Source organism: Clostridium folliculivorans (genome assembly GCF_024341905.1).
Classification (GTDB): domain Bacteria; phylum Bacillota; class Clostridia; order Clostridiales; family Clostridiaceae; genus Clostridium_AR; species Clostridium_AR folliculivorans.
Window position 1 is genome coordinate 157,013 of the sequence record NZ_BQXY01000001.1, and the last position, 230,686, is coordinate 387,698.

Genomic DNA, 230,686 nt, shown 5'->3' on the forward strand with positions numbered 1-230,686 from the left:
TTGCAAGTTGCTTCAGTGGTTCGAATCCACTCTCCTCCACCACAAAGACACTTATAGTGGTGTCTTTTTTGTATGAATAAAGATAATTAAATAATGTAACTCTTATCAAGAGAGGTGGAGGGAAAGGGCCCTATGAAACCCGGCAACCGGTGATATACACAATGGTGCCAATTCCTGCAGATAAACTGCGAGATAAGAGAGATGAAATTATAAATCTCTTCTTTGAAGAGATTTTTTTACTGTATAGGAAGTTATAAGGTTTTCAAGATAGCTAAACCTAGAAATTTTAATGGTTTTAGAAGTTTTTATGGATATACAGTAAGAAAAATTCTTGTTCGCCTGCCAGATTTTCTTCACAAACGTTTGAAAAGGCAGATGCGTAAAAAAAATCATAGGCAATAGCTTAAATGGTTTTTCAATAATTATAATTTTTTATGAAGGGAGGAATTAACTGTTTTATTTTAGAAGACAGTTAAGTTTTGAATGAAAAGATTATTTACATCAGAATCAGTTACAGAAGGACATCCAGATAAAATCTGTGACCAAGTTTCAGACGGAATATTAGATGCTATATTAGAAAAAGATCCGAATGCTAGAGTTGCATGTGAGACAGCAGTAACAACAGGTATGGTTGTAGTTATGGGGGAAATATCTACTAATTGCTATGTAGATATACCTAAAATAGTAAGACAGACAGTAAGAGAAATAGGCTATGATAGAGCTAAGTATGGATTTGACTGTGATACATGTGCAGTACTAACTTCAATAGACGAACAATCAGCTGATATTGCAATGGGAGTTGATGAAGCATTAGAATCCAAAAAGGGTGAAATGGATAAGATTGAAGCAGTAGGTGCTGGAGATCAAGGTATGATGTTTGGATTTGCTACAAACGAAACAGAAGAATATATGCCTATGCCAATAGCTTCAGCTCACAGACTGTCAAGAAGATTAAGTGAAGTTAGAAAAAATGGTACTTTAGACTATCTAAGACCAGACGGTAAGACTCAGGTTACTGTTGAATATGAAGACAATAAGCCAGTTAGAATAGATGCGATTGTTGTTTCTACACAACATGGTCCAGAAGTATCTCAAGAACAAATAGAAAAAGATATAAAAGAACATGTTATAAATGCTGTAATACCAGCAAACCTATTAGATGAAAATACAAAGTATTATATAAATCCTACTGGTAGATTTGTAATAGGCGGACCACAAGGTGATAGTGGTTTAACTGGAAGAAAGATAATAGTTGACACTTATGGTGGATATGGAAGACACGGTGGTGGTGCTTTTTCAGGAAAAGATCCAACTAAGGTAGACAGATCTGCAGCTTATGCAGCAAGATGGGTTGCTAAAAACCTTGTTGCAGCAGGTGTTGCTGATAAACTAGAGATAGAGTTAGCTTATGCAATTGGAGTAGCTAAACCAGTTTCTATAGAAGTAGATACTTTTGGAACTGGAAAAGTTGGAGATGACAAAATTGTTGAAATAGTTGGTAAAGTGTTTGATTTAAGACCAGGTGCTATAATAAGAGATCTTGATCTTAGAAGACCTATATTTAAGCAAACAGCAGCTTATGGACATTTTGGAAGAACTGATGTTGATTTACCTTGGGAACAATTAAATAAAGTTGAAGAAATAAAGAAATATATATAGAAAAAATGCTGCTTTTTAGCAGCATTTTTTATTTTTTTTATCGACTTTTTGTGACCTAAAGGTTGAGGTTAAGTATTGATAGATATAACTTTTTAAAAGATTCGTAAAAAGCTAGTGGTATCATTCTAATTTACATATAGAAATTTCATATAAAATCAACATGTATAGAGGTATAGATATGTTGATTCGTGAATGGGTTTGATATGTTATATGGTCTTATTAAATACAACCTTACCTTTTACAAGAACTGATTTTATATTGATTTCCTCATCAAATAATAATAAGTCAGCATCATAACCTTCTTTAATCAAACCTTTTATATCTTCAACTTTACAATGTTTTGCTGCATTATAAGAAGCCATTCTTATTATTTCGTATAAGGGATAAGAAGTATTGTTTTTTACGTTTTTTACTGCCTTATCTAGTGTTAAAATAGAACCAGCTAAAGCGCCATTTCTTAATCTAGCAGCGCCATTCTTAACTATTACATCTTGACCTCCTAAAGAATAATCTCCATCAGGCATGCAGCAGGCCATCATTGCATCTGATACTAATAGGACTTTATTAATGCCTTTAACTTTATATGCTGATCTAAGAGAAGGATATGCAATGTGTATACCGTCTGAAATAGTCTCAGTGGTAATGTCTGTATCAAAAATTGCACCAACCACACCAGGCTCTCTGTGATGAAGAGGAGTCATGGCGTTAAAAAGGTGAGTTGAATGAGATACTCCAGCCTTAATTCCTTCAATTGCGTCAGAATAACTTGCTTTAGTGTGTCCCATTGAGACAGCAATATTATTATTTTTGAGAAAACCAATGAGTTCATTAGCACCATCTACTTCTGGAGCAATAGTTATAGCGGTTACAGTATCTATATTTTCGCCAACCATTTTCTTAAAGTTGTTTATTGTTGGTTCTAAAATAAAATTAGGGTTTTGAGCTCCAATCATCTCTGGACTTATAAATGGTCCCTCTAAATGTACACCTAATACGTTCGCGCCATCAGTTCCATTATTTTTTGCATAGGTTATAGCTTCGATTGATTTACTTATATCTTCCGTTGATACAGTCATGGTAGTTGGTAAAAAAGATGTTGTTCCATGTTTTACAATGGTTTTTGATATTTCGTTTATAGCTTTATAAGTTCCATCCATAGTATCGTGACCACCAGCTCCATGTATGTGAACATCTATAAATCCAGGGGATAAGTATAGACCCGTTGCATCAAGTGTCTCGCAATCAATATTATTTTCTGGATTTATTGCTTTAATCTTTCCGTCTTCAATAAGTACAGAGCCTTCTTCAATTTTATCGAAGAAAATTATTTTACAGTTTTTTATTAATAACATTAAATCACCTCATATTTATAATAATACTAAATTTAATTTATAGAAACACTATTTAAAAGGGAAAAGATTATTTTTTTATCCTTTAGAAAATTATAATTCAATTAGATCTGTGAATAAGAATGCGTGACAGACCTAAAACATAATATAACTAAAGAAAAAAAGAATAATGGGTTGCCTTCCAAATTTTCCTCATATACATCTGAAAAGGCAAGCAATCAAAAAAATTTAACCTTTTATAACTTGAAAGCATACATTTATATGGATGTACCACTTCGTATTAAAATTTATATTTTTAAATTCTCTCACCAGAAGCCGTGAGAGTTTTAAAAGTATATTTCGGTTAGAAGTTTTTTATCTTTAGAAAGGCAACAATATTTACAAGTGAAATTATTCTGTAAATATTTAAATACTGTATGTTGTGATATAATCTATAATAGAATATTGTGAAATAAAACTAGGAGAGATAAAATGGAAGTTATAAGAGGCATTGTGGATACAATAGTTTATAAGAATGATGAGAATGGATATGTTGTAGCTAAAATAAAAACAGATAAGACCCTTATAACTATTGTAGGAGTGATCCCTTATATTGGAGAAGGCCAAAATTTAGAGTTAAAAGGTGATTGGGTTTTACATCAACAATTTGGACGACAGTTTAAGGTTGAAGAATGTGAAGAGATAATACCTAACACTGTAGAAGCTATAGAAAAGTATTTGGCATCAGGTTTAATTTATGGAATCGGTCCAATTACTGCTAAGAAAATTATCAGTAGGTTTGGTGAAAAAACTTTAGAAATAATGGATAGTGATATTGAACGTCTTGGTGAGATAGAAGGAATTGGAACCAAAAAGTTAGAGCTTATAATTGAATCTTATGTTTCTCAAAGGGAACTTAAGAATATTATGATTTTCTTTCAAGCGCATGGAGTTACAACAAATCAATGTATAAAGATTTATAAGAGGTTTGGAGGAAACTCAATAAATATTGTTAAGGAAAACCCTTATGTTTTATGTGAGGAGATAACTGGAATAGGATTTAAAACATCAGATAAGATTGCAAGATCTTTAGGTATTGAGGTTGATTCACCCTTTAGAATACAGAGTGGTCTAAAATACGTTATTAATGATTTTTGTGCTAATGGTAATACATTTATGCCTAAAGAGTTGTTAATCAAAGAATCCTCAGAAGTGCTTACAGTAGATAAAAGCGTAATAGAAAAAAATATATATGACAGCTCGATGGATGGTAAGATAAAAATAGATAGAATAAATGATATAGAAGCAGTATTTAACTTATATTATTACTATTGTGAACTAGGTATAACCAATAGAATACTGACATTAGCAATAAGCAATTTCCAAAATATTAATTTAGATTTAGGATTTGAAATTGATACCTTTGAGAGTAAAAATGATATAAGTTTTGCTAAATCTCAGAAAGACGCAATAATTGGTGCTTTTACTAATGGAATTGAAATTATCACGGGTGGTCCAGGAACTGGTAAAACAACAATAATAAAATGTATAATAGAAATGTATGAAAAGGCTGGAATGAGGGTTATGCTAGGGGCTCCAACAGGAAGAGCTGCTAAGAGAATGACTGAATCTACCGGTAGAGAAGCTAAAACAATACACAGACTATTAGAGATGGGTGTAAGTGATGATGAGGATGTTTCTATGTTCTCAAAAGATGAAGGTTCTCCTCTAGAGGCAGATGTTGTTATAGTAGATGAAGCTTCAATGATAGATATAGTTCTCATGAATAATCTTTTAAAAGCTATAAAGGTTGGAACAAGAGTTATTATAGTTGGAGATATTGACCAACTCCCTTCAGTTGGTCCAGGAAATGTTCTTGCAGATCTTATAGAGAGTGAGTTTACTAAGGTTGTAAGATTAAAAGAAATATTTAGGCAGGGCAAAGAAAGCTTGATTGTTACTAATGCACATAGAATAAATGAAGGTGAAATGCCATTATTAAATGAAAAGGATAAAGATTTTTTCTTTATAAAAGAATCAGAAATAGATTCAATCCTTATGACTGTGATTGACCTAATAAATACAAGACTACCTAAGTTTAATAGAAAGTGGGATAAGTTAAAGCAAATTCAAATTTTATCTCCAATGAAGAAAGGTGTACTTGGTATAACAAACCTAAATAATAAGCTTCAGGAGATCTTGAATCCAAAGAGTAAGGATAAGAAAGAAAAACAAATGAAAGATATTATTTTTAGAGTTGGGGATAAGGTAATGCAAACTAAAAATAATTATTCATTAAAGTGGACTAGAATAAGCGGATTTGGAGAGAATGAAGGTGTAGGGGTTTTTAACGGTGATATGGGATTTATTGACTCTATTGATGAAGAAAATAGATCATTAAGTGTAGTATTTGAAGATGAGAGAAAAGTGATTTATGATTATATATTTCTTGATGAGTTAGATTTGGCATATGCTATAACAATACATAAAAGTCAAGGAAGTGAATTTCCGGTTGTTATAATACCCTCTTATATGGGGTCACCGCTACTTATGAACAGAAACCTACTATATACTGGTATAACAAGGGCAAAAGAGCTAGTGGTTGTTGTAGGTGGGATAAAGGCGCTTAAATATATGGTTGACAATACTAGGAGTAATGAAAGATTTTCTTCATTAAAGTGGAGAATTAAAGATATTATATCTAATGATGCATTTATGTCTGAATAAGTGAGGAGTTAATATGGTTAATATTGAAATGGATAAAAGATATGTTGAATTAAATCATACGGTTAATAGGATAAATGATTGGTATGAGAAAGATGAATGTAGACTGTTAAATATAATCACTGTTCCTTATAATACCTCTAGAATATTTAGGGAGCTAATAACAAATATCTTATCTAATAATAAAAAAATACTTTATGTAACTCAAGATGGTAATGTAAATGAAGATATAGTGAAATATCTTAAACTTTCTTTTGGGTTTAAAAGCTATTCCATAATAAGAAGTGGAAGTTATCATAGTAATACCTACCTTCATTTTATAAGCTATGAAAACATTAGATTTATAGAAGAGGATTACGAATTAATTATTTATGATGATATAACTAGTTTCTCTAGACAAGGAAAATTAGAGATACAAAATTCTGTTGATTTTTTATATAAAAGATCAAACAAAGCTATAGTATATAGCACAGAAGCTGTGTTTATAAATTGTCCGTATATACAGCTTGGAAATTGCTTTAGAATGACGCCTTTTGTTGAACCAAGAATTATAACAACAAGGATTGATTTAAACAAGGATATACCGTATCTTCTATATGATTATTTAAAGTGGTTTAAAGACAATAATAGGAAAGTGATAATTCATACACCTTCAAAAGAGAAGACAGAAATAGTATATAACTACTACAACGATATACTAAAAGTTTCTTCAAGAATGAAATTGGTTAAAGTAACAGATAATAGTGAATTAAAAAATATAGAAAAATTACATGAAATAAAAGACAAACCTGTTATGGTTATAACTAATCTAATAGTGCAGCAATTTGAGGAATTAGATAATATTGATGTAATAATATATTTTGCTGAGGATAAATTTTTCGATTATAAAAAAATAGTATACCTTTGTGGTAAAGTAGGTAAAGTAAGAGGTGCTCAAGGAGAAGTTATACTTTTAGCAAATGAAGTTTCTGCTCAAATGGAGTACGCAAAAGATTTAGCGAGGGAGTTTAATAAAGCTGCGTGGGAAAAAGGATTACTGAAATAATTAAATATGTATTAGAGTGTGTGCTAGAAGTAATCTATCCTCATTCTAATAAGTGTTTGTGTTGTGAATCAGATACTGATACTGAGTCTATTTGTGATAGATGTTTAAATAATGTAGCTTATATTTATGGAGGATATTATTTAGACAAAGAAGATAAAGTCAAGTGCCATAGTGCTGCTTATTATTCTGGTAGTATTAAAGAACTCATAATTAATTTAAAATACTCTGCTAATTTTGAAAGTGCAGAATTTTTAGCTCATATTCTCTATAAAAAAATGAAAGAAGAGCATATAAGTGGAGATTTAATTACCTATGTTCCTATATCTAAAGCCTCATCAAAAAAGAGAGGATTTAATCAATGTAGAGCTATAGGAAAAGAATTATCTAATCTCAGTAGAATTAAATTGGTTAATACTTTAAGAAGATCAAAAGAGGTAAAGGAACAGAAAAGGTTGTCTATTGATGAAAGAGTTGAAAATATGATTGGAGTATTTGAAGCCAAAACACCTAGAGATATAGAAAATAAAATAATTATATTAATCGATGATGTAATTACTACGGGTTCAACGCTTATGAGTTGTAGAGATGCACTTATAAAGGCTGGAGCTGGAGAAGTAATCCTCTTGACTGTTGCAAAAAGTAATATATAATAGATAATAGGGGCTAGGTTTGTGGTTGAAAGTCGATGCCAGTCGCAGGCGAAACGATCCACGTAAGTTGAACAAAAGGTTTAATGAGCATGGTGCGGCTTAGAGGTAAGTCCTGCCAGTAAAACTGAGAGAGTGAGTAGTGAGAGGTTGAGTCCGGGTAGCAAAAGCTCCAGCAGGCGAGTGTGGGGTCAAAGACCAGGTCAACTAGCTTTAAAGTAGGTATTAGCATTTAGATGTTGATACCTACTTTTATTTTTGTTTTGATTTTGGGGTTTGGTTAGAGCAGAAATATATCAATACATAACTTAATTAAAGCTTTACCAATTTAGTCTGAAAACTATTTATAAAGCAAAAAAGGCCATTAATAGCTAAAATGATTGTTGGTATATTTCTAATAAAAATTTAATATATGATAATTCTTAAAAAGCGAATAAAGTACGAATAGTTGTAATATAAATCTATAATCACATATAGAACAATAAAAAAATGAATAAAATCGAAATAATGTACAAGCCTACGATAATTGGAGAATAACAAAGGAATATAAGATTAAGTTGATTAAATTTTCTGTAAATTCAAATAATTATACTTGTTATTATTTAATTAAATGTGTAAAATTAAATTAACAAATACAACATTAACAAAGGTTAAGAAAAATAAAATTTGTATATAAGTATCTATAATTATAAATATAATCTTATATATAAGTAAATACTTTAAAAAGTAATAAAAAAACATAACCTTTTAATTAGGAGAGGGGCTGACCATATGAAAGTTACAGTATTAGCAAAAAACATAGTATTAACAGATCCTTTAAAGGAAGCGGTAGAGAGGAAAATCTCAAAACTTGAGAAATATTTCACTCCGAATGTGGAAGCCAAAGCTACACTAAGTGTACAAAAAAACAGACAAATAATTGAGGTTACAATTCCTTTTAATGGTGCTATATTAAGAGGAGAAGAAGCTACAGATGACATGTACAAATCAATAGATTTAGTACAAGAAAAAATTGAAAGACAAATAAGAAAGCAAAAAACAAAGCTTTCTAGAAGATATAATAATGCAGAATCAGTAAGATATATTAACTTTGACAATGTGCCTAATGTTGATCCTGAAGATGACGAAGCACAAATAGTTAAGACAAAGAGATTTGGTATTAAACCAATGGTGGCTGAAGAAGCGGTTCTTCAAATGGAACTAATAGGACATAACTTCTTCGTTTTCCAAGATGCAGATACTAATCAAGTTAATGTAGTCTATAAGAGAAAAGATGGAAATTATGGGTTAATAGAACCTGAGTATGAATACTAAAAATAACAATAACGTGGGCTGACTGTAATGGTCAGCCCATTAAATGTTTGACTAGAATATTAGTTATAGTATAAAATGTAGAGAAACTTCCACTATCGTAGTGGTTAAAATAGAAATAATTATAATAAATAACTAAATGTTTTTAAAATGTTTACAATATTAGCTAGAATATGGTTTAATTTTACTATAAATACCCGTATCAATTATTGAAAAGTTATGTAAATAAGTGATATAATTTAGAGAGTTATGAAAATATACAGAAGTGTGAGGATAATAACATGGGGATACTTACTAAAGTTTTTGGGTCTTATAGCGAAAGGGAAGTAAAAAGGATTATTCCTATCGTTGATAAAATAGAAACTTTTGATAGTGCAATGCAAGCATTAACAGATGAACAGTTAAGAGGAAAAACAGAAGAATTTAAAAATAGATACAAAAACGGGGAAAATTTAGATAGTATACTACCTGAAGCTTTCGCTGTAGTTAGAGAAGCATCTTACAGACTACATTCTGAGAAGCATTATAGAGAGCAACTTATAGGTGGTATAGTTCTTCATCAAGGAAGAATTTCAGAAATGAAAACTGGTGAAGGTAAAACATTATGTGCTACTTTACCTGCTTACTTAAATGCTATCGCAGGAAAAGGTGTTCATATAGTTACTGTCAATGATTATCTTGCAAGAAGAGATATGGAGTGGATGGGTGAAATATATCAATTCTTGGGGCTTACTACAGGGGTAATACTACATGATCTTGACAATGATCAAAGAAGAGCAGCTTATAACGCTGACATAACGTATGGAACTAATAATGAATTTGGTTTTGATTATTTAAGAGATAACATGGTTATATACAAAGAAGAAAAGGTTCAAAGAGAATTAAGCTTCGCTATAGTCGACGAAGTTGACTCAATACTTATAGATGAAGCTAGAACTCCTCTTATCATATCTGGAGCTGGTGAAAAATCAACTGATTTCTATAAGATTGCTGATTTCTTTGTAAAAAGATTATTTAAAGAGAAGCATTTTACTGTAGATGAAAAGGCTCATTCAGTAATGCTTACTGAAGATGGAATAAAAGAAGCAGAACTTGCTTTTGGTGTAGAGAACTATGCTGATGCTGATAATATGGAATTACAACATCATATAACTCAAGCTTTGAAAGCAAATTACTTAATGAGATTAGATAAAGATTACATGGTTAAGGATGGAGAAGTAATCATAGTTGATGAATTTACCGGAAGACTTATGGAAGGTAGAAGATACTCTGATGGGTTACATCAAGCTATAGAAGCTAAAGAAGGTGTTAAAGTTGAAAGAGAATCTAAAACTTTGGCAACTATTACATTCCAAAATTACTTTAGAATGTATAAAAAGCTTTCAGGTATGACTGGTACTGCATTAACTGAAGAAAATGAATTTAGAGAAATTTATGGATTAGACGTTATTGTCATTCCTACACATAAACCTATAAAGAGAGCAGATAATCCAGATGTAGTTTATAAGACAGTTGCTGGAAAGTTCAACGCTATTGCCGAGGAAATACAAGAAACAAATAAAACTGGTCAACCGATGCTAGTAGGTACAACTAGTATTGAAAAATCAGAGGCACTTTCTGCACTTCTTAAGAGAAAAGGTGTAAAGCATCAGGTACTTAATGCAAAGTACCATGAGCAAGAAGCAGAAATAATTACTCATGCTGGTGAAAAGGGTATGGTAACTATAGCTACTAATATGGCTGGTAGAGGTACGGATATCAAGCTTGGAGAAGGTGTAGTTGAGCTTGGGGGTCTGAAAATTATTGGTACAGAAAGACATGAATCAAGAAGAATAGATAACCAGCTTAGAGGACGTTCAGGTCGTCAAGGAGATCCAGGAGCATCAAGATTCTACATATCATTAGAAGATGACCTTATGAGAATATTTGGTTCAGATAGGCTACAAGGGGTAGTAGAGAAGCTTGGTTTATCAGATGATGATGCGATTGAAAGTAAGATGGTTTCAAAATCTATAGAAAATGCTCAAAAGAAAGTAGAAGGTAACAACTTTGATGTAAGAAAGACTTTGCTTGGATATGATGATGTAATGAATAAGCAAAGAGAAGTAATATATAAGCAAAGAGCTCAAGTTCTTGAAGGAGAGACTCTAAGAGAACAAGTTCAGGATATGATTAGAGAAGTGGTATATGCGGCTGTTGATTCACATATATCTGGTGAAGAAGAAACTTTTGATGATGAAGTAAAACAGTTAATAAGTTATATGGAAGATCTATATATACCACAAGGAATGTTTGAACCTAAGGATTTAGAAGTTTTATCAAATGATGAAATGAAAGAAAAACTTCTTAGCTTAGCAAAAGATATATATAGAGAAAAAGAAGAACACTTTGGTGAAGAGCAGATGAGAGAAGTTGAAAGAGTTATACTTCTTAGAGTTGTTGATACAAAGTGGATGGATCATATTGATAATATGGATCATTTAAAACAAGGTATAGGACTTAGAGCATATAAGCAACAAGACCCTGTTCAGGCTTATCAATTTGAAGGAAGCAATATGTTTGATGAAATGATTGAAAACATAAAAGTTGATACTGTGAAGCTTCTATTCCATGTTCAAATGGAACATACACCTGAAAGAGAAAGAGTCGTTGAAGAAACAACAACAAATCTTGTTGATGATTCAATAAAGAAACAACCAACAAAAAAAGAAGCTAAGGTTGGAAGAAATGATCTATGTCCTTGCGGAAGTGGTAAGAAGTACAAAAACTGCTGCGGAAGAGAAGTAGTTTAATATTATAAAAATTTAGTAACAGAAAATGCAGCCGATATATATCGGCTGCTTCTATTTCCTCAAGATACATTTGATGTTTATTGGCAAAAAACGTGATGTTCCTACAGTAGATGCTATATGAGCGAGCTATTAGAATTAAATGATTTTTGAAGCTAGAGCCTCGTTAAAAAACTGTATTGTCCGAACGTAGTGAGTTATACAGTTTTAGAGGCTTTAGCGGAAGAAATCATATTAATTCTTTGTGAAGCTCATCAAAGTATCGTATGTAGGAGCATCACGTTTTCTAGGAAACATTAAATAGTTCTATCCACTTGTTAGTTGTTTGATGTTGTAAAATTATTATATAATGATATACTATAACTTAGTTTAATAAAGTAGGGGTGATTTGTATATGATGCTTGAATTAGAAAATCAGCTTTTAAAGTTGAATGAATTTAAAAATATACTTAAGGAAATGGGGGCTTCACTTTGACATCCCAGAATTAATAAAGAAGTCAAGTGAGCTTGAATTTACAATGCAAGAAAAGGATTTTTGGGAAGATGTTAATAAAGCACAAAGAATAACTCAGGAATCTAAAACTTTAAAAGATAAGATTAGTAGATATGGCTCTTTATGTGAGAGAGTAGAAGATATAGAAGTTCTGGCAGAATTAATTGATGAAGATGATAATAGTACTGCAGATGAGATAATAAATGAAATAAAGAAATTAGATGATGATATAGATATATTTAGGATAGAAATTATGCTTTCAGGGGAGTATGACAGGAATGATGCTTTATTGACTTTACACACTGGTGTAGGAGGTACTGATGCCAATGATTGGACTGAGATGCTTCTAAGAATGTATACAAGATGGTGTGAAAAAAAGGGGTATAAGCTAGATACATTAGATTATTTGGCTGGAGATGAAGCTGGTGTGAAGAGTGTTACGTTAAGAGTCAAAGGTGAATTTGCTTATGGATATTTGAAAACTGAAAAAGGTATACATAGGCTTGTTAGAATATCGCCTTTCAACGCAAATGGGAAAAGACAAACTTCCTTTGCTTCGGTAGAAGTATTGCCAGAGCTTACAAAAGATCAAGATATAGATATAAATCCAGTTGATTTAAGAGTAGATACCTATAGGTCAAGTGGAGCTGGTGGACAGCATGTTAATAAAACTGAATCTGCTGTAAGAATAACTCATATTCCTACCGGTATAGTAGTTCAATGCCAAAATGAAAGAAGTCAACATTCTAATAGAGAAGTTGCTATGAATATGCTTAAATCTAAACTTATTGAACTTAAGGAAAGAGCTCATAAAGAAAAGATAGAAGATTTAACTGGTGAATTAAAAGATATGGGATGGGGAAGTCAAATACGAAGCTATGTTTTTCACCCATACTCAATGGTAAAGGATCATAGAACTGGTACTGAAACTTCAAATGTAAATGGTGTTATGGATGGAGATATAGATATGTTTATAACGTCTGTATTAAGAGGAGAAAGCAAGAATATAAACTAAATCAATGAGGAAAGTTAGTTTCTTATCAATATTTTTGTCTATGTTTAAGAATATTGTTGAAATTAAGTGGTTATACATTCAATGCTTTTAAAGGCAAGTAGTCATTAATGATTACTTGCCTTTAATCTATTCAACTTTAATTCTATTTTTGTTAGGTATTAATAGCAATAAGAATAGTACCAAAGAAATGCAATAACCAATTGTATAGAAATCTTTATTATAAATTTTTAAAATGTATTGATTACTATAGCAATATTTTATAATTTGATTCCAAGAAGCTTTATAGTCCCTTTCAATTGATGCCTTATCTATAAAATCAGAAGTATCATTAGTAGTGTGGATTTTTGATAAATCAGAATCGCAGATTGTAATGCTATCAATTCCAGCACTATTAAAACTTGCATGATCAGAGGCATTTTTGGCCTCAGTATTAAAATCAATCTTATTAAGTTTACAGTAATCTTGTAAACTGCTAGATGTAATACTCCTATTAGAATTTTCCCCAGTCATTATAGTCATAGGAATACTTTTTGATCCACCAATCATATCAAAGTTTATGGAATTACCATTCTTAAGTAGAGAGTAATTTTTATCAACAAATGCTTTTGAACCCAATAAACCCAATTCTTCTGCATTGAAAGAAACAAAGATGATATCTCTTTCAGGTGGAAGCATTGATGATAGAACACGAGATAATTCTAACATAAATGATGTTCCAGAAGCATTATCCAAAGCTCCTCTATAGATATTTCCAGAGAGATCTTCACCTAAATGATCATAATGTGAAGATAGTATCAGTGGCGGTAATTTTGAATTCGTACCTTTAATTACGCCTACAACATTATAAAGTGTTGTTTCTTCAACTTTGTAAGGAATAGAGCAATCTATTGTGTAGCCTTTTTTATTATAGGTTAGAAGATCATCATATACCTTTGAACTAATATAGATATACATTTCAGAGGATGATTTGGAAATAAATGAGCTTCTAAAGTTAAAATTATCTGTGGATACTATAAAAATAAAACTTTTATTATCTTGAACAACTTCTATAGCTGAAGGGTATATTCTAAAATCATCATTTGGATTTACTGTAATATGGTTTGTCCTATAATTTAGAAAACTATCCTTGAAGTCAGCTCCGTACTCATAATCTTTTATGAGATTTTTTTCTTTGTTATATACTCTAAGGAAAGGCACACCATCAATCTTTATTGGGGTAGTAGCATTAAAAGCCTCATAGTAATCTTTGGTTAGTGGAGAAAGCTTGTACTTTATAAAAGAATTCTTTATGTATTCTCCTGCCAGTTTATTGCCTAATGTTCCTGACAATCTTCCTTTCATTGTGTCTGAGGATAAATAACTTATGCTTTCAATAACTCTATTTGAATCAAAATATTGTAATTTATTAGAGTACATAAATGAGATGTTGGATAATAGGATGCATATGGTTAGCATTAGTGATATTAAGTTTCTTGTCATATCAAGCTCCTTAAAATTAGTATCAGTTAATTCTATGAGAATAAAAAGAAGGATATTCAATTTAAATATTGAAATAATATAGAAAGACATTAAAAATTAACCATACATTTTTTAAAAATTAAAGAATGTTGGTTAGCTGTACTAGTTCTAACCGAAATCTATTTTTAAAACTCTCACGGCTTTTATTGATAGAATTTAAAAATATAAGTTTAATACGAATTGGTACATTCATAAAATAAGACCGCATACTAGGGAGGTAAATATGAACAACATCAATGTAACTTTGGCTAAGGAGCTTAATATAAGCATAGAGCAAGTAGAGAATGTAATAAAACTGCTTGATGAAGGAAACACTGTGCCTTTTATATCAAGATATAGAAAAGAAATAACAGGTGGCTTATCAGATGATATATTAAGAAAGTTTTTTGAAAGACTCAACTATTTAAGAAATCTTTTAGATAGAAAAAACGATGTAATTAGGCTGATTGAGGAGCAAGGAAAACTAACTGAAGAACTTAGAAGTCAAATAATGAATTCAAATACCTTAACTGAGGTTGAAGATATATATAGACCGTATAAACCTAAAAAGAGAACAAGGGCTACTATAGCTGTGGAAAAGGGGCTGAAACCACTTGCAGAGATTATAGTAGAAGGCAATTTTAATGGGAATATATTAGATGAAGCTGGAAAGTATGTTAGTGAAGATAAAGGGGTTGTTTCTGCAGATGAAGCTCTTCAAGGAGCAATGGATGTAATTAGCGAAATAATATCTGATGATGCTGACTATAGAAAATGGATAAGAGATTTAGTAAAGAATGATGGGATAATTGAAACTAAAGGAAATACATCAGAGTCATCACCATATGAGATGTATTATGAGTACAAAGAATCTGTAAAGACTATTCCATCACATAGAATATTAGCAATAAATAGAGGTGAGAAGGAAAAGTTCTTATCAGTTAAGATTTTAATAAATGAAGAAAAGATATTAAATTATTTGATGAGAAAAACTTTAAAGAATAATTCCATTACAGATAAGTATATTGAACTTTCAGTGAAAGATAGTTTTAAAAGATTAATATTTCCTTCAATAGAAAGAGAAATAAGAAGTGAACTTACAGATATAGGTGAGCAAGGTGCCATCGATATATTTAAAGCTAATTTAAAAGCTTTACTTATGCAAGCACCGATAAAGAATAAGATTATTATGGGATATGATCCTGGTTTTAGAACTGGCTGCAAGATAGCTATTCTTGATGATACGGGAAAGTTTCTAGATAAAGCTACTGTTTTCCCAACGGTGCCTAGAAATGATGTAGCTGGAACGATAAAAGTTTTGAAAGAGCTTATTTATAAATATAACGTAGAGGTAATATCCTTAGGAAACGGTACTGCATCTAGAGAATCAGAAGAAGTAATAGCAAAACTTATAGCAGAAGTTAAGAAAGAAACTGGGAAAGAGATGTTTTATGTTATAGTTTCTGAAGCTGGTGCATCAGTATATTCTGCCTCTGAACTTGCAGCTAAAGAATATCCTGATTTAGACGTTACAGTTAGAGGGGCTATATCTATAGGTAGAAGATTACAAGATCCATTAGCAGAGCTTGTAAAGATTGATCCTAAAGCTATAGGGGTAGGTCAGTATCAACATGATGTTACTCAAAAGAAATTGGATGAATCTCTTACTGGGATAGTTGAGGATTGTGTTAATAATGTAGGGGTAGATTTGAATATAGCAACTCCAGCATTGTTAAGTTATATATCAGGTATAAATCCATCCATAGCAAATAATATTGTAGCTTTTAGAGAGGAAAATGGGAAGTTCACAAGTAGAAAGCAGCTTTTAAAAGTTAAGAGATTAGGGCAAAAGGCATATGAACAATGTGCTGGTTTCTTAAGGGTTATGGAAAGTAAAGAGCCATTAGATAATACTTCAGTTCATCCAGAATCCTATGAAGTCGCAAGAAAGCTTATTAATAGACTTGGATATAGCAATGATGATTTGAGAAGTGGTAATTTAAAAGATATAGATGAAAAGCTTAAAGAATTCAACCTAGTCGAACTAGTGGAAGAATTATCAGTTGGATTACCTACTCTTAAGGATATAGTAAAAGAAATAAAGAAACCAGGCAGAGATCCTAGAGAGGAGTTGCCTAAGCCAATATTCAAGTCTGGAGTAATAGATATAAAAGACTTAAAGCCAGGCATGACGCTTATGGGAACTGTTAGAAATGTATCAGATTTTGGTGCATTTGTAGATATAGGTGTGCATCAAGATGGATTAGTGCATAAAAGCCAAATGGCAGATAGATTTGTAAAGCATCCGCTAGATGTTGTTAAAGTAGGAGATGTAGTAGAGGTGAGGATATTAGAAGTTGACGAGAAGAGAAAGAGAATTTCTTTATCAATGAAGAAAGAATAAACAGAGTATGGTTATTAAATAATAAGAAGTAATTTATATAATTAAAGCGTTGTTTTTAAATAGACGACGCTTTAATTATAGATAATAATGAAATGTTGCACCGATTTTTAGTATTACATAGTCGTGTTATAGAACTAATAAAAGTATATGAATCAGTGAAAATGTATACATGAAATATATTTAAAAAATATATTGTCAAAATATAAACAAGGTTATATAATGAGTATATAAAAATTAATATTATCTTCAGGGCGGGGCGTGATTCCCCACCGGCGGTAAAGCCCGCGAGCCGAGAGGCATGATTCGGTTAGATTCCGAAGCCGACAGTAGAGTCTGGATGAAAGAAGGTAAAAGAGTAAAATTAGTCTATTCAGCCCTGGTGACTTTTATTTCATCAGGGTTTTTTTATGTTTATTTAGGTTAATTTTAGTCTTGAGCCCCAGAGGATATAACTTTTGGGAGGGTTTACTATGAAACAAACAAATCAAGCAACATCAAAATTAAATGTGCAAATTAAAATTGCACTACTAGGAACTATTGCGTTTTTATTAATGTTTTTGGAATTTCCAATATTACCAGCAGCACCATTTCTAAAAATTGATTTTAGTGATCTGCCAGCATTATTAGGAACTTTTGCTTTAGGACCAATAGCAGGGATTGCTGTTGAACTTATCAAAAATATTCTTGTTGTACTGATAAAAGGCACTAGTACTGCAGGTATAGGTGAATTTGCTAATTTTGTAATAGGAGCAGTATGGGTAATTGTAGCTGGTTTTATTTATAAGAGAAATAGAACTATAAAAGGTGCTATACTTGGATTATCTTTAGGAACCATTGCATTGACTATAGCTGGACTTTTGGGTAACTATTATATATTCTTACCATTGTACAACAAAATTGTACCTGTATTGAGTCCAGAAATTATAAATTATCTTGTAACAATAATCCTTCCTTTTAATCTAATAAAGGGAGTAGGGGTATCTGTAGTTACTTTAGTCCTATATAAAAAAGTATCACCAATTTTATATAATGAAACAACTATAAATGCTAAGAAAATAACTAATTAGTAAAATAATATTTTAAATAAAATAAAATAAAATAAAACAGAATGATAAAAAAATATCATCCTGTTTTATTTTTTTGCTATGTTAAGATTAGTCTATTTGATTGGCAATTTAACTTCAAAGATAGTCCTTTCATCATCGCTATAAGCTGAAATACTTCCTTGATGAAGTTCTATAATATTTTTTGTTATCGCTAGTCCAAGTCCAGAACCAGCTATTTTGCTATTTCGCGATTTTTCTACTCTATAAAATCTATCAAATATATAGGGTAAATCTATTGTTGATATTGCTTGACCATAATTTATTACTTGAACTATTGCCATATTTTCTTCAACTTTTGTTGTTATATCAACATACTGGCCATCATACCCGTACTTAAGAGCATTGGATAATAAGTTTTCAAAGGCCCTAACTAATTTCCCTGCATCGGCATTTACAGTTAACTTATCTTCTGAAAAGTTAATCCTAGACTTCATATTTGCATTCTTGAATTGGTATTCAAAGTAGGCAACTACTTGGCCTAATAGATCAACTAAATTAATATCAGACTTATCTAGGGTGATAGTATTATTTTGCATTTTAGTGAGTTCAAACAAATCATTAATAAGTACGTTTAAATCTTTGGCTTTTTCATAGGCTATATTAGTGTAATATCTAAGTTCTACCTCATCTTTATATTTATCCCTATCAATTATTTCTAAATAACCGATTATTGAAGTTAAAGGAGTTCTTAAATCATGAGAAACATTAGTTATTAAATCAGTTTTTGTTTGCTGTGCTCTTCTTTCTTCTATGGTTATATCTTTTAGTCGTCTTGAAATATTATTTATATTTTCTACTAAATTTTTTATATCACCATCCGACTCAACTTCTATTGATCTATCTAAATCACCATTTGCCATTGTTTCAGTTTCATTAATTATAGAAACTAAGCTTTTCGTTTTTCTATATGTTATAAGTAAATATATTGTTATAAAAATAAGCGCACCAAAAATCACAGAGGTATTACTTCCCAAAGCTCTATATCTAATAAAAGCCCATATATTCCAAAGATATCCGGAATTATTATTATAATAGATTTTGTTGTATGAATACACTACTATTTTTCTGATTATAAGATAAATAATATAAGTAAATAGTACAGATATTAATATATCAACTAAGGGTAATAACCAATGTTTATAGAATCTTCTATTTTTCAATTTTATAACCAACTCCCCATATAGTATGAATTATTTTATTACCTTCCATATGTTGCTCAAGCTTATCTCTAATTCTGCTCATATGCACCATTACCGTATTATTAGACTGGAAATATGTTTCTTTCCATACTCTTTGGAAAATTTCCTCGGCGCTAAAAACTCTCCCTCTATTTGTAGCTAATAAATAGAGAATTTCAAATTCTCTTGCTGTAAGATCTATATCTTTATCATCAATGGTAACCTTATGCTTATTTTTATTTATTAACATTGACTCTATCCTTATAATCTCATCTGAAGAATGATTTCTTGTATTTAAAAAATATGCTCTTCTAAATAATGCTCTTATCCTAACTGTAAGTTCTAGATGATTAAATGGCTTACAAACATAGTCGTCTGCACCAGTCATAATTCCTTGTATTTTATCCATATCTTCAGCTTTGGCACTTAGCATAAGAATTGGGATATTATATTTTTCCCTTGTTCTTCTACATACTTCTAAGCCATCCATTTTTGGCATCATTATATCTAAAACCATTAGGTGAATATCTTCTTTATCCAATATTTCTAATGCTTCTTCTCCACAACTTGCTTTAAATACTGTATATCCCTCATTTAAAAGGTTTATTTCTAATAAATCTCTTATTTCTCTTTCATCATCAACAACAAGAATATTATTATTCATCTTCTTCTCCAACTTTATAATTATTTGTCTAAATATTCTTCTAACGTAATATTATTATCATAGATATATTTAGCAGTATTTTTTCCAACATATCTAATATGCCATGGTTCATATTCTATACCGGTTATGTTTTTCTTACCATATGGATATCTTATAATAAAACCAAATCTATAGCAATTCTTTGCGAGCCAATCTGCTTCTTTCGTTCCTTTTGCAAAATATTTTCCTTGATTTGTTATGTCAATACATAGTCCTGTTTGATGTTCACTATAACCTGGTCTAGCTACGTATGCATCTGCAAGCTTTTCTCCTTCTGATAACACTCGATTGTTATAAGTATTCTGTTGTGTTTTATATGACCTATATCCAGAGTTGCCAAGCAATGTTATTCCGTCTTTTTTAGCTTCGGAAACTAATTGCTCTAGTGGTTGCGCTATAATTCCTGCTACATGCTTTTCTTCATTACTTACACCAGAGGCGAATTTTATATTTGGTATAGTTAAATTTTTTGGTATATAAGTTTCTTCGAGAACATGTTCTTCATTTACTAATAAGAGTTGAGAATTTATATCTGTATCATTATTATCGTTTTTATAATTATTATTACTGCTAACTGATTGAGACTTTGTACTTGAACCTAAAATAAATTCCTTAAGGTTTAACATATATTTTACTAAAGATAAAAGTCCGCAAATTATAATGATAAATACCAAGACATTTTTAAATCCATTTTTCATATTGTCTACACTCCTTTAAGTATCATAAATTCATTGTAGGAGGTAGAATTTACAGCAATTATAAAAATTTCTTAAGAAATCTTAAGTTTTTGCTATATATCAATAATAGTATTAAAGGTATTTTTGTTCTTATGTAAAAAAGAAAGTATAAATACTGTCATATTAAGTAAGTAGATTAGAATAGATTTTAGAGTGTGCTATAAAGATGGAGGAGTATATTGGCTAGTATAGTAGATGGATGAATAAGCGAATAAGCATTAATAAGTAATAATTTAATAACGTAAGCAAATTAAAGAAAAATGCAAGTATTTCCTTTTGAAGAGGGTTGATAATTAATTTTAATTGATAATTATTATTTACAAATAATAAAATTAGGACTATTATTAAATCAGACGGAAACAATCGGAATTAAAGGATTGTTTTATAAGAGAGGTGTTTTAATTGAAACTTAATATACTAATTGGAGGAAGCGCTGGACAAGGAATGGATACAGTTAGCGTGTTCCTTGAAAAAGCTCTGAAAAAAGGTGGATTTTATGTTTTCTCAAATAAAGACTATATGTCTAGAGTAAGAGGTGGACATAACTTTACACAAATAAGATTCGGAGATGAACCGATATATTCTCATGATGCAAAATTGGACTTGATACTTGCATTAGATAGAGATACAGTAGAAATTCATAAGGATAAATTAAATGAAAATGGAATAATAATAGCTGACGAAGCTATTCAGTATGATGATAAGAGATTAGTTAGACTTCCATTACTAAAGACAGCTAAGGATGTAGGATTATCAAAAGCTTTTACTTTTGTTGCGGCAGGAGCAATCTTGAAGCATTTTGGGATAAAAGGTAATTTTGAAGATTTTATAGCTAAGAAGCTTGCTGAACCTATAAGAAATAAAAATATAGAGGCCTTCAAAAAGGGTAGAGATTTAGTAGATGAGAGATTTACTATTACAGGTAAAGTCTTATCTAATCACCTAATCATAAACGGAAATGATGCAATTGGACTAGGGGCATTAATTGGTGGATTATCTTTCTATTCGGCATATCCTATGACTCCGGCTACAAGTGTAATGACATATCTTTCAAAAAAATCATTGGAGGCTGGTATAGTTGTTGAACAGGCTGAAGATGAAATAAGTGCAATAAATATGGCTATTGGAGCATCATATGCAGGGGCTAGAGCTATGACTGGTTCCTCTGGTGGTGGAGTAGCATTAATGGTTGAGGCGTTTGGCTTAGCTGGAATAACTGAAACTCCATTAGTAGTAATTGACTCACAAAGACCAGGTCCTGCAACAGGACTCCCAACTAGAACAGAACAAAGTGACTTAAGTTTTCTACTAACTGCATCACAAGGAGAATTTCCGAGAGTGGTTCTAAGTGTAAGAAATGCTGAAGATGCATTCTATCAAACTTTTAGAGCACTAAATATAGCAGATAAGTATCAAACTTTAGTTATACTATTAACAGATCAATATCTTGCAGATTCTAATATAACAATACCTAGATTTGCGCTTGAAGATTTGAAAATTGAAAGACATATCTCAGATGGAACTGGATTAGATGAAGAATATAGGCGATATAAGATAACTGAATCAGGAATTTCGCCAAGATTAATACCTGGTAAGGTTAAAGGTCAAGTGGTACTAGTGGATAGTGATGAACATACTGAGTACTCACATATAACAGAAGAAGCTGATATAAGAAATGCTCAGATGGAAAAGAGAATGAGGAAACTAGACTTGTTAATAAAAGAAGATCTACAAGAGCCGGATTATTTTGGTGGAGAAGATATAGATGTACTTTTAGTAAGTTGGGGATCAACCTTCGGAGCTGTAAAGGAAGCAGCTGAGGCACTTAACGATACAGGAATTAAGGTAGGAGCATTATCCTTTGGAGATATATATCCTTTACCTGAAAAACTTTTGAAAAAATACAGTAATAAAGCTAAAAAAGTAATAAATGTAGAGCAAAACTTTACAGGTCAATTAGGTAAACTTATAACACAAGAGACAGGAATATTGATGGATGATAGTATTTTGAAATATGATGGACGTCAGATAACTTCAGATGAAATAGTTTCAAGACTATCTGGGGAGGTTTAGAAAATGTTAGAGTTAAAATTATATCAAAGTAATGATGAAAATACATGGTGTCCAGGGTGTGGAAACTTTTCTATACTTGATGGCATAAAGGAAGCTGTAGCGGAACTTAATATCTCACCAGAAGAACTCATGATGGTTTCTGGTATTGGTCAAGCTGCGAAAACTCCGCATTATATAAGAGCAAATGGATTTAATGGACTTCATGGTAGAGCACTTCCTCCAGCACAAGCTATAAAAATGGTTAATCCAAAATTAAAAGTAATAGTTACTTCAGGTGATGGAGATGCTTATGGAGAAGGTGGAAATCACTTTGTTCACAATATAAGAAGAAACCTAGATTTCGTTCAATTAGTTCATGATAACCAAATATATGGACTTACAAAAGGACAAGGTTCTCCAACAACTGCAAGAGGACAAAAAACTTCTATGCAATTTGAAGGAGTAATATCTGAACCTTTAAATCCACTAGCTTTAGCAATCGCAGCAGGTGCTACTTTTGTTGCAAGAAGCTTTTCGGGAGATAAGGAACACTTAAAGAGTATGATTAAGGCAGCTGTAAATCACAAGGGGTATGCACTAATTGATATAATGCAGCCTTGTGTAAGTTTTAATAAAATAAATACTTTTAAGTGGTATAAGGACAGAGTTTATTATTTAGATGAAAACTATGACCAAAGTGATAAAGGCGCCGCAATAATTAAAGCTATGGAATTTGGAGATGGAGGAATACCTTTAGGAATACTTTATAAGGAAGAAGGTAAACCTACGTTCCATGATCTACACCCAGTACTAACTGCTGGAAATGTAATGGTCGATAGAAAGTGGGCTCCAATAGATGGAGAAAAGTTTGTAGAAGAATTTATGTAGAATAAGATTAAAAAAGAAGAATATATGCCTGCCAAATCTTTCTCATATACATTGTGAAAGACAGATGTGCAAAAAAATAGCTGAAGAAAGTCGCTTCAGCTATTTTTTATTACCATCTTTTCCACATAAGTAGAGCGTCTTCGCCATTATCTTCATAGTATTTTTTTCTAATACCTTCTTCGACAAAACCATATTTTGAATAAAGTTTTTGAGCGGCTATGTTTGACACTCTTACTTCTAAAGTCATAGCGATTACTTTTTTTTCGGAACATGTGGTTATCATCTTGTGTAATATCTTGTCTCCAACACCTCGATTTCTATAATCAGGGTGAATTGCTATATTAGTTATATGGCCTTCATCAATTATTATCCACATTCCACCATAACCTATTACTTGGTCATCAAGTTTAGCCACAAGATATGTTGCAAAGCTGTTTTCTAATTCCTGCTCAAAGGATCTACGACTCCAAGGGTGTGGAAAAGAAAGTTTACTAATTTTAAGCACAGAATCAATATCGTCTATTCCCATAGATTCTATTTTTATATTCATTAATCTAACCCCATTTTTTTATCATATTCTCTTTCGGCCTGTGACTTTCTAAGGTAAAATGGAGCTGTATCTTTTTCATCACAAATACCTTGCTCAAGTAGATTTATTCCTAATAATCCTAAAGTAGAAGCTCTAGCATAATTAAGATGAGGAGGTGAAAATACCGCATTGGTAAGAGCCATTTTTAAAGTTTCAAGATGCTTCTCAGTTCCGTCTCCTACAAAGAGTACAGAATCAGGTTCTTCCCTAAATCTATTTATGAGTTCATCAATGGAAAGAATCATGTAATCGGTCAATCTTTCTAAGTTTCCTGAAACATTTCTATATAAGGCAGTATATACGTTTCCTCTTAAAGCATCCATGATCGGACATATTATCCCGTTATGAGTAATTACATTATATGCAAGTCCATCTAAATTAGAAATGGATATTGTGGGTTTTTTACCTCCAAAGCTCAGCCCTTTAATGGTGGCCATGCCTATTCTAAGTCCAGTAAAAGAACCAGGCCCTTTAGAAACTACATACCCATCAATGTCGTTGACATTTAAATTACTAAGCTTTAGTACTGAATCAATCATAGTCATTAGTATTTCAGAATGCTGTTTCTTATCCGTGATATTTATTTCGCTTACTACCGAATTATTTGAAACCAAAGCAACAGTAGCACTGCTTGAAGATGAATCTATTGAAAGAACTATCATATACTTAACTCCTTAAGATAATCATATCTATTTCCAAAATATTTTATTGTTACTTTTCTCAAATTCTCTTCCTTCTCAGGAAGCTTTGAGAGCTTTATGTGAACAAATTGATCTGGTATAAGCTCTTCTATGTAATTGGCCCATTCTATAACACTTACTCCATTTCCAAATATATACTCATCAAAGCCTATTTCATATATTTCATCAGGATCTGACACTCTATATACATCAAAATGGAACAAAGATAGTCTGCCACTATGATACTCATTAACAATATTAAAAGTAGGGCTGGTTATGTGTTCTTTAACATTTAACCCTTCGGCTATACCTTTAGTTATATGAGTCTTACCAGTACCTAAATCACCAGTAAGACAAAAGATATCACCAGGATTACACATAGAACCTATTTTTCTTCCTAGCTCAATAGTATTATCAACAGAATTAATTATAAATTCCATAATAATCTCCTTTCGAGAATAAAACCTTTTACTTTTATTATTCTAACCAATAATTTATAAAAAGAAAAGGTAATCTAACGATTACCCAAGAGCATTTTTTAAATTTTCTACTGCTATCTTACATATTGACCCATCTTCAACCATGGTATCAAGGATGCAAAATGCCATGTCCTTATTCATTCCTTTACGGTAAGGCCTGTCTTCAGTAAGCGCCTGGTATATATCACAAACTGCCATAACTCTACATTCTTCGGATAGCATATCTCCATCTATCCCTCTAGGATATCCGTTTCCGTTTAGTTTTTCATGGTGATTTGAGGCCCAATTACTTATCTCCTCAATACCATCCATTGAATCAAGTATTAACCTGGTGAAATAAGCATGAGACTTTATTCTTGAAAATTCATCCCCATCTAGTGGACCGTTTTTGTCTAAGATTTTTGATGGTATAGCAAGCTTCCCAATATCGTGAAAAAGCCCAGCAAGTTTCATTTTTAAGCATTTTTCATCATCATAACCAATATGCTTAGAAACCATATATGCTAGTTCAGCAATACCACGTGAATGTCTAGCAGTAAATTCACTTTTTGCATCGATCATATCAGCAAATATTTCACCTATGTTTATCAATTCTTGCATGTTTAATTTTATGTCTATAGGTGGAATTAGGTGATTTATGACCAAATCTAGATATCTATTGTTTTCAAGGTTTAACCAAAATTCATCAGCAGAACTAATTTTAAGAAAGGCTTCGTAGATATTCTGTGAAAAAATCATGTTAACATTATCTAAAATTAAGCCTTTAATTTTATCTTTTTGTTCAAAATATGGAGCGTGGGTATTGTACTCTGAGTCTATTATGTCACTCATTCTAAGTATCTGACTAATTATAGGTATCTCAGTTTCTTTTTTTTGAAATACTCCATTTCCATCCCAGTGCTCGTGATGATAAAGTATTGCGTCGGAAAGATAACATATCTTTGGGATATGTTTTACTATATTTGAGCCTTCTAGACAATGAATGCCAATTACTTCATCCACTGAATAATTTTTATACAATACATTTCCATAGCCTATGTCATGTAACAATGAACACATATATAGATCTTTATAAGTATCTTCATCTAGCTGCAAGGCATTTCCAAGTTCTAAAGCAATATACGCAGCTCGCTTTGAATGATACGTATAATCATCAAATACGATGTCTTGGATTGTTACCCCATTTAAGTTTTCTCTTACAACCTTTTCAACAGACTTCTCCGCTAGAGATACTGTTATTGATAAAGCAGGTATTATAGTATCGATTGAAACTTGCATAATGCTTACCTCGTTAAGAAAAATGTCGAATATTATTTTATCATAATTTGACAATAATGTCATTAAGAAAGTAACATTAATGTTTGAATTAATATTAGATTAGATATAAAATAAAGAATAGATAAAAGTGAGGTGGCGAAATGAAAAAATTTGATATGAAAAAGTTCACTTTTGTATTGATAGGTATCAATATAATTTTTTTCATATTTATAAGCACATATTATAAGCCAAAGGTAGTCAATACAATAAATGATGATGTAGAACAAAGGGATACATATTTAAACATAATAACTACAAATAAATTTATTTATTCTGCAACTAAACAACTGGTGAAAGATAAACATAATGTAACATACATGTTTAATAATAATTTTGATAGTCTAAACTTTAAGTTTACAAATGATTCTTTAGATAATGTTTCAAAATATGACCTGCTTTTATACATGGGCTCTAGTTCTGAGCCTTGGATAAATGGCTTTATAGATGGACTGAAAAAAGGAAAGGTAGGAATTGTTAATCTTTCTAGAGGCACTAAAACGTTGAATTATATAAAATCTCAGACCGTAGCTGGGTATGATATAAAAATAAATCCTTACTACTGGCTAAGTCCTGACGAATATAAGATTATGCTCTATAATATAAAAAGTTCGATTCAGGATAAAGACCCGAAAAATAGGGATTTCTATGAAGAAAATTATGAAGAGATGATATCTGAGCTAGATAAAGATAGTAAAGACGTAAAAGATTCCGTAAGTGTTCTAAGTGGATATACTGTATATACAACAGATGAAGATTTAGATTATCTTACGAAGTATTTAGGTATAGATGTTATAAAACTCACAGATTTAACCAAAATTGATGATTATAAAAAAATGCTTAGTGGATCAGTAAATAAGACCTTAATAGTATATAGTAACCAGGCCAAATTTAATGAGTTTAGCAGTAAGATAACTGGAACAACCTATTATCAAATGGAGATTAAGATACCAGAGTATGATGAGCAATATAGATCTTATTTAGAAAACATAAGTTTAAAATTTAAGGGATTAAATAAAAAGTTATAAGTATTTTTATATACTTATAACTTTTTTTATTGCCTATTATTGAATAAGTATTATTTATGAATTTATAATGCATTCTTTATAATTTGAAAAGAATAATAGTAAATCTTATAAAATTATTAATGAATTTGACTAGCATTCATTCAATAAATAATGCTAAATTTTATGTATTGCATATAAAAATTAGCGTAAGATAATCAAATGAAAGAATTTTTTTAATTATTGGATAATTTTAAAAAATAATATATAATTACCGCAATAAATGGCTTATAATATATATATAAGGAAATCGAGGGGGAGAGACTATGCTAGTAAAAACTATAATATTGCCAAAAAAAGATTTAATAACGGTCACATCTGATACAACAATAGGAAGAGCCTTAGAGATAATGGACCAAAACAAGTTTTTATCAATTCCTGTTGTTGATGGAGAATACTTTAAGGGTTCAATAGCACAGGATATTATTTATAAGTTTTATTTTGAGAAAGGTGCTGATAAAAAGAGCTTATTGGAGGATTTTTCAGTATCACATCTACTAAGAAAAAGCATACCTAAGATAAATCTTTATGAAGAAGTTGAGAAAGCAGTTGGATTACTAGAAGAAACTCATGTTTCCTTTGTTGCCGTTGTTGACGAATTTGACAAGTTTGTAGGAATTTTAACTCATCATGCGGTATTTGAACAATATACTAATGTATTTGGGCTTAACAAAGGTGAAAGAATGGCAGTTACTGCTTATGATGTACCAGGACAAATATCAAGGTTATCTAAGATACTTACAGAAAATCAAGCTGATATAGTCAGTTTTGTTGTAATAGATCCGAAAAGTGTTACTGATGTAAGAGAAATAGTTGTAAGAATGAAGACTAAGAATTTAGAAATAATTAAAGAAAAAGTTAAGGCTGCTGGGTTTAAAGTAGTTTAGTAGACGATTTGCTTCTTCTGATTTTAAATCTATTTTAGGTTCTTGTAGGGTATAGCATAGAATTTTAAACATATATTGTAGTATAAATCGGAAATTTAAATATAGCTGTTTATTAGAAAGGTATCGTATAATTACATAAATTATTATAAGATACCTTTTTAAATATGTATTAGTTTTATTAAGAATATAAATTATGTTAAGAAGTGTTTAGCAATAATAAAAATAAGTACAAAAAAATGTTGCGTTATTTTCAAGAATGTTATATAATCTTATTTGTTCGAAGGGGTATAGCTCAACTGGTAGAGTGGCGGTCTCCAAAACCGTAGGTTGTGGGTTCGATCCCTATTGCCCCTGCCAAAAGACTAGTAGAAAAGTTTTCTACTAGTCTTTTTTTATCGAAATTCTTTGATGAAAGTTGTTATCTATTAAAGTAGTAAGACGTACACCAACGAATATATTTTTACTGCATTAGGAAAGTAGTAGTAAATACAGCTGCTGAGCTGGATTTATTAATGGAGTATATGAGAGAAGACTTACTCTTAATATTAGAATATATAAATGATGCATTGAAAAATGACTATCTATAATCTGCTCTTATGCTTATTCTGAGCAATTATATATTAATTGCTTTAGTGTAAACACATATCGATATACAGATGAATTACCAGATTGAAATTATTTTTATCAATTTGTTAATTTATCTTTTTTTTATTTTTATTAAAAAGCAATCATGAAAAACTTATAAAGTATAAAGTAAATATAGTGAAAAAGTGGATGTGTATAATTGGAATATTTTAAGTAATTATTTTAATTTAAATAAATTTATGTTATGAATATTTTAGCGATAAACAATTTTTTTGATGTTTGTACTAATTTTAATCCATTATATGGATAAAGTTCTCGTAAGAGAATTAGTAAATCTATCATAAAAATAAAAATTGTTAAATTTGAATTTATATACTGATTAATTAACAGTTTAATAAATTTGTTATAAATCTAGCAAATTTAATTACTTCATAGATGATATTAATTATAGATTTGGGAAAAAAATGCCTTTGAAAATGTTTACTTACTGCCAAATTTGATAGCTTATAGTAAAACAATAAAAAAATACACATCAAAATTAACATTTAATAATAAATTCAAAAAACTATTTACAAAATGATAATTTGTAACTATAATTTTTTATATAAACTTAAGAAAAATAACAATGAATGAGGAGATGTTAGTCGGGGGATAAGTGATACAAAATAATATTTGATTATTTGTATTGAAAAAGTAGAAATTTAGTACATAATAGAGATTTAGTTAGAATTTAGTATCAATAAACATATTTAAAGGGGGACTTAAAAAGATGTTTAAATACACATTAAAGAGAATTGCTATAAGCTTGCTTACTATTTTTATAGTAATAACTGCAACTTTCTTTTTAATAAGAGCGATTCCTGGGGGACCATTTACAGGAGAAAAGAAATTACCACCTTCTATACTTGAAAACCTAAATAAAAAGTTTGGATTAGACAAACCGATGTCTCAACAATATACTACATATGTTAGTAGTATTGTAACAAAAGGTGATTTAGGACCTTCAATGATGTATGAAGGAACAACTGTTAATGATATTATCAAAAAGTTTTTCCCTGTTTCAGCAAAACTAGGACTGGCTTCAGTTGTGTTTTCATTGATTTTTGGAGTGTTATTAGGAATACTTTCAGCGTTAAAGGAAAATAAATGGCAGGATAGATTATCAATGGTTATATCAACAATTGGTGTAACTGTGCCAAGCTTTGTAATGGCTACATTGTTAACTTATGTTTTTGCTATAAAATTAAAATTATTCCCTGCAATAGGTTTGAAGAGTGTGTCATCATATGTTCTTCCTACTATAGCTTTAGGTGGATATTCAATGGCTTTCGTATCAAGATTATCAAGATCAAGCTTAGTTGAAGTTCTAAGACAAGATTTTATAAGAGTTGCAAAAGCAAAAGGACTACCACAAAGAGTTGTAATAGTTAAACATGCACTTAGAAATTCACTTATTCCAATAATTACTTATGTAGGACCACTTTTAGCATCAGTACTTACAGGAAGCTTTGTAGTTGAATCTATTTTTGGAATTCCTGGACTAGGAAGAGAATTTGTTACAAGTATTAGTAACAGAGATTACACTGAAATAATGGGATTGACCATTTTTTATTGTGCATTCCTAGTAATATGTAATTTAATTGTTGATATTTTATATGGATTTGTAGATCCTAGAATTAAAATACAAGATTAGTGGAGGCGTGAAGTAATGGAAATCACAAAGGATCTATTTGAATTAGTTCCAGATAATGAAAAAGACAAAGAAGGCGTTGCAAGACCTTCTATGACATATTTGCAAGATGCTTGGAGAAGACTTAAGCAAAATAAGTTAGCACTATTAGGATTAGCTGTAATTGTGCTTATGACTTTAGCTGCTATTTTTATTCCAATGTTTTCTCATTATGATTATTCTACACAAGATTTTAAGATTGCTAACCAAGGTGCAAGTGCAGCTCATATATTTGGAACTGATAAGTTCGGAAGAGATATTTTCACTAGAGTAGCTTATGGTGCTAGAATTTCACTTACAGTTGCATTCGTAGCTAGTGCTCTAAATGTACTTATTGGTATCATATACGGTGGTGTTTCAGGATACTTTGGTGGTTGGGTAGATATGGTTATGATGAGAATAGTAGATATACTAAACTCAATACCAATGTTAATTTATGTAATACTTATAAGTGTTGCTCTAGGTTCAAGGGATATCAAAGGTATAATTATTGCCATGACAATATCGATGTGGACAACTATGGCTAGAATAGTAAGAGGACAAATCTTAACTTTAAAGGAACAAGAATTTGTACTTGCAGCTAAAACACTTGGTGTTAAGCCGTTTGCAATAATATTTAGACATCTTATACCAAATAGTATGGGTTCTATAATAGTAACATTAACTTTAGCAATTCCAGAAGCTATTTTTACTGAATCATTCCTTAGCTTTGTAGGAGTAGGTATATCTGCACCTAAAGCATCATGGGGTACTCTAGCTTCAGAAGCTGTTGAAATGATGAGAACTCATCCATCACAATTATTAATTCCTTCTTTAGCAATTTGTATAACAGTTTTTGCGTTTAATATGCTTGGCGATGGTTTAAGAGATGCCTTAGACCCTAAGATGAGAAAGTAGGAGGAAAATATAAATGCATGAAAAAATACTTGAAATAAATGATTTACAGACTTCTTTCTACACACATGTTGGAGAAGTAAAAGCGGTTAGAGGGGTATCTTTTCATTTAAACAAAGGAGAGGTACTTGGAATCGTTGGTGAGTCTGGAAGTGGTAAAAGTATCACTATGATGAGCATTATGAGACTACTTGCTGAAAGCGGAAAAGTAAAAGGCGGTACTGTAGTTTTTAACGGAGAAGAAATAAGCAGCTTTACAGATAAACAAATGGAAAAAATCAGAGGAAATGAAATTAGTATGATCTTCCAAGATCCTATGACTTCATTAAATCCAGTATTAACTGTAGGCGATCAACTTATGGAACCATTGAAGAAACATTTAAAGATAACTGGTGAAGAAGCAAGAAAGAAAGCAGTTGAAATGCTAAGCTTAGTAGGTATTCCAAGTCCAGAGAAAAGACTTAAGCAATACCCACATGAGTTTTCAGGTGGTATGAGACAAAGAGTTATGATAGCTATGTCTCTTATATGTAACCCTAAACTTATAATAGCAGACGAACCAACTACAGCTTTAGATGTTACAATTCAAGCTCAAATACTTGAATTACTTAAAGAATTAAAGGATAAGTTAAATACATCAATCATAATAATAACTCACGATTTGGGAGTTGTTGCTGATATTTGTAATAGAATAAATGTTATGTATGGCGGAGTAGTAGTAGAAAGTGGAACTACAAGTGACATATTTTACAAATCGAGACATCCATATACATGGGGCCTTCTAAATAGTGTTCCTAATCCGAAGCTAAATACAAAGGAAAGATTAAAACCTATAGAAGGTACACCACCAGATTTATTAAATCCTCCTAAGGGTTGCCCTTTTGCTCCTAGATGTGAGCATGCAATGAAAGTTTGTATGGAGGCTATGCCAGAGAAGTTTAATATATCAGAGAATCATTATTCATCATGTTGGTTAAACCATCCTATGGCGCCAAAGGTTGAAAGAAAATTACCTGATGAAGCAGTAGAAGAATCTCCAAAAGGCACAGGGAGGTAATTAGACAAAATGGAAGATAAAATTTTATTAGAAGTTAAAAATTTAAAGAAATATTTCCCGATAAAAAAGGGCATACTAGGTACACAAGTATCTAATGTTAAAGCAGTAGATGATGTATCTTTTAGCATAAAAAAAGGTGAAACACTAGGATTTGTAGGAGAATCAGGTTGTGGTAAAACTACGACAGGCAGAACAATCATAAAATTATATGAGCCAACTGAAGGTCAAATAATTTATGATGGTAAGGACATAGCTAAGCTAAGTCCAGGACAAATGCGTCCTCTAAGAAAGAAGATGCAGATGATATTCCAAGATCCATATGCATCACTAGATCCAAGAATGACTGTTGGGGATATAATAGGTGAAGCTATTGATGCTCAAAGGTTACTTGGTAAAGGTGAAAGAAATGATAAGATAACTTATCTATTAAAAAAGGTTGGACTTAATGGAGATCATGGATCAAGATATCCACATGAATTCTCGGGTGGTCAAAGACAAAGAATTGGTATAGCTAGAGCTTTAGCAGTTGACCCAGAGTTCATAGTTTGTGATGAACCTATATCAGCTCTAGACGTTTCAATACAGGCACAAGTTGTAAATATGCTTGAAGATCTACAGCATGATTTAGGATTAACTTACCTTTTTATTGCTCATGATTTATCTATGGTTAAGCATATTTCTAACAGAATTGGGGTAATGTATTTAGGTCATCTAGTTGAAATTGGAGAAAGTAATGAGTTGTATAGCAAGCCATTACATCCTTACACCCAAGCTCTATTATCAGCGATACCTATACCAGATCCAGATATGGCAAGCAAAAATAGAAGAATCGTATTGCAAGGAGAAACTCCTTCACCAATAGATCCACCAGTTGGATGTAGATTCAAAGATAGATGTAAATATGCTAAGCCTATTTGTTCACAGGTAACACCTATATTAAAAGAAGTAGGTAAAGATCATTCAGTTGCCTGTCATTTATATTAATTTTAATTAGGTATAAATTTGTTTAAATAAATTATACAATTTTCCATTATAAGGGGGTACAATAATGTTAAAAAGAAACAAAATGAAAGTTCTTTCATTAATTCTTGCTACTTTAGTAGTAGGAACAACTTTTGTAGGCTGTGGTAAAAAAGATGATGCATCTTCTACAGCAAAGGTTGATCAGGTTGTAAAGTATAACCTTGGGGCTCAACCAAAAACAATAGATCCAGGCTTAAACAACTCTGTTGAAGGCGGTATTGTTGACGTTAATGCGTTTGAAGGTTTAGAAAACGTAGATGCTAACAATAAAGTTAATCCAGGAGTTGCTGAAAAATATGATGTTTCAAGCGATGGAACTAAGTATACTTTCCATTTAAGAAAAGATGCAAAATGGTCAGATGGAAAGAATGTTACAGCTAATGATTTCTATTACGCTTGGACTAGAGCTTTAGCTCCAGAAACTGCATCAGATTACGCTTACCAATTATATTACATCAAAAATGGTGAAGCATATAATGGCGGAAAAGCTAAAGTTTCAGATGTAGGAATAAAAGTAGTTGATGATTATACACTAGAAGTTACACTTGAGGCTCCAACAGCTTACTTCTTAGCTTTAACTGCATTCCCAACTTACTTCCCAGTAAGAAAAGATATAGTTGATGCAAACAAAGAAGGATGGGCTACAGATGCAAAGACTTTTGTATCAAACGGACCTTACAAAATGTCTGAATATGCTCAAAAAGATCATATGACATTCGTTAAGAACGATAACTATTGGGATAAAGCAAACGTTAAGCTTGACAAAATCCAATATACACTATTAGATAATGAAACATCTGCATTAAATGCTTTCGAATCTGGTGAAATAGATGCTACAGATTTATTACCAGCAGAACAAAAGCAAAGCTTAATCAAAGATGGTAAGGCTAAGGTTTACCCATACCTTGGAACATATTACTATGCAGTAAATGTTTCAAACAAGAACGTTTCTGCAGATGTTGCTAAAGCATTAAGCAACGTTAATGTAAGAAAAGCACTTAGCATGGCTATAGACAGAACTGCAATAGTTGAAAATGTAACAAAAGGTGGAGAACAACCTGCTACATCATACGTTCCTAAGGGAATAGTTGATAGTACTGGAAAAGAATTTAAGAATAAGGATTACCTAAAGACTACAGCTGATGTTGAAGGTGCTAAGAAGTTACTTGCTGATGCTGGATATCCAGAAGGTAAGAACTTCCCTAAACTTGAAATTAAGTACAACACAGGACAAGGACATCAAAACATCGCTCAAGCTATACAAGAAATGTGGAAAAAGAACTTAGGAATCGACGTTACACTAGTTAATGAAGAAAGAAAAGTTCAATTAGACGATTTAACAAAGCATAACTTCATGGTATGTAGAACATCATGGATCGCTGACTACAATGATCCAATGACATTTATAGATATGTACTACACTAACGGTGGAAATAACAACCCTGGTTACACTAACCCAGAATATGACAAGTTAGTTGACGCTGCTAAGAAGGGTACTGACGCTGCTAAGAGAACTGATGATATGCATAAAGCAGAAGACATATTAATGAATGATATGCCAATAATTCCAATATACTACTACACTAACGTTCTTGCACTTAAGAGCAATATAACTGATTTACAAAAATCCCCACTAGGATTTGTATACTTCAGAAGTACAGTAGTAGAAGCTGCTTCTAAATAAGACTTTTATCGATTGCTTATAGCATGAGGTAATATATAAAGTGGTAGTATCTTTAGTTGTTAATATAACTAAAGATACTACCTTTTAATATTATGTTGTTTAAATATTCACAATTTATCAAAATTCACAACAAGCTATTGCACATGTCTCACAAATATGATATTATATCTTTTGTAAGTGTTATTATAGGGGTATAGCTCAACTGGTAGAGTGGCGGTCTCCAAAACCGTAGGTTGTGGGTTCGATCCCTACTGCCCCTGCCAATATGGTAAACGAAGCTTACAAGTATAATCCGCGAATATTTTTTTGGATATTCGTGGATTTTTATTGTATTTATTTAATGAATTTTAAGAGTATTAGTATATGAGTTATAATTAATAGGTTTCATGAATGAAGGAATTATTATGGTATTACTTTAAAACATATAATATAATTTCAGGCTATTTTAATAGATTTTATAAATTGTGCTTCAGTAAAACTTGATTATAACGATAATATAGTTAATAATAAAATTTACAACATATAGAAAATATAGTATAATTATGTTTGCTGTGAATATTTGTAATTAGTATTTATGAATTTATTTTTTTAATATTATTACATTGAATATACATAATAAATAATAGATCAATAAATTTTATAATCTTATGAATTTTGTATTAAGTATAAGTAAAATTTGAAAAGGCTCTTGAGTATTAAATTTGGGGTGGGAAAATGTACTATTATTTTAAGTATTATAAGAAAAAAGGTATTATAAGAAACATAATTAAAGGATATATAGGAAATGAAGAGTTGACATATATGATAAAAGAATACATAGATGTTACAGAAACAGTAGATACTGAAAATAAGATATTAGTAATGGATGTTTCTGGTTTAGAACTTATAAAATCGGAAGTAAGTGATACATATTGCGAATTTTTAAGAAGTACATCTAAAGAAAAATGGACAATTAACATTATAATAATGCCTAAATCCATAATAGGAAGTTACCAACTAAAAAAGTTTATTAAAAATTCAGGTATAAATCCTATTTTAGTTAATAGCAGTAGAGAAGCTATTAACGTAATCAAAAGCTATAAAGGAAGTACATACCAAAATTGTATTTAATTCAATAGTCTATTAATACTGTTTGTGGTTAACATAATAGTGTAAACCAAAAAGGTTTACTGCTGAAGTATCGTTTAAGCTGAAGCAAGTTTTAATAATATTGCTGTTAAGCAAAAAGTTAAAATTTTAATTTAGCATATTGCGATACGGAAAAGCCATCTCAAAACCAAAGGAGGAATGTTATATGTCAAGATCAAGAACATTAGTTCCAGAGGCGAAACAAGGATTATCTAAGTTTAAATTTGAAGTAGCAAGAGAACTAGGAGTTCCATTAGGTGATTATAATGGAGATCTAACATCAAAACAATGTGGTTCCGTAGGTGGAGAAATGGTAAAAAGAATGGTAGAGGAATTCGAAGGACACATGACAACTAATCACTAGTCATAGTGGAATGCATTTGGTAGGTTGAATCTTAGTTATGTAATCTGACCATTAAGGGAGGAGTTACTATGAGTAATGATGTACCGCCAGATAGTATATTCTAATACCGGGGCACAAGAAATTGTGCCCTTTTATTCTTTAATAAATTAATAGTCTTTTATTAGTTGTTCTTAAATTAAATAACAATATGCTACTCTTAATCTTGCATACTTTTCAATAGAGGTTTGATTATATAATCTCTGGGCAATAAAGAGAAGCTTTACAAGGAGGAATAACTCATGGATTGGAAAAAAGGTATAGTTACTTTTGATGATGGTTCAAGTTATGATGGAGAATTTTTGATAAATGAAGAAGGACAGATTTACAACATAAAAGTATTTAAGGATGGCAAAGCAATAAAAGAAGTAAATGCAGAGGAATTTGCTAGTAGCTTAGGTAAAAGTGTAGAGGATGTTTATCCATACAAAGCAACTTTTGGGCAAAATATATATAAATAATCAAGTTATAAGTAAAAAGAGGTTTAGCCTCTTTTTTTTGATTTATTTTTATGCTAAAATGAGAACAAAAGTTCGTTTATAAAATGGCAAATGGAGGATACTATGGATAAGATAAAAATATTGCACTGTAGCGATTTGCATTTTGATACTCCTTTTACAGACTTATCTAGTGATATAGCTGAGCAAAGAAAGGAAGAGCTTCAAGATACATTCGGTTCCATAATTGAATTAGCAAGTAATGAAAATGTAGATGCTATTTTATTAGCAGGTGATATTTTTGATAATTTACGTGTGAGAAAGAGCACCTTGGATTTATTGAGAAAGAAGCTTGAAAGTATTCCTAATATAGAAGTGTTTATTGCACCTGGAAATCATGATCCTAATAATGATAGATCCTTTTATAGCATGATAAACTGGCCCAAAAATGTTCATATATTTGGTGCTGGCTTTTCAAGATATAAGCTAGAAGGAAAAAATGTTGTTGTATACGGAGCGGGGTTTACAGGTAATTATGTCAAAAAATCTATGCTAAGAGATTTTAAGGTTGATAACGAGGATGAGATTTTAATAAAGTTAATGGTACTTCATGGAGAGGTGGAAAACGGAAATAATTTAAATGAATATAATCCAATAACTATTGAAGACATAGAGAACTCATCTATGAATTACATAGCTTTAGGTCATAGACACCAATTTTCTCAAATAAAAAGAGCAGGTAATACTCTATATGCTTATTGTGGCTGCCCAGAAGGTAGAGGCTTTGATGAGTTAGGTGAAAAGGGGATTATATTAGGAGAAGTTGGACAGAATTTCAATAGTCTTAAGTTTATTCCTATGAACAAGAGAACTTATTTGGTAGTGAATGTTAATATAAGTGATGCAATGAATTATGATGATATTAAAGAAAAAATATTAAAAGTAGTGAATGAAGGAAGTAGAACTAAGGATTTATATAAAATCGTACTAACAGGAGAAATTCATGAAGATTTTAATATAGATTTAGAGGTGTTGGTCAATAAGTTAGTAGAATATTTCTATTTTATTAAGTTAGAAGATTCAACAAAAATAAAAATGGATATAGCTGAAGTTATTGAAGAACATTCTGTAAAAGGTATATTTGCAAAAAAGATTATGGAGAGAATAGATGAATGTACAGATGATGAGAGATCTATATATGAATTAGCATTAAAGATTGGTATACAAAGTCTTTCTGAAGGAGAGATTAGACTAAATGATAATTAAGAAGATAGATATTAAGAGTTTTGGTAAAGTAAGAAATAAGGAAATTAGCTTTACTGAGGGGTTTAATATAGTATATGGTCATAATGAATCAGGAAAAAGTACTATCCAAGCATTTATAAAGGCATGCTTTTATGGGATGAATAGTAAGAGAGTAAAAGATGCAAGAGAAAATGAAAGACTCAGATACCTTAATTTAAATGATAATAAAGCAGAAGGTGAAATTTATTTTGAATACAATGCTGATAATTATATAATAAGGAGAACTTTTGGAAGTACAAAGAAAGAAGATACGATACAAACTATTGATTGTATAACAGGTGAAGAAATTCCGTCTCTTAACATAGACAATGTGGGCAAAAATATATTTGACGTTAATTCAGCAGCATTTGAAAATACTCTTTTCATTAAACAACTAAGTGGTGAAGTGAAAAATTCAAAAGAAGATGATATTTTACATAAAATATCTAATTCTTTTCAAACAGGTAACGAAAATATATCTTATCAAAAAGCTAAAGATACACTAGAACAATATAAAAAGTCTCTAGTAACCCAAAGAAAAGGCGGAAAGCTTGATTTGCTCAAAGTAAGATTCGATAGCTTACTAAACGAGAGAAATAATGCTATAAGATTAGCTGAGGCAAACTTGAATAACGAAAAAAACTACTTAGATGTTAAAGCTAAAAGGGATGAACTTGAAATCACTATTAAAAAACTAGAAATTTATAAAAAACATTTAAAAAGGTTAAAGTTAAAAGAAGAATATGGTGAGATAACCGATTATTTAAGGAAAAGTCAAGAATTAAAAAAGAGAAAAGAAGAATATGAATACAACTTGATTTCTAGCAATGGTGTAATTGATTATTATTTTTTAGATGGTTTACATGAAGACGTAACAGGCTTATTTAATCTTCTAGATATAAATAATCAAAGACAAGAAGAAGAAAAACAACTTCTTGAACAACTTGAAGAAAAGAACAACTACTTAAGTATATATGAGAACTTTGATGAGTTTGATTTAAATATTGAGGAAAAGCTTATAAAAGTTTCAATAGAGCAAAAACTTATAGAAGAGAAAATATCTATGATATTGGATACAAATGAAGATATTGATAAAATAGAGGATGAAATAAAACAAAAGATAAATAATCTAAGAGATTACAAAACTATAAGTGAGCACAGAGAAGAAATAGATAGGCTACTTCTTAATTATGAAGAAGATTTGAAAGAAATTAAGTTCTTAATTGATAGAAAATCAAAAACGACAGTGGAAAAAAAACAAATTGAAAGTTTAAAAAGTAAAAATAGAGCCATAAATGCTATTTCATTAGTGTTGATAATATGTGCGGTATTTTCTATTTTTGCAGCGTTAACAAGCTTAATCCCTCTAAACATTGGGGTGATAATATCTTTTATATTATTCATATTTAGTGGAATGATGTTTATGATATCTAGCAAAAATAAATATCATATTGATCAAGACTTAATTAAGTCAGAAGAAGAAAATACCATAAGTACTTTGAATGAATCGTTCAAACAATATGAAGAGCAATTAAACAAATATTTTAACATGACAGGAAGCACCGATCATATAAGTTTTAAAAAGTATCTGAATACCTTTGATATTTATAATAATCAAATAGAAATTCTTAAAGCAAGAATTAGTGAAAAGAGAAATAGCATTAAGAATATGAACCTCTATGAACTAGAAGATAGCGCAATTAGAAATGAGAAGGTTATTAATTCTGTTTTATCAATTTCAAAGAGTAAAGATATAGAAGAGTTTGTGAAGAATATAAAACAATATAGGATTATCACTCAGGAAAAGGAAGAAATAGATAATAGGATATTATCTATAAGTAAAAACCTCGATTATCTTCAAAACGATATAAAGTTAAAGAAAGAGACTATTTATAGTAGATTAAAAACTCTTGGGTTAGAGCATTTGGATCTTGAAGATATCCCGGAAGAGATAAAGAATATGAGATATAAGCTTCAGCAGCGTGAAGAGATAATGGTAAGATTAAATTCTATTGAAGAAACTTATAAGTTACTTTTAAAAGATAGGGATATACAAGCTATAGAAGATGAAGTGAAAGAAATAATTAATGAGACTAATGAATTTTCATATGAAAATGAGGACGAGATAGAAAATGATATCCGCTCAAAACAACAAGAACTTCTCAATATAGAAAAAGATATGAAAGACATAGAGTATAGCATAAAAAATATATTTTTAACAACAAGAAGGCTTGATGTAATTGAAGAAGACATAGAATCAGTTAAAGAACAGATAAAAGAAGGCGATAAGACTGTACGAGCAATAGAAGTAGCTCAAGTGATTATGGATGAATCTTTTAAAGAGATACAAAAGAGTTTTGGACCAGTCTTAAATGAGAAAGTTACTGCTATTTTAAGTAAAATCACAATGGGAAAGTATTCGGATGTTAAAATAAATGAGACTTTTGAAATTACCGTTAAGCAAAGTAACGATGGAAGGTATATAAAAGCTGAATATTTAAGTAATGGGGCTTGGGATCAAGCTTATATTTCTTTGAGGCTTGCTTTAATTGATATGATATTTGAAAATAAAAATGTGCCTATAATTTTAGATGATGCATTTGTACAGTATGATGATGAAAGACTTGGAAATATACTTAATTATTTATACGAGATATCAGATATTAGACAGATAATAATATTTACTTGTCAGAAAAGAGAATTGGATATAGTTTGCACCAAGGATCGAATAAATGTAATCAGTCTTTAATTTTAAAATGTATTTTACAACCTAATATTGACAATACTTTTTATAGATTGTATACTTTAAAACGTAATGCAAATGATTTGCAAAAAGGAGTGGCAATATGAATATTAGAAGGTTGGGTTTAAAGGTAGCAACTTTACTTTCATCTCTATTACTGGTTACTAGTTTTGTAGGATGCACTAAAAGCACAGGGAAAACCGATAGCGATAAACTAAAAGTTACTGTTTCAATAAATCCTTTGAAAGAATTTGCTGAGGCTATAGGTAAAGACAAGATAGATGTAAATGTAATGGTTCCAGAAGGTATGGAGCCCCATGACTTTGAACCTAAGAGTAAAGATCTTGTGGATCTAAACAAATCAAGTATATTTGTTTATAACGGCTTCGGCATGGAAGAGTGGTTAGATAAAGTTGAAGAAACCATAGAAGATAAAAATAAAATTGAGCTAATTGATAGTTCAAAAGGTATAGAACAAATAAAAACTGATGGAAAAGTTGATCCACATATTTGGTTAAGTTTAAAAAACGCTGAAATTCAGTCTTATAACATAAAGGAAGCTTTAGTAAAAGCTGATAGTAAAAATAAAGACTTTTATGAAAAGAACTACAAGGAATTCACTGATAAACTTGAAAAACTTTATCAGGATAATAAAACAAAATTCAGTGAGCTGAAGACTAAAGATTTTGTTACTGGTCACGAGGCATTTGGATATCTATGTAGAGATTTTGGTCTTAAACAAATGAGTGTAGAAGATGTATTTGCAGAAGGAGAAATAACTCCACAAAAACTAAAGGATCTTGTAGAATTCTGTAGAGCTAATAATATAAAGACTATCTTTTCAGAGCAACTAGCAAGTCCTAAAGTATCACAGACATTGGCAAATGAAGTAGGTGCTAAAATTCAAACAATTTACACTATAGAAAGCAAAGAAGATAATAAAGATTACTATGAAAGTATGAAAGATAACTTAGATAAGATATACAATAGCTTAAAATAGTAGGAATATAACATAGATGTATCATTTTAATAGTTAAATTTATAATTTGCCGTATCTATTAAAAAATAGTTAGTAGGTGAAAGTAGTTTAATTATGAAATGATACATCTTTATATTTTTATATAAATTATAGGCTATGTTAAAGAAAATTATTGAAATTAATTGGTTATACAGGAGATGCTCTATGAGCGAGCTATTAGAATTAAATGATTTTTTCAGATGGAATGGCGTTAATAAACTGTACTGTTCGAACGTAGTGAGTTTACAGTTTTAGCCATGGAATATGATAAAATCATATTAATTCTTTGCGTAAGCTCATTAAAGCGTTGGATGATTAACCAATTAATTTCAGCGTGGTGCACATTTATAGATTGTTAACTTCTAATCTTAAAGATTGTTTTTATTACAGAATATGTTAAAATCATATATAATGTAAACATAATTTAGGAGGTGCTGGATGGATAGGAGTTTTTATGATAATAGAAAAAGTGAAGGCGAAAAAATATATAAAGAAATTGCGAGTAGATGCAATTTGGTAAGTTTTTTGAGGCTTGTGACTTTTATGGTTTTTATAGCTACATGTTTTACAATGTATTATGTAGGAAGAAACTATCTAATATATGGTCTACTGATTATATCAATAGTTCTTTTTATATATTTTGTATATTTGCATTCAAAGAAACTAGAGGAAAAGGTTAGAAGAGAAAAGTATATTGAGATAAATGAAGAAGCAATACAAAGAATAAATGGTGAATGGAAGAGTTTTCAGGATACCGGATCAGAATTTTTGGATATAAAACATCCTTTTGTTAACGACCTAGATATATTTGGTGATCACTCATTATTTCAATGGATAAACACAACAAAAACTTCTTATGGAAGAAAGAAGTTGGCTTCATTATTATCATTAAAGGCGCTTCCAGGCAGAGAAGAGATTTATGAGAGACAGCAGGCAGTAAAGGAGTTAGGAAAAAATATAGATTTTAGACAAAAGCTTCAGGTTGAAGGAAGTCTTAAAGATTCAGCACTAGGTGATACTGAAAATTTTATACAATGGTGTAAAGGAAAAAATGAAAATATCTTAGGGAGCTTTATGAAGATTGCAATGATATTACTTCCGGTAGTTTTCTTGTCAGTTACATTTTTGTACTTTTCCACTGACTATATAATATCAATATTTCCTGTATCTATAGGCATTCTTAATTTTTTAGTGTTAAAGCTTGGTACTAAAGAAAGAAATGAAGCTTTAGATATAGTTTATGAGCTTAAGGGCAGCATATATACTTATTTTAATATGATTAAAATAGTTGAGCATGAAAGTTTTCATTCAAATAAGCTAACAAAAATAAAGTCTACGCTTATTAACGATGAATTTAACTTTACTGAGGAAATGAAAGAATTAAATTCCATTGCTAACAAGATTGCAGACAGAAAAAACATGATATATATAATAATAAATGTAGCATTACTTTGGGATTATCATTTACTAACAAGACTAGAATATTGGAGAAGAAAAAATAGTGAAAGATTGGAGCAGTGGCTTGAAGCATTAGGAGAGATTGAAGCTTTATGCTCCATAGCAAATATAAGTGGAGATAACCCAAATTGGGCTTATGGAGAGATAACTGAGGACTTATCACTTGAGGGAGAAAATGTCAGTCATCCATTATTAGGGGAAAGAGCTGTAGCTAATAGTTTTTCGCTTAATAATAACAATAGAATAATGCTTGTTACTGGATCAAATATGTCTGGAAAGAGTACCTTCCTCAGAACTATAGGTATAAATACAATTTTTACATATGTAGGAGCTCCGGTTAATGGAACTGCATATAAGTGTCCAATACTTAATATATATACCTGTATGAGAATAGGAGATAATCTAGAGGAAAATATATCTTCATTTTATGCAGAAATATTGAGAATAAAAAGTCTAATAAATGCCACTGATAATGGAGAAAGAGTGTTGTTTATGCTAGATGAAATTTTTAGAGGAACAAACTCAAAGGATAGACATACTGGGGCTGAAATTTTAATTAATCAGCTTAGTGAAAAAACTGCTATAGGACTTGTATCTACACATGATTTAGAGTTATGTGATCTTGAAGAAAACAATAAAAAAGTTATAAATTACAATTTTAGAGAACACTATGAAAACAATGAAATTAAATTTGATTATAAGTTAAGAAAAGGTAAATCTACTACAAGAAATGCTATTTATCTTATGAAGATGGCTGGAATAAATATCTAGTTATTGACAGTAGCATTGGGGTAGAGTAAAATTATACCGATAAAACTCCAAAATGTTATATTTATTTCCTTTTTGAATAAAACATACACTTTGGAGTTTTATTATTTAGATAGATTACTTTATACTGAAATCTATTTTTAAAACCCTCACGGTTTCTGGTGAGAGAATTTAAAAATAATAAGTTTTATTACCAAGTGGTATATCCATAGTAAGAGAGTTTGAAAATATAAATTTGATTATGAAGTAGTATATTAATAAAATAGTGAGTATGGTGGAGTATGAAGAGAAAAATAAATTGGGTAGTTGTTTTAGTTTTGTTATTATTTGCGTTGGCCTCCACAACTTATGGGTGGAAAAGCTCTAAGAAGGTTACTATTAATGGAGATGAAAGTGTGGCCAAAACCTTAAAGGAGAATGTAAATGTATTCTGTAAAGAGATAGGCAAAAGAGATTATAATAATTATGATAATCTAGAAAAGAGTAAGCAGTACATAATAAGTAAGTTTAAGTCAATGGGATACAACATAGGAATACAAGATTATCAAATTGGGGATAAAACATTTTCTAATATTATTGCTACAAAAAACTGTTTAAATAAGAATAAGGATAGCAAGACTGTTATAATAGGGGCTCACTATGATTCAACATCAGGTTCCGCAGATGGTGGAGCATCTGGAATATCAGCTTTGCTTACATTAGCTGATTTGTATAAGAATACTAATGCCTATCATAATGTAAGATTTGTAGCCTTTGTAAACGGAGAAAAAGTATTTGCAAAAACTGACCAAATGGGCAGTAAGATATATGCAGACTATATAAAACAACAAAATGAAAATATTGAAGGAGTAATAGTGCTGGATTCAATAGGATACTATTCAGATAAATCTTTATCACAAAGATATCCTTTTATAGGGCCTTCAATGCCTAATAAGGCTAATTTTTTAGCAGTAGTAGGCAATTCTGATTCAAAAGATTTAGCTGGAAATATTACAGGCTATTTTGATGAAAGTTCATTGCTGCCAGTTAAAAATATAAACAAGGACTTTTTAATTGGTTACGGAATAAAGGATAGCTATTCATTTTCAAAGGATGGATTTAAAACAATTCTTTTGACTGATACTTCAATATATAGATTTGAAGACATAAATAGAGCTGATGATAAGGTAGAAAATATAGATTTTAACTATATGAGTGAGATAGTAAAAAATCTAAAGGAGTATTTAATAAGTTACTAAAATAGTATATAATTAATATATTACATTAAATTATATTGAATAAAATTTTGAGTTCAATATAATTTTTTTCTTTTATATGTACGGAGGTAAACAAATGAATTTTGAGGGAAATCAGAATAGATACATAAATTCTAAGCATCTCGGTGTACAAGTAGTAAAAGGTTATTTACATACAGGAAAAACTTCAGCAGCATTGCATAGGACTATAAATCTGAAAAACAATTATTGTTTATATAACAGTGATAAGATTGCTTTTATTGCTACCAATAATAACAATAAAATGCTTGTTCAGTCTTTTTACGAAGCAACAGTGAAAAAGAACAAACCTAGCAGTATTACCCTATTTTCACTTATAGAAAAAGATATTGAGTTTTTTTCCTTAGATGAATTAATTGATCTGTACTTTGAATTATATGTTGAAAATAATGGAACTAAATTTAAAGATATAACAGAATCAGATAAACTTTTAATATTAAGAGAAGTTTTAGAAGCTAATGAACAAAGTATAAATAAAATTAGAACAATAAAAAACAGTTCTATATATTTTATTCTTGATGAAATACAATGGATAAAAGCAAGTATGCTATCAAAGGAAGAGTATGCTGAGGTTAACAGAAGGGGTAGAGGAAAAGCTGTAAGAAAAAACTCTTCAGCAAGAGAGGTACTTTACAGTTTAAATGTACAGTATCAAAGTAGGATGAAAGAACTATCTTTCGTTGATAAATATGATAAAACTAAGTATGCAAAGTCGATGGTTGAAAATGATAATACTAAATACATACATATTCTTCTAGATAATTGTGAGAACTTAACTAGAGGAGAGCTAAATTTCGTTAAGGCACTATATTATAAAAAAGATTATTCATCTTTTACATATCTTATAAATACAATTGAAAGTTCAGAAAGATATGCATGGCTTAAGAATGGAATAAAGCTAAGCTACATGAATGACTTTGACACATTCAAAAATTATAGATTTTCTTGTAGTTCAGTGAAAAAATTAGATGATTACTCACTGGAGAGATTTACTTATGTTAACCTTAAACATAAAAGTGAACATGCTTTTATGATAGACGGAGCATCTACTAGTAATGAAATAATAATTGATTATAATGATAAGCAAGAAGTTATTAAGGAAGAAGAGCTTGTTGAAGTGCCTATGTATAGCGATATTGCTGCCGGTGAACCTATACCTATGAATGGTGAACAGGAAAGTAATTTTTATATTCCATACAATTGGATCAGAGGCAAAAAAGATAACTTTATACTTCATGTAAAAGGTGATAGTATGAAGAATGCTAATATTAATGATGGAGATTTTGTTGTTATTAGAAGACAGCAATCTGCAGATCACAATGATATAGTAGCAGCAGAGATAGAAGGTAGCGCTACACTAAAGAGACTAAATTTGAAAGATAAAATTCCATATTTAATGCCGGAAAATCCGAAGTATCAACCTATTTCACTTGAGAATAGAGATGCATCCATTTTAGGCGTTGCAATTGGAGTCATAAAGCAAGTATAAATCAGACCTATGGTCTGATTTTTTTCTTTTAATTGTGGATATAAAGAATTAAGGTGTATATTTTTTTTATTAAAGAAGTAAATAAAAGTGAAATAAATAACTATTTATGGCATAATTATAATAAGAGATATGATGAGGGGATGAGGCAATGGGATATGTTATAATAGATTTAGAATTTAATAATCTAAAAAATATAACTAAATATTATCCTAATTTTTATAGTCTTTATGAAGAATTTAAAGAGCCTAAGTTAGAAAATGAGATAATTGAGGTTGGAGCAGTAAAGCTTGATAAAATGATGAATTGTATAAGTCAATTTAAAACATATGTAAAGCCTAGTGCTTTAAATGTACTAAATCCTAAGATTACTGAAATTACAGGAATAACGGATGATAATTTGAGTGTAGGAATAACCTTTAATGAAGCAATGGACAAACTTAAGGAATTCGTGGATGATGATTCTATAATATGTTCTTGGGCCAAAGATGATATAGCTGAAATATTTAGAAATGCATTTTATCACAATTATAATAATGTAAGTTGGTTAAAAGAATATCTAGATATACAAGAGTATGTAACCAAAATACTTGGGCATAAGAAAGCATTAAGTCTAAAAAACGCTTTAGAAGAATTAAAGATAAAAGTTGATGAGAGTAAACTTCATGATGCATTGAATGATGCAGTGTATACATCAGAAGTGTTTAAAAGGCTTTTTAATAATAGGATAGTAAAAGGTTATATAGTAAAAGATGTCTATAATATGCCTGCAATCATGATAAAAGATCTTCAAAACTATAAGATAGATATTTCTAAATTAGATTATAAATGTCCAAAGTGTAAAACCAATATAAATGTGGAAAGGCCTTTAAAACTTTTTAATTGGAGGTTTATGGGTATTGGTAAATGTCCAAAGTGTAATACAAAAGTCTTACAAGAAGTTATTGTTAAAAAGACTATAAGTGGAGACGAGATTTATAATAATGTGAACAGTGTATTGAATGATATTGAGTATACTGATTATTATTATAAATTTGAAAAGGCAAACTAAATATTATGTTTGCCTTTTCTAGTGTAAAAGATAATTATGTACTTATCTATAAATTAATTTATACTGAAGATTTTAGGCAGAATCACATGTGATAGTAAGAAATTTAGGCGTTTATTAACGATTTTAGTTATATTTAAATGCGAGAGTACATGTTATAGTTTGGTTATCTGTTATCACATAAAAACCTATCTTACTTATATTGGGGTTTAATAGATATCCTTTATAGTCCTCAATTAGAGCTTGAGTTAGCATGGTGGTGTTAATAGAATATTGATTAGTAAATCTTTGCTTGTAAATGCAATAATTTATATCAGAGCTAGATTGAGAAGGACATAAATCATTTTCATAAGTTTTAAAGTTATTAAGATAAATCTGGGCTGAAGTACTAAGTTCCTTATCTATAGAGAACTCGGGTAAAGAATAATATGCCCTAATGGTATTTATACTATCTAAACATTTAGTTTTGTAAAGTTCTATGTAGCTACTTTGATTAGAATGATATGGGACAGTATCAGCTATACATGAATGTGAAAATAAATTTAGAGATATAATAAGTGAAAAATAAAAACATAAAAATTTTTTCATAAAATCACTCCTATACTTTATTGTTCCATTTTAATAATAAAGTATACTGAGGGCAGTTTTATTAATCGATAATGAGTTGGTAAGACTTAGTTTGACACCAAATTGATATAAATTAGTAGTAGTATTTATATTGTTGATAAAGTGTAAATTAATATAAATATAATAACATTTGCACAATAGATATGATAAAATGATTAAGAAAGAGTAATAAAAATTTTGTTTGGGAAGGGAAACATATGAATATTGCATTTTTTCTAACACCTAAAAATGAAGTTATTTACGAGAACACCGATGCAACCATGAGACAGGTAATGGAAAGAATGGAGCATCATGGATATACAGCAATTCCTCTTATCGATAGAAACGGAAAGTATGTTGGAACGCTGACAGAAGGGGATCTTCTGTGGAAGCTAAAGAATACTCCAGATTTAAATTTTAAGAATACCAATTTAGTGAAGGTTAAGGAGATATATAGGAGAGTTAATCATAAGAGTGTATCAATAAATGCAGATATAGAGAGTATAATTTCCTTATCTATTTCGCAGAATTTTGTTCCTGTGGTAGATGACAACGGTACGTTTATAGGAATAATAAAAAGAAGTGACATAATAAACTATTGTTATAATACATTGAAAAGCACAATTGCGTAATGTAATTTAATTTTATAATAAATTATTTAAAAGCTATCTATAAAGATAGCTTTTTTATTCTTTTCAGATATGTATTCGAAAAGGCAGATGCGCGAAAGATCGCTGAAGAAAGTAACTTCAGCAATTTTTTCACTATATAGCAAATTATAAAATTTTTATACCAACTAAAACTAGAAGTTTCAGGTGATTAAGATAAATCTGTTGATAAATAGATTGTAGAATGTTATTACAAAAAAATGATAATTATTATCATCTAATCTGATTTGTGTTATAATTATTAAAATAATAATTTATTAGTTATCTCTAAAGCTAGTGATTATTTTAGAGATATGCAAAGAAAATATGTAAAAAAACTGATTAAGATGTATATGAGGTGAAGAGATGATAATGATAATATCTCCAGCAAAAACACTGGATTTTAGTAATAAAGATCAAGAATTAAGACTAAATAGACCAAAGTTTTTAAAATATTCAAAAGTATTGATAGATGAGTTAAGAAAAAATTCTCCAGATGATATTAGCAGATTGATGAAAATTAATTTGTCATTGGCTGAAATGAATCATACTAGATATTTGCAATGGACTAAAGAAATAAGTAATATAGACAAACAAGCAGTTCTAGCTTTTAAAGGAGAGGTATATAGGGGATTGAGAGCAGGAGATATGTCAGTAGATCAATTAGAATTTGCTGATAAACACTTAAGAATACTATCGGGATTATATGGAATACTTAAGCCTTTGGATGGAATAAAACCTTATAGACTAGAAATGGGTATAAAATTGAAACTTGATGGTCATAAAAATCTTTACAGTTTTTGGGGAGATAAAATAGCAGAGAATATTAATGACGAGCTAGATAAGCATAATGAAAAGTTTTTGATAAACTTAGCCTCAGAAGAGTACTATAAAGCAGTTAAAGAATATATAAATCATCCCGTAATCAATATAACATTTAAAGATAGAAAAAAGGGTGTTTATAAGATAATACCTATATACGCCAAGAGGGCAAGAGGTCTTATGGCTAGATATGTGATAGAAAATAAAATTGATACTGTGGATGAATTAAAAGAGTTTGATATGGAGGATTACATATACTCAGAATACATGTCCTCTGGAAAAAACTTAGTGTTTTTAAGAGGATAGTGTATATATAAGATATAAACAACTAAAATTAATTATACTATGCTTTATATAAAAAGCTTTGAGGATTATTAAAATTTTAATCAATAAAAAATATTAATGGTATATTGACAAAACCAAATTGAAGGAATATTATATAAACATAACACCCCCCATAGGGGGTGGGGAGGTGCGATATGAACGAGGAAAAGAAAAAAGCTCTTCAAGCTTTAAAAACCTGCAAAGGACAAATTGAAGGTATTATAAAAATGATTGAAGAAGACAGATACTGTATAGATATATCTAACCAGATGATAGCAGCTCAAGGGCTTCTTAAAAGAGCTAATAAATTAGTTTTAAAGCAACACATGACACTCTGTGTTAAAGCTGCAATAAAAAGAGAATATGATGCAGAAGAAAAAATAGATGAGGTATTGGGTATCTTAGATAAATTAATGGATAAATAAGGAGGCAATAATGATAAGTAAAACTTTAAAAATAGAAGGCATGACCTGTGCAGCTTGCGTTAGGAGAGTTGAGAAAGCAGTAGCAAAGTTAGATGGCGTTAATGAGGCTGCAGTTAATTTGGCTACAGAAACTCTTAAGGTTTCTTTTGAAGAAGATAAGCTATCACTAAATGATGTTGAAGTAGCTGTTGATAAAGCAGGATATAAAGCTATTTCTACAGTAAAATCTGCTAAGGTTAAAGTTGAAGGCATGACTTGTGCTGCATGCGTGAGTAGAGTAGAAAGATTCGTAAGAAAGGTTTCTGGTGTAGAAAAGGCAGAGGTTAATTTGGCAACAGAAACTTTGACGGTAGCTTTTGACTCAGACGTTATAAGACTTTCCGATATAAAGAAAGCAGTGGAGAAAGCTGGATATAAGGCTGTGGAAGATGACAAAGAAGATGAGCATAGGGATAGGAAGCTACAAGAAATTCGATCTATGAAAAGAAGGCTTATAATATCAGCAGTCTTTACAGTTCCGTTATTATTGATAGCTATGGGACATATGCTTGGAATGCCACTACCTGTATTCATAGATCCGCATCATCACCCACTTAGCTTTGGGATAGTTCAGTTAATACTTGCTACAATAGTTATTGTAACAGGAATAAAATTCTTTAAGGTAGGATTTAAAAATCTCATACAGCTTAGTCCCAACATGGATACACTTATAGCTGTTGGAACTTCTGCAGCATATATTTATGGATTGTTTGCAATATATAAGATAAGCCAGGGTTATATGGAGTATACTATGGATTTATATTTTGAATCTGCAGGTACAATATTAACTTTAATAACATTAGGTAAATATCTTGAGGCCATAACTAAAGGAAAAACTTCAGAAGCAATAAAGAAGCTAATGGGATTAACGCCCAAGACAGCTACTATTTTGAAAGATGGGGTTGAAAAAGTTATATCTATAGATGAGGTAGAGGTTGGCGACATAATTATAGTTAAGCCAGGTGAAAAACTTGCTGTGGATGGAAGCATAATAGAAGGACTTACTTCTATAGATGAATCAATGCTTACAGGAGAAAGTATTCCTGTGGAGAAAACAATAGGGGATAGTGTATACGGGGCAAGTATTAATAAAAACGGAATGATAAAATACAAGGCTACAAAAGTTGGCAAGGATACTGCTCTAGCCCAAATCATAAGACTTGTAGAAGATGCTCAAGGATCTAAGGCTCCAATAGCTAAAATGGCTGATATAATATCAGGATATTTCGTTCCGGTAGTTATAGGGTTAGCACTGATTTCTAGTATTACATGGGCACTTCTTGGTCAAGGAACCATATTCTCACTTACAATATTTATCTCAGTTTTAGTTATTGCATGCCCTTGTGCATTAGGACTTGCTACTCCTACAGCTATAATGGTTGGAACAGGGAAGGGAGCAGAATACGGTGTGCTTATAAAAAGTGGAGAGGCTTTAGAAACAAGCTATAAGATAAATACTGTTGTATTTGATAAAACAGGAACGATAACAGAAGGAAAGCCAAAGGTTACTGATATAGTAACAGTTAATATAGAAGAAAATCAGCTATTAACCTATGCTGCTTCAGCAGAAAAAGGTTCAGAGCATCCTTTAGGTGAAGCAATAGTAACAGAGGCCGAAAATAGAAGTCTTGAATTTAAGGCAATTGAAAGCTTCAAAGCTATACCAGGAAAAGGTATAAGAGTAACCATTGATGGAAAATCAATACTACTTGGAAATAAGAAGCTATTTAATGATGAAAATATAGATATTAATGTATTAGAAGATAATGCAAATGTACTTTCTGAGCAAGGAAAAACACCAATGTTTTTATCTATAGACGGACAAATATCTGGTATTGTTGCGGTTGCTGATACTGTTAAATCCAACAGCAGAGAGGCTGTAAAGGCATTGCATAAGATGGGGATTGAAGTAGTAATGTTAACTGGGGACAATAAAAATACCGCTGAAGCTATTGCGAAGGAAGTTGGAATTGATAGGGTGGTAGCAGAAGTAATGCCTGAAGATAAATCAAATAAGATAAAAGAAATTCAAGGTGAGGGTAGAAAGGTTGCAATGGTTGGTGATGGAATAAATGATGCTCCTGCGCTAGCTGCTGCAGATGTTGGTATTGCAATTGGCTCTGGTACAGATGTAGCTATAGAATCAGCTGATGTGGTTTTAATGAGAAGCGATATTTTAGATGTTATTACAGCTATAGATTTAAGTAAGAAGACCATAAGAAATATAAAACAAAATCTTTTCTGGGCTTTTGGGTACAATACCTTAGGTATACCAGTAGCTATGGGAATTTTATATGCCCTTGGAGGTCCGCTTCTAAACCCTATGTTAGCAGCATTTGCAATGAGTTTCAGCTCTGTTTCAGTGCTTCTAAATGCACTAAGACTTAAGAGTTTTAAGCCAATGGTTTAGTAAAATTAGTTTGCTAGAGAGAAGCTGCGGATTTATCTTCTTTCTAGCAAGATTTTAAAAAATATTATATTTATATAAAAGGAGAGATGTACCATGAGTAAACAAGTGAAAATAGAAGGAATGTCATGTATGCATTGTGTGAAGCATGTTGAGAATGCTTTATCAACATTAGAAGGTGTAGAAAGCTTCAAGGTTGAAGTTGGATCAGCTGTAGTTGAAGGAAATGTATCTGATGAAGCATTAAAGAATGCTATCGAAGAAGAAGGATACGATGTTGTATCTATAGCATAATAGAGAATAAAAAACTGCCTAGTATTTAGGCAGTTTTTTTTATATATCTATTTAAAGGTCAGCGCTTTCGAAAGTTTCTACTATGAAATCAAATTCATTTGGATTAGATATTTCACCATAGGTATCCTCTGATATGCCAGGGTAGTAATATAGTATAAACTTATCATCTTTATCAAAGATATTTTGTATTATAATATATTGTCTATCTAATTCACAATCTTGAAGAGTTGCTAATACATTGTATTTTGTACTTCTACCAGTACCATTGTTAGTAAGATCTAATGTAAAGTTTTTATGGTAGGTAACATTTATCTTTTCATGATCACAGCTCTTTATGAAAGAGTTATGCCTACATCCTCTACAGCTGTTAAAACTACATTCCTTTACACAGTTTAAACAAGCACAATTTGAACAATTTTTAAGTTGTACAAAATCTTCAAAATTATCATTTTTAAAAGAGGTAAGCAAGCCTTCATATTTATTTCCCTTGAAAAGTCCACCTACAAAAGAAGTAGTTTTATTTTCGGTTTCAGCTGCATTCAAAAGTTCTATATATTTTTTTAATACATCTCTTTTAACATTATATTTTCTTATTTTTAAGGTTTTTTCTGAAAGGAAGGGAGCAACATTGTCAAGCCCGTAGCTTATATCAACATACACCTTGCCCCATATATCTTTTTCTGATTTTACAAATTCTAAGTCCTTGCTCATCTCATTCACCTATATAATTTATTATTAAGAATTTTTATATTTTGCAAGTTCTGCATCTAAATCTGTAGTACCTAAAGCTTCAAATTCATTTTCTAAAGAATCTACTTGTCTCAAATCACCAAGACCTTCAGCAAGAGCTTCTTTTCTTTGAATCTTTCTTTCAATGTCATCAACAGATATTGTATTTGTCTTAGATTGAACATTTGCAAGTATCTCATTGACTTGTTTTGAAGCTTCAGCATTACTATATCTAGCAGCAGCTTCATCTCTGTAACTCCTAGTTTTTTGTATTTCATCTTCAAGAGCTCTAAGATTTTTCTTGATTAATTCAGCTTTTGTGGAAGCATCTGTATAGCTTGTTTTTAATGACTCATATTTTTTATCAGCATCAAGTTTTCTTTGAAGAGCTCTCTTAGCTAAATCTTCATTACCTTTAGCAAGGGCTAACTTAACCTTTTCATCATATTCTTCAGATTCTTTTTTAGCTATTACCATTTTCTTTTCTATTTCATGAACATTACCTAATATTTGAGCAGATGAAAGCTTTGCTTTGTTTAAGTTTTCTTCCATATCTCTTACCTTTTGATCTAAAAGTAGTATTGGATCCTCCATATTATCTAATGTGTCATTTACCTTTGCTTTAAACATATTTGACATTCTTGAAAAAACTCCCATGATTTTTCCTCCTATTATCTTCTTCTCATATATTTTTTTATTAAGTGAATAATTATAAGTAGTATTATTATTGTAAATAATATCTTGAATACACTACCTACCACACTAAATGGTGAACTGTATCCAAAGAATGGTCTGTTATAGCCAGAGTAACTGCTTCTCCCAAAGAACGGTATCGGTATTGGTATATAGGATCTTTTAGATCCGTTATTATATTGAGAACCAGAGGAAGTTGAACTACCCGGACTACTACTTGAAGAACTTGAACTGCTACTTGAGTCTGGCTTTGAGTTTGAAAAAGACCCTGATTTGTAACCACTAGTTGATGAACTAGAACCACTGCTTGCTTTCGAAGGCGATGAACTTGAACTACTACTTGAACTTGATTTACTGCCGCTTGAAAAGGATCCAGATTTATAACTACTAGAAGATTTAGATGAACTAAAAGAACTAGAAGATTTAAAGCTCGAAGATTTTCCACCTTTTGAAGCTGCGTAAACAGTTTTATTATTACTAAATCCGCCAAAAGCATTTATACCATCTATGGTATAACTTGAAAAAATAAATACAAATGTGAGGATCAACCCAAACAAAAAGCGCTTTTTATTTTGGTTTATGATAAACACCTCCAACATATCGCCCTGCGATGTTTTTATTATATGGTATTATAAACTATATTTCAACATATAAAATAACTCTTATTGTATTTAAAAGTAACTTTTATAGCTTTTTATCATATGCGTTCTATGTATTTCTCAATATATCTCATGTTTTCTCTTGATATCGTGAATCGTAAGTGTTATTTTATAACTCTTTATGTCTTCGGCTAGTTATACAATAAAATAAATAATTATAATTTATTATCTTTATTGTATTGATTAGAAAATTTTTATTGTTTATAGAAAATAAGCCTGTACTAATATATAATATTTCTTATTATCCTAAAGTTTGTAACTGCAATTCAGGAATGACATGTGTATATAAGGATAATATTAAGATTCTCGAAGAGAAATGAGTTGAGTTTAATAATGAAATATTATTGGTTGTCTTTAGCTAACAAGAAAAAAGATTAATTAATTTAGATATATAACACAGTGTAATAAGATTATACCATAGGCAGCTATAATAATTATAAAGTATTTGAAGTTTTTGGCAAAGTAAATTTTGGTTTAGTTTACATCTTGTTTAAAAAGTTTTACTTATGTAAAATTATAGATGGGGAGCTGTAATATAGTAATTAATTATTTAAACTATAATCGTCTACATTTTATACTAGACAATATAAAATAATAGATGTATTGCGATTATATTTTTGTAGTTAATTTGCAATATGTAAATCTCATAATAAGTTAATGGACAAATATCATTAATACTAAGGAGTGTGTATTATGGAAAAAGATTTAACGAAGGAAATGTCAATGGGAGCGATGATGGATAATTATGATTTTAAAAGAATCCATTCTGGAGAGGTTATAAAAGGGAAGATTATAAATGTTACGAAGGATGAAGTTTTTGTAAATATAAATTATTTTGCTGATGGAATAATTTCACGTAGTGAAGTTACTGATGAAGCTGATGTGGATTTAACTCAATTATTAAATGTAGATGATGAAATAGATGTAATGATACTAAGTACTGATGATGGAGAAGGAAATGTAGTATTATCAAAAAAGAAAGCAGATGAAATTAAGGTTTGGGATGATGTAAAAGAAGCCTTTGAAAGTAAGAAAGTTATTGAAGTTAAGGTTAAAGAACAAGTTAAAGGTGGATTTATAGCATTATATAAAGGAATAAGGGTATTTATTCCAGGTTCTCAAGGAGCTTTTGAATGGAGAGATAACTTCAATCAATTTGTTAATAACGTAGTAGAGGTTGCTATAATAGAGTTTGACGAAGATAAAAAGAAAGTTGTTGCGTCAAGAAGAGTAATTGAAACAGAAGAAAGAGAAAAGAAGAAAGAGAAAGTATGGAAGTCTTTAAGCGTAGGTGAAAAAATAAGCGGTAAAGTTGTTAGGCTTGTAAAGTTCGGTGCTTTTGTAGATTTAGGTGGTATAGAAGGCCTTGTTCACGTTTCTGATCTTTCATGGAAGAGAATAAATGATCCTTCTGAAGTAGTTTCAGTGGGAGATGAAGTTGAAGTATTTATACAAGAAATTGATCAAAAGAAGAACAGAATTTCTCTTGCTCTTAAGGATGTAGCTACTAACCCTTGGACTAATATAAAAGCAAGATATAAAGTTAATGATGTTGTACAAGGAAGAGTGGTTAAATTCATGAATTTTGGTGCTTTTGTAGAATTAGAACCAGGTGTAGAAGGACTTGTTCATATTGCTGAGATATCAGAAGAAAATATAGCAAAGCCTTCAGATGCATTAAATTTAAATGATATGGTAAAAGTAAAAATACTAGATATAGATGAAACTAATCACAGAATAAGCCTTAGTGTGAAAGAAGCCTCAGAGAAATCAAGGGAGTACTTACAATATAATGATAGTGCAGAAGGTGCTAGTTTAGGAGAGCTTTTTGGAGACTTATTTAAGAATCTTTAAGATTAGTTCGGAGGAATAATGGGAAATAAAAGCTCAAAGCCATTTTATCTTCAGTCTGAAAAAAATAATTTGAAAGTTAAAATTACAATAGGGTTAATACTTCTGGTATTAGCTCTAATTACACCACCATTATTTTTAATTGTTATTATTTATATGGTATATATAGCTTTTGAAGTTAAGAAGAATAAAAGTGAAGAAGTAATTAAGTTTGAAGAAATACTTAGATTATATTCTAGTGAAAGCTATGATCAATGCATTGTAGAATGTAATGATTATACTAACAAAGATAATTTAAAAATACATATAATCAAAGCACTATGTTTATATGAAAATAAAAATTATCAAGAATTTATAAATATAATAAAGCAGATAGATACAAATAAGCTTGATGAGGATATAGATATACTTTTGAAACTTGCTCAAAGTTATGAATATACTGGACAGATAGATGAAGCTAAAACAATATATAAAAAACTGCTTAAATATCAACCTAAAAGTCAGTTTCTTAAGGATAAAATTGAACAAAAATAAGACAGTGGAAATCCACTGTCTTTTTACAATTTATAGAGAATTATAATTTCTCTATCTTAAGCATATTTGTACCACCAATATGAGCTGTAGGCATTCCAGCAGCAACTATTATGTTTTCACCAGTAGTTGCAATACCAACCTCTATAGCAGCATTTTTAGCTTCATTTATTATTTCGTCTGTAGTACTAAATTCCTTACAAATTCTAGGTATAACACCAAAGTTTAAAGATAGATGTCTTCTTACAGTATCATTAGGCGTTATAGCAACTATTGGGCAGCTTGGTCTGTATTTTGATAATAATCTTGCAGTAGCCCCACTTTGAGTAGCCGCAACAATAGCCTTAGTAGGGAACTTAAGTGCTGTTTTAGCTGCAGAGTAACTTATTGCATCACCAAAAGCAGAAAGACTTGGTTCTTTAAGTCTTCTCATAAGATGACCGTAGTCTAAATTGGCTTCAGTTTCTTTTGCAATCCTAGACATTGTGCTAGCAGCCTCAATTGGATAATTTCCAGAGGCACTTTCTCCACTAAGCATTATTGCATCTGTGCCATCAAATATTGCATTACAGATATCACATGCTTCGGCTCTCGTAGGTCTAGAATTTCTTATCATTGAATCAAGCATTTGTGTAGCAGTAATAACTATCTTACCAGCTTCATTACATTTTCTTATAATAGACTTTTGTATTATAGGTACTTTTTCTATAGGAATTTCTACTCCCATATCACCTCTAGCTACCATAATTCCGTCAGAAACTTCTATTATAGAATCTATGTTATTAACACCTTCTTGACTCTCGATTTTTGAGATTATCTTAATGTCTGTACCACCATGTTCATCAAGAAGAGAACGTATTTCTGTTACGTCTGAAGATTTTCTTACAAACGAAGCAGCAACAAAATCAACACCCATTTCACAACCGAATTTTAAATCTTCTTTGTCTTTATCAGTTATGCCAGGAAGTTTTATGTTCACATTAGGTACATTTACGCCTTTATGGTTTTTCATAGTTCCACCAACAATTACTGTACAGATAATGTCTTTTCCTTCTACTCTATCTACTCTGAATTCTAATAATCCGTCGTCTACAAGAATAGTTCCGCCTGGTTTTATATCTTCATAAAGAACCTCATATGAAATTGAACATCTTGTTTCATCTCCAAGGATTTCTCCACCGCAGCTAAATATAAATTGGTTACCTTCTTTAAGGGTAGCCTCATCATTAACAAAGTTATGAGTTCTTATCTTAGGACCTTTTATGTCCATTAAAATAGCAGTAGGAGAATTAAGTTCATCTCTTAATTTTTTTATTAGATCTATTTTAACTTTATGATCTTCATGGGTTCCGTGAGAAAAGTTTAATCTTGCCGCACTCATCCCGATTTCAATAAACTTTTTTAATATGTCTTCATTGTCACTTGCAGGGCCAATTGTAAAAATCATTTTTGTTTTTTGCATATAAACACCTCACAAATTTATTTTATATAAAGATGTACTTGTCTAATTACAATATCGTGTGCATGACTCTTCTGGGTTAAAAGAAGAGAATTTGAAAATGTAAGTTTAATTATAACGGAGTACATCTATAATATTCCCAGTATGAATGATTTAAATTAGGTATTCTTTAAGTAACTTATTGAAATTAATAGGTATATATAGTGTATGTTTTAGTGACATTAATAAAGTAAGAGAATAATTTAATAAAATACCTTAATTTCAACTATAATTTTAAAGATATATTATAATAAAGAGCATTATTAATAAAAAATGATAATTATAAAATGAGAAAATTCTAAAAGTTAAAATTGCTTAGAGGTTAAAGAATATGTATTTACAGGATTAATATGCTATATTATAAATATAGATAAAACACTTTTAAAGTGATTATAGTATTATTTTACCATACAATTTAAATATTGAAAGGAAGATGTAATAAATATGGAAGTTTTATCACATTTAGAACCAAAAGAAGTTTTTTATTATTTTGAGGAAATTTCTCAGATTCCTAGAGGATCAGGAAATGAAAAAGAAATAAGTGACTACTTAGTTAACTTTGCTAAGAGCCATGGATTAGATGTTATTCAAGATTCTAGCTTGAATGTAATAATAAAGAAACCAGGAACAAAAGGTTATGAAAATGCACCAACAGTTATAATTCAAGGTCATATGGATATGGTTTGTGAAAAAAATAAGGGAACTGAGCATGATTTTGAAAAAGACCCTCTTAAGCTAAGAATAGAGGGAGATAATGTATTTGCAACAGGAACAACATTAGGAGCAGATAATGGAATAGCTGTAGCGTATGCTTTAGCAATATTAAGCTCAAAAGAAATAGTTCATCCACCACTTGAAGTTCTTATAACTTCAGATGAAGAAGCTGGAATGGGAGGAGCTATGAATTTAAGTCCTGAACATATAAGCGGTAAGATACTTTTAAACTTAGATTCTGAAGAAGAAGGATTCTTACTTGTAAGCTGTGCAGGTGGAATAAGAAATAAAGCAGTTTTGAACATAGAATGGGAAGCTATAAAGAGTGACGTTTCAAAGGCTGAGGTAAAAGTAAGAGGTCTTAAAGGCGGACATTCAGGAATGGAAATAAATAAAGAAAGAGGAAATTCCAATAAGATAATGGGAAGAGTACTTAAGAGCATACTTGAAGAAGTTGATTTCAACTTAGTAGCAACTAATGGTGGTTCAAAAAATAATGCAATACCTAGAGAACATGATTCTTTAATTGTATTCCCAAGCGACAAATTGGAAGTTATTAAAGAGAAGATTAGCACTTGGAATCAAATATTAAGCAATGAATTTAAAGCGGCAGATCCAGATGTTAAGATAGAGTTTGAATTGGTTGATACTGCAGTAGAAAAGGTGTTCTCTAAGAACACTACTAGAAAAGCAGTGGAGCTATTATATCTTTTACCAAACGGGATAGATACTATGAGTATGGATATTCCAGGACTTGTTCAAAGCTCTACAAACTTAGGGGTTGTTACTACTTTTGATACTTCAGTAGAATATGATAGTGCTACAAGAAGTTCTGTTGGATCTTTAAAAGATGAAATAATAGCAAGAACTAAAAATATTGCAGAGATTATAGGAGCAGAATTTGAAACATCTGCTGATTATCCAGAATGGCAATACAATCCAGAGTCTAAGATAAGAACAATATGTCAAGAAGTATATAAGACAATGACAGGAAAAGAGCCAGAAATACTAGCAATTCATGCTGGATTAGAATGCGGTTTGTTTACTGAAAGACTTGGCGCAGATATAGATATGATTTCTTTTGGTCCTAATCTATACGATGTTCATACTCCAAATGAGCATATGAGTATAACTTCTGTAAAAAATCTATGGGATTATTTACTTAATGTATTAAAAGAAATAAAGTAAAAATACAAGAAAATTTAATATAAGAAATATAGATGGCCATGAAAGAAAATAAAAATTCTTAGTGGTCATTTATTTTTGATGCTGTTAAAGTACTGTGTTGAAATTAATTGGTTAATCATCCGACGCTCTTTAGATGAACAACTCTATAATTGAATTTATATTTTTAAATCCTCTGCTTAGAAACCAGCAGAGTTTTAAAAAAGTTGCCGCATTACTCGAAATTTAGTGTCTATTGCTAAATTAATAAAAATACTAGTGGAAATTTATAAATAAGATGGTAAAACGGAATTTAATTAGTAAAAATAAAAATGTTTATGAATATTTCATAAATATTTTATTAAATTCCTTGACCTACCATACAAAAGTTTACTATAATGTAAAGGTAGTTACAAAGTGGTGACAAATAAATTTGCATATATGAATGAAAAGGTTAACATTAAAAAAGAGACTTAGGGGATAATTAGGTATGAGAGGGGAGAACAAAATGAGGAAGGGACTTAAGATTATAGCAGCAGGCTTTATTTGCTCAACTTTAGCATTTGGACTAGCCTCATCTAGGGAAGCGAAAGCAGACACAACGGCAAAGAGTGAGCAAGGGATTGTTTTAAAGACAGCTGAACTAAAGAGCAACAATAAAACAATTGTATCGCCAAAGAGCGAAGAAAGTAGCGATTCAAAATCTAAAAGCAAGTCAACTGGAAGTAGCAAATCAAATGGAAGTACAAATGCTTCAAGAGGAGGTACTTCAACCGCAGGTGGCGGTGCAGTTTCAATTGCATATCAATACTTAGGTAGACCTTATGTATTTGGTGCAGCTGGACCAAGAGCTTTTGATTGTTCTGGTCTTACTCAATATGTTTATGCTAAGCTTGGTGTAAGCTTGCCACATTATACTGGTGGTCAATATTCTATGGGTACTTCAGTATCTAAAGGAAATCTTAGTCCAGGAGACCTAGTGTTCTTCAATACTTATGGTCCAATAAGTCATGTTGGAATATATATAGGCGGTGGAGATTTTATACATGCTCCATCATCAGGAAAGAATGTAACTGTAAGTTCTTTAAGTGAGTCTTACTATGCTAGCAGGTATGCTGGAGCAAGAAGAGTAAAGAACTAAAATTATTAGAGCTAATTAAAGCCTGTGCTTATAAGCACAGGCTTTTTTGTCTTCTTTAATCAATTTATAAATCATTACTAAATATGACAGACTGGTGTCATAATAATACTATTATAATGTAGAGGTAAACAATAAAAGATTATAAGATGGAGGATGAAGCATGAGTAATTTAACCTTTAATGAAATAGTTGAACGTTCAGTTCAGATTAGAACTAGTTATCATCAACTTGAACGACAATTTCATGATGAGGAATGGAGTGTAGAAGAAGATGCACTTGCCTTCTTAACAGATGCTGGATTAGTTGGTCGATTGACAATGTCTCAGCAAGGAAGATGGCCAGAAGGTGGAGATAACACATTAAAACTTGAACATAAACTTAGCGAATGTATATGGTGGATTATTGTTTTAGCGAAGCGTATGGATATTGATATAAATGAAGCTTTAAAGAAATTCTTATTTGAAACTATCAATTTTCAAGACTAAAGCTTTATACATATAGTTATGATGTAGTACGATGTGTAATATTAGGTTGAAATGATCTCAAGTTGTTTCAACTAGCACTAAATTAAAGACCATGCATAATTGAAGCTTTAAATCCAATTATATGCATGGTCTTATAATATTAACTAACTTTTGAAGGTGAAACTCCATAGTACTTCTTAAATAATTTGCTAAAGTAATAGGCGTCTTCATAACCAACGCTTTTAGCTGCTAGCTTTACTGGTAACCTTTCCATCTCTAATAGTGCTTTAGCTTTTTCTAATCTTATTTTTATTAAGTAATTTATAGGTGAGTCACCGGTTTCTTCTTTAAAAATCTTAGATATATACACTGGACTTAGATACATGTTTTTAGCTATTTTATCTAAAGATATCTCATTCATATAGTTTTCATTCATAAAATTTATTATGGACTTTACTAAGTTTTGTTTATCAGTTGATTCAAAAGAATATTTCACTGTATCTTTTATGCTTTCTTTAAAATGAGTTTCCCTAAGAAGTATAACTAAAAGTTTCATAACTAAAGCCTTTAGGACTAAATCATATCCTAGTGCATTATTTTTCTGTTCCTCGATTATATCAGTACAACAACTAAAGAATTCTTCTGCATGTTTTTTTAATCTTATTACAGGAGAATTGTCCTTGGTTAATATAAAATTTTTCTTAAAGCCTTCCAAACGAAAGTTAGTTATGCCGATATGAAGTTCATGGAGTTCTGACATATCAGTTATAAATTCTCTATGATATATACCTGGATTAAAAAGAAGTATATCGCCTTTATTTATCATCATACTTTCTTTTTCTATATTATACTCAACAAATCCATCCATAATAATGCTTAGCTCAATAAAGTCATGACTATGATATTGAGTTTCCATGGCTCCTCTGTTAACAGCATCAAAAACATATAATATTTGAGGATTGAAGGATTGAGCGCTTATACCTGTGTAACACATTTTATCACCCCTAACAATAGTACATTATAAATATACATCAGTATAAGAATATACATCAATAGTTTAAGAAATTACATTTATATTTTTTATTATTTAAGCAATAATTTATCTGTAATATAAGTAAGGGTGTACTAGCTGGATTTATTTGATTTTCGAAGCTCAACTAGGATTTTTGAGAACAAAATAGGAATATTGAGTCTAATATAAATAGTACATCAATTAAGGAAGGGGAGAAAAAATGGGTAGTCTAAAATGGATATGGAGTTATTTGAAAAGGTACAAGTTAAAGTATTTTATCGCATTATTTATGGTCTTAATTGCATCAGCACTTAACATGATAAATCCATTTCTTTCAGGTAAGATTGTAGATAAAGTAATTGGTGGTGGTGACAAAAAGATTCTGATATCAATACTGTTAATGATGATTGGAGTATCTGTAATGAAGGCAATTGACAGATATATATTCCAGATGATTTTTGAGTTCGTTTCTCAAGATGTCATATTTCAAATAAGAGAAGATTTATATAAAAAACTCTTAAAGATGGATTTTGAGTATTACAACAATACTCGAACTGGTGATTTAATGGCACGTATGACTGGTGATACTGATGCTATAAGACATTTTGTAGCTTGGGTTGTATATAATGTATTTGAAAACTTGACTTTGTTTATATTTGCTGTAGTAATGATGTTTACTGTAAATGTAAAACTAACAATAGCATTAATACTTATAACTCCTATTATAGGATTTTTAGCAACAAAGATGACAAAGGAAGTAGGACCTACTTTTTATGCTATAAGAGAAAGTTTTTCAAAGCTTAACTCAGTTGTTCAAGAAAATATAAGCGGAAACAGAGTGGTAAAGGCTTTTGCTAAAGAGAAATATGAGATTGAAAAATTTAGTGAAGCTAATGAGGATTATAAATTTAAAAATCTAAAGTCTGCGAAGGTTTGGGAGAAGTATCTTCCTGTTCTAGATTCACTTGCGGGTGTACTATCTGTGATAATGATGTTGATAGGTGGAATTATGGTTGTAAACGGCACTATGACCATGGGAGATTTGGTTGTGTTTAATGGTTTTATATGGGCGTTGAATAATCCTATGCGTATGGCTGGATGGCTTATAAATGATTTTGAAAGATACGTAGCATCAACATATAAGATAAGAGATTTATTAAATGCAGAGGTAAAGATCAAAAGCCAGAAGGAAAAACAAACTGTTGATGGGATAAGAGGAGACATAAAGTTTGAAAATGTAAGCTTCAGTTATGAAAATGAAGAGATACTTAATGATATATCCTTTGAGATAAATGCAGGGCAAACAATTGGTATACTAGGACCAACAGGAGCAGGTAAATCAACTCTAGTTAATTTAATCTGCAGATTCTATGATGTTACCAAAGGCAAAATAGAAATTGATGGAGTTGATATTAGAAAACTTGATATTATTAAGCTTCGAGATAGGATAGCAGTTGCAATGCAAGATATATTCCTTTTTTCTGACACTATAGAGGGAAATATAGCTTATGGAAGACCAGAAGCTACTTTTGAACAGGTTCAAAGAGTTGCAAATGTGGCTGGTGCCCATGAGTTTATAGTAAATATGCCAGAAGGCTATGACACAATAATTGGAGAAAGAGGTGTTGGACTTTCTGGAGGACAAAAGCAGAGAATAGCTTTAGCAAGAGCACTTCTTAAAAATCCTTCAATATTAATATTGGATGATACTACTTCAAGTGTAGATATGGAGACAGAATTGAAGATACACAAGGAACTCAGATCAATCTACAAGAATAGAACTAATTTTATCATAGCTCATAGAATTTCTTCTGTAAAAAGTGCAGATCTTATTTTGGTTCTAGATGATGGTAAAGTAATTGAAAGAGGAACTCATGAAGAACTGCTAAAGAAGAGAGGATACTATTATAGTGTTTACGCAAATCAATTTGGAGATTTTGATGTAATAAGGGGGGCGGTGTAATGGCTAGAAATAAATTTGATGTAGATGAAGAGCTTGAAACCAGCTTTAGTTTAGAACATCTAAAAAGACTTCTATCATATATAAAACCTTATAAGAAAGACATAACTATAACTGTTTCGCTCATGTTCTTAGCCAATATGGCAAGTTTACTAGGCCCATATCTAATTAAGGTAGCAATGGATGATAAGATACCTAATAAGGATATAAGAGGTCTTGGAGTATTGGCGGCCATATTTCTTTTAACCTTAGTGATAACTGGTGTATGCATGAAGTATAGAATAAGATCAATGTCTATGATTGGTCAAAATGTACTTAGAAAAATGAGGTTAGATTTGTTCACAAATCTTCAAAGACTTCCTTTTAGTTATTACGACAATAGGCCTCATGGAAAGATTTTAGTAAGAGTGGTTAATTATATTAATTCCTTAAGCGACTTACTATCAAACGGATTAATAAATCTCATTACAGATACTCTTAGTTTATTTATGGCAATTGGTTTTATGCTTGCTATAGATGTAAAGCTTACTTTAATTAGTATAGTAGGAATCCCGGTACTTTTAATCGTAGTTATGATTCTTAAAAAAGCGCAAAGAAAAGCCTATCAGATTTTAAGTAGTAAGCAATCAAATATGAATGCATATATACATGAAAGTATTAACGGTATAAAGGTTACACAGTCTTTTGCTAGAGAAGAAGAAAACTTAAGGATATTTAGAGAAGTATGTGATAATTATAGAACCTCATGGTTGAAAGCTGTAAGTATACAATTCTTACTTTGGCCATCAGTGGAAGTAATTTCTACATTAACTGTATCATTAATATATATAGCAGGAATATATTACTTATCAGCTGAGGTATCAGTAGGTGTATTAGTTGCATTTGTTGGATATGTGTGGAGGTTTTGGAACCCAATTTTAAACATAGGTAATTTTTATAACTCTATAATAACAGCAATGGCCTATCTTGAAAGGATATTTGAAGCTATGGATGAAAAGCCTGTAGTTACCGATTTGCCAGGTGCTAAAGAAATGAAAACAATAAAAGGTGATGTAGAGTTCAGAAATATTACATTTGAATATGAAGACAACAAACCTATACTAAAGGATATAAACTTTAATGTGAAAGCAGGCGAGACCGTTGCGCTGGTTGGTCCTACAGGAGCAGGGAAGACCACAATAGTTAATTTGTTAAGTAGATTTTATAATATAGAAAATGGAACTGTACTGATAGATGAAACCGATATAAGCACTGTAACTCTGAACTCCTTAAGAAAACAAATGGGAGTTATGCTTCAAGATTCCTTTATATTTTCTGGAACAATAATGGAGAATATAAGATATGGTAAGCTTGATGCGACAGATGAAGAGGTCATAGAAGCAGCTAAAATTGTGAGAGCCCATGATTTTATATGTCAGCTAAAGGATGGATATAAAACAGAAGTTAATGAAAGAGGTACAAGATTATCTGTTGGACAAAGACAACTTATTTCCTTTGCAAGAGCTCTTTTGGCAGATCCGAAGGTTTTAATACTAGATGAAGCAACCTCGAGCATAGATACTAAAACAGAAATCTTGCTTCAAGAAGGATTAGATAATTTGCTAAAAGATAGAACATCCTTTATTATTGCACATAGATTATCTACAATAAAAAATTCTTCTCAGATAATGTATATAGATAACGGTGTAATATTGGAACAGGGGACTCACGATGAGTTAATTGACCGTAAAGGTGCTTACTTTAAGTTATATAATTCTCAATTTGATATATTAAATGCTGTATAGAAAATATAAATTTTTTAAACTGAGAGCTAGTTTTATCTAGTTTTCAGTTTTTTTTATAATTTTATCTAACTGTACAATCTGTGCATGTACAAAGCGAATTACTTTAAGACTAAAATCAGTAAAATAAAAAATGTAGTCATAACTTGAGATATTTATAAATACAAATATTTATAAGTACAATTATCCTTAGGAATAAAAAATAGCGAGGTGAAGGAAATGAAATACACAAGATACGATCTAAATAAGAGACAGACGAATGGTGGAAAAGTGATGGTTTTTTTAGTAATAGTGGTGGTTGTAGCATTAACCTTAGGAACTGCCCTGGCCAAAATAATATTTACTAAAACCTCTGATACGGCTAATAGCCCTAAGGCTAATAGCACTGAACAGGTGGGAAATGCAAACAAAGGAGATACTACAGTTTTTTCATTGGTTCAATGTGGGTATTATTCAAAAAAAGAGAATGCAGATGATAACAAGACTAAACTAAAGGATAAGTATAATTCTTTTACTTTAAAAGATAATGACAAATTTAGAGTAGGAGTTTTGATTGGTAAGACTGATGAAGCTGATAAGCTTTCTAAGGATCTTACAGCAGCAGGCGTAACTAACCTAAAAGTGAATTTTGAAATAAATAATAAAGATTTGTGCTCTAAAGAATTAGCGGAAATGGTAAGTGGATATCTTCAAGTAATTCACACCTTAGAGGGTAAGGATACTAAGAGTGTTAAAACTGATGAATTTAAAAAATGGACAAACAGTCTTCAAGAGGATAGTAAAAGTGAAAGTTTTAGCATATTTCAAACTTTGAAAAAGAGTATAAATGACTTACCAGCAGAAATGAGTAAAGATAATATTGAAAGTTCATATGGAACAATATTTACAGCACTTAGCAACTTTAAAGTAAAATAGAAAAACTTTTTATTATATGGATGCACCACTTCATTATGAAATACATATTTAAAAGAGTTCGTAAGATATTATGAATCTTAGTATGTGGCTTCAAAATGAGGTGGTATATTTTTGTGCTTCATTTAACAGATATAGTGGATTAAACTTCACTTTAATTAAATATTTAAATATAAATTTTTAAATTAAGAAAAGTTGTTAATAGAATGTTTAAAATAATATTATAAAGAAGTCGATTACATACAGGAATTTTAATATTTTCTTAACCATATTTAAGAGAAAGTATAAGATAATAAACCATGAGCGGACGCTTTTTCACTTAATTTGCCAATATTATAAAAAAACTTTAAAAAAAAACAAATACCCTTGTTATAACATTTATTAAATGATAAACTATAAAAGATGTAAAAATGAGGTGGGGTAGCAATGAAGGCAGGTTCTAGAAACGTTGGTATACTTATATTTTTTATCTTTTTAGGCTTATTATTAGGAAGTCTAGCTGGAGAAATTTTAGGAGATAAATTTGGTTCGCTAAAGTTTTTAAAGACTTCATATTCTATTGGTACGCCTACGCCAGTTGCACTAGATTTGAAAGTATTTCTTTTAACAATCGGTATGAGTATAAAAATAAATATTCTATCAATTATTGGAGTTATATTGGCAATAATACTATACAAAAGGTATTAGGATGTGATAATTTGAATTTTATATTAGCTTCGGCTTCTGATAGGAGAAAAGAACTTCTCAGCAGATTGGTTAAAGAGTACGAGGTTATACCATCTTCTTTTGATGAAGATTCCGTTAAATTTGCAGGGGATGTAGGGAATTATGTTAAAGAGTTGTCCCTTGGTAAAGCAGAGTATATAAGAAATGACATAAAAAAACCTAGTATAATAATTGCAGCTGATACAGTTGTAAGTTTAGAAGACAAGGTTTTGGGGAAACCTAAAGATAAGGGGGATGCCTTTAAGATGTTACAATCTCTAAGTGGCAAAACCCATCAGGTATATTCAGGAATCACAGTAATCAATACTGAAAATAATAAGTTAATCTCAGATTACGTATGTACTGATGTTACATTTTCTGAATTATCAAAAGAAGAAATAGATGAGTACATAAATACCGGTGAACCTATGGATAAAGCAGGTTCTTACGGAATCCAAGGGTTTGGGGGCGTTTTCGTAGAGAAAATAGACGGCTGCTATTATAGTGTAGTGGGCTTACCTCTAAACAAGTTGAAAAACATTTTGATAGATATTGTTAAATAAATTGGGCATGGGGAAAGATATTAAGATAAAGCTTTTAAATTATAAAACTATTTTTATATCTTCTATTATATTAGGAGAAGTAAAGTTATGTTTTTATATTAATTAGAGCAGTGATAAAGGAGTTTATCAAATGAACATAAATCTTAAAATATCAGATATCCCTAAAAATGAAAGACCTCAGGAAAAGCTAATAAGACAAGGATCAAGCGCATTATCAAATCATGAGTTACTTGCATTGATACTTAGAACTGGTACTTCGAATGAAAATGTGCTGGGACTTAGTATGAGAATTCTTCAAGAACTAGATGGAATTAATGGGCTTCTAAATACGTCACCCGAAGAACTTATGAAAATCAAAGGGATAAAAGAGGTTAAAGCAACGCAAATAATGGCGTTGTGCGAACTTTTTAAGAGATTTAGAAGTTTCAAAGCAGGTGAAGAGATCCGAATAAGTGACCCTAAAAGTGCAGCTATGATTGTTATGAATGAAATAGCTCATTTAAAACAAGAGGTACTTATGCTTATGATGCTCAATACTAAAAATGCCATTATTTCTATAAAAGAAGTGTTTAAAGGAAGTTTAAATTCATCAATAGTACATCCGAGAGAAATCTTTCTGGAGGCTATAAAGAAAAGTGCAGCTTCAATAATAATATGTCATAACCATCCTTCAGGAGATCCTACTCCAAGTAAAGAGGATGTTAATATAACCTTGCGCATAAAAGAATGTGGCAAGATTGTAGGAATAGACTTATTAGACCATATAATTATAGGTGGTCAAAAGTTTATAAGCTTAAAAGAACAAGGAATAATCTAAAACTGAAAGGGGAATAAACATGGGATTGTTTGGAATGAATAAAGATATGGGGATAGATTTAGGTACTGCGAACACGTTAGTATACGTTAAGGGAAAAGGCATAGTTTTAAGAGAACCTTCAGTTGTAGCAATTAATAATATGACTAAGAAGCCATTAGCTGTCGGATCAGAAGCTAAACAAATGATAGGTAGAACTCCAGGAAACATAGTTGCTATTAGACCGTTAAAGGATGGGGTTATAGCAGATTTTGATATAACACAAACAATGCTTAAGAAGTTTATAGATATGATAACAAATAAAAGCGCTTTCGCAAGTCCAAGAATAATAGTATGCTTTCCATCAGGAGTTACAGAAGTTGAAAGAAGAGCTATCGAAGAATCAACAAAGCAAGCTGGAGCAAGAGAAGTTGTTCTTATGGAAGAACCAATGGCAGCAGCTATAGGAGCAGGACTTCCAGTTGATGAACCAACAGGAAGCATGATAGTTGATATCGGTGGAGGTACAACTGAAGTTGCAGTAGTTTCACTTGGAGGTATAGTAACTTCTAAATCTTTAAGAGTTGCTGGAGATGAGTTAGATCAAGCTATAATAAGCTATATAAAGAGAGAATATAACTTGATGATAGGTGAAAGAACTGCTGAAAATATAAAGATGGAAATAGGTTCAGCATTTAGAAATGATGAAGAAGAAGAAAAGACAATGCCTATCAAAGGAAGAGATTTAATTACAGGACTTCCAAAGACTATTGATGTAACTGAGACACAAATAAGAGAAGCTTTAAAAGAGCCTGTTTCTGCAATTATAGAAGCGATTAAAACTACTCTTGAAAAGACACCACCTGAACTTGCAGCAGATATAATGGATAAAGGAATAATGCTTGCTGGTGGAGGAGCTCTACTTCAAGGATTAGATGCTTTAATAAATCATGAAACTCATATGCCTGTACATATAGCTGAATCTCCTCTTGACTGTGTTGCCCTAGGAGCAGGTAAAGCTCTAGATAAATTTGATATAATAGCAAAGCAACAAAGAGGATAATATGAAGCTTCTCAGAAATAAACTGGCAGTAACTGTTATAGTGCTGTCAGTTAGCTTTTTAGCTATAATTATTTACAGTGTTAAAAGAGATTCAAGCAATCCTATTGTCAGTGGAGCAGGCACTGCACTTAATCCAATACAAAAAGCAGCCTATACCTTAGCAGATAAGGCCAAAGGTGGACTGGATTTCTTTGTTAACTTCTCAGAGGTTAAAAAGGAAAATGAAGAGCTTAAGCAAAAGAATATAGAACTTGAAAATAAGTTAATTGAATACGGAAGTTTGAAAGCTAAAAATGAAGAATTACAGGGTATGTTGGATTTTAAGAGTAAAAAATCTAGTTATAATTACGTAGGTGTATATATAGTGGCAAAACCAGATTTTGGTGTTCTTAATGGATACATAATAAACAAAGGTACAAATGCTGGAATTGCTAAGGATATGATTGTTATGGCTCCGGAAGGTCTTGTTGGAAAAGTAGTAGAAGCTAATTCAAATTGGTCAAAGGTTCAGACTCTTACTAATTTAAACTTTGCGGCTCATGCAAAAGTAGATAATTCTGATATTTCAGGTATAGTTAGAGGATATAAAAACAGTGATAATGAGCCTTTGGCGATTTTAGATTTGCTTCCTATAAATTCGAAGATAAACAAAGGAGATATAATAACAACTACAGGACTTGGTGGTATGTATCCAAAGGATTTAAGAATAGGAACAGTGGTGTCTGTAGAAGAAGATAAGGTTAAGGTTAATAAAAGTGCTATAATAAAGCCTTTTGTGGATTTTAATAAGTTAGAAGAATTATATGTAGTAATACCACCGGATGGAAATAAAGAAGAGATAAAATATAAGGACTAAGGGGGACAAATAGGTGAAAAGAGTTGTATTGGCAATTATATGCCTGATTTTATTAATTCTTGATAACAGTATTGTCCCTTTCTTTTCAATATTTAATGGAACTCCAAGTTTATTATTATGCTTTGTAATTTGTTTTTCTATAATAAACGGAAGATGGGAAGCAACTATAATTGGAGCTTTTAGTGGACTATTACAGGATATATTTTTCTATAAATATTACGGAATCAATGCTTTAGCTAATCTATTATTGTGCTTTTTAGCAGCTGTTATAGGTGAGAATATATTTAAAAACAGAAAGTTTATTCCTGTTTTGTCAACATTTTGTCTATCGATAATCAAGTTATTATTTGTTATGATTGTATTGTATTTAGCGAAGGTTAAGATGTCTTTTGGATATCCTATGCTTATTTCTGCAACGTACAATATGGTTATAGTTTTTTTAATATATAACAAAGTATATAGATTTTCAAATAAGAAGTATATGAAGGTTCAGTGGAAGTTCAATAAAGATTAATAGGTGATAATAATGAATAACGTTAAGAAGAAAAAGAAAACAGTGAATCGATATACAGTAGTAATAGTAATAATGTTTATTATATTTTCAGCTATAGTTGGAAGACTAATATATTTACAAATTTTTAAGTATGATGACTATACTGATAGAGCTAACACTAGTTCAAGAAGATTAGTTACAGAGAAAGCACCTAGAGGTAAGATATATGATTCTCAAGGTAATCTGTTAGCTACCAATAAGCAAGTGTATACTTTAACATTTACTCAAACTGATGACTCATCTAAAAGTTTTTATACAACTATGAAACAAGTATTTAAACTTCTAGATGAGAATAAGGATTCTCAGCAAGATACTTTAAATCTTAAGATTAATGATAAAGGTGAACCTTATTTTGATTTTAATGTTTCATCTGATGACAGTAAAAGAGCTTTAGAGATCAGATTCAAAAGAGATAGAGGTATGAATGATGATATAAAGAATAAACTGTTCAAAGGTAAGCAAGAACTTACTGATGATGATGAAAGCAAGATAGATGAAGAGCTGATAAAGATAAACGCGAAAGATACATTTTATTATATGGTTAAGTTCTATCAAATGTATGATATGCTGAATCCTACAGCTGATGAAAGAAAAGATTATAAGAGTTTAAGTGGACAAGAAATAACAGAAATGCTTTTAAAGAAGTTTTCTATGAATGATATTAGAAGATATATGTTAGTTAAAGATGCCATAAAGATGCAGAGTTTTTCAGGTTTTAAGCCTGTTACTATAGCTGCAAACATAAAAAAAGATACAGCATCGATATTTTATCAAAAGTTAACTAATCTTCCAGGAGTAGATGTAGCTTTAGAACCTATGAGGTACTATCCTTATGGGCAATATAATTTAGCTTCTAGCGTAATTGGTTACGTTGCTTCAATAGATAGCAGCAAAAAAGACAGGTATGAAGAAAGAGGCTATGACGTATCTACAGATGTCATAGGGAAATCTGGTATAGAGTCTGCTTTTGAATCAGTGCTTAAGGGTAATACTGGAGGAACTACAATTAAGGTAGATTCCCAAGGTAGAAAAACAGAAGAGCTGTTTGATCTTGAGCCAAGCCCTGGTGAAAATGTTCATTTGAGTATAGATAAGAATATTCAGTATTCCGCTGAAAAAGCACTTCAGGAAAGAATGGACTATGTTAAAACTCAGGTAAATGATCCTCAGTATAAGATATCAAAAGACTTTAATACTACAAGAGGTGCAGCTGTTGCTATAGAGGCAAAAACGGGAAGAGTTTTAGCAATGGTTAGTAACCCTGGATTTGATGCTAATATATTCTCCGAACCAGGAAAACTTACACCGGAATTATCGAAGCAATTTTTTGCTCCTGATTATGAAGCTTATGGAAAGATGATTATATCGAAGTACAACCTAAACAAGACTATTGACGAGTTGTTTCCAAAAGATGCAAATGGTAATAGGCAAGATAAATATGATTTGTATCCTAAACCATTTTACAACTATGCAACTATGGGATTAATACCACCTGGATCAACTTTCAAGCCTTTAACATCATTGGCTGCTTTAGAAGAGGGAGTAGTTACCCCAGGTGAAACATTATATGGTAAGAAGTATTTTGATATACATCCGGATGTTTTTGGATCTTGGGCACCAGCTGATGAGCATGAATATGGAATAGTAGACTTAAAGAGAGCTTTAGCTGTATCTTGTAACTTCTATTATTATGAAATGGGATATAGAATGTATGTGAAGAATGGTTCAGATACTAAAGCACTAGATACTCTAGCCAAATACGCATGGCAGCTTGGTATGGGGACAGATCCTAAGAGTAATCAAAAAGGAAGTACTGGTGTTGAAATAGGAGAAAACTTTGGACAAACATATAACTACGAATATTTCAAAAGCCAAACTTTATATTATTCAAGATTTGAATTAGTTGACGATTTATCAAAAGGAGCTTACGGATCATATAGCTTTGTACCTTTAGATATCCAAGCAAAAGACGATGATGACGATAAATTAAAAGAAACCAAACAACAAATAAAAGATTTAGTTATAAACTTTATTAAAGATAGTAGTGGTGGTAAATTAAGCTTTAATGATTTTAATACTAAGTTGAAAAATTTATTGAATGATTTACAGAGTAATTCAAAAGTTTTTAATGATAGAATAAATGCTTATAATGCTACTGGTAGAAAATATTCTCATGGTGCAACTATAGATGCCATTGATCAATTTATATACGACAAGAATGGTGCTGTGAATACACCTGCAGAGCTTGTAAACGCATCAATTGGACAAGGTATAAATAACTTTAGCTTGGTTCAGCTTGCAAGTTATATATCTACAATAGCAAATGGAGGCACAAGATATAAGGTTCATCTTGTTGATCAGATAACTGATAATAGTGGAAATGTAGTAAAAGAGTATAAGCCAGAAGTTTTAGGTAAGATAAATATTAAACCAGAGACTCTAAATGCTATAAAGCAAGGAATGTATATTGTTAATAATGGTACTGATGAAGGTACTGCTAGAGCTCACTTTGTAGGCTTCCCAATCCAGACTGCTGGTAAGACTGGAACTGCTACATATAACACTAATGAAGAAGATTACGGAAGAAGTGACTATAGTGTTTACGTATCTTTTGCACCGGTAGATGATCCTCAGATAGTGGTTGCTGTTGTTATGTATGATGGATATCAAGGTAATATGGGAGCGCCAGTGGCAAGAGCTATATATGAGACTTATTTTAGAGATCAGATAAAACAACAGTTTCCAAATTATCAACCTATGTTTAATTACACACTAAATCCACCATTAGAAGATGTTAAGGATGATAATTTAAAATAATAAATTTACAGCGCAATATCAAAAAACAATTACAGTTATTTTGATATTGTGCTTTTTATTTACAAAAAAACAACGTTTCTATTAATATGTATTAAATTTTGCATTTAAATTGTAGAAAAAACTTTATATATATTATGTAGATGATATAATTATTTTATGGATTTAAAAAGGATTTTTATCAGTTGTTGTTGAATTAGAACATAAGTAGGGTAGGCTTTGGAGGTTTTTATGTTAGACGAGGGTATTTTTATAAAAGGAAACAGAGAAGGAATTATAGCCCTAATAAATATGGATAAGTTTAAAGATTTTGATGAAATGCTCGAAAAGTTACTAGAGAGGCTAAATTCTGGAAAGCAGTTTTATGTGGGAGCCACTCTGACTTTTATTGCCGATTTGAAACATATAAATGATAAACAAATGAGAAGGTTAAAGGATGTTCTCTTTGATGAAATCATGATTAAAGATTGTATATTCCAAGAGAGGGAAGAAAAAGAAAGTAAGTCTTTTACAGGAGTATATGAAGGAAGAACTAAATTTATAAGGAAAACAGTAAGAGGTGGTCAAAGTATTAATTACCCGGGGAATATAGTTATTATAGGGGATATAAACAATGGTGCTGAGGTTTCAGCAGCTGGGAATATAATAGTTTTAGGAAGTATAAAAGGTCAAGTACATGCTGGAATCAACGGAAATAAAAAGTCGATTATTGCGGCGTTTATGCTTCAACCTGAAATTTTAAGCATAAGTAACTTGATTACAATATCACCGGAAGGGGAAAAACCTACATATCCAGAAGTAGCAAAGATTAAGGATGGGGAAATAGTTGTTGAGCCATACTTACCTAATAAATACATAAGTACATGGAGGGATTAAGTAAATGGGAGTTTCAATAGTAATAACATCAGGCAAAGGTGGAGTTGGAAAAACTACAACCACTGCCAATATAGGTACAGCATTAGCAGCTTTAGGTAAAAGGGTAGTAGTGGTGGACGGAGATACAGGCCTTAGAAACTTAGATGTTCTTTTGGGATTAGAAAATAGAATAGTTTATACTATCATTGATGTAATAGAAAATAGATGTAGGACAAAGCAAGCATTAATAAAGGATAAGAGATTTTCAAACTTATTTTTGCTGCCAACAGCTCAAACTAAAGATAAAAACGATATAAGCACACAGCAGATGTTAAAGCTTGTAAACGAGCTTAAAGAAGAGTTTGATTATGTGTTAATAGATTGCCCTGCTGGGATAGAGCAAGGTTTTGAAAATGCAATAGTAGGGGCAGATAGAGCAGTTGTTGTTGTAAACCCTGAGATTACATCAGTTAGAGATGCAGATAGAGTAATAGGTAAACTTGATGCGAAAGGCTTAGAGGACCATCAAGTTATAGTTAATAGATTAAATTATGAAATGACTCAAAGAGGAGATATGCTGGATGTACCAGATATAATTGAAACATTATCAGTAAAGCTTCTTGGGATTGTACCAGATGATAAGACCATTACAGTTTCTACAAATAAGGGAGAACCGATAGTATTAGATGATAAAGCTTTTGCTGGACAAGCATTTAGAAATATAGCAAAAAGAATTACAGGTGAAGAAGTTCCACTTTTAGACTTGAGTAACGAGGCGGGCGGTTTCTTTAATTCTTTAAAAAGATTATTCAAGAAGAAGTAGGAGGTGTTGTAAATGGACTTATTTAAAATGTTTTCTAATAAACCAACACCTAAGGACGTAGCAAAAGATAGATTAAAGCTAATACTAATACATGATAGAGGAGACTTAGCGCCTGAAGTCTTGGAAAATATAAAACAAGAAATTCTTGAAGTTATTTCAAAATATGTAGAAATTGACAGTGATGACATTGATATTACTATAACCAAAACTGGTGAAATGGAAGGGGACTCACCTGCCTTAGTAGCTAATATTCCTATAAAAAATGTAAGAGGAAGATAATAAAGAAATATATGACTAATATAATCCACATACTGTACAAATTAATGCAGCTATGTGGATTAAATTTTGTAGTTTTTTTAACTATTTTGTAGTTTAGATTTTTAAATTTTTAAGATATAATAGGTATATGCGCTTATTTAGATGTACCACTTCGTAATAAAATTTATTGTTTTTAAATTCTCTCACCAGAAGCCGCGAGAGTTTTAAAAATAGATTGTGGATCGAAGTGGTACATCTATAGAACTTTTTATTTAACTAAAGATGTTTATTAAAAACTAAAGTTGTGGAGGTAGTACCATGCTTAAAAGGTTAAAGCTAGATACTAAACTTCTCAGAGAAATGGATTTTAGTATCCTTATTGCAACGATTTTAATAGTATTATTTGGAATACTTAATATCTATGCTGCTATGAGACCAGATAATTCTGATGCAAAAAAACAGCTTATATGGTTCGGAGTATCTCTTGTGGTAATGTACTTTATCATACTTATTGATTACAATATTCTTAGAAATTTTGTGCCAATTTTATATTGGATATCAATTTTGTTACTTATCTATACAAAGTTTATGGGAGCAACTATAAATGGGGCTACAGGTTGGATAAAGATTGGATCATTATTTCAGATACAAGCTTCTGAGGTAGCAAAGATGGCCTTGATATTTATGTTAGCCAAGAAGATGGACGAGATGGAGTTGAAAGTTAATAACTTAAAGAATTTTATGATTTTAGCCGCATATACTTTATTGCCAGTAGCACTTATAGTAATCGAGCCTGATATGGGGATGACAATGGTATGTTTCTTTATTGTATTAGGTATCTTCTTCTGTGCAGGATTGGATATTAGAATTATTGTAGGTGGACTCTCATCTCTAGTTGTAGGAATTATGCTTTTATGGAATTCAGGATTAATTGAAGCTTATCAAAAAAGAAGACTTGTATCTTTTTTAAATCCGGAAGCGGACGAGCTTGGCGCAGGCCTTCAATTGATGCAATCTATGACTGGTATTGGATCTGGAGGCTTATTTGGAACTGGTCTGAAGTTATCTCAAGATGCAGGGACTAGTTATGTAGGACAGTTTGTTCCAGAAAAACAAACAGATTTTATTTTTGCTGTAATTGGGGAACATTGGGGAACGATTGGTGCTATAGTTCTACTCATACTATATGGTATATTAATTTACAGAACTATAAAAACAGCAAGGAATTCAAAAGATGTTTTTGGTTCAATCATCTGTGTTGGTATGGCGTCATATTTTTTATTTGCTATATTGCAAAATATTGGAATGACTATTGGTATAATGCCTATCACAGGAATAACTTTGCCGCTGGTTAGTTATGGTGGTAGTTCACTTCTGACCACTGTAATGTCTATATCTTTAATTATAAATATAGGTATGAGAAAGAAAAAGATTAATTTTTAGGGGGAAAAGGGTATTATGAATATTTCGCTTATAGCACATGATGAGAAGAAAGACGATATGCTAGAATTTGTAAACAGGTACAAGCATATTTTTGAAAGGCATGTTTTATATGCTACAGGAACTACAGGAAAGAGAATAACTGAAGAAACGGGACTTACAGTACATAGATTTTTATCAGGACCTCTTGGTGGAGATCAACAAATAGGAAGTAAAATTGCTGAAGGTAATATGGATTTAGTTATATTTTTAAGAGATCCGTTAACTGCTCAGCCGCACGAACCAGACGTTACAGCATTAATAAGATTATGTGATGTTCATCATATACCAGTTGCAACTAATGTAGGAAGTGCAGAAGTATTTATGAAATCACTAAAATAAATAGATTTATGTATAAAGTAGAGCACCACTTAAATCATAAGATATAACTATGATTTAGGTGGTGTTTTATTTTATAGATATACCAGTTTCAAATGAAATCTATTTATCAAGTAAAATACCATTAATAGTTAAAGTTATTTTGAGCATATTTTTAAATCACGGAAATGGGATATCTATTCCTATGAACAGACATACTACTTCAATCCTTGGACTCAAAAAAATGCTTTCGATGAACCTACGAAGCATTTTTTTGATAGATTTCAATATGAAGTAGTTTATCTATAGAATAGTAATTTTCTTATATACTTTTATCATATAATTCATGTATCACAAATATATATAATATGAACTTGGTATAAATTAAAGCTGAAATGTTTATTGATTAAAATATTTGTGAACGTGGGAGGAAAAGGATGGGAAAGTATAATAGTGAATATGAGAGTTACTATGCAAAGATATTGCAAAGACAAAGAACACAGAATCCGTATGCTGCATATGGAGTGCAAGAGACTCCTGTAAGCAAAAGAGAATATAGTGCTGGAGTAAATAATTTTAATGGTATTAATAAAAATGTAATTGTAAGTAGGATAATGCAAGAGCTTATAGGAGTTCTATGTTTAACAGCCTTTGTTATTGTGTGCAAAACTGTAGCTACGCCTCAAACTACAGTGGCGTATAAGTATGCAAAAGATGTAATCAATAATAATCTTGATTATAATAAATATTTGGATCCTAAAATGGTTTCCTACATAAGCAATATAAACTTTAAAGATACTACAAGTCTTAGGGATAACTTAGAGGACTATATTGAGACCTTTAAGTCTAATGTAACTGGAGAAAAAACATTGAAAGAGAAATCAAAAGAGAGTTTTGTTACACCAGTTAAAGGAAAAATAGATAGTGAGCTTAGTGCAAAGCAAACAGATAAATCAATAGTTATAGATATAAATCAAGATACAGAAGTAATAGCACCTAATGAGGGTACAGTAAAGAAAGTGGCTGATGAAAAAGATATTGGTAGTTACGTAATTATTGATCATGGAAATGGCATAGAGACAAAATGCTCTGGATTAAAGGAGATAGGTGTAAAAGAAGGCGAGAAAGTAGATAAAGGTCAGTTTTTAGGCAAAAGCCAGAGTGTAAAAAGTTTAAATAAGGCATGTGTAATATTTTCTTTGAGCTATATGGGAGAGAATAAAGACCCAAAGGAATATATGACATTTTAGTAGCAATTCTTTAGGAGAATTTGATGGTGAAAATAAGCAAGTGGTTAATTCCGCAAATACTTATATTCTTTATTTTAGGATTTAAGTCTATGATATTTTTAGGATTTTTATGGATAATATTTCATGAAATGACTCATTATGTTGTAGCAAAGTGGATGAACCTAAGTATAGATAACTTTAAGATTCATCCCTTTGGAACTGCATTAGAACTAAGTGATTTCGATGGATTAACTCATAAAGAAGAAATACTTCTTTCAATTTCAGGACCAGCCTTTAATTTTATTATGTTCGGTATACTTTACATGACTTACAAGGTAGTTCCTACAGAGTTTATTAATAATTCAATGGAGATAAACTTAGCCCTGGGAATGTTCAATATGCTTCCAGCGTATCCGTTGGACGGATCAAAGATTTTAAGAACTCTTTTGAGTTCTAGAATGTTTTATAAGAAGGCTCATATTATAACTTCATATATAAGCTATGGGGTAGGAATGATAGGAATCGGTATATTTATTTACTTATCTACAATACATATATTTAATCTTAGCGTATTGCTTACATCATGTTTTATACTATTTATAACATATAATGAAAAAAGAAAGGTAATGTATATCATTATGGGAGATATAATAAAAAAGAGAACGAGACTTGGGAAAAAGAAATATATATATAATAAGACCATATCTGTTCACTTTAAATTAGGATTGATTAATGTATTAGGATTAGTAGATAAAAATAAGTTCAATACCTTTTATATACTAGATGATGAGCTTAGATTAACAGATGTAATCCATGAAGATGAGCTTATTGAAGCACTAAAGACCCATGGTAATATAACATTAGAAGAATACATAAATTATAAAAACAGCTGGATGAAAAAATAGTATTGGTTAATTAGTAATGGTATGATAAAATAATATGATGTAATTCTAAGAAGTATTTAATTATACTTCTTTTTTACTGTAAAAGAAGGTATATAATTTTTATACTAATCAAACCTAGTAATTTCAAATGATTTGAATAGCTTTTTAGGTCATACAGTAAAAAAGAAAAATTATGTCGCCTGCCAGAATTTCTTCACATACGCTTAAGAAAAGGCAGATGCGCAAAAAGCTCTCTGAAGAAGGTCGCTTCAGCGACTTTTCTTGTTTAAACGAAAGTACAAAAATTCAAGATAATATTACTTAAGTAATAAAAATTAAATCATTATACAGTGAAAAATCTAGGAGGAAGAGTAATGGTTAGAATCACAGATGATATTTTATATAAAGTTGAGAAACCTGCTAGGTATGTCGGGGGAGAACTTAATCAGGTTATAAAGGATCCTAAAGAAGTAGACATTAGATTTGCTTTTTGTTTCCCTGATGTATACGAAGTTGGTATGTCACATTTAGGTTCAAGAATACTATATCATACCCTAAATGAGAGAGCGGATACATATTGTGAAAGAGCTTATGCGCCTTGGCCAGATATGGAGAAGGAGCTTAGAAAAAGTAATATTCCACTGTTTGCTCTTGAAACAAAAGATTCGTTAAATGAATTTGATATCCTTGGATTCACTCTTCAATATGAGATGAGTTATACAAACATATTAAATATGTTAAATCTATCTGGAATAACAATTAGAGCCTCTGAGAGAAGAGAAGAGGAACCTATAATTATGGCAGGGGGACCTTGTGCTTACAACCCAGAATCTTTATATGATATTGTTGACTTCTTCGAAATAGGAGAAGGTGAGGACATGATGAATGATGTTCTTGATGTATATAAAAAATATAAGGGAAAAGGAAAGAAAAAGGAGTTTCTTAGAGAGATATCTAAAATAAGAGGAATCTATGTTCCTTCTCTTTACGATGTTGAATATAACGAAGATAATACAATTAAATCCTTTAAGCCTAAATATGAAGATGTTCCGGCTAAAATTCAGAAAAGAGTTATAAACGATTTTGATAAGGTATCCTTCCCAGATAAGTTTATAGTGCCGTATACTGAAATAGTACATGATAGAGTAGTACTTGAAGTATTTAGAGGTTGTACAAATGGTTGTAGATTCTGTCAAGCTGGAATGATATATAGACCAGTAAGAGAAAAATCAAGACAGACTCTATTAGAAAATGCAAGAAAGTTAGTTCAAGGTACTGGGTATGACGAAATATCGTTATCGTCCTTAAGCACCTGCGACTATTCAGATATACAGGGATTAGTTACTGATTTAATTAATGAACATAGCGAAAAAAATGTTGGTGTTGCACTTCCTTCAATAAGAGTAGATGCTTTTTCAGTTGATCTCATAAAAGAGATACAAAAGGTAAGAAAGAGTGGACTTACATTTGCACCTGAAGCAGGATCTCAAAGAATGAGAGATGTTATAAATAAGGGCCTTACAGAAGATAGAATACTTGAAGCTGCTAGAAGTGCTTTCGAATCAGGTTGGAGTACTTTGAAGCTATACTTTATGATAGGGCTTCCTTATGAAACTGTAGAAGACGTAAAAGAAATAGGAAGTTTAGCAGAAAAAATTACTGCACAATATTTTAAAGTTCCTAAAGATGTTAGAAATAAGGGACTTAGAGTGACAGTAAGTACTTCAATACTTGTTCCTAAGCCATTTACACCATTCCAATGGGCTCCTATGGAGAAGATTGATCTAGTGTCAGATAAGATATCTGCAGTTAGGGACTCTATAAAATCAAAAGCTATAATATATAACTATCACGCTCAAAAAACTTCTTATATGGAATCTTTATTTGCAAGAGGAGACAGAAAACTTTGCGACGTACTTGTAAAGGCGTATGAGAAAGGTGCAAAGTTTGATGGATGGTCTGAGTACTTTAACTTTGAACTTTGGAAAGAAGCTTTAGAAGAATGCGGTATTGATGGAGATTTCTATTGCTATAGAGAAAGATCTTATGATGAAGTTTTACCTTGGGATTTCATTGATATTGGAATAAATAGAAAATATTTAGAAATTGAAAATGAAAAAGCTAAGAATGCCGTAGTTACACAAAATTGTAGAGTTGGATGTACAGGCTGCGGAATCGACGTGAACTTTAAAGAAGGGAAGTGTTTTGCTGGTGCGATATCTAATTAAATTTACTAAAGAGAGCGAAATTAAATTTATTTCTCATCTTGATTTAATGAGAACTATACAAAGAGTAATAAGAAGAGCAGATCTTCCTATTGAATATTCAAAGGGATTTAACCCACATATGAATTTATCAATAGCAAATCCTTTGTCAGTAGGCTTTTACTCTGAAGGAGATTATTTAGATATGGGTCTCGCAGAAGACTTAACTGAAGAGGAAGTAAAAGAAAGATTAAATGCAAATTCTGCTAAGGGAATAAGATTTTTAGAGGCTACTAAAGTTATAAATAAAGAAAATGAGAAAAAGGTGCCACAAGCTATGGCACTCATTGATGCGGCAAGATATATTATCAAAGTCAAATATAATGATACAGAAAGCACTATATTAGAAGTTGAAAAACTTATGGAACAGAATGAATGGGTTACACTTAAGAAAAGTAAAAATGGGGAAAAGATGGTTGATATAAAACCTATGGTAAAAGAAATTAAGTACTGGATTAATGAAGATAAACTTATACTTAATGCTTTGATTAGCTGTGGAAGCAGGGAACATCTTTCTCCAGAATTGTTAGCAACCTACATAAGAAGCAATACTTCAAATTTTGAAGAAGAAGCCTTTATTGATATAAAAAGAGAGGAACTATATGCTCTTAAGGGTGAAAATTTAGTTCCACTTTATAAATGTATATAGTATAAAGGAAATTATTATGAGAGAACTTTTTATAGAAAGAAGAGAAAAGATTCTTAGGATTGCTATAAAGGAAAAAGGTAACTTAACAGAATGTTTTGTGGAAGAAGAAAATAACGAACCACTTCCTGGAGAGGTATATAAGGGAACTGTAAAAAATATAGTTCCTGCTATTGGTAGTGCGTTTGTAGATATTGGACATGAAAAGAATGGATACTTACACTTTGATATGAGAAAGAATCCTTTGAAAAAAGGGCAAGATTTAATTGTTGAAATCATAAGTGAGAGTTTTGGTAGTAAAGGACCTAAAGTGGCTAGTCCTATAAGTCTACCAGGTAGATTTGCGGTGTTAGCTAAGGGGGATAAAGAACTTCTTATATCTAAAAGAATAGAAGATAAGGATATTAGAGAGAATTTAAAGAGTACAATAGAAACAATTGAAGGTTTCTCTATAACTATAAGGACAAACGCTAAAGATGTATCAACTGATATTATAAAACAGGAAATATACAAACTTAAAGATAGATATGAAGCTATCGAGAGAGAGGCTTTATATAGTTTGAAAAACAAAAAGCTCTATGGAGAAGATGCGCTTCTTCATAAGGTTTTAAGAGATAATATAAATAGTGAAACATCAAAGATTATTGTAGATTCCATGGAAGATTATTCTGCCGTAAAAGACTATATAGCTGATGATAAAAATATTGAATTAATAATACATAAGGAAATAAGAAGTTTATTTGACTATTATGGAATAGAGAAAGAGATACTTAATTTAAGAAACTCTAGAGTTAACTTAAAATGTGGTGGAAATATAGTTATTGATAAAACTGAAGCAATGTATGTAATTGATGTGAACTCAGCTAAGAATATTAGTGGAAGAAATTTTTCTAAAACAGCTGAAGAGACAAATATTGAGGCTGCAAAAGAAATAGGAAGGCAGATTAGACTTAGAAATCTTAGTGGTATAATAGTAGTAGATTTTATTGATATGGATAACTCTCAAGCTAAGAATAAAGTATATGCTGCCATAAAAGAAAGTCTTGAGGGCGATAGCAGCAGAGCTAGGGTATATGAATTTACTGAGCTAAATCTTCTACAGATATCAAGAAGTAGAAGAGGAAAGAGTATTTATGATTATATAGAAGAAAACTGCGATATATGTAATGGACATGGGAAAAGGCTGAAAGGGTCTTATATAAAGCATCTAATTAAAAATGAAATTATAAGAACCGAAGGTGAAGGCAGCATCAAAGACTTCTATATAGAGTTAAAGGATGTATATGAAGACTATGTTATAGGCGATAAGGTACAATTCCTAAAGGATATAGGAGCCCTAGATAAAAATGTCTATATTAAATTTATAGATTCAATAGATTACTACAAGCTTGAACCATTATTATTCAAAAATCAGATTGATGCTGTAAGTAATTACAAACTTCAAATAGAGTAGATTGAAATTAAGTGGTTAGGCATCCAATGCTTTAATGAGATTACGCAAAGAATTAATATGATTTTGTCATATTTCATGGCTAAAACTGTAAACTCACTCCGTTCGAACAGTACAGTTTTACTCTTTATTAATCACGCTTTCTTGTAAAACTTTCATATATAAAATTTAAGAAAGCAAAAAGGATATATATAAAGAGTAAAAAAGTGAGAATATGTCGCCTGCCAGAATTTCTTCACATACGTTCAGAAAAGGCAGATGCGGAAAAAAATCACTAATGAAAAGCGTATTAGCGATTTTTAAGAGCCATTCCATCTAAAAAAAACATTTAATTCTAATAGCTCGCTCATATAGCATCTCCTGCATAACCACTTAATTTCAGTAATCTTTTTTTAAAATAACAAAATAATCGTACTGAGATAAAATGTAATATATTAAACGTCGCACGTTTAGATAAAAATAACTTTACAAAATATGTGCGATATGGTAGAATGGCATTTGTGAACCGCACACATAAGGTTCCATAAACGATTGTACAATCGTACCTGAAGTGGCGAGACCGTAATGAGGAGGTGTTTTTATGTACGCAGTAGTTAAGACAGGTGGAAAACAATTCAGAGTTCAAGAAGGCGATGTTATATTCGTTGAAAAATTAGAAGCTGAAGTTGAAGCAACAGTTGAGTTAACAGAAGTTCTAGCAGTAGCTAAGGATGGTGAGCTTAAGGTTGGTACACCAGTAGTAGAAGGTGCTAAAGTAGTTGCTAAGGTAGTTGCTCAAGGCAAGGCTAAGAAAATTATAGTTTTCAAGTACAAGAGAAAGAAAGACTATAGAAGAAAGAACGGCCACAGACAACCTTACACTAAGCTAGTTATCGAAAAAATAGAAGCTTAATATGATTAAGTTAGATATTTATACGACTAAGGATATAATAATTGGATTTAAGATACAAAATCATGCTCTTATAGAAAGAGAAATGATTTTAGCTGGAGAAGCATACGATATGGTATGTAATTCAGTATCTGTATTATCTCAAAGTGTACTTATAGGCTTAGACGAAGTACTTAAGCTTAATGTGCCATACGAAATGACGGATGGATATATTAAGTTAGACCTTAGAGAGCTTGATGAAGAAGAACTTCAAAAAGCACAGGTCTTACTAAAAACTTTTGAACTTAGTATAGACAGTATTTTATTATCCTTAGAGCAAAGTTTTGGAAAAAATAAAGCAGACCAATATATATATGTAAAAAAAGAGGAGGTGTAGTACTATGCTAATCATGAACCTTCAATTGTTCGCTCATAAAAAAGGAGTAGGTAGCTCCAAGAACGGTAGAGATTCTGAGTCAAAGAGACTTGGTGTTAAGTCAGCTGATGGACAATTTGTTCTTGCTGGAAACATACTTGTTAGACAAAGAGGAACAAAGATACATCCAGGTGTTAATGTAGGTAAAGGAAGCGATGATACTTTATTTGCAAAGATCGATGGAGTTGTTAAATTTGAAAGACTTGGAAGAGACAAGAAGAAAGCTTCTGTTTATCCAGTAGAAATTCAAGAAATAGCTGAATAATCCTAGTTATAAAAGCACCCTTTTGTAAAAAGGGTGCTTTTCAAGTATTATGGATATGTATATTATTTGTATATACAGGCTATCAATAATATAGAGTACCAAAATATAAATGAAATTTAGTTTGTACTTGTTTTAAAATACCTAATAATTGGGTATTTTAAAACAAGTACAAACAAAAGTATAAGGTAAGGTGATGAACTTATGTTTATAGATACGGCCAAGGTTTTTGTAAAAAGCGGAGATGGTGGTAATGGATCTGTATCTTTTAGAAGAGAAAAATATATACCCCTTGGAGGCCCAGATGGTGGAGATGGCGGAAGAGGTGGAGATGTTATACTACAAGTAGATACAGGAATAACAACACTTTTAGATTTTAAATATACTAGAAAATTTATAGCAGAAAGAGGCGTGAATGGATCCGGTTCAAAATGCTATGGAAAAGATGGTGAAGATCTTATAATTAAGGTTCCGATGGGGACTTTAATTAGAGATGTTGAAACTCAAAAAATAATGGCAGACCTTTCTCACCCTGATGATAAATATGTAATTGGCAGGGGTGGAAAAGGCGGTAAAGGAAATGCTAAATTTGCAACTCCTACGAGACAGGCACCAAACTTTGCAGAACCTGGTATGCCCGGGGAAGAAAGATGGATAGAACTAGAATTAAAACTTTTAGCAGATGTAGGTTTACTTGGATTTCCTAATGTAGGAAAGTCAACTTTCTTATCAGTAGTAACTAAGGCTAAACCAAAGATTGCTAACTATCATTTTACAACGCTAAAGCCAAATCTAGGAGTTGTAAGTGTTCCTGGAATAGATGGTTTTGTAATGGCCGATATACCAGGTATAATAGAAGGAGCAGCTGAAGGCGTAGGTTTAGGTCTTGACTTCCTTAGACATATAGAAAGAACAAGACTTTTAGTTCACGTAGTAGATATCTCTGGAGTTGAAGGAAGAGATGCTATTGAAGATTTTATAAAGATAAATGAAGAACTTAAGAAATATAGTGTCAAGCTTTGGGATAGACCTCAAATAGTTGTTGCTAACAAAGCTGATATGTTATATGATGAAGAAGTTTTTGAAGATTTCAAGAAAAAGCTTAACGAAATGGGTTATGATAAAGTATTTAAGATGAGCGGTGCTACATATGAAGGTGTAGAAGCTGTAGTAAAAGAAGCTGCTAGAATGCTTAAGGAAATACCTATAACTGAATTAGAAATTAAAGAAGAAGATAAATTTGTACCAGAAGAAAAAAGATTTACTTATGATATAAGAGTTGAAGAAGAAGATGGTATTAAAGTTTATATTGTAGAAGGAACTTTCGTAGAAAGGCTTCTAAATTCTGTAAATGTTAATGAACCAGATTCTTTGAAATATTTCCATAAGGTTCTTAGAAATAAGGGTGTACTTGATGAATTAAGAACCATGGGAATAGAAGATGGTGATGTAGTAAGACTTAGAGATTTTGAATTCGAATACTTACTATAATTTAAAATACTTATCTTAAATATTGAATTAACTTTGATTCATATATTATAGAACAATTTAAGGAATGTTTATTACTTAAGGAGATATTGATAATATAAAAAATATCTCCTTTCAAAACATTTTTATTAGTTGATATATAAACCTAAACAAGGGAGGAAAATAAATTGATTACGACAAAACAGAGAGCATATCTTAGATCGCTAGCAAACGGTATAAGCCCTATATTTCAATTAGGTAAGAATGGTATAGAAGAACCATTTTTAAAGCAAATAAGCGAGGCACTTGAAGCTAGAGAACTAATTAAAATAAAAGTTTTAGAAAACAGTGGTTATGAAACTAGAGAGGCTTCAGATGTTATATGTAAAGAAATAGGATGTGAAGGAATTCAAGCTATCGGAAGTAAAATAGTTTTATTTAAACAATCACAAAAGAATCCTAAAATAGAATTGCCAAAGGGCGACAAATAATACACTATGTCGAAAAAAATAGGAATACTCGGGGGAACCTTTGATCCTATTCATAATGGACATATATATATAGCTTATGAGGCTAAGAGATTGTTGGATTTAGATGAAATTATTTTTATGCCGAGCGGAAATCCACCACATAAAGATGAGAAGAATATAACTGATAGTCATTTAAGATATAAAATGGTTGATCTAGCTATAAGAAGTTATGATGGTTTTATAACAAGTGATTATGAAGTAAGCAAGCAAGGTTTAAGTTATACATATGAGACCTTGATGCATTTAAAAGTTAATCTTAAAGGGTCGGAGCTATATTTTATAACAGGTGCTGACTGCTTAATGGATCTTGAAAAATGGAAAAATGTGAATCTTATAATGGATAACTGTAATTTTGTAGTGTTTAATAGACCTGGATATACTAAGGAGAAACTCTATGCCGAAAAAAGATTTGTGGAGCAAAAATATAATAAAAAAATTATATTTTTAGATCTTTTGCAATTAGACATTTCATCTACTTGGATCAGGCAGAGAATCAGGGAAGGTCATACGGTTGATTTTTTTATACCTGATGAAGTTAGTAAAATCATTAGAGAAAATAGATTATATTTATAGATAGAATATTTTATCCTAAATTTTTAACTGCAAAGTTGTATATTTAGGATTATTTTTTTACTGTTTAGGAAGTTACAAAACTTTCAAAAATATAATTATTATAATTGCAAGGACATTAGAAATTTTTAAAATAATGATTAATATTAATATATAAGTAGTTTTTTATCATAGGGTTCCAAACTCAACTATTAAATTGTGCATGGCGCGGAAATTCTTAGAAGTAATGACTTTAGAACATGCAAAACTTAAGTTGCTGTAAGGGAATACTATAATTATCATTGGGGGAATTAATATGTGGTCATATGAAGAAATTGATGAATATTTAAAACAAAACCTTACGGAAAGCAGATATAAACACACAATGGGTGTTGTATATACTGCTGAATTGTTAGCAGAAAAAAATGGCGAATCTAAAGAAAGAGCGAGAATGGCTGCTTTAGTTCATGACTGTGCTAAGAATATGAAGATAAATGAACAATTTGAATTTTTAAAGTCTAGAAATATAGAGCTAGATGAAATTACAATCAATTCACCTCAAATACTTCACGGAATTGTTGGTTCAATTGTTGCAAAAGAAGTTATGGGAATTGCAGATGAAGAAATATTAAGTGCAGTAAAACATCATACCACAGGAAAAAAATCTATGACTCTATTAGAAGAGATAATATATATAGCGGATTATATTGAGCCTAATAGAAATTACAATGGTGTGGAAGAATTAAGACAGTTAACTTTTGACAACCTTGATGAAGGCGCTTTAAAAGGCTTTGATAACACTATAACTTATGTAATAAAACTAGGACAAATTGTACATCCATTAAGTATTGACGCACGTAATGATTTGTTAATAAAAATAAAAAACCAAAAGCATAGATTAGTATAATAACTAATCTATGCTTTTGGTTTTTTAAGGTTATTGGTATATATATGCGAAATTTAAGGTTGCAAATATTTTGTGATTAATTTACAATGGAAAAAGATGTAAAATAATTAGTTTTATAAAGATTAACTTGTTGAGATATAGGGCAAGCAGTTTTGGCAAGAATTAAGTATATGAGAACAAGTAGTTTTATAAAATATGCTGTCAGTTTAGAGGGGGAGAAGATGAAACCAGAAAAATTAATCAATAGTAAATTTAAAGCAAGTCTTTTAGGACTTTTAATATTGTTAATAATTATTTCATTTGGAACTGGTGCTTTTTTTTATAAGTACTTAGGGAAATTTAACAAAAATTATGATGGTAAAGCTGTTGAAAAAGATGTCTCCTTACCGACAAATGTTTTGTTTCTTGGTATGGATATTGGAGATCCTAAGCAAAAGGATAATGACAGTATAAAAAGAACTGACACAATAATGTTAGTTCATTTAGTTCCAAAAGAGAAAAAGGCATATATAGTGTCAATACCAAGAGATATGATGATAAAGATAAAGAATTCTAGTCAAAAAATAAATGCAGCCTTTTCTATAGGAGGGGATAGCGCCATAAAACAGGCCGTGGAAGGTATTATGGATGTTCCTGTAGATTATCTAGTAAAATTGAATTATGAGGGTTTTAGGAGCTTTGTAGATGCTATTGGTGGGGTAGAGATGACTATAGATAGAAATATGTACTATGATGATGCAGCTCAAAATCTTCATATAAATTTTAAGAAGGGGCAAACAGTGCTTCTAGATGGCAAGAAAGCAGAAGAATTTTTCAGATGGAGAAAAAATAATGATGGAACTGGATTAGTCAACGGAGATTTAGATAGAATAGATAACCAGCATAAATTTATTGAAAAAGTAGTTGAAAAATGTACTTCAGTTGCTATCATACCAAAGTTGGGAAAGATACTGGATGTGCTGCCTCAGTATATAGAAACTGATATACCTCCAAAAACCCTGCTAGCCTTAGGAAAAGAAGGAATGAGTCTCAAAAAAGAAAATGTAAAAATGTATACTTTAAAAGGAGTTCCAAGAACAATAGATAACATATCCTATCTTATTTATGATAAGGAAGCTAATAGTGATATAATTGCCTTAATATCAGGTCAAAAGGTTACTGAGTCTAATGGTGATGTTCCTAAATCTTCTTTGAAGATAAAGATACTGAACGCAACAAAGGTCCAAGGACTTGCGTCAAAATACATGAAAGACTTAGAAGCAAAAGGTTATAAAGATATAGAAATAGGTAATACAAAAGAGGTAAGTAAAAGTGAAGTTCAATTAAAAGATCAAAGCTTAAAAAATACAATTTCTAGTGATATAAATATAAACAAATTTTCAACTTTAGGAAAAAATGATGAAAACTTTGATATAATCATTATATTAGGTAAAGATTATAAAAACTAGAGGAGGATCAGAAATGAAAAATATAATTTCTACAGAAAACGCGCCAAAAGCAATAGGACCATATAGTCAAGGGATAAGTATAGAAAAGCTTGTTTTTACATCAGGACAAATACCACTTGATCCAGCTACCGGTGAGCTTATTACCGAAATTAAAGCAGCGACTAAAAGATCAATGCTAAATGTCAAAGCAATACTAGAGCAGGCAGGAAGCTCTCTAGATAATATAATAAAAGCAACAATTTTTTTGAAAAATATCGATGACTTTAATTCAGTTAATGAAGTTTACGGAGAATTTTTCAAAGAAAATCCTCCAGCAAGAAGCTGTGTTGAGGTTAGCAGATTACCTAAAGATGCCGTTATAGAGATAGAGGTTATAGCTTTTAAAAATAGATAGGAGAACTATATGAGCTACATAAGAGAAGTAGTTCCCAAAGAATATGAGGGAAGAAAAATAAGAGATTTTCTTAAAGAAAAGTTAGGATTATCTACTAGACTTGTAAGAGGAGCAGCTATTGACGGAAGAATTAAAGCAAATAATATAGTTGTTAAAATGAACTACGTATTGAAATTCAATGATAACATAGAGGTTAATGTTTCGAAAAATGAAAGTCAGAATATAGAACCAGAAAAAATGAATTTAAAGATAGTATATGAAGACGAAGATATTATAGTAATAAACAAAGATCCTTTTATGGTAGTTCATCCAACAAAAAGTCATCAGTCTGGTACTTTAGCAAATGGTGTAATAAATTATTTTAATGAAACTAATCAAAATTGTATAGTTAGATTAGTAAGTAGATTGGACATGAATACTTCTGGATTGATAATAATAGCAAAAAATCAATATGCTCATATGGCTTTATCAAAACAAAATGCAATGGATAAAGATAAAGAAGGAAATATAAAAGGACATAGCAGGGATACTATAGAAATTGAAAAGAGATATATTGCTGTAGTACATGGAAATCTAGAATCTACAGAAGGAACTCTAGATCTTCCGATACATAGACCAGGGCCAGAGTCTATAAAAAGAATTGTTGATGAGCAAGGACAAAGAAGCATAACTCATTATAAGGTAATAGAAAGGCTAAATGGAGCTGATGTAGTAGAGTGTAGTCTTGAGACTGGTAGAACTCATCAAATAAGAGTGCATTTAAGTCATATTGGGCATCCGATTTTCGGTGATACCTTATACGGTAGTGAAGATGATGAGGAATATATAAAAAGGCAGGCATTACATGCATATAGATTAGATTTTCAAAGTCCAAGAAGTAAAAAGTCCTTATCCCTTAGGGCTGATCTACCAGAAGATATGAAGAAACTTATTGATAGTATGAGTATTAAAGATAATGATAAATAGAAATACCACCTTGTGTTTTTACAAGGTGGTATTTTATATATAATTTACATTTTCATTATTGAGCTATATTATTGTATTTCTGTCTTATTGTGGATTGCTTTTTCTTAAAGTTTAAATATTTTCTTAAGGTTATAAAAAATATAGAAACAACAGCTATCGAAAGTGCTAATACAAAAGGTTTTATATTTTTATAAGCAGTAGATGAGGGTAGAAGTCCTTTATATTCTCGGTCTATGTTTGAAGCTAGTTTTAAACCACATAGATCTTTTCCTTTTACAGTAACAGTAGAATCTAAAATCTCATCGCCTTGCTTAAAAGAAGCTTTTTCTAAATTAGCATTTTTTACCTGTAGCTTAGGTGCTAGATAGGTTTTTATATCTGCTTCTGAAATATTTGGCTTATAATCGTTTTTGTTTACTAAATAATAAACGTCTTTTGTGGCTACAAGCGGTATATTAAGAGATTTAGTTACATTGTAGTTTGCAACTTCATCACCTTTACTGTAAAGCTTTATAGGTTCATAATTATTGAACCCATAATCAAATAACTTTATTGCATCTGGAAAATAATTTTGCTTACTTTGAGAGTATAGCATTGATACGATTAATACGTGTCCATCTTTTTCAGCAGCACCTGTAAATGTATGCTTTGATAAAGTAGTATACCCAGTTTTTCCAGCTAATGCATATTTATATTCAAAATGAGAGTTCTTCCTAATAAGTTCATCCTTTGTAGATACCCACTTCTCATTTCCATCTAAATTACTTGGTGGAAATTTATAAACTTGAGTTCTGCATATCTTGACAAAAGTAGGGTTCTTTATAGCTTCTTTAAGCATTAATGATAAATCATGAGCAGTGGTTAAGTGTCCAGGCTCGTATAAACCACTAGGATTAACAAAATTTGTATTAGTTGCTCCTAAGGCTTTTGCTCTTTCATTCATCATTTTAACGAAGTTATCCATGGACCCACCTACATGTTCTGCTAGAGCTTCTGCACAATCATTAGCAGATTCAAGTAGCAATCCATGTAAAAGATCATTAACTGTGTATATTTCGCCTTCTTTTAATCCTATGGAAGTTCCTTCAGCTGTAGGTGGTACTTTGCTTATGGTAACCTTATCATCTAGTTTTGCTTTTTCTAATGTAAGAAGTGCAGTCATCACCTTTGTGGTAGAAGCCGGCGCCATAGGTTTATTTTCATTTTTTCCATATATAATTTCACCAGTATTTACATCCATCAATACTGCAGCTTCAGACTCTACGTCTGGTGGTGTGGTAGCTGCCTTTGCATTTATGTTTCCTGACATGAGCAGGCATAACGAAAATATAGTAAAAAAACTAAATATCTTTTTCATATGTGTCCCCCATATATGTATTTAACAAACATTAGTATATCAAATATATACAAATTCTGCTATATATTTTTGATTATATGTCAATAATTATAAAAGTATCGTCAATAAAGATATGTTGTTACTATTTTAGAGCAGAGGTGATAATTCAATGAAGAAAAAGGAAAAACTTGTTGGATCACTGATTATATTTGTGGTCTTAATTATATTTTTAACTATAGGATATTTTAACACAACCAAAAGGAATTTAACACAGAAAGATATGGAAGATATGTTTGTTGAAGTTAATAAGAGCGATGCTAAACAAACTAGTGTAGATAAATCAGATAAAAAGGAAGTAAATAATACAAGTAGTACAAATAATAAAAAAGTCATAGTAGAAATAAAAGGCGAAGTAAAAAAACCAGATGTATATTACTTAGATGAAGGGAGCATAGTTAAAGATCTCATTCAGCAAGCTGGAGGACTAACTGAAAAGGCTGATATAACACCGGTAAATCAAGCGAAAAAACTTGTTAATAATGAGTGTATTATTATAAATAATAAGGATCAAATAAATGCTAATGTAGTAAGTAAAAACATAAATAAAGAGGTTAGTGTTTCAGCTGGTGCAGATGAGTCTAACAGTATAATTAATATTAATACTGCTTCAAAGGAGGAATTAGACAAGATTCCAGGAATAGGTGCTGTTACTGCTGAAAAAATTATAGAATACAGAGAGAAGAATAGCGGATTTAAAAATATTGAAGATATAAAGAAAGTAGATAGAATAGGAGATAAGATGTTTGAAAAGATAAAAGATAGAATATCAGTTAATTAGAGAAAAGTTATAGATTTCGGATTAAGCTAGTAAATATTTAAACTTAGTAAAGTTACAAAAAGCTATATTATGGATGCACCACTACATATTAAAATTTATATTTTTAAATTCTCTCACTAGAACCCGTGAGAGTTTAAAAAATAGATTTATGTTTTAACTTGTACATCTTTATATAAAAATCTTTACTATAGCATCCTATTATATGGTAAAATATTAGTAGTATATATTAAGGAGGGGTTATTGTGGAGGTTTTGGCCAATCTTGGATTAAGTTTATTATTTGGACTATTGGGAATAGTTATTATGGGAATAGGTTATTTAGTATTTGACAAGTTGATACCTGCAGATTTTAATAAGGAATTAGAAAATAAAAATACTGCAGTAGCTATAGTTATTGCTGGAATGTTAATAGGTGTAGCGATAATAGTATCTAAGGTAATAGCATAAAAATAGAGGAAACATTTAAGTCTAAATATTAAACATTTGTGGGTTGTAACAAATGTTAATAGAGCTTATTAATGTTTCCTCTTTATTTCTATATAAGAAAATATAAAGTTTTCAGGCTAGTTAAGCCTAAATACTTCAATAGTCTTAGAATCTGATTATAGCTATAATCTATTAAAATTCTAATATAGTTAAATCAGCATCTTTAAGATTAGGAACAACCTTTGTAGCTTTTCCTAAGGTTTCAACGGAACCAATGCCTATAGATCTCATACCAGCTCTTATAGCAGCTTCTATGCCTGCTTCAGCATCTTCGAAAACAACACAATCTTTAGGATCTAAATCTAATTCCTTTGCAGCTAGTAAAAATACTTCAGGATCAGGTTTAGCTTCAGAAACCTTGTTTCCATCGATTATAGCATCAAAGTATTTTGTTAATTCTAGATTGTCCAATATCATCATAGAATTCTTTGAAGCAGAGCCTAAAGAAACCTTTATACCTTCACATCTTATTGTTTGTAAGAAGGTTTCAACTCCAGGCAAAATTTCATTTTTATTCATTCTAGATATGTATTCTACATACCATTCATTCTTTTTTGCAGCTAAAGCTAATTTCTGATCTTCACTTAAGGTAACATTACCTATAGAAAGAAGAATTTCTAAGGAAGCCATTCTGCTAACACCTTTTAATCTTTCGTTATCTTTTTCAGTGAAGTCAAATCCTAATTCATTAGCTAGTCTTTTCCAAGCCAAATAGTGGTATTTAGCAGTGTCAACTATTACTCCATCTAAATCAAAAATACAACCTTTTACGTGCATAAATAATTACCCCCATAACATTTAAACGTTTTACCTAATTATAAAATATCATAATACATTTTTCTATCTTTATTGATGTATTAGTATAAAGATTAGAAAAGTATATAAAAAACTTTATAAAACTTTGTATTTATTATAGAGAAAAAAATATAGGATTTAGTTTTATTTGTGCAATCGGTTGAAATATAAAAATAGCGTTTAAAATTATAAGTCTAAAATTGTATTTTAACGTGAACAATTCTCGCTTTTTATCGTTATTGGTAGTATAATTGATAGTATGCTCTTATATTTCATCATAAATTGATATGAAATATAAGATTATTACTTTGAATTGAAATTTTAATATCTTGATAGTGAGTATTTAATCGATTACTTACCAATAAATAGAGTAATGAGATTGACGGTTTTTATAAGATATATAGGTGTAAAGAGTGGAATTTTTATTAGGGGGTATATTATAGTGAATGTAACAATAAAGGATGTAGCAAGAGAGGCAAACGTTTCACCATCAACTGTTTCAAGAGTTCTGGCTGGAAATCCTAGAATAAGTGATGAGACTAAAGAGAAAGTAATGGAAACAGTTAAGAGGCTTAATTATCATCCTAATGTGATAGCAAGAAGCTTAGCAAATAATGTTACCAAAATTTTAGGACTTATATTACCAAGTGGAGAAGAAGATTTATTTAGAAACCCTTTCTTCATTCAAGTTATGACAGGAATAAGTATATATGCTCAAAAGATGGGGTATTCAATAGTTTATACATTTAGCAAGAATGAAGAAGAAGAAATAGCTTTTTTATCTAACTATATAAATAGTAAAATGGTCGATGGTATGTTATTACTTACTACAAGAACAGAAGATAAGTGCGTAGAGTACTTAAACGAAAGACAATTCCCTTTTGTAATAGTAGGTAGACCAGAAATTTCAGCAGATATATTATGGGTAGATAATGATAATAGAAGAGCCATGTATGATGTTACCAAAAGCCTTATTGATAAAGGCCATGATGATATAGCCTTTATTGGAGGGCCTTCTGAGAGGACCATGTCTAAGGATAGACTTAGTGGTTATAAAGATGCCTTAGTAGAAGCTAACATTAGTATTGATGAAAAATTAATTCTTCAGATGGATGACTTTATTGAGACTGAGGGGTATGAGGCTTGTTCTTCTATACTTGAGTATAGAAAGCCTAGTGCAATAGTGACTACAGATGATTTGTTAGCTTTTGGTGTTTCGAAGAAGCTTAAGGAAGAAAAAATAAAGGATGTATGGCTTGTAGGTTTCAACAATATACCTTTATCAGAATATCAAAATCCACCATTATCAACAGTAGATATCAATGCTAAGAAGTTAGGGTATTACGCTACAAAACTGTTAATTGATAGACTACAGCAGAAGGAACAAGAACTAGATCATTATATTATAGAAACTAAGTTTATCGAAAGAGAATCAACTAAATAGGTTTAACAGGGATAAAAAATTATATATCTTAATTTACAGTAAAAACTCACTGAAACGATTTTTTCAGTGAGTTTTTTACGCATTTGAATTTTCGGATGAATATGAGGGAACTTACAGGGAATAAGTTCTATCTTATACTGATTGGCCTAGGAATCAATTCAAGTCAATTGAAATTATTAGATTGACCGTAATAAAAAGATTATAATTTCTTATACAAAAACAAAGGGAGTGCCAAAGAGCACTCCCTAATATTGTGTTAATGATATAATAAACATTAAGTTAGATGATATTATAGATTTCAAGACTTTACAACATTAATAATTCTTAATTAATTGAAATTATTAATGTTGTAGGGTTGTAAGTCTTTTATATTATTTTTTTATATACATTAAGTTATAGTATTCATCAAGCATTCTCTTAACTGCAAATTGTTCTCTGCAGCTTACGATAGAAGCCTTCATCATTTGAAGCCATTTTTCTCTATTTTCATAGTAAGTAGGGATGACTTCAGTTAGAAGAACACTGTATAATGCTTTCAAATCATGAGCATCAAGTTCTTCAAGGGTTTCAAAATCACTAACTCCCTTGCCATCACCAAACTGCCAGCCGTTTACTCCATGATCACAAGCTTCTGGCCACCATCCATCAAGGATAGAGAAGTTAAGTACACCATTCATAGCAGCTTTCATGCCTGAAGTTCCTGAAGCTTCTAGAGGTCTTCTTGGGTTGTTAAGCCATACATCAGAACCTCTTGTAAGAGCTTTTCCTATAGTCATATCATAATTTTCTAAGAATACAACTGAATTTGGATACTTCTTAGTCATTTCAACTATAGTAGCAACTATTTTCTTTCCATTATCATCTAGAGGGTGAGCCTTTCCAGAGAATACTATTTGAAGTTTACCTTCTTTTAATAATGGTTCTATAACTTCAGGATCAGTAAATATTAGATTGCTTCTCTTATAAGGAGCGGCTCTTCTTGAGAAACCTACAAGTAGTTTGTCAGCATCTAATGTAACACCAGTTCTATCATTTACAAACTTTATAAGATCTCTCTTGTTTTTCATATGAGTTTCCCAAAGGTCGCCTTCACCATCAGCAGCAGCAAGCATAGCTGAGTCTACCCAAGTTGGAGTGTGAATAGCATTTGTTATTCCTATGATTTCAGGTCTTTCACTTACACCTTCCCACATTTTGTTTGCAGTTTCCATATGAAGTTGTGCTACACCATTAGCTATTCTTGACATTTTTAGAGCACCTACAGTCATGTTGAATGGAGCTCCACCAAGACTTACAAGTTGTTCTACAGTTAAACCATTGTTAGCACCCATATACATTAATATATCAAGTGTATGAGATTCGTTACCTTCAACTATTGGAGTGTGAGTTGTGAATACAACTTCTTCTCTTGTTGCTTTTAAAGCTTCGTTGAAAGTAAGACCATCTTCCATCTTTTCTCTTAGAAGTTCAAAGCCTGCAAATAGGGCATGACCTTCATTGAAATGATAAACTTCAGCTTCATAACCTAAAGCTCTTAGAACTCTAACTCCACCAATACCAAGAACCATTTCTTGAGCTATTCTTTCTTCACCAAACCAACCATAAAGTTGGCCTGTTATCCATGTATCTGCATTTTCAGGGATATCAGTATCTAGAAGATAAAGTGGGCATACGCCAAATTCAACAACCTTCCATACTTTTATAGTAACATCTCTTTGTCTTATCTTTACTTTAACTTTTATACCTGTATCTTCAAGGCAATTGTATTCTTGATTTGTGTAGCTATCATATGGCTGACCTTCTTCATTTATTCTTTGATCAGTATAACCTTGCTTCCATTTTATGCCTAGACCAACCATAGGGAAGTCATGATCCTTTACACCTTTCATGTAATCACCAGCTAGGATACCAAGACCTCCAGCATAAGTTTTAATTGATGCATCAAGACCATATTCCATACAAAAATATGCAACATTAGGTAATTTACTCATAAATAATCCTCCCATCTATACTTTAAACAGTTACTGTTGAACCATTTAATTCATATTCTTTATCAAAAACTTTTATAGTTACATTTGAACCCTTTTCGTGATTGATGATAACATTATCTTTATTTACAGTAATGTTTAATAGGTTACCCCTAAACATTATTTTAAATGAATATTCATTCCAAACTTCAGGAATAAATGGTGAGAAGTGAAGCATATCATCTTTAACCTTCATTCCACCGAAACCATATACTATAGACATCCAAGTACCTGCCATACTTGTTATATGAAGTCCATCATCAGTGTCATTGTTGTAGTTATCTAAATCAAGTCTAGAAGTTCTTAAATACATTTCATAAGTCTTATCGTAATCTCCGATTTCGGCAGCTAGTATAGAGTGTACACATGGAGATAAAGATGATTCATGTACAGTTCTTGGCTCATAGAAAGCAAAGTTCTTTTTCTTTGTTTCTAAGTCATATCTATCGTTTAAGAAGAATATCCCTTGAAGTACATCAGCTTGTTTAATAAAGCAGCTTCTAAGAATTCTATCCCATGACCACTTTTGGTTTAATGGAAGATTTGATGGATCTAAATCTTTCACTAAGATTTGTTCCTTATCCATGTAGTTATCTTGTTGCGCAAAAACACCTAGCTCTTCAATCATTGGGTAGTACATCTTTTCAGATACTTCTTTCATTTTAGCAAGTTCACAGTCAGTTATTCCAAGCTTTTCAACAAGTGTTTTAAGTTCAGCTGGGTATTGTTCCTTTAAGAAATCATAAGTTTCTAAAGCATAGCCTATGTTCCAAGCTGCCATCGTATTTGTGTACCAGTTGTTATTAACATTATTTTCATATTCATTTGGACCAGTAACACCAAGAATCATATACTTGTCCTTTTGAGGAACATAATTAGATCTTGAAACCCAGAATCTAGCTGTCTCAACGATTACGTCAAAACCATATTCAGCAAGGTATTTTTTATCACCAGTGTATCTTACATAGTTGAAGATTCCGTAAGTGATAGCAGCATTTCTATGAATTTCTTCAAAGGTTATTTCCCATTCATTATGACATTCTTCACCTGTCATAGTTACCATTGGGTAAAGTGCTCCTTTAAGTCCGAGTTTAGCTGCATTTTCTTTAGCTTTATCTAATTGATTGTATCTATATATAAGCAGTTGTCTTGCAATTTTTTCATCAGCAGTACTTAGGTAGAATGGTATACAGTAAGCTTCAGTATCCCAGTAAGTACTTCCACCATATTTTTCACCAGTAAATCCTTTAGGACCTATATTTAATCTTGAATCTTCACCGGTATAAGTTGCAGTCATGTGGAAGATATTAAATCTAATACCTTGTTGAGCTGCCACATCTCCATTTATTACTATATCACTCTCATTCCAGTGATTATGCCACTCTTCACTGTGATCAGTCAAAAGCTTTTCAAAACCAGAAGTTTTAGCTCTTTCAACAGCGTCGTAAGCTTTAGCTATAACAATCTCTTCTTCGTAGTATCTGTTGCTTGTAACACCTATATATTTAAATAATGTTGCAGTACTATTTTTATTAACATTAACAGAAACAGTATTTTCAACATATTTACTTCTTTCAGAAACTTCAGGAGTTACTGAAACTTTTGCATTATCTACGAAAACTTCATAAGACATTGCAGCGGTTACATAATAATTTGTTTTCTTAGTCTGCATTGTGACATCGCCATAGAAGGCATCTGATTTTTGTGATATTTCATTCCAAAATACTTCATCGTAGTTTGAATCTTCATTTACTATATTTCCATCAAGATATGGAGTGAATTCTATATTTCCTTCATAATTTAAAGGAGTAACAGAGTAGGAAATTGCCCCAACTTCTTTATCTTTTAAGCTTATGAATCTCTTTACTTCTATCTTTGTTTCCTTGCAGTCATTAGAAACAGCAACAAAACTTCTTTCAAGAACACCATCTCTCATGTTAAGAGTTCTGTAAAAGTCTTTGATATCTCTTAATTTAGCAATATCTAATGTTTCACCGTTTAACTTTACTCTTATACCTATATAATTTACTGAGTTTAAAACCTTTGCAAAGTATTCAGGATATCCATTTTTCCACCAGCCAACTCTAGTTTTATCTGGATAATATACGCCTGCAATATAACTACCTTGAAGAGAATCACCTGAGAAATCTTCTTCGAAATTTCCCCTCATACCCATGTAGCCGTTTCCTAAACTCATAAAACTTTCGTAGATTCTATTTTCTTCTGGATGAAATCCTTGTTCGATTATTTTCCACTGATCATGCAAAATATAATTTCTCATATTAATCCCCCATCTAAAATTTATTGAAGATATATCAATTCAATTAGGAAAATACCTTTAAATAGCTCGTTATTAATGAAAAAAGAACCTAAAGATATATATTTCCGTGAAGTAATATATTTTAAAATACATGCAAGCGATTGCACAAAATATTAAAAAAATATAAACAATGAATATGTTTACAGTTATAATATATCATTTTATATTTACATAATCAATACATGAGTTATAAAATATTTTCTATTGTAATAATTTCTAAATAGAACACAAAAATTATGTGATTTTATTAAAAACGTTGTAAGATTATGAAAATAGCCAATGTTGAAATTAAGTGGTCAGCAATCCGATTCTTTAATATCTAATATTTTTTACAGTTTGATACCTTTAGAATATTATTTCGTATATTATTGTATATAGACATACTACTTCATATTAAAATCTATCAAAATAATGCTTCGTAGGTTCATCGAAAGCATTATTTTGAATCCAAGGATTGAAGTAGTATGTCTGTTCATAGAAATAGATATCCCATTTCCGTAATTCAAAAATATGCTAAAAATAATTTTAATTATTAATGGTATTTTACTTGATAAATAGATTTAATTTGGAACTGGTTTATTAGTTCAGCGGAATAGATAATCCAGTTCCATCTAAATAAAACTAAGCGACATTCCTGTTATCTATAGTTGAATTTACTAATGATGCTGATTGAGGAGGAGAATATTTGAATAAGAAGAATTTAGCTTTCATTATTATTATGTTTTTAATTATAGGATTTGTTTTTCACAACAATGCCAACGGTGTTTATAAAATTAATAAAGATAAAATAAGTGATATTAGATATATCTATGAAATACAGAAAAATAAAATGGCTGAATTTAATGTAACTAGTAGTGTTAATAAAGACGATATAAATAATATTGTTGACTCTTTAAATAAAGGAGTATTAAAGCCTGATAAAGAGAATGTTGGAAGATATACTAAAGAGCATATAGAAATATTGGTCTTAGGAGATAGACATCTGGGAGTGTATAAGCAGAAGGATGGTAGATTTACGGTTATGTATTCAGCAAATCCAGGGTCTAATGATGAAAGAGACGAGATGCAGATGACTATAGAATCAGATGTTTTAAAAAGATATTTTATCAAATTTAAAGAAGCTTCTAAGAACTTAAAATCTGAGACTTGGGATATAAATGGAGAAAATTTAGATTAATTAGTTTAATAGATATTTAAAGCCTCTCATTATTTAGATGAGAGGCTTTAGATTAATTTGATTTAAAAAATATAGAGACTATAGATAATAAAAATCTTGTTACTATAAATAAAAAAACAAGTACTGGTAAAACACAGTATTGAAATTAAAGCGAAAGCAGCATCTTTACTGAAACCGCCAGTGACATCGTCACAAATATAGGTTTTATAAGCTTGGCACCTTTTTTTAGAGCTAGCTTAGAGCCTATAAGTGCACCTAATATCATGAAAAATGCAACTAAGATACCGTAAGTATAATTAATTTTACCTTCTATAGCAAAAGTTATAAGAGATGCTATATTTGAAGTGAAATTTAAAACTTTTGAGTTACCGTTAGCTTCAACAAAATCAAGCTTAAATATTTTTATAAAGCCAAAGATTAAAAATGAACCAGTACCAGGGCCGAAAAAGCCATCATAAAAACCTAAAGAAAATCCAAAGATAGTTCCAATTAAAATAAGATTTCTAGTCTTTCCTTTATAGTTGCTTTTAAGTCCTAAGTTCTTAGAAAATAACGAATATACTCCAACCATTAATACTAATACCATGACTAATGGAGTAAGAAAGCTTTGGTTGATTATTAGCACTGACTTAACTCCTAAAACTGCCCCAATGAAGGTAAAAGGTACTATGTACTTTAGCAAGGATAAATCTGCTTTTCCTTCCTTTATAAATCTAATAGAGGAAGTAAAGGATGCAGTGGTAGAAGAAAACTTATTTGTGCCAAGGGCTACATGCGGTGGTAGTCCGAAAAGCATGTAAGCAGGTAGGCTGATAAGTCCTCCACCTCCAGCAATAGAGTCAACAAATGCTGCAATAAAACCTGAAATACAGAGTAAGATTAAATTAATCAATATAAATATCCCCCTTATGAACTATCCCTCAATTGAAAATAGTATCATAATTTGCAATAATTTTAAATATGACGTTAAAAATATTTTATCGTAAGTAAAGGAAGAAGGGATAGGTAATGAATAAAAGGGGGAGGTTTACCCTTGGGGCATTAAAACATAGAGATTTTAGATTCTTTTTTATGGGATCAATAGTTTCACTTATAGGAACATGGATGCAAAATGCAGGACAGTCTTGGCTTGTAGTAACTTTAACTGATTCTGCTCTTAAACTAAGTTTTGTAAGTGCACTGCAATTTACTCCAGTTTTACTATTTTCGCTATTTGCAGGTGCATTGATAGATAATTATCCAAAGAAGAAGATATTGCTTATCACACAGTCCATAATGGGAGTACTGGCTTTTGTATTAACATTTCTAGTTTTTACACATAAAGTTCAATATTGGCATATTCTTGTACTAGCGACTATCTTAGGGTGTTGTAATGCTGTAGATATGCCTGCAAGACAATCTTTTATGATAGAGCTTGTAGGAAAAGAGGATTTAATGAATGCAATTGCATTAAACTCCACTGTGTTCAATGCAGCAAGAATGGTTGGACCAGCAGTTGCGGGAATAATGATTAAATTTTTTGGATTTTTCATTTGCTTCCTATTAAATGCAATTAGTTTTATACCTTTAGTATATGGTATTTATATGATCTCTGCCAGCGGCGCACCAAAGCAAAATTCTGAGAAGAAAAATATGATGTTAGATATAAAAGAAGGATTAGAATATGTATTCAATTCTAAAGAAATACTTTTTACAATACTTTTAGTGTTTTTTGTATCTACTTTCGCTATGAATTATAACGTCTTAATACCACTACTCGCAAAACAGGTTTTAAATATGGACTCGGATGGTTATGGATATCTTATGTCTGCAATGGGACTTGGATCAATGATCTCTGCATTTACTGTTGCAACTAGAAGCAGAGGACCTAAAAGAAGACTGATGTTTTTGGCAGGTGCTGTGATATCTATAATGTTAGTATTTATAGGAGTATTTAAAAACTATGGAATATCCATAGTAGCATTGTTTATTGCAGGGGTATTTAATGTGCTATTTTCAACAACTGCAAATTCCACAATTCAATTAAAGTCTAAAAATGAATTTAGAGGAAGAGTAATGAGTGTTTATGCAATGGTGTTTGCAGGAGCAACGCCACTGGGAAGTTTGTTTGAAGGAGCAATATCCAAATGGCTAAGTATAACTGATGCCTTTATAATATCAGGGGTAGTTACTGTAATTATAGGATTTATTATATATACATTAGTTATGAAACAAGAAAAATTAGATAAAAGTTTAGTTGATTAATATTCACAGCCTTCTAATAAGAATACTAGTAAATAAATAATAAATAATTAATTAATGTAAAAGGTTTCTTTGATAGATTGTTAATAATGTTCATAAAATAATAATACATTATTAATAATTTAAAAAACTATTGATTTAATTCGGAAAAGATATTATAGTTGTATCAATGGAAAACAAATTAAATATTATCGTTCTTATCTAGAGAGGTGGAGGGACTGGCCCGATGAAGCCCGGCAACCCGTATATGTTCATTTACATATACAATGGTGCCAATTCCTGCGACGCATTTTGCGTTGAGAGATGAGAGTAAATTCAGGGTCTATATCGCCGGAGTTTATTCTCGGGCGTTTTTTGTTCTGTTTATATGATAATAATTATTGTTTAATAATCAATTTAGGGGGATTTGTATGATAAAAATTGAAGGTGTTAGTAAAAGTTTCAATGATATACAAGTTCTTAAAGACATTAATCTAGATATCAAAGAGGGCGAAATATTTGGATTGGTTGGCCATAGTGGGGCTGGAAAGTCAACCTTGCTTAGATGTCTGAACGGACTTGAGTCCTATAATGCAGGAAGTGTTACTGTTGGTGGACAAGAAGTGAAAGACCTTAAGGGTAAGGAAATGAGAAGTTTTAGAAAAGATCTAGGAATGATATTCCAACACTTTTCTCTTCTAGAAAGAAAAAATGTGTATGATAACATTGCTTTACCGATGGAATGTTGGGGCATACCAAAGGATAAAGTAAAGGCTAGAGTAAATGAACTTTTAAAGATAGTAGGACTAGAAGACAAAGCAAAGAGTAAGCCAAGACAACTTAGTGGTGGACAAAAGCAGAGAGTAGCAATTGCAAGAGCTTTGGCTCTTGAACCAAAAGTTCTTCTTTGCGATGAGGCAACTTCAGCACTAGATCCAAAAACAACTAAATCAATATTATCACTTTTAAGAGAGATAAATGAAAAACTTGGAATAACAATAGTTGTGGTTACACATCAGATGGAAGTAGTTAAAGAAGTATGCCAAAGAGTAGCAATACTTGAAGACGGAGAAGTACTTGAAGTTGGACATGTAGAGGAGCTTTTCTTAAGACATACTAAAGCTTTAAAAAATCTTCTTGGGGAAGAAGAGATACTACCAGCTAAAGGTGTAAACATAAAGATATTATTCCCTAAGGATAATTCACATCAAAGTATAATAACATCCATGGCAAGAGAGTTAGACATAGATTTTTCAATAGTTTGGGGTAAACTTGAAAAATTTAGAGATGATGTACTAGGATCACTAGTTATTAATGTAGGTGCTGATAAAAAACAGGACATTATAAACTATTTAGATTCTAAGCATGTTGGATGGGAGGTTATTATAAATGAGTGATAATTTTAGTCAGTTTTTAAATCTAGTTTTGATACCAGCTTTAGGGAAGACGCTTTATATGGTAATAATATCGACTATTATTGCAAGTATACTAGGTTTCATACTAGCTATTGTGCTTATAGTAACTGATAGGAATGGATTAAAGCCAAACAGAGTAATATACAGCATATTGGATTTTATAATCAATATATTCAGAAGTTTTCCATTCATCATTTTAATAGTTGCAATAATACCACTTACAAGATTTATAGCTGGTAAGAGTATAGGTGAAACAGCAGCTCTAGTTCCTTTAACAATTGGGGCAGCACCGTTTATAGCAAGAGTTATAGAGGGCGCTCTAAAGGAAGTAGACAAGGGCTTAATTGAAGCAGCTAAGTCTTTCGGAGCTTCAGATATGCAGATAATATTTAGAGTTATGGTTAAAGAAGCGTTACCTTCCATAATATCAGGGATAACACTTTCAATAATCTCAATACTTGGATATTCTGCAATGGCAGGAGCAGTTGGGGCCGGCGGACTTGGAGCAGTAGCATTAACTTATGGATATCAAAGATTTGATAATCAAGTAATGTTTTACACTGTATTTACTTTAATAGTACTGGTTCAAATACTTCAGTCAATAGGTAATGTTGCTTATAAGAAGTTAAGATAAGCAGAAAAAGGGGGCATAATATATGAAAAAAATATTAACACTAGTATTAACATTAACATTCGCTCTTTCTTTAGCTGGATGTGGAAAAAAAGAAGAAACAGCTAAAAAAGAAGATAATAAAACAAATATAGTAGTTGGGGCTACTCTTAAACCAGCAGGTGAGATACTAAATTATCTAAAGAGTGATTTTGAAGCAAAAGGATATAAGCTTGAAGTTAAAATCTTCGATGACTATGTAGCACCGAACACTGCTTTAGAAGAAGGTTCAATAGATGCAAATCTATTTCAACATGAACCATATTTGTTAAAGTTTAATGAGGATCATAAAACAAATTTAGTAACAGTAAAGAAGATTTATCTTCCACCACTTGGGGCATATTCGAAGAAGGTAAAAGATATAAAAGAATTAAAGGATAAAGCTGTGATAGCAGTTCCTGCAGATGCTACAAATGAATCAAGAGCATTAAAACTTTTAGAGGCACAAGGATTGTTTAAGCTTAACAAAAAAGATCTTGTTACAAAGGTAGATATAGCTGAAAATCCAAAAAATATAGAAATTCAAGAAGTAGATGCAGCTCAGCTTCCAAGAGTACTTCAAGATGTTGATGTTGCTATAATAAATGCAAGTTATGCATTGCCAGCAGGGTTAGATCCTAAGAACGATACATTGTTCTCAGAACCCAAGGATTCACCATACGCAAACATTCTTGCAACTAAAAAAGGTAACGAAAATGCGAAATGGATTAAGGATTTAACAGATGTTCTTACTTCAGACAAAGCTAAGAAATATATAGAAGAACAATACAAAGGAAGCATAATTCCAGTATTTTAACTAACCGATATATTGTATTGAAATTTATGTGTCACTCTTCCGATACTTTAATGAGCTTCGCAAAGAATTAATATGGTTTTCTTCGATGAAATACCTAAAACTGTATAAACTCACTACGTTCGAACAAATACAGTTTCTTAACGGTATTCCATCTACGAAAACCATTTAATTCTAATAGCTCGATCATATAGTATCTCCATAGTGCCCCATAAATTCCAATAATCTTAAGTATAGCTAGATTTATAAATTTAAATTAAATTATGGAGGGAAAACATTATGAAATTTAAGAAGTTTTTATCATTAGGTTTAGCATTAGCATTAGCTGGCTCATTAGCAGCTTGCGGAACTAAGAAGGATTCAGGAACAACAGGTTCTACAGATACAAAAAAAGAAGATAAGGTTATAACAGTTGGAGCATCACCTTCTCCACATGCAGAAATACTAGAAAAAGTAGTAAAGCCATTACTTGAAAAGCAAGGATATACTTTAAATATTAAAGTATTTGATGATTATGTATTACCAAATACAGCATTAGATGAAGGATCAATAGATGCAAACTATTTCCAACATGTTCCTTATTTAAATGAAACAATAAAGGAAAAAGGATACAATCTTACTTACACAGTTAAAGTTCATATAGAGCCAATCAGAGCTTACTCAAACAAATTAACTAAGCTTGCAGACATAAAAGATGGTGGTCAAGTAGCAGTTCCAAATGATGCTACAAATGAAGCGAGAGCTTTAAAACTACTTGAAAAGAATGGTCTTATAAAGCTAAAAGCAGGCGATTTAGTAACAGTTAAAGATATTACTGAAAACACTAAGAAGCTTAAGTTTACTGAAACTGAAGCAGCTCAATTACCAACAGTATTAAAAGATGTTGATGTTGCTGTTATAAACACAAATGTTGCATTAGCTGCAAAGCTTGATGTTAACAAAGCTTTAGCTGTAGAAGATAAGGATTCACCATATGCAAACATTCTAGCGGTTAAAAAAGGTAACGAAAACAGTGATAAAGTAAAAGCATTAAGCAAAGCTTTAAACTCACCAGAAGTTAAGAAGTACATTGAAGACACATACAAGGGAAGCATAGTTGCAGCTTTCTAATAGCTAATAATATAATGTAAGATTTAATTTGAGCCTCTGCTTTGCCAGAGGCTTTTTACTATGGGAGATTTGCAAATTTTTAATTTACAGATTTACCTTAATGTAGTATATTAAAAGAATGGTAAAAAGGAGTCAACTATGAAAATACACATAAATTATTGGAGGTATGATCATGCTAGATAAAGAAAACGTAAATGAGAACGAACAAAAGGAAGAGGTAAATACAGTAGGAGATGATAACAATACAGCACAAGATGAAGCTGTTATTGAGAAGTCTACAGAGGATATAGTAGTTAGAGAAGAAAAAGCTGATGAAAAGCCACAAAAAGGTGATAAGGCAAATTTCTTTGTAAGATTTGTAGGGAATTTAATGGATCAAACAGTGGCATTAGCACTCGCAATAGTATTATATTTTATATTTGAAAAGTGTTTACCAGCTTTAGGTTACGAAGTGGTAGATAAAGTTGGAATATTCTTAATTATGTATATAGTATCAAATGTATTATGTACATCTATTATTGAAAGTACAAAGCTTGGAACAACATTCGGAAAGAAGCTTTTAAGAATAAAGTAGACAGGAGTAACATATGAAAAAAGGCAATGAAATAGAGTTACTAATAGAAGATATGGAATTTCCTTCCCAAGGAATAGGCTATAGGGATGATTTAAAGATATATGTTAAAAATGCTTTTCCAGGACAAACGATTCGAGGGAAAGTAACTAAGAAGAGAGCTGACTACGCTGAACTTAAACTATTGAAGGTTGTAGAAGCTGCTGATTATGAATTAGAACAAAAATGCCCACACTATGCTTTTTGCGGTGGATGTTCTTCACAAAACATACCATATGAAAAACAGCTTGAATTTAAGAAGAACCAAGTGTTGAATCTTTTCAAAGGAAATAGTGTAGATACAGGCGAATTCTTAGGCATAGAAAACAGTCCTATTCAGTGGGAATATAGAAACAAAATGGAGTTCACCTTTGGAGACATGGAAAAGGGTGGAGACCTAACTCTTGGAATGCACATGAAAGGTAGATCTTTTGGGATTGTAACTGTTGATCAGTGCCACCTTGTGGATGAAGATTATAGAAAAATTCTAGATACTACAGTTGAATTTTTTAAGAAGGATCAACTTCCACATTATAAGATAATGGCAAGAGAAGGTTTCTTAAGAAACTTAATAGTGAGAAAGACAAAACACAACGATGAGATATTAATAAATATAGTTACTACCACTCAAATAAACTATGATTTTAAGCCTTGGGTGGAAGCAATTTTTAGTTCAGGTATTGAAGGAAATATAAAAGGTATAATACATACAGAAAATGATTCCTTCTCTGAAGCTGTTATAGCAGATAAGGTAAATATATTATACGGAGTTGATTTTATAACTGAAGAGCTGTTAGGCCTTAAGTTTAAGATATCTCCATTCTCATTCTTCCAAACAAACTCATTAGGTGCAGCAAAGCTTTATAGCATAGTACGTGACTTTATGGGTGATACTGCCGATAACAAGGTTGTCTTTGACTTGTATTGTGGTACAGGAACAATAGGTCAGATAGCAGCTGGAAAAGCTAAGAAGGTTATTGGAGTAGAGCTAATTGAAGAAGCAGTAGTAGCTGCTAACGAAAATGCGAAGCTTAACGGACTTAATAACTGCACCTTTATAGCTGGAGATGTAGCAAAAGTTATAAATACAATTCAGGATAAACCAGACATAATAATATTAGACCCACCAAGAAGTGGAGTACATCCCGTAGCTATGAACTATGTAATTAAGTTCGATGCTAAGGATATTATATATGTAAGTTGTAATCCAAAGACTTTAGTTACAGATTTAAAGGTGTTAGAAGAAGCTGGATATAAGACAGAGAAGACTTTGCTTATGGATATGTTCCCTAATACACCACATGTGGAGACAGTTGTGAAGCTAGTAAAGAAATAGGCTGATTTGAAAGGCTTTGAAGGTTTTTAACTAAATATTGAAGTGTATTTTATGTTCCCTCAGACTAATAGTTTGAGGGAATTTTGTTTTAGGGGGGCGTACTTTTACGCAGAACTAAGGATATTTGCGTTAAGGTTTAGGTTTTGCGTAATTGTTTATGGTGATAGAGGAAAATGCCACTGTGTCCTCACAAAAAAATATGTAAAAAGTTTGTAAAACATGGTGCAATCTGCTTATATCATACGTGAGGTGAGCAATCGGATGGGATTATTTAATAGAATGAAAGAACCGGTTTTTCTTAAGGAAAGCAGTGATGTACAAATCCAATTAGAAAAGCTTAAAACATTGGAACTGTTACTTAATGTTAAGGAAAAAATATAATAAAACAAGATATAAAATTCCTTGAATATGGAATTTGAATTAAAAAATAGTCATATGCCTATCCTTCGCTCGATTCGTATTGGAGATCTATCATTCTGTTTGGAAGGAATGGGGGCATCCTATAAATTTGCATTAGCTGACTCTCTTTTAGAACTCGCTCCGACCGAAAAAACAGAGATAAGCTTTGAAGAACTGGCTGATCCTTATTCTTGCCATCTTTGTGAGCATCTGAAGACTGCACCAAAGCAGGTGACGAGCAGAAGCAGCCAGTTTCTTGATGCCTGTACTAAATTTAATAAAGGTGAGATCTTGCATGATGAATTAATCAGTGTTACGGTTGAAAAATGGTTTAATAACGTTATTGATACATTTCACGTTGAAGCCGTAACATTGACCATTAAAGCTGACGAGGAGAAGTACCATAATACTGTTTAAAGGCCTTATAGAAATTGCTGCTATTGCTGTATCCGAGCATATCAGCAATTTTTTCAATGGAAAGATCCGTATTATCCAATAATAGCTTGGCTCTTCGCATACGTGATTCAGCTAGCAGAGCAGAAAAGGTCTTCCCTGTCTTTTCCGGCAAAAGACGTGAAATATAGACGGGGTGATATCCGAAATGGGATGCAATGTCATTCAATGTTACAGACTCAGAGTGTGATTCGATATATTCCATAATCCGGTCAATTAATGTCGTGCCAGTAGGTAGATGCTGACGCTTGTACTCATAGGAAAGATACATTGCAAGGGACATGACCATAGGTTTTAAAATTTTCTGTGAGTCCTCTGTTTTATGAGCATATTCAAGAATCATGACATTCAGCAGCTGCCAGATTGGCGAAAAAGCTGGAATTTCCAGATGAACGAACTCTTCTGAATATTTGTTTTTCTGTGGTTCCAGAAAAAAATTAAGCATGGAGCTATCTGCTGAGAGCGCACTCAGATATTCCCGGAAAAAGGTTTCTTTACGAATCAGTACTCCGAGAATAATACATTCTTGATCAGAATCCCGCTTAACAGCATAGCCGCTGTAGGGCTGACCGATATAGCAGTCTCCTTCTTTTACCGTGATCCGATTGTTATAGTTGGCGCTTAATGCATCATAATCTCCGTGGTAAGCAAAATGAATGAAAAAAAAGTCCTGGCGGTGAAAACGCTCCTCAATTTTTTTTCCTTTAAATGCACACACCATAACTTCCTCGGATTTCTCTCCCAACCAATGCGAAATCAGTTCGTTATTTCCTGAGGACGGATCCGGGCTAAAGTCCCAATTGAGGTGAGGAAAGTCCTGACCGAGTTTTTCTAATGCGTGATCAATTTCGGTATCGCAATTCCAAGACATAACAACGTTCCTTTCTTCAGATTTTTGAGCAATTCTTTCAAGCATTGCAACGTTTTTGGTAAATCAGACATGCTTATATCTGATTATAGGTTAAAATACGCCATGATTCAAGTTAATATTTAGCGCTGATTTGGAAGGTGAAAAGCTATATGATGGATTAGTAACAAGAAAGTTCAAATTGAAAGGTATAGAACATATGTATAATTTTGACTTTTATATGCCGACAAAAGTATTATTTGGAGCAGGAAAACTTCAGAAGCTGCATACAGAAGTGCTTCCGGGAAAGAAAGCTCTGATTGTGACATCCAACGGTTCATCTACGAAGAAGTTCGGATATCTGGACTCGCTTGAGAAAGAACTGGATCTTGCGGAAGTTACCTATGAGATCTTTGATGAGATCCGTCCAAATCCGACAAACCGTAATATTATGGATGGTGCAACGAAAGCAAAGGAGACAGGCTGTGAGTTTGTCGTTGCACTTGGGGGAGGATCCGTCATGGACTCCAGCAAATGTATCGCACTCATGATGACCAATACGGGTGATATATGGGATTACAGTTATTCGGTAAACGGAGGAAAAAAGAATCCAGAAAAAGATGCCGCTCCAATTGTCGCTATTACCACTTCAGCAGGAACGGGAAGTGAAGTTGATTGTTGCGCGGTGCTCAGCAACGACGAAGTAAGTGAAAAATCCGGTTTTTTAGTTCCATCAATGTTCCCGGTACTGTCTGTTGTTGATTCCAATCTGATGATGAGTGTACCGCCTAAATTTACAGCTTTTCAGGGAATGGATGTTTTTTTTCATGCAGCTGAATCTGTGATTAATAAGAATGAGCATCCGATGGGAGAAATGTTTGCTCTGAAAGCTATCGAACTGATTGCCGCCAATCTCCCGGTTGTATATCGTGATGGAAGCAATCAGGAAGCAAGAGCAAATATGGCACTGGCTAATTCACTTGCGGGCTACTACATGCTCATCACATCAGCACATACAATGGAACATGCCATGGGATCATACCACGAAAATCTGGTCCACGGTGCTGGTTTGATTATGATTGCTCATGCCTATTATGATTTCTTTGCAGAACGTAAGGCTGCAGAAGAACAGATGATCAAAATGGCAAAAGCAATGGGAGTGGAGAACCCGACATCCGGAAAAGATTTTATCAGAGCATTGGATGAATTGATCGAAGCAGTCGGATGTAAATATCTCCGCATGAGTGATGCAGGAATCAAGGAAGAAGAGCTCGCAAATTATCCGAAGAGAATACACGAGGTGCTCGGCGGCGACATTACCGCAGACCCGTTACCGCTTACGGATGAAGATTATCTTGAAATCTATAAGAAATCATATCGTTAAGAGCATAATGCATCAAATAACTGTGATTTATTACATAATTTAAGGAGGATAAATATGTCTAGAAAAAATATCGGAGCAAAGCCATACATCACACCGATGCCGGTTTTGATGATTTCATCTTATGATGAGGCTGAAAAGCCGACCACCATGTTAGCAGTATGGGGGGGAATCACGAATGAGACAGAAATTACTATTACCGTAGCATCCCAGAGAAACACGTTAAAGGGAATTCTTGCTAGAGATTCCTTTGTTGTAAGTATGGCGGATGTGGAAAATGAAGTTGCCTGTGATTACCTTGGTATAACAACAGGAAATAAAGTGGAAGATAAGTTTGAAAAGTCCGGATTCCATACAACAAAGTCCGAATTCGTAGATGCACCGATTATCGATGAGCTTCCTTTTGCCGTTGAGTGCAGAGTGAAGAGCTATGATGAGGAAACCTGGAGACTGGTAGGCGAAATTGTCAATGTAAGTCTGGATGAACGGATTCTTGGAGAAGATGGCAAGGTATCATTTGAAAAATTCCATCCGATCACTTTCGATTGGATGAATAAGTCATATCTATCCGTTGGTAAGAAGGTCGGTGATGCTTACCGCGATGGACTTCAGTTGAGAGAAAAGAACTAAGAGGAGGTTGTTTATTATGATGAAAAATTTAGGTCCAAACGTTTTTTCGTATGGTTATCCGGCTCCGGTTTTAATGGTTGGCACTTATAATGATGATGGAACAGTCAACGTGATGAATTTGCATGAGTGTACAAGGACGAATGCCGGTGATCTCGCATTATGTATTGGTCCACGTAGTAAGACGCATGAGAACATTAAAAAGAGACGCGCATTTACTGTTGCACTGGTTAATCAGAATTTGATAAAGGAAGTGGATTACTTTGGAATTGTAACCGGCCATAGAGTTCCTGATAAATTTGCAAAAACAGGCTTGAAGGCTGTAAAGAGTGAACACGTCAATGCCCCTATCATCGAAGGCAGTCCACTAGTCATCGAATGCGAACTCATAGAGGTTGTAAGAGCAAATAATTTCACTACTGTACTTGCCAGGATTGTCAATGTAGCGGCAGATGAGTCAGTGTTAGATAAAAACGGCATAATTGATGCTAAGAAAACAGGAATGTTATTTTTTGATTCGTTCAGCAACAGCTATTTTTCATTAGGCGAGAAAGCCGGAAATGCATGGGTTGAAGGAAAAAAATATCTGTAAATTCTTGTTTTGTATGAGATTTGCATTTATAAGAGATTAAAGATGAACGATAAAATTATGCCGGTCGTTTTTGCCGGACATGGGAGCACGATGGTGGCATTAGATAACAATGAAATTACAGAAGGTATGGCAGAGACAGGACACAGAATTATTGAATAGTTCGGGAAACCAAAAGCGATTCTTGCATCTCTGCACACTGGTACACACACGGAACATTCATTCAGACAGCCGAGGAACCGAAACAGGTTTATGATATGTACGGATTTCCGGAGGAGCTGCACCAGGTAAAATATCCTGTAAAGGGAAATACGGATCTATCCTCCAGAGTATAGGAACTCCTGGGCAGCAAGGTTTCCGTCAATGATATCTGGTGAAGAATCCAATAATGAATGGTGCGAACCAGTAACTGATGAGGAATATAGAAAGTTAAAATGATTATTGCGTAAAACTATAAAAATATAAAACTGTACGCCACCCCCGTGCTTTAGGGGGGACATCTTTACACAAAATAAAATATTTTTGCATATTAATATCATCTTACTGTCTACACCGCATGTGGAGACAGTGGTTAAGCTAAGTAAGTAAACATTAAAAAAAGCTAGGATTTTATAAAATCCTAGCCTTTTTTGATACTCTTATTTAGTTTTAGTTAAAAATGTCTTTGTTATACTTCCTGTATAGTTTCCTTTTCCGGTAATAGTTACTTTTGTAATTCCTGCTTTTGAATTATAAGAATAGATTATTGTATAATCTTTTCCTTCTTTCAAAGTGATGTCTCCATCCTTTACAATAACCTTTCCATCATAGATGTGAGCAGAAGTTCCTGAAGTTACTGATAATTTGCAGACTTTCTTGGCTTCAATGATAAAGCTTTTGGTTATTACTTCTGTATAACCTCCTTTTCCTGTAACTATTATTTTTCCAACTCCTGCATTTATATTATCGGTATAACTAACTGTATAATCTGTTCCTGCTACAAGAGTTGTAGTGCCGTCTTTTACTGTAACCACTGGAGTCTTTGCTGTTCCATCATAATCATAAGAAGAATTATCTAAGGTTACTTCTGATGTGGTGATATCTTTTGGCGAAATAGTAAAGGTTTTTGTTATTGTTCCTGTGTAATTACCTTTTCCTGAAATTGCTGCTGTTGCTGTTCCTATATTTGTATTATCAGTATAAGTGACTGTATAATCTGTTCCTTCTACAAGAACCTTAGAACCATCTGTTACTGTAACTGCTGGGGTTTTTGGTGTTCCATCATAGGTATAGGTTGCATTACTTAAGGTTGCTGTAGGTGAAGAGCCATCAGTTACATAACCATAGAAGTATACATTGCTTATAGTGCAGTTTGCTTGGTCTGTCCACCAAGAACCTTTACCAAAATATATATCATTGGCTGAAGAAGTAAGCCAAGTTAATACCTTACTGTAATCTGTTAATGTGCCAGCTGCCTTTGTGGAATCGCTTAATATGGATTGGTCATATGCTTTTACACCATTCACATCTACTTCAAAGCCTGTTGTAGTAAGAGATATTTCTACAGTGGATTTTGAATCTCCAATATAATCTGTTACCATTTTATAGTTAGAAAGATTAGCATCAAACCAGCCACCTAATGCGTTATATCCTAAATAAGAACCTGGTGTGAAATATAATCTCCCGTTTGTTCCGCCATTGCCCAAGAAAGAAATAATAGTTCCAAGTGCATTTTTTACTCCGGTAGATTGTACATCAAATTTAATCTTTACACCCTTAGAAGGATCGATATTAGAAATCATTTTATAAGGGTTTTTCATAGACAAAGTACCGTCTGCCCTTGTTGTTAAATCTTGAGGTTGATTTACAAAAGCTGAACTTACAACCTGCATACCGTTAGCATCAGTCATCATTTTGGTTGTTTGTAAAAGATAACCGTAGAAGTATACATTACTTATAGTGCAGTTAGCTGCTTGATCTGTCCACCATGAACCCTTACCGAAGTACACCTTATTAGAAGTTGTAGAAATCCAAGTTAATACATTATAGTAGTCTGATAATGTTCCAGCTCCTTTTGTTGAATCGCTTATTATTGATTGGTCATAGGCTTTAACCCCATTAACATCCACTTCAAAACCTTTTGTAGTAAGTGAAATTTCTACAGTATCTTTTGAATCTCCAAGATAATCAGTAGCCATTCCATAGTTGTGAAGATTTGCATCATAATATCCGCCTAAAGCGTTATATCCTAAATAGGAGCCTGGTGTGAAATAAAGTTTTCCATTTCCCCCGTCCATAAAGGAAATGATAGTTCCAAGTACATTTTTTGTTCCAGTAGACTGAACATCAAATTTAATCTTTATGCCTTTTGATACATCAAGATTAGGAATTGAACTATAAGGATTTGCGATAGACAAGCTACCGTCTAATTTTGTTGTTAAATCCTGAGGGGCGTTTACAAAAGCAGATCCAAGCACTTGCATTGTGCTATCATTTTTAATAGCCTTATGTACTAATACATTAAAGCCCTTAGTATATACCTTATTATTTTTTGATATTGTTGCAGTCATAGTAACATTAGTATCTTCTGCTGGAGTAGTTACTTTTCCGTCATTTCCAATAACAGCTGTATTTGATGAGGACCAGGTCACTGTTGCACCAAACACACTTGCTTTAGGAAGAGTTATATCTGAATAAGTTTCAGAAGTAACTGAAAGGTTATCCTTTGCCATTGCAATTGAAGCTTCATCAGATGGATATTTAGCTCCCCATATGCATGTATCATCTGTTCCAACTACAGTAAATGCCATTGTATTTACATTGGTTCCTTCAATGGTCTGTTCTACAAAAAGACCTTCATAAGTAGTTCCCCCAACATTTAATGTAACATAAGGTGCATTAGCATCCATTGTCCATGTTCCTGTGTAATCGCCGGAAATAGTACCATCTGCATTTAAAGTCATATTTTGACCACTGCAATATTCAAGGTTTGAGTAATTAATATTCTGTTTCTGTAAAATAACTTCATAAGAACCAGTAACACTAGAAGCTGAATAGCCTGTCTTTGAAACAGTTTCTCCATTGTATTCGAATGGAGCTTCTACTAGATAATGATTTTTTGTTGTAAATAATTGATGTACTCTGTCAGTAAATCCTTCTGAACCATCATTTGTTCTTGTATGGTAAACAATATATGCCTTTCCATCGGAATCAACAAAAGCTGAGTTATGTCCTTGAGCTACTTGAGCATATTTCTGATAATTCCATTTATAATAGGACATTAGCCTTGTACCAACATCATTATTGGTATTTACAGTATAAGTAGAGTATTTTGGTGATTGGCCAGATACATCTGTATATGGGCCTACTGGATTAGAAGCTTTGTAAACCCTAACATTGTAACCGCCTTTTGCTACAAGTCCACCATCTGATATAAACAAATAATAATAGCCATCAATATATTGAATATAAGAAGCTTCTCCAGAAGTACCACTTCCACCAGCAAGTTTGATTCCCATGTATGGATCAGAGTTACCTGCAGAATAGCTATAAGTAGTAGCTGTATCTCTTAAACCTGAAGCTGGATCAAGCTGAATAATATATATACCACCCGACCAAGAACCGTAGGTCATATAAAGTTTTCCGTCTTGACCATAAAAAGCAGTAGGGTCAATAGCATGTGCTCCATAACTATTATTCCATGTGGTTGTTGCAGTAGTTGTTGAATTATCTGAACAGGTATATTTAGTTGATATATATCTGCTTGGAAGTGTAGTAAGACTTGTTACTGTTGTAAAATCAGTGTTTGCAAAATCATGATTATTATTTGCATCAGTAAAGCCTGAATAAATAACAGTTCCTACATAAGTCCAATCTCCATCTAAGCTATCTGCTGTAAGCATTGCAATAGATGAATTCCATGAACAACCGTTGATGCTAATGTACATACACCATTTGTTTAAAGTAGTGTTATAAATAACATCAGGAGCCCACATGTTTCCTGATGGATCATATACACTGTCGCCCATTTTAGCCCAATTAAATTCTTTAGCAAATAAAGTTTTGTAATTTGAAGTAATGTTATTTGTAAATGGTGTCCAGTTTTTTAAGTCCGATGATTTAGCAAAAGCTAAATGTGATCCGAAAATATAGTATGTTCCTTTTCCGTCTGAAATAATTGAAGGGTCATGCACCGATACACGATCTACAGATGTTTTTGAATATGCTGAAGCTAGATCCACGTCAGTTAAAGTTGTAGTTTGATCTGTTGTAGATGCCATAACGTTAAGTCCTTGAATCGGAGTTAATATCATCGTAGCCGTTAACCCTACGGCTATTCCTCTTTTGATGCCTTTTTTCACGCTTTTACCAAACCATTTTGAAAACGATTTAGTTTTTGTTAAACTTAAAGCTAGCCTTGATGTCAATCTGGTTAAAGTTTTTGTTAACAAATAAATCCCCCCTTGTATTTTGATTTTTACCGGATTAAATATCAAAAACAATTAATGTTATAGATTTTTATGAGGTATTTAAGATGTTATATATTATAGGTTTTATTAAAATGTTTTAGATATTACTATATAATTATATTATTTATTTTGCATGAAAACAACTAAATTAGAAATTTTATACATATAAAAGTAAAAATATATTTTATACTAATCTAAAGCAAATAATAATAACGAATTAGTCATATCGTATTAGAAGATTGATGAAATTATTGTGAACTGTTAAGTATTTCAGATAAAGATAAACGAAGTTTCTATGAAAAAGAGCTGGGAGGTTTATAAATCGCAGATGAGTTCTTTTAGCAGAAATTAATTTATTTATAAATAAAAGTTAATAATAATGAAAAACTAATCAAAGGATGAAAAATTCGAGGAGGTGCTAGGGATACAATATTGTGAAAGAAGGAATAGAACTATGGAAAATAGAAAAATAAAGATTGCAGTATCAGGAGATGTTTGTATTAACTTACTACAGTGGAGAACACACGAACAGTGTAGCAGGGAATTAAGTTGGAGATATTATCCACATGTACATAGTGCTTTTAAACCAGGTGATGCAGTGCTTTTATCAAAATTAACAGCAATATCTACTGGTGCAACAGTACTTTCGCAAAAAATACAGAATATTGAGGAGAGCTTAAATGAAGGAACACTTCTTTCTACTGCGGAATTAGAACTTTTTCCAGTGGAATCAGAGGAAAAAAATAATCATAAAGTTTACAGGGTGAATCAGTTTATGGGATTTACAGGTCCGACTAAAAGTGTACCTAAACAGTTCTCAATTGAAGACGATGATGAGAATGCTGATCTGGTCATAATAGATGATGAAAATAATGGTTTTAATACTAATGAAGAATTTTGGCCATTGGCCTTAAAGTCTCATAATAAATCACCAGTAATCATTTATAAAATGAATAATCCAAACTGTTCTAGCATGCTTTGGAACCATATTGAAGAATTTCATATTGAAAACACAATAGTAGTTATAAATGGAGATGATCTGCGCTCTAAAGGTGTTAACATAAGTAAAGGACTTTCTTGGGAAAGAACTTCATTAGATTTTGTGTGGCAGATGAATAATAATCCAAACCTTTGCTTTCTTGCTAACTGTCAGCATCTTATTGTGCCTTTTGGTCTTGAGGGGGCTATTTATTATAAAAAGCAAGAAGGCATAGAGTCTCATTTATACTTCTTAACCTACGAGTTTGAGGGTGGATTTATCAAAGAAAACCAAGGCAAAATGTATGGATTGACATCTTGTTTTGTGGCAGGTTTAGCAAAGGCTATTACTCGGGCATTAGCTAAAAATGAGAGTTTTAGCATAAGCATTGATGAAGGAATTCGGGAAGGAATGGTTGCTGCCCAAAAATACTTCATTAATGGTTTTGGAATTGATGCCATTGAAAGTGCTTTTCCTAGCCCATCAATATTTACTGAGAGCGAAAATGATTTTATTTTCAAAGAACACATACAGGAAGTACCTATACGAAATACAAATAATCCAAACTGTCAGTCATGCTGGTATATTATTAAAGATAAAAGTTCAACTAGTTTGGCTGAAATAGCCTATGATATTGTTAAGAATGGTGAAAAAAGTGCACTTAAATTTATTCCAATAGCAACTTTCGGTAATTTGAAAACTGTAGATAGGGCAGAAATTGAGGGGTATAGAAGTATTAAAAATCTAATTTCAGAATACGTTTCAGCAAAAAGCATAGTTCGACCGCTTTCTATCGCTGTTTTTGGAACACCTGGATCAGGCAAATCCTTTGGAGTTTCGGAGGTTGCTTCAAGCATTGCACCAGCATTGATTGAAAAATTAAATTTTAATTTGTCTCAATTTCAGTCTCTTTCAGATTTGATAGCAGCTTTTCATAGGGTAAGAGATTTTTCACTGAAAGGGAAGCTTCCACTTGTATTTTTTGATGAATTTGATTCTTACCTTGAAGGTAAATTAGGCTGGCTCAAGTATTTCTTAGCACCTATGCAGGATGGGGTGTTCAGAGAAGGCGACTATGTACACCCCATTGGCAAAGCGATTTTTGTATTTGCAGGAGGCACGAGCAGTACCTTTAAAGAATTCAGCGGAGAAGATATTAATGATGAAATGGAATATAAGCTCTTTTTTAAAGAATTTCAAAGCAGGAAGGGGCCGGATTTTATAAGCAGGCTAAGGGGTTATGTGAATATCCTAGGGCCAAATCAAACAGATGAACATTGGGATCAATTATTTGTAATTCGCAGAGCCATGCTTTTACGTTCACTCCTGGAGCGCAAAACCCCTTATCTCATAAATGATAGAGGTGAAGCTCAAATAGATAATGGTGTATTACGGGCACTTCTTAAAATATCAAAGTATAAACATGAATCAAGATCTATGGAAGCAATACTTGAAATGAGCTCGCTCAGTGGAGCAAAAAAGTGGGAGCAATCGCATCTGCCATCAAAGGAACAGTTAATACTTCATGTTGATGCAGAACAATTTTTACGTCTACTAATGCAAGATGCATTTTTTAGTGAGAAAATTGAGAAGCTTGCTATGGACCTTTATCATACTCACAAAGAAATTTATAAAGATACTCTTAAGTCGGGTTTAACGTGCATGCAGCCATGGGAGGATATTGATGATGAATTTAAAAATTCTATTCGCGATAGAGTGAGATATATCCCTAATGCCTTAAATAAAATAAATTACGATATAATATCTGTTAAAGAAAAACCAGAAATAATTGAATTTACAGAAAGAGAGCTGGACATTTTAGCTGAATATGAACACAAGCGCTGGTCACTACAAAAGAAAGATGAGGGGTGGAAATATGGTGATAAGATAGATGAGAAGAGAAGAACCCATCCTTCTTTGGTGCCGTGGGATAACCTGGGCTTAGATGAGAAAAATAATATAATATCTTATATTAAAGCTTGGCCGGAAATATTGGCTAATTCTAATTTTAAGATAGAGCGGCTAAAGTATTTATGCTTTTGCGAATCTCAAGGATATGTTAAAGGTTCAATGCAATAGTAAAAAGAATAGATTATCACATAAAATTGTTATAAAATCAAAAAAGTTGTTTATAAAGTTGTATATAAAGTTGTATATATCAGTATAAAACATATATGTTTTAACATAATAATATTGAAATGAATAGTATTAGCTAAATCAATAGACAAAATAAAGAGGAGCGGTAATTATGGAAAAACCTATAATAGCACAAAAATCACCTATTCCTGTTGAACTCAAAAAGGGTGAAACTTATTATTATTGTACATGTGGCAGAAGTTCAAAGCAACCATTTTGCAATGGAGCACATCAAGGCACTTCATTTGAACCATTGGCATTCACCGCTGAAAAAGATGGAACGGCTTATTTATGTGGATGTAAACATACTGGCAATCCTCCATATTGTGATGGAACCCATGATAAGCTAAAGGAGGAGTAAAACCATAGGAAATATTAAAATTCAAGTACTTGATGACGCGCCACTTATTGTAAAAGGTGAAGTAGAATTAATTGATGGCGAAGGTAAAAGTATGGGGACTAATCCTGAATTTCATTTATGCAGATGTGGCTTATCAAAAAATAAACCACATTGCGATGGTTCTCATAGAGGGAAGTTTGAGAGCAAAGTTCGCGCAAAATAATTATATATCTATAAAGTCTATGTATATTGCATAGGCTTTTACTATTTTTTCTTAACTTTGTGTCTACTTTATTGTACCATGTCCACTATTTTTTCTTAACTCTGTGTCTACTTTATTGTACCATGTCCAATGCACAATCTAAAGATAATGAATCTGTAGATGGGATTAGATATGCTAAAATGATTGGCGGAATAGTTAATTTAGTTAGGTATTCCATTGGATCAAAATTAGATTCTGAAGGAATTCATTATCAACGTTTTATCACACATGTTAAGTTTTTTGTAGAAAGACTATTTAAAGGTAAAATGCTTAAAGGTGAAAGCGAAGTAATGTTTGACCAAATATCAGTTCTTTATCCCGAATCTATGGAAATTGCATTTAAAATAAAGGATTATATACAAAAAGTATATAATGAAGTTATTTCAAAGGATGAACTAACATATTTAGCAGTGCATATAAACAGATTGCAGTCTAATAATGAGTGAAATTAATAAAGTTATATAAGTATTACCCACGACAAATAATCGTGGGTAATTTAGCGTTTTTCAAGTGTAAAAATTCAGATGAATAGATAAATTGTAAGAATAAAAAAATTAATATCAAAGATAACTAAAGTTTTATAAAAAATTGTATTTTTAAATTTTGTAAGCTATACTAATTAAAAGTATAAAGTTTACAAGAAAGAAGGTACTAGCACATGGTAAAGGGAGCATTATCTTTGAACTATTTCAATGAGTTGAAAACGATATTAGATAATATATTTAATGAAATAATTATAGTTGATAATAATAATAAAATATTCTTTATCAATGAAGCAGCTAGTATTCTTTTTGGCTTAGATTGCAAAAGTAGTTTGGGTAAGGACATTAATAAATTAATACAGCATTCAGAGCTTTCCTATTTGTTATCAAGTAAAAAAGAAGAAATTAAAAAGCCTATAGTTATTAATGAATTAAGCTTAATACTAAATGTTATATCTATATATAATTGTGAAAACTTAGAGGGATCTATACTGGTTTTCAATAATATAACCAATTACAATGAACTTCTTCATAAGCTTGATGAAGAGAAAAACAGTAGTGAAATATTAAATACTGTAATTGAGACAGCTTACGATGGTATGGTGATTATAGATAAGAATGGAATAATCACCATGATGAGTAAGGCGTATAAGGATTTTCTAGGAATAAAAAGTGAAGATGTAATAGGCAGACATGTAACTGAAGTTATAGAGAATACAAGAATGCCAATAGTGCTTGAAACAGGTAAAGAAGAAGTAGCGCAGCTTCATAGGATTAAAGGAAATTATATGATAGCCTCAAGAATACCCATAATTAAAAATGGAGAAGTCATTGGGGTTGTAGGGAAGGTATTATTTAGAAATGTAAAAGAACTTAATAGTCTTTACAAAAAAATAAGTGCTATAGAAAAAGAATTAGCTAATTATAAATCAAGGTTTAAGGAATTTAATACAGCTAGCTATTCTCTTGAAAATATTATAGGAGAAAGTGAGGCCATTTGCTCAGCTAAGGCTATAGTGAAAAAAGCTGCACATACTAGTTCAAATGTACTTATTTTAGGAGAAAGCGGCACTGGGAAGGAAATCTTTGCTCATGCTATACATTCGGAGAGTAATCGTTATGAGGGACCTTTTGTTAAAGTCAATTGTGCAGCTATTCCAAGTGATTTGCTTGAGTCTGAACTATTTGGCTATGAAGCAGGAGCTTTTACAGGTGCAAGAAAAGAAGGGAAAATCGGAAAATTTGAAATAGCAAATGAAGGTACAATATTCTTAGATGAAATTGGAGATATGCCACTTCATATGCAGGTGAAACTTCTAAGGGTAATTCAAGAAAGAGAAGTTGAAAAGATTGGTGGAGTTGCAACCAGGAAGATTAACATAAGGATAATTGCAGCTACAAATAGAAATCTTGAAAGATTAGTTTCTGAGGGTAAGTTTCGTGAAGATCTATATTACAGGCTCAATGTTGTAACAATTGAAATACCACCTTTAAGAGAGAGAGGAAATGATATTATACTTATATCTAATCATCTCATCAAAAAACTTTCAGTGAGTTTAGATAAGAAGGTTAAAGGAATGACCAAAGAGGCTGAGCAGTATCTTAAGACCTATGAATGGAAAGGCAATGTTAGAGAACTAGAAAATATCTTAGAGAGAGCAATTAATATTATGGGAGATAGTGATGTAATTGATGTAGATGATCTGCCAAAAGAGATTACAGGTAAAAAAGCTTCAATGATTCCTAAAAAGCTTCAGGACATCTTAGAAGAAAGTGAAAAAAATGCTATTATTCTTGCACTTAGAGCAGCAGATGGAAATAAGACGAAAGCAGCAAAAATTTTAGATATAGGTCGTACTAGTTTGTACGAAAAAATAGAAAAATATAAAATAGAGAAGTAGTTGTACGGAGATTCGTACAACTACTTTTTTTACTTATTATAATTGTTCGGAAGAACGCACACTATGTAAATGTTTACTTAAATTAATGTACGGAAATGTGAACATAAAATTTGTGTTTTATAAGATTTGTATACCTTTAAAGCAGATAAGACCCTTTATTTACGTTTATTTTATCTCTGAAGTCTTGGCATGAATGTTGCTTATATAAATAAGTGAAAGCGAACTTATTAATAAATATTAAAACTTTTACTATATGAAGTATATGAAAAGGAGGAGAAAATATGAGCAAGGTAATGTTAGCGGAACAAGCAATCTCCTTAATAAAAAATGGAGACACATTGGCAGTAGGCGGCTTCATAGGTATTGGACACCCTGAGGGAATTACAAAGAAGCTTAAAGAAATTTATCTAGAAAAAGGTGCTCCAAATAATTTAACTCTTGTATATGCAGCAGGTCAAGGAGATGGAAAGGAAAAAGGATTAAATCATTTAGGACAAGAAGGTCTTCTTTCTAGAGTAATAGGAGGACATTGGGGGCTGGCTCCTAAGGTTCAGGAACTAGCAATTAAGAATAAGATAAAAGCTTATAATCTTCCTCAAGGAGTAATATCAAGTCTTTACAGGGATATTGCAGCAGGAAAGCCAGGAACTATTACTCATGTTGGCTTGAAAACTTTTGTAGATCCAAGAGTTGAAGGTGGAAAGTTAAATGATTGTACTACTGAAGATATTGTAAAGGTTATTGAGATTGACGATAAAGAGTATCTTTACTATAAAGCTTTTCCTATAAATGTAGCGATAATTAGGGCTACTTATGCAGATGAAGAAGGGAACGCAAGTCTTCAAAAGGAAGCTGCTACTCTTGATGGTCTTTCAATGGCTCAGGCAGCAAAGAATTCTGGCGGAAAAGTAATTCTTCAGGTTGAAAAGATAGTATCAAAAGGAAATTTAGATCCGAGGCTTGTAAAGATTCCAGGAATACTGGTAGATGCTGTGGTTGTAGCCAGCACAGAAGACCACATGCAGACTTTCGCAGAAGCCTTTAATCCAGCTTTCTGTGGAGAAATAAAAATGCCAGCAAATTCTATAAAATGTCTTCCAATGGATGAAAGAAAAATAATAGCTAGACGTTGTGCTTTGGAGTTAGTTCCAAATGCAATTGCAAATTTAGGAATCGGAATGCCAGAGGGTATTTCTATGGTTGCAAATGAAGAAAATATAGGTAATACATTGAGACTTACAATTGAGTCAGGTCCAATTGGAGGAATACCAGCTGGTGGTCTAAGCTTTGGAGCAGCGATTAATCCAGATAGTATAATAGATCAATCCTCTCAGTTTGACTTTTACGATGGTGGAGGCTTAGATGTAGCATTTTTAGGTCTAGCACAATGCGATGAAAAAGGAAACATCAATGTAAGTAAATTTGGTCCTAAGATAGCTGGCTGTGGCGGCTTTATAAATATAACTCAAAATGCAAAAAAAGTTGTTTTCTGTGGAACCTTTACTGCAAGTGGACTTAAGATTAATATTTCTGATGGTAAGCTAATCATTGATAAGGAAGGCAAATCAAAGAAATTTATCAAGGATGTTGAGCAAATCACTTTTAGTGGAGATTATGCAAGAGAAGTAAACCAATCAGTTCTTTATATAACTGAAAGAGCAGTTTTTAGGTTGACCAGTGATGGAGTGGAATTAGAAGAAATAGCTCCGGGAGTAAATTTAGAAAAAGATATTCTGGATCAAATGGATTTTAGACCAATAATATCACAGAATTTAAAGCTAATGGATGAAAGAATCTTTAAAGATGAACTTATGAATCTCAAGTAATTTCTCAATGTGAAAAATAACTATGGTTAGAAAAAGTGGTTGTTAAATGAAAAAATAATAAATAAATGGAGGTTTTATATATGGCGGTTATAGGTATTTTATTAAGCTTAGTATTGTTAATGGTTATGGCTTATAGAGGATTCTCAGTTATAGTCTTTGCACCTATATTTGCAATTGCAGCGGCTATATTTTCTGGAATGGCAGTTATGCCAACCTATACGGAAATATTTCTACCTAACTTAGGTAATTACGTAAAGGTTTACTTTCCGTTCTTCTTATTAGGTGCTGTTTTTGGCAAAGTTATGGAGCAATCTGGTGCAGCAAAATCTATCGCTAAATTTATAGTTGAAAAATTGGGTAAAAAGCGTGCTATGTTATCTGTAATTTTATCAGCAGCAATTTTAACTTATGGTGGTGTAAGTCTTTTCGTTGTTGCATTTGCAGTGTATCCATTTGCCGCAGCAATATTTAAAGAAGCAGATATTCCAAAGAGACTTGTTCCTGCCACTATAGCAGTTGGTGCTTTCACATTTACTATGGATGCACTTCCAGGAACCCCTCAAATTCAAAACTCTATACCAATGAAGTTTTTTAACACAGATCTTTATGCTGCTCCTATATTTGGAACATTAGGTGCGATTATAGTTTTAGTATGTGGTGTATCTTATCTTGAGTGGCGTAAACGTACAGCTCAAGCAAATGGTGAAGGCTATGGCGAAAATCATAAGAATGAACCAGTACTTGTTGAAGATGAAAGTTTACCAAATCCACTTATATCAGCACTACCATTAATATCTGTACTTGGAGTGACTTTGGCCCTACAAAAATTAGTATTTCCTAAATGGGATATAGTTTCTTGGGTTACTAAAGCTCCTTATAATATTCCACAGGCAAGTGTTGTAGGATCAATGAATAACTGGGCTTTAATGATTGCACTTGTTTTTGGTATTCTACTTGCAGTTTGTATTAATCCAAAGCGTATGAAAGGTAATTTAGCTTCAGCAATTAATGCAGGTGCAGTTGGATCATTACTAGCTGTTATGAATACAGCATCAGAAGTGGGCTTTGGTAATGTAATAAAAACTTTACCAGGATTTCAATCTATAGCTCATGCTTTAACAAACATTAATCCAAATGGTAGCCCATTACTTTCAGAAGCAGTAACAGTAAATGTACTTTCAGGAGTTACTGGTTCTGCATCAGGTGGAATGAGTATAGCACTTGATACTTTCGGTAAGCAGTATTTAGGCTGGGCAAATACTGCTGGGATAAACCCACAATTACTTCATCGTGTTGCTGCAATGGCCTCAGGTGGAATGGATACATTACCTCACAATGGTGCTGTTATAACTCTACTTGGAATTGCAGGATTAACTCACAAACAATCATATAAAGATATTTTTGTAATCACTTGTATTAAGACTGGAACTGTATTTGCATTGATAGCTTTACAAAGCATATTCCATTTTGTTTAATAAGTAGCTGGTGTAGTAGTTAGTAGATGAAAAGGCATTATATAAGGAGGAATTGAAGATGAAGGGCTTAACTATAAGAGAAATAAATATTGGTGATAAAGCATCTTTTCAAAAGACAATTACAGAAACGGATGTATACTTATATGCTGGTATAACAGGAGATTTAAATCCAGCTCATATAAATCAAGTTGAGGCAGAAAAAACAATGTTTCAAGGTAGAATTGCTCATGGTATGTTAACAGCTGGTTTAGTATCAGCGGTACTTGGTATGCAATTGCCAGGACCAGGCTCAATATATCTTGGACAAGAACTTAAATTTGTTGCTCCAGTGAAGATAGGAGATACGATTAAAGCTGAAGTTGAGGTCATAGAGAAGCTTGAAGCTAAGAATAGAATAAAATTAAGTACTATATGTACAAATCAAGATGGTGTTGAGGTACTGATAGGTGTTGCAACTATAATGCCGCCAAAATAAGGACAAGTTTTCTAAAAGCAGTGTGAATCTTAAATGGATAAGATTCACACTGCTTTCTGTATACCTAATGAATTGAATACTTAGTTCGAATTGATGTGTCCACAGAACAGATTAATTTGTCGTATAGCGCATATAGTGTCAGTGTGACGTTATATCTTTTCTCTCATTATAAATTGTTTTATCTTTTCTTTTGTATCTGTCTCAGCCATAGGGGTAAATACAGTCATTCTTAAGCTGGTATTATCGGCAATCAATAAACTTGTTTCCTCAAAATCCAGTTTACCTAAAACTGGGTGAATAATTGTCTTAAATCGAGTATCCTCTGTTTTAACATTATGCATTGACCACCACAAGTTAAATTCTTTGCTTTCTCTTTTAAGTTCATTTACCAATTCTTCGATCCAAGGATCGTCTATAAATTTACTGTAGACAGTACGGAATCTCGCAATCATCCCTTGTGCAGCAGAACTCCAATCAGTAAATGTCTCTTTAAATTCTTCATTTGTAAACATAATTCTGAGCACATTGCGCTTATAAAGACTGATTTTACTGTAATCCAAGGAGAGTTTTGAAGCTGCATCATTCCACGCAATCACGTTTAAGCGGGCGTCCATAATTAATGCAGGAGAAAATTCTAAGCTGTCCAGTACATGTTGAAGCATCGGGTCAACAGATTCATCGTAATTTGGAAAGTTTGTTGGTGGTGCTTGCCCAGCAAGAGTGTAGAGATGTATGGTCTCCTGATTATCAAGCATTAAGGTTCTTGCTAAACTTTCAAGCAATTGGGTAGAAACCTGTATAGGGCGGCCCTGTTCAATCCAGGTATACCATGTTAAACCGATTCCTGAAAGAGAAGCAACTTCTTCACGTCTAAGGCCAGGGGTTCGGCGACGTGTGCCTTCAGGTAAACCAACTTGAGAGGGTAATATCTTTGCTCTACGAGTTTTTAAAAAATCTCCGAATTCTTTATATCTTTGATTTGAATTGTCCATAGTAATTAGCGCCTTTCTTTATGGTAGTAGTAATAATACTAGTATAATTACACTCCTATTACTAGTATAAATCAAATGATAAGATAAATACAAACTTAGGTTTACAGCTTATAGATAGGATAAAAGAGTTCTAAATTGTCAAACTACCATAACTTACTAAATAGCATGGCTTGGGTTAACTGGTACTTAAAATCAAAAAGAATAACAATCTTAATAAAATGACAACTATTAATAAATTGAAAGGGGTAAAAAAATGGAAAAAGAAAAAACTGTACTCGTTACTGGAGGATCAGGTTATATTGCTACATATATCATAGCTGAATTACTAAAGAAGGGGTATTCCGTTCGCACCACGGTTCGCTCGCTTAAACGAGAAGAAGAAGTTCGAACTGCATTAGCAGAGCTCGGACAAACTACTAACGGAGAATTACAATTTTTTGAAGCAGATTTAACAAAAGATACTGGGTGGGCAGCTGCTGTAGCCAATGTAACTTATGTGCTACATGTGGCATCTCCTCTCCCATCAGTTATGCCAAAAGATGAAAATGAACTGATTATACCAGCTAAGGAAGGAACCTTAAGGGTTTTACGAGCAGCTAAAAATGCTGGTGTCAAAAGAGTAGTTATGACTTCTGCTTTTGGTGCTGCAGGTATGGGGTACACAGCGGACAGAAATGATTATGTATTTACTGAAAAAGATTGGAGTAATCTTTCTCCTGACACCAAACTTAATGCTTACTACAAAAGCAAAACTCTTGCTGAAAAAAGTGCTTGGGAATTTATTAAGAGAGAGAGCGGAAATTTGGAACTTACAACTATTTTGCCAGTAGCAGTTATGGGCCCTGTTCTCGGTAAGAAAGCAACTGGCTCTAATCAATTAATAGGAATGATGTTATCAGGTCACTTACCAGGATTTTTTGATTTGTATTTTCCTATAGTTGACGTACGTGATTTAGCTAAGGCTCACATATTAGCATTAGAAACACCTAATGCTGCTGGAGAACGTTTCATTATTTCTAACAATCAGTCCATATCTATGAAACAGTTAGGTATGATTTTAAAGAATAATCTTGGTGAAGCAGCTAAGAAAATACCAAATCGAACAATTCCTAGTTTTATATTAAAATTTGCTGCTTTTTTTAGCTCAATGGCTAGGTACACTAGTTCAGATTTAGGAATTAGTTATAAAATGAGTAGTGATAACGCTCGTAAAATATTGCACTGGAAACCAGATTATAGTGTTGAAGAAACAATTGTTACTACAGCAAAGTCAATAATTGAAAAAGTATAATGTAAAATCAACTATACATATAGATATAATTAACAAGTATTTACAAGAAAAGAAGGTTGGAGATACCTAACAATCTCCAACCTAAATAAAACAAAATCTATTATAAAGTTAAAACTTATTTCGAGATGTCAGAAACAATTTGTTCCACAGTCAAATGATATCTCTTATACAGTTCATTCATAGGTACACCATCAGTAAATTCCTTATGAGCACCATAATTGAAAACTCTCATCTTTGTAGGACCAAAGAATCTAGAAATCTTTTCTCCAAAGCCTCCATTTAATAGACCATCTTCAAGAGTGATTACAGTATCATGGTTTTCAAGTAATGAAGTAAGCATATCTTCATCGACTCCAGTAATAAATCTTGGGTTAATTAAAGTAGGAGTTATTCCTTGCTTTTCTAATTCTTCAGCAACTTCTTCAGCTAGATTAAAGAAATTTCCAAGACCTATAATTGCAACCTTTTCTCCTTTTGTAACTTTCTCAAATTTATTTAATTTGTAATTTAAAGAAAGTTTATTCTTTAGTTCTTTAATTGGTGATGAGGATATTCTTATAGCAACAGGAAAAGCATTTTGTTCCATTGCCCAGTCTATCATTGCTGTTACTTCTTCTTTATTTGCAGGTGCTAAGTATACTAAATTAGGAATATTGCTCATCATTGGTATATCAAATATTCCAAGGTGAGTTGCATCGCTGCCAGAGATCCCTGCATTTTCAACCATGATTACAGCAGGATTGTTATTTATGCATAAGTCCTGTGATATTTGGTCGTAAGTTCTTTGAATAAAAGTACTTGGGAAGAAAGCAAAAGGTTTCATTCCTTGTGAAGCTAGGCCTGAAGCAAAGGCAATAGCATGTTCTTCTGCAATACCTACGTCAAAGTATCTGTCAGGATGATTTTCTCTAAATTCGACTAAATCAAGAGCACCAGGAACAGCTGCGTTTATTACAACAATTCTATTATCCTTTTGAAGTTTTTCAGTAATATGATTTATAGTAACTCTTTTGTAGTTTTCACCAGCATTTTGAACAAAAGTTTTTCCAGTCTCAATATCAAATGGCATAGACCAATGGAATCTTTCTTTGTTAGTTTCTGCATGAGAATATCCGTTACCTTTAACTGTGTGGATATGTACAACTATAGGCTCATTTATATCTTTAATCTTTTGTAATTCTTCTATTAAAACATTAACATTATTTCCTTCTTCAATATAAACATATTTAAAGCCTAAAGCCTTGAATATATTAAGTTCAGCTTCTCCCTTTGTCTTTCTAAGTAAAGCAAGGTTACCATAAATTCCACCATGATTTTCAGCTATAGACATCTCATTATCATTAACGATTGTAATAAAGTTTGATTTAAATTCAGCAACATTGTCTAAGCCTTCAAAAGCTTCACCACCACTTAAAGAACCATCGCCAATTATTGCAACTATGTTTTCTTTGGTTCCTTTAAAGTCTCTAGCTTTTGCAAGACCAGAGGCTAAGCTTACAGAAGTTGAAGTATGACCTATTGTGAAGAAGTCATGCTCACTCTCCTTTGGAGAAGTAAAACCAGTTACAGTTTTATATTTATCTTCAAATAGAAATGCATCTTTTCTGCCAGTTAAGATTTTATGTGCATAAGACTGATGACTTACATCCCATACAAACTTATCTGTAGGGGAGTTAAATACATAATGTAAGGCTACTGTTAGCTCAACAACTCCTAGATTTGGCCCAAGATGTCCACCTACCTTACTTACTTTAGTTAATATAGCATTTCTCACTTCAGAGCATAAAGTATTAAGTTCCTCAGTTGTTAGTTTTTTTATATCAGAAACATTTGATATTTTAGCTAATATATTTTCCATGTTTTTACCCTCTTTCGTATGAACTAAATTTATTATTTCTTTGCGTAAGCTCATTAAAGCATCGGATGGATAACCACTTAATTTCAACACGGTGCTTTAACATCATCATTATTTTATTCAAGAAGATATGAATAAATATCATACTTATACTAGCACTTAGAGTTAACTCTAAGTCAAGAAATTTTTAATTAACCAGTTTTTGAAAACAAAAAATGCTTGACCTAAAGTTGGGTTTAGGTATTAGGATAAAAGCATAGCACTTCTGTTGAATAATTAAAAAAGTATAAAACGTGCAACATAAGCGCAGGAAACAGTGTACATTTTGGAGGAGATATAAATGAATAATTTAGAAGAATTAAAAGTATCTACAGTATTTCCTATGGGAGAAGAAAATAAAATGTTTGAAAAGTACTTTATAGGAAAGAGCTATTTAAACATGCTGACTATGGAAAGAATCGGAATCGGAAATGTAACCTTTGAACCAGGATGCAGAAATAACTGGCATATTCATCATAAGGGTGGCCAAGTGCTTTTATGTACAGCAGGTAGAGGTTATTATCAGGAATGGGGAAAAGAACCTCAAGAATTACATGCAGGAGATGTGGTTAATATTCCACCAGAAGTAAAACATTGGCATGGGGCGGCACCAGACAGCTGGTTTGCACATTTAGCAATAGAAGTTCCAGCAGAAGGTGCTTCTAATGAGTGGTTAGAGCCTGTATCTGATGAGGAATACGGAGAGCTAAAATAGTTAGAATAAATACTAAGCTTAATAGTAGAAAGGAAATGAAGTTATGAAAAAACAAACAGCAGGCAGAGATGCTCTTGGATCATTTGCACCAAAATTTGCGGAACTAAACGATGATGTTCTTTTTGGAGAAGTTTGGGCTAGAGAGGACAAATTATCATTAAGAGATCGTAGTATCATTACTGTAACTGCATTGATGTCAAAAGGGATACTGGATAGCTCTTTAAAATATCATATTCTTAATGCAAAGAATAATGGTGTTAGTGCTGAGGAGATGTCAGAAATCATCACCCATCTAGCATTTTATGCAGGATGGCCTAATGCATGGGCAGTATTTAGATTAGCAAAAGAAGTATACGAAGAATAATCCAACTATGTTTTCCCTCAGACAAATCGTTTGGGGGAATTTTGCTTTAGAGGCCTAATTTTTACGTAAAACTATGGACTTTGCATGATTGTTTTGGTCAGCACATTTATGTAGAGTAAAAAAGTGAAAAGTTATCTCCTGATTATTGTATAAATATACTTTAGTAAACACATTTTAAAATGAGTCAATAAGTATCAGTTAAAACGCTACTTAGAGCATTTGAAGAGTATTTAGATAGGAAAGATGCTAGTCGATAATAGAAAAAGTTCAGGTTATGGTAAGCTGTGAATATTATTAGGTTATCATTTTTGAGGTTTACTTTTTTAAAAACTTAACTATCCCCACTTTAATTATAACATATATAGAGTTCTAAATATAGACTGTTTGTTCTCAGGTGCTAGTGCTATAATTCAATAACACGATATGAGATTTATTATTTTATAATTCAAGGAATTTGAAGGATTTTGGGTTTAAATAAGGAGGTAAAAACATGAGTTCATATGTGCTTGGTTTTCAGCAAATTGACAAAACAAGAATCATGGCTGTTGGTGGGAAAGGCGCGAACCTGGGAGAACTTTCTAGGATTGAAGAAATACGCGTACCAGATGGCTTTTGTATTTCTACGGAAGCCTTTAAAAGAGTTATTGGGGAAAAGTCGTTGATTAATGAATTATTTGATCAGTTATCACTTTTAAAGTTGGAAGACCGGGATAAAATAGGTGAACTTAGTGGTGAGATTCGCAAGGTCATAGAAAGTATAGCCATCCCTAAAGATATTAGTGAAGAGATCACCCATCTTCTTTCAAGTCTAGGAGAAAGAGATGCTTATGCAGTGCGATCCAGTGCCACTGCAGAGGACTTACCAAAAGCTTCCTTTGCTGGGCAGCAGGATACGTATTTAAACATTATTGGGAAAGAGGCAATACTAAAGCATATCAGCAAGTGCTGGGCATCTTTATTTACCGAGAGAGCAGTGACTTACCGCATTCAGAACGGCTTTGATCACCATAAAGTCTACTTGTCTGTGGTTGTTCAGAAGATGGTCTTTCCACAGGCGGCAGGAATTTTGTTTACAGCCGACCCAGTCACTTCTAATAGAAAAGTGTTATCCATTGATGCCAGCTTCGGACTTGGTGAGGCCTTGGTCTCCGGCTTGGTGAATGCTGATAACTATAAAGTACTTAACGGCAAGATTATTGATAAGAAGATATCCACTAAGAAGCTAGCTATCTATGCCTTAGAAGATGGCGGTACAAAAGAACAGCAGATTGAGACTGAGTTGCAGAATAGGCAAGTGCTTACGGATGAACAAATTTTGAGCCTCACGCACATTGGCAGAAAGATCGAAGAACATTTCGGCTGCCCACAGGACATAGAATGGTGTTTGGTTGATGATACATTTTATATAGTGCAGAGTCGTCCAATCACAACTATATATCCAATCCCTGAAGTAAATGATGGAGAAAATCACGTTTATTTATCTGTGGGGCATCAACAAATGATGACCAACCCATTAAAACCATTGGGAATGTCTTTAATGGAGTTAATATCTTTTGGCCACAGGTTTAAAGCTGGTGGAAGGTTGTTTGTTGATGTAGCACAAATGTTAGCTTCACCAGACAGTAGAAAAATGTTATTAAAGAACATGGAACAACACGATCCGCTCACAAAAGATGCAATTATGACCATAATAGAGCGGGATTTTATAAAATGTTTACCAAAGGATAAAGAGGAACAGAGTGACCGTAAAAGCAATAAAGGTGTATCGCCTGCTAATTCAGAGGCGCAAATAGAAAGTGACCCCACAATCGTTTCTGATTTAATTAAGAAAAGTCAAACATCCATAGGAGAGTTAAAACGAAATATCCAAACGAAATCAGGAGTAGATTTATTTGATTTTATTATGGAAGATATCAAAGAGTTAAAGAAGATTTTATTTGATCCACAAAGTTCTGCTGTATTTATGGCTGCTATAAATGCTTCAGCATGGGTCAATGAAAAGATGAGTGAATGGTTAGGTGAAAAAAACGTAGCAGACACACTTTCTCAATCTGTACCAAACAATATTACTTCGGAAATGGGTCTAGAATTAATGAATTTGGCAGATGTGATTCGTCCCTACCCAGAACTAATAGATTATCTACAACATGTAAAAGATGATAACTTTTTGGAGAAACTGGTTAAGTTTGATGGTGGACAAAAAGCCCAAGATGCTATTTATTCTTATCTCAATAAATACGGGATGCGATGTGCAGGAGAGATTGATATTACTAAAACCCGTTGGAGCGAAAAACCAACTACACTTATACCTATGATTATAAGTAACATTAAAAACTTTGAGCCTAATGCGGCTAATGAGAAATTTGAGCAAGGGCGACAGGAAGCTTTGAAAAAAGAACAAGAGTTATTAGGGCGATTGAAAGAGTTACCGGATGGTGAACAAAAGGCTAAAGAGACAAAACGAAAGATAGATTTAATCCGAAATTTCATTGGCTATCGTGAATATCCAAAATACGGCATGGTTAGTCGTTACTTTGTTTATAAGCAGGCTTTACTTAAAGAAGCGAAGCAACTGGTTCAATTAGGCGTTATTCATGATAAAGAGGATATATACTATCTCACGCTTGAAGAACTTAGCGATGTGGTACGCACACATAAACTTGATTACAAGTTAATCAGCGAACGAAAAGATGAATATAAACTATATGAAAAGCTAACGCCACCGCGTGTTATGACTTCTGATGGTGAAATCATTACAGGGGAGTATAAACGAGACAATATCCCAGAAGGGGCTATTGTAGGTCTACCTGTTTCTTCTGGAGTTATAGAGGGGCGAGCACGTGTCATCTTAAACATCGAAGATGCCGACTTAGAAGCTGGAGACATATTAATTACCTCCTTTACAGACCCTAGCTGGACACCATTGTTTGTATCTATAAAAGGATTAGTTACAGAAGTTGGTGGACTGATGACCCATGGAGCCGTTATCGCACGTGAATATGGCTTGCCAGCAGTTGTAAGTGTGGAGAATGCTACCAAACTTATAAAAGATGGGCAGCGAATTCGAGTACATGGAACAGAAGGATATGTAGAAATATTATAATAGGGAAGAGGATTTCTTTCTAGCACAATACACATACAGAAATAAAGAAAGCACATTGATAATCTTATCAGTGTGCTTTTCACTATGATATAATTTCCTAAAGAATAAAAAAAGCATTATGAGGCTTCATGATCAGCCGAAACCGAGGATTCGCAATCCTCCTCTTGTGATTCAGAAGAAGAAGTACTCCATTCACCAGGGTTACTATTGTCAGGTATACGATGGTTCATTATATCAAGATACCAGTTTGTTTTATTCTCCATATATTGATATCTTTCATTCATTTCCTTTAACTGATTTTCAATTTTCTTCTTTTGCTCTAAAATAATTTCATATCTCATTTCTATTGTTGACTCGCCCTTTAAGCATAGGTCCACATAGTCCTTCACTGCTTGTATGGACATACCTGATCCTCTAAGATTTTTTATACCTATTAGCCAGTTTTTAGATTGCTCATCAAAAAGTCTGTTTCCGTTTTTATCCCGTTTTAAAGAAGGTACGAGTCCCATATCTGTATAATATCTTACGGTATGTTCCGTCATATCAAGTAGTTTTGCTATCTCTTTTACTGTATACACCTTTACCTCGTTTCCATCGTCAAAGACGAAATATATTTTTTCATTAAATTCTTGACTTCGAGTTACACGAATGGTATACACTAACTTTAACACAGCAAACTAAATTATGTAAAGGTAGTTCTGCCTAATCACATACAAAGAGCAGGATGAAATTATAGTAAAGGAGAAATTAATATGGAATTTGTAGAATTAAACAATGGTATTAAGATGCCAATATTAGGGTATGGAGTATTTCAAATCGCTGATCAAGAAGAATGTGAAAGATGTGTACTTGATGCAATAGAGACAGGGTATCGCTTGATAGATACTGCTCAAGCCTATGGAAATGAGGCAGCAGTAGGGAAGGCTATTAAGAAATGTGGTGTTCCAAGAGAAGAATTATTCATCACTACAAAGGTTTGGATTTCTAATGCCGGATATGAAAAGGCAAAGAAATCAATTGAACAATCCTTAGAAAAACTTCAACTTGATTATTTAGACTTAATATTAATACATCAGCCATTTGGTGATTATTATGGCACTTATCGTGCAATGGAAGAACTATATAAAGAAGGAAAACTTAAAGCAATAGGTGTAAGTAATTTCTATCCAGATAGATTAATTGACTTAATTAAGTTTAATGAAGTTGTTCCAGCAGTTAATCAAGTTGAAACACATGTGTTCAATCAACAAATAAATGCGAATGAAGTAATGAAGAAGTATGGCGTACAGATTGAGTCATGGGGGCCTTTTGCTGAAGGAAAAAACAACCTGTTTACTGATGAAACATTGAAAGCAGTTGGAGATAAATATAACAAATCAAATGCTCAAGTAGCTTTAAGATATCTTATTCAAAGAGGTGTAGTAGTAATTCCTAAATCCGTTCATAAGGAAAGAATGATTCAGAACATTGATGTATTTGATTTTGAATTAACAAAAGAGGATATGGATTTGATTGCTGTTTTAGATAAAGGAGAAAGTTTATTCTTTTCACATTATGATCCGAAAACAGTTGAATATTTAACAAGTTTGGCAAGATAAAATTAATTATTAATACTTATCATTATAAGAACTATCTGAAAGAATAGGATAGTTCTTTTTTGCGTAAAAAATGAAACAATATAGAACGTGTAAAAAAGTTTAAATAAAAAAATAATAAATAATTCCGTAATTTCATCAATAAAGGCATATATATTAATTGTAAGAGAAAATAAAACAATTAAAGACGTACACTTCAATTTATAAACTATCTTCAAAATTCTTCTTAGTTATGAGAGGAGATTCTAAAATGAGGTAGTACAGTCAATATATAAAAATAAAATGCTGAGGAGAATGAGATATATGAGAGAAAGAAAATATGTAAAATTCAGAGTTGATATGTATGAGGATACTAAGTTTAAGATGATTGATATGAAACCAGAAAGAGATGTAATTCATTATATTTGGAATAGAATGGTGCTGCTTGCTGGTAAGGTAAATTTGGAAGGGGAGCTGTTCTTTTCGAAGAATATTCCATATACAATAGAGACTTTAGCAATAGAATTTAATAGAGATGCAGCTCAAATTAAGCTTGCATTAGAAGTATTTATCGGATTGGAAATGGTTGAATTAACGGAAGAAAAGGTATATAGGGTAAAAAATTTTGCTAAGCACCAAAACATAAAAACTAAGAAAAAAGAAACACCTAAAAATGAAGCTGCTGTAGAAGAGCAGAATGTTGTAAATGTAAATAAGGATATTTCTGATAAAGTGGAAAATAATGAAGATGAGAATTTTGTTGAACAATCAAAAGAAAATAAGGAAAAAAGTGAATACACACTGGGCAACCATAAAACCTCAGAGAATCCTAAAGAGAATGGAGAGGTGACAAAGGGGCAGGGAAACGAAGAAGTTTTAAAAGGTAGGGAAAATGAATTAATTATAGATGGCAATAGTGAAGTAGATAAAAATAGTAAAGACAATCTAATGGGATACAAAGTTAATGTATTTGAAAATAAAAAGAGGAAAAGGGGTGGCAGGAAGAAGAAAAATAGTACTTCCCATATTGAATCTATTGCGGAAATCAGTGAAGAGGATGAAGATATAGCTGATACATGCTTCTTTAGTGAAGGCGAAAGATCGTTAGAAGAAGGCGAAGTAAGTATTGTAGAATGGTCCTTTGGATAATATAGATAGTTATTAGACTAAAAGATTTCTTAATCATAAAGTAAACTGATGCTGATATAACTCATACTGGAATGAATAGTATAAGTGATTTAATATACAACAATGTCCTTTTTGTGGCACTTCCAATGGGAGTTGATTAACCGTATTTAGCAAAAAGAGCTGAAGAAAGATAAGGGGATTTAAACTATATTATGAAATAAAAAAACAAAATAATGATTACAAAGAGATCGTCGCAAGTATGTCAACTGGTTGACATACTTGCGGCGTAGTTATATACTTTAATCTATAGGGCTAGTGTAACTATGTCATATATGTCAAGCGATTGACATAAATTAGGGAGGGAAAACAGGATGTTTCAATTTGATAATAAGATAAACTTCATCAATAAAAAGAATGATCTCTTAACAGTTGGCGAACTATTAGTAGATATGATTTCAGCAGATTATGGTGATGAGTTGGAAGTTAGTAGTTATAATAAATTTTTCGGTGGTTCTCCTGCTAATATTGCTATGAATGCGAAAAGGTTAGGCATAAATGCTTTAGTAGCATCAGCAGTTGGAAAAGATGGATTAGGAAACTTCTTGATAAAACATATAGAAAAATCAGGTATTGATAGATCATATATAGATACTGTTGATTATTCCACAAGCATGGTTTTGGTTACCAAGAGTAAAAGTAGTCCTATACCAATATTTTATAGAGCAGCAGACTATCATTTAACATATACAAATAGGCTAGAAGAGGCTCTAAAAAATTCTAAGATCTTTCATTTTTCATGCTGGCCTATATCAAAGGAGCCATCTAGGAGCACTATAGAAAGGTGCATAGTTGAGGCGAAAAAACATGGAGCAATAGTTTCCTTCGATCCTAATTATCACCCTATGATATGGGAAAAGGGGGAAGATGGACCGGAATATATTAAGTCAATCTTAGATAAAGTTGATATAGTGAAACCTTCAGAAGATGATGCTGAAAGGTTGTTTGGAAGTGATAAACCCAAAAATCAAATAGACAAGTTCTTAAAGCTAGGGGCAAAACTAGTTGTCATGACCTTAGGGAAAGATGGGGCCATAGCATCAAATGGTTTTGAGACTATAACCTTTAAAACCTTAGCTACCGATGTTGTTGATACTACAGGGGCTGGCGATGCTTTTTGGTCTGGATTTTATGCTTCAATTATCAAGGGGGATACTTTAAGAGAAGCATTAAACTTAGGGTTTGCAGTTAGCGCTTATAAGCTTAGATATATAGGGGCAGTAGTAGAACTGCCAACACTTGAAGAGATTAAGGAAATATATGGGCTATAGTAGGAAAACTATAATATTAAAAGGAGAAGATAGATATGTCAGTAAAGAATAAGGTACAGCTTATAACCTATCCAGATTCGCTAGGCGGAGATCTAAAGAAATTAAATTATGTGCTTTTAAAATATTTTTCCGATATCTTTAAAGGAGGAGTACATATCCTGCCTCCATTTCCATCCTCAGGAGATAGAGGATTTGCTCCACTTACTTACTTAGAAATAGATCCTAGTTTTGGCACTTGGAATGATGTAAAGGCTATAGGTGCCAACTTTGATGTATTATTAGATTTAATGGTTAATCATATATCAAGACAATCAGAATATTTTAAAGATTTCATTAAAAATGGAAGAAGATCTCAGTATTCCGATTTTTTTATAACTGTTGATAAACTTTGGCCAGAGGGAAGAACTGTCCAAGAGGATATAGATAAAATGTTTCTTAGAAGACCGCTTCCATATTCCACCTTCAAAATAGAAGAAACAGGTGAAGAAGAAAAGGTATGGACTACTTTTGGAAAAACTGACCCTTCAGAACAGATTGATCTAGATATAAACTCAGAAGGAGTTAAGGAGCTTTTTACTACTTTCTTTGAAAATTTTAGTAGAAATAGTGTTAAGATAGTGAGGTTAGATGCTGTAGGATATGTAATAAAAAAACTTGGAACGAGTTGCTTTTTTGTGGAACCTGAAATTTATGAATTTCTAGAATGGATAAAGAAATTGGCAGACTCTTTTGATATTGAGTTATTACCAGAGGTACATGCGCACTATTCAATTCAGTATAAATTAGCTGAAAGAGGATACTGGATATATGATTTTATATTACCTTATAAAATACTAGACACCTTGGTAAACAAATCAAGCCAAAGACTCTATGAGTATCTTAAGAATAGACCAAGTAATCAATTTACTATGTTAGATTGTCATGATGGAATACCAGTTAAGCCTGACTTAGATGATCTTATAGATACTGATGAAGCTAGAAAGTTAGTTGATGTATGTTTAGAAAGAGGTTCAAACCTAAGCCTTATTTTATCAGGTGAGCATAAATCAAAAGATGGCTTTGATGTTCATCAGATAAGAGGTTCATATTATTCGGTGTTAAATTGTGACGACGACGCTTATATAGCAGCAAGAGCAATACAGTTCTTTACTCCAGGTATTCCTCAGGTGTACTATGTAGGACTTTTGGCTGGAAAAAATGATCTGGAAGCTGTAAGAAAAACTGGTGAAGGTCGTGAAATTAATAGGCATAATTTCAGCATTGAAGAAATTGAAGAAGCATATAGAAAAAATGTTGTTCAGAGGCTTTTAAAACTTATACGATTTAGAAATGAATATGCAGCTTTTGATGGAGAATTTAAGGTAGTAGATTCTGCAAGGGATCAAATTTGTTTATCTTGGAACAAGGAAGATAAATACTGCACATTAAATATAGATTTAAACACGTATAAAGCTATAATTGTATTCATCAATGATGATGGAGAGAAACTTCAATATTTAGTATAAATATCAAAAACAATGGTTAACTTTTGATTTTATAAATTATAGGTTGACCATTTTGTTTACAATTACTTAGAATTTTTTCTAATGTAATTATATTACTAGAGTGCAATTTACGAGATTTATTTATATAGATTATTGAATAGTAATTGTTTATTAGTGTAATAACCAAAGTTATTGATATAGATGACATAGTAATATATAATGTTGTGAAAATAATAGAAGCGAAGTACAAACTGTACTAATGCTTAACAGTAGGTGCAATACAATGATTGATAGAAGAAAATATAAAAATTCTTTAGTATTTAGGATTACTGGAGGAACAGTGACTGTAATTATATTGCTTTTATTGGTGTTAGTTACTAGTAACGTTTATTCTTTACATGTTGTTAAGAATAATACTATAAACTCTGCCATGAATGAAATGAGAATTCATATTAACAATATGAATAATTGTTTCGATAATGCAATAAATGATTTAAATGAAATAGTTTTAGGAATAAATAATCAAGTTGATTTAAAAAATGGTGATGAAAGTACCAGATATTTTGAAACTAAAAGATTACAGGATATTTTAATAGAAAGAATGAATATAAGCAAAACTACTGATGTTTATTCTATATATAACTCATCAGCGGATTTACTTTTGATGAGTGTAAGCAGTAGGGTTACATCGAAGGAAAAAATTGAGCTAGACAATATTATTAGGAAAGATTTGTTGAATAGAAGATATTCTGTTAAAGATTTATGGTCTCCAATTAAGCTCGATAATAAATGGTTCTTCTTTAAAATGTACCGATTTTCGGATAACATTATTGTTGGATTTATTAAAGCAGATACATTAATGGCTCTTGTGGACTTAAAGGGTGGGAATATAGACGAGCAAATAGTTTTAACTGATAGTTTAGGTAATTCTTTATCTAAAGTGGGGAATATAAACTTTACAGATATACCAAATAAATTGGCAAATGAAAGCGAAGTAGTAAATAACTTTGATAATAAATATATTATGGTTTCAACTAGAGTAGAGTCAAGTAAAGCAAGGCTTTCTACATTAATTGAAGAAAAAGGAGTGCTTTTGGGACTTGGATATATTCAATGGTTCATAGCAATCTTAGGAATTATTTCGTTGATTTTGATGCCTTATATAATTTACTACTTGAATAGGGAAATTTTAAGACCTGTGAAGGGATTAGTATTAGGAACGCGACAGGTTGAACAAGGTAACTTCGAATATCGTGTTAATGAGGAGGTAGAGTCGCTTGAATTTAATACCTTAATTCATTCATTTAATTCTATGATAAAAGAGATTAAGACTTTAAAAATTAGTGCCTATGAAGAAAAATTGGAACTTAATAAAGCAGAATTAAGATATCTACAAACGCAGATTAGACCTCATTTTTTTCTGAATGCACTTACTACTATACATAGTTTAGCCTATAAGGATAAAAATGAGGAGATTAGAGAATTTATAGATGCTCTATCCAATCATTTAAGATATATGTTCAGAGGTGGATTAAATAAAGTATCGATAAAAGAAGAAATTGATCGTATAAAAGATTATTTCTACATGCAGGAAATAAAGTTTCCTAATAGTGTTTTCTATGTTATAGATGTAGACCAATTTACTGAACAGGAACGCATACCACAACTTCTTATTCTTACATTTGTAGAAAATGCCTTTAAGCATTCTATGACACTGGAAGATACGCTTTCGATTTTCATTAAAACAGAGCGGTGTATTTTTGATGGAAAGGATTCTGTAAGAATAATAATCGAAGATGATGGTGAGGGATTTCCAGAGGATATTATAAAAAAAGTAAATGAAGATAGCAGTGCTTATACATCTGATGGATATAGAATTGGAATTACAAACATTAAAAGGACATTAGAATTATTATATGGAAAAGATAATCTTCTAAAGCTTTCTAATGAAGAGCCTATGGGAGGAAAAGTTGAAATAGTAATTCCTTTAGAGAAAGGTGATGAAATTGAGATTAATAATAGTAGAAGATGATTTACTTACAGCAGAAGTAATACGGGATTCTATAAATTGGTCAATGTTTGGAATCCATGAAGTCAGCATGGCACATAATGTTATTGGAGCTCAAAAACTTTTTGAAGAAAAGGTTCCTGATATTGTTATATGTGATATTGAAATGCCAAAAGGTACTGGAATTGATCTTATAAAATGGGCACGTTCCAATGATTATAAAAGCGAATTCATTTTTCTAACTTGTCATGAAAACTTTGAATTTGCATCTACTGCCTTAGATTACAATGCAATAAGCTATATAACGAAACCTTTTAATATAGATAAGACTGAAATGGCAATTTTGAAAGCTGTTGAAAAAATTAAAAAAGAAAGTTATCTTCATAGATATAGTGAATACGGACAGCATTGGGTAGATAACAAGAGATTAATGATTGAAAATTTTTGCAGAGAACTTTTATTCTTCAGCATACCTGCAGAAGAGGAGATAGTTTTAGAGGAGATATTAAGGAGAAAAATTCCACTAAGTATTGATGCTTCGTACTATTTGGTATTAATTAGTGTAGTAAAATCAGAAAATCAAACTATAGTTCTTGATGATAAAACTTTTGAGTATGCCCTTAAAAAAATACTATCTGAAGTTTTGATAGATGAATTTGATTTGGGTTATGCTGTTCATTATGTTACTGAAAGGAATCATAACGTTGCTATAGTAATACAAGACAAATATTCCGTTGAAGAAATAAAAGAGAAATGTATAAGTTTAATTGAAAAGTATGAGAAATATCTAAAGTGCAGCGCTACATGCTATATCGGTAGTAAATCAACAATAACTTTGCTTGGGAAAAATCGAGTGGAGTTAGAAGAAATAGACCAAAACAACATCATTTTTAGAAGTAAGGTATTCTTTCAAGGTGAAAAAAATTCTTTAACTTTAAATGCTCAATATAGTATTGATACAGTCTTACTTAATAGTATGTTGGAAAAAAGAGATAAACTAAATATAGTTAATTATATTAAGAAAGAATTGGAGTTGCTAGTAGCTAAGAATAATCTTGATGTTTCCGTTATGCGTTCCATTCATCAGGATTTTATGCAGATTATATATACTTTTTTGTATAAAAGAGAGATACAGGCTCATAAATTATTTTCAGATAAAATATCACAAAAACTAAATTTTTCTGCAGATAATTCAATCTTTGATATGATGAAATGGGTACACTTTATAATAACAAGAACTATTGATTATGCAGAAGAAGCAGAAAAGTCTCAAAGTATAATAGAAAAATCAAAGAAATATATTCATGATAATTTTAATGAAAACATTACTAAAAATGATGTAGCTGCAAAAGTTTTTCTAACTCCAGATTATGTGGCTAAGTTGTTTAAAGCTGAAGTAGGTATTGCTATTAAGGAATATATTAACCAGTGTAGGATTGAAAGAGCTAAAGAATTACTTATAAGCACTAATACTAGTATAAGTATCATTGCTTCAGAGGTAGGATTCGATAACTTTTCATATTTCTCAACAATATTTAAAAAGCTCACTGGATTGAGTCCATATTCATATAGAAAGAAGGATGAAAAGTAATTTTCATCCTAAAATTATTTCTATTTAGAAAAAACACTTAAAATTGAAAAACTATTGCTTGTTTTTGAAAGCGTTTACTAACGATGAAAATTATAATATAAGTATGATGAAAAAACAAATAAAAGGCTAACACTAAATTGTGTAAGGGGGATTCATATGAAAAGATCAAAAAAAATCTTAAGTCTATTGATGGCTGTTGCTCTTAGTACTACAGCGTTAACTGCTTGTGGCAACAGTGAATCAAAAGAATCAGCTAATTCATCAGGGAAAAATGGAAGCCCAGATGAAATTGTTTATGCATTTACAACCTTTAATAAAATCTCAGAAGACTTAGGAAGTGTAGAAAAAGCTATAAATGACATTACTGTTCCCAAAATAAATGTCAAAGTAAAATTAAAGCCGCTCAGTGTATCAAATTACTCACAACAAGTAAATTTAGCTATACAAAGCGGAGAGCAGCTGGATGTATTTCATACCTTAGGGGATTTAAATCAATATATTTCTAAGAATGAATTAATGCCACTGGATGATTTGCTTGACAAGTATGGTAAAGAAACAAAGCAGATTGTAGGCAATGATTTCTTAGAAACTACTAAGTCTAATGGTAAAACTTATGCAGTTCCATCTAATAAGGGTGCCGCTATTGCTCCTAATTTAGTGTATAGGGTGGATATAATGAACGAATTAGGAATATCACCAGATAGTATTAAAACTGTAAATGACTTAGATGCACTTTACGAAAAGGTAAAAGCAAAATATCCCAATATGATTCCTGTTGCACCAACAAATCAAGGAATTTCAGGTGTTTTGCACACAATCGATAATGTAGACTACCTTACTGATGATTTATTTAAGCCAACAGCAGTTTTAATTGGAGATAGCACTAAAGTTGTGGATTTTTATGAAACTGATGCCTTTAAGGAAAAGGTAAAGATAGCTAGAGAGTGGTACAACAAGGGGTATCTTTCTAAAGATGCAGCTACTACTAATACTTTAGCAAGTGAGCTTATTTCATCGGATCGCTGTTTCTCGTACGTGGCAAGCTATGCAGGAAAAGAGTCAGCTGCTCAAATTTCAGCGGTGACAGGAAAGAATATGGGGATGATAAGGCTAGCGCAGCCATACTTGTCAACTACAAATGTAAATGCTGTTAGCTGGGGCATAGCTTCAACTAGTCAAAAGCCAGAAGCAGCAATGAAATTCTTAAATTTAACTTATTCTGATAAGGCTGTAGTAAACTTACTTATTTATGGTATTGAAGGTACAGATTATGTCAAGGTTGATGCTGATCATGTAAAATACCCAGATGGAAAAGACGCAAATTCAGTACCATATACTGCTCAACTTAGTTGTGGAATAATAGGAAATCAATTTATTCAGTATTCAATGGCTGGTCAAAGTACAGACGATTTAAAGCTTATGGAAAGTGAAAATAAAAACTCGACAAGATCTAAAGCCTTTGGATTTACTTTTGATAGTACAAGTGTTAAAACTGAATACTCTTCAGCTATGAATGTAATTAATCAGTACTTACCGGGACTAAATTGTGGAGCACTTGATCCTGATAAAGAAATTCCAAATTTTATCAAGAAACTTAAGGATGCAGGCATGGATAAAATTGTTGCAGAAAAACAAAAACAACTTGATGCTTGGTTAGCAACAAAAAAATAGAACATTTATTTTGATGAAGTGAAGAGTTGCTAAAACCTTCACTTTATTCATAAAATAAGGGGGATAAGTCTATGAAAAGAAATGCAAAATGGAGGAGTTCAAAAAGTTCATTACCATTATTGATGTTGACGATTCCAGGTTTACTTTATCTTTTAATAAATAATTACATACCTATGGTAGGAGCGATTATTGCATTTAAAAGCCCAAACTTTCAAAAGGGTATTTTTGGGGGAAAGTGGGTTGGATTTGATAATTTTGCGTTTTTATTTAAGACCAAAGATGCTTGGATAATGACAAGAAATACCATATTATATAACCTCGGTTTTATAATATTAGGTACTATTGGTGCTGTATTTGTTGCCATACTTATGACAGAATTAACTAAAAAGGTTATGTCAAAGTTTTATCAGAATGCATTAATACTGCCAAGTGTAATTTCCATGGTAATTGTATCTTATATTGCTTTCTCATTCCTAAACTCAGATTCGGGACTAATAAATAAATCAATTTTGAAGGTATTCGGTTTACCAGAGATTTCATGGTATTCAGAACCAAAATACTGGCCATTTATTCTAGTATTTGTTTTTCTTTGGAAAACTACGGGATATTCATCTTTGGTTTATATTGCTAGTATTGCTGGAATAGATAAAAGCATTTATGAAGCAGCTCAAATAGATGGAGCAGGAAAGTTAAGACAGATAAAGGATATTACACTGCCTCTATTAAAACCTACAATAATCATAATGACATTAATGGCTGTAGGAAGAATTATGAACTCAGATTTTGGTTTGTTTTATCAAGTGCCGATGAATTCAGGTGCATTGTATAATACCACACAAACAATAGATACCTTTGTTTATCGTGCAATGATGCAGTTAAATGATACAGGAATGGCAGCTGCTTCGGGTTTATATCAATCTTTAGTAGGATTTATTTTAGTAATAGCTGCAAATGGATTAATAAGAAAAATAGATCCGGAAAATTCGATATTTTAGGGGGAAAGTAAATGAATAATTTAAAAACTCGGGGAGAGAAAGTCTTCAGTATTTTTGCTGAAATGTTAGTAATTCTTTTAGTAGTAGTCAGCTTAGCGCCTTTATTATTAATTTTTATTGCCTCATTTACAAAAGAAACAGCATTAGTAGCCAATGGATATAGTTTTTTCCCTAAAGCCTTAAGTTTAGATGCGTATTATTACATGATCTCTCAATCTACAATGATTCTGAGAGCATATGGTGTCTCATTATTTGTTACAGGAGTAGGAACATTCCTAAGTATTATTATAACTTCTATGCTTGCATATCCACTATCAAGAAAAGACTTTAAGTATGGAAAATTAATTTCCTTTTTAGTTCTATTCACTATGCTATTTAGTGGAGGGGTAGCTCCTGCATATATTATGTGGACAAGAATTTTTCATATTAAAAACACTATATTTGCATTGATTTTACCTAATTATTTGATGAATGCCTTTAATGTTTTTTTAGTTACAAACTACTATAGAAATAGTATTCCAGATGCACTTGTTGAGGCAGCTCGAATTGATGGAGCAGGGGAGTTAAAGATATTCTTCCGTATAATATTGCCATTATCCATACCAGCTGTAGCAACTATAGGAATATTTACTGGACTTGCGTACTGGAATGATTGGATTAACGGTATATATTATATTACAAATCCAAAACTTTATGGAATACAAAATCTTTTAGTAAGAATAATGGATAATATTCAGTTCTTAAAATCTGGAGCAGCAGGGTCCACTATAGGAACGGTAGCAACCCAATTGCCAAGCACATCTGTACGTATGGCGTTAGCAGTAATAGGTATATTACCAATTGTTATACTATTTCCATTTGTTCAAAAGTATCTTATTAAGGGTGTTGTTGTAGGTGCAGTAAAAGAATAAAGTAGTAGATGTTAAAGGTAAAAATAATTATGGAGGTTATATTTATGAAGGTAAAAGAGATTACAGATGAAATCATAAATAAATTCGGAGGGGTTAAATTTGAAGAAACCTGCGATCAGCTGATAAGTGGAAGTTATGATATAGAAGTTTCAGGTGTTGTAACAACATTTATGGCAACTGTAGATGTAATCAAGCAAGCAATAGATTGTGGGGCAAACTTTATTATTACTCATGAGCCAACCTATTATACTGGAGCAGACAAATTGGATTGGTTAAAAGATGACCCAGTATATATAGAAAAGAAAAAGATGTTGGAGGATCATGGTATTGCCATATGGCGCTTTCATGATCATATGCATGCGGCACCTACTGATTTAATATACGATGGCTTGCTAAAAGAAATAGGTTGGGAAGAGTACTTAATTAAAGGCCTTAAATTTCCGCATTGCTATGAGATACCAGAAATAACTCTGAATGAATTAGCAGATTTTTTCAAGATTAAATTGGAAATGGAGGTAATTCAAATTGTTGGATCACCTGAAACAAGATGTAGAAGAGTTGGTATTTTAGTTGGTGGTGGAAGCCTAGGACTTGGCGTAGAGGAAATGCCGATGGTTTTAATGAAGGAACAAAACCTGGATGTTATTGTATGTGGTGATATTACAGAGTGGACTTTATGTCCTTATATACGTGATGCTTCTGCATTAAACATGAATAAAGCTATGCTTGTATTAGGGCATGAACGTAGTGAAGAAGCTGGTATGAAATATATGTCAAGATGGCTTGCGCCAATGCTAAAAGAAACACCTGTATATTTTATAGATACAAAAGAACCCTTTATATATCTATAACTAAATAAGAAAGAAATCTATGGTTGCTTAAGTGGAGGAATATTTATGTCATACAAAGAAAGAATTTTGCCTGAATTATTGCCAATCTTACATAATGCAGTAAGATTTGATTTGAATAAGGATTTAGAAATGATGAGAAATATTAAATTGCCACCTATAGAAAAGTCTAACAATATATTAACTACTGCATGTATGATTAGCGGTCCAGAGTCAGAACTGTTAGTGAAAATTTATGAGCCTAAGGATAGAAAGAATGTAAAATTGCCTGTAGTATTTTGGATTCATGGCGGTGGATATGTCATCGGTCACCCTGATGGAGATGATGGGTTATGTGAGTTATTCGTTAATGAAGTAAACTGCGTTGTCATTTCGGTTGATTATAGGTTGGCACCAGAAAATTTATATCCAGCGGCAATTGAGGATTGTTATTCTGGACTTAAATGGACGGTAGAAAATGCAGAAAAACTAAAAATAGATACTTCAAGGATTGCTATTGCAGGAGCAAGTGCTGGAGGTGGGTTAACAGCTGCACTTGCATTGATGGTTCGCGACCGAAATGAAATAAAAGTAGCATTTCAGATGCCTTTATACCCGATGCTAGATGATAGGAATATAACTCCATCCAGTTATGAAGTGAACGAAGAAAATGTACCGACAGCATGGAATAGGGAGGCAAACCAGATTGCATGGAAGATGTATTTAGGAGATATGAGTTCAGATCAGGTACCTTATTATGCTGCTCCTGCAAGGGCTAAAGATTTGACTGGGCTTCCACCTGCATATATATTTGTAGGTCAAATTGATCCTTTTAGGGATGAGATAATAGATTATGTTGGTCGATTAGCACAGGCTGGTGTTGATGTGGAATTTCATTTATACCCAGGATGCTTTCATGGCTTTGATTCGATTTTTAACGATACTAATATTAGTAAACAAGCTAGGAATGGTTGCATAAGTGCATTAATAAAGGCATTAAATACAGTGAAATAGTAAGGAGGAGAAAAAAATGGCATTTTCACAGGTGAATTTTTATTCAAAATCATTAAGAAAAATTGTTACTTTCAATGCAATTGTTCCAATAGATACAATAGAGATACCAGGAATGAAAGAAGTGAAGAAGGGATCTATGAAATCTCTTTATATTTTAAGTGGTTACTCAGGGAATTATACAGATTGGATTTGTGGAAGCCGAATTCAAGAATTAGCTCTAAAACATAATATTGCAGTATTTATGCCTTCAGGCGAAAATAGCTTCTATCTAGATGATACTGACAAGGGGGAGCTATACGGAGAGTTTGTTGGAAGCGAGCTAGTTGAATTTACACGAAAACTATTTCAGTTATCAGAGAAAAGAGAAGATACCTTTATAGGTGGACTTTCTATGGGAGGATATGGTGCCATAAGAAATGGTTTGAAATATTATGATAATTTCAGCCGCATAATTGCATTGTCATCTGCTCTTATAATTCATAATGTTGCAGGAATTCCTGAGGATTTTAAAGATCCAATTGCTGACTATAAATATTACACAAGAGTTTTTGGGGATTTGAATCAATTATTAGGAAGTGACAAAGATCCTGAGGCACTTATTAGCAAACTAAAGCAGGAGGACAAACCTATTCCTGACATATATATGGCTTGTGGAAAAGAAGACTTTCTTATAAATGAAAACAGAAGTTATCATGAATTTTTAGTTTCAGAGGAAGTAGAACATACTTATGTGGAAGGACAAGGAATTCATGATTGGAATTTCTGGAATGAATATATTGAGAAATCTATACTTTGGGCGCTGGAATAAAATATGGAGGCATAGACATGGCTATTATAAAACAACTTTTTCCAAGAGGAATCAAGAAGGCCTTTACTTTGAGTTATGATGATGGAATTACTCAGGATAAAAGATTAGTTAACATTTTTAATAAGTATAACTTAAAAGCTACATTTAATTTGAATTCTGGACTCCAAAATGAGGATGGATCTTTTGTAATAAACGATTTACTAATAAAAAGAATAAATGAAAATGAGATAGTTGATGTATATAGAGGACATGAAATTGCAATTCATGGATTAAGGCATCTTTCACTAACTGATATAACTAAAGAACTTGTGATTAAGGAAATCCTTGAGGATAAGCAAAATCATGAGAAGATTTTTGGTTATCCTGTAAGAGGGATGGCATATCCTTATGGAGTTTATAATAAAACAGTTTTTGAGGTATTAGAAACTCTTGGAGTGGCTTATTCGAGAACTGTAAACAATCACGGCAAATTTGATTTGCCTTTAAACTATTTAGAATGGAATCCTACAGCTCATCATAATGTTGCAAATTTAATGAGTGTAGCAGAAAGATTTATTAAGGAAGAATTTAATTCATTAGGTATTTTCTATTTATGGGGACATAGTTATGAATTTGATTTATATAATAATTGGCAAGTAATAGAGGAACTCTGTAAATATGTAAGTAATAAGGAAGACATTTGGTATGCAACAAATATACAGATAATAGATTATCTTACTGCATTAAATGGATTGAAATTCTCTAAAGATTATACTTTTGTCTATAATCCATCTGAACTTTCAGTTTGGATAGAATTCAATGGAATATCAATAGAGATAAAAGCAGGTGAAACAAAAATATTAAGTTAGCAATTGATAAAATTAATAAATGTATGATAAATTGTACATCTATATAAATGAAGAAGGTGTAATAAAATGCTGTTAGATGCAGAGTTAGTGTTAGAGTTAAACGTAGAAGTAGGAGAAGTTCAAGAGGTTGGAAAAACACCAAAGGGATTTCTTAGACTTATTCCTATAACTGGAGGAACATTTTCTGGAAAAAACATAAAAGGCAAAGTTTTATCTGGAGGTTATGATTGGAATACCGCTTTGAATGATGAGATAGTACATGCATTTGCAAGATATACATTACAAACTGATGATGGGGTATATATTTCTATTGAAAATGAAGGATATTTAGATTCAAGAATTCAGGATAAGAAGATTAAAACTACTCCCCGATTCCAAATATCTGATGGCAAATATGATTGGCTGAGAAGTGGTGTTTTCGTAGGGAATTTAGAGGCTGGAAAAACTGATACACCAAGTGTTAGCATAAAAGTTTATGAAATGAAATAAATTAATTCAATAGATTTATAGAGTTTATACCATAGACAACAATAGAGGGGTATAATATAATTTAACTAAATTAGGATCAGATAAAGAAAAGGATGATTTTAGGTATGGCAACTATAAAAGATGTGGCTGAGATAGCTGGAGTAACAGTTACAACAGTTTCAAGAGTTTTGAATAACAGAGGCTATATAAGTGACTCCACAAGAGAAAAGGTCAACGCTGCTATGAAGGAGCTTAACTATCAGCCAAATGAATTAGCAAGATCTTTGTTTAGAAAAAAATCAAATATTATAGGATTAATTGTACCGGATGTAGCTCATCCATTTTTTGCGAAGTTAACAAGCTATATAGAGGCCTATGCCTATGCGGCTGGATATAAGGTATTGCTATGTAATTCTTATCAAGATGCTACAAAGGAAAAAGATTATGTTGAGATGCTTAAAGGAAATCAAGTTGATGGAATAATAATGGGAAGCCACACCTTGGAAACTTCTGATTACCTAACCCCAACTCTTCCTATCGTTGCAATTGATAGGGACTTCTCAAATAATATACCTTTTATAACCTCTGATAATTATGCTGGAGGACTAATTGCTACTAATTTGTTACTGGATAAAGGGTGTAAGAAACTTGCTCATATAAGCGGACCTTTGGAGCTTAGTACTCCAGCAAATAAGCGTTATGAAGCCTTTATGAATACTGTGCTTGAAAGAAAGGCTCAGTATGTAGTTGAGCAAGCTAAGTTAGATGTATATGAGAGTTATAAAAAGCTAGCTCGTAAAATTTTTCATAAACATCCTGATATTGATGGGGTATTTGCTAGCAGCGACATGATAGCTGCTGCAATGATGCAAGTTTCACAAGAACTCGGCAAAGAAGTGCCTAGAGATATAAAGGTTATCGGATATGACGATGTTGAGGTTGCTTCATTAATGGCCATTCCATTGACTACAATAAAGCAGCCAATAGACGAAATGGCTCAGTTAGCAATTAAACTTCTATTAGATCAAATGGAAGGCAAAAAGGTCACAGTTGAAAATGTTTTACCAGTGAAACTAATTGAAAGAAAGAGTACTTAATTAGTTTGTTTTTTATAACACAGTGTTATAAATTGATGTTAAAGACTGTTCTAAAGATTCCTAGTGAATAGAGGAAAATTTCCGTAGTTAATTATATTAATAATTGTGATAATAAGAGAGTATAGAAGAATGCTAAGACATGTAATGAAAACAAGGATTAGCCATTTCTTCTTTTTTCTTTTGTAAGAAAAAATGCTTGCTACAACTCCTAATAATGGTAATAAAAACTTTATAATTAAGCCTATTACAATAAAGATATAAAATGATAATGTGAAAAGAGCTTGATCAATATTTTTATGCATAATGGATACCTCTTTTTTAACAATAAAGATTAATAATATGAATAAATCTTATTAGAGATTAACACACCTATATATAGAATTATTTGAGTTGACGATTAGTATTAAATTAAATATTAACAAATTTATTGAAACGTTGTAAAAATAATAATATAATATCTGTATAATAACAATATTAATGACATATACAGTTAAACCTGTCAGAGCTCAAATAGAAAAAATATCGTAATAAATATTCAATTCTAATAAAAAAGTATAGTAATATTAATATCTATCTTTCTCAATTAATCAAAAGACTTCTATTAATCTTGAATTTTCTAAATTTATAAATGCAAAAATTATGATTATTTACAATAATATAAGATGCTTTAAAACGCTTAAAACAAATCTATAAATTTTTTCCATATTTTGATTCTAAATAATTTTCATTCAGTATATTACGACACATTATGTAAACCTTATTAATCTCAATTAGTTTGAATTAAAATCATTTAACGTTAAATAAGATGTATGCTTGGATATTAGATTAACTAAACAAAAGTAATAATTTAAAGAAGGGAGGAATGAGAGGAAAACAGTGTTGAATAATATATCTATTTCAGACTTTACTATAAGCTAATATTTAAACTAATCTTTTAAGAGATATTGTACACAATTCAAGTATCGTTTATCCTATGATCTTTACCCCCAAGTATACTCTTAAAGCATAAAGTTTGATGTCCAATGATCCTTACACTAATTCATAAATAGAAAATAAATTTTGAAAGGTGTGTAATAAATGTTTAAAAAGATATTTCTATGTTTGGTCATAATCTTTGCAATTTGCTTGCCAGATCTAGGTGTAAAAGCTTCTGCTGCCACTTTTACTAATCCGCTAGGAGGCGGAGCAGATCCCTGGGTTATTTCAGCTGGTGGATACTACTATTATGTTCAATCAAATGGCGGTAATACTATAACTATTAGAAAATCTTCAACTCTTCAAGGGATAACTAGTGGAACAGAGACTACTGTATGGACTGCACCTGGGGGAACCCCATATTCCAGTGAAACCTGGGCACCAGAATTACATTATGTAAGAGGCAGATGGTATATTTATTTTGCTGCTGATAATGGTACAAATGAAAATCATAGAATGTATTGTTTAGAAGGTGGTACAGATGCTAATAACCCATTAAATGGGGCTTTCAACTTTAAAGGAAAGGTTGCAGCTTCTACAGATAGATGGGCTATAGATGGCACCGTTTTAGATTACAACAATCAACTATACTTCATATGGTCTGGTTGGGAAGGTACTACTAATGTAGCACAAAACTTATATATAGCTAAGATGAGTAATCCGTATACTATATCAGGAGATAGAGTACTGATATCTACACCTGATCAAGGCTGGGAGAGGAATGGAACACCATATATTAATGAAGGACCAGAAGTTCTTGTAAGTGGTTCTACAGTAAATATAATATATTCTGCAAGTGGAAGCTGGACAGATGATTATTGTTTAGGAAGACTAACTTGTACTAATGGAGACTTAATGAATAGATCTGCGTATACAAAGGTTGGTCCTGTATTTTCTAAGTTTGGAGATGTATATGGTCCAGGACATGCTAGTTTTGTAAAATCACCTGATGGAGTACAAAACTGGATTGTATATCATGCTGCAGTATCACAAGGTTCAGGATGGACAAGAAATATAAGAATGCAGCAATTTACAATACTAAGTAATGGAACTCCAATGTTTGGTGTGCCAGTACAACCTAATGTGCCACTTCAAGTGCCTTCAACTGGCAATAGTATGCCGCTAGTAAATAACGGCATATATACGCTTACAGCCCTATGCAGTAATCTTAACTTGGATGTATCAGGTGGAGCAAATACTGATGGAACTAAGCTTCAGCAATATCAAAGTAATGGGACCGCAGCACAACAATTTAGATTTGTAGATTGCGGTGGTGGATACTACAAGCTAGTGCCAATGTGTGCTCCTAATATGTGCGTCGACAACCCTTATGGATCAACAGCACTTGGCGGTGCAGTTGCATATCAGATATGTACTGATAATGGCCAAGATGCACAAAGATTTAGAATTGAAGACATGGGAAATGGAGTATATAAGTTAGTGAATAAAGCTAGTAATCTTCCTCTAGATGTTGCAGGAGCATCAACACAGAGTGGTGCACAGATAGATCAGTGGCAGGATAACGGAAATAATGCTCAGAGATGGAGATTAACTCGTGTAGGTTAAGGTTCATAATATTATAAGATTAAGGGTGCTGTATTGGTGATAAAAAAATTGCTAATACAACACTCTATTTATTTTTACTAAAATTATATTTAAAGACTACATAACCTTATAGAATTTAAGCAAGACATTTTCAGGTAATCGAGTAGCATAACATACAAAAATACAATCCATCATCCATTTATAGCTCTCATCATAGGTCTCGAATGTAGGAATTGTGCGGAAATAATACACGCTAGGATCAACAAACTTGCCTGATTTAACATCTTCAACATATTCAATTGGCACTGTACGAACTCCATTATTCTCTATGTAAATGGAGGCACCATCCTCTAGCTTTATAGCGTATCTTGCTGAAAGGTCACACTTCCCATCTGGGCGAATGATTTGACTATCTATGCCACCTGGCAATACTTCTCCATTAAAGCCATCACCAATTACTTTTCCAGATAAAATAGGGATTAACTGGCGTCTTCCAACTGTATCGTCTTGTCCAACAACTATAGGTTTATCGACTACAATTTCAATGCTGAATATTTCTTTAAGTTCTGATTCTTTAATATCACTAGTATTCATATAAGAGTCCAATCCTTTCTGTATTTCAATTAAAATTAGCTACTATCAAGTACATCTTTAATGATTTATATATTAAGTATATAAATAGATCTAGTGAATTTGCTAACCAGTAACAATCACTATAATATTGAGTATTAACTCTATTGTAGCATATTTTATGGACATAATTACATTAAGAGCGTGAAGCTATAAAACTGTTTTTATGTAAGTTATATGGTAAAATAAAAATATTATAAAGCTAAATGTGGCTTCTTTATATTTATATGGCATCAGAAGTTCAGGAGGTGTTTGAATGTACAGCATAATGATAATTGAAGATGATAAAAAATTAAGTACATTAATAAAAAATCATCTAGAGAAATATGGTTATAAAACCTATCAAGTAGAGGATTTTTCTAAAATAAAAACAGAGTTTGTCAGCAACAATCCTAATCTTGTTCTTATGGATATAAATCTACCACTGTTTGATGGTTTTTACTGGTGTAGAGACATAAGGACAGTATCTAATATTCCGATTATATTTATATCAGCTAGGGATTCAGATATGGATCAAGTTATGGCTATTGAAAATGGTGGGGATGATTATATAACAAAACCTTTTTCTTATGATGTGCTACTAGCGAAAATAAAGGGAGTTATAAGAAGAGCTTATGGAAGTTATGCAGAGAGCAACAGTAGTGATGTATTTGAAGTAAACGGTCTTTTCTTATATATAGATCAAAATATAATTGAGTATAAGGAAAAGAAAGTTGAACTAAGTAAGAAAGAATTCCAACTGCTTTATTCTTTGGTAAAGAACAAGGATAAGATTGTTTCAAGGGAGACCTTGCTTGAAGTTTTATGGAATGATATAGATTTTGTTGATGATAATACTCTATCGGTGAATATGACAAGGGTAAGAAAGAGACTAGAAGAGATTGGAATTAAAGATGTAATAGAGACAAAGAGGGGACAAGGTTATAGAATAATATCAAGCTGGTAATACTCAGAAAATAATTTAGAAATATAAGTTTAATACGAAGTGATGCACCAATAATTAAGGCAGGTGGTATAAATGAAGTTTAGAAATTTCATTAAGGATAGAATAGCATATACTACGGTATATATAATTAGTACTTGCACAGTTACTCTTATAATGTATTTAACTTTGATAATAAATGGATTAAGGTTTCCGATTGACAATATATTTTATGCCTTTATAATTTCTATAGCTTTTTATATACTTTTTTTAATATATGATTATTATAGAAATAAGAATTTTTATAGTCAGCTTAATTTAATACTTAATGAGGAAAAAGACTTGGATTATATACTTAATATAGGTACGCCTAATAACTCTGAACAAGAGATGTTTAAAAAGGTTTTGTTGAAACTATATAAGCTTTCAGGGGATAAAACCATAAAGTATGAGGAAGCTCATAAGCAGTATATCTATTTTGTGAATCAATGGGTACATCAGATGAAGACACCAGTATCTGTTATTAATCTCTTGCTTCAAGAGCAAGTAAATGAAGAGCAAAGAGAAGTGTTTCAAAGTATATCGGAAGAAAATGAAAAGCTAGCGCATGGTCTTGATATGATGCTTTACAATGCTAGACTTAATGAATTTAATCTTGATTTTAACGTAGAGAGTTTGGATATAATATCTATTGGAAGAAAAGTTATAAATGATAATAAAAAATCAATGATAAGACATCATATATTTCCTAAGATAACGACTAATAAAGAAATGCCAGTGGAAACAGACAGAAAGTGGATTTATTTTGTAATAAACCAAATAGTTATCAATGCTATAAAATACTCTAAGTCTGACTCAGAAGAAAGTAAATTAATTACCTTTGATGTTAATGAAGAGGCTTCAAAGACAACCTTATCTATAAGTGATCAGGGGATAGGCATACCTAAGGAAGACATAAGCAGAGTTTTTAATGCCTTCTTTACTGGTAAAAATGGACGAAAAACCTCTGAATCTACGGGAATGGGAATGTATCTTGCAAAGAGAGTTTGCGACAACTTGGGACACGAATTTCGCGTAAACTCAGAAGAAGGTATCGGAACCACTTTCTCTATTATATTCCATAAAGGAAAGAACATATTTAATTTTTAGCATATGTTTAAGAATATTATTGAAATTAAGTGGTTATGCAGGAGATGCTATATGAGTGAGCTATTAGAATTAAATGATTTTTTCAGACGGAATGGCTCTAAAAAATCGCTAATTGTTCTTTATTAGTGATTTTTTTACGCATCTGCCTTTTCTGAACGTATGTGAAGAAATTCTGGCAGGCGATATATTTTTACTTTTTAATTATATAGCATTTATATTTTATTAAATTTAAGATATAAAATATTTATAGAAGGCATGGATTTTTAAAAAGTAAACTGTACTGTTCGAACGTAGTGAGTTTACAGTTTTAGCCATGTAATATGACAAAATCATATTAATTCTTTGCGTAAGCTCATTAAAGTCTTGGAGGAGTGACATATAAATTTCAACATTAGAAACCTTTCAATATTGTAAGATTAAAATTATAGTTGAAAGAGAAATCGATACCTTGATTTCTCTATTTTTTTTATAATTAGTACATAGAGTTAAGGTTAAATCTTAGGCGCTGTTTAAGAACATTATTTAAAGTAATTTTAACAGAGTGCTGAAAACTAATAAAATGACTGAAAGGAAGGATATAATGTCTATACTAAAGGCTGAAAATATAACAAAGATATATGGTGATAAAAGAGGCGGTTTGAAGGTAAAGGCTCTTGATATGTTTAATATAAATATTGAAGAAGGAGAGTTTGTAGGGGTTATGGGACCTTCAGGAAGTGGAAAGAGTACCCTTCTAAATATTTTGGCTACAATCGATACTCCATCTTCAGGTGAACTTCTTATAAATGGGGTAAATCCTAGCAAGCTTGATGAGAAAAAAGCAGCTTTATTTAGAAGAAAAGAGCTTGGATTTATATTTCAAGATTTTAACCTTTTAGATTCATTATCTATAAAGGAGAATATAATACTTCCGCTTGTACTAGATAAACTTAAGGTTTCAGAGATTGAAAAAAAGGTAGAGGATATCGCTGATATTTTAAATATAAAAGATATTTTGGATAAAAGGCCTTATGAAACTTCTGGTGGTCAGCAACAAAGAGCAGCTTGTGCAAGAGCGTTAATTCATAATCCGTCTATAATACTTGCAGATGAACCAACTGGTAACCTTGATTCTAAGGCTTCTCAGGATGTTATGGAATCTTTAACAAATTTAAATAAGGAAAAGAAAGCAACTATAATGATGGTAACGCATGATCCTTTTGCAGCAAGTTTTTGTCATAGAATAATAATGATCAAAGATGGAAAACACTTTTTAGAGATTGTAAGAGGAGGCAACAGGCAAGCTTTCTTTAAGGAGATAATGGACTCACTTACTCTTATAGGGGGACGTTACAATGACCTTGCGTAGTATTGCTTTTAAAAATATAAAGGGAAATTTAAATAAATTTGTAATGTACTATTTAAGTAATGCTTTGGTAGTTATGGTATTCTTTATATTTGCTAATTTCATGTTAAATCCACAGGTGAAAAATGTGGGAGTCATGGGGCAAATGGGTGCTGTAACATTGCAGGCAATGTATCTTTGTGAGATAGTTATACTCGTATTTACAGTGGTATTTACTAACTATTCAATCTCAAGTTTCTTAAAGTCTAGAGAAAAAGAGTTTGGTCTTTTATCCTTGTTTGGACTTACTAAGGGACAGATAAGAAACTATGTGTTGTTTGAAAACCTAATAGTGTCAGGATTTTCAATAGCGACAGGTCTTCTTTTTGGAATATTGTTTTCTAAATTATTTTTTATGGCAGTATCAGCTATTTTAATTTTAGATAAGGAGCTTCCATTAGTAGTCTCAGCAAAAGCTATATTATTGACAGTAGCCAGTTTCTTAATATTATTTCAAGGAATAGGTTTTATATCAAGTTATAGAATTAAGAATAACAATATAATAGAGTTACTTAGAGGAGCGAGAGTTGCAAAACCAGTACCAAAGTTTTCAACTAGAAAGGCAGTTTTATCTATAGTACTCATTGCAGCTGGGTATATCATGGCTTTATTTTCAAACCAAGCTATAATATTCACCATGCTGCCTATATTAATAGTAACAGTGGCAGGAACTTTTATGCTGTATTCACAATTTAGTGTGTACCTTACAAGCAAGCTTCAGAAAAATAAAGAAGTGTTTTATAAAGGAATCAATATGATAACTCTATCTCAGATAGTATATAAACTTAGGGACAATTCGAGAATACTATTTGCGGTTTCTATACTTTCAGCTGTAACTTTAACAGCTTCTGCATCTGTGTATTCTTTTCAAAAGGTTATACAGAAAAATATTATAATTAATTTTCCACAAGACTTAAGTTTCTTTGAAGCTGGGTTGAATTCACACCAGGTAATTGCACCTGAAAGAGTAGAAAAAATCCTTAAGGATGATGGGCAAGAAATAACATATAAAAATAAAGTTGTTCTTATAAATGCTGTTAATGAAAGTTTATCTGAAGAAGAAAAAACAAAGCATAGTACTTTTCCTAATAGGATAGATTTTAACATTATGTCTAATACAGACTATAATGCTTTAGCAAAGGAGGAAAAAGTATCAACTATTAATCTTAAAGCTGGAGAAATATTTATAAATTCCTATAACCTTAATGGTGGTGAATCGAAAAAGCTGTTCCAAGATAAGGAAGAGTTAAAATTAAATATAGAAGGAAAATCTACTACGTGGAAGATAAAACAAGAAGTAAGTGGAGGAGTAATTAATACTGATGAAAGAAATGCAAGTACAGCTGTAGTAAGTGACGAAGAGTTTAATAAACTTAAAGCAAATATAAAGGCTGAAAAACTAAATGTTTATTATGGATATAGCCTAAAGGATTGGATGAAGTCATCAAACTCTGTATTAAAAATAAAGGCAGAAGTGCCAAAGGAAATGAGCAAAAAGTTTGATGAAAGAGTAACGGATGTGGTAGAGATTATGAAGGGAATGTCATTGTTCTTCTTTATTGGTACATTTATTTCAATATTATTCTTCATAGCTACAGGAAGTATATTGTATTTTAAGCTGTTCAACGAAGTTCAGAAAGATAAACAAGAGTTTATAGCACTTAAAAAGATGGGGCTATCAATAGGTGAAGTAAAGAGAATAGTAAGTACCCAATGTGCAGTAATGTTTTTTCTACCATTTATAGTAGCATTCATTCACACTTGTTTTGCAATAAAAGCATTAAGCAATATTTTAAAATCAAATCTCAGCTTATACTTAATGATTATTGTAGGAGTTTATCTATTACTTCAGACGGTTTACTATCTGTTTGCAAAGTCCATGTATATAAAGCAGATAAATAGCTGGGAATAAAAATAAAGAAAAAAATTGTTAATGTAAAATATTTAATTTAAGACCATGTATATTTGGAAGGATAATTACTTTCTATATATGCATGGTTTTTATTTATTATAGTTTTCAGAGAAGAAGAATATAAAAATAATTACAAATTTAAGTATGAATCTCTAAGTTATTTTAGTGACAAATTCATAGATTCTAGCCATTGCAAAAAGAAATATAAGCTAATTAAATATATATTAGCTAATAATATGAGTATTTTCCATCTATTCCGCAAATTATATTATTATAATTCTACTGATAGAGTGGTGATAGTAGTGGCAAAAAAGGCAGGATTTTTAAAAAAAATGCTATCTTATATTACATATAAAGATAAAAAACAAGTTAAGGAGTTCTACGTACCTACTGTTGATGAGCTAAAAGATGAAAAGGTTAATAATGAAGGTACTAATTATAATGAAAAAAACAATGACTATGATAAAAAATCTACTGGTGTAGTTTCAGGAGTAAACAGTAAAGATAAGACCCAAGAGGATATCAATGAAACAATAACTACTTCAATTGAAGATAATATTAAATTAATTAATTCAAAATTCAATGCTCCTACCAATAAAGATATCATTATTCGAAGATTTCTAATAGCAGATAAATATATGGCGTTTATTGCTTATCTTGATGGTATGGTAAATGAGCAAATAATTAATGATTTTATATTAAGGCCTTTATTAAACATTAAGGGATTTCAGCAAAAAGAGCAGCAATGTCAATTAGATTACATTCTTGAAAGTATACTTGAGACTAATAAAGCTCAAAAGTTAAAAAAACCTAAGGGGGTAATTAATGAGATACTTTTAGGAAATACGGTACTTTATATTAATGAATGTAATTTCTATGTGACTAATGAAACAAAAGGGTTTCCAGCTAGAGGGGTTGAGAAGCCGGCTATTGAAGGTACTGTAACAGGTGCACAAGAAGCTTTTAATGAGAGTTTAAGGGTTAATATATCTTTAGTAAGGAAAATTATTAAAAATGAAAACTTAACTACAGAATTTTTAAGTATGGGAGAAAGGAACAAAAACCAATGTGCCATCATGTATCTGAATGGACTCGTAAATCCAGCAATTGTTGATGAGGTAAAAAGGAGAATATCAAGTATTGAGACTGATTATAATGCAGGGGATGGCATGATAGAGCAGTTCATTGAAGATAGTACTTTTTCAATTATTCCAACGATGCTAACAACTGAGAGACCAGATAGAACGGCATCACATATCGCAGAAGGGCGCGTTGCAATTATTTGTGAGGGTACCCCATTTGCTAAAGTCGTGCCAATAAACTTTGTATCACTTCTTCATAGTCCGGAAGATGCATTTATGAGGTTCCCATATGGAACAATTTTAAGACTTGTAAGATTAATAGGCATGTTTATAGCAACATTACTACCTAGTATATATGTAGCAATGACAAATTTTCACCAAGAAATGATACCAACAGATTTGTTAATTGCAATTGTTAAGGCTAAAGAAAATGTACCTTTTCCTACAATAGTAGAAGTGGTGCTGATGGAATTTTCTTTTGAACTTATTAGGGAAGCAGGAATTAGGATACCTGGGATAATTGGTAATACTCTTGGAATCATTGGAGCTTTAATTTTAGGTCAGGCAGCAGTTCAAGCAAATATTGTTAGTCCAGTACTTATTATAATTGTGGCCATAACTGGTCTTGGTAATTTTGCTATACCAAGTTTCAGTTTGGGGCTAGCAATAAGACTAATAAGGTTTGGATTTATAGCTTCAGGAGCCTTGCTTGGATTCTATGGAATAACCTGTTTCATGATGTTATTAGGAATATATTTAGTTAATATCAAATCCTTTGGTATACCGATATTTGCACCTGTGTTACCAAGAACCTCTAAAAGTAATGACTACATTGTAAGATATCCTGTATGGAAACAGGATAAGAGGATAGACAGTATTAATCCTTTAGATACTACTAGACAGCCAAAGATATCTAGAAAGTGGACGGTGGAAGACGCTGACTATAATAATGATGGGAGGGAAAACGATGATAAAGGAAGGTAAATTTGGAGGAAGAGAGGCTGTGACTCTTACTACATTAGTTTTGACTTCTAAGGTCTTTTACACTAGCATAAGTGTATTGTTTAAATCAGCAAGTACCTCTGCTTGGTATGCTACATTGATTTCATGCTTAGTTAGTATGATATTGTTCTACATTACTTGTTTGCTAATGAAGAGATATCCTGATAAGAATCTTGTTCAAATATTTGATATAGTTACAGGGAAATTCATTGGTAAAATTCTGTCACTTATATTTTGTGCCTACTTTATTTTTTATTCAGGAGCAACTATAAGAGAGTTTATAGAAATGGTAATATCCTATGTTTTACCATATACCCAACCAAGCGTAATTATAGCAGTGTTTTTATCAATTGTTGTTGCGTATGCCTATGTTGGTATAGAAGGAATTGCAAGAATGGCCTATGTAGGATTTTTCTGTGTAATTATAGGCTTAATAACAATACTTATATTACCTTACAGATTTTACGATATAAATAATCTTATACCAATAGGGGGATACGGAGTAAAAAGGATATTTGCTGTAGGTCTTTGGCGGTCATCAGCATATAGCGAAGTGATTTTTCTTGCATTTTTAGCTAATTGCCTCTATGGAGTTGAGCATTTAAAGAAGGTAGGGCTAATAAGTTTAGCCTTATCAGGAATTATTATAAGCATAGGTACTTTATGCTCATTAATGGCATTTGAATATGCACAAGGAGGAGAAAATCTGTCATCACTCTTTCAGCTTTCAAGAGTAATTTATATAAGTAGATTTCTTCAAAGAATAGAAAGTGTATTTATATTTATTTGGGTTATTGCTTCTATAATAAATGTCTCTTTGGCATTTTATGTATCTATAAGTATCTTTTGCAAGGCCTTCAATATTCCTAGGCACAGACCTTGTTTACTACCTTTTGCTTACTTTACTTTTATGGTTACACTTATTCCAAAGAATATAAGTGAAGCTTCTGAGGTTTATATTAAATTTGCAAGGCAATATAGTATTATAATTACTTACTTTATACCAATATTAGTTTTATTAATTTCCATAGTTCGTGGTAATAAAGGAGGTAAGCTTACAGATGAAAAGACTTAGTATAATTTTAGTATTAATTTTTGTAAGTTGTTTATTTCTATCTGGTTGCACAAAGGACAGTAGAGAAATAGATGATCAGGTATATTCACTGGTAATTGGATGTGATAAAGGAATTTGCAATAAAATAAGAATTACAGTTCAGTTTCCTGTATATAAATCAGGCAACAATGATAGTAGTGGAAATAATAAAAATAGCAATGGCTCTTCACAGGGTATATCAAATAATGGCAATACATTATTTGAAACTGTAGAAGCTTCATCTATTTTAGAGGGGATAAATCTTTTAGGTAGCGCAACGACTAGAAGAATATCGCTTGTACATACAAAAACCATAATATTTTCTGAAGCAGTGGCAAAAGAAGGAATTGAAGATGTTCTTGCTCCAATAGCAAGGTTTAGAGAAATAAGAAGAATAATGCAGGTTGTTATATGCCGAGGAAGTGCCGAAGAATTTATTAAAAACAACAACACCTTAATAGGTGAAAGTACAGCAAAAGCCATGGAACTCGCATCTACTCAAGCAAATTATTCTGGCTACTTTCCAGAGCAATCCTTTCAAGAATTTTATACAGGTGTTATTTCTCCATATAAGCAATCCTATGCTGTTTATGCTGGATTAAATGAGTTTAAAAAACTGCAACCGTTGGATAAGAGTGGTTCGTTACCTCTAGATTCTGATGAAATATTTTCATCTATGCTAAAAACTAAATATAATATGCCACCAGGTGATATGCCAAGGAGTGGTAATAGAAAAATAGAATTTATGGGAGTGGCATTTTTCAATGGAAGTAAGATGGTAGGGACTTTAAATGGGTATGAAACTAGATACTTACTTATGGTAGAAGGTAAGTTCCAAAGAGGTTACTTCACCATGGAGGATGAACAAAGTAAAGATCAAGCTATTGTAGTTGATTTACGATTAGGACGAAGGCCCAAAATTTCTGCATATTTTAAAGATGGAATCCCTATAATTAATGTCAAACTGAATATTGAAGCAGATATAGGGGCTATTCAAAGCAGAATACCTTATGAAAAATTAAATAGAATACAAGATTTAAATAAATCAATAGAGCAACTTGTACAAAGAGGAGTTTCAGATGTAATAAGAAAAACCCAGCAAGAATATAATACTGACGTCTTTGGATTTGGCAAAAAAGTAGCTACAAATTTCTTCACTGTCACAGAATTCGAAGAATACAACTGGCTGAAACACTACAAAGATGCAAAGATAAATGTTGAAGTTGAAGCTAATGTAAGAAGGACAGGAATAATGTCCCAATCAGCACCTATTAGAAATAACGAAGACACAATAAAAACTGGAGACGATTAAAATGAAATTTTTACTTTTTTTATTTATGTTAGGAAGTTGCTTTTATACTTGTACTTACGGGTTGAATTTGCTAAAAAGACATAATAATAAACTTGGCGGAATTGCTATTTTAATTCTTGCAATATTAGGAACTTTTATTCCTGGATTTGTGTTGTTTAGTAGGTAAAATTTAAAGTAACAAAACAAATCGATACTATAATTAGTATAGGTGTTTTTTATAAATGATATTTCTAAGTTAGTCCTTAAAATAGTTTAACTACTATGGCTAACTTAGATTTTTATAAATAAAGATTATATTTCATGGTGAAAAGTGCTTCTAAAAGGCTATTAGCGTAACTAGGTAAAATTGACTGCAGAAAAAATTAAACATATAAAAAAAGCACTGCATATCCAAAAAAAGTGCCGTTGTAAATGTTTAAACAGATACCTATAATTTATATGAATAATGGAACATTATGGCATATCTGCAATAATCATTGTAATTATAAATCTCAAATTAAGTTTTGCAAATAATACCTCGCACTAGTTACTCTTAACTTTATCATTATTTTATAAAGAATAGTACTTCATTAATAGTGTAATTCAATTATATCGCTTAGAATATAATGAATAAATTTCAAGAGATGCTTTAATGATGGAGAATCGTAAGTAGAATTGATGATAAAGTAATGTCATAAATATTGATCTAAGGAGGGGAAAAGCAAAAGTATAAAGTCTTTTTATTAACTGTAATCGTTTATAGTCCTAAGTTTAGAGTTGTTCAAAATCTTACTTTAGGGGGGAAAGTATGGCGGAATTATCAAAAATTAATAAGAAAAAGTCATCTAGACAGAATTTTAAGCGCTTTATCTCAATGTTTATAGCTATGCTATTTATATTAGGAGATATGGGAATTAATCCTGCATTAGTTGCAACTGTAAAGGCGTGTACTGATGATTCTAGTAGCACTACAGTAAAAAGCGTGGTTAAACCTGATGATTTTTATGTTCAAAAAGGAACCAAGCTTAATGAAATAATTGAGCTTCTTCCGGCAAAATTAAATGTGGTTATGTCAAATTATACTAAAGGTGCAGCAGAGGTAATATGGGATACAACTCATTATGTATCTCTTACAAAACCAAGCGAAAGTTATACCTTTAGCGGGATAATAAAAGGAACAAAATTAACTACAAAAATAACTGTGAATGTAGCTAATTCATATATAAAATCCATAAAGGAATTATCACAAATAGAAGTTGACAATGGCACAAAATTAGAGGAGATTGGGCTACCTAAATACGTTAGTGCTATAACAAGTGATAAAACAGTAGTATATGCTAAGGTCACTTGGGATACTTCAAATTATAATGGAAATGTGGACAAAGAAACAAACATTGAATTGAAAGGTACTGTTAGCGGATATGATAAACAGATAACTTTAAAAGTAAAAGTTGGAAGTCCCTTTGTTGTATCTGCTGTAGAACCGTCTACATTGACTGTGAAGAATGGAACTTCTTTAAGTGAGTTAAACAATACTTTGCCTAAAACTGTACAAGTTAAACTTTCCAACGGTACTAACAATTCAGTAAAGGTTTCTTGGAATACTTGTGGATATAATGGAAATGTATCAAAAGAAACTCTATATAACTTTAAAGGGGATTTGGAAGGACAAACAAAAGTTACTGCAAATATAACTGTAAAGGTAGGAAGTCCTTTTGCAGCTTCAATTGAGGAACCTAAGATGGTTACTGTTAATAATGGAACTGCACTAGATGTAGTGAAGAAACTGCTTCCTAAAACAGTAGAAGTAAAATGGTCCAATGGATATAGAAACGATGCTAAGGTTGCTTGGGACACTGCAAGTTACGACGGAAATACCGCTGTAGAAAAGATATTTACTTTTACAGGTACAGTAGAAGGAACAACTAAGACTACAGTTATAAATATTAAGGTAGGAAATCCTACTGTAGTTTCTGTGAAGAATCCTTCTTCAATAACTGTAGGAAACGGCATTTTAGATGAAGATCTACTATCTTTATTACCAAAAACAGTAGAAGTAAAAATGTCAAATGGCACAATCGGAACAGCTAAGGTTACTTGGAATATAGAAAAATATAATCCTAAGAAGACTAAGGCAGAAACCTACACTTTTAAAGGAAAGCTAGAACAATGCAAAGAAACGGCTGAAATAATAGTATATGTGAGATCAAAAAATGAAGCTCCAACAATAGTATCAATTATTAATCCAGCTTCAGTTAATGTTGCAAATGGAACACCAGCAGCTGATTTACAACTTCCAAAGACAGTTAATGTAAATCTATCAAATAGAACTGTAGGAACAGCAAATGTAAGCTGGGATACCTCAACCTATAACGGAAATGTATCTGGAGTGCAAGCATTTATTCTTCAAGGAACAGTTGAAGGAACTACTACTAAAGCAAGTATAACTGTAAATGTTGGTGCCCCTTATGTGATTTCAGTAGCAGCTCCAGCTGCAATATATATTGATAATGGTACAGCACTTCAAAATCTACCTTTACCTGAAACCGTTGAGGTTACTTTATCAAACGGGATAAAGGTAAGTGTTAAAGCAACATGGGATAGTTCAAATTATGATGGAAATGTTTCAAAGGCAACTCAATATGTATTTAATGGAACTCTAGAAGGAACAGATAAGACAACTTCTATAGAAATAAATGTAGCAGCTCCAAAAGCTCCTGAGGATCCATGGTCTCTTGTATGGTCGGATGAGTTCGATGGTACAGGAAGTAACCTTGATACAAACGGAGTGGATCTAAGTAAGTGGGCATATCAGAATGGAACTGGTGCTGAATACGGCTTAGATGGATGGGGAAATAATGAACAGGAGTACTATACAAAGGATAATATTAAAGTACAAGATGGTAATTTAGTTATACAAGCAAAGAATGATGGTAGAAATGGAAAGCCATATACTTCAGGAAGACTTTGGACAAATCCTACCTTTGACAAAACTTATGGAAAGTTTGAAGCAAGAATAAAGATGCCAAAAGGAGAAGGATTATGGCCAGCCTTCTGGATGATGCCAAAGGACTCTGAATATGGAACCTGGGCATCTTCAGGAGAAATAGACATAATGGAAGCCAGAGGACGTCTTTTAGACCAAGTAGAAGGAACTCTACATTATGGTAAAACATGGCCTAATAATAAGTCTACTGGAAATCATTATACTTTCCAAAGTGGACAGGATATAACAGGATATCACACTTACTCAATAGAGTGGGAACCAGGCGAAATGAGATGGTATGTAGATGGAAATCTATATCAAACTACTAGCAACTGGTTCAGTCAAGGAGAAAATCAACCAGATAAATATGCTTATCCAGCACCATTTGATAAGGATTTCTATATGATTTTAAACCTTGCAGTAGGTGGAAACTTTGATGGTGGAAGAGTACCAGCAGCATCAGATATTCCTGCAACTATGTCAGTTGATTACGTAAGAGTTTATGATCTCACTGGAAGACCATATAAGGCTCCAGTGGAACCTGTAATGGAAAAAGACAATCTTCCAGATGGTTCTAAAGTAGCCGTAGATGGAAACTATGTCTACGACACAAATTATGAAAAAGGTTTTACTGATATAACTTCAGATACACAATCTTTAGATAATACTTATTGGAACTTTGTACACCAGAGTCAATTTGGTGGAGCTGGTTCTGTATCAGTAGATACAATAAACAACAATAAGTATGCAAAAGTAGATATAACTAATGCTGGTTCACAAGTTCACTCAATTCAAATGATACAAAAAGTAGCTTTAGCGAAAGGAAGATACTACAAGTTAAGCTTTGATGCAAAATCATCAGCTGCTAGAACTATGGCTGTGAAATTTGGCGGAGATGCAAGTCGTGGTTGGCAAGTTTACTCTGATAACTTTAATGTAAACTTAAAAAATGAATTACAGAGTTATGCATTTACCTTCCAGATGCAGGCGAATACTGATCCATTGGCAAGGTTAGAGTTTAATATGGGGCTTAATACAAACTCAGTTTGGGTAGGAAATGTTAAACTTGAAGAAATTAATTCTTTAAATGATCAAGATGCTCCTAAGGAACCTTTAAAGGACGGCAATCATGTGTACAATGGAAGTTTTGATCTTGGCACTATGGATAGAATGGAATATTGGCATCTTCAAAACCTAGGAAGCTCTTCAGTGGCATCTGTTGATCCAAATACAAGAGAGCTTCAAGTCGCAATATCAAATGGAGGATATATTGCTGATTCTATAAATCTTCTTCAAAAAGGAATGAATTTACTCCCTACTGATAAGTATAAGGTTACCTTTGATGGTAGAGCGGGAGCAGCTAGACAGATTAAAGTAGCTCTCGTAAGTAAGGATGGAAGAACAAACTACTCTGGTGATCAAACCATAGATTTAACTAATACTATGGGAGAAAAATCCTTTGAATTTACTATGCCAAATGTTACTGATACAGAAGGGCAGTTAGTATTTAAATTAGGTTTAGGTTCTGAAACAGTTTATCTTGATAATGTAAAGATGGTTCGATTAACTAATAACAACACAGGCGAGCTTTCATTAAGTGATCAGTTTCCACTTAAAAATGGTGACTTCTCAAACGGAATGACAAAATGGACTGATTTTGTACAAGGTAGATATGACGGATGGGATAAGGTTTCATCAGCAAAAGTGGAAAATGGTCAATTAAAATATCTAGTTTCAAGTATAGGCAATAACCCATGGGATGTAATGCTAATGCAAAATGACTTCCAACTATATAAGGGTAAAACCTATGTTGTATCTTTAGACATTAGATCAACTATGCCAAGAACTGTTGAGGTTGTGGTTGATGCTAATGGAAACAGATATCTATCTAAGAATGAAAGTATATCAACAACTACTAAAACCTTAAATTATGAGTTGACGTTGGATTCAGATATGCTAGCTTCTTTTAAGCTATTACTAGGTAAGGTTGATGGAACAGTAAACAATGTTTCACATGAGGTTTATGTAGATAATGTAAGAGTAGAAGAAAAGGGAGCAAGAGAAAAAGCATTTCCACTTAAAAATGGATATTTTACAGATGGAACAACTAACTGGAATGAATTTGTACAAGGAAGATATGATACATGGGATAACGAATCTAAATATTCAGTTGAAAATGGCGGCATGAAGTTCCATGTTTATAGTGCGGCTAACAATCCATGGGATGTAATGCTTTATCAAGAAAGTTTAGCTTTATCGAAGGGAAAGACTTATACAGTATCCTTTAATGCTAGATCAACTACTCCAAGATTAATAGAGCTTACTACAGAAAATTCTAGTTACACTCGTTATTTAGATAAGATGGTTAAGCTAGAAGACTACGTTCAGACTTATAGCTATGAATTTACTATAGATAAAGATGATGTAGCAGGTCTAAAGTTCTTATTAGGTAAGGTAGATGGTCTTGGTGAAATAGGTATTCATGATGTTTACATCGATAATGTAAGATTTGAAGTGAAAGGTGCAAAGGATGCAACAGGAGAATTAGCAGAAACAGCTGATAATATTCACTTGCCAGCTGCTCCAGCTTTATCACCAGATGCAGATAGGAATGAACTTGGCCAAGATATAAAATTAACTTTTGGTGACAACTCTGCATGGAGAAATGCTATAACAGCTTTGACTATTGATGGAAATACTATAGACAGCAGTAAATACACAGTAGATGCTGGTGCAATAACTATAAAATCAGATCAATTTACAGCAGAAAAAGCTTATGTTATTGATGTAAAAGCTACTGGATTTGAAAGAGCTGAAGTTACTCAAACTATCCAAGCCAAGAGTGATTGGACATTATCCTGGGATGATGAATTTGATGGTTCAGGTACTAATGTTGATACCAATGGTGTTAACTTAGATAAATGGGCATATCAAAATGGAACTGGAGCTGAATATGGAATAGACGGCTGGGGAAATAACGAAAAAGAGTATTATCAAAAAGACAATATAAAAGTTGAGAATGGTAACTTAGTAATAGAAGCAAAACCAGAAGCTAAAAATGGTAAGACATATACTTCTGGAAGACTATGGACTAGTCCAACTTTTAGTCAGCAATATGGAAAGTTCGAAGCTAGGATGAAGCTTCCTAAAGGTCAAGGTTTCTGGCCAGCCTTCTGGATGATGCCAAAGGATTCTGCTTATGGAACTTGGGCTTCTTCTGGAGAAGTAGATATTATGGAAGCTAGAGGTCGTGTGCCTGATAGTATAGCTGGTACACTCCACTACGGAAAGCCATGGCCAAATAATAAATCTACAGGAGCAACTTATAACTTCCCTACAGGTCAAGATATAACAGGGTTCCACACTTATTCAGTAGAATGGGAGCCAGGTGAAATAAGATGGTATGTAGACGGAAATCTATATCAAACTACTAACAATTGGTTTAGCCAAAGTGCAGGTCAGCCAGATAAGAACGCTTATCCAGCACCATTTAATAAGCCATTTTATATAATCTTAAACTTAGCTGTTGGTGGAAACTTTGATGGAGGAGTTGAACCTTCTGCAAGTGATTTCCCAGCAAAGATGGAAGTAGATTATGTACGTGCTTATGACTTAACTGGAAGACAATATAAACAGCCAGTAGAACCAATATTAACAAAAGATACTTTACCAGCTGATGCAAAGCAGCCGATAGACGGTAACTATGTTCATGATGTTAGCTTCAATCAGCCAATTACAGAAGTTACTACAGGAAGCTTAAATCCTGAGAACTGGAACTTTGTACACGTGCCAGATGCTGGTGGAGCAGGGGATGTATCCATAGATACAATTAATAGTGAAAGATTTGCGAAGGTTAATATAACCAATGTGGGTACACAAAACTATGCATTACAGCTTATTCAAAATGTTGCATTGGCTAAGGGAAGATACTATAAGCTAACCTTTGATGGCAAAGCTGCTGCTAATAGAAACATCAGTGTGAAATTTGGTGGTGGAGCAGATAGAGGCTGGAGTGCATATTCAGATAACTTTGATGTTGCACTTAAAGATTCTGTTCAAAGCTATGAATATAGGTTCCAGATGCAAGCGGATACAGATACATTAGCTAGGATGGAATTTAACATGGGAACTAATAACGCTGCTGTATGGATAGGAAATGTAAAGGTTGAAGAAGTTGATGGTCTTTACGATCCAAACGCAGCAAAAACTCCATTAGATGATGGAAACCATGTATATAATGGAAACTTTGAATTAGGCACTATGGAACGTATGGCTTTTTGGAACTTTAATACTTCTGGCGCTATAGCACAGGCTTCTGTAAACCCAGATGCAACAGAATTTAAAGCTGCTATTGATAATGGAGGAACTTCTAGAAATGCAGTTAATCTAGTTCAAAAAGGTATGAACCTTCTTCAAAGTGATTCCTATGAACTAACCTTTGATGGAAGAGCTGCTTCAGCTAGAGATATAGAAGTTAAACTGTTAAGCAAAGATGGAAGTACAGTTTACGCAACACAAATATTAAATTTAGGTACTGCTTCCTCAAAACAAACTATTGATTTTACAATGCCTCAAGGGGTAACTGATACTGAAGGACAACTTGTATTTAATATGGGTGGAACAAATGTTGATGTTTATCTAGATAATATAAAACTAATTAGAACAACTAATAATAATGTTGATTACACAGGTGTAGATCTATTCCCACTTAAGAATGGTGATTTTTCGCTTGGATTAAATGCATGGGAGCCATTTACTCAAGGAGCTAATGCAAGTTTTGATGTGGTAAACGGAGAGGCAAAAGTAGGTGTTCAAAGTTTAGGAACTGAAGCTTGGAATGTTATGCTTAATCAATCAAATATGAAATTAAGCAAGGGCTTTGAATATGTAGTATCCTTTGATGCAAGAGCTACTGTAAATCGTGATATTGAAGCTACTCTTGAAAACAGCTCCTACACCAGAAGATTTGACTCTGGGTTTATAGCTCTTACACCACAAACTAAGCATTTTGAGTATAGTTTCAAGATGACAGTTGATGATGTATTAGCACTTAAATTTATCCTTGGGAAAACACCACAAGGTGCTGTAGGAGATGTATTTATAGACAATGTTGTACTTCAAGTTAAAAATGCACCAGTGAAAAAACCACCTATGCTAGGGGCAGACTCAACTAATAATAATGCAGGGCAGCCAATTGATATTATTTTTGGTCAAGATGATGCTTGGGCTAATGCAATAACTGCAGTAAAGATAAATGATGCGCTTATTGAAAAGAGTAAATATACTTTATCCTCAGGAAAGCTTACTCTAGCACCAGAATTATTTACTTCAGAGGGAAGCTACAATATTTCAGTGGAAGCTAGTGGATACGCAAATACTTCAGTTACTCAAAAGATATTCCCAAGCAGCGGTAATCTAGTATTAAATGGAGATATGTCGCTTGGAGATGTAAACTGGAACTTCTGGAACAATGCTCCGGATTGGTCAAGTTATACTATTGCAGATGGAGTAGCTGATATAAAGATTAATTATCATGGAGCTAAGGATGATGAGTGGGGTGTTCCATTTAGCTGGTCAACTCAGTTTGCACAAAAAGGAATACAACTTTCTGCAAATAAAACTTATGAGCTTAGCTTTAAGGCATGGTCTACAGTTAATCGTCCAATTATAGCAGAAATGACAAACTACAACGGAAGTCCTAAGGTTAACTTTAACATTACTTCAGATAAAGATGCAGTTTATAAATATACATTAAAACCAACTCAAGATACAAATATGAATTTAACTTATCTTTTAGGCTATATCGAAGATGGAACTAATGTAACTCCTAGTGGAGAGCATCATGTATTTATTGATGATGTATCTATAAAAGAAGTTAAAGTATCAGTAGATAAAACAGCACTAGTTTCAAAGATAAATGAAGCACAAAGCAAGGTGCAGGCTGACTATACTCAAGCATCTTGGCAGACACTACAAAATGCCTTATCAAATGCAATTGCAGTTAATGCTAAAACTGATGCAACTCAAGCAGAGGTAGACAGTGCTGTAGCAAGCCTAACAACAGCTATAAATGGATTGGTTAAAAATTCGCCAGTACCACCAGTTACGGGTACAAACATTGCATTAAATAAGATTGCGGCTGCTTCATCAAATATAAAGCCAGCTCAGAATGCTCTTGATGGAGACAAGGGTACAAGATGGGAGTCTGAGTTTAACGACAACCAATGGATATCAGTATATTTAGGGGGAGTATATAGTTTAGATAAGGTTTTACTAAACTGGGAAGGTGCCTACGGAAAAGAGTATAAGATTCAAGTTGCTTCAGTTATGAATCCAACAGAAGCTGATTGGAAAGATGTTTATACTGAAAGCAATGGTGATGGTGCTATTGATGAAATCTCTATGAATAAGGTTGAGGCAAGATATGTAAGAATGCTTGGAATAAAGAGAGCATTGCCTTATGGATATTCATTATGGGAATTTGAAGTATATGGTACTCAGGTAGGGGATTTAGATCCAGTAGTTGCTACCAAAACTTTATATTTAACTACAGGAGGAAAATTATCATTGACTCCAGGTACTAGTGAAGCTAAAGATGTATTGCTACAAGATCAAACTCATGTAGAATATACCATAGACAATTTAAACGGAAGCTATAATAAGAATGGAAATACTTCTGCAGAACTATATCTTAATGGTTTAGCAGTAGGTGAAGGTATAAAGGGAGATATATCCTATGACTTTGACGGCGACGGTGTAGTAGATAGGGTTGAAAGTCTAGATATGATGCCAACAGATGGAGCAGTGAATAGTGGAAGTTACGAAAACTTTAAGAGAGCTTCTTCCTTTGTATCTGGATCAGAGTATAAGGATTTTACAAACGGAAAGGTTAAAGTAAGTCTTTATATATTATTTGGTACAGGTAATGGAGAAGTAAAGGTTAGCGCTCCAACAAACTCATCAAATATTGTATTACCATATGGAATAAATTAAATATTATCAAAACAAATTAAGAGGTTGCATGCAGATTGAAAGGGTTTGTATGCAATCTCTTTTTGTCTTGTTCTGTAACATTGACATTAAAATTTTAACAATATTCTTAAATATAGGATTAAGTTAAAGTGTATAAAATAGATCTCGGATTGAAGTAGTTCATCCGCTCAGAGGAGTAGATATCCTAGTTACATGAATTTAAAATATATTAGAAGTGATTTTAACTACTAATAGTAATTTAGATTTTATATGGAACTGATTTATCTATAGATGAACTTTATACACTTAAATGAAATGTTTCCATAAATTTTATAGGATATTTATCGAAAAGTACCTTAATAAAATATAAAAATCACATAAGTAGTTGATAGATATGTACGATAATATAACTAGGGATATATAAAAATAGTGGATAATAAAATTTAGGGGAATTATTGGAGGTTTTTTATGATTAAGAGATTAAATAATGGGGAATTGGATCTTGAAGCTTTAGAAATAAGTGATGTAATAGATCTTAAACTATTGCAGACATTTCAGGATAATTTTGCTACGGGTATGAATATTGCAAGCGTAACAGTAGACAGAAATGGAACACCGGTTACAAAACCTAGTTCTTATACGAATTTCTGTATTAATTTAACACAATCAACTGGTGTTGGTGAGAGCAGATGTGCTCAGTCTCATAAAAAAGGTGGAGAGGAAGCAGCAAGAACTGGAAGACCTTATATTTACAAATGTCATGCTGGATTAATTGACTTTGCAGCACCAATAATGATAGATGGGCATTTAATAGGAACAATTTTAGGTGGACAAATTCTAACCTCAAGTCCAGAGGAAAAAAGCTTTAGAGAAACTGCTTTGGAAATAGGGGTTAATCAGGATAAATACGTTGATGCAGCAAGAAATGTTTATATGACTAAAGAGGAAAACGTAAAATCAGCAGCAGAAGTTTTATTTATAGTAGCTAACTCATTATCAAGAGCTGGATATGAACAACTTGTGCTAAGCAATATGTCACAAGTGCTTTCAGAAAACTTTAGTCAAATATCAGCTACTATGGAAGAGTTAAATGCAACTTCTGCAAACGTAGCAAATAATCAGCATAATCTAAATGATGAGATAACAAATGTGAAAAATATCTCTATAGAAATAAATACTATATTGGATTCGATAAAGAGTATTGCAGATCAAACTAGAATGCTTGGATTAAATGCTGCAATAGAAGCTGCGAGAGCAGGTGAGGCAGGAAGAGGCTTTGGAGTAGTAGCTACAGAAATAAGAAAACTCTCTCAAAATTCAAAGGAAACAGCCTTCATGATAATGGATCTTACAGGAAAGATACAAGAATCTGTGGATAGAACAATGGAAACTTCAAATGCTACTCTCGAAAATGCAGAGCAACAATCAGCAGCAATGGAAGAAGTTACTGCTAGCTTAACTGAAATAGCTACCTTAGCAGATGAATTAAATACAATGACTAATAAATAAGGAGCTCTTGTTTAGAACCTTTTTGAAATTAATTGGTTATGCATCCAATGATTTAATTCTAGTTGCTCGCTCATATAGCATCTCCTGCATAATCAATTAATTTTAATAATCTTATTAAATATAGATATAAATAAAAGTATGAATAATATGATAGTTCAAGTGTAAAGTATTGCCATAATTCTAAGGAATTCTGGCGATATTTTTTTGCTATATAAATAAGCCTATTGCTATGGATAAGTTAGTTCTAAATAAAGTCTATTTACCAATTAAAACATAATTAATAGTTAAAATGATTGAAGTAGTTTATCAGTTCAGCGGAACAAATAGTTGTTTCAGATTTTGAAAAAATATTGCTTATAGGTCAATAAATCTTTATTGTTTTAGATAAGTGTTTTGTAATGAAAGTTTTTAGAATATGGAGTTGAGTTGAAGCGATGGATCAAGTTCTAATTAAAGCAGCAGGTTATATATTTATCATAATAATTAGTTATTTATTAAAACGGAAAGGATTATTTGATTTTAAAGACCAACGTACTATAATGAAACTCATAATGAATATAACTCTTCCTGCTGCTGTTATAGCAGCATTTGCAAATTTTGAAAAAGATACACGACTGATTTCTATAACGGTTATAGGTTTATGCATGAACTTGATCATGAGTGGTATAGGATATTTAGTTGCACTAAGAAAAAGCAGAAAGGATAGAGCCTTCAATATCATAAATTATTCCGGTTACAATATAGGTACGTTTGCTATGCCATATCTACAAAGCTTTTTAGGAAGTCTTGGGATTGTAGTTGCGTGCCTATTTGATGCAGGAAATGCTATTATGTGTACAGGAGTTACCTATGCAATAGCATCTCAAGTAACAAGTAAAGAAAAGTTCAATGTTAAGGATTTTCTTCATAAAATATTTTCATCTGTGCCTTTTGATGTATATATTGTTATGCTTTTTTGTTATTTTACTGATATTAGGTTTCCTAAGGCTGTGTATAGTATAGCAAGTTTAATCGGCAATGCTAATGCTTTTTTAGCTATGTTCATGATAGGATTGTCTTTCGAAATTGTATTCGATAAAGGTATTTTAAGACAAGTGTGGACATCACTTTTCATACGTTACTCAATTAACTCAGTTATAGCATATTTATTCTATAAATATAGTCCGTTTACTAATGAAGTAAAAACTATAGTAGTATTAATAATGTTTGCTCCTATGTCAGCACTAAACGTGATTAATACCATAAAATGTGGTGGGGATAAAGAAAAGTCAGGTCTTTTGAATTCATTATCTATTGTAATAAGTTTAACTATTATAACCATTCTAGTTATAAAGCTAAACTTGAAATAAGAAAACTATATGAAGTAGTATGTCTATAAAATAAATTTTATGGATGTAGCGTTTCATGAAAAAAATTGTATTTTTAAATTATATTACCAGAAGCCGTGAGAGTTTTAAAAATAGACTTCGGGCTGAAATTGTACATCTTTAAATAAATCCCCATTAATATACTAATTATAGTTTCATTTACTTGTGATAAGTAAGAAATAAATACACAAGATATAATTCGTAAGTCAAATAAAAAGGTGAGTATGACTTTAATAAATTTATTAGACTTACTAAAAAATTGCAAGTAGAAAAGGAGACTAAAATTATGATTACTAATAAGAATGGGGTACAAGAGACTAAAAAATTAAATCAACAATCAAGACAAGGACAAGGCGGAATGACTAGTTCTGCTGGTAGCACAAATGCTAATAGTCCAGAAATTCAGGAAGCAAAACAATTAAATCAGCAATCAAGTCAAGGAAGCATGTCAAGTTCAGCTAGTGGAACTGCATCATTTAACTCAGGAACTTCAGGATCAATGAGCAGTGGGGTAGAAGAAGCAAAGCAATTAAATGAACAATCTAGACAAAATAAAGGTAAGTAGTAATATGAAGATTTAGTTGTTAAGATACAATATGGAATAGTAGTGGATTGGATGAAATAAGAAATGCACCAATAAAATCAATAAAAAGTTTTATAACTTTCTATTGCTTTTCACAAGAGACTTAGAAAATTTGAGTTATATTTTGTGGTGCATGTATTTAAGCTGGTAGGTATAAATAGTATACCTACCATTTTTATTGCATGCGGAAGTATAATGAAGAAAGAGCATGGCTTTGAGGCAAAGAAATTTTATAAATACTATATTGAATATTTTTACATAGATGTATAAACGAGAAGCGCTAAAAAGTACCGTAAACCATACAAACTAATACTAATAAATGCATTTATAAAAAATAGTGAATAATTTCACAAAAATTTTGTTCACGTGAACATTTTCCTATTGTATTCTTTTAAGAAAACGATTATAATAACATTGTAAGTGATTGTTCACGTGAACAATTTATAAAAGTTAAATGAAAAGTAAGGTGATTATTATGAAAAAATTTATGGATGAGAATTTTCTATTATCAAATGAAACAGCAGTAAAATTATTCCATGATTATTCAAAAAATATGCCAATCATTGACTATCACTGCCATTTAAACCCTAAGGAAATTTATGAGAATAAAAGATTTAAAAATATAACTGAAGTTTGGTTATACGGGGATCATTACAAGTGGAGAGCAATGAGAAGTAATGGAGTAGATGAAAACACTATAACTGGAGATGCAAGTGACTATGATAAATTTTTAGCATGGGCAAAGACATTGCAAGTTGCTATAGGAAATCCACTTTATCATTGGACTCACTTAGAGCTTCAAAGATTCTTTGGAATCTATGAACCTTTAACTGAAAAAACTGCTCCTCAGATATGGGACAAGGCTAATGAGATACTAAATGCTGGTGATTTTGCAGCAAGAGACTTAATTAAAAAGTCTAATGTAAAAGCAATATGTACAACTGATGATCCAGTTGATTCGCTTGAGTATCATATAAAACTTAAAGAAATTAAAGATTTTGACGTAAAGGTTTTACCAACTTTTAGACCAGACAAAGGAATAGAAATAAATAGAGCTACATTCTTACCATGGGTTAAGAAATTAGAAGAAGTATCAGGTAAAGTAATAAATGATTATGAAGTATTCTTACAAGCTTTTGAATCAAGAGTTGAATTCTTCCACTCAGTTGGATGTAGAGTATCAGATCATGCTTTAGATACAGTAGTGTATGCAGATTCGACTAAAGAAGAAGCAGCAGAAATATTTGCAAAAGCATTAAAAGGTGAAGCAATTAGTTTTGAAGAAGAAAAGAAGTATAAAACATTCACTTTAGGTTTTGTAGCTAAGATTTATCATAAATTAGGATGGGCAATGCAACTTCATATTGGTGCTCTTAGAAATAATAACACAAGAATGTTTAATAAATTAGGAGCTGACACTGGATTTGATTCAATCAATGATGGACAAGTAGCAGAAGCACTTTCAAGATTCTTAGATTCATTAAATAGAGAAGATTTACTTCCAAAGACTATATTATATACATTAAATCCAAAAGATAACTATGTTCTTGGAACAATGCTTGGAAACTTCCAAGGTGGCGGAATACCAGGAAAGATACAATTTGGTTCTGGCTGGTGGTTTAACGATAGTATAGATGGAATGACTCAACAAATGAAATCCTTAGCTAACTTAGGACTTTTAAGCAGATTTGTTGGAATGCTTACAGATTCAAGAAGTTTCTTATCATACCCAAGACATGAGTATTTCAGAAGAATAGTATGTAATCTTATTGGCGAATGGGTTGAAAATGGGGAAGTTCCACATAATATAGAACTTTTAGGAAGTATAGTTCAAGATATATCATATAGAAATGCTAAAGAATACTTTAACTTATAGAAATAAGTAGTAAAATTTGCATAAAGTTGTTAACGTGTGCAAAGGCGATGATATTATTGCATGCGTTAACCACAATACATACACTTATGAAAATCAATAATCTAGAGTTTTAAGATAAAGATATCTAAAGGTTTTGCTGTAAACGTTATTGAAAAACGTATAAACAATATAAACCAAATATAAATTAAACCAATAAAATAATCAAACAATATAAGGTTAGTAAAGCATTTTACAAAAAAATTGCATAAGAGGGCTTAAGCAATTAAATCAAAAAGGTATTTATAAAATTTATTTTAATAATAATATTAAGAAAGAGGTAACTAGTATGAGTAAATTAACGTTGAAAGAAAAAATTTCATACGGTTTAGGTGATTTTGGTAATGGTTTCATGTTCGACTTAGGTCAGGCTTACTTGCTAAAGTTCTACACAGACGTTTGTGGAATAGCATCAGCTGCAGCAGGAGGAATATTCTTATTCACAAAAGTATTTGATGCATTTATGGATCCAATAGCAGGTATAGCAATAGATTCAAGAAAGAATATAGGTAAAAATGGAAGATTTAAACCAGTTATGTTCTTATCAAGTATACTACTTGCGATACTTACTGTAATAACATTTACAACACCAATGGGAGCAACAGCTCATCAAAGATTGATATATGGATACGCTACATACATGATATGGGGACTTCTGTATTCATTTACTAACGTTCCTTATGGTTCATTAGCTTCAGTTATGACTCAAGATGTTCAAGATAGAGCTAATCTAGCTTCTTTTAGACAAGCGGGTTCAGTTTCAGCTCTATTAATAACAGGTGTAGTATTTATGCCAATAGTAACATCTTTTTCTAACACAAAAATAGGTTTCCCTATAGCAGCAGGTATAATGTCTTTAGTAGGTGTAATATCTTTCTTCATAACTTTCAAGAATACAAAAGAAGTTGTAGAAGTTAAGAGAAGTGCTGAAAAGATAAGACCTAAAGATTTTGCAACAGCAGTATTTACAAACAAGCCACTACTTACTTTAATACTTATGACTGTATTCTCAATATCAGCTTACAACATTAAGACTGCAATGATGGTATATTTCACTCAATACTATCTTGGAAACGCTGCACTTTTAGCTAGAACTAACTTCTTTACTATAGGTAGTTCAATAATTGCAATACTTTTCATACCTACATTAGTAAAGAAATTAGGAAAGAAGAGAACAGCAATACTAGGATTCTCAATGGCTTTCATAGCTGATGGATTAAACTTTATATTACCAGTTCACATAGTTCCATTTACAATACTTATGGCTATATCATTTATAGGAATAGCACTACCAAACGGTGTTACATGGGCATTCGTTTCAGACGTTATCGATTACGGTGAATGGCATACAGGTGAAAGAAGAGAAGGTATAACTTACTCAGCATTTAACTTCTCAAGAAAGATAGCTCAAGCGATAGCAGGATCTCTTTCAGGTTTTGGTTTAGCATTAATAGGATATGTTCCAAACGTAAAACAATCAGCTCAAACATTATTAGGAATGAAGGGATTATTAATGTTATATCCTTGTATAGCTTTAATAATAGCTGCAATAGTGCTTGGAGTATTATACGGATTATCAGATAAGAAGTACAAAGAAATCGTTACTGATCTTCAAGCTGGAAAGTACGAATCAAGCAAAGCATAATAATTTAATTAATATAATGTATATAATTTAATCAATTATTGCTTAAAACTACAATCTCATAGATAAGCTCAGTATGTAATACTTGAATAAATATTATAGATTTAAATTCTATAAAAATCATGTGAAAAGCAAGTACTTATAATAAATAGGTACTTGTTTTTTATTTATATATAAGGTCTAATAAGTTTTATTTATAAAAGTAACGTAGTAAATACACTTTAATCTATTAATTGATGAATCAAAATAAATAGAACTTACAGATCTATTTATCGCAAGCTCTATGCTTATATTATATTTTTTCTATATACAATTATTTATTAATTAAATGTTGTTAAATATTTATATGTGTAGATGGACAACCTTATTATCAACTTTATATTTTTTAAAGTTTCTTCTCCGAACCTAATACAGTGTTAAAACAGTTTACGAAAAGAACTGCATGTCTTCACAATTACTTCAGAGTAAATTAGCTGCTTTACAATCTTGTCAATTTCTTCAGAATTATATTAACTTATAATTTCTTTAAAAAAGCGAACTTGTAATTCTTATCTCATCCGTTCTTATAAATCTATTTCCTTTAAACAATCTATCATATATTAGGTCCATATAATCGATAACCTTATCCAAATTCATGATTATGAAAAAACTAAGATATCTTTGAAGGTACTTTGAGGCCACTCCATGGAAAATTGATAGCCATTTTTTTAAATTTGGCCAAAGATATTTTATTCTATACTCAGCATCTACCTTAATGGATTTATTTCTATTATGTCTTATCGCCACCGATTTAATATATCTGTCTCCATACGCAGCAATGTATGATTTCTCTTCTATTTTAGAATAAACTTTCTCATTGAAAACTTCTCGATTCCACCAATGCTTAAATATTGGTTTTATAAACATAGAATCTTCTTGTCCTTTTGCACCGATAACCCAAATATCCTCTCTTGGAGTTGCTGAGGCTATTATTTCTGCATTTCTACACCCTTTAAGGTTTTCTTTTATAATAACTTTCCCTACATGTACGACTCCTGATAAACTACCTGGAGTTGAGTCTAGGCTTAGCGCTTGAAGTATTTTATGTCTCCAATAAAAAGCTGTCCCAATACTTATATTTAACTTCTCAGCACAAAATTTTAAGGTTTTATTTTCGGTCATTAATTCAGTAAATTCCATCCAAGTTCTAGTATTCTTTTTTGAATAACTCCACAATGAATTAGTTGCGCGTGAAAAAGTTTTATCACACACTTTGCATTTATATCTTTGAATTCCGTTATAAAAACCATATTTAATATGCCAAGTTGACCCACAAATTGGGCAAGATTCCACAACTCTATCTTTATAAAAATCTCTTTTTAGAACATCATTAGTATGCAAATTAAATTTTTTCAATTCAGCATCGTGCTGTAGCAAAAGGAACACCTCTCTAATAAAACTTAATAATTAGGCTATCCTCTTAATGCTTGCCACATATTCATGTTTTTAATCATTACCAACATTTATTTAACAAATAATTTTATACTAAAAAACTCATTGAAGTTATCTTCTTCAATAAGTTTTTTTGAGCATAAGCCTTTTTTTAAACATAAGTTTGAGATATTCTTTCAGTAGAATAAGTTTTATTACGAAGTGGTACATCCATATAATGAAGCAAATTAAATAGAACTTATATATTAAAATTAATACTTTTATACTACATAATTAGAAGGGGGAAGAGGTTTAGAAGCAGGTTTTTATATTTCATATATTGACATGGCTTTATAATGTTGTTAACCTAAAGCTTGATATGGTTTATAAAATGATATTAAAATAAATTAGTTGTATTTATAAAGAAATTAAGAGATACATGGTATTAATAAAATCTTTTAGTGTAGATACCTTACAAGAGCGATAGCTTAGAGGAAGGGTGTACAACTTTAGTTAAGAGATGTTTTTTGAGATATAAGAATTTTTATTAGAAATTAAGAAGGTGAAATTATGAGCATAACTATAAAAGATATAGCAAAATTGGCTAATGTATCGCATACCACTGTATCGAGAGCGCTAAATGATAGTCCTCTAATTAATGAAGAAACAAAAGCTAAGATCAAGGCAATAGCAGAGGAGCTTCATTATGTTCCTAACTATAGTGCAAAAAGTCTAGTTTTGGATAAGTCTTATACTATTGGATTATTCTTTTCTAGTATAAGCAGAGGAACATCTCCAAGTTTTTTCTATGAAATAGTAAGAGGAGTAAATAGTGTAATAAAGGAAAATTACAATTTAGTAGTAAGAGGTATAGACGACTACAAGGATTTTTCAGGAATTAATAATAAAAGATTTGATGGTATAGTGCTTATGAGTCAAAGTGATAAGGATAATGAGTTCATATATCATGTATGGCAAAGACAGATACCACTTATTGTTTTAAATAGAGAAATCGAAGGAAATTCCTTAATAAACATACTATCAGACGATGAAGAAGGAGCTTTTAAGGCAGCTAGTTATTTGATAGAAAACAACCATAAAGATATAGCTATCATAGAGGGAAAAGAAGAATTTAAATCATCTAAGAAGAGAAAAGATGGATTTTTAAAAGCTTTACTTAGTAATAGTATTCCAGTAAGAGGCGAATATTTGGTTAGAGGAAACTATGATATAAAGAGCGGTTATGAAGGAATGAAAAAACTACTTGATCTTCCTAACAGGCCAACAGCAGTTTTTTGTTCAAACGATGATATGGCTATCGGAGCTATAAAGGCCGTTTTTGAAAAAGGGCTTTCAGTACCTAAGGATATATCCATAGTAGGTTTCGATAACATAGGTTTTGCAGAGTATGCTACCCCTGCACTAACTACAATAAAGAGACCTATGGAAGAAATAAGTATAATAGGTGGAAGAACTATTATAGATTTGATTGACAAAAAGGACTACAAAGGTGAGAAGGTATATATAAAAACAGAACTTGTGATCAGGGAATCAGCACGTAAGCTAGAAAAGTAGTAAATATGTAGAATTTCTTAAGTGAAAAGATGTGCCAATTATAAGGACTAAAATTTATTAAATATATCTAAGAAGCGGGTAGATTTAATTGGGTTTTAGCAATATTAGGCATGTCTTTTTTATTTTGTTAAAAACACTACAAACCAATAGCGAATTAAAAAAAGCTATACTATATTTTCCACAAAATAAAGCGAGAAATATTTAAAAAAACTTATTGTTAACGTGTGCATAAGGTGATATAATATATTTGAAAAGAGAAATATATCATATCGGATTGTTAATAAAAAAATTTAAACTAATTTGCACACGTGAACAAAACGTGTATGGAGGAGTCGGAAATGAGATTAAATAAGGAAACTTTTAAAGAGTACAAACAATATCCAGAAAAAGTTTTACAATTCGGAGAAGGAAACTTCTTAAGAGCATTTGTAGATTGGCAAATAGATAAAATGAATAAAGAAGCAGATTTTAACGGTAGCGTAGTTGTAGTACAACCTATAGAATTTGGTTTAGTTGATAAATTAAATGAACAAGATGGATTATACACACTTTATTTGCAAGGAATAAAGGATGGAAAGGCTGTTAAAGAACATGAAGTTATAAACAGCATTAGCAGAGGAATAAATCCATATACCCAATATGATGAATACTTAAAAATTGCTGAAAACCCAGAATTAAGATTTATAATATCAAACACAACTGAAGCAGGAATAGCTTTTGATGAAAATGATAAATTAGAAGACAGACCACAAAAAAGCTTCCCAGGTAAGTTAACAGCTTTACTATATAACAGATTTAAGGCTTTTGCAGGAGCTAAAGAAAAAGGTCTAATAATAATACCATGTGAACTTATTGATAAAAATGGTGAAAAACTTAAGGCTATAATTCTTAAGTATGCAGAACTTTGGAACCTAGGTGAAGAATTTGTAGCTTGGATAAATGAAGCTAATACTTTCTGTGGAAGCTTAGTTGATAGAATTGTACCTGGATACCCAAGAGATTCAATAAAAGAAATAACAGAAGAATTAGGATATGAAGATAACCTAGTAAATGTTGGAGAACAATTCCACCTATGGGTAATTGAAGGACCAGCATGGATCGGAAACGAATTCCCAGTTGCAAAGGCAGGTATTAACACTATATTTGTTGAAGATATGACTCCATATAGAACAAGAAAAGTTAGAATCCTTAATGGAGCACATACATCATTAGTTCCAGTATCATATCTTTATGGACTAGAAACAGTTGGTGAATCAGTTGATCATGAAGTAATAGGAGAATTTATAAAGGGAGTTGTTTATGACGAAATAATTCCTACATTAGATCTTCCACAAGAAGAGTTAGAGTACTTTGCAGGTGCAGTACTTGAAAGATTCCAAAACCCATTTGTAAACCACTATTTAATGAGCATTGCATTAAACTCAATGTCTAAGTTTGAAACTAGAGATTTACCTTCATTACTAGAATACACAATCAGAAAAGGAGAACTTCCTAAGAAATTAGTATTCTCACTTGCTGCTTTAATAGAATTCTACAAAGGTAAGAGAGGCGAAGAAGTTATAGCTTTAGCTGATGATGCAGATATATTAGATTTATACAAAACTGCATGGGGAAGCTGTGATGGTAGTGAAGCTGGATTAAGAAGCGTTGTTACTACAGTTCTTGGATATGAAAAGAATTGGAAGATGAACTTAAATGAAGTTAAAGGCTTAACAGATGCAGTTACTTATTACCTTGCTAAGATAGAGACACTAGGAATTAAGGAAGCACTTAAAGAAGTTATGTAATTAAAAAGAAAAGAGGTAATTTCATGAAGAGTGTTCTTAAAATAAATGAAAATGATAATGTAGTTGTAGCATTGATGGACTTAGATAAAGATCAAACTATAGAAGTAGACGGAACTGTTATTACTCTAAAAGAAGATGTAAAAAGAGGACATAAAATTGCTATAAAAGAAATAGGCGTTGATGAAGACGTAGTAAAGTATGGATTTCCAATAGGGCATGCAATTACTCATGTTTTAGAAGGACAATGGATTCATACACATAACACTAAGACTAATCTTGATGGAATAAAAGATTATAGCTTCAATCAAAAACTATTAGATAACATTTATAAGAATAAAGATTTAACATTTAAAGGCTATAAGAGAGCAAACGGCAGTGTAGGAATAAGAAATGAACTTTGGATTGTTCCCACTGTTGGATGTGTAAATGGAATAGCTGAAAGAATGTTGGATAGACTTAAGAAAGAATTCGGAGAATTAGAAATAGATAATACTCTAGTGCTTAAGCATAATTATGGATGTTCACAGCTTGGTGATGACCACGTAACTACACGAACTATATTAGGTGATGCTGTAAAACATCCAAATGCAGGTGGAGTTTTAGTACTTGGTCTTGGTTGTGAAAACAATAATATGGCTGATTTCAAAAAGTCTTTAGGACAATATGATGAGAGCAGAGTTAAATTCTTAGTTTCACAAGAAGTTTCTGATGAACTAGAGGAAGGTGTGAAGCTTCTAAAAGAATTATACGAGAACATGAAAAATGACGTTAGGGAAGAAGTTCCTCTTTCAGAACTAAAAGTAGGGCTTAAGTGTGGAGGATCTGATGGATTTTCTGGAATTACTGCAAATCCTCTAGTAGGAAGATTTTCAGATTTCCTAGTAGCACAAGGGGGAACTACTATACTAACAGAAGTTCCTGAAATGTTTGGAGCAGAAACACTGCTTATGGATAGAGCTTTAGATGAAGAAGTATTTGACAAGGTAGTTCACTTAATAAATGATTTTAAAGAATACTTTATAAGATATGACCAACCAGTATATGAAAATCCTTCACCAGGAAACAAAGCTGGTGGTATTACAACTCTTGAAGATAAATCTTTAGGTTGTACACAAAAAGCTGGTACAGCTACAGTAGTGGATGTACTTAAATATGGTGAAACACTTAAAGAAAAAGGATTAAACTTATTAAGTGCACCAGGAAATGACTTAGTGGCTGCTTCTGCTTTAGCATCAGCAGGTTGCCAAATGGTATTATTCACAACTGGAAGAGGAACTCCATTTGGATCTTATGTTCCTACATTAAAGATATCAACAAATACACAATTATTTGAACTTAAACCTCATTGGATTGATTTTAATGCAGGAAGTCTTCTTGAAGATAAGAATTCAGAGGAAGTTCTTAAGGAATTCATTGACTACATAATAAGTGTAGCTAGTGGAGAACTTGCAAATAATGAAAAGAATGATTTTAGAGAATTAGCTATATTCAAAACAGGTGTAACTCTTTAGTCAAAGTGTAAATAAAGATTACGCAATTTCGTAAAATTCAAACTTAAAATAATTGACTTCTTGAATTCTCATAAGTCCTGATGAGGGTTGAAGGAATATGTTTTACACACATAAGTACATTTATAAAATATAAATTACAAAGACTATAATATAAAAAAATAAGATACACTACTCCATGTTAGAATTGATTACTTTTGACTCATCTGCCCTTTGTCTTTAAAAGTTACCAATAAAACTATGGAGTAGTGCATCATTATGAGGTTCTAAGTTCAGCTATATTTATATAGATATATTAATTCAGTTCAACAGCTATTTTCAAAATTCTTTTAGAAAGATAGAAGAATTTTGAAAATATAAGTTTTATTATGAATTATTTAAATCTATAATCAGAATTAATATAAATTTTATTACGAAGTGGTACATCCATATAATAGGAGGATTAAATGAAAAGAATACAAGTAGTACAAAAAATAACTGAATGTGGTGTTGTAGCTGTTATAAGAGCTGAATCAAAAGATCAAGCAATCAAAATTATAGATGCAGTTAAAAAAGGCGGAATAAAAGCTTTAGAAATAACTATGACAGTACCAGGTGCTGTTGAGATAATAAAAGAAATATCAGAAATCTACAAGAATGAAGATCTAATCATAGGAGCAGGAACAGTTCTTGATCCAGAAACAGCTAGAGCATGTATACTTGCAGGAGCAGAATTTATAGTAAGTCCTTATTTTGATGCAGAAACTGTTAAACTATGCAATAGATATAGAATAGCAGTAATGCCAGGAATAATGACAGTAAAAGAAGCAGTAGAAGCTCTAGAATACGGCGTTGAAGTATTAAAAGTATTCCCAGGAAATGCTTATGGACCTTCAATAATAAGTTCATTTAAAGGACCATTACCACAAGCTAACTTTATGCCAACAGGTGGTGTAAACCTAGACAACATAAAAGATTGGGTAAATGCAGGAGCTGTAGCAGTTGGAACAGGTTCCGACTTAACTAAAGGTGCTAAAACTGGTGATTATGAACTAGTTACAAAAACAGCTGCAAAGTTTGTTGAAGCATTAAGAAAAGCAAGAGAAGCTTAATCTTTAAGTAAAAGTAAATTGAGAGCAGGTGTAAGCATAGATGGAAGTATTAACTTTTGGCGAAACTATGGTGCTTTTCAATCCAGAATCTAATGGACCGTTAAGATATGTTAATAGTTTTGGTAAGTCTGTAGGTGGAGCGGATTCAAACGTGGCTGCAGCGCTTTCAAGGCTTGGACACGATGTAGCATGGTTTTCAAAATTAGGAAAAGATGAATTTGGAAGACAAATTTTAAATGTAGTAAGAGGAGAAGGTGTTGATACCTCTAGAGTTAAATTTGATGCTGAGGCAAGTACTGGTATCATGTTTAAAGAGAGAATTGGTGGAGACAATCCTAGTGTTTACTATTACAGAAAAGGTTCTGCAGCAAGCAGACTTTCTGTAGAAGATATAGACGTAGAGTATATAAAGCAAGCTAAGATAATACATATTACTGGTATAACGCCAGCGTTATCTGAAAGCGCAAGAGCAATGGTTTTTGAAGTTTTAAAAATAGCAAAAGAAAATGGTATAACAGTTTCTTTTGATCCTAATATAAGATTAAAATTATGGACTATTGAAGAAGCAAAACCAGTACTTTTAGAAATGGCTAAGATGTCAGATATAATTTTCCCTGGTGCTGATGAAGGCGGACTGCTTCTAGGCACCACAGATGAAAAAGAGATAGCTGAGAAGTTTATAGCTATGGGATCTAAAATCGTAGCTGTAAAACTTGGTGCTGATGGCTGTTATGTTGCTGATAAAGATGGAGGCGTATATGTTTCTGGCTTTAAGATAGAAAAGCTAGTAGATACTGCTGGAGCAGGAGATGGATTTGCTGCAGGATTTTTATCAGGAGTACTTAAGGGGCTAAGCTTAAGTGAGTGTGGAACTCAAGGCAACGCAGTAGGTGCAATGGCAACTCTTGTTCAAGGGGACATGGAAGCATACCCATATGAAGAGCAACTTATGACTTTTATGGGCAAGAAAAAAGTAGTAGATAGATAGAATAATACTAGACATAAACTGTAATATAAGTAGATATAAGAAAGATAGGTAAGAAGACAGATAATCCCTGAGAGGATTACGATTCTTAAGGATAAATAGTATATTATAAGAAAATGTTTTGGACGAACATGGTAAAAAAGCTTGAAGTTTTTCAGGCTTTTTTATTTTTATATTTATAATTAAAAAATTAATCAATATTTTATAAATTAAAGACTGAAATTATATATAGATAAACTACTTCAGTCATTAGACTCCAAATAAAGATTTCGATGGTTCTACGAATCTTTATTTGGATAAGTTCTAATATGAAGTAGTTTATCTATAATAAAAGATTTTAAAAATATTTCAAATTCATATTGACCTTTACGCTACGTATAAGTTTATAGTATAGATATCAGGAGGTGGTACACATGGAATATACAGTTCAAAAGTTAGCTCATTTAGCAGGTGTCAGCGCACGAACACTTAGATATTATGATGAGATTGGGATTCTTAAGCCGGCAAGAATCAATTCATCTGGGTATCGAATATATGGTCAAGAAGAGGTAAATAGATTACAGCAAATACTTTTTTACAGAGAACTTGGAGTGGAGCTAGACAATATTAAAGATATAATAACAGCACCTTCTTTTGACGGAGCTGAAGCGCTAAAAGAGCACCGTGTGAAGCTTCTTGAGAGAAAAATACAGTTAGATATTTTAATTGCAAATGTTGATAAGACCATCGAGTCTATGGAAGGGAGAATTACTATGAGTAATAAAGAAAAATTTGAAGGCTTTAAACAAAAGCTAGTTGATGATAATGAAAAGAAGTACGGTGAAGAAATTCGTAAAAAATACGGAGATGAAGCTGTTAATAAATCTAATAATAAAATAAAGAATATGACAGAAGAAGAACATGAGAAAATTACGAGACTTACAAATGAGGTTACTGAAACCTTAGCAGCAGCATTTAAGACAGGAGATCCAGCAGGAGAATTAGCTCAGAAAGCAGCTGATTTACACAAACAATGGTTATGTTTTTACTGGGATCAATACAGTAAAGAGGCCCACGCAGGAGTAGCTCAGATGTATGTAGAGGATGAGAGATTTACTCAGTATTATGACAAGGAGCAACCAGGTACCGCAGAGTTTCTAAGAGATGCTATCCTTATATATACAGGAATGAAAAAGTAGTAATATTCTTATATCAAGAGTTACAGATAAGTATATCTGTAACTTTTTTGATTTGTAAGAAAACATAAAATTTTTATGCTATATATGAAAATATAAGATTTTTAGTTGTTTGAAACTATACAATTCAATTATTATACAAAATTTTAAGCATATAAAGCAAAAAACTAAAACTTATTCGCCAGCCCAATTTTCCTCATTTACATTCCGAAAGGCAGATGCATTAAAAAATCACTGGAAAAAGTCGTTTTAGTGATTTTTTGACTGCATATAAAGTGAGTTTTATCAAAAGATAAACGCATAAATATTTAATTAAGATAGGAGACAATATGAAGAACAAACATGATATTAGATTATTTATCGCTTTGACATGGGTTATTTCATTTGCATTTATATGGTGTTTTTTCTATTTATTATTACCTAGGCATAAGTTTAAAGAACAATTAGACATAATAGAGAAGCATGTTATAGAAAGTCGATGGGATGAAGCAAGAGTCTCTATGGATAAGTTAAAAGAAATATATGAAGGTAATAGAACCATAATACAGATTAATAATGGTACAGAAGCATTTGTCACATTTGATTCAATGATAGGTCAGTTGGATGATGCTATAGAGAACAAGCAAGAGTTGGCTGGAGAATTTATCGGAGGACTAAGAAACTACACAGATTTTGTGATGAAAGCTTTTGCAGGGCCTTAATTTCATGAGAAAATAATCATTTAGGAGGAGTAAAATGATTGATGTCGTATCTTTTAGCATAAGGGTAGTAGTAGTTTTCTATTTTACTTACCTTTGCACTAGGTCACTTACAAAAAAAGCAATGGCTCAAATGACAGCTTATGAAATTGCAGGGATTATGATACTAGCTAATGTAGCAGCGGAGCCTCTAGTAGATAAGGTTACAGTTAAATCTGTATATGGTACAGGATTATTGGTTGCTTTAATGGCATTAAGTACTAGATTGGCTTTGAAAAATAAATTTAATCATATAATGGAACATGGTCCGAGTATAATGATGGATAAAGGAAAACTTGATATGAAAGCTTTGAGTGCATTAGGTATAAGCTTAAATCAACTTGAGGGATTACTTAGACAACAAGGATATGATAAGATGTCTGATTTAGATACAATAATAATGGAGCCTCAGGGCAATATTTCAGCGTTTCCTAAAGCTGAAAATAAACCTGTTACTTTAAAAGATTTAAACATAGTAGATAATACACAAGGTATAACAATACCTTTAATAATGGATGGGGATATACTTTATACTAATATTAAGCATATAAAAAAGACCAGGGAATGGCTCATTGAAGAACTGAATAAGCAAGGGATTTATGATTATAAAAATGAAGTTGGGATAGCAGAACTTGATTCTGAATGGAAATTAATTGTGTTAAAAAAATAGAGTTATAGGGGAGCTTACCTATAACTCTTTAGAGCCTTTGTATGTTTAATATTTAATGTTGATTATATATTATTTTTTTGCCCCTTCAATTTTTTGTTCAGTTGCTGACTTCTTTTGAACAAACTCTAAGTTATCAAAGGCAGTTGCATTTATAACACTATTATCTGAATCGATATATTCAATCTCTATTTTATCACCAGGTTGCGTTAGTGCTAGTTCACTAGATGCTTCTGAACTTACAACAAAGACAACATCAGGTTTTTCTTTAACTATAATATGATAGAATGTTGTTTTATCTATGTTTTCCTGACCAATTCTTAAAACAGTACCTTGTTCATGATTAACTTTCCCAGAAGAATTTAATGATGAGGAGCTGCCTTTTCCTGTAAGCGCCTTTGTATAATCTGATAATGCTTGTTTAGTGGTTTCACCAACTCCAACAATATTATAGTCTTGTACACTTATCATTCCGTACATTCTAACAATTCCATCTTTATCCTTAAGAGTAGTAAAATAAGTAGGAACATTTTCTATATTTATTAGTATCGGAGAAGTTGCAGTATAGCCCATGTTTTGAACTTTTCCTTCTGCTGATTTTATACTTGCAGATTCAGTAGCTCCTGAGGTTTTATACAAAGTTGTTTCGTGGGTTCTCATATTTGTCAAAGTGAATCCTATAGTTGCGCTATCCTTACCTACAGAAGTAAGTCCAGTGTAAAAATAGCAATTTCCTTTGTCATATATTATTTCTCCGTCATCAGTGGTTTTTAGTTTGTCATTCTTAGTGAACCATTGATAGCCTTTTATAAATTCACCATATGAGTTTAATTGATCTTTAATGATGTCTTCAGGCTGTATTCTATCTACCCACTTTGGAGTATTATTGATATCGTAGTTATCAACTTGTCCAGTCTGAGCGTTTACGATACAAGTACCTATAACAGTTTCTCCAGCAAAACCAATAGTATTTTTATATCTACTAATAACCCAGTAAGGAGTTCCGTTATCATCTATCTCAAATGAGAAGTCTGTTAGACCAGTGAATTCATTACCTTTATAGTAAGCATGTCTTTGAAGATCATCGCCTAAATATGCGTTTGGTTGATATTTTAAAGAAATAGGCTTATTGTTTAATTCTTTTACGAAAGTAACATCATCAGCATTTATAGCACTTACAACTATATATCCTGGAGTTCCTTCACGGTTGCTCACCCAGCTGAAAAAACCAGAATGAAGTAAAGGTACAACCCAACAAAGCTTATCTTTAACTATTTGTTTTACTGGTTCGCCTGTTACAACTTGGCTACCTATTGCTCCGGCTTCACCTAGCTTCTTCTCAGCTAATTTCTCTGCATAAGCTTTATCTACAACAGGTAATTGTGTTATATCAATTGGAGATATGTCTTTAGAAAATTCCTGCTCTTTTATAGTTCCGATTAAGCTTTTATAAGACTTAGATCTGAACAAACCACTTGTGGATACACAATAACCGATAAATAGTATTATTGTAAGTGGTATAAGTAAAAGTACTAGCTTCTTCTCAGAGAATCCTGAGAAGAGTATTGAAAAAATTATGATTGCTATGGATATAAATAATGTAGTAGAAAAAAAGCTAAGAGATAGTGGCATTAAAAAGATAAAATGAAAACATAATGCAACTAAAGCGAAGAAAATTATTGCGGCCACACGCATTTTAGAATTAAAGTTTTTTTTCATAGTAAGTCTCCTTATTATATATTTAAAGTTTATACTTATAAGCTTAGTATCTTACCTATAGTACAAGTAGAGTTAAGTATGTTCAATTTTAACATAACTTGTAGATAAATCAAATAAGGTATATTAGTAATAAATACCCATATAAGTTTTCTTATGTGTATCTATTGAAATAGGATATAATTTTAGATTAAATTGTTTCTAATTGTTAATAGATAACTATCATAGACAATTTTTTTCAGCCCAATTTAGAAGATTTAAAAATATTTCTTTTTTATCAGTTTCATTTGTTAGTTCATGTCTTTTACCAGGATATAATTTGATATTAACATTTTCTAGCTGTAGGTTTTTATATAAATTATATAGTTTTCTTACCCATTTGCCGTAGTTTCCTACTGGGTCATCATCTCCAGATATAATTAATATAGGAAGATCCTTTGGTATTTCTTTTAATCTATTAGTTCTATATAGATTTTTCAGACCTCTAAGAAAATAATAATAAAAACCACAGGTTGCTGTATTTCCACATAAAGGATCATTTTCATAGTTCTTTATTTCTAATTCATCTGTGGTAAGCCATGAAAACTTTGAAGCTGAGTTTTTAATTTTTTTATTGTAATTGTAAAAGCTTAAAAAATCCAGAAGCTTGCTTTCTTTCCTTTCTCCAAAAATATTTTTCTGAAAGTAGGATATAACAATTCCAGCATCAACATCTATCCCTTTTCTCATAGCTGAGCCAGAAAGTATTATACCTGAAAGCTCGTTTCCATATCGGATAATGTATTCCTGTCCTATAAAAGAGCCAAAACTATGAGCAAAAAAGATTATAGGGAGATTACTATACTTGCTTTTGATTGAGCTTAATAAAACGTGTTGATCCTCTACAACTTTATTAAAACCATCTCTACCAATGTATCCAAGGTTTAGTTCATCAGTTTTACCATGCCCTCTATGATCCCCTGCATATACAATAAAACCATGAGAATTTAGGAATTTAGCAAACTCTTCATATCTACCAGCATGCTCGGCCATACCATGAACTATTTGGATAACGCCTTTAGGAGAAATAACATCATCCCAGCAATATATAAATATTTTTTTATTATCTTTTGTATGAATAAAAAAGCTGCTTTCAGCGCTTTTATTTGTCATTTAAATCAATCCCTTCTAGGATATAGAATACAATCAATTTTAATGGATTCAGTGCTGAAGTCAAATAGCGTAAGCTTAATAAAAATGAAGATTTTATATTATAAGTTAGTATATATGGCTTAAGGCAGTCTAAACTCTATATATTCATATAAATTTAATTACGAAGTGGTACATCTATTCCTATGAACAGACATACTACTTCAATCCTTGGACTCAAAATAATGCTTTCGATGAACCTACGAAGTATTATTTTGATAGATTTCAATATGAAGTAGTATGGCTTTATATTGTAAGAGGTAAAGTTATAACTTGATAATAAAGAATATGTAATGTTATACAACTAATAGATAATATAAGTAACTAAAATATTAAAAATAATGTTTACAAAATGAATTTATGATTATATAATAAGGATATAAAAATTAGTAATTATTTCAAACAATTATAATTACTAGATTTAAAAGGTGAATATTTTACTAACTGTTATCTACAGTAGCTAACATAATACATTTCTATAAATTAATTCTAAATAACTTATTTTCTACTTGTATATCTAATGAATCACAATAATAAAACAATAAAATTAATATTAAATAAAGGCGCTGTGAAAGCACCGTGTTGAAATTGATTGGTTAATCATCCGACGCTTTAATGAGCTTACGCAAAGAATTAATATGATTTTGTCATATTCCATGGCTAAAACTGTAAACTCACTACGTTCGAACAGTACAGTTTATTAACGCCATTCCATCTGAAAAAATCATTTAATTCTAGTTGCTCGCTCATATAGCATCTCCTTTATAACCAATTAATTTCAACAATATTCTTAAACATAGCCTAAATAAAAGAAAATAAAATGTTTTAATAAAACCAAACTGGTATATACATCTATATATATAAACCTCTTTAAACGCACTACCTTTTATAGTTATAACTATATCTAAAAATACTAATAAAAAAGTCCAACCTTAATAAAGATTCCATAAAAAAGCGATCCTTAAAATTATATAAATTAAATATTTGAAAGGAGTTTTTTATGAAAAGGAAGCTTAAACTAATTTCTTCACTTCTTGTGGCAATAGTATTTACTTTCTTAGCATTACCATCCTTTAGTGTACTTGCCGCACCAGCCCTTAACAGCCGACTTCTTGTAGGATACTGGCATAATTTTGACAATGGGACAGGCATAATAAACTTAAGTAATGTTTCAAGCAAATGGGATGTTGTCAACGTTGCTTTCGCAGAATCAGGAGGTGACAGAAGTACGATGCAATTTGCACCAGTAACTGGAACAGACGCAAGTTTCAAGTCAGACGTAGCATACCTAAACAGTATAGGAAAGAAAGTAGTAATATCAATAGGTGGACAAAATGGAGTGGTGCTTTTACCAGATGCAGCTGCAAAGACTAGATTTGTTAATTCAATGATATCTATAATTGATAAGTATGGTTTCAATGGTATAGATATAGATCTTGAAACAGGTATGTCATTGAATGGCGGAGATAGTGATTTGAAAAATCCTACAACACCACAGATAGTAAATTTAATTGCCGCAATAAAAGAAATATATAACCATTATGGTTCAAATTTTATCGTTAGTATGGCACCTGAAACTGCATATGTTCAAGGTGGTTTCGGTACTTATGGCGGTATATGGGGAGCATATCTACCTCTTATATATGGAGTAAAAGATATTTTAACCTATATTCATGTACAACACTATAATTCAGGTTCATGCTATGGACTAGATGGAAAAGTATACACTCAAGGAACTGCTGATTTTGAAGTAGCTTTAGCAGAAATGTTGTTAAAAGGCTTCCCAGCTGGAGGCAATGCAAACAATGTATTTCCTGCATTAAGGCAGGATCAAGTAATTATTGGGTTACCTTCTAATCAGGCTGCAGCGCCAAGTGGTGGATATATAAGTCCTACAGAAATGATTAAAGCATTGAATTATTTAATTAAAGGACAATCTTATGGGGGAAGTTATAAGCTTGCAAATGCTCAAGGATATGCGAGCTTCAGAGGATTAATGGCTTGGTCTATTAACTGGGATGCATATACTGGAAATGAATTTACAAACAATTATCGTCCTTATTTGGATGGTTTAGGAAACAATCAAACAGTGCCCGCAGTACCGGCTGGATTAGCAGCTTCAGCTGCAAGCACATCACAAATAAACGTATCTTGGAGTACTGTATCAAATGCAACAAGCTATGATCTTGAAGTAGATGGCACTGTTGTAACGAATGTGACAAATCCATATGCGCACAAGAATCTAGCTGCAGGTTCTACTCATACTTATAGAGTAAGAGCTATAAATTCAGTTGGTACAAGTGCTTGGAGTTCATCTGTATCAGCTAAAACAGCTACTACAGTTACAGTACCAACAGTACCAACAGGTCTAACAGCAACAGCTGCAAGCACATCACAAATAAATGTATCTTGGAGCGCAGTATCAAATGCAACAAGCTATGATCTTGAAATAGATGGTACTGTAATAACTAATGTGACAAGTCCATATGCACACAACAATTTAGCAGCAGGTTCTACTCATACTTATAGAGTAAGAGCTGTGAACTCAGCAGGAGCAAGTTCTTGGAGTACTTCTGTATCTGCTAAAACTCAAAGTTCTACAGGAGTTACCGCATGGGCACCGAATACTTACTATGCAGTAGGGGCTTTAGTTACCTATAACGGAATAACTTATAGTTGTCGACAAGCTCATACTTCATTAGTAGGATGGGAACCACCAAATGTGCCAGCTCTTTGGCTTGCACAATAGGTAGAAAAAGATAATTGAAAGGAGTAAGAAAATGAAAAAAATATCATTAAAGAAAGTTATTTCTATTGCTATTTCTCTATCTGTTTTGTCTCTTGCTGCTCCTACATTAACCAGTGCTACAGCTTCAGCTAGTACTAATACTAGTTTAACTACTCAAGCAGCTGCAAAGAGGTTTGTTGTATACTTTCCAAACTGGGGAATGTATAGCGCTGCGCATAACAGTATGTCTGTTGATAATATTCCTTGGGATAAGGTTACAGTTGTAAATCATGCCTTTTTCACAGTAGATTCAACCTATAAGTTAGCAAGTACTGATGAGTATGCTGATTATCAAGCTACATTCCCTCATTCAGGTGGATGGAATCCAGGTGATTTAAGAGGACACTTTGGAGAGTATAAATACTATAAATCACTTTATCCAAATGTAAAAATACTTGTTTCAATAGGTGGATGGACAAGAGGTGAAAACTTCCATGCTATGGCAAGCACTGCAGCTAATAGAGCTACTTTTATAAACAGTGTAGTTTCTTTCTTAAAACAATATCCTTTTATTGATGGTATAGATATAGATTGGGAGTATCCAGGTGTTAATAGAACAGCTGCACCAGGGGATCAATATGATAGAGGCTGTCCAGGTGGTCCTGAAGATAAGCAAAACTATACTTCTTTAATGCAAGAAATAAGACAGGCTTATAATAATAATGGATTGTCAGGTAAGTTATTAACTATAGCAGCTCCAGGAGGATACGACAAGGTAGATTTAACTCAACCAGATGTATATAGTCAATATCTAGATTGGATAAATGTTATGACTTATGATATCCATGGTGCTTTTGAAAATACTACAAATCACCAATCAGCTATATATGCAAATCCCAATGATCCGTCACCTACATCACCAATAGATATAAAGAACAAGTACAATACAGACTATATAATGAAGTATTTTGTAAATAAATATCATGTACCAGCTGATAAATTAAATGCTGGCTCACCATTCTACTCAAGAGGTTGGAAAAATGTTGATAAGACTACTGGGACTAATGGACTATTTGCAAAGGCAAGTGGAGCTCCTGTAGGTAATCTTGATGATCCAAATAACCCAGGTGGACAAAACTCTTATAGCCAAATGTTACAATTAGAAAAAACATCAGGTTATGTAAAGTATAGAGATAGCTATTCTCAGGTTCCATGGCTATATAATTCTTCATTAGGAATAATGTATACTTACGAAGATGCTACCTCAGCTGCTGCAAGATGTGATTATGTTATAAATAATGGCTTTGGTGGTGTAATCGCTTGGGATATATCAAATGATGATCCAGCTACAGGAATGCCACTTACTAGTACTATTGCTTCAAAGCTTGGAATTGGTGGAATAGTAACTCCAACTGCGCCAACAGTACCAACAGGCTTAATAGCAACAGCTGCAAGTACTTCACAGATTAACGTAACTTGGGGTTCGGTATCAAATGCAACAAGCTATGATCTTGAAGTAGACGGTACTGTAATTACTAATGTATCAAGTCCGTATGCTCATAACAATTTAGTTGCAGGTTCGACTCATAGCTATAGAGTAAGAGCTGTAAACTCAGTAGGAACAAGTGCATGGAGTACAGCTGTATCAGCTAAAACTGCTACTTCAGTGACAGTGCCAGCAGTACCAACAGGTTTATCAGCAGCAGCTGCAAGTACTTCACAGATAAATGTAACTTGGAGCACAGTATCAAATTCAACAAGTTATGATATTGAGGTTGATGGAGCTGTAGTAACTAATGTGACAAGTCCATATGCCAATAATAATTTAGCTGCAAGCTCAACTCATACTTATAGAGTAAGAGCAGTAAATTCAGCCGGAGCAAGTGCATGGAGCGGTTCTGTATCAGCAAAGACACAAGCATCAACAGGAATTTCAGCATGGGCACCTAATACTTATTATGCTGTAGGAGCTTTGGTTACCTATAATGGAATAACTTATAGTTGTCGACAAGCTCATACCTCACTAGTAGGTTGGGAACCACCAAATGTTCCAGCACTTTGGCTGGCACAATAAAAGAAAAACAATAATAAAAATCTCTGTAGATCTAGATGATAGATTTACAGAGATTTTTCTATATATTCTTTATGTAATTTGTTTATGTTTAATAATTTCAACGGTGTTTTACCACTACAATTTAAATTTAGAAATCATTGAGACTAGACTGTCTACAGTTTCCTTTGATTTATTAGATTGAATTATCACTTCATTTGCCATTTCAACTATGTTAGTAGTTTTTTCAGCAATACTTGTCATTCCAGTTGCACCTTCGTTAGTTGCACTGCTTACTTCAGTGATTGATCTAGTAACATCTTGAATAGATGCAAGTAGTTCCTCAGTAGTAGAACTTAGGTCTGTCACTAGGTCATTAAATGTTAAGGAGTCTACGTTATATTGATCTCCAGTATTAACAAGTTTTTCATAGTCAGGAATTACTTGCTTTTCCATATAAGCTAACACATCCACAGAACTTTCTCTTAATTTATTAACAGCGTTTATAACAGAAGCTGTAACGTCTTGAATTTCCATTGCACTTTGTTTTGAAATTTCTGCTAGTTTTCTTATTTCATCTGCAACAACTGCAAAACCTTTTCCTGATTCTCCCGCTCTTGCGGCCTCAATTGCTGCATTCAAAGCAAGTAGGTTGGTTTGTGATGATATCTCTAATATGCTTGAAGTCAATGAATTAATTTGTTCAACAGCTTTTACTTCATTAAGCGATGCCTTTAAATTACTATCGAGAGATACTAATATTTGTTGAGACTTTTTCTGAGAATCAGCAGCTTCAGATTTTAATGCAGTAGCACGACCGCTAATTTCTCTTGAAGAAGTAACTCCATCCTCTGATTTACTGGCAATATTTTCAACAGCCTTTTCAATTTCTAGGGTAGAAGCATTCATCTCTTCAGTAGCTGCAGATGTCTCTTCCATTCCAGCAGATAATTGCTCCACAGTCTTTGATATATCCTCTAACTCTAGGCCTAAGCTGGTCATGTTTGAATTAGATTTATCCACCATTGAGTTTACAGATTTAGTGGATGAGATAACATCTGTTAAAGTTCGTCTAAACTCATTTCTTGAGGTACCTTCAGCTTTAATTATTTGTCCAAACTCATCTTTATCTTCTAAATATTTAGCATAACTATCATCATATTTAAGATCAAAATCAGCAGTTTTATTAATTAAAGAAATAGCAACTCTTGCTCTTCTATTAATGTTAGTTATCAAAGCGATACCTAGAAGTAATGAAATGACTAAGGTAGAAATAGATACAGTCATAATTATATTTTTAACACTTTGTACAGAATTTGCACTATTAAAAATAACTTGCTTACCATAATTGTCTAGGATTTCTTCCATCTGATTTATATTATTTCTTGTTGAATTAAAAGCATCTAAATATTGCTTCTTATCCTTTAAAGTGTTTGTTTCAGGATCGTAGAGACTTGTCCATGAATTAAGATCTTTATTAAAGTTATCATAAAGTTGAAAAATATTTAAATTTGAATCTTTATGGGTTATTTTACTTAAAGTGGCTTGATCTTTACTTAGTATGTCGATTGCTAGCTTAACTCTATCTTGAGTTTGCTTTATGTTTTCAGTATAATCGTTTTTCAAGCTTTTAAGATCAGAATCTTTATCAGGACTTTCTAATTCTGCTTCAGCATTCAATGCCTGATAAAAGTCCCTATCAGCATTTAGTAGCCAATATTCACTTGTATGTACCTTATCATACAAATCCGATACTAATTTTTTATTTATTGAATCAATGTCAATTAATGCAAGAACTGATACAAAGAATAAAGATAGTACTGGAATAAGCAAGATTAGGCTCATTTTACCACCTAATTTGATGTTGTTAATTTTAAAAAACTTAGACAAATAATTCACCTCAATTTTAAATTTTATATTAATTAAAAGATTTTTATAAAGTCTTGAAGATATCAATGGAATTTAGTTATTTATATGACAATTTTCGTGTGATTTTTACAAAACTTTAATTTTGAGTACTAAAAAATGTGTGATTAGAAGATTAAGAATTTAAAAAATATAGCGATAAACTAAATAACAAAGTATACTTAAATTAGTAATATATACGAGAATTGTAGAAAGAGAGGTAATGGAATGAGATTAAAATGGAGAGTCACCTTAATCATATCGTTAACACTTCTTATATTTTCTTCACTACTTGGAGGTATTATATACTATAAAGTTACCAAAGTGATTGAAATGAAGATATCAAATGAACTTAATACTAATTCAAATATGGGATTGCTTATTTTAGATAAGAAGTATCAAGGAAGTTGGAAAGTACAAGATGGAAAACTGTATAAAGGAGATAACCTTATTAATGAAGATTATTCTGTTATAGACGAAATTAAAGAAAAAACAGGAATGTATGTTACTATCTTTATGGGGGATACTAGAGTTGCTACAAATGTTAAAGATAAGACTGGCAAGAGGAGCATAGGAACTAAAGCTAGTGAAGCCGTTATACAAAAGGTTATTAAAGACGGAAACTCTTATATAGGTAGGGTAAATATACAGGGGATTGATGTACAAGCTAACTATGTACCTCTAAAAGATAAAGATGGTAATGTAATAGGTATGTGGTTTGTCGGTATAGCACAAGAAGATGTTCAAAAGGAATTGACAGCAATGGCAATATACATTGGTGGGTTTAGTATTGCTGTAATAATTATAGGTGTATTCATTGCATTTGGTATAGCTAAGTATATAACTAAAGATTTAGAAATATTAGAAAACAAAATTGAAGTGTTTTCAACTGGAGATTTTAGTATTGAGATCGATAAAAAAGTGCTAGGAAGAAAAGATGAGATAGGTAATATAAGTAAAGCTGTAGGGGGGATGCAGGAGGGTATTAAATCTATAGTGAAAAAAGTTATGGAAGAGACTAGATCTATAGAAGATAATATCAATACTATTAATTCAAGGTTAGATAATCTACATGTTGACATAGAAAGTATTTCTTCAACAACTCAACAATTATCGGCAGGATTAGAAGAAACATCTGCCTCAGCTCAAGAGATGAACGAGAACTCTGAAGTGATTGAAACATCAATAGAGGAGACTTCGGAGAAAGCAAAGAGTGGCAAAGATGCATCTGAACAAATAAAGAAAAGAGCCGAGGAATTGAAGATAAAGGCTGTGAATTCGCAAAGAATAGCTCAGGATATATATGACAAAACTCAAAAAAATATAATTGTTTCTATAGAAAAGGCAAGATCAATAGAAAAGATAAAATTACTATCTGAAACTATTCTTACAATAGCCTCACAAACAAATTTATTGGCATTAAATGCAGCAATTGAGGCTGCAAGTGCAGGAGAGGCTGGAAGAGGATTTTCTGTAGTAGCTGAAGAAGTAAGAAAACTTGCTGAAAATTCACAAAGTGCAGCTACAGAAATTCAAAATGTTACAAAATTAGTTATTGATTCTGTAGATAATTTAACTGAAGACTCTAAAAATATGCTTAAGTTTATGGACGATACTGTTTTTAATGATTATAATGTGTTTGTAAAAACAGGTGAACAGTATAGACAAGATGCGGTTTTTGTAGAGAAACTAGTATCAGATTTTTCATCAACTTCAGAGGAATTGGCGAAGTCAATAAGTAATATGGTAACAACAATAAATGAGATAACTAGTGCTGCTAATGATGGAGCAATGGGATCAACTAACATAGCAGAAAAGACAATGACTATGGTGGAAAATGTGAATAAATTGGTTGAAGAAGCAATATATACGAAGAATAGTTCTGAAAGTTTAGAAAAAAGTATAAGTAAATTTAAAATTTAATAAACATGAATTACATACCACTTCAATCTGAAAGTATATGAAGTGGTATGTCTATATGAAAATATATTAAATGAAAGTAAATTGTAAACTCAACTAAACTTTTAGTAGAGGATATTATGAGGATGTTTTTGTTGTACATAGTATATGATTGATTAATTAGCATGTGGAGAGTTTAATAATGAAGAAGGATTTTTTACTTGAAGAAGAATTATATAAGCCTGTTAGAGAATATCTTACAAGCATTGGATATGATGTTAAAGCTGAAGTAGGTAATTGCGATGTTTTTGCAATGAAAGGCGATAAAGTAGTAGTAGTGGAACTTAAAAAGGGATTGACTATAGAATTATTAGTACAAGCTACCAATAGGCAAAAATTTGCTGACTTAGTGTATATAGCTATCCCAAAACCAAAAATTAATTTTTTTAGTAAGAAGTGGAAAGATATCTGTAATTTGATAAGAAGGCTACAAATAGGACTTATATTAGTTTCAAAAAAAGATAATGAGTATACTGTAAAAATTAATATAGAACCAGCTCCTTTCGATATAAAGAAGAGTGTAAATTCAGGAAAGAAAAAAAGAAATAGTTTAGTGAAAGAATTTAAAGGAAGAAGCCTTGAAGATAATGTTGGAGGTAGCAAAGGCAAGAAGTTAATGACAGCGTATAGAGAGCAGTCTATAAAGATAGCTGAATATATGATGGAAAATGGCCCCACTTCTGCAGCAAGTCTTTCAAAGATAGGGTTTGAACATAAGAGAACTTATTCTATTATTTATAATAATTATTATGGATGGTTTAAGAAATTGGATAAAGGAATGTATGAATTAAGTGAAGAAGGAGTATCAGAGATCAGAAACAGAGAAAAATTAAAGATAGTATAAAGTGAATAATATAATCCGTAATATGATGAATTTTGTAGGAAGTTATTCAATAGATAAATAATTTAAAAAATTGGAACATTTACTTTAAATTTGGATTTATGTGTTATAATTTCTACGGCTTAACAATGTATATCTAAAGAAGTGCTACTTCAATCAAAAAGTGATTTTAAGAATCATAGCGTGTGATGAATCTTTGAATGACGTGGAAAAGACAGAAGATATAAAGTAGTAAATCTGTAGATGTATGTAAAGATAAAATACTTCATATTAGAATTTATCCAAATAAAGATTCGTAGAAGCACAGAAATCTTTATTTGGAGTCCAAGGACTGAAGTAGTTTATCTATAATTAAAATATCGGGGGGATAAAAATGTTATTAGTTCCGAAGTCTGTAACCTGCATGAAAGGATATACAAAGGAACAATTTACAAAAGATTTTATTTCAGGAATTATTGTTGCTATCATTGCACTACCTTTATCTATTGCTTTAGCTATTGCCTCAGGAGTATCGCCAGAAAAGGGGCTATATACAGCTATAATTGGTGGATTTATAGTATCTCTGCTTGGGGGAAGTAGGGTGCAAATAGGTGGACCTACTGGTGCATTTGTAGTTATAGTGTATGGAATAATACAAAAATATGGATTGGATGGTCTTATAGTTTCTACTATAATGGCGGGGATTTTCCTAATTATAATTGGGGGATTAAAACTAGGAAGTTTTATTAAGTTTATACCATCCTCAATTACAACAGGATTTACAAGTGGAATAGCCATTACAATTTTTTCAACTCAAATTAAAGATTTGCTGGGACTTAAAATACAATCAGTACCTTCAGAGTTTATAGGTAAATGGGAAGCGTACATTAAAAATATAGGAACTACCAATTTATCAAGTGCTCTAATAGCATTGCTTACGCTTGCTATTATAATTGCATGGCCTAAAATAAACAAAAAAATACCAGGAACCTTTGTTGCTATAATAATAGTAACTATAATTACGGTTGTATTTAATCTGCCAATTAACACTATTGGAAAACAATTTGGACATATATCTTCTTCTTTGCCAAGTTTCTCAATGCCAAAAATAAATATGAGGATGATAAATGAACTTTTAATGCCATCCTTGACAATAGCTATTCTTGGAGGTGTAGAATCATTACTATCTGCAGTAGTAGCAGATGGAATGATTGGAGGAAAGCATCGTTCAAATATGGAGTTAATTGCTCAGGGAACTGCTAATATCTTTTCTGCAGCCTTTGGAGGGATTCCTGTTACTGGTGCAATAGCAAGAACTGCAGCTAATGTTAAAAATGGTGGAAGAACTCCTGTTGCAGGAATGGTTCACTCACTTGGATTACTTGTTATACTATTAGTTTGCATGCCATATGTAAAGTTGGTTCCAATGTCAGCTTTAGCTGCAGTTTTAGTTATGGTGTCTTATAACATGGGAGAATGGTCTGCTTTTAAAGATATATTTAAGGCACCAAAAAGTGATTCTTTAGTTTTCATTGTTACCTTTATATTGACCATCGTATTGGATTTAGTTGTAGCCATCGGTGTTGGGGTGGTTCTGGCTTCACTATTATTCATGAAGAAGATGGCTGAAGTAACAGAAGTTAAATACATATTGGATGACGATGTAAGTGAATATGAAGAAAATTTTATAAACGATCAGGAAAATTTAGAAGAAGGCGTTGCAGTGTTTGAAATTACTGGCCCATTTTTCTTTGGAGCAGCTAATAAGTTCGTAAGCGCCATAACTGAGATGGGGGCTCCACCTAAAGTTTTGATAATAAAAATGAGCAAAGTACCTTATATGGATTCTACAGCATATCATTCATTTGAAATGCTGACTGATATATGCAAAAGTAATAACACAACACTTAAAATTATGGATGTACAAGAACAGCCAATGAAAATGCTAAGAAAATATGGCTTTATAGATATCATAGGAGAAGAAAATATATGTGATAACATAGAGCAATCTGCATTTGGAGAAAATGAAAAGGTAAGCTAAAAATCAAAAATTAAAAGGTGACCTAGAAGTTAATTATTATTTTACTTCTAGGTCACCTTTTAATTTATTTAAATTTATTTGTTCCCCAAACCCCAGTAAGGATAAGTATAGATCCAATAAAATGATATATGTGAAAGCTTTCCTTCAAAATTAAGACACCAGCAATTATTGAAACTATTGTTGATACATTAGAGAAAACAGACATTTTTGAAGCTTGAATCTTTGAAAGGGTAAAGTTAGTTAAAAAGTATGCGATTATGGAAGATATTATTCCCAAATATAAGATAGAGACTATAAAGGTCTTGTTTTTTAAAGGTTCAAAGTAGCTGTGAATATCTCCATTGATTGATACATCTATTAAGTTCATTATAGTAAAACAAAGTGCTGCAAAAAACATCATAAAATAAGTAATTTCAACTGGGGTATAATGTCTGGATACTTTTCTTGATATTATTGTGTAAAAGCCTGCTGACGTAACTGCTCCAAGTAACAATAATATTCCTAGAGGTGAAGTTTCTTGTCCACTAGTACTGCTCATAATTCCAATTAAGGCAACTCCAAGTACAGAAATTATTATAAAAACAACTCTTGTTATTGAAGGAATCTCATTTAATATATAAATACCTAATAAGGTCACTGCAATTGGTATTAAGGAGAGCATAAGTCCAGAAACAGATGAAGAGGCGTTTTTAACACCGAAAGTTTCAAATATAAAATATACTACTGGTTCTGCGAGTCCTAGGAGAAGTAAACCACCTAGAGGTTTGTTTCTATAATCTACTTTTATAACTCTAAAGATTATTAATACAGTCATAACCAAAAAGGCAAGTAAGAAACGAAATGATACAAGCATAAAAGGGCTTGCTACAGTAAGCGCTTGCTTTGAAAATAAAAAGCTAAGTCCAAAAATTATGGAACTAGTAGATACTGAGATATAAGGTAATAAATTATTTTTCTTGTCCATTAAATATAATCTCCTTAAAGTCAAAATATATATAAATATATTAATGAATATTTGCAAACTTTATAAATGTATTATTAATTGATTAAAATAATATTTTTAAGAAACCAATAATCACAAGAATTTATTATATTTTAATAGACTATCTGTGTCAAACATCGTTCACTTGATGCTTTTAGTAAATTGGCTTAAAAAGAAAACTTCTATATAATGCATTGATTGAGATGGGACAACTATTTGCTTCCCGGAAAGGTGATATATGTATTAATGGATAACTTTAAACCTAAAACTATTTTTAACCCTATTTTTAAATTCTCTCACCAGAAGCCGTGAGAGTTTTAAAAATAGATTTCGGTTCGAAGTGGTACATCTATATCTATGAATAAAGCGAGGGTATACAATGAAGAATATTTTAAAAGTCTTTAAAAGAGATATGAAGAGTATAGCAAAAAATCCTATTGCATTATTAATCGTTGGAGGATTATGCATTATTCCTTCTTTATATGCATGGGTGAACATAAAAGCCTGTTGGGATCCATATGAAAACACCAGTACTATACCGGTGGCTGTGGTAAACAATGACAGAAGGGTGACTTTTAAAGGAAAAGAAATTAATATTGGTGAAGAAGTTATCAAAAAGCTTAAAGATAACAAAAAGATAGGATGGACATTTGTCAATTCTAAGTCTGCAAGCTTGGGAGTGGTTGATGGCACTTATTATGCTGCTATTGAAATACCAGAGGATTTTTCTTCAAGCTTTATAAGTGTTTTATCAGATAACCCTAAAAAACCTCAAATAAATTATAAAGTAGATACAAAGGCTAATCCAGTTGCTACTAAGATTACAGGGGTAGCCAAAAATACATTGACTGAGGAGATAACTGCTAATTTCGTTGAGACCGTCAATGAAACTATATTTTCATCATTAAATGATGTAGGGCAAAATGCTGAGAAAAATAAACAAGATATAATAAAATTAAAAGATAACATAATTGACATGAATAAAAACATGGATTTAATTTTGAGTACTTTGCAAAACATTAATACCAGATCTGAAGACTTGAGTAAGTTTTTAACTGAAATAAAATCAACTATGCCATCAATAAGCAGTGGGCTTAATTCAGTGATAGAAAGCAATGAAAATAATAAAAATTTAATAAAGTCGACTCAAAATTCAATGAATAGTTCTTTTGATAATATTAATACAACTTTAAATAATTCACAGGCTTCAGTTTATAGGATTCAAGCTTCGATGAAGGAGCTGAATACTGTAGCCTCTGATGCTACAATTTCGCAAACTAATTCAATTATTGGTCAAGTTACTATGGAGATAAGTAATATAAGTAATGGAATTAGTTCTACTGCAGATTTTCTTCAAAAAGTGAATGAAGCAAGTCCTAATGCTGAAGTCACTAAAATGATTGCATCATTAAAAAATATTCAAACTTCATTAAGTGATGAGAAAGGTAGATTAGAAAACGCAAGAACTCATATAAATGAAGCAAATAAAATTAATAAAAATATACTTGATTCTATAAATAGCGGAATAACTGATATAAATACTGAAATAATTAATGCAACCAAACAATACAATACAAGCGCCAGAACTTCATTAAATACTATTACTAATAATCTAGTGACTGCTACCAATGACGCTACTGATTTATTAAAGTCAGCGCAGGATCTTAATAATCAAATAGATAAATTAATGAATACAGCAATTGATGGAACAAATCTAGCTAATAAGGTATCTGGCGATATGAATTATAGACTGCTTGAATTTAAAGATACCATAAGTAAATTGAGCGAAAAGTTACAACTTGTAAATAATAATGACCTTGTTCAAATAATAAGCATTTTACAAAGTAATCCTAAGTTTATGGGAGATTTTATAGCTGATCCTATTAATTTAAAAGAGGAAGCAGTAAATTCTATACCTAACTATGGATCAGCAATGGCACCTATATATACTGTTTTGGCCTTATGGGTTGGATGCCTACTATTAACTTCATTATTAAAAACCTCAGTAGTATCTTTTGAGGGAAGTGAAAATATATCACTGAGAGAAAAACATTTTGGGAAAATGATCACATTTATTACCTTGGCATCAATACAGGCTTTTATTGTGTCAGTAGGAGATAAGGCATTATTGAATGTGTATACAGTTAGCACTGCTTTAATGATAATTTTTGCAATAATTTCATCTATAACATTTGCTATTATAACTTTTACACTAGTTTCTATACTTGGAAACATAGGTAAAGCTATAGCAATAGTATTTATGATAATACAACTAGCTGGCAGCGGAGGAACATATCCTATTCAAGTAGATCCTTTGATTTTTAGAATACTTCAACCTCTATTTCCTTTTACGTATAGTGTAGGCGGTTTTAGAGAAGCAATAGCTGGACCTCTAATAAGTAGTGTGGTACTAGATTTTACTGCACTACTAATAATAGCAACAGTATTTATTTTGATAGGCTTCTTTTTCAAAGAACCCTTGCATAATAAAGTTCATAAGTTTGAAATGAGATTTGAAGAGTCTGGCATAGGAGAATAAGAATTTAAGGAGAGAATTATGAGGAAAGTTTTTAAAGTATTTAAAAGAGATTTGAAAAGTATATTGAGAAATCCTGCTGCTTTAGCTATTGTAATAGGATTGTGTATTTTGCCATCTCTTTACGCTTGGATAAATATAAAGGCTTGCTGGGATCCTTATGCAAATACAGGAAACTTGCCAGTAGCTGTAGTAAATAGTGATGAAGGAACAACATTTAATGGCAAAAATATAAATGCAGGAGAGCAAATTGTAACTGAATTAAAGAAGAACAAATCAATTGGCTGGGTATTTGTGGATCAGTGGCAAGGTAACTATGGATTAAATGAAGGTAAATACTATGCTCTAATAGAAATTCCTTCAGATTTCTCAAAGGGACTTGTAAGCCTCACTACAGTTACTCCAAAAAAGCCTGATATCATATATAGAGTTAATCAAAAGTTAAATGCAATCGCAGCAAAAATTACAAACGCAGCAAAGGATCAAGTTGCAAGAAATATTAAAAGTAACTTTGTAGATACTGTAAATAAAGAAGCACTTAAAACTATTAATTCTGTCGGTGAAGAGTTTAATATAAACAAAGCACAGATAATCCAACTTAAGGATACAATGACAGAAGCAAATGGTGATATAGGTGCTATAGAAAAATACATAACAGAAGCAAATTCTAACTCAGAGCAGCTTCAGAAATATTTGAATGCTGTAAAAACAAAATTACCAAAGATAACAGAGCAGATAAACAGTTTGCAGAAAGCAACAGAGGCAAGTAAAGAACTTACTATAGCAACAAAACAGAGCATAAATTCATTAGCTTCAACTTTAAATAATGATATAGGAAAAATTCAAAGTTTAAACAATCAAAATCAAATGCTTTTGCAGAAATTAAAAGATATAAATAATGGAACAAGTACAGATAATATAATCACAATAATAGGAGAGTTGTCTAGTATAATGGATGATTTAGATAAACTAGTAGATGCTGATATTAAGAGTTTAGATGCAGTAAATCAAAGTCATCCTAATAGTCAGATTACAGCCATTATAAATTCGTTAAAGTCATTAAAAGTTATTATAGGAATAGAAAAAAGTAATCTAGATAGTTTAAAAACATCAATAAATAGCGGATCCTCTAAAGAAAGCATAAATACATCTTTAGATCAACTCTCTAAAATAAGTAACGATATGTCTAATCAAGTGGTTAATGTATCCAATGGTTTTTACTCAAATGGAGTTTCCGTGCTAAACAATACTGCAGATAGCATGACAGCAAGTTTGGATAATATGAATTCAATATTAGAGTCTACCAAGGTTATTGTTCCACAACTAGATGCTCTTGCAAACTTTGGGATAGCAAGCAGCAAAGCATCAGTGGAACAGGCGAGTGATCTGAGCAACAAGCTAGCTGCACTCCAAATGGAATTAAGCAAATTAAGTGATAAGATGAAGGATTTAAATAACGATAATTTAGATCAGATAATAAAACTTATGAAGATGAATCCTGAGGAGATAGCAAGTTTTATATCTTCTCCTATAAATGTGAATGAAACAGATGTATATGATGCAGGGATATTTGGTGTTGGTCTTACTCCATTTTATACAGTACTAGCTATATGGGTTGGAGCATTACTATTATCATCTTTACTTACAGTTGAAGCAAAGAGCTTTGAAGACGGAGAAAAATTGAACCTTATGCAAAGGCATTTTGGAAAAATGTTGTTATTCCTAATGATCTCTATGATTCAAGCGCTAATAGTTACTTTAGGAGATAAATATATTTTAGGAGTGAAACCAGTAGATATGAGACTTATGATTATCTTTGCACTATTTTCTGCTGTAACTTTTACAATTATAATTTTTACTTTAGTATCTATATTTGGCAATGTAGGTAAAGCTATTGCTGTAGTGATAATGGTATTTCAAATTGCAGGAGCAGGTGGAATATACCCAATACAGACGAATCCCAAGATATTCGGGATACTTCAGCCTTTATGGCCTTTTACCTATGCAATAAATGGATTTAGGGAGGCCATAGCTGGTCCGATATGGGATACTGTTTATAAAAATCTAATTGCACTATTTATGTTTGCTTTAATTTTTATTATGCTTTCAGTACTTAAGAAACCATTTCATAAGTTAACTGAGTTTATGGAACATAAATTTAAAGAAGCTGGAATTTAATATTAAAGAAGTCGCTATTAGTTTAACTAATATTAAATATATTTAGATTAACTAATAGTGACTTTTTATGATATTATAAATTATATGTAAAAAATATCATAAGGCATGATATTAAATGTATTTATTATTCTTTAGAAAATTGCAATGATAGTAGATCTACGAATAGCTATATTTTATTTTAGGAAAAAAATAGTGTTGTGAAGATAGAGAATAAAAATGAGTATATTAACTATAAGGCTTTACACATTATTTAGAAAAGCTAGATACACAAAGAATCACTAATGGAAGGCCGTTAGCGATTTTTTTCATAGGGATATAAAAATATACCCTCATATAATCGATAATATAAAAAAATACTATGGAGGATAATTAAGTTGAGATTACTAAAGCCATCAATTGCATTAATGAGAAATCTCAGATACATAAAAAAATTCGCACTAATATTTGCAATAATTCTTCTGCCTATGTCTATAATGATGTCCATATTTATACTTCAAGTAAGCAGACAACTAAATTATGCTTCAAAGCAAAAGATAGGATTAGAATATAATATAGCACTAACTAATTTATCAAGAGATATTCAAAAGCATAGAGGGATGGTAACTGTTTTTCTAAGTGGAGATATAGATTTTTATAGCTACATTAAGAATAATGAAAAAGATATTGATGATGACAATGAAAAAATAAGATCTCTTAGCAGTAAGTATAATAAGCAACTAAAAGTCGAAGAACAATTTGAAAAGATTAATAAAGAATGGCTTGAGGTAAAGAATAATCTAAATGTTTCTCCATTAGAAAAATCCTTTGAGGAACATACAAAACTTATAGCTGATATAAGTGATATGTGTCAATCTGTAGCGGATATTTCAGAATTAAGGATACAAAGTAAGATAGAAAATTACTATCTAGCTGACAACTTAATAAATACACTTCCACAGATTACAGAACAAATGGGTCAAATTAGAGCCGTTGGTGCAAAATCAGTAGCAAAAGGAAATTTAGATGTGTATGATAGAGAAGCACTTGAGTTTATGGCAAAGTCAATAAAACAAAATATGAAATACACTGAAAAAAGTATGAATGTTATATCAAAAAATATTTCTAAAAAAGATCATATAGAGCAACCTTACAAAGAAGCAGTTAAAGGTACCGAAAATTTGATTTTTACCTTAAATGATAAATTATTATATCCTCAGGAAATAGCTATTAATGTAGATAATTACTTTAGCTATGCAACTGAGATGATTGACAAAGTTGATAAGTTATCATTAGTAGAGGCAACAGTGCTGCAAAATGATTATGATGAACAGATAAGACAGTTGGAATTCAGTAGAAATATTATTACTACGGTAGTAGTATTTATACTTTTTATAATAATTTATCTTTTTGGTGGATTTTATAAATCCATTTTGGAAAGCATATTATCAATAAAAGCTGTTGCAGCAAGAATCGCTAAAGGTGATTTGTCTGAAAGAATACAATTGGAATGTAAAGATGAAGTTAAAGAGATAGGTGATTCAGTTAATAAAATGTTAGATAAACTAATAGAAAGTTACTATGAAGTACAAAAGGCAAGGGATTTATCTGAAAAGATCGCAAATCATGATTGGTTGACAGGTGTTCCAAACAGAGCCTTCTTTGTGAGACAATTAGAAGAAATCATTGAGGAATTGCAAGAGACCGGAGGTACGGTTACTATTTTATTTATAGATTTAGATAGATTCAAGTGGATAAATGATAACCTAGGGCATCAAATGGGCGATATAGTTCTAAAAGTAATAGCTAAAAGATTGGTTGATATTACTAAGAAAAGAGGAATTGTATATAGGCTTGGAGGGGATGAATTTACTATAATTTTAAAGAACATCTCTCAATATGAAGAAATTGATGAATTTATTAAAATAATTGAAACAAACATTACAAAGCCTATGTATCTAAGTGAAGCTGAATATAGCGTTGGTGCCAGCATAGGCCATGTTACCTATCCTCATGAAGGAACTAATATTGATGAACTAATAAGTAAGGCTGATGTATCTATGTATATAGAAAAAAATAAGAAGAAAAGTAAAAATATAAATTAATTACAGACAAAGGTGGTATAATGGATTATAAGATGATACTAGAACAGTTATCTAGACTTCTAATAGCTTCTTTTTGTGGAATACTGGTAGGATGGGAACGAAAAAGTAGAATGAAGGAAGCTGGCATTAGAACTCATTTTATTGTAGCACTGGGGGCTGCTTTGATGATGATAATCTCAAAGTATGGATTTCAAGATTCAGAAGCGTTTTTAAAAGTTCCCATAGATCCCACAAGGATAGCGGCTCAGATTGTTAGTGGTGTTGGTTTTCTAGGAGCTGGTGCTATCTTTATGCAAAAAAATACTATTAGAGGACTTACAACTGCAGCAGGAATTTGGGTAACAGCAGGTATAGGAATGGCTATTGGTGCTGGAATATACTCTGTTGGGTTTGCAGCTACTATAATAATTATCATAGGTCAAACTGTTTTACATGCAGATTATAAATGGTTATCATCACCAAAGGCTGTACAGGTAAATGTTACTGCTACAAACCAAGAAAAAGTGGTTAAAGACATAAATGATAGATTAAAAAGTAATGGCATTGCCATTTTAAAAATAAAAATTGTAAAAAGACACGAAGATGAACTTATAGACTTAAAGATGATTTTGAAAGTAAATTCATCGATTACACCTATTGATATTGTAGATATAATTGAAAGTGATAAAAATATTAGATCAGTTGAAGTTTAATTTTATTAATACAGAAGATTTAAGGATGTACAACTTCTAACCGAAATCTATTTTTAAAGCTCTCACGGCTTCTTGTGAGAGAATTTTAAAATAATAAATTTTATTACGAAGTGGTACATCTATTCCTATGAACAGACATACTACTTCAATCATTGGACTTAAAATAATGCTTTCGATGAACCTACGAAGTATTATTTTGATAGATTTCAATATGAAGTAGTATGTCTATAAATTAAAAAGCGATAAAGTTAGTATTTGCATTTTAAAATAAGTATTAACTTATGAGAGGAGACAAATTATGAATTATTTTGAAGAAAGTCTTAGGGTGCACGAAGCACATAAAGGAAAGATAGAAGTTATCTCTAAGCTGAAGGTAGAAACAAGAGATGATTTAAGTATTGCATATACTCCTGGAGTAGCTGAACCATGTAAAAAAATACATGAAAATAAAGATGATGTATACAAGTATACAGCAAAAGGCAATCTAGTAGCTGTTGTAACTGATGGAACAGCAGTATTAGGTCTTGGAGACATAGGTCCTGAAGCTGGACTACCTGTTATGGAAGGAAAAGCCATATTATTTAAAGAATTTGCAGGTGTTGACGCATTCCCTATTGCTTTAGCATCTAAGGATCCTGATGATATTGTAAAAGCAGTAAAGTTAATTGCTCCAGGGTTTGGCGGGATTAACTTAGAAGATATATCAGCACCAAGATGCTTTGAGATAGAAGAAAGATTGAAAAAAGAGTTAGATATTCCAGTTTTTCATGATGATCAACATGGAACGGCTGTAGTTGTTCTTTCTGGTATAATCAATGCATTAAAAATAGTTGAAAAGAACATAGAAGATATAAAGGTAGTAGTAAATGGAGCAGGAGCAGCTGGTACTGCTATAGCTAAATTGTTATTATCACTTGGAGTCAAAAACCTTATTGCATGCGATAAGGTTGGGATCTTATATGACGGAATTGAAAATGTGGATGATGCAAAGAAAGCTTTAGCTAAGCTATCAAATCCTGATAAAATACAGGGAAGTTTAGTTGATGCTTTAGTAGGAGCTGATGTATTTATAGGAGTATCTGCTCCAGGAATATTAAAGGCAGATATGATTAAAAAAATGAACAGGGACTCTATAGTTTTTGCAATGGCAAATCCAATACCAGAAATAATGCCGGATGAAGCAAAGGAAGCAGGAGTAAAAGTTATAGGAACAGGAAGATCAGATTTTCCAAATCAAATTAACAATGTCTTAGCTTTCCCAGGAATATTTAGAGGAGCATTAGATGTAAGAGCTAAGGAAATAAATGAAGAAATGAAGATTGCAGCAGCTTATGCCATAGCCAACTTTGTAAAAGAAGAAGAGTTGACACCTGATAACGTAATCCCAAGTGCTTTAGATAAGGAGATTGCTAAGGTGGTTGCAGATGCAGTTGCAAAAGCAGCAAGGGAAACAGGTGTTGCTAGAGTATAAAATAATCTAAAATCAATATTACAATTAAGAATATGTCTAACTTAAATAGGCATATTTTTTACTGTATAGAAGTTATAAAATTTTAATGATAGCTAAACCTAGTGAGTTAAGCTGATTAAGATACTTCTTTAGGGTATACAGTAAAAGAATTTGCTCGCCTGCCTTGTTTTCCTCATGTATATCCGGAAAGGCAGATGCGTAAAAAGGTATATATATTTAATAAAAGATGCATATGTTGGGGGTTAGATATATGAAAAAAAGAATTTTGGTACTAGATACCACTTTAAGAGACGGTGAACAGGTACAAGGGGTAAAGCTTAATTTATATGAAAAGCTGAAAATAGCTGATCAATTAAAGAACTTAAATGTAGATATAATTGATGCAGGCTTCCCAGCAAGTTCAAACCAAGAATTTAAGACTGTAGAAACCATAGCTAAAAAGCTTGGTAGCTATACTTCAATATCAGCAATAGCAAGAGCTGTAAAGGATGATATTGATTTAGCATATAAATGCTTGAAATTTGCTGAAAACCCCTTAATTCATATATCTCTTGGAGTATCAGATATACATATTGATAAAAAGCTTAGAAAAACTAGAGAGCAGATACTACTTCAAAGTGAAGAAGCTATAAAATATGCTAAAAGATTTTGTGATGATGTTCAGTTTTCATTTGAAGACTCGATAAGAGCAGACTTTGAATATCTTTGGAAAAGTATTGAGAATGCAGTGAATGCAGGTGCAACAGTAGTGAATATAGCAGATACAGTTGGATTTGGAGTACCTGAAGAGTTCGGGGATTTAGTTAATAAAATAAATTATCGCTTGAAAAATTTAAATGACAAAATCATACTTAGCGTACATTGTCACAATGATATGGGGCTAGCAACAGCTAATACCCTTTCAGCTATTAAGAATGGTGCTGATAAAATTGAAGGAACCATAAATGGTGTAGGTGAGAGAGCGGGTAATGCAGCTTTAGAGGAAGTAGTAATGGCGCTTAAAGTTCGTGAGGAGTACTATAAATCATATACTAATCTAATAACTACAGAGTTAAAGAAAACTTCTAGTCTAGTTAGTTATATAATGGGGCTAGATGTAGCATCAAATAAGGCTATTGTAGGGGCAAATGCCTTTAAACATTCTTCGGGAATTCATAAGGCTGGAGCAATTAAAAGTCGAGATGTTTATGAGATAATTCATCCAGAAGATATAGGTAGGGAGGATTCAGATATAATCCTAACAATGCATTCTGGTAGGAGTGAGCTCAAAGATGCACTAATAAAGATGGGATTTGAAAAGTTTACTGACGAAGAGTTTAATCATATATTTGATAAGTTTCAAGAAATTGTGGAATTGAAAAAAGAGGTGTATGATTACGATATTTACTTCCTTATAGAAGATATAGTTGAATTGAATACTGATTTAGGTGATGAAATCATTGAAAAACGAAAAAATCTTTACGAACTTGTAGACTTACAGGTTATAAGTAATAGTATCTTCCCTTCTGCAAGTGTTAAGCTTAAGAGAGGCAACAAGATCTATAAAAAAAGCAGCATAGGTAATGGAGCTGTAGATGCATTGTATTCAGCTATAAAAGAGATAGCTGAACTTGATGTGGATTTAAGAGAATACAAGATAAGCAGCATATCTAGAGGTAAAGAGGCCTTAGGAAAAGTAACAATTAATTTAAGTCATAATAAAAAGAATTATATATCTAGAGCTATTGATACTGATATAATAAAGGCTAGTGCTATGGCGTTTATTAATGCTTTGAACAATATACTTATGGATAAAACGAAAATCTAATTAGATGATAAAGAATAAGGCTGCTTATAATAAGCGGCTTTTATTTTGCTTACAAGCAAGAATATATATAGATTTAGGAAAAGAGAAAAAAGTTATAATATATGCCATATATTATGTAGAAAACTATAAAAATTAGTGTATAATTTAATGGAGAACGAATGTTTTGTGGGGATGAAAAAATGTATACCATTATTGATTTGATTGATAAGCTTATTACTATTGAAAAAAATTCGGAAGAAGGTTATACGATAATCAGTGAAAATAAAGAATTAAGTGAAAGAGTAAGAATAATTGCAAAGGTTTTCGCTAAGGAGCATAGAAGACATGCTGATAAATATGAAAATATAAAAGGAAAAATTGATAAAAATATAAATGTAGAGATAGACTTTTTTACCTATGATAAAGCTGCTAAGTTGATATATGAATTCATGAAATTAAAGAAAACTAATGTAGTTTGTAATAAAGTAAAAGATGTAGTAGATATAGCCTTAAGATTTCAGAAGGAAGGCTTGGCTGTACTATTAAGTATACATGGGATTCTGATTAAATCACATTCCGATATAGGAACTGAAAACTATAAAATACTATCAACTATAATCGATGAAGAGAAAAAGCATATTAGAGATTTAGAAAAACTTAAAAATCAAAGCGTCTAATGATTTTGGAATACATATTATTGAACTTTTTTATTTAAATAATATGTCTCTTTATTTTTTATTTATTTGTAAGATGTGTAATGAAACATGTTGTATGTAGGTTCCTTTAACACTTTGTCAAGTAACTGGATAATTATGTGAAATTATGTTTGTAGTATAGTAAAGTTTTTGAAAAAAATTATATAGATATGGGCATATAGTTATAAATATTACAAATATATGAACTTAAGGTTAAGTCGTGTTTACAATTGCTTACAAATAATGTATAATATTTCTAATATGAGAGTGTATCTAGGGTTCCGGTATAAAGATGTACCGCTTCGTAACAAAACTTATTATTTTAAAAATAGATTTCGGTTCGAAGTGGCACATCCATAATTACGTCTGGTCCGAGCGATACAGGATTTTTCTACACTTTTAGGATAAAAGCCTAAAGGACGAGTCTCAAGATGAGATTTGTCCTTTGGGCTTTTTTTCTTTATAAATTTTATATAAAAAATCAATGAAGGAGGCGGCATATGTGGAAATAATTACAGTAAAAAATTTGTACAAAAAGTTTAAAGTTAAAACTAAAGAACCTGGATTGAAAGGAAGTTTACGTTCAATTGTATCTCCAAGCTACAGAGAAATTGAAGCAGTAAACAATGTTTCTTTTAGTGTTCAGAAGGGGGAGATTTTAGCTTTTATTGGTCCAAATGGTGCTGGAAAGTCAACAACTATAAAAATGATGACGGGTATACTTCATTCTAGCAGCGGGCACATTGAGGTAGCTGGTATGGATCCTGCAAAAGAGAGAAAGCGGTTAAGCTATAATATAGGAACTGTTTTCGGCCAAAAGTCACAACTATGGTTTCACCTTCCTCCAATAGATAGTTTTAATTTACTAGGAAATATCTATGATATGGATAAGACTAAACTAAAAAAAAGAATAAACTATCTAAAAGAAATATTTGAGATTCAAGAACTTATGGATATACCTGTTAGAAAGCTTTCTTTAGGCCAGAGAATAAGATGTGAAATAGCAGCATCCATACTTCATGAACCAGAAATAATATTTTTAGATGAGCCTACAATAGGATTGGATGTTGTAGTAAAACAGAATATAAGGGATTTAATTATAAAGTTAAATAGTGAAGAAAAAACAACAATATTTTTAACCTCACATGATTCAGGAGATATAGAGCAACTTTGTAAAAGAGCAATAATAATAAACCATGGAGAAATAGTATTAAATGAAAGTATAAAAGACCTTAAGCACAATTATTTAAATAAGAAGGTTATTAATATAAAGTATGATACTCCAGTCAATATAACTGATAAAGATCTTAATATAATAAAAAATAAAGAAAATGCCTTGAAAGTTGAAGTTGATACATCAAATCAAGACATAGAAGTCATTTTAAATAATTTAATAAATAAAGGAAAAGTAAAGGATATAACAATATCGGATCCTCCATTGGAAGATATAATATCTCATATATACAAATCTAATAGGGGAGGAGAAGTTCATGCGGTTAATTTATAAGTATCTTCAAATATCGAAGATAAATATGTCCAACAACTTAGTTTACTTCTGGAATTTTATAAGCAAGAACTTATTTTTTGTATTTATAATGTTTATATATTTGATGCTTTGGAAAAATATATATGGCAGTAAAGGCAATACCATAGCTGGATTTAGCTTAAATCAAATGATATGGTATTTAATATTTACAGAACTTATAACCTTATCACGAACGGATATACATCTTCAAGTAAATGATGATGTAAAGACTGGTAATATAGCATACCTTTTAAATAAACCTTATAATTACATTGCATATTGTTTTTCGTATTTTATAGGAGAATTAGGAATCAAGTTATTAACAAATGGTCTTATAGGTATAATAATAGGAGTGATATATGTAGGACCGCTTAATAGCTTCAATTTAGTTTCTTTGCCTTTTATATTTATATCATTAGTAGTGGGCTGTATAATAAACTTTTTTATTTATATAACTATAGCACTGACCTCATTTTGGTTTGAAGACAATAATGCCTTCTTTTGGATTTACTCAAAACTTATCTTTACATTGGGCGGAATGCTTATGCCTATAGAACTTTTCCCCAAATGGCTAAAGAATATATCTAATTTTCTTCCTTTTTCTTACGTAACCTATGTACCTGCAAAGTTAGCAGTTAATTTTTCTTTTTATGATTTTTCAAGGCAGTTTATGATTCAAATTCTATACCTTGGTATATTTATTTTGTTGTCAGCAACAATGTATAGGAGGGGGGCAAAGAATTTAAATGTTAATGGAGGTTAGAAAATCAATAAAATTAATATTGTACTACTTTAAGTTCAACTTATCTGCTGTAATGGAATATAGAGTGAGTTTTTTAGTGCAAGTTTTTGGAATGATACTAAATAATTCTGCGTTTATATTTTTTTGGTGGGTATTATTTAATAATGTAAACTCCATTGGAGGCTACGGATTTAAAGATGTTATGATGCTTTGGTCTATAATGTCCACTAGCTTTGGTGTAAGTTTTTTAGTTTTTGGTAACGTAGGGAATATAACAAAAATGATACTAAATGGAGAATTAGATACGTATCTTCTTCAACCCAAAGATGCTCTTATAAATATACTTTGTTCTAAAACAATAGTTTCAGCATGGGGGGATACACTGTATGGAGTAATATTATTTATCATAATGAATGGATTTCATATTAAAAGTTTTATGTTATTTATCCTGTTTTGCATCACTGGAGCTCTTATATTTGCATCAGTACTAATAACATGTCATAGTTTTAGTTTTTATGCGGGGAACTTAGATAGTCTAGCTCAACTTGTAACTGAATTCATGATTAGTTTTGCAATATATCCAGAAGGTATCTTTAAAGGAGCAATAAAATATGTGCTTTATACAGCTATCCCAACGGTATTCATGGTTTATATTCCAGCAGAAGTTGTAATAAATTTTTCATTAATAAAAGCATTAGAAGTTTTAGCAGTTACTGTAGTGTGGATAATTATTGCCTACGTAGCATTCTATAAAGGATTAAAGAAGTATGAGTCTGGTAACTTGATTATAAGCAAGCTATAAGTATTGAAGTAATTTACCTATATAAAATGCTGCTGTTATATTAATAATAATGGTAGCATTTTTACTGTAGAGAAAAAGGTAATACTATCTAAAACCACTAATTTCAATGGTTAAGGTGAGTTTTGAGGAATACTATAGTAATTAATGACATCTCTAAAGACGCTTCGTTTAAATAATTAGGTTATGATATAATTAAAAACATAAATGATATAAGGTCGTTGTAAATTGAAGAAGTTGGATATAATCTTAAATATGATACGAGTAGGTTTCTTATAGAAGGAGTAACATTAATAATGAATTTAGATTTTAATAAGGATATTACAGATTTTAATGATAGAGCTTTAGAAGTTTTAAATAAATACTATGGATACAGTTCCTTTAGACCTGGGCAGAAGCAAATTATAGATGAAATTTTAAATGGGAATGATGCTGTAGCCATTATGCCAACAGGTGGAGGGAAATCTATATGTTATCAAGTACCAGCGATGATTGTAGAGGGACTTACAATTGTTGTTTCTCCTTTGATATCACTTATGAAGGATCAAGTAGATGCAATTAGAGATATAGGAATCGAGTCAGCATATATAAACAGTACTTTATCAAGTAGAGAGATAGATGGGATTTTTCAATTAGCATTGGAAGGAAATTTGAAAATACTATATGTTGCTCCAGAAAGACTTGAAACTTCACAGTTTTTGGACTTAGTATCTAAAGTTCATGTTGGTTTAGTCGCTATTGATGAGGCGCATTGTGTTTCACAGTGGGGACATGATTTTAGAACTAGTTATAGATTTATAAAAAGTTTTATAAGTATATTAAAAGTAAGACCTATAGTAGCAGCGTTTACTGCAACGGCTACAAATGAGGTAAGAGAAGATATAATAAAGCTTTTAGGGTTAAGAGAGCCTAAGGTTTTTATATCTGGATTTGATAGAGCAAATATCAAGATAAATGTTGTTAAGGGGATTAATAAAAAGAAATATATTGTAGATTTTATAAAGAAAAATATTGATTCGGCTGGAATTATCTATGCGGCGACAAGAAAAGAAGTAGACTCTCTTTATGATCAATTAAATGATAAAGATATAAGTTGTACTAGATATCATGCTGGACTAGGTGATGAAGAAAGAAGTAAGAACCAAGAAGACTTCGTTTATGATAGATATAATGTTATGATTGCTACAAATGCTTTTGGAATGGGAATAGATAAACCAAATATTCGATATGTTATTCATTATAATATGCCTAAAAATATAGAAGGATACTATCAAGAAATTGGTAGAGCAGGAAGAGATGGAGAAGAGAGTGAGGCTATACTTCTATTTTCTCCTGGAGATATACATACACAAAAATATATTATTGATATCGGAACTGGTAATGAAGCAAGAAAAGTTAATGAATATAAGAAACTTCAAAGTATGACTGATCTGGTATATAGTAATGATTGCTATAGAAAATATATATTAAATTATTTTGGAGAACAGTATGATAAACACTGTAATAACTGCAGTAACTGTGAAGTAGAAGGAGAGCTTATAAATAAAACTTTGGATGCTCAAAAGGTTCTATCCTGTGTATTCAGGATGAAAAGATCATATGGAGCAACAGTTCTAATAGATACCTTAAGAGGTTCAGAGAATAAAAAGATAAAGGATCTAGCTTTTCATAGACTTTCAACCTATGGAATAATGAAAGATTACTCAAAAGATGATCTTAAAAACTTCATAAACACTTTAGTTTCACATAGGATACTGAGTTATGATGAAGGTGAGTATCCTGTAGTAAGATTAAATGAAAGGTCTATGGCTGTACTAAGAGGTGAAGAAGAGGTTTGGTTTAAAGAAATACAGAAGGTAAACAAGATAATAGAAGACAATGCCTTATTTGACATACTTAGAAATCTCAGAAGAGAAATAGCTGTTCAAGAAAAAGTA

At 31.7% G+C, this 230,686-nt stretch carries 180 protein-coding genes, 2 tRNA genes and 3 riboswitches (1 of these 185 only partly in view); of the genes, 151 read left to right on the forward strand and 31 right to left on the reverse strand.

Annotated elements, in window-relative coordinates; all coding sequences use genetic code 11:
• Window positions 1-99 precede the first annotated feature (99 nt).
• Window positions 100-199: riboswitch (SAM riboswitch) on the forward strand.
• Window positions 200-483: 284 nt separating this feature from the next.
• Window positions 484-1,659, forward strand: a complete 1,176-nt coding sequence (metK, locus tag OCU55_RS00770; RefSeq protein ID WP_261850419.1) for a methionine adenosyltransferase — start codon at window positions 484-486, stop codon at window positions 1,657-1,659.
• A gap of 206 nt (window positions 1,660-1,865) precedes the next feature.
• Here the strand turns inward: metK and nagA are convergent, their stop codons facing one another.
• Window positions 1,866-3,011 carry an N-acetylglucosamine-6-phosphate deacetylase gene (gene nagA, locus OCU55_RS00775; protein WP_261850420.1) on the reverse strand — a complete coding sequence of 382 codons (1,146 nt, stop codon included), beginning with the start codon at window positions 3,009-3,011 and terminating at the stop codon, window positions 1,866-1,868.
• A 468-nt stretch (window positions 3,012-3,479) separates the two neighbouring features.
• Here nagA and recD2 point away from each other — a divergent pair, with 468 nt between their 5' ends.
• From recD2 to prfB, 6 genes are all read left to right on the forward strand, one after another.
• On the forward strand, window positions 3,480-5,714 hold the full coding sequence (gene recD2 / locus OCU55_RS00780; RefSeq protein ID WP_261850421.1) for an SF1B family DNA helicase RecD2: 2,235 nt from the start codon (window positions 3,480-3,482) through the stop codon (window positions 5,712-5,714).
• Between the two features lie 13 nt (window positions 5,715-5,727).
• On the forward strand, window positions 5,728-6,756 hold the full coding sequence (locus OCU55_RS00785) for a hypothetical protein (RefSeq protein ID WP_261850422.1): 1,029 nt from the start codon (window positions 5,728-5,730) through the stop codon (window positions 6,754-6,756).
• Complete coding sequence (locus tag OCU55_RS00790; protein WP_261850423.1) at window positions 6,732-7,406, forward strand: ComF family protein; 675 nt, start codon at window positions 6,732-6,734, stop codon at window positions 7,404-7,406. Before OCU55_RS00785 ends, OCU55_RS00790 begins: the two co-directional genes overlap by 25 nt.
• A 768-nt stretch (window positions 7,407-8,174) precedes the next feature.
• On the forward strand, window positions 8,175-8,717 hold the full coding sequence (gene hpf / locus OCU55_RS00795) for a ribosome hibernation-promoting factor, HPF/YfiA family (protein ID WP_261850424.1): 543 nt from the start codon (window positions 8,175-8,177) through the stop codon (window positions 8,715-8,717).
• A gap of 278 nt (window positions 8,718-8,995) precedes the next feature.
• Window positions 8,996-11,506 carry a preprotein translocase subunit SecA gene (gene secA / locus OCU55_RS00800; protein WP_261850425.1) on the forward strand — a complete coding sequence of 837 codons (2,511 nt, stop codon included), beginning with the start codon at window positions 8,996-8,998 and terminating at the stop codon, window positions 11,504-11,506.
• A gap of 391 nt (window positions 11,507-11,897) precedes the next feature.
• A protein-coding gene (gene prfB / locus OCU55_RS00805) for a peptide chain release factor 2 (protein WP_261850426.1) occupies window positions 11,898-13,011 on the forward strand; the annotation gives its coding sequence in 2 pieces (ribosomal slippage) (window positions 11,898-11,975 and window positions 11,977-13,011; 1,113 coding nt in all).
• Window positions 13,012-13,137: 126 nt separating this feature from the next.
• On the opposite strand, the gene OCU55_RS00810 is transcribed toward prfB, so the two are convergent.
• Complete coding sequence (locus OCU55_RS00810) at window positions 13,138-14,490, reverse strand: M28 family metallopeptidase (protein ID WP_261850427.1); 1,353 nt, start codon at window positions 14,488-14,490, stop codon at window positions 13,138-13,140.
• A gap of 262 nt (window positions 14,491-14,752) precedes the next feature.
• Here OCU55_RS00810 and OCU55_RS00815 point away from each other — a divergent pair, with 262 nt between their 5' ends.
• Both OCU55_RS00815 and OCU55_RS00820 read left to right on the forward strand, forming a co-directional pair.
• Entirely contained in the window at window positions 14,753-16,912 is a 2,160-nt protein-coding gene (locus OCU55_RS00815) for a Tex family protein (protein WP_261850428.1), read from the forward strand.
• A 238-nt stretch (window positions 16,913-17,150) separates the two neighbouring features.
• A riboswitch (FMN riboswitch) is annotated at window positions 17,151-17,265 on the forward strand.
• Between the two features lie 117 nt (window positions 17,266-17,382).
• Window positions 17,383-17,979: an ECF transporter S component gene (locus OCU55_RS00820; RefSeq protein WP_261850429.1), complete on the forward strand. Its 597-nt coding sequence runs from the start codon at window positions 17,383-17,385 to the stop codon at window positions 17,977-17,979.
• 92 nt (window positions 17,980-18,071) lie between these two features.
• On the opposite strand, the gene OCU55_RS00825 is transcribed toward OCU55_RS00820, so the two are convergent.
• Genes OCU55_RS00825 through OCU55_RS00835 form a run of 3 tightly spaced genes read right to left on the reverse strand, consistent with a single transcriptional unit; the run spans window position 18,072 to window position 20,597 of the window.
• Window positions 18,072-19,178, reverse strand: coding sequence for a sensor histidine kinase (locus tag OCU55_RS00825; protein ID WP_261850430.1), 1,107 nt, complete (start codon window positions 19,176-19,178; stop codon window positions 18,072-18,074).
• Window positions 19,168-19,860, reverse strand: coding sequence for a response regulator transcription factor (locus tag OCU55_RS00830; protein WP_261850431.1), 693 nt, complete (start codon window positions 19,858-19,860; stop codon window positions 19,168-19,170). Before OCU55_RS00830 ends, OCU55_RS00825 begins: the two co-directional genes overlap by 11 nt.
• 20 nt (window positions 19,861-19,880) lie before the next feature.
• Window positions 19,881-20,597 carry a M15 family metallopeptidase gene (locus OCU55_RS00835; RefSeq protein WP_261850432.1) on the reverse strand — a complete coding sequence of 239 codons (717 nt, stop codon included), beginning with the start codon at window positions 20,595-20,597 and terminating at the stop codon, window positions 19,881-19,883.
• Between the two features lie 441 nt (window positions 20,598-21,038).
• On the opposite strand from OCU55_RS00835, the gene OCU55_RS00840 reads away from it, so the two are divergent.
• Window positions 21,039-22,709 (forward strand): 2-oxoacid:acceptor oxidoreductase subunit alpha, encoded by a 1,671-nt coding sequence (locus OCU55_RS00840; protein ID WP_261850433.1) that lies wholly within the window; start codon window positions 21,039-21,041, stop codon window positions 22,707-22,709.
• A 3-nt stretch (window positions 22,710-22,712) separates the two neighbouring features.
• The gene (locus OCU55_RS00845) at window positions 22,713-23,576 is read left to right on the forward strand and encodes a thiamine pyrophosphate-dependent enzyme (protein WP_261850434.1); all 864 of its coding nucleotides are present in this window, start codon (window positions 22,713-22,715) and stop codon (window positions 23,574-23,576) included.
• Window positions 23,577-23,685: 109 nt separating this feature from the next.
• On the opposite strand, the gene rimI is transcribed toward OCU55_RS00845, so the two are convergent.
• The 4 genes from rimI to OCU55_RS00865 all read right to left on the reverse strand — a co-directional run bounded on the left by rimI (window position 23,686) and on the right by OCU55_RS00865 (window position 26,602).
• Window positions 23,686-24,126, reverse strand: coding sequence for a ribosomal protein S18-alanine N-acetyltransferase (rimI, locus tag OCU55_RS00850; RefSeq protein WP_261850435.1), 441 nt, complete (start codon window positions 24,124-24,126; stop codon window positions 23,686-23,688).
• Window positions 24,126-24,827, reverse strand: a complete 702-nt coding sequence (gene tsaB / locus OCU55_RS00855; protein ID WP_261850436.1) for a tRNA (adenosine(37)-N6)-threonylcarbamoyltransferase complex dimerization subunit type 1 TsaB — start codon at window positions 24,825-24,827, stop codon at window positions 24,126-24,128. The genes rimI and tsaB overlap by 1 nt, the downstream gene beginning before the upstream one ends.
• Window positions 24,824-25,285, reverse strand: a complete 462-nt coding sequence (gene tsaE, locus OCU55_RS00860) for a tRNA (adenosine(37)-N6)-threonylcarbamoyltransferase complex ATPase subunit type 1 TsaE (protein ID WP_261850437.1) — start codon at window positions 25,283-25,285, stop codon at window positions 24,824-24,826. Before tsaE ends, tsaB begins: the two co-directional genes overlap by 4 nt.
• Before the next feature lie 81 nt (window positions 25,286-25,366).
• Window positions 25,367-26,602: an HD-GYP domain-containing protein gene (locus OCU55_RS00865; protein ID WP_261850438.1), complete on the reverse strand. Its 1,236-nt coding sequence runs from the start codon at window positions 26,600-26,602 to the stop codon at window positions 25,367-25,369.
• A gap of 140 nt (window positions 26,603-26,742) precedes the next feature.
• Here OCU55_RS00865 and OCU55_RS00870 point away from each other — a divergent pair, with 140 nt between their 5' ends.
• From OCU55_RS00870 to OCU55_RS00960, 19 genes are all read left to right on the forward strand, one after another.
• On the forward strand, window positions 26,743-27,666 hold the full coding sequence (locus OCU55_RS00870; RefSeq protein WP_261850439.1) for a metal ABC transporter substrate-binding protein: 924 nt from the start codon (window positions 26,743-26,745) through the stop codon (window positions 27,664-27,666).
• A gap of 302 nt (window positions 27,667-27,968) precedes the next feature.
• Window positions 27,969-28,589, forward strand: a complete 621-nt coding sequence (locus tag OCU55_RS00875) for a CBS domain-containing protein (RefSeq protein WP_200269552.1) — start codon at window positions 27,969-27,971, stop codon at window positions 28,587-28,589.
• A gap of 281 nt (window positions 28,590-28,870) precedes the next feature.
• Window positions 28,871-28,946, forward strand: a tRNA-Trp gene (locus OCU55_RS00880).
• Between the two features lie 997 nt (window positions 28,947-29,943).
• On the forward strand, window positions 29,944-30,867 hold the full coding sequence (locus OCU55_RS00885; protein WP_261850440.1) for an ABC transporter permease: 924 nt from the start codon (window positions 29,944-29,946) through the stop codon (window positions 30,865-30,867).
• Between the two features lie 15 nt (window positions 30,868-30,882).
• A complete protein-coding gene (locus tag OCU55_RS00890) occupies window positions 30,883-31,800 on the forward strand; it encodes an ABC transporter permease (RefSeq protein ID WP_261850441.1) in 918 nt (305 codons plus the stop codon).
• Window positions 31,801-31,813: 13 nt separating this feature from the next.
• On the forward strand, window positions 31,814-32,854 hold the full coding sequence (locus tag OCU55_RS00895; RefSeq protein WP_261850442.1) for an ABC transporter ATP-binding protein: 1,041 nt from the start codon (window positions 31,814-31,816) through the stop codon (window positions 32,852-32,854).
• A gap of 9 nt (window positions 32,855-32,863) precedes the next feature.
• Window positions 32,864-33,838, forward strand: coding sequence for an ABC transporter ATP-binding protein (locus tag OCU55_RS00900; RefSeq protein ID WP_261850443.1), 975 nt, complete (start codon window positions 32,864-32,866; stop codon window positions 33,836-33,838).
• A gap of 64 nt (window positions 33,839-33,902) precedes the next feature.
• Window positions 33,903-35,561 carry a peptide ABC transporter substrate-binding protein gene (locus OCU55_RS00905; RefSeq protein WP_261850444.1) on the forward strand — a complete coding sequence of 553 codons (1,659 nt, stop codon included), beginning with the start codon at window positions 33,903-33,905 and terminating at the stop codon, window positions 35,559-35,561.
• Window positions 35,562-35,748: 187 nt separating this feature from the next.
• Window positions 35,749-35,824: transfer RNA gene (locus OCU55_RS00910), tRNA-Trp, on the forward strand.
• Between the two features lie 451 nt (window positions 35,825-36,275).
• Window positions 36,276-36,671, forward strand: a complete 396-nt coding sequence (locus tag OCU55_RS00915; protein WP_261850445.1) for a hypothetical protein — start codon at window positions 36,276-36,278, stop codon at window positions 36,669-36,671.
• A 184-nt stretch (window positions 36,672-36,855) separates the two neighbouring features.
• On the forward strand, window positions 36,856-37,053 hold the full coding sequence (locus tag OCU55_RS00920; RefSeq protein WP_183278684.1) for an alpha/beta-type small acid-soluble spore protein: 198 nt from the start codon (window positions 36,856-36,858) through the stop codon (window positions 37,051-37,053).
• Between the two features lie 278 nt (window positions 37,054-37,331).
• Window positions 37,332-37,550 (forward strand): hypothetical protein, encoded by a 219-nt coding sequence (locus OCU55_RS00925; protein WP_261850446.1) that lies wholly within the window; start codon window positions 37,332-37,334, stop codon window positions 37,548-37,550.
• A 102-nt stretch (window positions 37,551-37,652) separates the two neighbouring features.
• A complete protein-coding gene (locus OCU55_RS00930) occupies window positions 37,653-38,792 on the forward strand; it encodes a metallophosphoesterase family protein (protein WP_261850447.1) in 1,140 nt (379 codons plus the stop codon).
• Window positions 38,782-41,559, forward strand: a complete 2,778-nt coding sequence (locus OCU55_RS00935; protein WP_261850448.1) for an ATP-binding protein — start codon at window positions 38,782-38,784, stop codon at window positions 41,557-41,559. The genes OCU55_RS00930 and OCU55_RS00935 overlap by 11 nt, the downstream gene beginning before the upstream one ends.
• A gap of 112 nt (window positions 41,560-41,671) precedes the next feature.
• Window positions 41,672-42,553: a metal ABC transporter solute-binding protein, Zn/Mn family gene (locus OCU55_RS00940; RefSeq protein ID WP_427847029.1), complete on the forward strand. Its 882-nt coding sequence runs from the start codon at window positions 41,672-41,674 to the stop codon at window positions 42,551-42,553.
• 456 nt (window positions 42,554-43,009) lie between these two features.
• Window positions 43,010-44,800 carry a MutS family DNA mismatch repair protein gene (locus OCU55_RS00945; protein WP_261850450.1) on the forward strand — a complete coding sequence of 597 codons (1,791 nt, stop codon included), beginning with the start codon at window positions 43,010-43,012 and terminating at the stop codon, window positions 44,798-44,800.
• Between the two features lie 278 nt (window positions 44,801-45,078).
• On the forward strand, window positions 45,079-46,035 hold the full coding sequence (locus OCU55_RS00950) for a M28 family peptidase (protein ID WP_261850451.1): 957 nt from the start codon (window positions 45,079-45,081) through the stop codon (window positions 46,033-46,035).
• 94 nt (window positions 46,036-46,129) lie between these two features.
• Window positions 46,130-47,560: a transcriptional repressor LexA gene (lexA, locus tag OCU55_RS00955; RefSeq protein WP_261850452.1), complete on the forward strand. Its 1,431-nt coding sequence runs from the start codon at window positions 46,130-46,132 to the stop codon at window positions 47,558-47,560.
• Between the two features lie 148 nt (window positions 47,561-47,708).
• The gene (locus OCU55_RS00960; protein WP_261850453.1) at window positions 47,709-48,608 is read left to right on the forward strand and encodes a 3'-5' exonuclease; all 900 of its coding nucleotides are present in this window, start codon (window positions 47,709-47,711) and stop codon (window positions 48,606-48,608) included.
• A 123-nt stretch (window positions 48,609-48,731) separates the two neighbouring features.
• Here OCU55_RS00960 and OCU55_RS00965 read toward each other — a convergent pair whose 3' ends face one another.
• A complete protein-coding gene (locus OCU55_RS00965; protein ID WP_261850454.1) occupies window positions 48,732-49,193 on the reverse strand; it encodes a CAP domain-containing protein in 462 nt (153 codons plus the stop codon).
• Between the two features lie 236 nt (window positions 49,194-49,429).
• Here OCU55_RS00965 and OCU55_RS00970 point away from each other — a divergent pair, with 236 nt between their 5' ends.
• From OCU55_RS00970 to OCU55_RS00990, 5 genes are all read left to right on the forward strand, one after another.
• Entirely contained in the window at window positions 49,430-49,843 is a 414-nt protein-coding gene (locus OCU55_RS00970; protein ID WP_261850455.1) for a CBS domain-containing protein, read from the forward strand.
• A gap of 381 nt (window positions 49,844-50,224) precedes the next feature.
• Window positions 50,225-50,986: a peroxide stress protein YaaA gene (gene yaaA / locus OCU55_RS00975; protein WP_261850456.1), complete on the forward strand. Its 762-nt coding sequence runs from the start codon at window positions 50,225-50,227 to the stop codon at window positions 50,984-50,986.
• A 173-nt stretch (window positions 50,987-51,159) separates the two neighbouring features.
• Complete coding sequence (locus tag OCU55_RS00980) at window positions 51,160-51,429, forward strand: metal-sensing transcriptional repressor (RefSeq protein WP_183278672.1); 270 nt, start codon at window positions 51,160-51,162, stop codon at window positions 51,427-51,429.
• 10 nt (window positions 51,430-51,439) lie between these two features.
• On the forward strand, window positions 51,440-53,878 hold the full coding sequence (locus OCU55_RS00985; protein ID WP_261850457.1) for a heavy metal translocating P-type ATPase: 2,439 nt from the start codon (window positions 51,440-51,442) through the stop codon (window positions 53,876-53,878).
• 93 nt (window positions 53,879-53,971) lie between these two features.
• A complete protein-coding gene (locus tag OCU55_RS00990) occupies window positions 53,972-54,169 on the forward strand; it encodes a heavy-metal-associated domain-containing protein (protein WP_261850458.1) in 198 nt (65 codons plus the stop codon).
• A gap of 51 nt (window positions 54,170-54,220) precedes the next feature.
• Here OCU55_RS00990 and OCU55_RS00995 read toward each other — a convergent pair whose 3' ends face one another.
• The 3 genes from OCU55_RS00995 to OCU55_RS01005 are packed head-to-tail and all read right to left on the reverse strand — an operon-like array spanning window position 54,221 to window position 56,181.
• Window positions 54,221-54,880, reverse strand: coding sequence for a DUF1292 domain-containing protein (locus tag OCU55_RS00995; protein WP_261850459.1), 660 nt, complete (start codon window positions 54,878-54,880; stop codon window positions 54,221-54,223).
• A 24-nt stretch (window positions 54,881-54,904) separates the two neighbouring features.
• Window positions 54,905-55,555, reverse strand: coding sequence for a PspA/IM30 family protein (locus tag OCU55_RS01000; RefSeq protein ID WP_261850460.1), 651 nt, complete (start codon window positions 55,553-55,555; stop codon window positions 54,905-54,907).
• Between the two features lie 14 nt (window positions 55,556-55,569).
• Entirely contained in the window at window positions 55,570-56,181 is a 612-nt protein-coding gene (locus OCU55_RS01005; RefSeq protein ID WP_261851490.1) for a hypothetical protein, read from the reverse strand.
• Window positions 56,182-56,943: 762 nt separating this feature from the next.
• Here OCU55_RS01005 and rpsA point away from each other — a divergent pair.
• Together rpsA and OCU55_RS01015 are read left to right on the forward strand one after the other, a co-directional pair.
• Window positions 56,944-58,104, forward strand: a complete 1,161-nt coding sequence (rpsA, locus tag OCU55_RS01010; protein ID WP_261850461.1) for a 30S ribosomal protein S1 — start codon at window positions 56,944-56,946, stop codon at window positions 58,102-58,104.
• Window positions 58,105-58,122: 18 nt separating this feature from the next.
• Complete coding sequence (locus OCU55_RS01015) at window positions 58,123-58,635, forward strand: tetratricopeptide repeat protein (protein WP_261850462.1); 513 nt, start codon at window positions 58,123-58,125, stop codon at window positions 58,633-58,635.
• A 40-nt stretch (window positions 58,636-58,675) separates the two neighbouring features.
• Here OCU55_RS01015 and pyk read toward each other — a convergent pair whose 3' ends face one another.
• Window positions 58,676-60,094: a pyruvate kinase gene (pyk, locus tag OCU55_RS01020; RefSeq protein ID WP_261850463.1), complete on the reverse strand. Its 1,419-nt coding sequence runs from the start codon at window positions 60,092-60,094 to the stop codon at window positions 58,676-58,678.
• Between the two features lie 480 nt (window positions 60,095-60,574).
• Here pyk and OCU55_RS01025 point away from each other — a divergent pair, with 480 nt between their 5' ends.
• The 3 genes from OCU55_RS01025 to OCU55_RS01035 all read left to right on the forward strand — a co-directional run bounded on the left by OCU55_RS01025 (window position 60,575) and on the right by OCU55_RS01035 (window position 63,633).
• On the forward strand, window positions 60,575-62,032 hold the full coding sequence (locus OCU55_RS01025) for an aminoacyl-histidine dipeptidase (protein ID WP_261850464.1): 1,458 nt from the start codon (window positions 60,575-60,577) through the stop codon (window positions 62,030-62,032).
• Window positions 62,033-62,516: 484 nt separating this feature from the next.
• Complete coding sequence (locus OCU55_RS01030; protein WP_261850465.1) at window positions 62,517-63,149, forward strand: C40 family peptidase; 633 nt, start codon at window positions 62,517-62,519, stop codon at window positions 63,147-63,149.
• Window positions 63,150-63,309: 160 nt separating this feature from the next.
• Window positions 63,310-63,633, forward strand: coding sequence for a nucleoside triphosphate pyrophosphohydrolase family protein (locus tag OCU55_RS01035; protein ID WP_261850466.1), 324 nt, complete (start codon window positions 63,310-63,312; stop codon window positions 63,631-63,633).
• Window positions 63,634-63,772: 139 nt separating this feature from the next.
• On the opposite strand, the gene OCU55_RS01040 is transcribed toward OCU55_RS01035, so the two are convergent.
• The gene (locus OCU55_RS01040; RefSeq protein WP_261850467.1) at window positions 63,773-64,606 is read right to left on the reverse strand and encodes an AraC family transcriptional regulator; all 834 of its coding nucleotides are present in this window, start codon (window positions 64,604-64,606) and stop codon (window positions 63,773-63,775) included.
• Window positions 64,607-64,844: 238 nt separating this feature from the next.
• Here OCU55_RS01040 and OCU55_RS01045 point away from each other — a divergent pair, with 238 nt between their 5' ends.
• The 30 genes from OCU55_RS01045 to OCU55_RS01190 all read left to right on the forward strand — a co-directional run bounded on the left by OCU55_RS01045 (window position 64,845) and on the right by OCU55_RS01190 (window position 94,657).
• On the forward strand, window positions 64,845-66,587 hold the full coding sequence (locus OCU55_RS01045; RefSeq protein WP_261850468.1) for an ABC transporter ATP-binding protein: 1,743 nt from the start codon (window positions 64,845-64,847) through the stop codon (window positions 66,585-66,587).
• The gene (locus OCU55_RS01050) at window positions 66,587-68,368 is read left to right on the forward strand and encodes an ABC transporter ATP-binding protein (RefSeq protein ID WP_261850469.1); all 1,782 of its coding nucleotides are present in this window, start codon (window positions 66,587-66,589) and stop codon (window positions 68,366-68,368) included. Before OCU55_RS01045 ends, OCU55_RS01050 begins: the two co-directional genes overlap by 1 nt.
• Window positions 68,369-68,584: 216 nt before the next feature.
• Window positions 68,585-69,280: a hypothetical protein gene (locus OCU55_RS01055; protein ID WP_261850470.1), complete on the forward strand. Its 696-nt coding sequence runs from the start codon at window positions 68,585-68,587 to the stop codon at window positions 69,278-69,280.
• A gap of 423 nt (window positions 69,281-69,703) precedes the next feature.
• Window positions 69,704-69,964 carry a DUF4321 domain-containing protein gene (locus OCU55_RS01060; RefSeq protein ID WP_261850471.1) on the forward strand — a complete coding sequence of 87 codons (261 nt, stop codon included), beginning with the start codon at window positions 69,704-69,706 and terminating at the stop codon, window positions 69,962-69,964.
• Window positions 69,965-69,975: 11 nt separating this feature from the next.
• Window positions 69,976-70,545: a Maf-like protein gene (locus tag OCU55_RS01065; RefSeq protein ID WP_261850472.1), complete on the forward strand. Its 570-nt coding sequence runs from the start codon at window positions 69,976-69,978 to the stop codon at window positions 70,543-70,545.
• A gap of 130 nt (window positions 70,546-70,675) precedes the next feature.
• Window positions 70,676-71,362 (forward strand): RadC family protein, encoded by a 687-nt coding sequence (gene radC, locus OCU55_RS01070; protein ID WP_261850473.1) that lies wholly within the window; start codon window positions 70,676-70,678, stop codon window positions 71,360-71,362.
• 19 nt (window positions 71,363-71,381) lie between these two features.
• A complete protein-coding gene (locus OCU55_RS01075) occupies window positions 71,382-72,401 on the forward strand; it encodes a rod shape-determining protein (RefSeq protein WP_183278653.1) in 1,020 nt (339 codons plus the stop codon).
• A 1-nt stretch (window position 72,402) separates the two neighbouring features.
• Window positions 72,403-73,257: a rod shape-determining protein MreC gene (gene mreC / locus OCU55_RS01080; protein ID WP_261850474.1), complete on the forward strand. Its 855-nt coding sequence runs from the start codon at window positions 72,403-72,405 to the stop codon at window positions 73,255-73,257.
• A 13-nt stretch (window positions 73,258-73,270) separates the two neighbouring features.
• Window positions 73,271-73,771 carry a rod shape-determining protein MreD gene (gene mreD / locus OCU55_RS01085; protein ID WP_261850475.1) on the forward strand — a complete coding sequence of 167 codons (501 nt, stop codon included), beginning with the start codon at window positions 73,271-73,273 and terminating at the stop codon, window positions 73,769-73,771.
• 12 nt (window positions 73,772-73,783) lie between these two features.
• Entirely contained in the window at window positions 73,784-76,627 is a 2,844-nt protein-coding gene (locus OCU55_RS01090; protein WP_261850476.1) for a penicillin-binding transpeptidase domain-containing protein, read from the forward strand.
• A 228-nt stretch (window positions 76,628-76,855) separates the two neighbouring features.
• Window positions 76,856-77,500, forward strand: coding sequence for a septum site-determining protein MinC (gene minC, locus OCU55_RS01095; protein ID WP_261850477.1), 645 nt, complete (start codon window positions 76,856-76,858; stop codon window positions 77,498-77,500).
• 4 nt (window positions 77,501-77,504) lie between these two features.
• A complete protein-coding gene (minD, locus tag OCU55_RS01100; protein ID WP_261850478.1) occupies window positions 77,505-78,302 on the forward strand; it encodes a septum site-determining protein MinD in 798 nt (265 codons plus the stop codon).
• Between the two features lie 12 nt (window positions 78,303-78,314).
• Window positions 78,315-78,581, forward strand: coding sequence for a cell division topological specificity factor MinE (minE, locus tag OCU55_RS01105; protein ID WP_183278647.1), 267 nt, complete (start codon window positions 78,315-78,317; stop codon window positions 78,579-78,581).
• 297 nt (window positions 78,582-78,878) lie between these two features.
• The gene (gene rodA, locus OCU55_RS01110) at window positions 78,879-80,003 is read left to right on the forward strand and encodes a rod shape-determining protein RodA (protein ID WP_261850479.1); all 1,125 of its coding nucleotides are present in this window, start codon (window positions 78,879-78,881) and stop codon (window positions 80,001-80,003) included.
• A 15-nt stretch (window positions 80,004-80,018) separates the two neighbouring features.
• Complete coding sequence (gene mgsA / locus OCU55_RS01115) at window positions 80,019-80,381, forward strand: methylglyoxal synthase (RefSeq protein ID WP_261850480.1); 363 nt, start codon at window positions 80,019-80,021, stop codon at window positions 80,379-80,381.
• Window positions 80,382-80,794: 413 nt separating this feature from the next.
• The gene (locus OCU55_RS01120; RefSeq protein WP_261850481.1) at window positions 80,795-81,607 is read left to right on the forward strand and encodes a M23 family metallopeptidase; all 813 of its coding nucleotides are present in this window, start codon (window positions 80,795-80,797) and stop codon (window positions 81,605-81,607) included.
• 26 nt (window positions 81,608-81,633) lie between these two features.
• On the forward strand, window positions 81,634-82,491 hold the full coding sequence (locus tag OCU55_RS01125; protein ID WP_261850482.1) for a M50 family metallopeptidase: 858 nt from the start codon (window positions 81,634-81,636) through the stop codon (window positions 82,489-82,491).
• Between the two features lie 353 nt (window positions 82,492-82,844).
• Window positions 82,845-84,698, forward strand: coding sequence for a TIGR03960 family B12-binding radical SAM protein (locus tag OCU55_RS01130; protein WP_261850483.1), 1,854 nt, complete (start codon window positions 82,845-82,847; stop codon window positions 84,696-84,698).
• Window positions 84,682-85,383, forward strand: a complete 702-nt coding sequence (locus tag OCU55_RS01135) for a TIGR03936 family radical SAM-associated protein (protein WP_261851491.1) — start codon at window positions 84,682-84,684, stop codon at window positions 85,381-85,383. The genes OCU55_RS01130 and OCU55_RS01135 overlap by 17 nt, the downstream gene beginning before the upstream one ends.
• A 16-nt stretch (window positions 85,384-85,399) precedes the next feature.
• Window positions 85,400-86,833 carry a ribonuclease E/G gene (locus tag OCU55_RS01140; protein WP_261850484.1) on the forward strand — a complete coding sequence of 478 codons (1,434 nt, stop codon included), beginning with the start codon at window positions 85,400-85,402 and terminating at the stop codon, window positions 86,831-86,833.
• Between the two features lie 577 nt (window positions 86,834-87,410).
• Complete coding sequence (gene rplU / locus OCU55_RS01145; RefSeq protein WP_183278640.1) at window positions 87,411-87,722, forward strand: 50S ribosomal protein L21; 312 nt, start codon at window positions 87,411-87,413, stop codon at window positions 87,720-87,722.
• 1 nt (window position 87,723) lies between these two features.
• Window positions 87,724-88,095: a ribosomal-processing cysteine protease Prp gene (locus OCU55_RS01150; RefSeq protein WP_261850485.1), complete on the forward strand. Its 372-nt coding sequence runs from the start codon at window positions 87,724-87,726 to the stop codon at window positions 88,093-88,095.
• Window positions 88,096-88,099: 4 nt separating this feature from the next.
• Window positions 88,100-88,399 carry a 50S ribosomal protein L27 gene (gene rpmA, locus OCU55_RS01155; RefSeq protein WP_261850486.1) on the forward strand — a complete coding sequence of 100 codons (300 nt, stop codon included), beginning with the start codon at window positions 88,100-88,102 and terminating at the stop codon, window positions 88,397-88,399.
• Window positions 88,400-88,600: 201 nt separating this feature from the next.
• Window positions 88,601-89,887 (forward strand): GTPase ObgE, encoded by a 1,287-nt coding sequence (gene obgE, locus OCU55_RS01160; RefSeq protein ID WP_261850487.1) that lies wholly within the window; start codon window positions 88,601-88,603, stop codon window positions 89,885-89,887.
• Window positions 89,888-90,051: 164 nt separating this feature from the next.
• Window positions 90,052-90,354 (forward strand): ribosome assembly RNA-binding protein YhbY, encoded by a 303-nt coding sequence (gene yhbY / locus OCU55_RS01165; RefSeq protein ID WP_261850488.1) that lies wholly within the window; start codon window positions 90,052-90,054, stop codon window positions 90,352-90,354.
• Between the two features lie 6 nt (window positions 90,355-90,360).
• On the forward strand, window positions 90,361-90,966 hold the full coding sequence (gene nadD / locus OCU55_RS01170; protein ID WP_261850489.1) for a nicotinate-nucleotide adenylyltransferase: 606 nt from the start codon (window positions 90,361-90,363) through the stop codon (window positions 90,964-90,966).
• Between the two features lie 292 nt (window positions 90,967-91,258).
• Window positions 91,259-91,849: a bis(5'-nucleosyl)-tetraphosphatase (symmetrical) YqeK gene (gene yqeK / locus OCU55_RS01175; RefSeq protein WP_261850490.1), complete on the forward strand. Its 591-nt coding sequence runs from the start codon at window positions 91,259-91,261 to the stop codon at window positions 91,847-91,849.
• A 221-nt stretch (window positions 91,850-92,070) separates the two neighbouring features.
• Window positions 92,071-93,297: an LCP family protein gene (locus tag OCU55_RS01180; RefSeq protein ID WP_261850491.1), complete on the forward strand. Its 1,227-nt coding sequence runs from the start codon at window positions 92,071-92,073 to the stop codon at window positions 93,295-93,297.
• Window positions 93,298-93,310: 13 nt separating this feature from the next.
• On the forward strand, window positions 93,311-93,691 hold the full coding sequence (locus tag OCU55_RS01185) for a RidA family protein (RefSeq protein WP_261850492.1): 381 nt from the start codon (window positions 93,311-93,313) through the stop codon (window positions 93,689-93,691).
• 9 nt (window positions 93,692-93,700) lie between these two features.
• Entirely contained in the window at window positions 93,701-94,657 is a 957-nt protein-coding gene (locus tag OCU55_RS01190) for an RluA family pseudouridine synthase (protein WP_261850493.1), read from the forward strand.
• A gap of 55 nt (window positions 94,658-94,712) precedes the next feature.
• Here OCU55_RS01190 and OCU55_RS01195 read toward each other — a convergent pair whose 3' ends face one another.
• On the reverse strand, window positions 94,713-96,014 hold the full coding sequence (locus OCU55_RS01195; RefSeq protein ID WP_261850494.1) for a D-alanyl-D-alanine carboxypeptidase family protein: 1,302 nt from the start codon (window positions 96,012-96,014) through the stop codon (window positions 94,713-94,715).
• A 148-nt stretch (window positions 96,015-96,162) separates the two neighbouring features.
• On the opposite strand from OCU55_RS01195, the gene OCU55_RS01200 reads away from it, so the two are divergent.
• Both OCU55_RS01200 and OCU55_RS01205 read left to right on the forward strand, forming a co-directional pair.
• Entirely contained in the window at window positions 96,163-96,831 is a 669-nt protein-coding gene (locus OCU55_RS01200) for a ComEA family DNA-binding protein (RefSeq protein ID WP_261850495.1), read from the forward strand.
• A gap of 242 nt (window positions 96,832-97,073) precedes the next feature.
• Window positions 97,074-97,277 carry a DUF350 domain-containing protein gene (locus tag OCU55_RS01205; RefSeq protein ID WP_371876579.1) on the forward strand — a complete coding sequence of 68 codons (204 nt, stop codon included), beginning with the start codon at window positions 97,074-97,076 and terminating at the stop codon, window positions 97,275-97,277.
• Window positions 97,278-97,448: 171 nt separating this feature from the next.
• Here the strand turns inward: OCU55_RS01205 and pgmB are convergent, their stop codons facing one another.
• The gene (gene pgmB, locus OCU55_RS01210) at window positions 97,449-98,093 is read right to left on the reverse strand and encodes a beta-phosphoglucomutase (RefSeq protein WP_261850496.1); all 645 of its coding nucleotides are present in this window, start codon (window positions 98,091-98,093) and stop codon (window positions 97,449-97,451) included.
• Window positions 98,094-98,553: 460 nt separating this feature from the next.
• On the opposite strand from pgmB, the gene OCU55_RS01215 reads away from it, so the two are divergent.
• Window positions 98,554-99,555, forward strand: coding sequence for a LacI family DNA-binding transcriptional regulator (locus OCU55_RS01215; RefSeq protein WP_261850497.1), 1,002 nt, complete (start codon window positions 98,554-98,556; stop codon window positions 99,553-99,555).
• A gap of 371 nt (window positions 99,556-99,926) precedes the next feature.
• Here the strand turns inward: OCU55_RS01215 and glgP are convergent, their stop codons facing one another.
• Both glgP and OCU55_RS01225 read right to left on the reverse strand, forming a co-directional pair.
• Window positions 99,927-101,546 carry an alpha-glucan family phosphorylase gene (gene glgP, locus OCU55_RS01220; protein ID WP_261850498.1) on the reverse strand — a complete coding sequence of 540 codons (1,620 nt, stop codon included), beginning with the start codon at window positions 101,544-101,546 and terminating at the stop codon, window positions 99,927-99,929.
• 22 nt (window positions 101,547-101,568) lie between these two features.
• Window positions 101,569-103,863: a family 65 glycosyl hydrolase domain-containing protein gene (locus OCU55_RS01225; RefSeq protein WP_261850499.1), complete on the reverse strand. Its 2,295-nt coding sequence runs from the start codon at window positions 103,861-103,863 to the stop codon at window positions 101,569-101,571.
• Between the two features lie 724 nt (window positions 103,864-104,587).
• Here OCU55_RS01225 and OCU55_RS01230 point away from each other — a divergent pair.
• The gene (locus tag OCU55_RS01230; protein WP_261850500.1) at window positions 104,588-105,079 is read left to right on the forward strand and encodes a hypothetical protein; all 492 of its coding nucleotides are present in this window, start codon (window positions 104,588-104,590) and stop codon (window positions 105,077-105,079) included.
• A gap of 145 nt (window positions 105,080-105,224) precedes the next feature.
• Here OCU55_RS01230 and OCU55_RS01235 read toward each other — a convergent pair whose 3' ends face one another.
• Complete coding sequence (locus OCU55_RS01235; protein ID WP_261850501.1) at window positions 105,225-105,971, reverse strand: sulfite exporter TauE/SafE family protein; 747 nt, start codon at window positions 105,969-105,971, stop codon at window positions 105,225-105,227.
• 116 nt (window positions 105,972-106,087) lie between these two features.
• On the opposite strand from OCU55_RS01235, the gene OCU55_RS01240 reads away from it, so the two are divergent.
• From OCU55_RS01240 to OCU55_RS01275, 8 genes are all read left to right on the forward strand, one after another.
• Window positions 106,088-107,323 (forward strand): MFS transporter, encoded by a 1,236-nt coding sequence (locus tag OCU55_RS01240; protein WP_261850502.1) that lies wholly within the window; start codon window positions 106,088-106,090, stop codon window positions 107,321-107,323.
• 191 nt (window positions 107,324-107,514) lie between these two features.
• Window positions 107,515-107,630: riboswitch (SAM riboswitch) on the forward strand.
• A gap of 100 nt (window positions 107,631-107,730) precedes the next feature.
• On the forward strand, window positions 107,731-108,696 hold the full coding sequence (locus OCU55_RS01245; protein ID WP_261850503.1) for a methionine ABC transporter ATP-binding protein: 966 nt from the start codon (window positions 107,731-107,733) through the stop codon (window positions 108,694-108,696).
• Complete coding sequence (locus tag OCU55_RS01250) at window positions 108,689-109,348, forward strand: methionine ABC transporter permease (RefSeq protein WP_261850504.1); 660 nt, start codon at window positions 108,689-108,691, stop codon at window positions 109,346-109,348. The genes OCU55_RS01245 and OCU55_RS01250 overlap by 8 nt, the downstream gene beginning before the upstream one ends.
• Window positions 109,349-109,370: 22 nt before the next feature.
• A complete protein-coding gene (locus tag OCU55_RS01255) occupies window positions 109,371-110,180 on the forward strand; it encodes a MetQ/NlpA family ABC transporter substrate-binding protein (RefSeq protein ID WP_261850505.1) in 810 nt (269 codons plus the stop codon).
• 276 nt (window positions 110,181-110,456) lie between these two features.
• On the forward strand, window positions 110,457-111,287 hold the full coding sequence (locus OCU55_RS01260; protein ID WP_261850506.1) for a MetQ/NlpA family ABC transporter substrate-binding protein: 831 nt from the start codon (window positions 110,457-110,459) through the stop codon (window positions 111,285-111,287).
• Between the two features lie 172 nt (window positions 111,288-111,459).
• The gene (locus tag OCU55_RS01265) at window positions 111,460-111,861 is read left to right on the forward strand and encodes an RDD family protein (protein WP_261850507.1); all 402 of its coding nucleotides are present in this window, start codon (window positions 111,460-111,462) and stop codon (window positions 111,859-111,861) included.
• Between the two features lie 13 nt (window positions 111,862-111,874).
• The gene (gene rlmD / locus OCU55_RS01270; RefSeq protein WP_261850508.1) at window positions 111,875-113,233 is read left to right on the forward strand and encodes a 23S rRNA (uracil(1939)-C(5))-methyltransferase RlmD; all 1,359 of its coding nucleotides are present in this window, start codon (window positions 111,875-111,877) and stop codon (window positions 113,231-113,233) included.
• A gap of 480 nt (window positions 113,234-113,713) precedes the next feature.
• Window positions 113,714-114,049 (forward strand): hypothetical protein, encoded by a 336-nt coding sequence (locus OCU55_RS01275; protein ID WP_261850509.1) that lies wholly within the window; start codon window positions 113,714-113,716, stop codon window positions 114,047-114,049.
• Here OCU55_RS01275 and OCU55_RS01280 read toward each other — a convergent pair.
• Window positions 114,012-115,001 carry a helix-turn-helix transcriptional regulator gene (locus OCU55_RS01280; RefSeq protein WP_261850510.1) on the reverse strand — a complete coding sequence of 330 codons (990 nt, stop codon included), beginning with the start codon at window positions 114,999-115,001 and terminating at the stop codon, window positions 114,012-114,014. The two genes, OCU55_RS01275 and OCU55_RS01280, sit on opposite strands and share 38 nt — an antisense overlap.
• A 133-nt stretch (window positions 115,002-115,134) precedes the next feature.
• Between OCU55_RS01280 and OCU55_RS01285 the strand changes: the two genes are divergently transcribed.
• The 3 genes from OCU55_RS01285 to OCU55_RS01295 are packed head-to-tail and all read left to right on the forward strand — an operon-like array spanning window position 115,135 to window position 117,532.
• Window positions 115,135-116,316, forward strand: coding sequence for an iron-containing alcohol dehydrogenase (locus tag OCU55_RS01285; protein ID WP_261850511.1), 1,182 nt, complete (start codon window positions 115,135-115,137; stop codon window positions 116,314-116,316).
• A 54-nt stretch (window positions 116,317-116,370) separates the two neighbouring features.
• Complete coding sequence (locus tag OCU55_RS01290) at window positions 116,371-116,943, forward strand: flavin reductase family protein (RefSeq protein ID WP_261850512.1); 573 nt, start codon at window positions 116,371-116,373, stop codon at window positions 116,941-116,943.
• A gap of 16 nt (window positions 116,944-116,959) precedes the next feature.
• Window positions 116,960-117,532 (forward strand): flavin reductase family protein, encoded by a 573-nt coding sequence (locus OCU55_RS01295; RefSeq protein WP_261850513.1) that lies wholly within the window; start codon window positions 116,960-116,962, stop codon window positions 117,530-117,532.
• A gap of 635 nt (window positions 117,533-118,167) precedes the next feature.
• Here the strand turns inward: OCU55_RS01295 and OCU55_RS01300 are convergent.
• Entirely contained in the window at window positions 118,168-121,959 is a 3,792-nt protein-coding gene (locus tag OCU55_RS01300) for a glycoside hydrolase family 43 protein (protein ID WP_280923788.1), read from the reverse strand.
• Window positions 121,960-122,431: 472 nt separating this feature from the next.
• Here OCU55_RS01300 and OCU55_RS01310 point away from each other — a divergent pair, with 472 nt between their 5' ends.
• The 8 genes from OCU55_RS01310 (at window position 122,432) to OCU55_RS01345 (ending at window position 131,853) form a co-directional block, all read left to right on the forward strand.
• A complete protein-coding gene (locus tag OCU55_RS01310) occupies window positions 122,432-125,035 on the forward strand; it encodes a RyR domain-containing protein (RefSeq protein WP_261850514.1) in 2,604 nt (867 codons plus the stop codon).
• Between the two features lie 169 nt (window positions 125,036-125,204).
• Entirely contained in the window at window positions 125,205-125,453 is a 249-nt protein-coding gene (locus OCU55_RS01315) for a CDGSH iron-sulfur domain-containing protein (RefSeq protein ID WP_261850515.1), read from the forward strand.
• A gap of 46 nt (window positions 125,454-125,499) precedes the next feature.
• Entirely contained in the window at window positions 125,500-125,655 is a 156-nt protein-coding gene (locus OCU55_RS01320) for a CDGSH iron-sulfur domain-containing protein (protein WP_261851493.1), read from the forward strand.
• A 122-nt stretch (window positions 125,656-125,777) separates the two neighbouring features.
• A complete protein-coding gene (locus tag OCU55_RS01325) occupies window positions 125,778-126,140 on the forward strand; it encodes a PRD domain-containing protein (RefSeq protein ID WP_261850516.1) in 363 nt (120 codons plus the stop codon).
• Window positions 126,141-126,352: 212 nt separating this feature from the next.
• Window positions 126,353-128,077 (forward strand): sigma 54-interacting transcriptional regulator, encoded by a 1,725-nt coding sequence (locus OCU55_RS01330; RefSeq protein WP_261850517.1) that lies wholly within the window; start codon window positions 126,353-126,355, stop codon window positions 128,075-128,077.
• A 281-nt stretch (window positions 128,078-128,358) separates the two neighbouring features.
• Window positions 128,359-129,903, forward strand: coding sequence for an acyl CoA:acetate/3-ketoacid CoA transferase (locus tag OCU55_RS01335; protein WP_261850518.1), 1,545 nt, complete (start codon window positions 128,359-128,361; stop codon window positions 129,901-129,903).
• Between the two features lie 80 nt (window positions 129,904-129,983).
• The gene (locus OCU55_RS01340; protein ID WP_261850519.1) at window positions 129,984-131,378 is read left to right on the forward strand and encodes a GntP family permease; all 1,395 of its coding nucleotides are present in this window, start codon (window positions 129,984-129,986) and stop codon (window positions 131,376-131,378) included.
• A 58-nt stretch (window positions 131,379-131,436) separates the two neighbouring features.
• The gene (locus OCU55_RS01345) at window positions 131,437-131,853 is read left to right on the forward strand and encodes a MaoC family dehydratase (protein WP_261850520.1); all 417 of its coding nucleotides are present in this window, start codon (window positions 131,437-131,439) and stop codon (window positions 131,851-131,853) included.
• A 149-nt stretch (window positions 131,854-132,002) separates the two neighbouring features.
• On the opposite strand, the gene OCU55_RS01350 is transcribed toward OCU55_RS01345, so the two are convergent.
• Window positions 132,003-132,845 carry a helix-turn-helix transcriptional regulator gene (locus tag OCU55_RS01350; RefSeq protein WP_261850521.1) on the reverse strand — a complete coding sequence of 281 codons (843 nt, stop codon included), beginning with the start codon at window positions 132,843-132,845 and terminating at the stop codon, window positions 132,003-132,005.
• Between the two features lie 253 nt (window positions 132,846-133,098).
• On the opposite strand from OCU55_RS01350, the gene OCU55_RS01355 reads away from it, so the two are divergent.
• Window positions 133,099-134,136, forward strand: coding sequence for an SDR family oxidoreductase (locus OCU55_RS01355; protein WP_261850522.1), 1,038 nt, complete (start codon window positions 133,099-133,101; stop codon window positions 134,134-134,136).
• Window positions 134,137-134,251: 115 nt separating this feature from the next.
• Here OCU55_RS01355 and OCU55_RS01360 read toward each other — a convergent pair whose 3' ends face one another.
• Entirely contained in the window at window positions 134,252-135,994 is a 1,743-nt protein-coding gene (locus OCU55_RS01360; protein WP_261850523.1) for a 1-deoxy-D-xylulose-5-phosphate synthase, read from the reverse strand.
• Window positions 135,995-136,373: 379 nt separating this feature from the next.
• On the opposite strand from OCU55_RS01360, the gene OCU55_RS01365 reads away from it, so the two are divergent.
• The 3 genes from OCU55_RS01365 to ppsA all read left to right on the forward strand — a co-directional run bounded on the left by OCU55_RS01365 (window position 136,374) and on the right by ppsA (window position 140,212).
• Window positions 136,374-136,745, forward strand: a complete 372-nt coding sequence (locus OCU55_RS01365) for a cupin domain-containing protein (RefSeq protein WP_427847030.1) — start codon at window positions 136,374-136,376, stop codon at window positions 136,743-136,745.
• Window positions 136,746-136,788: 43 nt separating this feature from the next.
• Entirely contained in the window at window positions 136,789-137,109 is a 321-nt protein-coding gene (locus OCU55_RS01370) for a carboxymuconolactone decarboxylase family protein (protein WP_183278603.1), read from the forward strand.
• Window positions 137,110-137,599: 490 nt separating this feature from the next.
• On the forward strand, window positions 137,600-140,212 hold the full coding sequence (ppsA, locus tag OCU55_RS01375) for a phosphoenolpyruvate synthase (protein WP_261850525.1): 2,613 nt from the start codon (window positions 137,600-137,602) through the stop codon (window positions 140,210-140,212).
• 116 nt (window positions 140,213-140,328) lie between these two features.
• Here ppsA and OCU55_RS01380 read toward each other — a convergent pair whose 3' ends face one another.
• Window positions 140,329-140,790, reverse strand: coding sequence for a MerR family transcriptional regulator (locus OCU55_RS01380; protein ID WP_261850526.1), 462 nt, complete (start codon window positions 140,788-140,790; stop codon window positions 140,329-140,331).
• Between the two features lie 174 nt (window positions 140,791-140,964).
• Here OCU55_RS01380 and OCU55_RS01385 point away from each other — a divergent pair, with 174 nt between their 5' ends.
• The 16 genes from OCU55_RS01385 to OCU55_RS01460 all read left to right on the forward strand — a co-directional run bounded on the left by OCU55_RS01385 (window position 140,965) and on the right by OCU55_RS01460 (window position 160,505).
• Window positions 140,965-141,810 (forward strand): aldo/keto reductase, encoded by an 846-nt coding sequence (locus OCU55_RS01385; protein ID WP_261850527.1) that lies wholly within the window; start codon window positions 140,965-140,967, stop codon window positions 141,808-141,810.
• Between the two features lie 300 nt (window positions 141,811-142,110).
• Window positions 142,111-142,935, forward strand: coding sequence for a phage replisome organizer N-terminal domain-containing protein (locus OCU55_RS01390; protein ID WP_261850528.1), 825 nt, complete (start codon window positions 142,111-142,113; stop codon window positions 142,933-142,935).
• Between the two features lie 350 nt (window positions 142,936-143,285).
• A complete protein-coding gene (locus OCU55_RS01395) occupies window positions 143,286-144,242 on the forward strand; it encodes a carbohydrate kinase family protein (RefSeq protein ID WP_261850529.1) in 957 nt (318 codons plus the stop codon).
• A gap of 35 nt (window positions 144,243-144,277) precedes the next feature.
• A complete protein-coding gene (gene gtfA / locus OCU55_RS01400) occupies window positions 144,278-145,747 on the forward strand; it encodes a sucrose phosphorylase (protein ID WP_261850530.1) in 1,470 nt (489 codons plus the stop codon).
• Window positions 145,748-146,009: 262 nt separating this feature from the next.
• Window positions 146,010-147,758 carry a sensor histidine kinase gene (locus OCU55_RS01405; protein WP_261850531.1) on the forward strand — a complete coding sequence of 583 codons (1,749 nt, stop codon included), beginning with the start codon at window positions 146,010-146,012 and terminating at the stop codon, window positions 147,756-147,758.
• Window positions 147,733-149,325, forward strand: a complete 1,593-nt coding sequence (locus OCU55_RS01410) for a response regulator transcription factor (RefSeq protein WP_261850532.1) — start codon at window positions 147,733-147,735, stop codon at window positions 149,323-149,325. Before OCU55_RS01405 ends, OCU55_RS01410 begins: the two co-directional genes overlap by 26 nt.
• Window positions 149,326-149,481: 156 nt before the next feature.
• Entirely contained in the window at window positions 149,482-150,996 is a 1,515-nt protein-coding gene (locus tag OCU55_RS01415; RefSeq protein ID WP_261850533.1) for an ABC transporter substrate-binding protein, read from the forward strand.
• Between the two features lie 71 nt (window positions 150,997-151,067).
• Entirely contained in the window at window positions 151,068-151,991 is a 924-nt protein-coding gene (locus OCU55_RS01420; protein ID WP_261850534.1) for an ABC transporter permease, read from the forward strand.
• Between the two features lie 11 nt (window positions 151,992-152,002).
• Window positions 152,003-152,902 (forward strand): carbohydrate ABC transporter permease, encoded by a 900-nt coding sequence (locus OCU55_RS01425; RefSeq protein ID WP_261850535.1) that lies wholly within the window; start codon window positions 152,003-152,005, stop codon window positions 152,900-152,902.
• A gap of 44 nt (window positions 152,903-152,946) precedes the next feature.
• On the forward strand, window positions 152,947-153,753 hold the full coding sequence (locus tag OCU55_RS01430; protein ID WP_261850536.1) for a Nif3-like dinuclear metal center hexameric protein: 807 nt from the start codon (window positions 152,947-152,949) through the stop codon (window positions 153,751-153,753).
• A gap of 45 nt (window positions 153,754-153,798) precedes the next feature.
• Window positions 153,799-154,743 (forward strand): alpha/beta hydrolase, encoded by a 945-nt coding sequence (locus OCU55_RS01435; RefSeq protein ID WP_261850537.1) that lies wholly within the window; start codon window positions 153,799-153,801, stop codon window positions 154,741-154,743.
• Window positions 154,744-154,759: 16 nt separating this feature from the next.
• Entirely contained in the window at window positions 154,760-155,551 is a 792-nt protein-coding gene (locus OCU55_RS01440) for an alpha/beta hydrolase (RefSeq protein WP_261850538.1), read from the forward strand.
• Window positions 155,552-155,568: 17 nt separating this feature from the next.
• On the forward strand, window positions 155,569-156,399 hold the full coding sequence (locus OCU55_RS01445; protein ID WP_261850539.1) for a polysaccharide deacetylase family protein: 831 nt from the start codon (window positions 155,569-155,571) through the stop codon (window positions 156,397-156,399).
• 66 nt (window positions 156,400-156,465) lie between these two features.
• The gene (locus tag OCU55_RS01450; protein ID WP_261850540.1) at window positions 156,466-156,888 is read left to right on the forward strand and encodes a DUF3237 domain-containing protein; all 423 of its coding nucleotides are present in this window, start codon (window positions 156,466-156,468) and stop codon (window positions 156,886-156,888) included.
• A gap of 104 nt (window positions 156,889-156,992) precedes the next feature.
• Entirely contained in the window at window positions 156,993-157,964 is a 972-nt protein-coding gene (locus OCU55_RS01455) for a LacI family DNA-binding transcriptional regulator (protein ID WP_261850541.1), read from the forward strand.
• Window positions 157,965-159,041: 1,077 nt separating this feature from the next.
• Window positions 159,042-160,505: a family 43 glycosylhydrolase gene (locus OCU55_RS01460; protein ID WP_261850542.1), complete on the forward strand. Its 1,464-nt coding sequence runs from the start codon at window positions 159,042-159,044 to the stop codon at window positions 160,503-160,505.
• A 96-nt stretch (window positions 160,506-160,601) separates the two neighbouring features.
• Here the strand turns inward: OCU55_RS01460 and OCU55_RS01465 are convergent, their stop codons facing one another.
• Window positions 160,602-161,078, reverse strand: coding sequence for a DUF3237 domain-containing protein (locus OCU55_RS01465; protein WP_261850543.1), 477 nt, complete (start codon window positions 161,076-161,078; stop codon window positions 160,602-160,604).
• A gap of 292 nt (window positions 161,079-161,370) precedes the next feature.
• Here OCU55_RS01465 and OCU55_RS01470 point away from each other — a divergent pair, with 292 nt between their 5' ends.
• The 14 genes from OCU55_RS01470 (at window position 161,371) to OCU55_RS01535 (ending at window position 187,923) form a co-directional block, all read left to right on the forward strand.
• Window positions 161,371-162,060 (forward strand): response regulator transcription factor, encoded by a 690-nt coding sequence (locus OCU55_RS01470; RefSeq protein ID WP_261850544.1) that lies wholly within the window; start codon window positions 161,371-161,373, stop codon window positions 162,058-162,060.
• Window positions 162,061-162,132: 72 nt separating this feature from the next.
• Complete coding sequence (locus tag OCU55_RS01475) at window positions 162,133-163,185, forward strand: sensor histidine kinase (protein ID WP_261850545.1); 1,053 nt, start codon at window positions 162,133-162,135, stop codon at window positions 163,183-163,185.
• 580 nt (window positions 163,186-163,765) lie between these two features.
• Window positions 163,766-164,533, forward strand: coding sequence for an ABC transporter ATP-binding protein (locus OCU55_RS01480; RefSeq protein WP_261850546.1), 768 nt, complete (start codon window positions 163,766-163,768; stop codon window positions 164,531-164,533).
• Entirely contained in the window at window positions 164,520-166,481 is a 1,962-nt protein-coding gene (locus OCU55_RS01485) for an ABC transporter permease (protein WP_261850547.1), read from the forward strand. The genes OCU55_RS01480 and OCU55_RS01485 overlap by 14 nt, the downstream gene beginning before the upstream one ends.
• Window positions 166,482-166,783: 302 nt before the next feature.
• Window positions 166,784-168,547: a spore germination protein gene (locus OCU55_RS01490; RefSeq protein ID WP_261850548.1), complete on the forward strand. Its 1,764-nt coding sequence runs from the start codon at window positions 166,784-166,786 to the stop codon at window positions 168,545-168,547.
• The gene (locus tag OCU55_RS01495) at window positions 168,531-169,640 is read left to right on the forward strand and encodes a GerAB/ArcD/ProY family transporter (RefSeq protein WP_261850549.1); all 1,110 of its coding nucleotides are present in this window, start codon (window positions 168,531-168,533) and stop codon (window positions 169,638-169,640) included. Before OCU55_RS01490 ends, OCU55_RS01495 begins: the two co-directional genes overlap by 17 nt.
• A complete protein-coding gene (locus OCU55_RS01500) occupies window positions 169,627-170,970 on the forward strand; it encodes a Ger(x)C family spore germination protein (RefSeq protein ID WP_261850550.1) in 1,344 nt (447 codons plus the stop codon). Before OCU55_RS01495 ends, OCU55_RS01500 begins: the two co-directional genes overlap by 14 nt.
• A gap of 1 nt (window position 170,971) precedes the next feature.
• On the forward strand, window positions 170,972-171,136 hold the full coding sequence (locus OCU55_RS01505) for a hypothetical protein (RefSeq protein ID WP_261850551.1): 165 nt from the start codon (window positions 170,972-170,974) through the stop codon (window positions 171,134-171,136).
• Between the two features lie 621 nt (window positions 171,137-171,757).
• Window positions 171,758-180,928 carry a carbohydrate binding domain-containing protein gene (locus tag OCU55_RS01510; RefSeq protein ID WP_261850552.1) on the forward strand — a complete coding sequence of 3,057 codons (9,171 nt, stop codon included), beginning with the start codon at window positions 171,758-171,760 and terminating at the stop codon, window positions 180,926-180,928.
• 447 nt (window positions 180,929-181,375) lie between these two features.
• Window positions 181,376-182,416 carry a PocR ligand-binding domain-containing protein gene (locus OCU55_RS01515; protein ID WP_261850553.1) on the forward strand — a complete coding sequence of 347 codons (1,041 nt, stop codon included), beginning with the start codon at window positions 181,376-181,378 and terminating at the stop codon, window positions 182,414-182,416.
• Between the two features lie 434 nt (window positions 182,417-182,850).
• Complete coding sequence (locus tag OCU55_RS01520; RefSeq protein WP_261850554.1) at window positions 182,851-183,765, forward strand: AEC family transporter; 915 nt, start codon at window positions 182,851-182,853, stop codon at window positions 183,763-183,765.
• Between the two features lie 304 nt (window positions 183,766-184,069).
• Complete coding sequence (locus OCU55_RS01525; RefSeq protein ID WP_261850555.1) at window positions 184,070-184,348, forward strand: hypothetical protein; 279 nt, start codon at window positions 184,070-184,072, stop codon at window positions 184,346-184,348.
• 493 nt (window positions 184,349-184,841) lie between these two features.
• Window positions 184,842-186,242 (forward strand): glucuronate isomerase, encoded by a 1,401-nt coding sequence (gene uxaC, locus OCU55_RS01530; RefSeq protein ID WP_261850556.1) that lies wholly within the window; start codon window positions 184,842-184,844, stop codon window positions 186,240-186,242.
• A 325-nt stretch (window positions 186,243-186,567) separates the two neighbouring features.
• Window positions 186,568-187,923 (forward strand): glycoside-pentoside-hexuronide (GPH):cation symporter, encoded by a 1,356-nt coding sequence (locus OCU55_RS01535; RefSeq protein WP_261850557.1) that lies wholly within the window; start codon window positions 186,568-186,570, stop codon window positions 187,921-187,923.
• A gap of 522 nt (window positions 187,924-188,445) precedes the next feature.
• Here OCU55_RS01535 and OCU55_RS01540 read toward each other — a convergent pair.
• The gene (locus OCU55_RS01540) at window positions 188,446-189,336 is read right to left on the reverse strand and encodes an IS1/IS1595 family N-terminal zinc-binding domain-containing protein (RefSeq protein WP_261850558.1); all 891 of its coding nucleotides are present in this window, start codon (window positions 189,334-189,336) and stop codon (window positions 188,446-188,448) included.
• A 564-nt stretch (window positions 189,337-189,900) separates the two neighbouring features.
• On the opposite strand from OCU55_RS01540, the gene OCU55_RS01545 reads away from it, so the two are divergent.
• The 8 genes from OCU55_RS01545 to OCU55_RS01580 all read left to right on the forward strand — a co-directional run bounded on the left by OCU55_RS01545 (window position 189,901) and on the right by OCU55_RS01580 (window position 198,858).
• Window positions 189,901-190,905: a LacI family DNA-binding transcriptional regulator gene (locus OCU55_RS01545; protein ID WP_261850559.1), complete on the forward strand. Its 1,005-nt coding sequence runs from the start codon at window positions 189,901-189,903 to the stop codon at window positions 190,903-190,905.
• A gap of 338 nt (window positions 190,906-191,243) precedes the next feature.
• Window positions 191,244-192,692 (forward strand): tagaturonate reductase, encoded by a 1,449-nt coding sequence (locus OCU55_RS01550; protein WP_261850560.1) that lies wholly within the window; start codon window positions 191,244-191,246, stop codon window positions 192,690-192,692.
• Between the two features lie 23 nt (window positions 192,693-192,715).
• Window positions 192,716-194,203, forward strand: coding sequence for a UxaA family hydrolase (locus OCU55_RS01555; protein ID WP_261850561.1), 1,488 nt, complete (start codon window positions 192,716-192,718; stop codon window positions 194,201-194,203).
• A gap of 443 nt (window positions 194,204-194,646) precedes the next feature.
• The gene (locus tag OCU55_RS01560) at window positions 194,647-195,291 is read left to right on the forward strand and encodes a bifunctional 4-hydroxy-2-oxoglutarate aldolase/2-dehydro-3-deoxy-phosphogluconate aldolase (RefSeq protein ID WP_261850562.1); all 645 of its coding nucleotides are present in this window, start codon (window positions 194,647-194,649) and stop codon (window positions 195,289-195,291) included.
• Window positions 195,292-195,331: 40 nt separating this feature from the next.
• Window positions 195,332-196,279, forward strand: a complete 948-nt coding sequence (locus tag OCU55_RS01565; protein ID WP_261850563.1) for a sugar kinase — start codon at window positions 195,332-195,334, stop codon at window positions 196,277-196,279.
• A 410-nt stretch (window positions 196,280-196,689) separates the two neighbouring features.
• Entirely contained in the window at window positions 196,690-197,454 is a 765-nt protein-coding gene (locus OCU55_RS01570; protein WP_261850564.1) for a MerR family transcriptional regulator, read from the forward strand.
• Between the two features lie 326 nt (window positions 197,455-197,780).
• The gene (locus tag OCU55_RS01575) at window positions 197,781-198,152 is read left to right on the forward strand and encodes a hypothetical protein (RefSeq protein ID WP_261850565.1); all 372 of its coding nucleotides are present in this window, start codon (window positions 197,781-197,783) and stop codon (window positions 198,150-198,152) included.
• 34 nt (window positions 198,153-198,186) lie between these two features.
• The gene (locus OCU55_RS01580) at window positions 198,187-198,858 is read left to right on the forward strand and encodes a DUF421 domain-containing protein (RefSeq protein ID WP_261850566.1); all 672 of its coding nucleotides are present in this window, start codon (window positions 198,187-198,189) and stop codon (window positions 198,856-198,858) included.
• A gap of 69 nt (window positions 198,859-198,927) precedes the next feature.
• Here the strand turns inward: OCU55_RS01580 and OCU55_RS01585 are convergent, their stop codons facing one another.
• Both OCU55_RS01585 and OCU55_RS01590 read right to left on the reverse strand, forming a co-directional pair.
• Complete coding sequence (locus OCU55_RS01585) at window positions 198,928-200,574, reverse strand: cell shape-determining protein (RefSeq protein WP_261850567.1); 1,647 nt, start codon at window positions 200,572-200,574, stop codon at window positions 198,928-198,930.
• Between the two features lie 219 nt (window positions 200,575-200,793).
• Entirely contained in the window at window positions 200,794-201,723 is a 930-nt protein-coding gene (locus OCU55_RS01590) for an alpha/beta hydrolase (RefSeq protein ID WP_261850568.1), read from the reverse strand.
• Window positions 201,724-202,759: 1,036 nt separating this feature from the next.
• Here OCU55_RS01590 and OCU55_RS01595 point away from each other — a divergent pair.
• Window positions 202,760-204,508 carry a carbohydrate-binding protein gene (locus OCU55_RS01595; protein ID WP_261850569.1) on the forward strand — a complete coding sequence of 583 codons (1,749 nt, stop codon included), beginning with the start codon at window positions 202,760-202,762 and terminating at the stop codon, window positions 204,506-204,508.
• Window positions 204,509-204,539: 31 nt separating this feature from the next.
• On the forward strand, window positions 204,540-206,561 hold the full coding sequence (locus OCU55_RS01600) for a glycosyl hydrolase family 18 protein (RefSeq protein ID WP_261850570.1): 2,022 nt from the start codon (window positions 204,540-204,542) through the stop codon (window positions 206,559-206,561).
• 114 nt (window positions 206,562-206,675) lie between these two features.
• On the opposite strand, the gene OCU55_RS01605 is transcribed toward OCU55_RS01600, so the two are convergent.
• Complete coding sequence (locus tag OCU55_RS01605) at window positions 206,676-208,382, reverse strand: methyl-accepting chemotaxis protein (protein WP_261850571.1); 1,707 nt, start codon at window positions 208,380-208,382, stop codon at window positions 206,676-206,678.
• Window positions 208,383-208,670: 288 nt separating this feature from the next.
• On the opposite strand from OCU55_RS01605, the gene OCU55_RS01610 reads away from it, so the two are divergent.
• The 3 genes from OCU55_RS01610 to OCU55_RS01620 all read left to right on the forward strand — a co-directional run bounded on the left by OCU55_RS01610 (window position 208,671) and on the right by OCU55_RS01620 (window position 213,262).
• The gene (locus tag OCU55_RS01610; protein ID WP_261850572.1) at window positions 208,671-210,365 is read left to right on the forward strand and encodes a methyl-accepting chemotaxis protein; all 1,695 of its coding nucleotides are present in this window, start codon (window positions 208,671-208,673) and stop codon (window positions 210,363-210,365) included.
• Between the two features lie 178 nt (window positions 210,366-210,543).
• Window positions 210,544-211,245 (forward strand): DUF2161 family putative PD-(D/E)XK-type phosphodiesterase, encoded by a 702-nt coding sequence (locus OCU55_RS01615; protein ID WP_261850573.1) that lies wholly within the window; start codon window positions 210,544-210,546, stop codon window positions 211,243-211,245.
• 370 nt (window positions 211,246-211,615) lie between these two features.
• Window positions 211,616-213,262 (forward strand): SulP family inorganic anion transporter, encoded by a 1,647-nt coding sequence (locus OCU55_RS01620; protein ID WP_261850574.1) that lies wholly within the window; start codon window positions 211,616-211,618, stop codon window positions 213,260-213,262.
• Window positions 213,263-213,326: 64 nt separating this feature from the next.
• On the opposite strand, the gene OCU55_RS01625 is transcribed toward OCU55_RS01620, so the two are convergent.
• On the reverse strand, window positions 213,327-214,226 hold the full coding sequence (locus OCU55_RS01625) for a DMT family transporter (RefSeq protein WP_261850575.1): 900 nt from the start codon (window positions 214,224-214,226) through the stop codon (window positions 213,327-213,329).
• Window positions 214,227-214,623: 397 nt separating this feature from the next.
• Here OCU55_RS01625 and OCU55_RS01630 point away from each other — a divergent pair, with 397 nt between their 5' ends.
• The 11 genes from OCU55_RS01630 to recQ form a co-directional block, all read left to right on the forward strand.
• Complete coding sequence (locus tag OCU55_RS01630; RefSeq protein WP_261850576.1) at window positions 214,624-216,783, forward strand: YhgE/Pip domain-containing protein; 2,160 nt, start codon at window positions 214,624-214,626, stop codon at window positions 216,781-216,783.
• Between the two features lie 18 nt (window positions 216,784-216,801).
• Window positions 216,802-218,958 (forward strand): YhgE/Pip domain-containing protein, encoded by a 2,157-nt coding sequence (locus tag OCU55_RS01635; protein WP_261850577.1) that lies wholly within the window; start codon window positions 216,802-216,804, stop codon window positions 218,956-218,958.
• A 374-nt stretch (window positions 218,959-219,332) separates the two neighbouring features.
• Window positions 219,333-221,039 carry a diguanylate cyclase domain-containing protein gene (locus tag OCU55_RS01640; protein ID WP_261850578.1) on the forward strand — a complete coding sequence of 569 codons (1,707 nt, stop codon included), beginning with the start codon at window positions 219,333-219,335 and terminating at the stop codon, window positions 221,037-221,039.
• Window positions 221,040-221,059: 20 nt separating this feature from the next.
• Window positions 221,060-221,731 carry an MgtC/SapB family protein gene (locus OCU55_RS01645; protein WP_261850579.1) on the forward strand — a complete coding sequence of 224 codons (672 nt, stop codon included), beginning with the start codon at window positions 221,060-221,062 and terminating at the stop codon, window positions 221,729-221,731.
• A gap of 298 nt (window positions 221,732-222,029) precedes the next feature.
• A complete protein-coding gene (locus OCU55_RS01650) occupies window positions 222,030-223,202 on the forward strand; it encodes an NAD(P)-dependent malic enzyme (RefSeq protein WP_261850580.1) in 1,173 nt (390 codons plus the stop codon).
• Between the two features lie 250 nt (window positions 223,203-223,452).
• Window positions 223,453-225,009 carry a 2-isopropylmalate synthase gene (locus OCU55_RS01655; RefSeq protein WP_261850581.1) on the forward strand — a complete coding sequence of 519 codons (1,557 nt, stop codon included), beginning with the start codon at window positions 223,453-223,455 and terminating at the stop codon, window positions 225,007-225,009.
• Window positions 225,010-225,188: 179 nt separating this feature from the next.
• Window positions 225,189-225,665: a ferritin family protein gene (locus OCU55_RS01660; protein ID WP_261850582.1), complete on the forward strand. Its 477-nt coding sequence runs from the start codon at window positions 225,189-225,191 to the stop codon at window positions 225,663-225,665.
• Between the two features lie 520 nt (window positions 225,666-226,185).
• The gene (locus tag OCU55_RS01665; RefSeq protein WP_261850583.1) at window positions 226,186-227,190 is read left to right on the forward strand and encodes an ABC transporter ATP-binding protein; all 1,005 of its coding nucleotides are present in this window, start codon (window positions 226,186-226,188) and stop codon (window positions 227,188-227,190) included.
• A complete protein-coding gene (locus tag OCU55_RS01670) occupies window positions 227,174-227,971 on the forward strand; it encodes an ABC transporter permease (protein WP_261850584.1) in 798 nt (265 codons plus the stop codon). Before OCU55_RS01665 ends, OCU55_RS01670 begins: the two co-directional genes overlap by 17 nt.
• Window positions 227,955-228,752 carry an ABC transporter permease gene (locus OCU55_RS01675; protein WP_261850585.1) on the forward strand — a complete coding sequence of 266 codons (798 nt, stop codon included), beginning with the start codon at window positions 227,955-227,957 and terminating at the stop codon, window positions 228,750-228,752. The genes OCU55_RS01670 and OCU55_RS01675 overlap by 17 nt, the downstream gene beginning before the upstream one ends.
• 293 nt (window positions 228,753-229,045) lie before the next feature.
• Window positions 229,046-230,686, forward strand: the 5' portion of a protein-coding gene (recQ, locus tag OCU55_RS01680) for a DNA helicase RecQ (RefSeq protein WP_261850586.1). Its footprint extends 597 nt past the window's final position; 1,641 of the gene's 2,238 nt are visible here — the first part of the coding sequence; it begins with the start codon at window positions 229,046-229,048; its stop codon lies beyond the right edge, outside the window.

Coding starts and splice junctions, on each gene's coding strand:
- metK (WP_261850419.1), top strand. CDS start 484: ATGAAAAGATTATTTACATCAGAATCAGTTACAGAAGGACATCCAGAT.
- nagA (WP_261850420.1), bottom strand. CDS start 3,011: ATGTTATTAATAAAAAACTGTAAAATAATTTTCTTCGATAAAATTGAA.
- recD2 (WP_261850421.1), top strand. CDS start 3,480: ATGGAAGTTATAAGAGGCATTGTGGATACAATAGTTTATAAGAATGAT.
- OCU55_RS00785 (WP_261850422.1), top strand. CDS start 5,728: ATGGTTAATATTGAAATGGATAAAAGATATGTTGAATTAAATCATACG.
- hpf (WP_261850424.1), top strand. CDS start 8,175: ATGAAAGTTACAGTATTAGCAAAAAACATAGTATTAACAGATCCTTTA.
- secA (WP_261850425.1), top strand. CDS start 8,996: ATGGGGATACTTACTAAAGTTTTTGGGTCTTATAGCGAAAGGGAAGTA.
- OCU55_RS00810 (WP_261850427.1), bottom strand. CDS start 14,490: ATGACAAGAAACTTAATATCACTAATGCTAACCATATGCATCCTATTA.
- OCU55_RS00815 (WP_261850428.1), top strand. CDS start 14,753: ATGAACAACATCAATGTAACTTTGGCTAAGGAGCTTAATATAAGCATA.
- OCU55_RS00820 (WP_261850429.1), top strand. CDS start 17,383: ATGAAACAAACAAATCAAGCAACATCAAAATTAAATGTGCAAATTAAA.
- OCU55_RS00830 (WP_261850431.1), bottom strand. CDS start 19,860: ATGAATAATAATATTCTTGTTGTTGATGATGAAAGAGAAATAAGAGAT.
- OCU55_RS00835 (WP_261850432.1), bottom strand. CDS start 20,597: ATGAAAAATGGATTTAAAAATGTCTTGGTATTTATCATTATAATTTGC.
- OCU55_RS00845 (WP_261850434.1), top strand. CDS start 22,713: ATGTTAGAGTTAAAATTATATCAAAGTAATGATGAAAATACATGGTGT.
- rimI (WP_261850435.1), bottom strand. CDS start 24,126: ATGAATATAAAAATAGAATCTATGGGAATAGACGATATTGATTCTGTG.
- tsaB (WP_261850436.1), bottom strand. CDS start 24,827: ATGATAGTTCTTTCAATAGATTCATCTTCAAGCAGTGCTACTGTTGCT.
- tsaE (WP_261850437.1), bottom strand. CDS start 25,285: ATGGAATTTATAATTAATTCTGTTGATAATACTATTGAGCTAGGAAGA.
- OCU55_RS00865 (WP_261850438.1), bottom strand. CDS start 26,602: ATGCAAGTTTCAATCGATACTATAATACCTGCTTTATCAATAACAGTA.
- OCU55_RS00870 (WP_261850439.1), top strand. CDS start 26,743: ATGAAAAAATTTGATATGAAAAAGTTCACTTTTGTATTGATAGGTATC.
- OCU55_RS00875 (WP_200269552.1), top strand. CDS start 27,969: ATGCTAGTAAAAACTATAATATTGCCAAAAAAAGATTTAATAACGGTC.
- OCU55_RS00885 (WP_261850440.1), top strand. CDS start 29,944: ATGTTTAAATACACATTAAAGAGAATTGCTATAAGCTTGCTTACTATT.
- OCU55_RS00890 (WP_261850441.1), top strand. CDS start 30,883: ATGGAAATCACAAAGGATCTATTTGAATTAGTTCCAGATAATGAAAAA.
- OCU55_RS00895 (WP_261850442.1), top strand. CDS start 31,814: ATGCATGAAAAAATACTTGAAATAAATGATTTACAGACTTCTTTCTAC.
- OCU55_RS00900 (WP_261850443.1), top strand. CDS start 32,864: ATGGAAGATAAAATTTTATTAGAAGTTAAAAATTTAAAGAAATATTTC.
- OCU55_RS00905 (WP_261850444.1), top strand. CDS start 33,903: ATGTTAAAAAGAAACAAAATGAAAGTTCTTTCATTAATTCTTGCTACT.
- OCU55_RS00915 (WP_261850445.1), top strand. CDS start 36,276: ATGTACTATTATTTTAAGTATTATAAGAAAAAAGGTATTATAAGAAAC.
- OCU55_RS00920 (WP_183278684.1), top strand. CDS start 36,856: ATGTCAAGATCAAGAACATTAGTTCCAGAGGCGAAACAAGGATTATCT.
- OCU55_RS00925 (WP_261850446.1), top strand. CDS start 37,332: ATGGATTGGAAAAAAGGTATAGTTACTTTTGATGATGGTTCAAGTTAT.
- OCU55_RS00930 (WP_261850447.1), top strand. CDS start 37,653: ATGGATAAGATAAAAATATTGCACTGTAGCGATTTGCATTTTGATACT.
- OCU55_RS00935 (WP_261850448.1), top strand. CDS start 38,782: ATGATAATTAAGAAGATAGATATTAAGAGTTTTGGTAAAGTAAGAAAT.
- OCU55_RS00945 (WP_261850450.1), top strand. CDS start 43,010: ATGGATAGGAGTTTTTATGATAATAGAAAAAGTGAAGGCGAAAAAATA.
- OCU55_RS00950 (WP_261850451.1), top strand. CDS start 45,079: ATGAAGAGAAAAATAAATTGGGTAGTTGTTTTAGTTTTGTTATTATTT.
- lexA (WP_261850452.1), top strand. CDS start 46,130: ATGAATTTTGAGGGAAATCAGAATAGATACATAAATTCTAAGCATCTC.
- OCU55_RS00960 (WP_261850453.1), top strand. CDS start 47,709: ATGGGATATGTTATAATAGATTTAGAATTTAATAATCTAAAAAATATA.
- OCU55_RS00965 (WP_261850454.1), bottom strand. CDS start 49,193: ATGAAAAAATTTTTATGTTTTTATTTTTCACTTATTATATCTCTAAAT.
- OCU55_RS00970 (WP_261850455.1), top strand. CDS start 49,430: ATGAATATTGCATTTTTTCTAACACCTAAAAATGAAGTTATTTACGAG.
- yaaA (WP_261850456.1), top strand. CDS start 50,225: ATGATAATGATAATATCTCCAGCAAAAACACTGGATTTTAGTAATAAA.
- OCU55_RS00980 (WP_183278672.1), top strand. CDS start 51,160: ATGAACGAGGAAAAGAAAAAAGCTCTTCAAGCTTTAAAAACCTGCAAA.
- OCU55_RS00985 (WP_261850457.1), top strand. CDS start 51,440: ATGATAAGTAAAACTTTAAAAATAGAAGGCATGACCTGTGCAGCTTGC.
- OCU55_RS00990 (WP_261850458.1), top strand. CDS start 53,972: ATGAGTAAACAAGTGAAAATAGAAGGAATGTCATGTATGCATTGTGTG.
- OCU55_RS00995 (WP_261850459.1), bottom strand. CDS start 54,880: ATGAGCAAGGACTTAGAATTTGTAAAATCAGAAAAAGATATATGGGGC.
- OCU55_RS01000 (WP_261850460.1), bottom strand. CDS start 55,555: ATGGGAGTTTTTTCAAGAATGTCAAATATGTTTAAAGCAAAGGTAAAT.
- rpsA (WP_261850461.1), top strand. CDS start 56,944: ATGGAAAAAGATTTAACGAAGGAAATGTCAATGGGAGCGATGATGGAT.
- OCU55_RS01015 (WP_261850462.1), top strand. CDS start 58,123: ATGGGAAATAAAAGCTCAAAGCCATTTTATCTTCAGTCTGAAAAAAAT.
- pyk (WP_261850463.1), bottom strand. CDS start 60,094: ATGCAAAAAACAAAAATGATTTTTACAATTGGCCCTGCAAGTGACAAT.
- OCU55_RS01025 (WP_261850464.1), top strand. CDS start 60,575: ATGGAAGTTTTATCACATTTAGAACCAAAAGAAGTTTTTTATTATTTT.
- OCU55_RS01030 (WP_261850465.1), top strand. CDS start 62,517: ATGAGGAAGGGACTTAAGATTATAGCAGCAGGCTTTATTTGCTCAACT.
- OCU55_RS01035 (WP_261850466.1), top strand. CDS start 63,310: ATGAGTAATTTAACCTTTAATGAAATAGTTGAACGTTCAGTTCAGATT.
- OCU55_RS01040 (WP_261850467.1), bottom strand. CDS start 64,606: ATGTGTTACACAGGTATAAGCGCTCAATCCTTCAATCCTCAAATATTA.
- OCU55_RS01045 (WP_261850468.1), top strand. CDS start 64,845: ATGGGTAGTCTAAAATGGATATGGAGTTATTTGAAAAGGTACAAGTTA.
- OCU55_RS01050 (WP_261850469.1), top strand. CDS start 66,587: ATGGCTAGAAATAAATTTGATGTAGATGAAGAGCTTGAAACCAGCTTT.
- OCU55_RS01055 (WP_261850470.1), top strand. CDS start 68,585: ATGAAATACACAAGATACGATCTAAATAAGAGACAGACGAATGGTGGA.
- OCU55_RS01060 (WP_261850471.1), top strand. CDS start 69,704: ATGAAGGCAGGTTCTAGAAACGTTGGTATACTTATATTTTTTATCTTT.
- radC (WP_261850473.1), top strand. CDS start 70,676: ATGAACATAAATCTTAAAATATCAGATATCCCTAAAAATGAAAGACCT.
- OCU55_RS01075 (WP_183278653.1), top strand. CDS start 71,382: ATGGGATTGTTTGGAATGAATAAAGATATGGGGATAGATTTAGGTACT.
- mreC (WP_261850474.1), top strand. CDS start 72,403: ATGAAGCTTCTCAGAAATAAACTGGCAGTAACTGTTATAGTGCTGTCA.
- OCU55_RS01090 (WP_261850476.1), top strand. CDS start 73,784: ATGAATAACGTTAAGAAGAAAAAGAAAACAGTGAATCGATATACAGTA.
- minC (WP_261850477.1), top strand. CDS start 76,856: ATGTTAGACGAGGGTATTTTTATAAAAGGAAACAGAGAAGGAATTATA.
- minD (WP_261850478.1), top strand. CDS start 77,505: ATGGGAGTTTCAATAGTAATAACATCAGGCAAAGGTGGAGTTGGAAAA.
- minE (WP_183278647.1), top strand. CDS start 78,315: ATGGACTTATTTAAAATGTTTTCTAATAAACCAACACCTAAGGACGTA.
- rodA (WP_261850479.1), top strand. CDS start 78,879: ATGCTTAAAAGGTTAAAGCTAGATACTAAACTTCTCAGAGAAATGGAT.
- mgsA (WP_261850480.1), top strand. CDS start 80,019: ATGAATATTTCGCTTATAGCACATGATGAGAAGAAAGACGATATGCTA.
- OCU55_RS01120 (WP_261850481.1), top strand. CDS start 80,795: ATGGGAAAGTATAATAGTGAATATGAGAGTTACTATGCAAAGATATTG.
- OCU55_RS01130 (WP_261850483.1), top strand. CDS start 82,845: ATGGTTAGAATCACAGATGATATTTTATATAAAGTTGAGAAACCTGCT.
- OCU55_RS01140 (WP_261850484.1), top strand. CDS start 85,400: ATGAGAGAACTTTTTATAGAAAGAAGAGAAAAGATTCTTAGGATTGCT.
- rplU (WP_183278640.1), top strand. CDS start 87,411: ATGTACGCAGTAGTTAAGACAGGTGGAAAACAATTCAGAGTTCAAGAA.
- OCU55_RS01150 (WP_261850485.1), top strand. CDS start 87,724: ATGATTAAGTTAGATATTTATACGACTAAGGATATAATAATTGGATTT.
- rpmA (WP_261850486.1), top strand. CDS start 88,100: ATGCTAATCATGAACCTTCAATTGTTCGCTCATAAAAAAGGAGTAGGT.
- obgE (WP_261850487.1), top strand. CDS start 88,601: ATGTTTATAGATACGGCCAAGGTTTTTGTAAAAAGCGGAGATGGTGGT.
- nadD (WP_261850489.1), top strand. CDS start 90,361: ATGTCGAAAAAAATAGGAATACTCGGGGGAACCTTTGATCCTATTCAT.
- yqeK (WP_261850490.1), top strand. CDS start 91,259: ATGTGGTCATATGAAGAAATTGATGAATATTTAAAACAAAACCTTACG.
- OCU55_RS01180 (WP_261850491.1), top strand. CDS start 92,071: ATGAAACCAGAAAAATTAATCAATAGTAAATTTAAAGCAAGTCTTTTA.
- OCU55_RS01185 (WP_261850492.1), top strand. CDS start 93,311: ATGAAAAATATAATTTCTACAGAAAACGCGCCAAAAGCAATAGGACCA.
- OCU55_RS01190 (WP_261850493.1), top strand. CDS start 93,701: ATGAGCTACATAAGAGAAGTAGTTCCCAAAGAATATGAGGGAAGAAAA.
- OCU55_RS01195 (WP_261850494.1), bottom strand. CDS start 96,014: ATGAAAAAGATATTTAGTTTTTTTACTATATTTTCGTTATGCCTGCTC.
- OCU55_RS01200 (WP_261850495.1), top strand. CDS start 96,163: ATGAAGAAAAAGGAAAAACTTGTTGGATCACTGATTATATTTGTGGTC.
- pgmB (WP_261850496.1), bottom strand. CDS start 98,093: ATGCACGTAAAAGGTTGTATTTTTGATTTAGATGGAGTAATAGTTGAC.
- glgP (WP_261850498.1), bottom strand. CDS start 101,546: ATGAGTAAATTACCTAATGTTGCATATTTTTGTATGGAATATGGTCTT.
- OCU55_RS01225 (WP_261850499.1), bottom strand. CDS start 103,863: ATGAGAAATTATATTTTGCATGATCAGTGGAAAATAATCGAACAAGGA.
- OCU55_RS01240 (WP_261850502.1), top strand. CDS start 106,088: ATGAATAAAAGGGGGAGGTTTACCCTTGGGGCATTAAAACATAGAGAT.
- OCU55_RS01245 (WP_261850503.1), top strand. CDS start 107,731: ATGATAAAAATTGAAGGTGTTAGTAAAAGTTTCAATGATATACAAGTT.
- OCU55_RS01250 (WP_261850504.1), top strand. CDS start 108,689: ATGAGTGATAATTTTAGTCAGTTTTTAAATCTAGTTTTGATACCAGCT.
- OCU55_RS01255 (WP_261850505.1), top strand. CDS start 109,371: ATGAAAAAAATATTAACACTAGTATTAACATTAACATTCGCTCTTTCT.
- OCU55_RS01260 (WP_261850506.1), top strand. CDS start 110,457: ATGAAATTTAAGAAGTTTTTATCATTAGGTTTAGCATTAGCATTAGCT.
- OCU55_RS01265 (WP_261850507.1), top strand. CDS start 111,460: ATGCTAGATAAAGAAAACGTAAATGAGAACGAACAAAAGGAAGAGGTA.
- rlmD (WP_261850508.1), top strand. CDS start 111,875: ATGAAAAAAGGCAATGAAATAGAGTTACTAATAGAAGATATGGAATTT.
- OCU55_RS01280 (WP_261850510.1), bottom strand. CDS start 115,001: ATGCTTGAAAGAATTGCTCAAAAATCTGAAGAAAGGAACGTTGTTATG.
- OCU55_RS01290 (WP_261850512.1), top strand. CDS start 116,371: ATGTCTAGAAAAAATATCGGAGCAAAGCCATACATCACACCGATGCCG.
- OCU55_RS01295 (WP_261850513.1), top strand. CDS start 116,960: ATGATGAAAAATTTAGGTCCAAACGTTTTTTCGTATGGTTATCCGGCT.
- OCU55_RS01310 (WP_261850514.1), top strand. CDS start 122,432: ATGGAAAATAGAAAAATAAAGATTGCAGTATCAGGAGATGTTTGTATT.
- OCU55_RS01315 (WP_261850515.1), top strand. CDS start 125,205: ATGGAAAAACCTATAATAGCACAAAAATCACCTATTCCTGTTGAACTC.
- OCU55_RS01325 (WP_261850516.1), top strand. CDS start 125,778: ATGTCCAATGCACAATCTAAAGATAATGAATCTGTAGATGGGATTAGA.
- OCU55_RS01330 (WP_261850517.1), top strand. CDS start 126,353: ATGGTAAAGGGAGCATTATCTTTGAACTATTTCAATGAGTTGAAAACG.
- OCU55_RS01335 (WP_261850518.1), top strand. CDS start 128,359: ATGAGCAAGGTAATGTTAGCGGAACAAGCAATCTCCTTAATAAAAAAT.
- OCU55_RS01340 (WP_261850519.1), top strand. CDS start 129,984: ATGGCGGTTATAGGTATTTTATTAAGCTTAGTATTGTTAATGGTTATG.
- OCU55_RS01345 (WP_261850520.1), top strand. CDS start 131,437: ATGAAGGGCTTAACTATAAGAGAAATAAATATTGGTGATAAAGCATCT.
- OCU55_RS01350 (WP_261850521.1), bottom strand. CDS start 132,845: ATGGACAATTCAAATCAAAGATATAAAGAATTCGGAGATTTTTTAAAA.
- OCU55_RS01355 (WP_261850522.1), top strand. CDS start 133,099: ATGGAAAAAGAAAAAACTGTACTCGTTACTGGAGGATCAGGTTATATT.
- OCU55_RS01360 (WP_261850523.1), bottom strand. CDS start 135,994: ATGGAAAATATATTAGCTAAAATATCAAATGTTTCTGATATAAAAAAA.
- OCU55_RS01365 (WP_427847030.1), top strand. CDS start 136,374: ATGGGAGAAGAAAATAAAATGTTTGAAAAGTACTTTATAGGAAAGAGC.
- OCU55_RS01370 (WP_183278603.1), top strand. CDS start 136,789: ATGAAAAAACAAACAGCAGGCAGAGATGCTCTTGGATCATTTGCACCA.
- ppsA (WP_261850525.1), top strand. CDS start 137,600: ATGAGTTCATATGTGCTTGGTTTTCAGCAAATTGACAAAACAAGAATC.
- OCU55_RS01385 (WP_261850527.1), top strand. CDS start 140,965: ATGGAATTTGTAGAATTAAACAATGGTATTAAGATGCCAATATTAGGG.
- OCU55_RS01390 (WP_261850528.1), top strand. CDS start 142,111: ATGAGAGAAAGAAAATATGTAAAATTCAGAGTTGATATGTATGAGGAT.
- OCU55_RS01395 (WP_261850529.1), top strand. CDS start 143,286: ATGTTTCAATTTGATAATAAGATAAACTTCATCAATAAAAAGAATGAT.
- gtfA (WP_261850530.1), top strand. CDS start 144,278: ATGTCAGTAAAGAATAAGGTACAGCTTATAACCTATCCAGATTCGCTA.
- OCU55_RS01405 (WP_261850531.1), top strand. CDS start 146,010: ATGATTGATAGAAGAAAATATAAAAATTCTTTAGTATTTAGGATTACT.
- OCU55_RS01415 (WP_261850533.1), top strand. CDS start 149,482: ATGAAAAGATCAAAAAAAATCTTAAGTCTATTGATGGCTGTTGCTCTT.
- OCU55_RS01420 (WP_261850534.1), top strand. CDS start 151,068: ATGAAAAGAAATGCAAAATGGAGGAGTTCAAAAAGTTCATTACCATTA.
- OCU55_RS01425 (WP_261850535.1), top strand. CDS start 152,003: ATGAATAATTTAAAAACTCGGGGAGAGAAAGTCTTCAGTATTTTTGCT.
- OCU55_RS01430 (WP_261850536.1), top strand. CDS start 152,947: ATGAAGGTAAAAGAGATTACAGATGAAATCATAAATAAATTCGGAGGG.
- OCU55_RS01435 (WP_261850537.1), top strand. CDS start 153,799: ATGTCATACAAAGAAAGAATTTTGCCTGAATTATTGCCAATCTTACAT.
- OCU55_RS01440 (WP_261850538.1), top strand. CDS start 154,760: ATGGCATTTTCACAGGTGAATTTTTATTCAAAATCATTAAGAAAAATT.
- OCU55_RS01445 (WP_261850539.1), top strand. CDS start 155,569: ATGGCTATTATAAAACAACTTTTTCCAAGAGGAATCAAGAAGGCCTTT.
- OCU55_RS01450 (WP_261850540.1), top strand. CDS start 156,466: ATGCTGTTAGATGCAGAGTTAGTGTTAGAGTTAAACGTAGAAGTAGGA.
- OCU55_RS01455 (WP_261850541.1), top strand. CDS start 156,993: ATGGCAACTATAAAAGATGTGGCTGAGATAGCTGGAGTAACAGTTACA.
- OCU55_RS01460 (WP_261850542.1), top strand. CDS start 159,042: ATGTTTAAAAAGATATTTCTATGTTTGGTCATAATCTTTGCAATTTGC.
- OCU55_RS01465 (WP_261850543.1), bottom strand. CDS start 161,078: ATGAATACTAGTGATATTAAAGAATCAGAACTTAAAGAAATATTCAGC.
- OCU55_RS01470 (WP_261850544.1), top strand. CDS start 161,371: ATGTACAGCATAATGATAATTGAAGATGATAAAAAATTAAGTACATTA.
- OCU55_RS01475 (WP_261850545.1), top strand. CDS start 162,133: ATGAAGTTTAGAAATTTCATTAAGGATAGAATAGCATATACTACGGTA.
- OCU55_RS01480 (WP_261850546.1), top strand. CDS start 163,766: ATGTCTATACTAAAGGCTGAAAATATAACAAAGATATATGGTGATAAA.
- OCU55_RS01485 (WP_261850547.1), top strand. CDS start 164,520: ATGACCTTGCGTAGTATTGCTTTTAAAAATATAAAGGGAAATTTAAAT.
- OCU55_RS01495 (WP_261850549.1), top strand. CDS start 168,531: ATGATAAAGGAAGGTAAATTTGGAGGAAGAGAGGCTGTGACTCTTACT.
- OCU55_RS01500 (WP_261850550.1), top strand. CDS start 169,627: ATGAAAAGACTTAGTATAATTTTAGTATTAATTTTTGTAAGTTGTTTA.
- OCU55_RS01505 (WP_261850551.1), top strand. CDS start 170,972: ATGAAATTTTTACTTTTTTTATTTATGTTAGGAAGTTGCTTTTATACT.
- OCU55_RS01510 (WP_261850552.1), top strand. CDS start 171,758: ATGGCGGAATTATCAAAAATTAATAAGAAAAAGTCATCTAGACAGAAT.
- OCU55_RS01515 (WP_261850553.1), top strand. CDS start 181,376: ATGATTAAGAGATTAAATAATGGGGAATTGGATCTTGAAGCTTTAGAA.
- OCU55_RS01520 (WP_261850554.1), top strand. CDS start 182,851: ATGGATCAAGTTCTAATTAAAGCAGCAGGTTATATATTTATCATAATA.
- OCU55_RS01525 (WP_261850555.1), top strand. CDS start 184,070: ATGATTACTAATAAGAATGGGGTACAAGAGACTAAAAAATTAAATCAA.
- uxaC (WP_261850556.1), top strand. CDS start 184,842: ATGAAAAAATTTATGGATGAGAATTTTCTATTATCAAATGAAACAGCA.
- OCU55_RS01535 (WP_261850557.1), top strand. CDS start 186,568: ATGAGTAAATTAACGTTGAAAGAAAAAATTTCATACGGTTTAGGTGAT.
- OCU55_RS01545 (WP_261850559.1), top strand. CDS start 189,901: ATGAGCATAACTATAAAAGATATAGCAAAATTGGCTAATGTATCGCAT.
- OCU55_RS01550 (WP_261850560.1), top strand. CDS start 191,244: ATGAGATTAAATAAGGAAACTTTTAAAGAGTACAAACAATATCCAGAA.
- OCU55_RS01555 (WP_261850561.1), top strand. CDS start 192,716: ATGAAGAGTGTTCTTAAAATAAATGAAAATGATAATGTAGTTGTAGCA.
- OCU55_RS01560 (WP_261850562.1), top strand. CDS start 194,647: ATGAAAAGAATACAAGTAGTACAAAAAATAACTGAATGTGGTGTTGTA.
- OCU55_RS01565 (WP_261850563.1), top strand. CDS start 195,332: ATGGAAGTATTAACTTTTGGCGAAACTATGGTGCTTTTCAATCCAGAA.
- OCU55_RS01570 (WP_261850564.1), top strand. CDS start 196,690: ATGGAATATACAGTTCAAAAGTTAGCTCATTTAGCAGGTGTCAGCGCA.
- OCU55_RS01575 (WP_261850565.1), top strand. CDS start 197,781: ATGAAGAACAAACATGATATTAGATTATTTATCGCTTTGACATGGGTT.
- OCU55_RS01580 (WP_261850566.1), top strand. CDS start 198,187: ATGATTGATGTCGTATCTTTTAGCATAAGGGTAGTAGTAGTTTTCTAT.
- OCU55_RS01585 (WP_261850567.1), bottom strand. CDS start 200,574: ATGAAAAAAAACTTTAATTCTAAAATGCGTGTGGCCGCAATAATTTTC.
- OCU55_RS01590 (WP_261850568.1), bottom strand. CDS start 201,723: ATGACAAATAAAAGCGCTGAAAGCAGCTTTTTTATTCATACAAAAGAT.
- OCU55_RS01595 (WP_261850569.1), top strand. CDS start 202,760: ATGAAAAGGAAGCTTAAACTAATTTCTTCACTTCTTGTGGCAATAGTA.
- OCU55_RS01600 (WP_261850570.1), top strand. CDS start 204,540: ATGAAAAAAATATCATTAAAGAAAGTTATTTCTATTGCTATTTCTCTA.
- OCU55_RS01605 (WP_261850571.1), bottom strand. CDS start 208,382: ATGAGCCTAATCTTGCTTATTCCAGTACTATCTTTATTCTTTGTATCA.
- OCU55_RS01610 (WP_261850572.1), top strand. CDS start 208,671: ATGAGATTAAAATGGAGAGTCACCTTAATCATATCGTTAACACTTCTT.
- OCU55_RS01615 (WP_261850573.1), top strand. CDS start 210,544: ATGAAGAAGGATTTTTTACTTGAAGAAGAATTATATAAGCCTGTTAGA.
- OCU55_RS01620 (WP_261850574.1), top strand. CDS start 211,616: ATGTTATTAGTTCCGAAGTCTGTAACCTGCATGAAAGGATATACAAAG.
- OCU55_RS01625 (WP_261850575.1), bottom strand. CDS start 214,226: ATGGACAAGAAAAATAATTTATTACCTTATATCTCAGTATCTACTAGT.
- OCU55_RS01630 (WP_261850576.1), top strand. CDS start 214,624: ATGAAGAATATTTTAAAAGTCTTTAAAAGAGATATGAAGAGTATAGCA.
- OCU55_RS01635 (WP_261850577.1), top strand. CDS start 216,802: ATGAGGAAAGTTTTTAAAGTATTTAAAAGAGATTTGAAAAGTATATTG.
- OCU55_RS01645 (WP_261850579.1), top strand. CDS start 221,060: ATGGATTATAAGATGATACTAGAACAGTTATCTAGACTTCTAATAGCT.
- OCU55_RS01650 (WP_261850580.1), top strand. CDS start 222,030: ATGAATTATTTTGAAGAAAGTCTTAGGGTGCACGAAGCACATAAAGGA.
- OCU55_RS01655 (WP_261850581.1), top strand. CDS start 223,453: ATGAAAAAAAGAATTTTGGTACTAGATACCACTTTAAGAGACGGTGAA.
- OCU55_RS01660 (WP_261850582.1), top strand. CDS start 225,189: ATGTATACCATTATTGATTTGATTGATAAGCTTATTACTATTGAAAAA.
- OCU55_RS01670 (WP_261850584.1), top strand. CDS start 227,174: ATGCGGTTAATTTATAAGTATCTTCAAATATCGAAGATAAATATGTCC.
- OCU55_RS01675 (WP_261850585.1), top strand. CDS start 227,955: ATGTTAATGGAGGTTAGAAAATCAATAAAATTAATATTGTACTACTTT.